Genomic DNA, 171,732 nt, shown 5'->3' on the forward strand with positions numbered 1-171,732 from the left:
TCACCTGGTAGAACATGCCCATCAGCGAGCCCAGGTCGTCGCCGCCGAACGGGTCGCCGTTGCCGTCGAGCTGCCCGTTGAACGCGGCGATGTCGGTGTTCATCGTCTGGGCGGCCAGGTTCATCCGGTCGCCCGACATCATGATCCCCTCGGGATCGATGCTCTTCTCAACCATGTGTCGTCCCCCTCCGTCAGGGCTCGCGGATGCTGCCCATGATGTCGGTCAGATTCCCGGTGTACCGGCGCATGTGCTCCACGCTGAGGTTCTGCAGCTCCCGGGCCCGCCCGGCGAGCTGGTCGAGCCCGTCGAGGCCCCGGGCCTCGCGCCGCCGCCCGTCGAGCGCGTCGAGCGCCGCGTTGACGGCGGCCAGCACGGCGTCGGCCAGGTCGAACGAACTGAGCCGCACCGACCGCGCCGCCAGCTCCAGCCCCGTCACCTTCGCCGCCGCGTCGACGGTCGCGGTCACCACGCCGTCCGGGTCGGACCCGGTGCCGGTCGGCGGCTCGGACTCCTCGGGGACGTCGAGCGCCGCCCGGGCCGTCCGCAGCATGTCGGTCGCCTCCGCGAACAGGTGGCTCGCGCCCTGCGGCCCGGGGTCGCCCCGCAGCCCGGTGCGGTCGCCGACCTTGCTCATCGCCTCGGTGAGCGCCGAGCTGAGCATCTGCAGCATCCGGCTGCTCTGGTCCTCGACCTCGCGCAGGCCGCCGAGCAGGGCGTCCATGTCCGGCATCGGGTCGGTCGCGGCAGGGGCCCGGGCCCGCAGCGCCTCGAATGCCGCGTTGACCGCCTCGGTGAACAGCGCGGCCAGCTCGGTCGGGGCCTGGCGCAGCAGCCGGGGCTCGAGCGTGATCGCGCTGACCCGGCCGGACCGGGCGGTGACCCGGACCCCGCCGTCGGCGCTCTCGCCGACCGCCTCCACCGGGTCCCCGGAGCCGTCCGTGCCGCCGGCCCGCAGCGCGGCCAGGGCGCGGAGCTGTTCGTCGATCCGCTCGGTGAAACTGTGATCGTCCTGCGGCGTGATCATGCCGGTACCCCCAAGTGCGTCACGGGCGCCCGTCTTCCCCCGCGGGACGCCCGGCAAGATCATACAAAGCCGGCGCCAGGGGTCCTGGGCGCGTGGACGCGGGCTACCCCGGCGGCGTCGGGTGCAGTTGGCGCCGGAAGAGCCGCATCAGGCAGAGGTTCTCCGCGATCGTCATCGACGCGTACGGCCCGTGGTGCTTGGCGCTGGTCTGCCCCGTGCGCAGCGCCTCCTCCGCGTTGGCCAGCGCGAACCGGATCTCCGCGAGGTAGACGCCCTCCAGGAAACAGGGCGGCTCGTCGGCGGCGATCAGGGCCGCGCCGATCTCCCACAGGGTGCGGCGGATGTTGCCGGACAGGAACAGGTTGCGGGCGGCCAGGGCCCGGGAGTAGAGCCGGACGTACAGCGTGAAGTGCGCCGGGTCGTCCAGCACGAGGGGCAGGATCCGGCCGTCGCCCAGGTCGACGTCGACCTGTTCGGGGTGCAGGCCGCGCTCGACGACCTCCCGACAGACGTCGTGCACGTCGGTGCCCTTGATGGTGGTCCTCACGACGTCACGTCCAGCACCCGCAGCAGGTTCCCGCCGAACAGGTCCGGCATCCGTTCCTCGGGCACCCCGGCCATCGCCGCCATGATCCCCATCGACTGCAGGGACACGGTGCTCGACGAGTAGGGCTTGTCGGAGCCGTACATCACCCGGGACGGGTCGACCTCGCGGAGGACCTGGAACAGGTCGTAGACCCGGACGACCGAGGTCTCGAAGTACACGTTGGGGAAGGGTTTGAGCACCCGCAGCGCCCGGGGCATGTCGATGAACGAGGCGTGCCCGAGGATCAGCTTCAGGTGCGGCAGCGCGGCGGCGACCGTGGCGACGTCGTGGGAGATGGCCGGCATGCCGTAGCCGGTGTGCACGAGCACCGGCAGCCCGTCGTCGGCCGCGCGCCGGTAGATGGGGCGCACGAGGTCCGAGCCGATCTCGAACTCCTGCGCGCGGGGGTGCAGCTTCACACCCACGTGCCCCCGGGCCAGGCACAGCTCGTACTCCGCCTCCCACGGCCCGTGCGGGTTCAGCCGCATGAACGGCAGCAGCCGGTCGGCGTGCGGCGCGCACTCGGCGAAGATCCGCTCGTTGGGGACGTGGAAGTCCTCGCCCTGGTCGGGGTCGTTGAACGGGAACACGACGGCCCCGGTGACGTCGAACTTGGCGAGGTCGGCGAGCAGCCCCTCGGCGTCCAGCGTCTTGCCGTCCGTGTCGGTGCCGAGGTGGGTGTGCGCGTCCCAGATCGGGGCGTTCTCGACGGCGGAGGCCGTGACCTGACTCAGGTACTCGTAGGAGTCCATCGCCATGCCCCCCTGGGGAATGGCCCGCAGGTCGAAGTACCGCTCGTACGGGATGCGCATCGCAACATTATTAGCTACGTCACAGCGGAAGTCGCGGCGGGTGGCGGGTACCAGATGCGGCTTTTGACCGGCCTGAATGAACTGGGACGGGGCCGGTAGTCTGGAGCGACGCGGATTCAACCACCACCAAGGGATGACCTGACGTGTTCGACACGCTCTCCGACCGGCTCTCTGGCATCTTCGCCCAGCTCAAGGGCAAGGGGCGCCTCAGTGACGCCGACATCGACCGCACTGCCCGGGAGATCCGGATGGCGCTGCTCGAGGCGGATGTCGCCCTGCCCGTGGTCAAGTCCTTCATCCACCAGCTCAAGGAGCGCGCCCGGGGCTCCGAGGTCTCCAAGGCCCTCAACCCGGCCCAGCAGGTCATCAAGATCGTGCACGAGGAGCTCGTCGGGGTGCTCGGTGGCGAGGCGCGCCGGCTCCAGTTCGCCAAGCAGCCCCCCACGGTGATCATGCTCGCCGGCCTCCAGGGTGCCGGTAAGACGACCCTGGCCGGCAAGCTCGCCCTGCACCTCAAGGGCCTCGGCCACCAGCCGATGCTCGTCGCCGCCGACCTCCAGCGGCCCAACGCCGTCCAGCAGCTCCAGGTGCTGGGCGAGCGGGCCGGCGTCGAGGTCTACGCGCCCGAGGTCGGCAGCGGCGTCGGCGACCCGGTCCAGGTGGCCCGTGACGCCCTCGAGCACGCGAAGCGCCACATGCGCGACATCGTCATCGTCGACACCGCCGGCCGGCTGGGCATCGACGAGGAGATGATGGCCCAGGCCGCCGCGATCCGCGACGTGACGAACCCGGACGAGGTCCTGTTCGTCATCGACGCGATGGTCGGCCAGGACGCGGTGGCCACGGCCGAGGCGTTCCGTGACGGGGTCGGCATCACCGGCGTCGTGCTGTCCAAGCTGGACGGCGACGCCCGCGGTGGCGCCGCGCTGTCGGTCCGCAACGTGACCGGCCAGCCGATCATGTTCGCGTCCACCGGCGAGAAGCTGGAGGACTTCGACGTCTTCCACCCCGACCGGATGGCGTCGCGGATCCTCGGCATGGGCGACATGCTCACGCTCATCGAGCAGGCGGAACGGGTCTTCGAGGACGACCAGAAGGAGAAGATGACCGCCAAGCTCATGGGCGGTCAGGACTTCACCCTCGAGGACTTCCTCGACCAGCTGCTCGCGGTCCGCCGGATGGGCCCGATCTCCAACCTGCTGGCGATGATGCCCGGCATGAACCAGATGAAGGACCAGATCGCCGAGGTGGACGACAAGCACCTCGACAAGGTCACCGCCATCATCCGGTCCATGACCCCCGGCGAGCGGACCGACCCGAAGCTGCTCAACGCCTCGCGCCGCACCCGGATCGCCAACGGCTCCGGCACGTCCGTCACGGACATCAACCAGCTCATCACCCGGTTCACCGAGGCGCAGAAGATGATGCGCCAGATGGGCGGCATGATGGGCCTGCCCGGCCGGGGCAAGGCGAGCTTCACGAAGTCGCAGAAGAACAAGCGCAAGGACGCCAAGAAGAAGGGCGGCGGCGCGTCCGGGGCCCGGGCCAAGGGCGGGATGCCGACGCTGCCCCCGGGTCTGCCGCCGCAGCTCCCGCCGGCCGGTGGCATGCCGGACCTGCCCCCCGGCTTCAAGCTGCCGAAGATCGACTTCAACAAGTTCAAGAAAGACAAATAGCATTTATCAGTACGTGTGCCCGGCCCCTGCCACCCGGTGGTGGGGGCCGCTAGATTGAGGGCCATGGCCCTACACGTGCGTGGTGTCGTCCTGCCCGACGACGAGGTCCGGGACCTGTGGCTGGTCGGCGACCGGGTCACCTATGAGCCGGTGCCCGACGCGACGACCGTGGTGGACGGCGGGTTCATCCTGCCCGGCCTGGTGGACGCGCACTGCCACCCCGGCATCCGCCCCGGCGGCGGCCCGGTGGACTCCCTCGACGAGGCCCGCGGGCTGGCCGCCATCGACCGCGACGCCGGGGTGCTGGCGATCCGGGACATGGGCTCCCCGTTCCCGTACGCGGAACTGGACGACGCCGAGGACATGCCCCGCCTGGCCCGGGCCGGCCGGCATCTCGCCCCGGTCAAGCGCTACCTCCGGGGGATCGGCGAGGAGCACGAGGCCGACACCCTGCTCGACGGGGTCCGCCGGCAGGCGGCGGCCGGCAACGGCTGGGTGAAGATAGTCGGGGACTGGATCCAGCGCGACACCGGGGACCTGGCCCCGTCCTGGGACGCCGACGTGATGCGGGCCGCGGTCGCCGAGGCCCAGGCGGCGGGCGCGCGGATCGCGGTACACACCTTCGACGAGCAGGCCGTGCGGATCTTCGTCGACGCCGGGGTGGACTCGGTGGAGCACGGCACCGGCCTGTCCCTCGACCTGATCGACACCATGGCGGCCCGGGGCACCACCCTGACCCCCACCATGATCAATATCGACACGTTCGAGGGCATCGCGCGCCAGGCCGACGGCAAGTTCCCGGTGTACGCGGCCCACATGCGCCGCCTGCAGCGCGACTTCCCGTCGGTGGTGGCCGCCGCGTACGAGGCCGGCGTGCAGATCTTCATCGGCACCGACGCGGGCGGCGGGATCAGCCACGGGCTGGCCGCCGAGGAGATGCTGCTCCTGCACGAACGGGCCGGGATGAGCGCCCTCGACGTGCTGGCCGCGGCGTCGTGGAAGGCGCGCGAGTGGCTCGGCTTCCCCGGCCTGGTCGAGGGCGGGCTCGCCGACCTGGTGGTCTATCCGGCCGACCCCCGGCGCGACCTGTCCACGGTCCGCGAGCCGGTCCGCATCATCCTGCGGGGCAGGGTCCTCCGGTAGCGGCGGCGCTCCGCACCGCCTACCCGCCACCGCGTGGCCCACCACCACCGCCCGCTGTATCTTCGTCCCGGCCCACCACCTCGCGCCCCGGGCCCCGGCTCCCCGGCGCCCGTCCGTCCGTCGAATGGAGGCGGCATGCCCCTGACCTGGGTGACCTCCTTGGTCGGCCCGTTGATCCTCGTCCCCGAGTCGGCCTGCGCCGACTGGCCCGGCGCCCCGGACTCCCACCCGGACGGCACCAGCGACCACGACCGGGCGGGCGAGATCGACGGATACGTGGACGTCATCGACCTCCACGACACGCAGGTCCTGGTACTGGGCGAGGAGCAGTTCCGGACCACCTACCTGCCGGCCCACCGAACGCTCGTCCGCCTCGGGGCCGCCGACGGCGACGTCGACCTCCCCGCGCTCGTCGCGGAGCTCCTGCCGGGCGCGGTGTGGACGTCCGCCGTGGGCTGGACCGTCACCGAACCCGTCGTCCTGTTCGACTCCGTGTACGGCGGCGCCGAGCTCGCCGGGGAGGAACACCTGCGGATCGACCTGGCTCCGGGCGAATACGTCGCGGAGGGCGCCTGGGTGGAGGCCCGGGGCGCGTGCCTGATCCTGGTGCGGCTGACCCCGCGCGGCGCGACCCCCTGAGTCACCGCCGCCCCGCCAGCGACACCCGCCTACCACCCGCCCCGGAACGACGACCGGGGATGACCGGGCGCATGCGCGCCCCCGTCATCCCCGGCCAACCCCAGGGGCGGTACCGCCTGCGCGGCCCACCCCTGAGAGCGTCCCTCCCGCGGCTACGCCGCCTTACGAGCCTTGCTCAGCCGTCGCAACGCGAACCCGGTGACCACCAGGAACCCGGCAAGCCCCAGCAACGTCGGCACCAACGGCCCCCCGCCGGTCACCGGCAGCTCGGGCGTCGGCGGCGTCGTCACCGGCGCGCTCGGCGTGACACTGGCGGTCGCCGACGGAGACGCGGTCGTCGAAGGGGACGGCGACGTGGACGGCGACGGGGTGGTCGACGGCGAGGGCGACGGGGACCCCGAGGGCGAGGGCGTCATGGACGGGGTCGGGCCCGACTGGGACCCCGACCCGTACAGCTTCGCGACCCGGATGTGCTCCGGCCCCACCTGGTCGGTCACCGTGAGCGTGCCGGAGCGCGGCCCGCCCGTCGTGGGCTTGAACGCGACCTTCACGGTGCAGCTGCCGGCCGGCCCGGGGACCGACGTACCCGTGCAGGTGTCGTCGCTCTTGATGAAGTCCCCGGCGTTGGTGCCGCCGATCGTCACGGCGGTGATGGCGTAGGGCGCGTTGCCGGTGTTGGTGACGGTGAACGTCTGGGTGGGGCTGGTGGTGCCGACCTGGTGGCCGCCGAAGTTGTGGCTGGCCGGGGCGAGGCCCACGATGGGCGCCGCCTTGGCTCCGGGCACGGCGGGGGCGGCGACGGGTGCGGTGACGGGTGCGGCGACGGCCGGAGCCTCGCCCGCCGCGGTCGTCATGGCGAAGGCGGCCAGGGCCGCGAACACCCCGACCGCGCCGGCCACCTGGGCCTGCACGGACAGGATGGGGGTACGTGTCCTCATTGTTCTCCTCGGAGCATGTGTGCGGGCTGCGCGAGGTGTGCGACTTCCCGTACTGAAAAAGTCTTCTCGGGCCCGAGTGTACGGATCATTAACGACTAAGTACCCTTAAACGGGTATAAGCGTTTGAAAAGGGGTCGCCGAGGTGACGGCGCGGCCCGCGACTAGGATCGGTGCCCATGGCGCGTGTGCTCACTCCCCGGGCGGAAGACTTTCCCCGCTGGTACCAGGATCTGATCTCCAAGGCCGAGATGGCCGACAACGGGCCGGTGCGCGGAACGATGGTGATCCGACCGACCGGCTACGCGATCTGGGAGCGGATGGTCTCCGACCTCGACGCCCGGATCAAGGCGACCGGCGCGGAGAACGCGTACTTCCCGCTGTTCATCCCCGAGAGCTACCTCAAGCGCGAGGCCGAGCACGTCGAGGGCTTCAGCCCCGAGCTGGCCGTCGTCACCCACGGCGGCGGCAAGAAGCTCGAGGAGCCGGTCGTGGTCCGCCCGACCTCGGAGACGGTCATCGGCGAGTTCATGGCCAAGTGGACCCAGTCCTACCGGGACCTCCCGCTGCTGCTCAACCAGTGGGCGAACGTGGTCCGCTGGGAGATGCGCCCCCGGGTGTTCCTCCGGACCAGCGAGTTCCTCTGGCAGGAGGGCCACACCGCGCACGCCGACGAGCAGGACGCCCGCGACTACGCGCGCCGCATCCTGCACGAGGTGTACGAGGACTTCATGGTCAACGTCCTGGCCATCCCGGTGCACGTCGGCCGCAAGACGAACCGGGAGCGGTTCGCGGGCGCGACCAGCACGTACACCCTGGAAGCGCAGACCGGCGACGGCAAGGCGCTCCAGATGGGCACCAGCCACGAGCTGGGCCAGAACTTCGCCAAGGCGTTCGACATCTCCTTCTCCGCGAAGGAGGGCGGCCAGCAGCTCGCGTGGACCACGTCCTGGGGCGTGTCCACCCGGATGGTCGGCGGCCTGATCATGGTGCACGGCGACGACAACGGGCTGCGGGTGCCGCCGAAGCTGGCCCCCATCCAGGCCTACGTCATGGTCGTCAAGGACGGCGAGGGCGTGTCCGAGGCCACCGACCGGGTGCTCGCCGAGCTGCGCGCCGCCGGGGTCCGGGTGCAGGTCAACGACCGGACCGACACCCCGTTCGGCCGGCGCGCGGTGGACGCGGAGCTCAAGGGCTACCCGGTCCGGATCGAGATCGGCCCGCGCGACATCGCCGAGGGCAACGTGACGATCGCCCGGCGCACCGACGGCTCCAAGGTCGCGGTGACCGTGGACGGCGTGGTCAAGGCCGTGCTCAACGCGCTGGAGTCCGACCAGCAGGCGCTGTACGACCAGGCGCTCGCCGCCCGCGAGGCCCGCACCAGTGACGCCGGCACGCTGGAGGAGGCGATCGAGGTCGCCGGTTCCGGGTTCGCGCGGATCGCGTGGGACAAGGTCGGCGTCGAGGGCGAGGCGAAGGCCAACCAGTCGGCCGTCAGCGTGCGGTGCCTGGTGCGCGAGGACGGCGGCGTGCCGCTGAGCCAGGACGAGCCCGGCCTGACGGCGTACCTGGCGCGTTCCTACTAAGAACGTCATCTGGTTACGGTGGGCCCCGGCCCGGTGCCATCGGCGCCGCCCAGGGGCACCGAGCACGGAGCACGCGGGGGCGGCCTGACGGCCGCCCCTCTGGCTATGGTGGGCCGATGCCCCACGAGATCCGGATGTCCTTCGGCGGCGTCGTCTGCCAGATCCTCCCCGTCCGCCCGGTGCTCGACGACGGGCGCGGCCCGCTGCTCGCCCTGCCCGGCGGCACCCCGGTCCGGCGGACCCTGACGGACCCGCCGCTGCGCGAGATCCCCCGCGACGAGTGGCCGGAGGGCGGCTTCCCCCTCCAGGACGACGTCTGGTTCGGGAACGGCGTGCTGATCTTCCAGCCGCACGGCGCGGACCACGCGGTCTGGTGGTTCTTCACCGACGCGGGCGAGTTCGCCGGCTGGTACGTGAACCTGGAGACCCGCAGCCCCGACGGCACCCACGTCACCGACCAGGAGCTCGACATCTGGGTGGAGCCGGACCGGACCTGGGAGTGGAAGGACGAGGAGTCGTTCGCCGCCAAGACCGGCGATCCCCGGTTCTGGTCGGCCGAGGAGGCCGCCGATATCCGGGCGGAAGGGAATCGGGTCGTGAAACTGATCGAGGCGGGGGAGTTCCCGTTCGACGGAACGTGGACCGACCTGCGTCCTTAGAGTACTTTCCGAATGCATGATGAAGAAGATCGTCGTGACCGCAGCGGTCGCCGCCCTGATCCCCCTGTCGGGTACGGCGGCCCAGGCCGCACCGCACCGGACGTACGCGTGGGAGCTCAACTCCACCCCCACCACCTCCCGGCTGCGCGGCCTGGCCGCCGTGAACTCGCACATCGCCTGGACCTCGGGTTCGGGCGGCCGGATCCTGCGCACCACCGACGCCGGGCACAACTGGGCCTCGGTCGGCCCGGCCGGCGTGGAGACGCTCCAGTTCCGCGACATCGAGGCGTTCGACGCGAGGAACGCGGTCGCGCTGTCGATCGGTCCCGGCACGGACTCCCGGATCTACGTGACCGCCGACGCCGGTCGCACCTGGACGAAGTCGTTCCAGAACACCGACGAGAACGCCTTCTACGACTGCGCCGCCTTCGGTGACCGCCAGCACGGCCTGGTGATGTCGGACCCGGTGGACGGCAAGTTCCGGTTCCAGTCGACCTCCGACGGCGGCCGGACCTGGTCGCTGGTGGACCCGGCCGGGATGCCGCCGGCGCTGGCGGGCGAGGCGGCGTTCGCGGCCTCCGGTACCTGCCTGGTGGCCCGCGGGCAGGACTACTGGCTGGCCACCGGCGGCGGCGCGTACGCCCGGGTGTTCCACTCCTCCGACCACGGCCGGAACTGGACCGTGGCGAACACCCCGGTCCGCAGCCTGGAGTCGGGCGGCATCTTCTCCCTGGCGTTCCGGACCGCCACCGAGGGCATCGCGATCGGCGGGGACTTCGCGGCCCCCGACCGGGCCGGCCAGCTGCTCGCCGTCACGCACGACGGCGGCGCGACGTGGACCGAGGTCACCGACACGGCCCCGAAGGGGTACCGCTCGGGCGCGGTCTGGACGGGCGCGGAGTACATCGCGGTCGGCCCCACGGGCAGCGACTACTCGGTCGACGGGATCACCTGGAAGCAGTTCGACGCGGGCAGCTTCGACGCGGTGTCGGTGGCCGACGGGAAGCACGTCTGGGCGTCCGGCGAGCAGGGCCGCGCCGCCCGGCTGGTGATCCGGCACTGAGCCGTACTGTCCGATCCACGTCACCGATCGGACAAAGCGGCGCGGCGGGGGAGCGGGTCCGATCGTCCATCATGGATCCATGACGAGACGGCGCGACACGCTCCCCGCCTTCGACGGCGCCGCCGAGCTGATGGACCTCCTGGGCAGCCTGTACGCGCCGCCGCCCAACCTGCGCTGGCGACGGTGGCGGCGCAGGATGCCGGTCGTGCACCTCGTCCGGGGCCCGGCGAACGCGGACCTGCTCGACCGGGTCAAGCTCCGGTTCTCCGAGCAGATCCCGACCGCGCGCCTCCAGCTCACCGCGGACGACGGGGACAACCTGCGCGCCGTGCTCGCCCATCTCGTGGAGCTGCTGGCCGGGGCGCGGGCCTCCGGCGGCCGGCTGCGGTTCCGCCGGCACCAGCTGGTCGAGTACCTGCTCCAGCCCCTGCCCCAGGACGGCACCGCCGACGCGGCCAACCGGGACCGGCTCCGCAGGCGGCTGGTCCGCTGGCTCGGCGCGGTCGACCAGGCCAAGGAGGCCGTGCCGAAGGAGTGGCTCCGGGTGCTGGTCGGCGCCCTGATCACCCCGGCGACGGCGGTCGCGGCGGCCCTGGTCGGCCGGTTCGGCCGGCACGCCCGCTGGCTGACCACCCAGCCGTACCTGAACCCGGCCGGGGCCGCCGGACTGACCGGGTTCAGCCGCCAGCTCGGCAACGCCCGGCACGTCGAACGGCACCCGGTCCAGGTCGAGCAGCTGCTGGTCGCGGCCTTCCTCGCCGACCTCAGCGCCGCGTCCACCCGCCGGCTGTTCGGCTGGACCCGGCCCCGGTGGCGCCGCCGCCCGGTCGCGCTGCTGATCGACGACCTGACGCGCGCCCCGGTCGGGCCCCGGCTGCTCCAGGCGCTGCTGGACGAGCGCCGCGCCGCCCCCGGCGACCCGCTGCTCCTGCTCGTCGCCGACACCGAACCCCTCGCCGAACCCCCGGGCGAACTGGCCATCGCCGCCCCGGCGCTCCGCCAGCAGCTCGACAACGGGGTGCAGGGCCAGGAGATCGAGACCCTGTCCGTGCCCGACGCGGTCGCCCCGGTGACCGAGGTGCCGTTCACGCTGCGGGAACGCCGGCTGTGGCCCGGCTGGGTCTGGCCCACGGTCGCCGGGGTCCTGGTCGTGGCGCTCCTGGGCGGGGTGGGCGGCACCTGGCTGACGGACCGCCGGACGTGGTCGGCGGAGCACTGCGGGCTGGCGGGACCGGTCGACGGCGTGGACGTGCTGACCGTGGGGCGCGAGTGCGTCGGGGTGTCGGACGGGTCGTACCCCTTTGTGAACGATCTTGATCTGTCGAAGGCCCAGGCGGCGTCCGTCCTGGGCGTCCGGCGGGCCGAGATCGACCGGCTGCGCACCGTGCAGGCCACGATCGGCGCCCGCAACGCCGAGATCGTCGGCAGCGGCCGGCCCTACGTGACGATCGTGCACATGACCGCCATCTCGGTGTCCAGTCCCTCCGGGGCCCTGCTCAAGGGCGCGCGCGAGGAACTGGAGGGCGTCGCCGTCGCCCAGCGCGAACTGGTCGAGTCGGGCACGCCGATCCGGGTGCTGATCGCCAACGCCGGCTACCGGATGGGCCACGCGCCCCGGGTCGCCGACCTGGTCGTCGCGCTGACCGCCAGCCGGGGCGTGGTCGCTGTCACCGGCATGGGCCAGAGCCTGGCCCCCACGAAGGTCGCGATGGGTCGGCTCCAGGCCGCCGGGCTGCCGATGGTGGGCAGCGTGACCTCCGACGACGAGCTGCCCACGCTGTACCCGCTCTACCACCAGGTCGGCCCGGCCAACCGGCGCGAGGCCTCGGTCGCCGCGGCGTTCGTCAAGGTCAGACTCCAGGCGACCACCATCCGGGTGTACGCCTCGGGCGACCCCGCCGACACCTACAGCGACAACCTGGCCAGGGACGCCGAGGAGGAGTTCGCGAAGGCGGGGCTCACGGTCGAGCTCCCCGGCCAGGGCCGCTACCGCACCGAGGCGGCCCCGACCCTGCCGCTCCCGACGGCCGCCCAGCGCGGGATCGACGCGTGCGGGAGCGACAGCCTGCCCTTCTTCGCCGGCCGGGAGGCGGAGCTCAGCGAGTTCCTCAGTGGCCTGTCGCAGAGCTGCCCGTCGAAGCGGGTCCGGATCCTGGCCGGCGACGACGCGACCCGGTTCGTCCTGGACGGCAAGCTCGCCGGCTTCCCGAACGTGGAACTGCGCTACATGTCGTTCGCGAGCAGCGCGGCGCTGGCGACCGGCGGCGGGTTGACGGGCTGCCAGCCGGCCCGGTTCTACCAGCTCTACCAGGAGCTGTTCGCCCGGCAGTGCGACGACGCGCTCGACGGCCGGGCGCTGATCGGCCGGGACGCGGTGATGGTGATCGCCCAGGCGGTGTCCCGGATCCAGGCCAACGGCGCCCAGATCCCGATCAGTCCGGGCGAGATCCGGTGGGGGATCTGGCGGATCGGGGACCCGAAGCCCTTCGTGGGCGCGAGCGGCCTGATCGACTACGCGCACGCCCCTACCGGACAGGTACCCAGGAACAAGGTCGTTCTGGTCATGCTCGCCCAGGTCGGGCAGCCCCGGCCGACCCTGGAGTGGCAGTGCGGCACGCTCGACGACGCGCATCCGGCGGCCAGGGGCTGCCCGGTGGAGTGAGAGGGCCCGCTCTCTCCGCGGCCCGGGGAGTGGGACTGCCCACGCTCTCCCCGGCCCGGGGAGTGAATCGGCCCGCCCGATGGCGCTGATCGCGGAATGGTCTGGCAGAATGGTCGGCTGGTAACACTGTCGTGTCGGCGCCCTCTAACCCCGGCACGGCGGCAGTCCACCCGAGGAGCCAGCGCCAAACCCCACTGGTGCGAAGCCACTCAACCGAAGCTACCGCTCAGGAGCAGTTCTACCGTGGCTACAAAGATTCGTCTTCTGCGGATGGGCAAGATCCGCAACCCGCAGTACCGCATCGTCGTCGCCGACTCGCGCACCAAGCGCGACGGCAAGGCGATCGAGTTCCTCGGCATCTACCACCCGAAGGAGGAGCCCTCGCTGATCGAGGTCAACTCCGAGCGGGCGCAGTACTGGCTCTCCGTCGGCGCGCAGCCGAGTGAGCCCGTCCTGGCGCTGCTGAAGCTCACCGGTGACTGGCAGAAGTTCAAGGGCCTCGAGGCCCCCGCGCCGCTGAAGGTCGCCGCCCCGCGCGCCGACAAGAAGGCCGCGTACGAGGCGGAGTCGAAGTTCGCCGCCGGTCTCGCCGAGGCCCCGGCCCCGAAGGCCGAGAAGAAGTCGGCCAAGAAGGCCGCCGAGAAGACCGAGGCCCCCAAGGCCGAGGCCGCCCCGGCCGTCGAGGCTGAGACCAAGACCGAGGAGCAGGCCGTTGTTGCGGACGCAGGCGCGGACGCCTGAAGTGCTCCGCCCCGCGCTGGAGCACCTGGTCAAGGGCATCGTCGAGCACACTGACGACGTCAGGGTGCGGATGGTCGACTCCCGGCGCGGTGCGCGCCTGGAGATCCGGGTGCACCCCGACGACCTCGGCACGGTGATCGGCCGCGGCGGTCGTACCGCCCGCGCGCTGCGCACCGTCGTGGGTTCGATCGGTGGCCGTGGGGTCCGGGTCGAGATCGTCGACGCGTACTAGGGAAGTCAATGGTGGCGTCGGGTGTCAGCCCGGCGCCACTTCTCTTTTTGTGGCAGGAGTGCACGCGATGTTGTTGATTGTGGGGCGGATCATCCGTCCGCACGGGATCCGTGGCGAGGTCGTCGCGGAGCTCCGCACGGACGACCCCCAGGATCGCTTCATACCCGGGACGGTGTTCACCACCGATCCGGTGGCCCGGGGTCCGCTGACCCTGGAGTTCGCCCGCCAGCACACCACCGCCGGCAAGGCCCGGCTCCTCCTCGCCCTGGAGGAGGTCAACGACCGGGACACGGCCGACAGCCTCCGCGGCGTGTTCCTCGGTGTCGAGGTCGAGGACCTGCCCGAGATCGACGACCCGGACGAGTTCCACGACCACCAGCTGGTCGGGCTCGCGGTCATGGTCGACGGCGAGAAGATCGGCGAGGTCGTCCGGGTGATCCACGGTCCCGCGCACGACCAGCTGGTCGTCCGCCGGCCGGGCACCCACGACGCGCTGGTGCCGTTCGTGGCCGCGATCGTGCCGGAGGTCGACGTGGCGGGCGGCAGGGTCGTGGTGACCCCGCCCGGCGGGCTGTTCGACCTGTGAGAGTCGACGTCTTCACGATCTTCCCGGACTATCTGGCCCCGCTGGAGCTGTCCCTGATCGGCAAGGCCCGGGGGACCGGCGCGCTGGACCTGCGCGTGACGGACCTGCGGGACTTCACCCACGACGTGCACCGCACGGTGGACGACACCCCCTACGGTGGCGGCCCCGGCATGGTGATGCGCCCGGAGCCGTGGGGCCAGGCGCTGGACACCGCCCTGACGCCTGAGAGCCTGCTGCTCGTGCCGAGCCCGGCCGGTCGGCGGTTCGACCAGGCGATGGCGCACGAGCTGGCCGCCGAGTCGCACCTCGTCTTCGCCTGCGGTCGCTACGAGGGCATCGATCAGCGGGTGCTGACGGAGGCTGGGGGCGTCTGCCGGGTCCAGGAGGTGTCCCTGGGCGACTACGTGCTCTTCGGGGGCGAGGTGGCCGTCCTGGTGGTCCTGGAGGCCGTCACGCGGCTGCTGCCCGGGGTCCTGGGCAACGCGGACTCGCTGCTGGAGGAGTCGCACGCGGCCGGCCTGCTCGAGGCGCCGATGTACACGAAACCGGCCGAATGGCGCGGGCATGGGGTCCCGGAGATTCTCCGTTCGGGGGATCATGCGAAAATTGCTCGATGGCGGCGTGACCAGTCGCTGTTACGTACGGCACAGCAGCGGCCTGACCTGCTGAAACGAAGTTACGACACGCTTGACAAGCGTGATCTCGCTGCCCTGTCCGAGGCCGGATTTCAGGTATCAGCCCAGGATGTGGCAGAGTAGTGGGGTTGCTTCTGGCAGCCCCAAACCGTATTGACCGACCCGCGCGCCTATGCGCGCCTTGAGCACGAGGGAAGCAGCAGCGATGAACACGCTGGACACCCTAGACGCCCAGTCTCAGCGGACTGACATCCCGCACTTCCGCGCCGGCGACACGCTCAAGGTGTCTGTTCGGGTCGTTGAGGGCAACCGTTCCCGGGTCCAGGCCTTCCAGGGCGTCGTGATCGCCCGCCAGGGCGCCGGCCTGCGGGAGACCTTCATCATCCGCAAGGTCAGCTTCGGCGTCGGCGTCGAGCGGACCCTGCCGATCAACAGCCCGGTGATCGACAAGATCGAGGTCGTCACCTATGGTGCCGTCCGTCGCGCCAAGCTCTACTACCTGCGCGAGCTCCGTGGCAAGAAGGCCAAGATCAAGGAGCGTCGCGACCCGAAGCCGGTCAGCTAGCCGCTTCGAGATCGTCTGACATAGGCTCTCTCCCGTGAGCGAGCCCGAACGACCGTTTGATCGCCCCCGTGGTTCACGTGAACCCGGGGGCGATCGCCGTGCCGGCATCAGACAGCGGATCAAGGAGCGGCGTCAGCAGATGCCGTGGTGGCAGGAGATGCCCCTCCTCTTGATCATCGCCTTCTGCATGGCGGTGCTGCTCCGCACCTTCCTGGTGCAGGCCTTCTACATCCCGTCCGGCTCGATGGAGCCGACGCTGATGATCGGCGACCGGGTGCTCGTCAACAAGGTCGTCTACGACCTGTGGCAGCCCGAGCGGGGCGAGGTCGTGGTCTTCCAGGGCACGGACAAGTGGGCGCCCGAGGTCGTGGCCGCCCCTAGTTCGGGGCTGTTCGGCCGGATCGGGCGCGGGTTCGGCGACCTCGTCGGGTTCAGCGAGCCCAGCGAGAAGGACTTCATCAAACGCATCATCGGGGTACCGGGTGACGTCGTCGCCTGCTGTGACGCCGAGGGCCGGGTGACGGTGAACGGCAAGGGCCTCGACGAGCCCTACGTGGCCGACAACTCGCTGCTCCAGGAGTCGATCCCGGGCCAGGAGTGCCGGTCGCGGAAGTTCCCGAAGGTGACCGTGACCCCGGGGCACGTGTTCGTGATGGGCGACCACCGCGCCGTCTCGCAGGACTCCCGGTGCAACGGGCAGGTGCCGATCGACAAGATCATCGGTCGGGCGTTCGTGATCGCGTGGCCGGCGGGCCGGTGGGGTTCGCTGTCGGTGCCGGAGACCTTTTCCGGGGTACCGAAGCTGAACGCCCTCCGGTTGGAACCGCGACACGTGGCCATGGCTCCCTTGGGTATGGGTCTGTTAATTCCGAGCATGGCGGTGTCGGTGCACACAGCACGGCGTCGGGGACGTAGGCTCCCTTGGTGATTGCCGAGGAGACCAGTAAGAAGAGTTCTGGATCGTTCTGGCGTGAGCTGCCGTTCCTCCTGGTCGTGGCCGTGGTCGTGGCCCTCCTGGTGCGGGGGTTCGTGCTCCAGACGTTCTACATCCCGTCCGAGTCGATGGAGATGACGCTCGTCAAGGACGACCGGGTCCTGGTGAACAAGCTGGTCTACGACTTCCGTTCCCCGCACCGCGGCGAGGTGATCGTCTTCGAGGCCCCGCAGGAGTGGCGGAGCAACCCGGACGAGAAGGACTTCATCAAGCGCGTCATCGGGGTCGGCGGTGACCACATCGTCTGTTGCGACAACAACCGGCTCACCGTCAACGGCGTGCCCCTGGACGAGTCCGCCTACGTCTACGACCAGCCGGGCGTGGAGCGCGACTCCAGCCCCGACCCGTTCGACGTGGTGGTGCCCAAGGGCCGGCTGTGGGTGATGGGGGACCACCGTTACCACTCGGGTGACTCCCGCGAGCACTACGTGCGCAGCAGCCACGACGCGACGGCGGCGACCATCGCGGAGAAGTCGGTGGTCGGCAGGGCCTTCGTCCTGTTCTGGCCGTTCGACCGGGCGAGGTGGTTGTCCGTGCCGGACTCCTACGACAAGGTGCCCGACCCACCGTCATGATCTCTCCGACCCGTGGGGTGATCCGCCGCGACGGCGGGCTCTACGCCCTCGAGAAGGCCCTGCACCGCCGCGGGTTCGCGGCGGTGGCGGGGGCCGACGAGGCCGGCCGTGGTGCCTGCGCGGGCCCGCTGGTGGCCGCGGCGGCCGTGCTCGGCGGCACCCCGGTGCCCGGGCTCGCCGACTCGAAGCTGCTCACCCCCGCCGCCCGCGACCGGGTGTTCGACGAGGTGCTCGCCCACGCGGTGTCCTACGCGGTCGTGATCATCGAACCGGCCGACATCGACACGTACGGGCTGCACGTCTGCAACATCGCCGGCCTCCGCCGTGCGATCGCCGGCCTGGATCTGCGGCCCGACTACGCGCTGACCGACGGCTTCCGGGTCGACGGCACCGGGATCCCCGGGTTGGCGGTCTGGAAGGGCGACCAGGTGGCCGCGTGCGTCGCGGCGGCGAGCGTCCTGGCCAAGGTCACCCGGGACCGGATCATGGTCGACCTCGACGCGTCCTACCCGGAGTACGGTTTCGGGGTGCACAAGGGCTACGTGACCCCGGTGCACGCGGCGGCGCTCGAGGAGCACGGCCCGTGCCCGGAACACCGGCGCTCGTACGCGAACGTGGCGCGAGTTTCGGACAAAAAGTACGCTAGCGCCTAGAAGGTGCCACGATCGGCGTGGCGTCGGGGGTCGACGCGCGATCAGGGGGCTACGTGAGTGAGAATGTCGGCATGGACGGCGGTGGACGATGAGTGCTGAGGATCTCGAGAAGTACGAGACCGAGATGGAGCTGCAGCTCTACCGGGAGTACCGCGACATCGTCCGCCAGTTCTCCTACGTCGTGGAGACCGAGCGCCGCTTCTATCTCGCCAACCAGGTCGACCTCCGGGTCCGCAACGGCGACGGCGAGGTGTACTTCGAGGTGGAGATGCAGGACGCCTGGGTCTGGGACATGTACCGGCCGGCGCGCTTCGTGAAGAACGTCCGGGTGGTCACGTTCAAGGACGTGAACATCGAGGAGCTGGAGAAGCCGGACATCTCCCTGCCGAGCGAGATCTGATCTGACCGGAACGACCCGGGCCCGTACGGGGTCCGGGTCGTTCCGCGTCTCCGTCCGGCTGGGTGTGGGCGTGTCGGGTTTCAGAGCAGGCCGGCGAGTTTGTAGAGCACCAGGGAGCCGGCGACCGCCACGTTGAGGCTCAGCCCGGTGCCGACCATCGGGATCTCCACGCACGCGTCGAGCAGGTCCAGGGCCTCGGGCGGGATGCCGGTCTGTTCGTGGCCGAGGACGGCGACGGTGCGCTGCCGGGCGGCCGGCAGATCGGCCAGCCGGACCGCCTCGTCGGCCAGCTCGACGCCGAGGACCCGCGTACCGGCGGACCGTTCCTCCGCCAGCCAGCGCAGCGGGTCGCGGATCCGGTGCGTACAGGTCGGTCGGCGCAGCGTGTTCCCCCTGGCCAGCGCCTCGTCGACCCAGGGGAACGGCGGCACGGCCAGGCAGGCGCCGACCGCGTCGCAGGTGCGCAGCAGGGTGCCGAGGTTCGCGCCGTGCAGGGGCCAGAGCGGGGCGGCGATCAGGTGGCCCCAGCAGCGGTGGGCGGATCGGCGGCGGGCGGCCCGGAGTTCACGGCGCGGCCGGACCCGGATCGCGGGGCTCACCGGGGGTGGGCGGCTCCGCCCGGGGTGGTGCGTGGGTGCATCGGGGGCGTGCTTCGCGGCGCACGCGGGCCATCACCGGGGGTCGGGGTTCGCCGACAGTTTAGGCGGCCGGTTGGTGGGGGCGGGAGGAGTTTCTTCGCGCCGGGGTGACCTGCTCGCCGGGGCCGCGGGTGTGGCTTTCGGGTCGACCTGTGGGGCTCTGGACCGATGTCGGTGGGCGCGCTGCCGGGTCCGCCGTTTCAGCTCACGGCCTCCACCTGGGGTGATGCCCTGGGAGTTGTCCACAGGCGGGGTGGTTGTCCACAGGCCGGCCCGGGTGCGCGCGGAGAGCCGGCATCGTTTGTCGCGTTCGACCGGTCGGGTCGGTGCGACGGAGGTGGGGCGCGTGGCGGCGAAGGACGGCGTGGGGAAGTACGGCGAACGGGTCGCGGCCCGCTACCTGCTCGACGCGGGCATGGTCCTGCTGGAACGGAACTGGAGATGCCCCGAGGGCGAGGTCGACATCATCGCCCGGGACGCGGACACGCTCGTCTTCTGCGAGGTCAAGACCCGCAGCGGAGACTCGCACGGCACGCCGGCCGAAGCGGTGACCCCGACGAAGGTGGCCCGGCTCCGCCGGCTGGCGAAACGCTGGCTCGCCGTGACGCGACTGTCCACAGTCGAGATCCGGTTCGACGTCGTGTGCGTCCGGCCCCGGCGCAGCGGCCCCGCAACGGTAGAACACCTCCGGGGAGCCTTCTGATGGGGTACGCGAGGGTGCACGCCATCGGCCTCAACGGGGTGCGCGGCTACCTGGTGGAGGTGGAGGCCGACGTGCGCGCCGGCCTGCCGGGGCTGCTCCTGACCGGCCTGCCGGACACCGCCCTGAACCAGGCCCGGGACCGGGTGCGCGCCGCCATCGTCAACTGCGGCGAGGAGTGGCCGTCCCGGCACGCCGTCGTCAACCTGCTGCCCGCCTCGCAGCCGAAGTCGGGTTCGGGGTTCGACCTCGCCATCGCGGTCGCACTGCTCTGCGCCCAGGGCGCGCTGCCGGCCGCCGTGGTCGCCGACACCGTGTTCCTCGGCGAGTTGGGGCTCGACGGCCAGGTCCGGCCCGTCCGCGGCACCCTGCCCGCCGTGCTGGCCGCCGCCCGGGCGGGGATGCGCCGGGTCGTCGTGCCCCTCGGCAACGCCTGCGAGGCGGCCCTGGTGCCCGGGATCCTGGTGAAGGCCGTGGACAGCCTCGGCCGGCTGATCGCGTTCGCCCGCGGGGCCGGCCAGCTGCTGGACCCGCCCACGGAGACCCGGGCGGCCCCGGCCCGCGGGCCCGACCTGGCGGAGATCGCCGGCCAGGAGGACGGTCGCCGCGGGCTCGAGGTCGCCGCCGCCGGGGGACACCATCTCGCGCTGTTCGGCCCGCCGGGCGCGGGCAAGACGATGCTCGCCGAGCGCCTGCCCGGCCTGCTGCCGCCGCTCGACGACCAGGCGGCCCTGGAGGTGACCGCCGTGCACTCGGTGGCGGGCGTCCTGCCGCCGGACGGCCCGCTGATCCGGCGGGCACCGTTCCAGGCCCCGCACCACACCACGAGCGCGGCGGCCCTGGTCGGCGGCGGGAGCGGCCTGGCCCGGCCCGGGGTGCTCAGCCTCGCCCACCGGGGCATCCTGTTCCTGGACGAGGCCCCGCTGCTCAGCGGCACGGTCCTGGACACGCTGCGCCAGCCCCTGGAGTCCGGCTGGGTCCGCCTGGCCCGGACCCGGGGCACCACGGAGTACCCGGCCCGGGTGCAACTGGTCATCGCCGCGAACCCCTGCGCGTGCGCGAGCGGGGCGCTGGTCTGCCTGTGCAGCTCCCTGGCCCGCCGGCGGTACCTGGCCCGGATCTCCGGCCCGCTCCTCGACCGGATCGACGTCCAGCTCAGTCTGCGTCCCGTCACGCCGGCCCAGCTGATGGTGGACACGGTGGCGGAGAGTTCCGCGACCGTGGCGGCCAGGGTCAGGGCCGCGCGGGCCGCCGCGACGGAGCGCTGGGCCGGCCGGGGCTGGACCGCGAACAGCCAGGTGCCCGGCCCGGAGCTGCGGAGCGCCCCGTGGCGGCTGCCCCTCTCCGTCGGCCAGGACCTCACCCGGTACCTGGAACTGGGGCTGCTGTCAGCGCGGGGGTACGACCGGGTGCTCCGGCTCGCCTGGACCCTGGGTGACCTGGGCGGCCGGGTCCGGCCCGACAAGGGAGATGTCCGCGAGGCAATCCACCTACGACTGAGGAGCACATCATGACCGTCACCCTGGCCCGGATCGTCCTGGCGAGCCTGGTCGAACCCGGCAACGCCGTCCTCGCCCGCCTCGTGCGGACCTCGGGGCCGGTCGAGGCCCTGCGCCGGCTGCTCGACGGGCCCGACGCCCCGGACGACGTGGCGAGCCTGGCCCTGGCCGCGCGGGCCCGGCTCGGCGACCGGGATCCGTGGCGGCTCGCGGAGGAGGCCCGGGAGTCCGCCGAACGGTTGGGCGCGCGCCTGGTCACCCCCGAGGACGCCGACTGGCCGACCCGCGCCGACGACCTGGCCCGGATGAGTCGCGGCGCGGCCACCGGCATCGACGTCGACAGCCAGCCGCCGGTGTGCCTGTGGGTGCGCGGCGCGGGGTCCGTCGCCGAGACCGTGGACCGTTCCGTGGCGGTGGTCGGCGCGCGGGCCGCCTCGCAGTACGGGCTGTACATGGCCACCGAGCTCGGCTTCGGCCTGGCGGAACGGGGCTGGACGGTCCTGTCCGGCGGCGCGTACGGCATCGACGCCGCCGCGCACCGGGGCGCACTCGGCGCGGGCGGCCGCACGGTGGCCGTCCTGGCCTGCGGCATCGACACGGTGTACCCGGTGGCCCACGCCGGCCTCTTCGAACAGATCGCGGCCGAGGGGCTGCTCCTGTCCGAGTGGCCGCCCGGCGCGACCCCGCACCGGACCCGGTTCCTGGTCCGCAACCGGCTGATCGCGGCCCTGTCCCGGGGCACGGTCGTGGTCGAGGCGGCGGCGCGTAGCGGGGCCCGGAGCACGGCCCGCCGAGCCTTCCAGCTCAACCGGGTGCTGATGGCGTGCCCCGGGCCGGCGACGTCGGCGACGAGCGAGGGCAGCAACGCGGAGATCCGCGACCACCACGCCCGGCTGGTGACGACGCCCGACCAGATCCTGGAGGAGGTCGGCCGGATCGGGGAGTACGCCGCGCCGCCGGTCCGGGGCCGCACCACCGAGCGCGACGGGCTGGACGCGTTGACGGCGCGGGTGCTCGACGCGGTGCCCAGGGGGCGGGCGATCTCCGCCGCCGAGATCGCGGTGGTGGCGGGGGTGTCGCCGACCGACGCGCGGCGCAACCTGCCGGCGCTGGTGGCGCGGGAGCTGGTCGTGGAGGACGAGCAGGGGCGGTTCCAGACGCGGCGGCGTCCGGTGGCGCGCCCGGCGGCGTAGGTGCCCGCGTGAGAGGCCTTGACCGGCGGTTCCGGGCACGGAAGGGGCGGCCAGGGCCTGGCTCGGGGGTGCTGGGCTCGGCGGGAGGCCAGGGGCCGGGCCTGGTGGCCGGGGCCCGGCTCGGACGGCGCGAGCTGCGGGCCGGTGCGTGGCGGCCAGGCGGCTCCAGGGCTCCGGGGACCGTTCGCCTGACGGGGACCGGGTGTCACGGCGGGCCTGGTCACGAGCGAGCCGTCGTCTCCCGGGGCGGCGCCGAGCGTGCGGCGGGAACGTCCGGCGTGGAGGAGCGGGCGCTAGGGTCGGGGGGTGAGCACCGCCCACGAGAGCCACGCCGCCCTGCCCGAGGCCATGCGGGACGCCGTGGACGACTTCGCCCGGCACCTGGCCAGCGAGCGGGGCCGGTCGGTGCACACCGTGCGGGCGTACACGGCGGACACGGTCTCCCTCCTGGCACACGCCGCGGCCGCCGGGCAGGACGCTGTCGCGGGGCTGGACATCCGGGTCCTGCGGGGCTGGCTGGCGGGGGTCCGCGAGGGCGGCGCGGCCCGGGCCAGCCTGGCGCGCCGGGCGGCCGTGGCCCGGGTGTTCTGCGCGTGGGCGCACCGCACCGGCCTCCTCGACGTGGACCCCGGCCAGCTCCTGGCCAGCCCTAAGGCCCACCGCGACCTGCCCGCCGTGCTGCGCGCCGAACAGGCCACCGAACTCGTCGAGGGCGCCGCCGACACCACCCCGGCCGGCCTGCGCGACCGCCTCGTCCTCGAACTCCTCTACGCCACCGGCATCCGGGTCAGCGAACTGTGCGGCCTCGACCTGGACGACATCGACCGCGAACGCCGCGTCCTGCGGGTCCTCGGCAAGGGCGCGAAGGAACGTGCCGTGCCGTACGGGGTCCCCGCCGAGCTGGCCCTCAACGCCTACCTGGGCCGGAGCCGCGCGGCCCTGTACCGCACGGAGAAGCCCGAGAACAGGGCACTGCTCCTCGGTGACCGGGGCGGACGGCTCGGCGTGTCCAGCGCCCGCAGGATCGTCGAGCGGGCGGCGGACGACGCGGACCTGCCGCACCTGTCGCCCCACGGCCTCCGGCACGCCGCCGCCACCCACCTGCTCGACGGCGGGGCGGACCTGCGTTCCGTCCAGGAGCTCCTCGGGCACGCGTCGCTCGCGACGACCCAGATCTACACCCACGTGTCGGTGGACCGGCTCCGCCAGGCCTACAACCAGGCCCATCCCCGGGCCTGATGGGCGCGCTACGCCCAGGTCGTGGAGACCCGCCCGGGCCCTGACGCCCCGCGTCCCCGCGTCCCAATGTCCCCCGCGTCCCAGCGTCCCCGCGTGAGACTTTCCCCCGTACCCCTGTGCCGGACCCCCGCCAGGCCCTAGCCTCAGGGTCCATGGCGAACCCTCCCACTCCACTGCCCGGTGCCCGGGACCTGTTCACCCTCGACCGGACGACGCTGCAGCTCAACCACGGTTCCTTCGGCGCCGTCCCGAGGCCCGTCCAACGCGCCCAGCAGGCGGTCCGCGACGAGGTCGAGTCCAACCCGATGCGGTTCTTCAGCCGGGTCGCCATCGACCGGGTCGAGGCGGCGCGGCGGACGATCGCGGAGTTCCTCGGCGCCGACCCGGACGGGACCGCCCTGGTCGCCAACGCCACCACGGCCGCGCAGATCGTGTCCGACTCGGTGGCGCTCGCGCCGGGCGACGAGGTGCTGGTGACCGACCACGGGTACGGCGCGGTCACCATGGGCCTGGAGCGCGCGTGCGCCCGGGTCGGGGCGGGCGTGGTGACCGTACCCGTCGCGTTCGCCGCCACGGACGACGAGATCGTCGAGGCCCTGGTCGCGGCGGTCGGACCCCGGACCCGGCTGGCGTACGTCGACCAGATCACCTCCCCGACCGCGTTGCTGTTCCCGGTCGCCCGGATCGTGGCCGCCCTCCGCGCGCTCGGGGTCGCGACGCTGGTCGACGGGGCGCACGTACCCGGCGCGCTGCCGGTGGACGTGACCGCGGTGGGGGCGGACTTCTGGCTGGGCAACCTGCACAAATGGGCGTACGCGCCGCGCGGTACCGCCGTCCTCACCGTCGCCGAGCGGTGGCGGCCCAGCATGCTGCCGACGATCGTGTCCTGGGAGGCGCACCGGGGTTTCCCGGGCGCGATCGAGTGGCAGGGCACTCTCGACTACTCGGCCTGGCTGGCCGCCCCGGTCGGCATCGAGGTGCTCCGTGACCTGGGCTGGGCCGAGGTCCGGGCGCACAACACCGCCCTGGTGGAGTACGGCCAGCGGATCGTCGCCGCCGCCCTCGACGCCCCGACCCCGGGTTCGCCCGGCGTCCCGATGCGCCCCATCCCGCTCCGGCCGGGGCTGGTGGACAGCCAGGACGCGGCCCTGGCGCTCCGGGCCCGCATCGTGGAGGAGATCCGCGCCGAGGTGGCGCTCAGCTACTGGCAGGGCATGGGGATCCTCCGGCTGTCGGCGCAGGTGTACAACACGGCCGACGAGTACGAACGCCTCGCCGAGCGGCTCCCGGCCCTGACGAAACGCTGAGCCACGGCCCGCGGTGCAGACCTGCGGGCCACAGCGCGGGTGACCTGCACCGGGTTGTCCACAGGCGGGTCCCTTGTCCACAGGGGAGCCGGGCGCGGGGCGGGCGACGACGACCCTGGGGGCATGTCGCTCCTCAGCGCACTTCTCGCCCTCCTCCTCACAGCCGCGGTCCCGGCCCCCGAGCCCGGACCCGCCGTGGCACAGTCACCCCCGAACGTCCGCGTCCCGGACGCCGCTCCCACAGCTGCCCGGCCACACCCCGAGGACCCACCCCCATTTCCTGGGTACGGCCGGCCGCGCACGCCGACACCGCGCCCCGCCCAGTTCCCGTTTCCGGGCTACGGCCGACCACCCACTCCCCGCCGGGCACAGTTCGACGACCCCACCCCGGCCTCCGGGTACCGCTGGCCGCTCACCCCCCGCCCCGCCGTCCTCCGCGGGTTCGAGCCCCCGCCCGCCCCCTGGCTCCCCGGCCACCGGGGCGTCGACCTCGCCGGCACCCCCGACCAGCCCGTCCTGTCCGCAGGTCCGGGCACCGTGCACTACTCCGGGATCATCGCCGGCGTCGGCGTCGTGAGCGTCCTGCACCCGAACGGCCTGCTCACCACGTACCAACCCGTGCGGTCGTCCGTCAGGGCCGGGACCGGGGTCGGAGCCGGCACGGCGCTCGGCACCCTCGACCCGGGTCATCCCGGCTGCGCCGCCCCGGCCTGCCTGCACTGGGGCCTCCGCCGGGGCAGGGTCTACCTGGACCCGCTCACCCTCGTCGGACACGGTCGGGTCCGGCTGCTGCCCACCGCCGGGAGGTTAGGCTTCCAGGCGTTGACGTCGACGAAGGAGATGGAACCGTGGAGCGTACCCACGCGGCGCCGCGCACAGCGGTCGTCTGGGCCGTGTTGCGGGCCGAGTTGGAGCGGCGGGCCGGCGAGAAGCTGACCATCGTCGATGTCGGGGGCGGTACGGGCGGGTTCGCCGTTCCCCTCGCGGAGGCCGGCCACACGGTGACCGTCGTGGACGCCAGCCCCGACGCCCTGGCCGCCCTGGCCCGGCGCGCGGCCGAGACCGGCGTGGCCGAGCGGGTCACCGCCGTGCAGGGCGACGCGGACCGGCTCGGCGAGCTCCTGCCCACCGGCGGCGCGGACTTGGTGCTCTGCCACAGCGTGCTGGAGTTCGTGGACGACCCGGTCGCCGTGGCCCGGGACCTCGCGGGGGCGCTGCGCCCCGGCGGCGCGGCCAGCATCGTGGTGGCCAACCGGGTCGCGGCCGCCCTGGCGCGCGCCATCGCCGGCCAGCTGCCGGCGGCCCTGGCGACCTTCCAGGACCCCGCCGGGCGCGGCGGTCCCCGGGACACCCTCCTCCGGCGGTACGACGCGGACTCCGCCTCGGCCCTCCTCGCCCGGGCGGGCCTCGCCGTCGAGCAGGTGCACGGGGTCCGGGTCGCCGCCGACCTCGTCCCGGGCGCGCTGCTGGACACCGAGCCGGGCGCGTACGAGGCACTGCTCCGGTTCGAGCTGGCCACGGCGGCCGTCCCGCCGTACCGGGACATCGCCACCCAGATCCACCTGCTGGCCCGCAGGTCATGACCCCCGGGCCGGCCGGTTCGATCTCCGACATCCTGCCCGGTGTCCTCGCCGCGATCACCGGCGAAGGCCCCGGCCGCCTCGACCTGACCGCCCGGCTCGCCGGCGCGCGCCGGGTCGTGGTGCTGCTGTTCGACGGCCTGGGCTCCCGCGTGCTGCCGGCCGCGGCCCCGGTCGCCCCCGTCCTGGAGGACATCCGGGCCGGCCGGCTCGGCGGCATGACCGAGATCGCCTGCAACTTCCCGTCCACGACCCCGGCGAGCCTGGTCAGCCTCGGTACGGGCGCCCTGCCCGGCGCGCACGGCGTGCTCGGCTTCCGGGTCAACGTCCCGGGTACCGACGAGGTGCTCGACCACACGAAGTGGCGGGACGACCCCGACCCGGGCGTCTGGCAGCCGGTGCGGACCCGGTTCGAGTCGGCGGGGGTGTCCACGGCGGTCCTCGGCCCGGCGGCGTACGAGGGCAGCGGCCTGACCGTCGCCGCGTACCGGGGCGCCCCCTACACCCCGGCCGGCTCCGGCACGCTCGTCGACCGGGTGCTGGCCAGCGACGCCCGCCTGGTCTACGGGTACCACCCCAGGGTCGACACGGCCGGCCACCTCTTCGGGGTCGGCTCGCCCGAGTGGCTGGCCGAGGTGGCGGCGGTGGACGCCATGCTGGGCCGGCTGGTCGACGAACTGCCGTCGGACACCGCGCTCGTGGTGACCGCCGACCACGGCATGGTCAACGTGACCGACGAGGACCGGATCGACTTCGACGCCGTCCCCGAGCTGCGGTCCGGGGTGCGGGTGCTGGCCGGCGAGCCCCGGGTGCGGTACGTGCACACCCTGCCCGGCGCGGAGGCCGACGTCCTGGCCGCGTGGCGCGCCGTCCTCGGTGACACCGCCTCGGTGGTGAGCAGGTCCGAGGCGATCGACTTGGGCTGGTTCGGCCCGGTGCCCGCCGCGCACCGCGCACGCATCGGGGACCTCGTGGTGACCTGTCTCGGCCGCCGGGTCGTGATCGCCTCGGACCTCGAGGCGGGGGCGTCCGCCCTGGTCGGCTACCACGGCTCGGTCACGCCGGAAGAGGTCGGCATTCCGCTGATTGTCGTACCGCCCCGGTAGGTTCACGGCTGTGGGCCGTCATCAACCGCTCCCCGAGGAGCGCGACGTCCGGTTCGGTCCGGGCGCCGACGATGCCGGCTGCCCGATCCTGCACGTCGACATGGACGCCTTCTACGCCTCCGTCGAGCTCCGCCGCCGCCCCGAGCTGCGCGGGCAGCCCGTCATCGTCGGCGGGCTCGGCCCCCGGGGCGTGGTGAGCGCCGCCAGCTACGAGGCCCGCAGGTTCGGCGTCCGCAGCGCCATGCCGATGGCCCGCGCCCGCCGCGCCTGCCCGCATGCGGTGTACCTGCCGCCGGACTTCACCGCGTACAGCGAGGCCTCCCGGACCGTGATGGCCCTCTTCCGCGATGTGACCCCCCTCGTGGAGCCGCTGTCCGTCGACGAGGCGTTCCTGGACGTCTCCGGCGCGGTCCGGCTGTTCGGCCCGCCGGCCGGCATCGCCCAGCGCCTCCGGACCCGGGTCTCGGCGGAGATGGGCCTGACGTGCTCGGTCGGGGTCGCCCCGAACAAGTTCCTGGCCAAGCTGGCCTCCACCCGGGCCAAGCCCGACGGGATGCTCGTGGTCCCGCGGGCCCTGATCCTCGACTTCCTGCACCCGTTGCCGGTCGGCGCGCTGTGGGGCGTGGGGGAGCGCACGGCCGAGGTGCTCCGCCGGTTGGGCCTGACCGTGGTCCGCGACATCGCGCACGCCCCGACCGCGACCCTCCGCCGCGCCCTGGGCGAGGCGGTCGGCCGCCACGTGTACGAACTGTCGTGGGGCCGCGACCCCCGCCGGGTCGTCACGGACTCGGTGGAGAAGTCGATCGGGGCGGAGACGACGTTCGACCTCGACGTCACGGAGCCCGACCTGCTGCGCCGGGCGCTGCTGGCGCTGTCGGACAAGGCGAGCCGGCGGCTCCGGGCGGCGGCCATGGTGGGCCGGACGGTGGCGCTGAAGGTCCGGTTCGACGACTTCAGCACCGTGTCGCGCTCCCGGACCCTGGCGGTGCCCACCGACGTGACCAGGGAGGTCTTCGAGACGTCCTGGTCGCTCTATCAGATCTTGCGGGAGTCTGTGGGCTCCCGCCCGGTTCGTCTGATCGGGGTCCGGGTGGAGGGCCTCGTCGGCGCCGACGGGCAGCCCCGCCAGATGACCCTGGGGGAGCCCGACCGGGGCTGGCGCGAGGCTGACCAGGCCTCGGACGCGGTGACCGCCCGGTTCGGGTCGGCGGCGCTGCGGCCGGCCAGCCTGTTGCGTCCCCGGGGCGGTGGGATGGCCGGGCGGAAACCGGGTAATGAACGTGACCTGAGATCGACTGCCCAGGAAGGCCCTGAAGGTGGCAGGATAGAGGAGTGACAGCGGGTGGAGGTCCACTACACCCCGAGTTGGAAAGTGCGGAATCCGGTCAGGTTTGATAACTGGCCAACATCCGGCTTTCCGAGTCGGTGACCCCCTCGTAGACTGGCCTATAGGCAGCCGAACGGCTGCGCGGTCCGCCGACCCGCCCGGGTCGGCTCGATGACCGGGGAGGAGTGCCGTGCCGCTCTCCGAGCACGAGCAGCGACTGTTCGAGGAGATCGAGCGGTCGCTCGCCGATGACCCCAAATTCGCCTCGGCGGTGCGGGCCAGTGACCCGGGCTACCGCAGCCGGCGTCGCCTGGTCGCCGCCGGCGGCCTCTTGGTCATCGGCCTCGCACTGCTGATGTATGGCGTGGTCAGTAAGGTCCCGTTGCTGGGTGTCGCCGGTTTTGTGGTGATGCTCGGGTCCGCGGCCTACGGACTGCAGTCGCAACGCCGGGCGCACCGCCCTGAGCTGCGCGCCGTGGGTGGTCAGGCCACGCGCCGGACCCGCACCCGAAAGTCCTCCTTCGTCGACCGTCTCGAGGAACGCTGGCGTCGTCGCATGGACGACCGCTGACCTGTCGTGCACGGGGCCCGGCCGGGTAGTCCCGGCCGGGCCCCGACGCGTCCCCACGACCTCCGCGCACCGGGCACGACGCCGCCCGCGGCCGGCCCCACCCCGAAGATCCAGGTCAAACGCAGCAGACGGTTACGCCGCGTCCCTCATCCGACACGCATCGGCACGCGCCCAGCGTGGCCGGCCCGTGGCCCGGCGCGCGCGCACGAAACGGCCCCCACACCGTCAGGTGCGGGGGCCGCCTCACGTACCTCTCAGCGCGTCCGGAACAACTTCCGCGGCGTCAGGTGGTGGTGCAACTTCGCCAACCACTCCACCGTCGCGAACCCGGCGTTCCCGGTCGCCCGCCGCCACCGTTCCATGGTCGACGGCGGCAGCAGCACGGCCGTGATCCGCACGCCCCGACCGGAGTCCTTCCGCAGCCCGGCGCGCACGGCGTCCAGCGCGGACCGGATGCCCTCCCCGGCGAGGGGCTCCCGGGCGTACCGGGCGCGTTCCTCGGCCGTACCGAGCAGCTTGGCCCCCTCGGCGGCGGCCCCGGTGAGCAGCCCGGCGAAGGCGCGCTCGCCGACGTTGCGGCCGGTGAGCCTGGCCGTGAGGCCGCGGGGCGTCTCGATGGCGTCGCTGTCGAGCCCGTAGTCGGTGAGCAGGTCGCCGAACTCGGTCCACGCCTGGTGGGTGTTCTGCCGGATGACGTCGGGGTCGGTGGACGTGGTCCACGCGAGCCGCCGTCGCCGGGTCAGAATCCGGGACAGGGCGGGGCTGAGGAGCAGGGCGAGCAGGAACAGGGCGCCGACCAGGTAGTACGGCCACTGGGCCGGCTTCTCGGCAGCCGCGCCGGCGGCGGGGTCGTTGCCGCCGTCCTTGAACCCCGGGTCGGGCTTCGGCGCGTTCGGGTCGGCCTCGTCGGTCGGGCCGGTGGACGGGCCGCCGTTGGTCGGGGTCGGGTTCGGCCGGCTCGGGTCGGGGGCCCAGGGCAGGGCCACGGAACCGGCGACGAGGGCCGACGGGGTGGGGTCGAACGGCACCCAGCCGTAGCCGACGAAGTACACCTCGACCCAGGCGTGCAGGTTGTAGTTGGTGACCTTCCAGGTCTTCGGCGAGCCCGGGACCTGCGTGCCCTGGGTGAAGCCGGTGACGACCCGGGACGGGATGCCGGCCTGGCGGACCATCCAGGCCATGGCGGAGGCGTACTGCTCGCAGTACCCCTTCTTGTTCTTGAGGAAGTCCTCGATCAGGCTGCCGCTGGTACCCGGGTTGGTGCTCAGGGTGTAGCTGAACCCGTTGGTGTCGGAGAAGTTGTTGAGGATCCCGAGCACCTTGTCGTACTGGTTCGTCGCGCCCTTGGTCGCCCGCAGCACCTCGGAGGCCACGTACGCGTTCTGCGGCACCCGGGTGAACAGCTGTACGGCGGGGTCCTCGGGGCTCACGTCGGGGGCCCGGCGGAGCACGTCGGCGGTGAACGCGTACTCGACGTAGCTCTGGGTGTACTTGGCCCCGCGCGCGTTGTTCCCCTTGTTCGAGAACGCGACCCCGGTGATCGGGTCGTACTGCCAGCTGCCCTTGACCTTCTTCGCGTCGACGGTGCTGGCCCGCGGGTACAGCGGAAGGTACGGGGTGTCCAGGGTGAGCACCTCGACGGAGGCCGTGTGCTGCTGGCGCTTCACGTCGGACGGCATGCCCTGGCCGGGCTCGGGGAGCGAGCCGAGCGCCTTGGGGGTGTGCGGGTTGGAGGGCCGGAAGCCGGAGTCGGTGACCTCGTCGGCGACCGCGAGTTTCAGATACCCCGGATTGGGGTTGTCGGTCGTCATCCGGGCCATGTCGACGGTCCCGTTGCGCGTCAGGAAGCCCCGGAGCTGCGTGATCGGGTTGACGATGGTACCGCCGCGGCCCGAACCGCTCCCGCCGCCGGGCCCCTCGCCGCTGCCGGTGACCCCGACGGTGTTCAGGATGCCGCTGCCGAGGCTCGGCACGAGCAGGGGCAGGGCGACGGCGACGGCGAGGCTGGCGATCCCGAGCCGGCGGCCGGCGGCCCCCATCGGGGACGGCTCCCAGGCGTCGATGTCCTTGCCGTCGCCGCTGAACCGCCGGCCCCAGCGCCGGACCCGGTCGGTGTTGTCGGCGACGAGCAGCCAGAGGTACCCGGTCGCGCCCAGCACGAACGGCCACACCGGGATGCCGCTCTCCATGACGGCGACGGGGACGGAGTAGATGGCGAGCATCGGCAGGCCGGCGAGCGCGGGCCGGCGGAGCGTGACGGCGAGCATGTCGATGAGCAGGGTGACCATGCCGACACCGAGCAGGGTGAGGAACTGGAGCGCCACCCGGCTGGGGGCCGGCACCCCGACCTGCTGGATGTCGTCGCCGGCCGTGCCGAGCAGGTCGTTGAAGTGTCCGATCACGCCCGGGGTGGGCAGGACGCCGAACAGCGCGCCCTCGCCGAACCGGGAGGTCAGGAACAGCAGCAGGACGGACATCGTGATCAGGGGCTGTGCCCACGCGGGGGCGCGCAGGGCCCGGGCGGTGACCGCCGCGCCCACGATCAGCACGACCAGCATGGTCGACAGGATCAGGAGCCAGCCCCAGTGCTCGAAGACCGCGGTGAGGGGCGCGATCGACAGCAGGGACGCGATGCCCGCGATGATCGCCACGTGCCGGCGCTGGGTCATCGCCGCACCCCCGTGGTCGGTGACGGACAGGTGGTCACGGATTCACCCCTGTGGAGACGGTCTCGGCCATGGCGGCGCGGAAGGCGAAGCCCTGGTTGCCCCGGGCGGCCTGCGGCCACAGCGCGGCCAGCCGGGAGCCGTGCTGGACGCCGACGACCCGCCAGCCGGCCCGGAGCAGGGCCAGCGCGCCGGCCTCGTGCGCCTGTTCGGCGGCGGCCCGTTGGCCGGGCGGAAGCTGGAGCCAGGTGGTGCTGTCGAGCAGGAAGGCCACGCAGATCGAGCCGGTACGCCGCAGGCCGGCCAGCAGTTCGGCCTCCTCCGGGGTGATCAGGCCGAGGACGGCGATGACGAGCCCGCCGTCGGACCGGCGCCGGATCCGCTCCATCAGCCGGGTCAGGTCGCCCCGGGGGCCGAGCTTGACGTCGGCGAGGTAGTCGAGCATCGCGCCCTCGCCGTCACCCTCGTTGGCGTCGATGTCGGCGCCGGTGTCGGTGACCATCCGCAGCTTGTAGCCCTCGTGCCGCAGGTGCAGCGCGACGCTGGCGGCGGCGGACACGGACCACTCGAAGCTGGAGGTGGGGCCCTCGCCCCGGTGCGCGGTGCCCCGGGTGTCCACGACGATGGTGGCCTTGGACTCCCACGGCTGTTCCTCGCGGCGGACCATGAGCTCGCCGACCCGGGCCGTGGAGCGCCAGTGCACCCGGCGCAGGTCGTCGCCGTGCCGGTACTCGCGGGTCGCCGCGTCGTCCTCGCCGTGCACGGCCACCGACCGGGCGCGGCTCTCGCCGGACCCCGCGTACTCGCCGGCCAGCCGGATCTCCGGCAGCGCGGTGACCTGCGGGATCACGGTCAACCGGTCGGTGGACGGGAACGAGCGGGTCAGCTCGCACAGCCCGAACGGGTCGGTGAGCCGGACGATGAGCGGCCCGACCTCGTACCGGCCGCGAACGTCGGCGCGCACCGTGTAGGCCACAGTGGACGTCTGGTACGAACCGAGGCGTTCCAGGACGAGCCGGGGCCGGGAGCCGAGAGCGTAGGGCAGCCGGTCCTCCAGCAGCATCGTGCCGGTCGGGATCCGGGACAGGTTCTGCAGCCGGAGCACGACCCGGGCGCTCGCCCCCACCGACGCGCGCCGGGGGTCGAGCACCCGGCTGCACGTCAGCCGGTACCGGGTCCGGGAGATGGCCGCGGCCGCGAGCAGCGGCAGCGTGGCCAGCAGCAGGGCGACCGGGAGCAGGTCCTTCTCGCCGAGCACGATCGCCGACAGCAGGGCGGCCGCGGCCGCCGCGAGGAACGACCGGCCCCGTGTGGTGAGGCCGGCCAGTGCCTCCCGCATCGCTATCGCCGCCTGGAGTTGTGCTGGTCGTTGGTCGGGATCTGCAGCTTGTGCAGGATGTCGGACACGATCGCGTCGGTGGTGCGGCGGGCCAGCTGCGCCTCCGCGGTCGGGATGAGCCGGTGCGCGAGGACGGGCACGGCGAGCGCCTGCAGGTCGTCGGGGAGGACGAAGTCGCGGCCCTCGAGCGAGGCGACGGCGCGCGCGGTGCGCAGCAGCTGGAGGGTGGACCGGGGGCTCGCGCCGAGCCGCAGGTCGGGGGCCTCGCGGGTCGCGGTGACCAGGTCGACCGCGTACTGCTTGATGCTGTCGGCCACGTACACCTGGCGGACGGTGTGGATCAGCCGGCGGATCATGTTCGCGTCGGTGACGGCGCGCAGCTCGTCCAGCGGGTCGGACGCGCCGTGGTGGTCGAGCATCGCGAGCTCGGCGCCCGGCGCCGGGTACCCCATGGCGAGCCGCGCGGTGAACCGGTCGCGCTGGGCCTCGGGCAGCGGATAGGTGCCCTCCATCTCGATGGGGTTCTGCGTCGCGATCACCATGAACGGCGTCTGGAGGTAGTAGGTCGTCCCGTCGACGGTGACCTGCCGCTCCTCCATGCACTCCAGCAGCGCGGACTGCGTCTTCGGCGAGGCCCGGTTGATCTCGTCGCCGACGACCAGGTTGGCGAACACGGCCCCGGGCTTGAACTCGAAGTCGTGGTTTTCCTGGTTGTAGACGCTGACGCCGGTCACGTCGCTGGGCAGCAGGTCCGGGGTGAACTGGATCCGGCGCACCGAGCAGTCGATCGACCGTGCGAGGGCCTTTGCGAGCTTTGTCTTGCCGACGCCGGGTACGTCCTCGATGAGGAGGTGCCCTTCGGCGAGGAGGACGGCGAGTGCCAGCCGGACGATGGCCGTCTTGCCCTCGATCACCTGCTCGATGTTGGCGACGATCGCGGAGGTCGCCTCCTTCAGCTCATCCGCTCCCAGGGGCGGTCCGAGCTCGTCGGCGGTGCGCGGTGTTGTCACCAGGGGCCTCCTCATTCAGTTCAGGAACGGACTGAATTTTTTCAGCTTGAAGGGTTGATGGTGCCGGCGGAACGGCATCAGTTCGGTTACCGTCCGGGCACGGGGAACGGAGCCTACTCGATCATCCTGACCAATGCGACGAGGTCGTGCATCAGCCGTTCGGTCCGCTCCGGACCAAGCGCCCGTTCCATCGCTCTGTGTTGGGACGCCGCACGCCTTTTGGCGCGATCGAGCAGAGCGGACCCCTGATCGGACAGGTACACCACGACCCGGCGTCTGTCCGTCGGATCCTGGTGCCGGTAGACCAGTGCGGAGTCGACGAGCCGATCGACCGCCTTCGTCAGCGTCGGGTGCGGCATCAGCACGGTCTCGGCCAGCTCGCCCATGGGCTGACCTGGGTTTTCGGCCAGGGCACTGAGAATGCGCCACTGTTCCACGGTAATACCGGACTCGGCCAGTGCCGCCGAGAGTTCGCGGTTCGCGGCCCGTTCCGCCGCGCTCAGGGCGTAGGCCAGGTGTGTGCGCAAGTCACTCGCTGGCATGGGTCGCCCCTTTCCCTCACGGTCTGTGCAGACGATACTCGGCTGGTGCGCCCGGATGTGACCATCGTCAGTGACCTGTTGGAAGCCCGACTGTTGGCGCCGGAACCGCACGAGGCGGTCCGGGTCGCGTTGGTCATCCCGCTGTCCGGAACGCTCGGCATGGTCGGCCCCGCGGCGGTCAACTGCGCGACCCTCGCGGTCGCCGAGCTCAACGCCGGGGCCGGCATCCTGGGCCGCCCGGTGGAGCTGGTCCTGGTGGACGGCGGGCGGTCCCCGGCCGAGGTGACCGCCGACGTGATGGGCCTGGTCGAGGCGGGCGCGGTGCGGGCGCTGGTCGGTTCGCACGCCAGCGACGTCCGGATCGCGCTGACCAGGGCGCTCGGCGGCCGACTGCCGTTCGTCTACACCCCGCCGTACGAGGGCGGCGAGCACACCCCCGGCGTCTACCTGTCGGGCGAGACCCCCGAGCGCCAGCTGCTGCCGGTGCTCCGCTGGTTCGCCGAGGTCAGGGGCAGGCGGCGCTGGGCGCTGGTCGGCAACGACTACGTCTGGCCGCGCCGGCTGCACGGTGCGGCCACCCGGTACCTGAAGGACTGCGGCGCCGAGGTGGTCACCGAGCGTCACGCGCCCCGGGGGCTGACGGATCCGGCCCCCTTGTTGCACGCGATCGCCGCGTCCCGGGCCGACGCGGTGCTGCTGACCCTGGTGGGCGCGGACCTGACGCTGTTCAACCGGGCGTTCGCGGCGAGCCCGCTGGCCGGCCGGGTGGTCCGGCTGTGCGCGGCGCTGGAGGAGAACGGCCTGCTGGGCGCGGGTGGCGACGACACGGGTGAGCTGTACGCGTCGATGGGTTTCTTCGCCTCGATGGCCACGGAGGCGTGCCTGGACTTCACGGACCGGTACACCGGGAGCTTCGGCACCCCGGCCCCGATCCTCAACGGGCACGCCGAGGGTCTGTACGGCGGTCTCCGGTTGCTGGCGGCACTCGCGGACCGTGCCCGTTCGCTGCATTCGGCTGAGATTGACGTCACATCGGATGGTGTGTCCATTATGGCGGGGCGGGGAATGCTCACCGTGACACATCGTCATGTGGCGCAGTCCGTGCACCTCGCACGGGCTGACGGACTTTCGTTCGACGTCCTCAGAAGTTTCTAGGGAAACCTTTTCTCTTTTAAGTAACGGGACTACTCTGCCGCGTTATGACTACCCAGCAACAGGGGCAATCCCTCGAACAGTTCGGTTACCCCCAGGAGCTCAGACGGTCGCTGAGCTTTACCGATCTGTTGTTCTACGGGCTCATCTTCATGGTCCCGATCGCGCCGTTCGCCATTTTCGGCCAGGTTTACCAGGCTTCAGGTGGCATGGTCGCTCTCGCCTATCTCATCGGCGCCATCGCGATGATGTTCACCGCGTTGTCGTACGCGCAGATGTCGAAGGCCTTCCCCATGGCCGGCTCCGTCTACACGTACGCGGGCCGCGGGATCGGCGCGCCGGTCGGCTTCCTCGCCGGTTGGGCGATCCTGCTCGACTACATCCTGGTGCCGGGTCTGCTCTACCTGGTGGCCTCGATCGCCATGAACGCCACGATCTCGGCCATTCCGGTCTGGGCCTGGCTGATCGTGTTCGTCGCGGTGAACACCGCCGTGAACTACCTGGGCATCAAGCTCACCGCCACGGTCACCAAGGTGCTGCTCATCGGTGAGCTCATCGTTCTGGCGATCTTCCTGGTGATCGGCTTCGTCGCCCTGGCCCAGGGTAAGGGCAACGGCCGCACGTTCAGCGCGCTGTTCGACAGCGGCGAGTTCTCGTGGCCGCTGATCTTCGGCGCCGTCTCGGTGGCCGCGCTGTCCTTCCTCGGCTTCGACGGCATCGCGATGCTGTCCGAGGAGAACAAGGGCAACGAGCGCCAGATCGGCCGTTCGATGATCGCGGCGCTGGCGCTGGCCGGCCTGCTGTTCTTCGTCCAGACCTGGGTGGCCTCGCTGTTCGTGACCGACCCGGCCGCGCTGCTCAAGAACGGCGACGCCGACGGGGTGGCCTTCTACGGCGCCGCCGAGGTCGCCGGCGGCCACTGGCTGGCCGTGCTGACCGCCGTCACCACCGCCATCGCGTGGGGCTTCGCCGACTCCCTCGTCGCGCAGGTCGCCACGTCCCGCCTGATCTTCGCCATGGCCCGGGACAAGCAGCTCCCGTCGTTCCTGGCCAGGATCAACGTCCGGCGCGGGGTACCGGGCAACGCGATCCTGCTGGTCAGCGCGATCTCGCTGGCGCTGGGCCTGTTCATGAGCACCCGGCCCGCCGGCATCGCCGACCTCTCCTCGATGATCAACTTCGGTGCGATGTTCGCGTTCCTGGTCCTGCACGTCGCGGTGATCTGGCACTTCCTCATCAAGAAGAAGAGCAAGAACTACCTGAGCCACCTGGTACTGCCGCTGATCGGCTTCGGCATCCTCGCCTACGTCGTCTACAACGCGCGGGTCGCCGCGACCCGCCTCGGCTTCGCGTGGATCCTGCTCGGAGTGATTATCCTCATCGGCCTGTACGTCTTCGGCCGCCGGCCGAAGCTCTCCGGTCTCAGCGGTGAGGACAAGTCTTGAACCTCGTGACCTACCGGCCCACGCCGGAGGACTACGCGTACACGTTCGGCGGCCGGGCCCCCGTGGCCCGGCTCCGGGCCGGTGACGCGCTGTCCGTCTACACCGAGGACTGCTTCGGGGGGAAGGTGCTCGGCTTCGACGACCTCCCCTCCCAGGTGTGCGAGTTCCCGTACCTGAACCCGGTCACCGGGCCGTTCCACGTGGAGGGCGCGGAGCCCGGCGACACGCTCGCCGTGCACTTCGTGTCCATCACCCCGGCCCGGGACCGGGCCGTGTCCACCACGTTCCCGCACTTCGGGGCGCTGACCTCGACCTCGCACACCCCGACGCTGCAACCAGCCCTGGAAGAACGCATCTGGGTGTACGAGCTGGACGTCGCGAAGGGGATCGCGCGCTACTCGGCCCGCAACTCCGACTACACCGTCGACCTGCCGCTCGACCCGATGCACGGCACGGTCGGGGTGGCCCCGGCCGCGTTCGAGTCCCGGATGACGATCACCCCGGACGCGCACGGCGGGAACATGGACAGCCCCGAGCTGCGGGCCGGCGTCACCGCGTACTTCGGGGTGAACGTCCCCGGCGCGCTGTTCGCCCTCGGCGACGGGCACGCCCGGCAGGGGCACGGCGAGGTGTGCGGCACGGCCGTGGAGTCGGCGATGAACACGGTCGTCGTCGTGGACGTGATCAAGGGGCACGCCACCCCGTGGCCGCGCTTCGAGTCCGACGCCGCGATCATGGCCACCGGGTCGGCGCGCCCGCTGGAGGACGCGTACCGGATCAGCCAGCACGACCTGGTCACCTGGGTCAGCGGGCTGACCGGCCTGGACACCCTCGACGCGTACCAGCTCGTCAGCCAGGCGGGCGAGGCCCCGGTCGGCAATGTCTGCGACCCGAACTACACAATGGTGGCCAAGATCGACAAGTCCGTCTTGCGGGGGGCGCTCCCGTACGACGGGGTGCACGACAGACTCCGGGCTGCTGCTGCGAGGATCTGAACGTGCCCCTTGGCGATGATCTCTACCTGCTGGCCCACTCCAGCGAAGGCAAACCGTACATCCACATGCCCTCGCTGAGTGTCGGCCTGGCCACTGCCGTCCTGATCGACCTCATGCTCGCCGGCCGGATCGGCGTCAGCGAGGGCAAGGTGATCGGCTACGAACGCCGACCCACCGGCCTGGCTGTCGCCGACAGCGCGCTGGGTGCGATCTTCTCGGTGGCCAACCATCCGCCGAACTACTGGCTGCGGGCCATCGCCTCGGACAGTCACGACCGGATCTCCGGCGCGCTCACGGCCGCGGGTCTGCTCCGCAAGGTGCAGACCCGCAGGCTGGGCCTCGTGCCGGTCACCCGGATCCAGCCCGTCGACCCCGAGCTGGCGGTCCGGGTCCGGGCCCGGCTGCGCTACGCCCTGCGCGGCCAGGACGAGGTCCCGGTCGCCGACGCGGCCCTGTGCGCCGTCGTCGGGATCCTCGGCCTGGAGAGCCGGGTGTTCCTCGACGGCCTGCCCGCCGGCCACCTCGCCGCCGTGTCCGCCGCGCTGCACCCGATGCTCCGGGCGATCCTGTCCGCCGCCGAGCACGAGATAGCGCAGGCGGCGATGTCGGCGTACCGCTAGGTTGGTGCGGGTGGAAGCGTACGAGCTCGACGACGACCCCGCCCGGATCGACCGCGACGCGGCCTGGGCGTTCCTCTCCCAGCACGCGTACTGGGGCACCTGGCGCACCCGCGACGTCCTGGACCGCCAGCTCGACCGGGCCTGGCGCGTCGTCGGGGCCTACGAGCGGGAGTCGGGCCGGATGGTCGGCTTCGGCCGGGCGACCTCGGACGGGGAGTCGATCGCCATCCTGAACGACGTCTACGTGGAGCACGCGCACCGTGGGTCCGGGCTGGGGCGGGCGCTGGTGGAGCTGATGATCGACGGCGGGCCCGGGGCCCAGTTCCGGTGGATGCTGCACACCGCGGACATGCACCCGCTGTACGCCAAGCTGGGCTTCGCGGCCCCGGACCACACGTACATGGAGCGCCCCGCGGCCCCGGAGTTCCGGATCGCCCCGCGGTGACCCGTCCGGCCGGCGGCGGCGAGGCCCGCCGGACCGCCCCCGCCCGACGGTGCCGGGCCCCGGTCGCGCCCTCGGGGTATGATGCCTCCATGACCGGGTTCTTCCTGCTCCTTATCGAGCCGTGCTGACGGGTCCAACCAGCACGGCGCCCCCTCCTGTGTGAGGGGTTTTTTCATGCCTGAAGCCCGGGGACCGGGCGTGACGACGAGTCCGACCGAACACCACAGGTGGAGACAATGAGCGAGACAGACACCCCGGCATTCCGGTACACGGCCGCGATGGCCCAGGACATCGAGCTGCGCTGGCAGGAGACCTGGGCGGTGGACGGCACCTTCCACGCGCCGAACCCGACCGGTGAGCTGGCCGACCCGGGCCATCCGCGCGCGGACGCCCCGAAGCTGTTCGTGATGGACATGTTCCCGTTCCCGTCGGGCGCGGGCCTGCACGTCGGGCACCCGCTGGGCTACATCGCCACGGACGCGTACTCGCGGTTCCAGCGGATGGCCGGCTTCAACGTGCTGCACCCGATGGGCTTCGACTCGTTCGGGCTGCCGACGGAGCAGTACGCGGTGCAGACCGGTACCCATCCCAAGATCACGACCGAGAAGAACATCATCCGGTACCGGCAGCAGCTGCGCCGCCTGGGCCTGGGCTACGACGAGCGTCGCACGTTCGCGACCACCGACCCGGAGTACTACCGCTGGACCCAGTGGATCTTCCTGAAGTGCTTCACCTCCTGGTACGACCCGGAGCAGGACAGGGCGCGCCCGATCGACACCCTGGTCGAGAAGCTGTCCGCCGAGCCCGGCTGGGCGGAGAAGTCGGCGGGGGACCGGCGCCGGGCGATCGACGCGCACCGGCTGGCCTACATCTCCGAGGCCCCGGTCAACTGGTGCCCCGGCCTGGGCACGGTGCTGTCCAACGAGGAGATCACCTCCGACGGCCGCTCCGAGCGGGGCAACTTCCCGGTCTTCAAGCGCAACCTGAAGCAGTGGATGATGCGGATCACCGCGTACGGGGACCGGCTGCTGGCCGACCTGGAGACCCTGGACTGGCCCGAGTCGGTGAAGACGATGCAGCGCACCTGGATCGGCCGGTCCACGGGCGCGCACGTCGACTTCGCCTCCCCGGCGGGGGACATCCGGGTGTTCACCACCCGCCCGGACACCCTGTTCGGCGCGACGTACATGGTGCTGGCCCCCGAGCACGCGCTGGTCGACGCGCTGGTCCCGGACGCGTGGCCGGCCGGCGCCAGCGAGCGGTGGACCGGCGGGCACGCGACCCCGGCGGCGGCCGTCGCCGCGTACCGGAAGTTCGCCTCCACGAAGAGCGACCTGGAGCGGCAGACCGAGGGCAAGGACAAGACCGGCGTCTTCACGGGCGCGTTCGGCGTGAACCCGGTGAACGGCGCCGAGGTGCCGATCTTCATCGCGGACTACGTGCTGGCCGGCTACGGCACCGGCGCGATCATGGCCGTGCCCGCCCAGGACACCCGGGACTGGGAGTTCGCCGAGGCGTTCGACCTGCCGATCGTGCGCACGGTGCAGCCGCCGGCCGACTGGGAGAGCGGCCCGTTCACCGGCGACGGCGTGGCGGTCAACAGCGCGACTCCGGAGGGCTTCACGGGCGGCCCGGCGATCAGCCTGGACGGCCTGGCCGTCGCCGAGGCCAAGGCGAGGATCATCGACTGGCTGGAGGAGACCGGGCGCGGGGTCGGCGCGACCACGTTCCGGCTGCGTGACTGGCTGTTCAGCCGCCAGCGGTACTGGGGCGAGCCCTTCCCGATCGTGTACGACGAGGACGGCTTCGCGCACGCGGTACCCGACTCGATGCTGCCCGTCGTCCTGCCCGACATCGACGACTTCTCGCCGAAGACCTACGACTCCGACGACGCGAACAGCTCGCCGGAGCCGCCGCTGGGCCGGGCCACCGACTGGATCACGGTCGAGCTGGACCTGGGCGACGGGGTGCGGACGTACACCCGCGAGACGAACACCATGCCCAACTGGGCCGGTTCGTGCTGGTACGAGATGCGCTACCTGGACCCGGCCAACGCCGAGGCGTTCGTCGGCGCGGACAACGAGAAGTACTGGATGGGCCCGCGCGCGGACGGCGACCCGGGCGGCGCCGACCTGTACGTCGGCGGCGTCGAGCACGCCGTCCTGCACCTGCTGTACGCCCGGTTCTGGCAGAAGGTCGTCCACGACCTGGGCTACGTGTCCGCCAAGGAGCCGTTCCGCAGGCTGTTCAACCAGGGCTACGTGGACGCCTACGTGTTCCGGGACAGCCGCGAGTTCCCGGTCGAGGCGTCCGAGGTGACCGAGCGCGACGGGAAGTACTTCTTCGAGGGCGAGGAGGTCAAGCGCAGCTACGGCAAGATGGGCAAGTCCCTGAAGAACGTGGTGACCCCCGACGCGATGTGCGAGGAGTACGGCGCGGACACCTTCCGGGTGTACGAGATGTCGATGGGCCCGCTGGACGTCAACCGCCCGTGGGAGACCCGGGCCGTGGTCGGCGCGCAGCGGTTCCTGCAGCGGGTGTGGCGGCTGGTGATCGACGAGGAGACCGGCGCGGTCCGGGTCGGCGACGAACCGGCCGACGAGGAGACCCGCAGGCTGCTGCACAGGACGGTCGACGGCGTCCGGGGCGACGCGGCCGAGCTGCGCTTCAACACCGCGATCGCCAAGCTGATCGGCCTGACCAACCACGTCACCGGGCTGGCCGTCCCGCCGCGCGAGGTCGTGGAGCCGCTGGTCCTGATGGTGTCGCCGTTCGCGCCGCACCTGGCCGAGGAGCTGTGGTCCCGGCTGGGCCACGACGGTGGGCTGTCCTACGTGGACTTCCCGGTCGCCGACCCGGCCATGCTGGTCGCCGACACGGTGACGTACCCGGTGCAGGTCAACGGCAAGGTCCGGGGTCGGATCGAGGTCGCGGCGGACCTGCCCGAGGCCGAGGTCCAGGCGGCGGCGCTGGCCGAGATCGCGGGCACCCTGGACGGCAAGACCCCGAAGAAGGTCATCGTCGTCAAGGGCCGGATGGTCTCGGTCGTCGTCTGACGCCCGCACGTGTGGTGCCGTCACCCCGGACTCCGGGGCGGCGGCACCCGCCACGTGACGGTCCGGGTGGCGCTGGCGGTCGCCGGGGAGCACGGAGAGCCCCGCGGGCCCTCCGGACCCGGAAAGGGGATCTAGCCCAGCGCCGCCAGGCGTTCCCCGCGCAGCTTCGTCGGCCACTCGTCCTGCAACGGCGGCAGCTGCTGGCCGACCACCCAGGACAGCAGCAGGTCCGCGAGCGCGGGGTTGCGGGCCAGCGCCGGACCGTGCAGGTACGTGCCGATCATCCGGCCCGACCACACGCCCTCGGTGGCCCCGTCGTTGCCGACCCCGTGCCGCACCGCAGCCAGCGGGCGGACATTCGGCCCCAGATGGGTACGCCCGCCGTGGTTCTCGAACCCGGTCAGCGGCGGCAGCCCCAGCTCCGGGGTGACGTCGCCGGCCAGCTCGCCGACCGCGCGGGTCTCGCCCCGGTCCGAGGACAGGTCGATCAGCCCGAGGCCCTGGTACCGCTCGCCGTTGCCGTAGAAGCTCGTGCCCAGCAGCTGGTACCCCGCGCAGACGGAGAAGATCGCCGCGCCCCGGCTGACCGCGCGGTGCAGGCCGCCGTCGGCGCGCAGCTTCTCCGCCGCGAGCACCTGGGGCCGGTCCTCGCCGCCGCCGAGCAGGTAGATGTCCGCGCTGTCGGGCAGCGGCTGGTCGTAGTGCACGCCGATCCCCTCGACCGGCAGGCCGCGACGTCGGGCACGCTGCTCGAGGATGAGCAGGTTGCCCCGGTCGCCGTACGTGGAGAGCAGGTCCGGGTACACCCAGACGATGCGGATGGCCTCAGTTGACACGGTCAAGCTCCGCCCGGATGTCCTGGAACGCGGTGTAGTTGGCGATCACTTCGAGTCGCCCGTTGCCGGTACGCGCCAGAGCGGTCCCGAAGTTCGGCACGTGCTCGAACGGCACCTCGTTGATGTCGAGCCGCACGCACAGGTCGTACGCCCGGTCCCCGCTGACCAGCACGTGCCGGCCCCGCAGCGGCGAGAAGTCGACGTCGTACAGCCAGGAGGTGTCCAGCCCGTCGGGGTCCCGCGCGTTGATCGCGAGCAGCACCGGACAGCCCGGCTCGACCATGTCGAGGGCCTCCAGCCAGCCGGCCGGGTTCTTCGCGAGCAGCAGCCGGATCACGTGGTCGCCCTTGACCACCGTCGCGTACCGCCCGGCGATGGAGGCCACCTGCGCGATCCGGGGCAGCGCCTGGGTGGGGGACACCCCGAACCGGGCCGCCACCGCCAGCGCCGTGGCCGCGTTGGCCTTGTTCACCCGGCCGGGGAGCTGGAGCGTCACCTCGTACCGGTTGCCGTCGGGGGCCAGGACCGCGTCCGTGTCGTCGAGCGACCAGGTCGGGGTCGGCCGGCGCAGCTGGCAGCCGGGGCACGCCCAGTGCACGCCCTCGCGGTCGAGGTGCCGGCCGCAGTTCGGGCAGACGAACGAGTCCTCCTGCCAGCGCTGGCCGGCGGCGACCCAGGTCACCTCGCGGCTGGTGGACGCCGCCCACACGATCATCGGGTCGTCGCAGTTGGCCACGATGTGCGTGTGCACGCCGTCGAGCGCCTTCCGCCACGCCTCGGCCATCATGCCGACCTCCATCGCGCGGTCGAGCTGGTCGCGGGACAGGTTGAGCAGGGCCACCACCCGGGGCGTGGTCTGCGGCAGCACCCCGCGCAGGTAGTGCTCGTCGACCTCCAGCACCGCGTACGGCGCGCCGACCGACTGGGCCAGCGCGGTGGTGTGCCCGGTGGGCATGTTCGCGCCGAAGCTGTTCGTGGCGACGTCGCCGAGGACGCCCAGCGCCGCGGCGACGAACCGGGTGGTGGTGGTCTTCCCGTTCGTCCCGCTGACGAGGGCGACCTCGCGCCCGCGGGCCAGCAGGGCCAGCAACTGGGGCTCGACCTTCAGGCCGACCCGGCCGCCGATGACGGACCCGTCACCCCGGCCGGTGGCCCGCGACAGGGCGGCCGCGCTCTTCAGCAGCGTCGTGGCCAGCTTGGCTCTCAGCGGAAGGGGAACCGGTTCGGTGTTCACCCGCCCAGAGTAATCGGGTTGCGCGGCGGCGGATCAACCCGGAGGGTGACCACCGTGCGTGAACTCCTGGCGAACCGACGCTTCATGATCTTCTGGCTGGGCCAGGCGGTCAGTGTGCTCGGCGACGGGATGACCCCGATCGCGATGGCCGCGCTGGTCCTGCAGCACCACGGCCCGTCCGGCTTCGGCATCGCCCTGGCCTGCTACTCCCTCGGCTACGGCGTCCCGATGCTCCTCGGCGGGGTGATCGCCGACCGGTACTCGCGGACCGCCGTGATGGCCGTCGCCGACGTGGTCCGGCTCGGCGTCGTCGTCGGCTACGTCGTGCTCGCCGGCCGGGCCCCGCTCGCCGCCCTGGGCGCGCTGTCCGCGCTCGGCGGCTTCGGCGCGGCCCTCTACACCCCGGCGTTCCGCGCCTCGCTCGCCCAGATCCTGCCGCCCGAACAGCTCCGGCAGGCCAACGCGTTGCAGGGCATCGCCAACAAGGGCGCGTTCGCGGTGGGCGGCGCGCTCGCCGGGGTCCTGGTGGCCACGGTCGGCGCCCGGTGGGCGTTCGCGGTCGACGGCGCCACGTTCGCCGTGTCGATCGTCACGTTGCTGGCGATCCCGCTGCCCCGGGTGGCCCGGTCCGAGGCGGCCCAGGGCGTGTTCCGCGAGGCGGTGGAGGGGATCCGCGCGGTCTGGAAGCGGCCGTGGGTGGCCGTGATCATGGCCCAGGGCACCGTGCAGGTCGTCATCGGTTTCGCCCCGTTCACGGTGCTGCTGCCGATCGTCGCGCTGGACCGCTACGGCGCCAGCGGCTACGGCACGCTCGCCTTCTTCCAGGGGGTCGGCAGCATCCTGGGCGGGCTGCTCATCCTCCGGTACCGGCCGAGGCGCCCCGGGGTCACCGGGATGCACGCGCTCGCGCTGTTCGCGCCGATGTGCCTGTTCCTGGCGGTGCCGGTACCCCTCTGGGCCTATGTTCTCGCGCAGTTGCTCGGCGCCGCCGGCATCTCGGTCTTCTTCGCGCTGTGGACCGTGGCGTTGCAGCGGGAGTTCCCCGCGGAGCTCCAGGGCCGGGTGTTCTCCCTCGACTCGCTGCTGACGTTCGTCCTCAACCCGGTCGGGCTCGCGGTCACCCCGGTCCTGATGGGCCTCGTCGGGATCCCGGCCCTCGCGGTCGGCTCGGCGGCGGCGATCGTCGTCTGCTCCTACGCGGTCCTCTTCGTGCCGGGCGTTCCGGGCTTCCGAACCCCTCCACATCCCTCCACCGATGGATTGACAGCCGCCCGCGAGGAGTCTCGAACCGGCTGAAATCCAGTGAATTCTGAGGGTTTGTGAAGGCGCGACACGCTGTCGATTAGCCGACCGCAACCGGCGGAAGCGTTCTGCCCTCCACCTCCCTCCACCCCCTCTGACCTGCGTGTTTACCCCCTCTTCAGGATCGATGTACGCCGTTTCGCCGTTGCAGGTGGAGGGAAGTGGAGTATGGTGGAGCGCATTGGTGGGGTCGGGAGGCCCTGCTGACCGCTCCATCCGGGGGGAGGGAGATGTCGGATGTTTCTCGGCACTCACACCCCGAGGCTGGACGAAAAGGGTCGGCTGATCCTCCCGGCGAAGTTTCGCGACGAGCTCGCTGGAGGTCTGGTGATCACGAAAGGGCAGGAACGCTGCCTCTACGTGTTTCCGATGGCCGAGTTCCGGCGGATCGCGGAGCAACTGCACGAGACGCCTATGACGCACAAGGCGGCTCGCGCGTACAGCCGGGTGTTCTTCGCCAGCGCCCACGACGAGGTGCCCGACAAGCAAGGTCGGGTCACCGTCCCGGTCCACCTGCGGGGTTACGCGGGCCTGGACAGGGAACTCGTCGTGATCGGGGCCAGCAGCCGGGTCGAGATCTGGGACGCCACAGCGTGGACGTCCTACCTCGAGGACAGCGAGGACGATTTCGCTGACATCGAGGAGGGGGTGTTGCCCGGGGGGCTGTAGCCACGCGGGCTGGGGCGGTGCCGCTCCCGGGACACACCGGGGCGCGTCGCGAGCTCCGTGGATATGCGGTGACCGTGCCGCGAGATTGCCTGGCGCCACTTCCCCGGCGCCAGGAAATCTCGCGGCACGGAGCCGCTGAGGACAGGGTTAGGGGGGCGAGATGAAGGACAAGTCAACGCGACGTCGGCCCGGGGGGGTCCCGGCGGAGCACACACCGGGTACGCACGTGCCAGTCCTCCTCGACCGGATCCTGGGCCTGCTCACCCCGGCGTTGGAGGACCGCGACGCGGTCTGCGTGGACGCCACGCTCGGTCTCGGTGGGCACACCGAGGCCCTGCTCACGACTTTTCCGCGGCTGACCGTCGTGGGGCTCGACCGGGACCCGGAGGCGCTGCGGCGTTCCGGTGAGCGCCTGGCCGGCTTCGGCGACCGGTTCCGCCCGGTGCACGCGGTGTACGACGAGTTCACCGACGTCCTCGCCCGGCTCGGCTACGAGCGGGTGGACGGCGTGCTCTTCGATCTCGGCGTGTCCTCCCTGCAGCTGGACGAGGCCGCCCGCGGCTTCGCCTACGCGCAGGACGCGCCGTTGGACATGCGGATGGACCCGACCCGGGGCCGTACCGCAGAGGACATCGTCAACGACTACTCAGCCAAGGAGCTGAGTCGCATCCTCCGCGTCTACGGCGAGGAGAAGTTCGCATCCAGGGTTGCCGCCGCGATTGTTCGCGAGCGGGACCGTGAGCGACTGACCTCGTCGTCCCGCCTGGCCGAACTGGTGCGCGAGTCGATTCCGGCCGCGGCACGTCGGACAGGTGGGCACCCTGCGAAAAGGACCTTCCAGGCCCTTCGCATCGAGGTCAACGAGGAGTTGTCCGCACTGGAGACGGCTATGCCGGCGGCGCTGGAAGCGCTTGCCGTCGGCGGTCGGATAGCCGTGCTGGCGTACCACTCACTGGAGGACCGCATCGTCAAGCGAGAGCTGACGAAGCGCGCCCGCTCGACGAGTCCGCTCGACCTCCCGGTCGAGCTGCCCGAGGGCGCGGCGGAACTCCGGCTCATCACCCGGGGCGCGGAGCCGCCCACCGAGGCCGAGATCGCGAGCAATCCGCGGTCGGCCTCGGCGAAGCTCCGCGGCGCGGAACGCATACGTGAATCGGCGGCACGACGCACCGAGGCCACCAGAGCCGAGGGACGTCGTACCCACATGCCAACGCGGAGCCCCGGGGGGCGGTTCCGCGAAGGGGAGGAACAATGACCCACGCCGAGCGTCGCGAGGTGGTCCGATGACCGCCACAGCGCGCAACATCCCGTCCGAAGACGACTTCACCGGTACGTCCACCCGTCGCCCGACCCGGGCCGGGGTCTCGGCCCAGGGCGGGTCGGCCCCGGCGCGCCGGGGCGACCGCAAGCTGACCCTGGTCACCGACGCCGACTTCGACTTCGAGCCCGTGGCTCCGAAGCGCCAGAAGAAGGCCGAGGTGATCGGTCGGGTCGACGTCGACCCGGTCACCGTCGGCACCGCCGCGCTCAAGCCCGAACGACTGCCGGAGGAGACCCCGGCGGCCAGCCGGACCCGGGCCGAGGCGCTGCGCCTGGCGCCGCCGGCCCCGGTGACGGTCGCGCGGATGCCGTTCGTGGTGCTCACGCTCGTCCTGATCGTGGGCGGCATCGTGGGCCTGCTGCTGCTGAACACGCAGATCAACCAGGACGCCTTCAAGCTCACCGAGCTGCAGAAGCGCCAGGCGGAGCTGCAGACGGCGGAGCAGCAGCTCAACAAGGAGCTGGCGGACCGGGAGGCCCCGGGTTACCTGGCCGCCGAGGCCGCCCGCCAGGGCATGGTGCCGGCAGGCACGCCCGCGTACATCACTCTGCCCGACGGCCGGATCCTCGGCGTTCCGCAGCCGGCAGGGCAGCCGAGGAGGTAGCACGGTGGCAACGGATCGCGGCAGGCCCAGAGACCAGCCGCGCGACGACAACGTGGTGCCGCTCCGCCGGGACCGGAGTCCGATCTCCGACGCCCGGCGGTACACCCCTCGGGGCAGGACACTGAAGGAAGCCGGGGACGCGGAGAACACCGAGCGTCCCCGGCTCCGTGTCGTCGCCGACGAGGAGGCCACCGCCCCGCCCCGGCCGCGCCGCCGGGCGGACGCCGGGCGGGAGGCGGACGAGGCCACCGACGCGCGCCGGAGTTCCGGCGCGCGTCGCGCCGCCGAGGCCGACGACGCGGCGCGGTCCGCCCGCGAGCCCGGGCGGGGTCGCGGCTTGGGTCGCGAGGGGGAACGGGACGGCGAGCGCGCCGCCCGACGCACCGGCGAGGCCAGGACCACCGACCGCCCCGCGCGCCCGTCCCGGACCGCCGACGCGAGGACCACCGCCGCGCCCCGCCGCGCCGGCGACGCCCCGAAGAGCCGCGGTACCCGCAAGGCCGTCGAACCGCGCCGGGACGGCGTGCGCCCCCGCCCGCCGGCCGAGCCCCGCCGGCTCGGCAAGCTCGTCAGGTTCTTCACCACCGACTCCACCCGCCCCACCCGGCGGAAGCGGCTGGCCGACCCGCGCCGCCGGCTCCGGGTCAGCGTCGCGATGATCCTGCTGCTGTTCGCCGTGCTGGGGGGCCGGCTGATCCAGCTCCAGATCACCGACGCGGCGGCGTACGCGGCGGAGGGGCTCAGCGACCGGCTCACCCGGCTGATCGTGCCGGCCCCGCGCGGCGGCATCTTCGACCGCGACGGCAAGGTGCTGGTGCACAGCGTCGAGGCCCGGTTCGTGTACGCGGACCCGACCCTGATCGCCGACCCCGGTGCGGTGGCCGACGCGCTGTCCCCGCTGCTGGGCGTGTCGCGTACCGACCTGTCGGCGAAGTTGCAGCCGACGAAGCACGAGGACGGCAAGCCGAACCAGTACGTGATCCTCCAGCGCGGCCTGGACGTGGACACCGGTGACCGGATCTTCGGCCTCAACCTCAAGGGCATCGTCGTCTCCCGGGACACCCGCCGCGAACTGCCGGGCAGCGACCTGGCCGCGAACATGGTGGGTTTCACGGGCCAGGACGGCCGGGGTCAGTTCGGGCTGGAACTGGCCTACGACAAGGTGCTCTACGGCCAGGACGGCAAGCGGGAGTTCGAGACGAGCCGGTCGGGCCAGGTGATCCCGAGCGGGTTCAGCCGGACGATCCCGGCCCGGCCGGGTACGGACCTGCGGCTGACCGTGGACCAGGATCTGCAGTACGAGGCGCAGCGGCTGCTGACCCAGGGCGCGGCGAAGACGGGCGCGGCGTTCGCGTGCGCGGTGGTGATGGACTCCCGGACCGGCGAGGTGCTGGCGATGGCGAGCACCCCGACCTACAACGCGGCGAACCCGCAGGGCCCGCCGCCGCCGGACTCGTGCACCCAGCAGGTCGTCGACCCGGGTTCGGTGCACAAGGCGATCACGATCGGGGCGGCCCTGCAGGAGGGCGCCGTGAAGGCGAACGACCTGGTCGGGGTCACGCCGGAGATCCGCAAGGGCACGCTCCAGGTCCGCGACACGCACCCGTACACCGGTCAGTTGACCCTGCCGGGGATCCTGGCGTGGTCCAGCAACGTGGGGTCCGTCCACATTGCCGAAAAACTCGGACCGCAGAAGTTGTACGAGTACCAGAAGAAGTTCGGTCTGGGCGCGTCCTCCGGCGTCGGTCTGCCCAACGAGGCGCCGGGCATCGTGGCCGATCCGGTCGACTGGACCTCGGAGAGCGAGGGCTCCATCCCGATCGGCATGGGGGTGTCGACGACGCCGCTCCAGATGGCCGGGGCGTACGCGACGATCGCCAACGACGGGCTGTACGTGCAGCCGCATCTCCTCAAGGCCACGGTCGGCGCGGACGGCAAGGTGAAGCCGGCCGCGAAGCCCGCCCAGCACCGCGTGCTCGACCCGGTGCACGCCCAGGAGCTGCGCACCGCGTTGGAGGCGGTGACCACAGCGGACGGCGGTACGGGCCACTCGGCGGCGATCCCCGGTTTCCGGGTCGCGGGCAAGACGGGTACGGGCGCCTACAACGGCAACTACCGGCAGTACGAGGTGCAGTCCTTCATCGGGATGGCCCCGGCGGAGGCCCCCCGGTACGTCGTGGCGGTGTTCACGTACACGCCCGGCAAGGAGGGCAGTTCGATCTGCGGTTCGGTGTTCAAGGACGTGATGAGCTTCACGCTCCGTAAGTACGGAGTACCCCCGAGTGGAACAAACCCGCCAGAGTTCCAGCTACACGGATAAAACACTGTGCGGAGGAGATCACGGAGGGCGTGGTGGTGCGTCGGGCCACCGGCCGGTGCGGGTAGGGTACGGGGCCGTGCCAGGCTACCCACGACCTGAGAACGTCCGCCCCTGTCCGCTGGCGGAACTCGCCGCGCTGGTCGGCTCGACGCCCCCCGTCCACTCCGTGCCGGTCACCGGCGTGACCCTCGCCAGTTCGGAGGTGCGGCCCGGTGATCTGTACGCGGCGCTCCCCGGTGCGCGCCGGCACGGTGCCGAGTTCCTCGCCGAGGCGCGGGCTGCCGGCGCGGTCGCGGTGCTGACCGACGCGGCCGGCGCCGACCGGGCCGCCGAGCAGGGCCTGCCCGCGCTCGTGGTGCCCGATCCGCGCGCGGTGCTCGGCACGGTCTCGGCCCGGGTGTACGGCGACCCGAGCGCGCGCCTGCTGATGCTCGGCGTGACGGGTACGGCGGGTAAGACGTCCACCTCCTACCTGCTGGAGTCGGGCCTGCGCGCCGCCGGCCACGTGACCGGCATGATCGGCTCGGTGGAGACCCGGCTCGGCGACGAGACGATCAGCAGCGTGCGCACCACCCCCGAGGCCCCGGACCTCCAGGCCCTGCTGGCCCGCGCGGTGCAGCGCGGCGTGACGGCGGTGGCGATGGAGGTGTCCAGCCACGCGCTGAAGCTCGGCCGGGTGGGCGCGGTGCGCTACGCGGTCGGCGGCTACACCAACTTCGGCATGGACCACCTGGACCTGCACCTCACGGTCGAGGACTACTTCGCGTCCAAGGCGAAGCTGTTCGACGGCCGGTCGGCGCGCGCGGTCCTCAACCACGACGACCCGGCGCTGAAGGCCCTGCTCACGGCCGACACGGTCACGTACTCGGCGGCGGGGAACCCCGAGGCCACCTGGTACGCGACGGACATCGCCGGCTCGGGCTACGAGCAGACCTTCACGGCGGTCGGCCCGGCCGGCCCGGTGTCGGCGGGCGTGCGCCTGCCGGGCCGGCACAACGTGGCCAACGCCCTGCTGGCGATCGCGATGCTGGTGGAGACCGGGGTGGACCCGCAGGTGGCGGCGCACGGCGTCGCGGCGTGCACCGGGGTCGCGGGCCGGCTGGAACTGGTGGTGGACAAGCCGGTCCTCGGCGTCGTGGACTACGCGCACAAGCCGGACGCGGTCACCGCGGCCCTGGCGGCGCTGCGCGAGGTGACGGCCGGCCGGCTGATCTGCGTGATCGGCGCGGGCGGCGACCGGGACCGGGCCAAGCGGCCGGTGATGGGCGCGGCGGCGGCGGCCGGGGCGGACGTGGTGGTCGTGACCGACGACAACCCGCGCACCGAGGACCCGGCGGTGATCCGGGCGGAGCTGATCGCGGGGATCCCCGCGACCGGCGGTCTCGGCGGCCCGGGCTCCTGCTTCGAGGTCTCGGGCCGTCGGGCCGCCATCGAGGAGGCCGTCCGGATCGCCGAACCCGGCGACACGATCGCGCTGCTGGGCAAGGGCCACGAGAAGGGCCAGGAGGTCGCGGGCGAGGTACTGCCGTTCGACGACCGGATCGAGTTGGCCGCCGCCCTCGGCGAGCGGTTCGGTACCACGACCGGGAGGACCGAGTGATCGCACTGACCCTGGCGGACATCGCGCGGGCGGTGGAGGGCACGCTCGTCGGCGGCGACCCGGAGACCCGCGTGACGGGCCCGGTGGAGCACGACTCCCGCAAGGTCGTACCCGGCGGGCTGTTCATCGCCTTCCCGGGGGAGAAGGTCGACGGGCACGAGTTCGCGCCGGCCGCCGTGGAGCGGGGCGCGGTGGCCGTGATCGGGCAGCGGCCGGTGGACGCGCCGACCATCGTGGTGGACGACCCCCTGCGCGCGATCGGCCTGCTGGCCACCTTCGTCGCGCCCCGGCTGGGGGCCACGATCGTGGGGGTGACCGGCTCCTCGGGCAAGACGACCACGAAGGACCTGATCGCGCAGGTCGTCGCCGAGCTGGGGCCGACGATCGCCCCGGCGGGTTCGCTCAACAACGAGCTGGGTCACCCGTCGACGGTGCTGCGGGCGGACGAGGACACCCGGTTCCTGGTGCTGGAGTACAGCGCCCGGCACATCGGGGACATCGACTACCTGTGCCGGATCGCCGGTCCCCGGATCGCGGCGGTGCTGAACGTGGGCACCTCGCACATCGGCGAGTTCGGTTCCCAGGACAACATCGCCACGGCGAAGGCGGAGCTGGTCGAGGCGCTGCCGGACACCGGCCTGGCGATCCTGAACGCCGACGACCCCCGGGTCCGGGCGATGGCGCCGAGGACCCGGGCGCGGGTGCTGCTGGTCGGCGAGGCGGCCGACGCGGACGTGCGGGCGGAGGACGTCACGGTCGACGACCGGGGCCGGGCGGCGTTCACGCTGGTCACGCCGGAGGGCAGTACCCGTGTGGCTCTGGGGGTCTCGGGGCGGCACCAGGTGGGCAACGTGCTGGTCGCCGCCGCCGTGGGCCGGGAGCTCGGGCTGTCGCTGGCACAGCTGGGTGACATCCTGCCCCGGCTGCGGCTAGTCTCCGCCAGACGGATGGACGTGTTCGACCGGCGCGACGGGGTCACGGTGATCGACGACTCGTACAACGCCAATCCGGCCTCGATGTCGGCGGCCGTGCGCGCGCTCGCGGACATGAGCGGGAAGCGGCGCAGCTGGGCCGTGCTGGGCTACATGGCGGAACTCGGCGCGGAGGAGGTCCCCGGCCACGAGTCGGTGGGCCGGCTCGCCGCCGAGCTGGGCGTGGACCGGCTGGTCGCCGTGGGTGACGGGGCGGGTCCGCTCGCCGACGGCGCCGAGATGGTGGCCGACTGGGCAGGAGAGGCTGTGCGGGTGACGGACCAGGAGGCGGCGATCGCGCTGTTGGACGGGGCACTGAGCCCCGGTGACGTAGTGCTGGTGAAGGGCTCGCGGTACCGGACCTGGCAGGTCGCGGACGCGCTCAGGGAAGGGTTGTCGGCGTGAGGGCCGTCATCGCAGCGGCATTCGTCGCGTTCGTACTGTCGCTGCTCATCACACCGCTCGCGGTGCGGGTGTTCCGGGCGTTGAAGGCGGGGCAGCCGATCCGGGAGATCGGTCCGCAGACCCACCTGGGCAAGCGGGGCACCCCGACGATGGGTGGCGTGGTCTTCATCCTCGCCACGGTCATCGCGTACGGGGCGGGCCACCTGGTGCAGCTCAACATGGGTGCCAAGGGCGGCCGCGAGGACGGGTTCACGATCACCGGCCTGGTGCTGCTGGGCCTGTTCGTGTGCTGCGGCCTGGTCGGGTTCCTGGACGACTGGATCAAGGTCCGGAAGAAGAACTCGGCGGGCCTGAGCAAGAAGGGCAAGCTGTTCGGCCAGATCGCGGTCGGTGGCGTGTTCGGCTGGATCGCGCTGAGCTTCCCGCGCACCGTGCACGGCTACAAGGACTTCTCGCTCACGGTCGGTAGCGAGAACCTGTCGCTGGTCCGGGACATCGACTGGCTGTACACGGGCAAGGTGGCGGCGATCGTCATCTTCATCTTCGTGATCATGTCGATGAGCAACGCGGTGAACCTGACGGACGGGCTCGACGGCCTGGCCACGGGCGCGTCGATCCTGGTGCTGATGGCGTACACGATGATGGCGTTCTGGCAGTACCGGCACTGGTGCCCGGAGTACCCGGCGGCCAAGGCCGGCGCGTACTGCTACGTCTCCCGCGACCCGCTGGAGATCGCGATGGTCGGCGCGGCGGCCGCGGGTGCCCTGCTCGGCTTCCTGTGGTGGAACACCTCGCCGGCCCGGATCTTCATGGGCGACACCGGCGCGCTGGGCCTGGGCGGCCTGATCGGCGGCATGGCGATGGCCACCCGCACCGTGCTGCTCACCCCGATCCTGGGCGCCCTGTTCGTCATCATCACGATGTCGGTCGTGCTCCAGGTGATCTCGTTCCGCACCACGGGTAGACGAATATTCCGGATGTCACCGTTGCAGCACCACTTCGAGCTCAAGGGCTGGAGTGAGGTCAACATCGTGGTCCGGTTCTGGATCATCGCGGGGCTCGGCGTGCTCATCGCGCTGGGCGTCTTCTACTCCGACTTCCTGAGGGCGTACGGCTGATGGGTCCGGAAGTTCCCTGGCGGCCCGAGGGCCGCAGGTTCCTGGTCGCCGGGGCGAGGGTGGCGGGCATCGCGTCCGCCGAGGCCCTGCTCCGGCGCGGCGCGCGGGTCACGGTCCTGGACCGGTCCGCGGGCGACTGGGTCGACCGCCTGACCGCCGCCGGCGCCGAGGTGCTGGTCGGCGACGAGCCGCCGAAGGACCTCCTGGACCGGGTCGACGAGCTGGTGGTCTCGCCGGGCTTCCCGCCGCACCACCCGCTGGCGGTCGCGGCCATCTCCCAGGGCATCGACGTGTACTCCGAGCCCGAGCTGGCCTGGCGGTTGCGCCCGGAGAACGCGGCCCCGTGGCTCGCGGTCACCGGCACGAACGGCAAGACGACCACCACGACGATGCTGGTGTCGATCCTGCGCGCCGCCGGGCTGCGCACCGAGGCGCTCGGCAACATCGGCGTGCCCCTGGTCGACGCGGTGACCGGCGACCTGGACGTGCTGGCCGTGGAGCTGTCCAGCTTCCAGCTGCACTGGTCGAGCACCCTGGCCCCGCAGGCCGGCGCGTGGCTGAACCTGGCCGACGACCACCTGGAATGGCACGGCGACTTCGACGCGTACGCCGGCGCCAAGCGGGCCGTCTGGCGCGGGCCGGTCGCGGTCGGCAACCGCGACGACGCGTACGTGGCCCGCGAGCTGCGGCGGCACGGGGGCCGGGCGATCGGGTTCACCCTCGACGCGCCCCGGCAGGGCGACCTGGGCGTCGTGGAGCACATGCTGATCGACCGGATGGGCGACGGCGACGCGCACGAGATCGCCGTGCTGGACGACGTGAAGCCGTCCGGGCCGCACAACGTGGCCAACGCGCTGGCCGCCGCCGCCCTGGCCCTGGCGCACGGCGTCGACCGGGAGGCGGTCCGGGCGGGGCTGTCCGGGTACACGCCCGAGCCGCACCGCAACGCGCCGGTGGCCACGGTCGACGGCGTGCTGTACGTGGACGACAGCAAGGCCACGAACCCGCACGCGGCGTACGCGTCGCTGCGCTCGTACCCGAAGGTGGTCTGGGTCGCGGGCGGCCAGCTCAAGGGCGTCGACGTCGACGACCTGGTCGCGGCGGTCGCCGACCGGCTGTCCGGGGCGGTGCTGATCGGGATCGATCGGGCCGAGTTGGCCCGGGCGCTGGCGCGACACGCCCCGGACGTCCCGGTCGTCGATGTGCCGAGGACCGATGATGGGGCCATGGCGGAGGCGGTGGCGGCGGCGGCCCGGTTGGCGGCACCGGGGGACACGGTGCTGCTCGCCCCGGCGGCGGCCTCCCTGGACATGTACGCCAGCTACGCGGCCCGTGGCGCGGCCTTCGAGACCGCTGTGCGGGGACTCAGGCAATGACCGCCCCCCGGCTGTCCACGAGCCCCCTGGCGGCGCTGCGTGGGCTGCTGTCGCGGCCCCTGGCGTCCTACTACCTGCTCCTGGCCAGCGTCGGCCTGCTCGTCGCGATCGGCCTGGTGATGGTGTTCTCCGCGACCGGGGTGGACTCGTTCGCGGACACGGGCAACTCGTTCGCGGTGGTCGCCAAGCAGGGCATGTGGGCGATGCTGGGGCTGGTCGGGTTCTGGCTGTTCCAGCGGCTGCCGGTGAACACGTACCGGTCGGTGGGCACGGTCCTGATGGCCGTGGCGATCCCGGTGCAGCTGTTCATGCTGATCGGCGGCGAGATGGGCGGCAAGCTGGCCTTCGCCGGCATCGCGGTCGACGAGAAGGCCAACTGGCTGCACATCGGGGCGTTCCAGGTGCAGCCGGCGGAGTTCGCGAAGCTGGCGCTGCTGCTGTGGGGCGCGGAGATCCTGGTCCGCAAGCGCGAACTGCTCGGCGACCTCAAGGAGCTGGTGGTGCCGCTGTTCCCGGTGGCGGGCCTGCTGCTGGCCCTCGTCGGGTACCACGACCTGGGCACCATGCTGTCGATGCTCACCATCTTCGGCGCGCTGCTGTTCATCGGCGGCGTCCGGGCCCGGATCCTGGGCCTGCTGCTGGGCATCGCGGTCGCGGGCGTGCTGGTGCTCATCTTCGTCGGCAACGAGTACCGGGGCGCGCGGCTGGCCTCGTTCCTGCACCCGGAGCGGATGAAGGACGGCGACGGCTTCCAGGCCATGCAGTCGTACTTCGCGATCAGCAACGGCGGCTGGTTCGGGGTGGGCCTCGGCGCGGGCAGCCAGAAGTGGGGCTACCTGCCCGAGTCCGCCAACGACTTCATCTACGCCGTGATCGCCGAGGAGCTGGGCGTCGTCGGCTGCATGGTCGTCCTGGCCCTGTTCGCCGTCCTGACGTACGCGGGCCTGCGGATCGCCCGCCGGGTGACCGACCCGTTCCGCCGGCTCGCGGCCGGGGCGGCCACGATCTGGCTGTCCGGGCAGGCGATCCTGAACATCGGGGTCGTGATCGGCCTGATCCCCATCACGGGCATCACGCTGCCGTTCATCTCGGCGGGCGGCAGTTCGCTGGTGGTGTCGGTGGCCGTCGTGGGCATGCTCGCGTCGTTCGCCCGGGCGGAGCCGGACGCGGCCGCCGCGCTGCACGCCCGGCCCCCGGGGAAGTGGGGCCGGATACTCTGGGCACCGCTGCCGCCCCTGACCTCCGCCGGACCCTCCGAGCGGAGAGGGGACGCCGGATCTCCGGCCGGCGGGGCCTCCCGCCCCCGTCAGCGCAGCGGTTCGACGACGCAGGGCCGATCGAAGTGAAGGACAGCGCATGAGGTCAGTGGTTCTCGCCGGCGGCGGCACCGGGGGACACATCTATCCGTTGCTCGCGTTCGCCGACTGTCTGCGGCGGCACGACCCGAACATCCGGATCACCTGCCTGGGTACGCCGCGCGGCCTGGAGAACGAGATCATCCCGGCGGCGGGCTACGACCTGCGGAACGTCCCGGCGTACCAGTTGCCGCGCTCGGTGAACGTCGACCTGCTCAAGACCGCGCCCCGGATGTACCGGGCGATGCGCGCCACCCGCGCGATCCTCGACGAGGTCCAGGCCGAGGTCGTGGTTGGTTTCGGTGGTTATGTCTCGGTTCCGGCGTACCTGGCGGCGTGGCGGCGGCACACCCCGACCGTGATCCACGAGGTCAACGTGCCCCCGGGCGTCGCCAACAAGATGGGCATGAAGATCGGCGGGCACATCGCCCTCGGCTTCCCGGCCCAGCTCAAGGTCCCGTTCCTGGCCGGCGGCCGCGTCGTCGGCGTGCCGCTGCGCACCTCGATCACCCGGCTCGACCGGGCGGCCCGGCGCGCCGAGGCCCGCGCGCACTTCGGGCTCGACCCCGACCGGCCCACCCTGTTCGTGTTCGGCGCCTCGCAGGGCGCCCGGCAGATCAACCTCGCGATGGCCGGGGCCGCCAAGGCGGTCACCTCCGCCGGGTACCAGGTCCTGCACATCACGGGCGCCCGCCAGGACGAGCCGGTGGAGATCCCGACCGGCCTGGACGCGCCGTACGTGACCGTCGAGTTCCTCAAGGAGATGGAGCTGGGGTACGCGGCGGCGGACCTCGTCCTCTCCCGGGGCGGCGCGATGACCTGCGCCGAGGTCGCGGCCCTGGGCCTGCCGACCATCTACGTACCCCTCCCGTTCGGCAACGGCGAGCAGCGCCGCAACGCGCTCCCCGTCGTCGAGGCCGGGGGCGGCATCCTGGTCGACAACGCCGACTGCGTGCCCGCCTGGGTCGAGTCGACCGTCATCCCGCTGCTCGGCGACCGGGCCCGGCTCGACGCGATGAGCGCCGCCGCCGCCGGGTACGGCCGCCGCGACGGGGACGAGGCCCTGCTGTCCTATGTCCAGGAGATCGTCGCCACCGCGCCGCGCGGGAGCGCGGCGTGAGGGCCGTCGAGCTGTCGAACGAGCAGAATGGTGCATCGTGAAGTCCCTGATCGACGACGGAGTCACCGCTGAGGACCTCGGCCGGGTCCACCTGATCGGCATCGGCGGGGTCGGCATGAGCGGCCTGGCCCGCCTGCTGCTCACCCGGGGCGTGCCGACGTCCGGTAGCGAGCTGCGCGAGTGGCCGTCGCTGGTCGGCCTGCGCGCCCTCGGCGGCGTGATCCACATGGCGCACGTCCCCGAGAACCTCCGCGACGTGGACACCGTGGTGTACTCCACGGCGATCCCTGAGGACCACCTGGAGCTCGTGGAGGCGCGCCGGCTGGGCCTGCGGATCCTGCACCGCTCGGAGGCCCTGGCGGCCACCATGACGGGCCGGAGGACCATCGCGGTGGCCGGCACCCACGGCAAGACCACCACGACGTCCATGACGACGCTGATCCTCCAGCACTGCGGGCAGGACCCGTCGTTCTGCATCGGCGGGGAGAGCTCCGAGGCGGGCTCCAACGGGCACCACGGCACCGGCGAGTACTTCGTCGCGGAGGCCGACGAGAGCGACAGGTCCTTCCTGAGGTACCGGCCGCACGTCTCCCTGGTCACCAACATCGACGCCGACCACCTGAACACGTACGGCGACCTCGACGGGCTGGCCGAGGGGTTCGCCGAGTTCTGCCGGCAGACCACCCCGGACGGCTTCGTGGTCACCTGCGCCGACGACGTCCGGTGCCGGAGCCTGGCCGACCAGCTGCGCGCCGAGGGCCGCCGGGTGTTCACGTACGGCGAGGCCGCCGATGCCGACCTGCGGATCGCCGACGTCACGTCCGACTCCGCCGGCGCCCGGTACCGGGCCTGGCTGGACGGCGAGCCGCTCGGCGAGATCACCGTGCCGACCCCGGGCCACCATATGGCGCTGAACTCCGCCGCCGCCATGCTCACCGCGCTCCGGCTCGGCCTGCACGCCACGTGCGTGGTGGAGGGCCTGGCGGCGTTCCCGGGGGTCCGCCGCCGGTTCGAGCTCAAGGGCACCGCCGACGGCGTCCGGGTCTACGACGAGTACGCCTACCACCCGACCTCGATGGACGCCGCGCTGCGCACCCTGCGCGGCGTGGCCGGCACGGGCCGCCTGATCGTGGTCTTCCAGCCCTACCGCATGTACCGGACCCGCGACTTCCAGACCGAGATCGCCGCCGCCCTGTCGCTGGCCGACGAGGCCGTGGTGATGGAGGTGTTCGGCCCGGGCGAGGTCCGCGAGCCGGGCGAGGGCGGCGCGGCGCTGACCCGCGCGGTGGCGCTCGCCGACGACCGCAAGGTCTTCGTGCCGTCCTGGTCGGACGTGCCCGCCGAGGTGGCCCGCCGGGCCCGCCAGGGCGACGTGGTCGTGACCATGGGCGCGCCGCCGATCTCGCTGCTGGGCGACGAGCTGCTGGCGGCACTGTCCACCCGCGGCGCGGACCCCGGACCCGGGGCCTGACGTGCCCCGGCGCTGGCAGCTGGTCCGGGCCCGACGCGAGGCGGTGCCGGTCTCCGTGCGCCGGTTCGCCGCCCGGGCCCGCCAGCGCCGGCTGAACACGGCCCGGCCGTGGCTGTTCGTGGCCGCCGGCCTCGTCGTCCTCGCCCTGCTGACCTGGGGCGTCTACGGCAGCCCGTTGCTCTCCGTGTCCGAGGTGCGGGTGCGCGGCGCCGCGATCCTCAGCCCGGAGCAGATCCGCGAGGCGGCCAAGGTCGCGCCCGGTACGCCACTGGCCAGAGTCGACACCGCCGGGGCCGAGCGCCGGATCGCCGAACTGGCCCCGGTGGAGCGGGTGGACGTGTCCCGGTCGTGGCCGAGTGCCGTGGTGGTCACCGTCACGGAGCGTAGGCCGATCGCGGTCGTACCCCAGGACAAGGCCTTTGGTCTGCTCGACCGCGAGGGCGTGTTGTTCCAGGTGGTCGCCGCGCGGCCCGCCGGCCTGCCGCTGATGAGACTGCCCAGTCCGGGGCCCTCGGATCCGACCACGCAGGCCGCTTTGCGGGTCCTGTCGGCTTTGAGTCCTGAACTGCGCTCCCAACTGGGTACTCTGGAGGCCGAGTCGGTCACCAGGATCCGGCTGGAGCTGGCCAAGGGGCGTTCCGTGGTCTGGGGCGACGCCGAGGCCAGCGACAAGAAGTCGCGTACCGCGACGCTGCTGCTCGGCCGTCCTGGTGCGGTCATCGACGTCAGCGCGCCGGACTTCCCCGTGATGCGGTGATCTGTTCCCGGAGTTCGGAACAAGATCCGCGACACGCCGGGGGATGTCTTTGGTTTGGGGCCGGATGCGGAATACGTTCCGGGCCAGTACAGGAAGTTGACATAACTGTAAGTCTCTAGTAGAGAGTTAGAGTTTTGTCCTTCGCCACAGACGGCACGGGGGGAAGCGTGCACCACGCGGGCACCCTGAACGGGCGAGCAGATCACCTCGAAGGGATGGCAGACCGATGACAACTCCGCACAACTACCTCGCGGTCATCAAGGTTGTCGGGATCGGCGGGGGCGGCGTCAACGCCGTCAACCGGATGATCGAGGTCGGCTTGAAGGGCGTCGAGTTCATCGCGATCAACACCGACGCGCAAGCGCTGTTGATGAGCGACGCCGACGTCAAGCTCGACGTGGGTCGCGAGCTCACCCGGGGCCTCGGCGCGGGCGCGAACCCCGACGTCGGCAAGAAGGCCGCCGAGGACCACCGCGACGAGATCGAGGAGGTCCTCAAGGGGGCCGACATGGTCTTCGTGACCTGCGGCGAGGGCGGCGGCACGGGCACCGGCGGCGCGCCGGTCGTCGCGAGCATCGCCCGCAAGCTCGGCGCGCTCACCATCGGCGTGGTCACCCGGCCGTTCTCGTTCGAGGGCAAGCGCCGGCAGGTCCAGGCCGAGTCGGGCATCGACGACCTGCGCAACGAGTGCGACACCCTCATCGTCATCCCGAACGACCGCCTCCTGGCGCTCGGCGACCGGTCGATGTCGATGATGGACGCGTTCCGCCAGGCCGACCAGGTGCTGCTGTCCGGTGTCCAGGGCATCACGGACCTGATCACCACGCCGGGCCTGATCAACCTCGACTTCGCCGACGTGAAGAGCGTCATGTCCGGCGCGGGCAGCGCGCTGATGGGGATCGGCTCCTCGCGGGGCGACTCCCGCGCGGTCGAGGCCGCCACGGCCGCGATCTCCAGCCCGCTGCTCGAGCAGAGCATGGACGGGGCGCGCGGCGTCCTGCTGTCCATCGCCGGCGGCTCCGACCTCGGCCTGTTCGAGATCAACGACGCGGCGCAGCTCGTCACCGACGCGGCGCACCCCGACGCGAACATCATCTTCGGCGCGGTCATCGACGACGCGCTCGGCGACGAGGTCCGGATCACCGTGATCGCGGCGGGCTTCGACGGCGGCAGCCCGGCGTACAAGCCGGCCGAGCCGGCCCGCAAGGCCCCGCAGCCGGTCGAGCAGTCCGCCCCGTCGAACGTGACCCCGGTCCGCCCGGCGACCCCGGCTCCGACCCAGCCGGCGCCCCGCCGGGTGCTGTTCGACGACGTGGACGTGCCGGACTTCCTGAAGAACGGTGCCTGAGCTGTTACCTGAGGAGACGCCGGTGGGCGGCCGCGGGCCGGGCACCGGAGAGAACGAAGCGACACAGGTCGAGCCGTCGGGGGTTCCCGGCGGCTCGTCCGCTGCCGCCGACCGGTCGGGTCGCCCGGCCGAGGGTGGCGCGGACGCCGGCGAGGGCTCCTCCGGCTCCGGGCACGACGCCCGGGGTGCGGGCCGCTCGGCCGGCGGGGGCGTGGGCTCCGGCCCGGTGGGTGCGGAGGGCCTCGGCCCGGAGTCACCCACCGACAGTGCGGGGGGTGACCGGCGCCGGGAGCTGGCCGACGGGCTGGCCCGGGTCCGGGCACGGATCGACGCGGCCTGTGTCGCCGCCGGGCGCGATCCCGGCGAGGTCACCCTGGTCGCGGTCACCAAGACGTATCCGGCCAGTGACGTCGTGCACCTGCGGCACCTCGGGGTGCGCGACGTGGGGGAGAACCGCGACGCCGAGGCCGCCCCGAAGGCGGTCCTGGTCGCCGAGGCGCTGGCCGGGGAGGGTCCCGGCCCGGCGGAGTCCGGTGCCGGGCGTCCCGGAGGCGGGCTCCCCGGCGTGGCCCCGCTCGGCGACGGGCGTCCCGGGGGCGGGCTCCCGGGCCCGGCCCCGCTCGGTGCCGGGCCGCCGACCTGGCACTACATCGGGCAGCTCCAGCGCAACAAGGCGCGCTCCGTGGTCCGGTACGCGGACATGGTGCACTCCGTGGACCGCCCGGCCCTGGTGGAGGCTCTGGCCGCCGCCGTGGCCCGGGAGCGCCCGGACCGTCCGCTCGACGTCCTGCTCCAGCTGAGCCTCGACGGGGCGGTCGGCCGGGGCGGCGTACCGGAGCCGGAGCTCGCGGCCCTCGCCGACGCGGTGCTGGCCCGCCCCGAACTGCGGCTGCGCGGACTGATGGCGGTGGCTCCGCTGGACTGGGAGGCGGCGCGGGCGTTCGGCGTTCTCGCGGAGTACACCTCAAAGTTTCTTGTCGGATATCCGACAGCCACCGTGCTGTCGGCCGGTATGAGTGGCGATCTCGCCGAGGCCATTGCGTTCGGTGCCACTCATGTGCGTGTCGGCAGCGCAATCCTCGGAAGCCGACCGCCGGCTGGGTTAGCCTGAACGAGCATCGAATCACATCGGTGTGATTAACAGACCAACGTTTGCGAGGGGGGAGACGCTATGGGTGCTCTGCGGAAGGCCGGCGTCTGGCTCGGCCTCATCGAGGATGACGAGGACCGCTACGCGGACGAGAACGACAACGGCCGCTACACGGAGCGTGACCGTCGGCCCAGCTCGCGGGACCGTGATCGGGATCGGGACCGCGACCACAGGTACGACGAGTACGAGGACGAGGAGCCCGAGGCGCACCACGAGGACTCCCGGGGCCGTCAGCACGAGGAGGACGCCCCGCGCCTGCGGGCCGCCGCCGCGGCGATGGAGACCCGTGCGGAGCGGGCGAGTGTCCGGCCCCTGCGCGATGGTCGGGCCGGTGTGACGACCCTCACTCAGGACAATCTCGCGCTCGCTCCGCAGGTGCAGCTCCGCGAACGGGCGGTCGTGGTGGAAGAGGACGACACGAACTACCGGATCATGACCCTGCACCCCACCACGTACAACGAGGCACGGACGATCGGGGAGCGGTTCCGGGACGGAACGCCCGTGATCATGAACCTCACAGAGATGGACGAGGCGGACGCCAAGCGACTGGTCGACTTCGCGGCCGGCCTGGCCTTCGGACTCCGGGGTACGATCGAGCGCGTCACCAACAGGGTGTTCCTGCTCTCACCCGCCAATGTCACAGTGACCGCTGAGGACAAGGCGAAGATCGCCGAGGGCGGGTTCTTCCACCAGAGCTGAAGCGAGGGCGCAGGGCCGGTGCTGTCGAACGTAGTCCAGGTCGTCTACCTGCTCCTATACGTTTTTTTCCTCTTCCTGCTCGCCCGCATTGTGCTGGATTGGGTTCGCTCCCTGTCCCGCCGCTGGCGACCCGGCCGTGGGGCCGCAGCGGCGATGGAGTGCGTGTGGAGCGTCACTGAACCACCCCTTCGGGCGTTGAGGCGAGTGATCCCATCGCTCAGGATTGGTACGGTGAGCGTGGACCTGGCCTTCCTAGCTCTGCTCGCTATCGTGTTAGTGCTGATGTATTTCGTAGTAGGGCCTCTGGTCCAGGCGGCCTAGCCGCCGGGACCGTGTGACCGCGCGGCCTCTAACTGACCCGAGGAGTTCCGATGCCGCTGACCCCGGCCGACGTGCACAACGTCGCCTTCAAGAAACCCCCGATTGGCAAGCGGGGCTATGACGAGGACGAGGTGGACGCCTTCCTCGACGAGGTCGAGCGCGAGCTCGCCCGACTGATCGAGGAGAACACCGACATCCGCGCGGCCAGCGCCGCCGGTGGCCGTCAGGCCCCCGCTGGCGGGGGGAACGACCCGCGCCTCGTCGCTGAGCTGACCGACCTGAAGGCGCAGTTCGAGCGCGTCCAGCGGGAGAAGGCTGCCGCCGAGCAGGCCGCCCGGCAGATGCAGCAGGAGCTGGAGCAGATCAACGCCGGTGGCGGAGCCGCCGGTGGCGACGCCGGTGAGCAGCAGGCGCTCCGGGTGCTGATGATGGCGCAGCGGACGGCCGACGACCACGTCGCCGACGCGCGCCGTGAGGCCGACAAGGTGCTCGCCGAGGCCCGGGCCAAGGCCGACGAGGTCACCCGGGACGCGCGCGGCAAGGCCGAGGCGCTCGAGCGGGACGCGCGGCAGCGGCACCAGGAGGCCATGGGCGGCCTGGAGACGAAGCGCAACGCGCTGCAGAAGCACCTCGAGGAGCTGAAGGCCTTCGAGCGGGAGTACCGGACGCGCCTCAAGGCGTACCTGGAGAGCCAGCTGCGGGACCTGTCCGGCAAAGGCCAGGGGCTCGAGGACGAGCTGACCCGGGCCGAGAGCGGCCGGAGCAACGGCACCCCTGCCGGCGGGCTGGCCACGGCCGGTCTCGGCGGCGGCGGGTACGGTCCGGCGGGGCGCAACAGCCTCGACGGTCCGGGCCGCTGACCATCCACCTGTGACGCGGCGGGGGTGAGCCGTGATAGTCGGAAGTCTCCTGCTCATCCTCGTCGCGGCGGTGCTCGTCGTCGTCGGGCTGATCCAGGCCTCGAACGTGCTGTTGATCAGCGCGATCGTGCTCTGTGGGGTGGCGGCGGTCCTGGTCTACCGGGGCTCCCGCCAGCCGATCACCGCCCCGACGACGGCACCCCGGGCGACTCTCGCCGCCCCGGGTCGGGTATCCGACACGCCCCCGGTCGACCTGTCCGGGGAGTCCGTCGACGAAGCCCTGCCCGACCGGTACGCGGAACGGGTCCGGCGGGCCGAGCGGCTCGCGGCGGCCGAGGTGGCGCATCCGGACTGGTTCGGGTCGCGACCCGGTGACGCGGGCGACGCGTCCCAGGACGACGCCGACGCCCCGCCCGGACACATCGGAACCACCGCTGTGCTCAGCAGCGCCGGATCCGTTACCCACGGTGACGATCTCGACGCGCACCGCACCGAAGCCGTCGACCACGGCTCCGACTCCACTCCGCACACCGCGCCACCGGCTGAGCCGGTCTCCGCGCCGCCGCCGGGCCATCTCGGGGGCTCGGCGTTCGCGGGACCGGCCAACCGCGCCGCGGCCGACGGGGACGACGAGCTGGAGTACGAGGACGACGACCCCGAGGACGAGCCGCCCGCGCAGGACGTCGCGCCGGCGGTCGCCTCCCGGATCGGCCGGCTGACCACCCGGGTCTGGGTCGTCGACGGCCGGCCGCGCTACCACCTCTCCGGCTGCCACCACCTGGTCGGCCGCGATCCCGAACCCCTGCCGGTCGGTGAGGCCCAGGCCCTGGGCTTCTCGCCGTGCGGGCTGTGCGAGCCGGCGACCACGCTCGGCGGCCGGAGCTGACCAGCCGGGAGGGCGCCCCCGACCCCGGCCGGGCGAATGCCACGGACCCCGGCGGGACGCTGACCATCGCGGTCCGGGTCCGCCCCGGCGCCTCCCGGACCAAGGTCGGCGGCAGCTACGCCGGGCCGTACGGGCCCGCGCTCGTGGTCGCGGTGTCCGCCCCCGCCGTGGACGGCCGGGCCACCGAGGCCGTGCTCAGGGCCGTGGCCAGCGCGTTGGGCCTGCGTCCGCGTGCCGTGGCGCTCCGGACCGGGCATACCAGCCGCGACAAACTCCTCACCGTCGAACCGGACACCCCGCAGGTCGCGGGACGGTTGCGCGATCTTCTCGAGTCGTGACCGGTTTGGTGGGGCTGGGCGTAAAATTGTAAAAACGCGTCCTCAGGTGTGGCGTGTTTGTGGCTCGGCGATTCGTTACGTATTCTTGCCACCCTCTGGAGTGCGCGGCGCCCCGCCGCGTACCCATTTTTTCTCTCTTGGGGGCAGTCATGGCCGAGCGTGCGGGGGTTTCGCGGAAGGTCGCTCCGGTCAAGGCTGCCAAGGTCACCGCCCCGGTCACGGCGGCGAAGACCGCCCCGGCCAAGGCGGCCAAGAGTGCGGTCAAGAAGGCCGCGCCGAAGGCCGCCCCCGAGGGCACGGAACCCGCCACGCAGGCGGCGCCCGCCACGAAGAAGGCCGCCGCGGCGGCCTCGAACACGACTCGAACGCCGAGGGTCGAGAAAAGGACTGCGGCGGGTGCCGAGATCGCCGAGGATGCCAAGCCTCGGGTAGTGACAGGTTCGAAGACCAGTAAGGCCGCCGGGACCCAGGCCCCGGCGACACCCCCCGTGAAGGCACCGCCGACCGCCGCGCGATCCGCGGCCAAGGGAGCGACGATGGCCAAGCCAGCCGATACCAGTACGGCCACCAAGAGCGTGGCCGGTAAGACTGCCCGTGGCTCCGCCCGGAGTGCCTCGGACACCGACAAGATCCGCGTCGCGCTCTCCGATCGGCTCACCGAGCTGCGCGGCGAGTACGAGCAGATGATCACCGATTCCAACGAGATGCAGCGCGAGCGGCTCACCGACTCGGCCGGCGACGACCAGGCCGACACGGGGACGAAGACCTTCGAGCGCGAGCAGGAGATCTCGCTGGCCAACAACCTCCTCGAGCGGGTGACCCAGCTGGAGCGCGCGCTCGAGCGGGTCGACGAGGGCGGATACGGCCACTGTGAGAAGTGTGGCAACGCCATCCCGGTCGAACGCCTGGCCGCTTTCCCGTCCGCTACCTTGTGTGTGACGTGTAAGCAGCTGGAGGAGCGGCGCTGAGTACCCCGGAATCCCAAGAAACAGGACACAAGCAGCGGCCAGTACTGTGGTTGGCGCTCCTCGCGCTGGCCACGCTGGCCGTTGACCTTGGCACGAAGACCTGGGCGCTGTCCGCGCTGGAGGGCCGCGAGCCCGTCCGGCTGCTGGGCGGCGCGCTGTACCTGAGCTTCGCCCGCAACACGGGGGCGGCGTTCAGCCTGGCCAGCGGGTACACGGTCGTGTTGACCCTGGTCTCGCTGACCGTGGTCGCGGTCATCATCCGGTTCGCCAGCCGGTTGCGCTCGATGCCCTGGGCCATCGCCCTCGGGCTGATCCTGGGCGGCGCGACCGGCAACCTGGTGGACCGCCTGTTCCGCGCGCCGGGCCCTCTGCGGGGCGCGGTGATCGACTTCCTCAGCCTGTTCGACAAGCACGGCGACGTCTGGCCGATCTTCAACTTCGCGGACACCGCGTTGGTCTGCGGGGTCGGCCTGGCCGTCGTACTCGAACTGACCGGGCGCCGGCTCAACGGCACCCGCGTCGTGAAGGCGGAGAAAGCATGACAAGTCGCACCCTGCCCGTGCCCGACGGTCTGGACGGCCTGCGCCTGGACCAGGCGGTGTCCCGGCTGACGGGCGTCTCCCGGACCGTCGCGGCCGACCTCGCCGAGGACGGCAACATCCTCCTCGACGGCGTCCGGGCCGGGAAGTCCGACAAGGTGAGGGCGGGCTCCTGGCTGGAGGTCACCCTGCCGCCGCCGCCGGAGCCGCCGAGCATCACGCCCGAGCGGATCGACGGCCTGGTCGTCGTGCACGACGACGACGACATCGTGGTGGTCAACAAGCCGGTCGGCGTCGCGGCGCACCCGAGCCCCGGCTGGTCCGGGCCGACCGTGATCGGCGGGCTCGCCGGCATGGGGTACCGGATCTCGACCAGCGGCGCGGCCGAGCGCCAGGGCGTCGTGCACCGGCTCGACGTCGGCACCACGGGCCTGATGGTCGTGGCGAAGAGCGAGGTCGCGTACACGGTGCTCAAGCGCGCCTTCAAGGAGCGCACGGTCGAGAAGCGCTACCACGCGGTGGTCCAGGGCCACCCGGATCCGTCCCGGGGCACGATCGACGCCCCGATCGACCGGCACCCGACCGCCGACTACCGGTGGGCCGTGATGTCCGGCGGCAAGCCGAGCGTGACGCACTACGACACGCTGGAGGCCTTCCCGGCCGCGAGCCTGCTCGACGTGCACCTCGAGACCGGCCGGACCCACCAGATCCGGGTGCACTTCTCCGCGCTGCGGCACCCGTGTGTCGGAGATCTGACATATGGTGCGGACCCGTCCCTGTCGGCCAGGCTCAAACTGGACCGCCAGTGGCTGCACGCGCGCACCCTGGGCTTCGCCCACCCCGGTACCGGGAACTACGTTGAGTTCACCAGCGATTACCCTGAGGATCTGGAGCGGGCGCTGCGCATCCTGCGGGGTGACGCTCCCTAGGGAGTCGTCGTGCGTGACCTGCTCCACCGGCTGGACCGGCGGGTGGTGCCGCCGCTCGCCGCCGCCGTGCGGCGGGTGACCGGTGGCCGGAGCCGCCGGGCCGCCCTGGCCGCCGTCGGCATGACCCTCGCCATCGCCGTCCTGCTCGCCGCCGTGCTGTCCGCGCGCGAGCCGGTGCCGGGCCGGGGGCAGGACGCGGGTACGCCGCTGCGGGTCGGGGTGGCCGACGGCGACTCGGTGCCGGCGTACGTGGCCGGGGCCAAGGTGCGGCTCGCCAGTGTGGACCGCCCGACCATGGCGCTGGTGTCCCTCGCCGCGTACCTCGGGCCCGACCGGCTCGGCGCCCTGCTGGAGAGCGCGCACCCCTCCCGGGTGTACCTGCGGGTCCCGCTGCCCGGCATCTCCACCGAGGTCATCGCGGTCGACGTGCGCCGGCTGCCCGACGACGTGCTCACGGGGATGGACGCCGCCGCCCAGCGCAAGGAGGGCGAGATCGGCACCGCGCGCCGCCTCGCCGGCCGGCTGACCGGCGACAGCCCCCAGGAGCGGGAACTGCGCGAGGAGTACGAGGCGCGGGCCGCCCAGGCGGGGCTGGAGGCGACGGCGTACCGGGAACACTGCTCCTGCGTGTACGCGGCCGTCGTGCGGGCCGCGCCGCCCACCCTCACGGAACTGTCCCGCCGGCCCGGGGTGCGCGCCGTGGACCCGACCCCGGGGCTCGACCGGCCGGAGCAGGCGGTGTTCCAGCCGCTGCTCCCCGAGCAGCACACGGTGGTCTCCGACCCGGCGGACCCGCAGCCCTCCCCGTCGCCCACGCCGACCCCGGCCCCGAGCCCGTCGCCGGCCCGGACGCCCGACCGGCCCGGCCCGACGGCCCCGCCGACCGGCCCGATGCCGGAGTGGCCCGCCTCACCCTCGCCGACCCCGACCCTCGCCGGGACCCGGACCGACTCAGGTTCGCGCACCCAGCCCCTGTCCGGAGCGTTAGGTAACCGAATACGCTGACGTGTCGAGGCGGCCGGCGAGAGGACGAACACAGTGGCGGAGCGAACCGAGGCTGGCTGGAGCCGGCCAGGTGAGGCGGCGCCGCGCTGGCGGAGTCTCCTGGGGCGTGGCAGGGGTGATCGTGGCGCGGACCACGGCGACCCCGTGAACGGCGGTCAGCGGGCCGCTCAGGCGTCCGCCGTGGACGAGTACGTGGCCCGGCTGCGCCGCGACATGGGCCCGGCCAAGGTGGTGGCGTTCGCCAACCCGAAGGGCGGGGTGCACAAGACCACCGCGACGGTGCTGTGCGCGGCCACGATCGGCAGCGCCCGGGGCCGGGGCGTCCTGGCGTGGGACGACAACGAGCTGCGCGGCACCCTGGGGCTGCGCGCCGGCAGCGCCCGGCACGCGCGCACGATCCGGCACCTGATCGAGAACCTGGTCGAGGTGGAGAACTCCAGCGGCGAGGAGCTGCGCGACCGGCTCGACGAGTTCCTCCGGCACGCCGCCGACGGCTCCTACGACGTGCTGGCCGGCGACGAGGACCACCGGGTGGCCCGGCTGCTGGACCCGCCGATGGTGTGGCGGGTGCTGGAGCTGCTGCGGCGTACCCATGACGTGATCTGTGTCGACACCGGCAACAACGTCGAGAGCGCGAACTGGCAGACCGTGATCAAGGCCGCCGACCAGCTGGTGGTGACGTCCGTCCCCCGGGAGGACGCGGCGTTCACGGCCGACTGGATGCTCGACCTGCTGGAGGAGATGGGCATGGGCGACATCGTGGCCAATGCCGTGACGCTGCTGTCCTGCCCGACGCCGACCCCGTCGCCGATGCTCGGTGACCTGGTCAAACACTTCCAGAGCCGGACCCGGACAGTCGCTGTCGTCCCTTATGACCCCGCTCTGGAATCCGGATCGAGCATCGACTACGCGAGCCTGAAGCCGGAGACCCGGATGGCGTGGTTACAGGCTGCGACGGCGGTCAGCGACGGCTTCTAGGGGGCGTGCCTCGATCGGATCCGTCGGCGGCTCCGGTTAGGCTCGGGGTGTTCCCCGACTCCAGAGGAGGCCCCCGCCGATGAGTGACTCTTTTGTGCATCTGCACGTGCACACCGAGTACTCGATGCTGGACGGCGCGGCCCGGATGAAGCAGCTGTTCGCCGAGGTCAACCGGCAGGAGATGCCGGCCGTGGCGATCACCGACCACGGCAACATGCACGGGGCGTACGACTTCTACAAGCAGGCCACCGCCGCCGGGGTGACCCCGGTGATCGGCGTCGAGGCCTACCTGGCGCCGGCCTCCCGGTTCGACAAGAAGCGCATCAACTGGGGCACGCCCGACCAGAAGAGCGACGACGTCTCCGGTAACGGCGGCTACACCCACATGACGATGTGGGCCCGCAACGCCGAGGGGCTGCACAACCTCTTCCGGCTCAACTCGCGCGGCTCCATGGAGGGGTACTACTACAAGCCCCGGATGGACACGGAGCTGATCGCGGAGTACTCGGCCGGGATCATGGCCACCACCGGCTGCCCCTCCGGCGAGATCCAGACCCGGTTGCGCCTCGGGCACACCGAGGAGGCGTTGAAGGCCGCCGCGAAGTACCAGGACATCTTCGGCAAGGAGAACTTCTTCCTCGAGATCATGGACCACGGGCTGTCCATCGAGCGCCGGGTCCGCGACGGCCTGATCGAGATCTCCCGCAAGCTGAACATCCCGCCGGTGGTCACGAACGACTCGCACTACACCCGGCCGGAGGAGGCCGACGCGCACAACGCGCTGCTGTGTGTGCAGTCCGGCTCGCTGCTGAGCGACCCGAACCGGTTCAAGTTCGACGGCGACGGCTACTACATCAAGTCCGCCGACGAGATGCGCGCGATCGACACCTCCGACATCTGGGCCGAGGGCTGTCGGAACACCCTGCTGGTCGCCTCCAAGGTCGAGACGGAGGGGATGTTCAAGTTCAAGAACCTGATGCCCCTGTTCCCGGTGCCGGACGGCGAGACCGAGGACTCCTGGTTCCGCAAGGAGGTCTGGGCGGGGATGGACCGGCGCTGGCCGGACGGGTACGACGAGGAACACCGCGCGCAGGCCGAGTACGAGATCAACATGATCCTGCAGATGGGCTTCCCCTCGTACTTCCTGGTGGTCTCCGACTTCATCATGTGGGCGAAGAACAACGGGCACTCCGTCGGACCGGGGCGTGGCTCGGCGGCCGGCAGCATCGTGGCGTTCGCCCTGGGCATCACGGACCTCGACCCGCTCGCGCACGGCCTGATCTTCGAGCGGTTCCTCAACCCCGAGCGCATCTCGATGCCGGATATCGACATCGACTTCGACGAGCACGGGCGCAACGAGACCATCAAGTACGTCACGGACAAGTGGGGCGCGGACCGGGTCGCGCAGATCGCCACGTTCGGCACGATCAAGGCCAAGGCCGCGATCAAGGACTCCGGCCGGGTACTCGGCTTCCCCTACGCCCTCGGCGACAAGATCACCAAGGCCATGCCGCCGGCCGTGATGGGCAAGGACATCCCGCTGTCGGGCATCTTCGACCCGAAGCACCCGCGCTACGCCGAGGCCGGCGCCGTCCGCGACCTGGTCGCCAACGAGCCCGACGTGGCGAAGGTGATGGAGGTCGCCAAGGGCCTCGAGGGCCTGGTCCGGCAGACCGGCGTGCACGCCGCCGGCGTCATCATGTCCGCCGAGCCCCTGATCGACCACGTGCCGCTGTGGCGCCGCGACGCCGACGGCGCGATCATCACCCAGTTCGACTACCCGACGTGCGAGTCCCTCGGCCTGCTGAAGATGGACTTCCTCGGCCTGCGGAACCTGACGATCATGGCCGACGCCGTGAAGAACGTCGAGCACACCACCGGTCAGAAGATCGACCTGCTGACGCTGCCGCTGGACGACCCGAAGACGTACGAACTGCTCGGCCGCGGCGACACCCTGGGCGTGTTCCAGCTCGACGGCGGGGCCATGCGCCAGCTGCTCAAGCTGATGAAGCCCGACAGCTTCGAGGACATCTCCGCCGTCCTCGCGCTGTACCGCCCGGGTCCGATGGGCGCGAACTCGCACATCAACTACGCGCTGCGCAAGAACAAGCAGCAGGAGATCACCCCGATCCACCCGGAGCTGGAAGAGCCCCTGGAGGAGATCCTCGGCCTCACCTACGGCCTGATCGTCTACCAGGAGCAGGTCCAGCGCGCCGCGCAGAAGCTCGCCGGCTACTCCCTCGGCCAGGCCGACAACCTGCGCCGGGCCATGGGCAAGAAGAAGAAGGAGGTCCTCGACAAGGAGTTCGTGCCGTTCGAGGCGGGCATGCTCGAACGGGGCTATTCCCCCGAGGCCATCAAGGCGGTGTGGGACGTCCTGGTCCCCTTCGCCGACTACGCGTTCAACAAGGCGCACACCGCCGCGTACGGGCTGATCTCCTACTGGACCGGGTGGCTGAAGGCGAACTACCCGGCCGAGTACATGGCCGCGCTGCTCACGTCCGTCGGCGACGACAAGGACAAGATGGCGATGTACCTGGGCGAGTGCCGCAAGATGGGCATCAAGGTGCTGCCGCCGGACGTGAACGAGTCCGCCGGCGCGTTCACCCCGATCGGCTCCGACATCCGGTTCGGCCTGGGCGCGGTCCGCAACGTCGGTACCAACGTGGTGGCCTCGATCGTGGCCACCCGCGGGTCCAAGGGCAACTACACGTCGTTCCCCGACTTCCTGTCGAAGTCCGAGCTGGTGGTCTGCAACAAGCGGACCGTCGAGTCGCTGGTCAAGGCCGGCGCGTTCGACTCCCTCGGCCACACCCGCAAGTGCCTGGTCGAGCTGCACGAGTCGGCCATCGACGCGGTGGTCGGGCTCAAGCGCCAGGAGGCCGTGGGGCAGTTCGACCTGTTCGGCGGGCTGGAGGAGAGCTCCGACGACGGCCTGGTGGGGCTGGACCTGCAGTTCACGCCGACCGAGTGGCCGCGCAAGGAGCTCCTCGCCTTCGAACGCGACATGCTCGGCCTGTACGTCTCCGACCACCCGCTGGCCGGCGCCGAACGGATCCTGAAGGCCAACTCCGAGCAGAGCATCGTCGAGGTGATCGACGAGGACGTCAACGACCGGATGCCCGTCACCATCGCCGGCATGATCTCCGGGGTGCAGCGCCGGATCACCAAGCAGGGCGCGAGCTGGGCGATCGTGATGCTGGAGGACCTGGACGCCTCGGTGGAGGTGCTGTTCTTCCCCAAGACGTACGAGCTGCTGTCGCACCACCTCGCCGAGGACATCGTGGTGACCGTCAAGGGCCACGTGAACAAGCGCGACCAGGCGATCAGCGTCGTCGGCTCGGACATGCTGATCCTGGAGGTCTCCGAGGCCGATCTGGCGGCGAACCCGCCGGTGGTGCTGAACTCCACCTGGGACAAGATCGTCGAGCCGACCGTGCACGAGCTGAAGCGGATCATCCTCGGGCACCGGGGCGACTGCATGGTGCACCTGCGGCTGCGCAGCCGGTCGGGGGACACCCTGCTGGCGCTGGGAGCGGACCTCAAGGTGCGCAACGACGTGGCGTTCCGCTCGGAGATCAAGACCCTGCTGGGCGCCGGGGGCGTCGACTAGGCCGGTGAGCCGCGGTGCCCGGGCCCCCGCGTGCGGGCCCTGGCCGGGCGAGCCGCGCGCCGTGGCCGCGCCAGGTCCGGCGGCGGGCCGTCGCGATCGTGGGCGCGGTCCGGCGAGCAGGTCCGGGCCCCGGTCGGCCGAGCTCCGCGTCGATCCGCCGCATCGGCCCGGAAAGGGTGTTTTCGCAGGTGGTGGGCCCCGGAACGCGGGGCCCGGCGCAACCTGGCGTCCGCACCTAGGATGGGCGGGTGAGCACCCCGGAGAAGTATCCGACCCCGCCGCCCCCGATCTGGCCGGAACCGGCCGTCTACGGGACCCCCGCCCCGCCCCGGCCGCGCCGGGACTGGCCGCGGGAGATCCTGGCCGGGCTGCTCGTCGTCCTGACGATCTCCGTCCTGGGCGCCCCGCTCGGCGTGCTCTGGTCGGCGCTGGCCCCCCGGGTGCTGGTGCAGATGACCGCCGACGGGCCGCTGCTCGTCGACGCGGAGCCGGAGGAGTACGTGGGCTCCGATGTCGTCTTCACCCTGATCGGCCTCGCGGTGGGCGTCCTGCTCGGGCTCGGCGTCTGGCTGCTGCTCCGCCGGTGGCGCGGCGCCGCGGTGCTGATCGGCCTGATGGTCGGCTCGCTGCTGGGCGCGTGCGTCGCCTGGCAGATCGGCCGCCGGATCGGGCTCGACGACTACGCCGAGATCAAGCGCACCGCCCAGGCCGGCTGGCAGTTCTACCGGCCCCCGTCGCTGAACTCGGGCGAGTTCTTCCGGGTCCTCGGGATCCCGGTGTTCCCGCGCGGCGCGCTGGCCGCCCAGGCGCTCGCGGCCGTGTTCACCTACACGATGATCGCCGGGTGGTCGCGCTTCCCGGGCCTGCGCCCGGGTTCGGACTGAAGATCAAGATCATCGGAGGGTTACGAGTGGGGGCGTGACCGGCCGCGAAGGCACCCGGCCACGGGTGTCGGAGCGACTGGGCCGGTCGTCGGCGCGCCAGCCGGGGACCGGGCGGCCTCATGCCCGGGGTGGCGCGGATCGAGCCTCGCGACCTCGGGGCGGACCCTCCCAGGGGTGCTTCCGGTGCCCCGGGTCGGCCACGTCGGCGGTGGTGCCGGACCCGGGGCGCCCCGGGGGGTCGGGTGCTGGACGCGGGTCGCTCCGCGCGGGTGGTGATGCTGAACCCGGTGTGCTCCGCGTGGGCGGAAGGCGGGTGGGCGCGCCGCAGCGGAGGTGGTCGGTGCGGGCGGGGAGGCACGTTCCGGCGGTGGGAGGTGGGCCGGGCGGGCGGCGTACCCGTCGATGGTCGCGGATCTTGATCTTGGGCGGAGTGACCCTGGTCACGGGCCGATCGGATGCTGGGACCGACCCGTCCGGTGGCTGGGAGCGCCGACTAGGCTGAACGGGTGCTGAACCGCATCGACCTCCGGGGTGACACCAGGGATCCGCGCGGGCTGCTGCCCCGCGCCCGGTTCGACGTGACCGCCGCGATCGAACAGATCCGGCCGGTCGTGGAGGCGGTCCGCGAGCATGGGGCCGCCGCCGTCAAGGAGGCCACGCATCGGTTCGACCGCGTGGAGACCCCGGTGCTGCGGGTGCCCGAGGCGGAGATCGCGAAGGCGGCCGACGCCCTGGAGGGCCCGGTCCGCGCGGCCCTCGAGGAGGCCATCGCCCGGGTCCGCGTCGTGCACGCCGCCCAGCTGCGCCCCTCGCACACCACCACGCTCGCCCCCGGCGGCACCGTCACGGAGAAGTGGCTGCCCGTCGGCCGGGTCGGGCTCTACGTGCCCGGCGGCCTGGCGATGTACCCGTCGAGTGTCGTCATGAACGTCGTCCCCGCCCAGGTCGCCGGCGTCGGCCAGATCGTCGTCGCGAGCCCCCCGCAGGCCGACAACGACGGCCTCCCCGACCGCCGGGTGCTCGCCGCGTGCGCCCTGCTCGGCGTGACGGAGGTGTACGCGATGGGCGGCGCCCAGGCCATCGCCGCCCTCGGCTACGGCACCGAGGAGAACCGCCCCGTCGACATGATCACCGGGCCGGGCAACATCTGGGTGACCGCCGCCAAGCGCCTGCTCCGGGGCACCGTCGGCATCGACTCCGAGGCCGGCCCGACGGAGATCGCGATCCTCGCCGACGCCACCGCCGACCCGGCGCACGTGGCCGCCGACCTGATCAGCCAGGCCGAACACGACCCCCTCGCGGCGAGCGTGCTGGTCACCACCAGCGTCGAACTGGCCGACGCCGTCGAACGCGAGCTGGACACCCGGGTCGCGGCGACCAAGCACCACGAGCGGGTCCGCGAGGCGCTGACCGGGCCGCAGTCCGGCATCGTGCTGGTCATCGACATCGAGCAGGGCCTGGCCGTGGTCGACGACTACGCCGCCGAGCACCTGGAGATCCAGACCGCCGACGCGCCGGCCGTCGCCGACCGGGTCCGCAACGCGGGCGCCATCTTCGTCGGGGCCTGGTCCCCGGTGTCCCTCGGCGACTACTGCGCCGGCTCCAACCACGTGCTGCCCACCGGCGGGTGCGCGCGGCACTCCTCCGGGCTGAGCACCCACACGTTCCTCAAGGCCGTGCACGTCATCCACTACGACGAGGCGGCGCTGCGGGAGGTCGCCGGGCACGTGGTGACCCTCGCCGAGGCGGAGGACCTGCCGGCGCACGGCGAGGCCGTCAGCGCGAGGTTCGCGTGACCGGGGCCCGACCCGTGGCCGGGACTGACGCCGGACCCGGGGCTGAGGCCGGGGCCGACGCCGCGCGCGGGACCGGAGCCGCAACCACGCGCGAGGCTGAGGCCGGTAGCGCCGGGCTGCCGATCCGGCCCGAGTTCCGGGGCATGTCGCCCTACGGCGCGCCGCAGCTCGACGTCGCCGTCCGGCTGAACACCAACGAGAACTCCTACCCGGTACCCGCCGAGGTCGTCGACGCGATCTCAGCCGCCCTCGGCGCGGAGTTGTCCCAGCTCAACCGCTACCCCGACCGGGACGCCGTCGCCCTGCGCGCCGCCCTGGCCGACTACCTGGGCGTCACCACCGCCCAGGTCTGGGCGGCCAACGGCTCCAACGAGGTGCAGCAGGAGATCCTCCAGGTGTTCGCGGGCCCGGGGCGTTCGGCGCTCGGGTTCACGCCCACCTACTCGATGCACCCGCTGCTCGCGCTCGGCACCGGCACGACCTGGATCCCGGGGGAGCGCACCGCCGACTTCGGCCTCGCCGACCCGGTGGCCCAGGTGCGCGCGGCGGACCCGGACGTGGTGTTCCTGTGCTCGCCCAACAACCCGACGGGCACCGCGCTGGACCTGGACACCATCCGCGAGGTCGCGCGCGCGGCCCGGGGCATGGTGGTCGTGGACGAGGCGTACGCGGAGTTCCGCCGGGCCGGTACGCCCAGCGCGCTGGACCTGCTGCCCGAGTTCCCCCGGCTGATCGTGACCCGGACGATGAGCAAGGCGTTCGGGTTCGCGGGCGGCCGGCTCGGGTACCTGGCGGCGAGCCCCGCGGTCGTGGACGCGGTGCAACTGGTCCGGCTGCCGTACCACCTGTCGGCGCTGACCCAGGCCGCCGCCCGCGCCGCGCTCGCGCACCGCGACGTCCTGCTCGGCACCGTGGCCGCCATCAAGGAACAGCGGGACCGGATCGTGGACTCCCTGCGCGGACTCGGGCTCGCGGTGGCCGACTCCGACGCGAACTTCGTCCTGTTCCAGGTGGGCGGCGACCAGGCCGTGTTCTGGGAGAGACTGCTGGCGGCGGGCGTCCTGGTCCGCGACGTCGGCCTGGCCGGGTGGCTGCGGGTCACCGCCGGCACGGCCGAGGAGACCGACGCATTTCTGCGGGCTGTGAAGGAGTCACTGTGAGGACCGGACGGGTCGAGCGGGTCACCAAGGAGACCAAGGTCCTCGTCGAGCTCGACCTCGACGGCGGCCCGGTCACGGTGTCCACCGGGGTCGGCTTCTACGACCACATGCTGCACCAGCTGGGCAGGCACGGCGGGATCGGCCTGAACATCGCCGTCGAGGGCGACCTGCACATCGACGCGCACCACACGCTGGAGGACACGGCGATCGGGCTGGGCGACGCGTTCGCCGAGGCGGCCGGGGACAAGATCGGGGTGCGCCGGTTCGGGCACGCGATCGTGCCGCTGGACGAGGTGCTCGTCCAGGCCGTGGTCGACCTGTCCGGCCGGCCGTACTGCGTGCACGAGGAACCGCTGGGGCTCGCGCCGACGATCGGGCCGGCGTACCCGACGAGCATGACCCGGCACATCTGGGAGTCGTTCGCGCACCATGCGAGGATCACCCTGCACGTGACCGTGCAGCGGGCCGCGCGGCCCGGAGCCCAGCCCGACGCGCACCATGTGGTGGAGGCCCAGTTCAAGGCCGTCGCCCGGGCGCTGCGGGACGCGATCCGGATCGAGGGCACGGACGTTCCTAGTACCAAGGGAATTCTGTGAGCATCGTGAGCGACCCGGCGAGGCCGTTTTTGCCGAGCTGTGGAGTGAATCAGTGAGCATTGTCCTTCTCGCCCTCGCGGGCATCCTGTTCGGCGGCGCGTGGTCGTTGCAGCAGCAGGAGCGGTCGAAGGTCGCGGTCGCGATCGTCGGCCTGCTCGGCGTGTTGTCGCTGGCCGGCGGCATCCTGTGGATGTTCCCGAAGTGAGGCGCGTCGTCGTCCTGGACTACGGTTCGGGCAACCTGCGCTCCGCCGAGCGGGCCATGGTCCGGGCCGGCGCGGACGTCACGGTGACCGACGACCTGACGCTCGCGGCGGAGGCCGACGGACTGGTCGTGCCCGGGGTGGGCGCCTACGCGGCGTGCGTCGCGGGCCTGCTGGACCTCGGCGGTGACGCGACGATCCGGGAACGGCTCCGGACGGGGCGGCCGGTCCTGGGCATCTGCGTGGGCGCGCAGATCATGTTCTCCTCCGGCGACGAGCACGGCACGCACACCGAGGGCCTGGGGCTGCTGCCGGGCGGGGTGACCCGCCTGAAGGCCCCCGTGGTGCCGCACATGGGCTGGTCGCCCGTTGTCGCCGCGCCGGGGTCGGTGCTGTTCGAGGGCGTCGAGGGCGAGCGGTTCTACTTCGTGCACTCCTACGCGGCGCGGCCGTGGGCCGCCGCCGGGGTCACCACGGCCACGCACGGCGAGGAGTTCGTCGCGGCGGTCGAGGACGGGGCGTTGTCGGTGACCCAGTTCCACCCGGAGAAGTCCGGGGACGCCGGGGCGCGGCTGCTGCGCAACTGGGTGGCGACGCTGTGACCGGTCGCGAGGCCGGGGCGGCGTGCCCTGCCCGGGCCGCGATGACGGAGGGCGCGCTGGCCCGGACCGGGGCGCGCCGTGGCTAAGGAGCGGGCGAAGAAGCGCGCCGCCCGGCTCGCCGAGGGCCAACAGCGCCGGCTGAAGGCGGAGCGCAAGGAGGCCCGGCGCCGCCGGCTCCGCGCGCTGTTCCGCCCCCGCCGGCGGGGTACCGGCCGGATCAGCCCCCGCCGCAGTCGCGCCGAGCGGGCCGGCATCGTGCTGGTCGCCGCCGCGCTCATGTTCCTCACCTGGTTCTACCTGGACTCGTTCCCGGCGCAGCTGGCGATCACGCTGCTGCTCCTGGTGGCGAGTCCCGCCCTGATCGTGATGACCCTGGACCGGAGAACCCGATGACGCTGGAACTGCTGCCTGCCGTGGACGTCGCCGACGGGCAGGCGGTGCGCCTGACCCAGGGCGCCGCCGGCACCGAGACGTCGTACGGCGACCCGTTGTCCGCCGCGCTGGACTGGCAGAACCAGGGCGCGGAGTGGATCCACCTGGTGGACCTGGACGCGGCGTTCGGCCGGGGCTCGAACGCGGCCCTGCTGGCGGACGTGGTGGCCCGGCTGGACACGAAGGTGGAGCTGTCCGGCGGGATCCGGGACACCGCGTCCCTGGAGGCGGCCCTGGCCACGGGCGCGACCCGGGTGAACATCGGCACCGCCGCGCTGGAGGACCCGGAGTGGTGCGACCGGATCGTCGGCGAGTACGGGGACCGGGTCGCGATCGGGCTGGACGTCCGGGGCCGGACCCTGGCGGCACGGGGCTGGACGAAGGACGGCGGCGACCTGTACGAGGTGCTCGACCGCCTGGAGCGCGCGGGCTGCGCCCGGTACGTGGTCACCGATGTCACCAAGGACGGCATGCTGTCCGGCCCGAACCTGGAGCTGTACCGCGACCTGTGCGCGCACACCTCGAAGCCGGTCGTGGCCAGCGGTGGGGTGTCCACGCTGGACGATCTGCGCGCACTGTCCACGGTCGAGGGTCTCGAGGGCGTGATCGCGGGCAAGGCGCTCTACGCGGGCGCGTTCACCGTGACCGAGGCGCTGGCGGTCCTCCGGGAGGCGTGATCCGGGGCCCCCGGCACGCGTCCGGCCCCCTCGGCGGCGCGCTCCGCGCGCCGCCTCACCCCCGCAGCAACGTACTCAGCTGCGTCCGCGACCGCACCCCCAGCTTCCGGTACACCCGGGTCAGCGTCGCCTCCACCGTCTTCACGCTCAGGAACAGGGTCGCGGCCACCTCCCGGTTGCTCGCGCCCTGTCCGACCAGCTCCGCGATCCGCGCCTCGGTCCCGGTCAACGGCTGGATCACCGCGGCACGGGGCTCGGCCGGCCCGCTCTCCAGCCGGTCGAGCGCCGTCGCGGCCAGGGTCACCCAGGGCCGCGCCCCGGTCTGTTCGAACGCCTCCAGCGCGGCGGCCAGCACCTCCCGGGCGGCCCCGCGCCGCCGACGCCGCTTCTCGACCTGTCCCAGCGCCAGCAGGGTCCGGCCGTGCTCGACGGGCAGCCCGAGCAGCGCGAAGTCCAGCGCGGCCCGGTCGAGGAGGTCCACGGCCCCGGCCGCGTCGCCGAGCGCGGACCGGTAGATGCCCTCGGCGCGGCTGAGGGCGGCGAGCACCCCGGGGCGGTCGAGGGCCAGGGCGGTGAGCCGGGTGGCCGCGATCAGGGCGTACCCCTCGTCGGGGTCGCCGGCGGCCACGAAGGCGGTGGCCAGGTCCGCGTGCCAGCGCAGCAGGGCCGGGTCGAGGACGTAGCCGGCGGTCTCCAGCTCGCGGACCCGGCGCAGGGCGGTGACCGCGCCGGTGGCGTCGCCGGTGATGAGCTTGACCAGCCCGTACACGTGCAGGTTGCGGGACAGGAACACGACGTCGTGCTCCTCCTCGGAGGCGTGCGCGCCGCGCTCGGCGTAGCCCAGGGCCCGGGCGAAGCTGCCGCCGGTGGCCTCGACCTGCGCCATCGTGAACCAGGACGGGCCCGGGGACAGGCCGGCCTCCTCGCTGACGGTGACGGCCCGGTGCGCGTGGTCGAGGGCGGCCACGCACCGGCCGGACTTGGCCTCCACCTCGGCCAGGCTGCGGAGCACCTCGATCAGGTCCTCGGCCCCGGTGCGCTCGGCGACCGGGAGCAGGCCGAGCAGGGCGGCGCGGGCCTGGGGCAGCTGGTCGTCGTACACGGCGTGCCGGGCGGCGAGGTAGCTGGGCGTGTTCCGCAGTCCCATCGGGGCCTCGGGGGCGTCGCAGGCGAGCGCGCGGGCCAGGGTGCGGCCGGAGTCCGGTACCCCCAGGATGCGTTCGACCCGGGCCTGCATCGTCAGCGCCATCGCCTCGATGACCCGGTCGCCACCCTGGGCGGCCAGGGTCGCGGCGCGCGCGGCCTCGGTCCGGGCCCGCTGCGGGGAGCCCTCGGACAGGTTGGCCCGCCAGGCGAGGCGCAGGTGCACGGCGGCGAGCAGCGCGGGTTCGTCGGCGGCGTCGGCGACGGCCCGGGCGAACGTCTCGTCCAGGTCGTCGAGGGCCTGGCCGGCGGCGTCGATGATCGCCAGGTGGGCCCGGACCCGGACGGCGGGCGCGGTGGCCCGGGCGAGCAGGGCGTCGGCGGCCCACCGGGCCAGGTCGGTGCGGCCGGCGTGCCCGGCCTCCTCGGCGGCGGTCAGCAGCCGCTGCTCGGCGCCCTCGGGGTGGCAGAGCGGGGTGCGTTCGGCGGCGAGGATGTGCAGCTCGGCGGAGCAGGCCCGGTCGCGGGCGGCCCGGCCGGCGGCGCACAGTTCCTCGGCGAGTTCCTCGTCGGGCACGTCGGTGGCCAGGGCGCGGTGCCGGATCCGGTCGACCGGGTCGGCGGCGTGCTCGGCGAGCAGCGCGTGCCACCCGGTCCGGTCGGCCCAGGACGCGTCGGCGGTCAGCGCGGTGGCCAGCACGCCGGCCGTGAACGCGACCGTCCCGCCGTCGGACACGGTGACCAGTCCGGCGGTCTCGGCGAGGGCCAGGTCCTCGGCGGCGGTGTCCCGGCCGACCCGGCGCAGCAGGCTCACGGTGGGCGCGGCGGTGAGGGCGGCGGGCAGCAGGGTGGCCAGGACGTGGTCGGGCACGGCGGCGAGGCGTTCGCGGATCAGGTCGCGGAGCCGTTCGGGCAGCGTGACGTCCTCCAGCGGCCGGGTGCTGCCCGCGCCGGCGGCGACGGCCCGCCCGATCTCCAGCATCAGGTACGGGTTCCCGCCGCTCGCCGCGTGCACCGGCCCGACGAGCCGGCAGGGCAGCCCGTGCGCCTCCAGGAACGCGGCGACATCGTCGGAGCTCAGTGGCGGGACGGCGAGTTCGGTGACCGGCGAGGGGCACAGGGCCCGGCCCCGGCCGCCGCAACCGTTACGCTCCGCGACGATCAGGGGGATCGGGGGCTGGCCGCGGCGGTGGGCGTACCCGAGGACGGCGGCGCTCTCCGGGTCGGCCCACTGGACGTCGTCGAGGACGATCAGCCGGGGCGCGTACTGGCGCAGCAGGCTCGCGACGGCGATCCGCAGGGCGAGCCGGTCGGGCTGGCCGGGCACCGGGTCGGCGAGCCGCAGGACGGCGTGCGCGGCGGCGCGCTGCGGCCCGGGCAGGGCCTCGACCAGCTCCTCGGGCAGTGCGGCGAGTACCTCGGCGACCAGGCTGTAGGGCGTGCTGGCGTCGGATCGCAGGGCGCTGGCCCGCAGGCAGGGCCCGTCCGTACCGTCGACCAGCGCGTCGAGGAGCGCGGTTTTGCCGGCGCCGTCGGGGCCGGTGAGCAGGACCTGGCCGCCCTGGGCGAGCCGGGTGTGCATGTCGGCGAGCAGCTCGTCCCGCCCGACCAGGGCGAGGGTGACGGCAGGGCCGATGAGTCGCACTGTCAACCCCCCAATCGACTCGATTGTCTCGATGACGTTACTGCACAATTCCTTAACGCAGGGTGAAAGGCAACGCCGATCTTGTCACCGTGAAATAACTTTCCGTGACTATCCGTAGGGACAAGGGAAACCTCCATATCCCGTACGCCCGTCGATCCCTAGCGTTCTGACGCACACCGACGATCAACTGAGGATGTGCGATGAAACGCAGGATCTGGCTGGCCGTGACCACGGCCGCACTGGTGACGACGGGAGTGGCGCTCGCCTATCCGGCCCTGGCCGGGTACTCCGGCGCCGGCGGCGCGGCCGCGTCCCCCGAACTGCTCGCCGGCATGCAGCGCGACCTGGGCCTCACCGCCCCGCAGGCGAAGACCCGCCTCGACCAGCAGGAGACCGCCCACCGGGTCGCCGGGTCCCTCGACCGGGAGCTGGTGGCCAGCTCGTGGTTCGACCCGGCGACCGGCAAGCTCACCGTCGCGGTGTCCGACGAGGCCTCGGCCGCCCGGGTCCGGGCCGCCGGCGGGGTGCCGCAGACCGTCGCGCGGTCCGCCGCGGAGCTCGCCGGCATCGCGCGGAACCTCGGCCGGCTGGCCGAGGGCGGGGCGCCGGGCGTGGCCGGCTGGGGCGTGGACGCGCGGACCAACTCCGTCGTCGTCTCCGTGTACGACAACGTCGCCGCCGCCGACTTCACCGCCCGCGCGAAGGCCCTCGGCGACGCCGTGCGGGTCGAGCAGGTCGCGCGCCCGTACGCCCAGCAGACCGGGGTCGTGCAGGCCGGCGACCCGTGGTGGCCGGGCACGGAGACGTACTGCTCCGTCGCGTTCGCGGCCACCGACTCGGCCGGCGCCAGGCACTTCGTGACCGCCGGGCACTGTACGAACGACTCCAACCAGGCCGCGTACGGCAAGAACTCCTCGGGTACCAAGGGCGAGCAGCTCGGTACGTCCAATGTGGGCGGCAGCCGCAGCGTCAACGCGCGCGAGGGCGACATGGGCGTCGTGGCCGTCAACCACGCCAACGCCTGGACGCTCAGCAACGCCGTGAACACCTGGGGCGGCGCGGCCGTCAGCGTCAACGGCGTCGGCGAGGCCGTCGTCGGCACCGCGATCTGCAAGTCCGGCAACACCAGCCACTGGACCTGCGGCACGGTCACCGCGGTCAACCAGTCCGTCAACTACGGCAACGGCCTGGTCATCGACGGCCTGACGAACACCAACGCGTGCTCGGCCGGCGGCGACTCCGGCGGCGCGTACGTGATGGGCACCGGCACCACCGCCAAGGCCGTGGGCATCCACTCCGGCGGCGGCAACGGCTGCGGTCAGAGCGACCCGAACACCATCTTCCAGCCGGTCAGCGAGGCGCTCACCAAGTGGGGCCTGACCCTGGTCGCGGGCGGGTCGACCCCGACCACGGCGCCGCCGACCTCGCAGGCCCCGACCACCCGGCCCCCGACGAGCGCGCCGCCCACCACCCGGCCGCCGACGTCCCAGCCGCCGACCACGGCCCCGCCCGCCGGCCGGACCTTCACCAGCACCCAGGGCGGCTTCATCCCCGACCCGGGCACGCTGAACAGCCCGGTCACCTCGAACGCCTCCGGCAGCGCCGCGGGCACGGTCACCGTGAAGGTCACCGCCTCGCACTGGTGCGGCTCGGACCTGGCCGTCGTGCTGGTGGCGCCGAACGGGGCGCAGTACCCCCTGAAGGAAGCGACCGGGAGCTGCACCACCTACTCCGGCGGCACCTACCAGGTCCCCGGGGTCAGCTCGCCGGCCGCCGGCACCTGGACGCTGCGGGTGACCGACACGAAGTCCTGGAACTTCGGCAACCTGTCGGGCTGGTCTATCACGGTATGACCGGTTTCGGGGCCACCGCACGCACCGGTGGCCCCGAAACTGTCCGAACAGGCCAGTGTCGATCCACGGTGTACCGGCGTTATCAGGACATGTCTGTGGAGCGATATACGACCGGCGGCCCGTGGGAGAGCCTGTACGGCTACGCCCGGGCCGTGAAGGCCGGCCCCTGGATCGTCACGGCGGGATGCACGGCCACCGTGCAGGGCGACGTGCGGTGCGTGGGCGACCCGGGCGGCCAGACCAAGGAGGCGTTCCGGATCGCGCTCGACGCGATCGTGGACGCCGGAGCCTCGGTGGGCGACGTGGTGCGGACCCGGATGTACATCACCGACCCGATGCACGCCGACGCGGTCGGCCGGGCGCACGGCGAGCTGTTCGGCGTGGTCAAGCCCGCCGCGACCGTGGTCGTCACCCGGCTGCTGCACCCGGAACAGCTGGTCCAGGTCGAGGTCGAGGCGTACCTGCCCGACGAGGACCTCAACGCACTGGCAGACTCGCCGCTCGAAGGGCTTCTTTGACCTGTGCGACGCTCAGCTGGCCGAAGTGGAACACGCTGGCCGCCAGCACCGCGTCCGCCCCGGCCGCCACCGCGGCCGGAAAGTCCCCGACCGCCCCCGCGCCCCCGCTCGCGATCAGCGGGATGTCGACCTCCGCGCGGACGGTGCGGATCAGTTCCAGGTCGAACCCGGCCTTCGTGCCGTCCGCGTCGATCGAGTTGAGCAGCAGCTCCCCGGCCCCCAGCTCGGCGACCCGGGCGGCCCAGGCGATGGCGTCCAGCCCCGTGCCGCGCCGGCCGCCGTGCGTGGTGACCTCGAAACCGTCCCCCGACCGGCGCACGTCCAGCGACAGCGTGAGCACCTGGCTGCCGAACCGTTCGGCGATCTCCCGGATCAGTTCGGGCCGGCTGATCGCGGCCGTGTTCACCCCGACCTTGTCGGCCCCGGCCCGCAGCAGCGCGTTCACGTCGTCGACGCTGCGCACCCCGCCGCCCACCGTGAGCGGGATGAACACCGTCTCGGCGGTCCGGCGCACCACGTCGAGCATGGTGCCGCGCCCGGCCACGGACGCGGACACGTCCAGGAACGTCAGCTCGTCGGCGCCGGCCGCGTCGTAGGTGGCGCCCAGCTCGACGGGGTCGCCGGCGTCGCGCAGGTCGGCGAACCGCACCCCCTTGACCACCCGGCCGTTGTCCACGTCGAGGCAGGGGATGACACGGATCGCGACGCTCATGCCCCCACCCTAGGCGGGTCCACCCGCTGGGACGGTCCCGGGTCAACCCCGAAAACAGGATCGGACGGTTACGGTGGGCCGCCCCCGGCACGCGGCGGTTCGCCCCTGTCCCCGGGCCGGGTCCCGGGCTCCGAAGCCCCCGCCCACCGCCCGGGCCACCGCCCCGGACCGCCGCACAGCCCTGGCTGCCCGGGCCCGTCCCCGTCCCCGGGTCGCGCGCGCCGTGCCGGCGCTGAGCCCCCGCCCGGGCCGGGCTGCCGCCCGCCCCGAGCCACCCTCACCCCCGAGCCGCCCAAGCCTCCCGCAACGCCCCGAGAGTCGCCCGGATCGCCGGCCGGTTCCCCGCCGCCGTCCGCCACACCACCACCATCCGCCGCGTGGGCGTGGGCGTCACCTCCAGGATGTCGACCCCCGCCGGGACCCCCGTCCGCGCCAACCGCGGCACCAACGCCACCCCGAACCCCCGTTCGATCAGCGTGAACTGCGTCGCGAACTCGTCGATCAGAAAGTCCGGCCGCACCCCGGGCAGCACCCGCAGCAACCACGTGTGGCAGATCGCCCCGGGGGTCGCCGAGATCCACCGCTCGCCGATCAGGTCCGCCAGCGCCACCGGCCCGGTGAACCGCCCGGCCGGGGCGAGCAGGTCCGCGACGTCGAAGCCGAGTTCGAGGTGCGACATGCCGGGCGGCAGTTCGAGGACCGCCTCCGGCCAGTCGTCGGCCACCGCGAGGTCGGCGAGCCCGCGGCGCACCAGGTCGAGGCCGACGTTCGGGTTGCCCTCCCGGACGGCGACGGTCAGATCCGGGTACGCCGCCGCCAGGGTCCCCAGCGCGTGCGGCAGCAGCCCCCGGCACGCGGTGGCGATCGACGCGACGGTCACCCGGCCCTCGACGGTGTCGCGGTGCGCGGCGACGGCGGCCTCGGCCTCCTCGACGGCGGCCAGCACCCGGCCGGCGTGGTCGGCGAGCACCCGGCCCAGTTCGGTGAGGCGGAGCCGGCGACCGTCCTTCTCGACGAGGGGCGCGCGGACCTCCCGTTCGAGTTTGCCGAGGTGCTGGGACACGGCGGACGGGGTGCAGTGCAGGGCGTCGGCGGCGGCGAGCACCGTCCCGTACAGCGAGACGGCGTGCAGGGCGCGCAGCCGGGCGAGCTCAATCATGTAGTAACCCTAAATCAATCCTGAAGAAGAATGAACTGGTGCTTCATGGTCATGGCGCGCAGGCTCAGGGGCATGAGACCCCGCGACCTCCTCCTGGCCCTGCTCGTCGCCGCCGTCTGGGGCGCCAACTTCGTCTTCCTGCACGTCGGGCTGGAGACGGTCCCGCCGCTGCTGTTCAACGCGCTGCGGTTCGGCTGCGCGGCGTTCCCGGCGATCCTGTTCCTGGGCCGGCCCCGGGTCGCGTGGCGCTGGGTGGTCGCGGTCGGCCTGGTGCTGGGCGTCGTCAAGTACTCCCTGCTGAACTGGAGCCTGGGCGCCGGCATGCCCGCCGGCCTGTCCTCGGTCCTGTTGCAGAGCGCCGCCGGCTTCACCCTGGTCATCGGCTTCCTGGCCCTGGGGGAGCGCCCGCGCCGCCGGCAGCTCGTCGGCCTCGGGATCGCCGCCTGCGGCATCGCCGTCGTCGGGTTGCGGATCGGCGGCGACCTGCCGCCCGTCGCGTTCGCGCTGCTGATCGGCGCTGCCGCCGCCTGGGGGGTGTCGAACGTGCTCACCCGCCGGGCCGCGCCGCCCGACGCGCTGCGGTTCATGGTCTGGGTCAGCGCCGTCGCCACCCTGCCGCTGCTCGCGCTGTCCCTGGTGTTCGAGGGGCCGGCCCGGGACCTGGCGGCGCTGCGCGCGATCGGCTGGCCCGAGGCGGGGGCGGTGTTCTGGGGCTCGATCGTGTCCACGCTGTTCGGGTTCGGGGTGTGGGGCGCGCTGATGCGCCGGTACTCCGCGGCGACCGTGTCCTCCTTCGCCCTCCTCGTACCCTTCTTCGGCCTGGGGTTCGCCGCCCTCGCCCTGGACGAACGGCCGCACCCGACGGACCTGGCGGGGGCGGTGCTGGTCGTGGGCGGGGTGCTGTGGGGAGCCAGGGCGGCCCGCCCGGCCGCCCCGACCCCGGCCACGCCGGCTCTGGCAGCGGCCCCGACTCCGGCCCCGGCCACGCTGGCCCCGGCCCTCGCGGCGGCCCCCGATCCAGCGGCCGCGCCGGTCCCGGGCCAGCCGGCAACCCCGGACACAGTCCGGAATGTGACTGGCCATTGTGGTGACTTGCCCGGTTCGGCAGAATTCGATCATGGCCGAGAGCAGGTTGCGGGAACACTTCCAGCGCGGTGACACCCTCGCCCTGGCCGGCCCCGACCCGACCGCCCCCGGCGCCACCCCGGCCGACTGGACCCCCGACCAACGGATCGCCGCCGAGGACATCGTCGCCCTGCTCCGGGGCGCGGCCCCGGCCGCCGAGGGCCGCACGGCGGCCGTCCGGATCACCGGCGCGCTGATCACGGGGCGGCTCGACCTGACCGACGCGGAGTTCACCCACCCCCTGGAACTGACCCGGTGCTGGATCGCCGAGACCGTCGTCCTCACCGACGCGCGGACCCGGGCGCTGCGGTTCAACGACTGCCGGCTCGACCGGGTCACCGCCCAGGGCCTGGTCGTGGACGGGCCGCTGGAGTTCGAGGGCGCGGTGGCCACCGAGATCTACCTGCCCGACGCGCAGGTCAAGGGCACCCTCAGCCTGGCCGGCGCGACGCTGACCAACCCGGGCGGCACGACCCTGCGGATCGACAGCACCACGATCGAGGCCGACCTGCACTGTTCGGCCCGCGAGGTCGACGGCCGGATCGTGCCGTTCCGCTCCACCGGGCAGCTCAACCTCCAGGGCGCGGTGGTCCGGTGCAGCGTGTACCTGCGCGGGGCCGAACTGACCGCCGACCCACCGACCTCCCTGGCCCTGTACGCGGAGAACCTCACCGTCGGGCAGAACCTGGCGTGCGGCGGCTTCATCGACCTGGCCGGTACCGACGCGGCCTGGTTCACCCTGCGCGGCCAGGCGACCCTGTTCGCGGCCACCGTGTCGGGGGCGGTGCTGCTGGAGGGCGCGGAGCTGTCGTACCCGGAAGGTGTGGTTCTCGACGCCACGCATCTGGGCGTGGGCAGCACACTGGGGTGCGGCCCGGCCCGGTACACGATCAGCTGCGCCGTCTGGTCGCCCGAACGTTTCGCCGCGGCCGGCGTCGCGGACCGCCGCTGTGCCGAGGAGCCCTGCCCCGGGCACGACGTCCTGGTGCCGTTCCGGGCCGACGGCGGCCTGCGGCTAGCGGACGCCCGGGTCGGCGGCTCGGTCTACCTGGACGCCGCCGACCTGCGCTCCGGCACCGACGGGCTGGCCGTGAACGCCGAACGCCTCAGCGTCGAGGGCGCGCTGATCTGCCGGCCGTTCGGCCCCGACCTGCGGCCCCGGATCCGGGGCACCCTGTTCCTGCGCAACGCCCGGCTCAGCGCGCTCACCGTCGACGGCGCGCTCCTGGAGGCCCCCGAACCGGGAGCGGTGGCCCTCGACGCGGGCGAGATCACCATCGGCCAGTCGCTGTCCGGGGTGGTGCTCGACGGGCTGCCGCTGGAGGTGCGCGGCCAGCTCCAGCTGCCCGGCGCGCGGGTCGGCGGCTCCATCGCCCTCGACGGCGCGCGGCTCCTCAACCCGGGCGGCGTGTCCCTGTTCGCCGAGCGGATGGTCGTGGAGGGGCACGTCTTCCTCCGGGCGCACGTCCCCGACGAGGACGAGGTGGAGTACTTCCGCTCCGCCGGCGCGATCCTGATGTACGGCGCGCAGGTCAACGGCGCGCTGCACCTGAACGGCGCGATCCTCGACAACCCCGGCGGCGTGACCCTCGACGGCTCCAACCTCACGGTCGGCAACGCGGTGATCTGCCACTGGGGCGGGGCGCTGATCCACCGCGACGACGGCCTGCGGGCCACCCTGCACTCGCGCGGCCGGATCGACCTGAGCCGGGCCACGGTCAGCGGCGACGTGGTGTTCGACGGCGCGTACCTGGAGGGCTGCCCGCTCTGGGAGTCCCACGTCGCCCTCGACGCCACGAACACCACGATCGGCGGCAACCTGTCCTTCCAGAGTGGACTGGACGGGACGGTGCCCATCCCCTTCGAGACGGTCGGCCTGCTGGCCCTCGCCGACGCCCGGGTCGGCGGCTCCCTGACCCTGGCGGGCGCGCTGCTGACCAGTCCGGGCGGCCGGACCCTGGACGCCGAGCGGGCCGTGGTCACCGGCGCCCTGTCGGCCCTGCCGGTGGGGGAGCTGCGGTTCCGCTCGCACGGCGAGTTCGTGCTGTCCGGGGCGACGGTCAGCGGTGCCGTCGACCTGGCGTACGCGGAACTGCTCGCCGCCGACCGGGTCGTCCCGGCCCCGGAGGTCCCCGAGGGCGTGGTCCGCGAGTCCACCGGGTTCGCGCTCCGGGCCGACGGCCTGCGCGCCGACGCGGACGTGATCCTGGCCGGCGGGCCCGACGAGCCGTTCGAGGCCCGGGGCGCGGTCAGCCTGTCCGGGGCCCGGATCGGCGGGAACCTGCTGCTCAGCGGCGCGGTCCTCGACGACCCGGACGGCATCGCCCTCGACGCCACCAACATCACGGTCGCCCGCAACGTGGACGCCACCGGCTGGGCGGGCGCGAAACTGCGGGTCACCGGCCCGGTGAAGATGTACGGCGGGCTGATCCAGGGCAACCTGATCCTCAGCGGCGCGGAGCTGCGCAACGCGTCCCGGCTGGCGGCGTTCGGCGGCGACCGGCTCACCGTCGAGCAGAGCCTGTTCGCCCACGGCCTGGTGTGCGTGCTGGAGAACCCGGTCGATCCGGGCGGGCCGGAGCCGGGGTCGCCCAGCTCCGGCGAGGGCGCGTTCCGGCTGCACAGCGCCACGATCCGGCACAACGCGGAGCTGATCGGGGCGCACTTCGAGGCGGCGTTCGGCCCGGCCGCGCTGCTGGACAACCTGGGCGTGGACGGCGACCTGTTCCTCACCGGCGGCTGGGTGGCGGGTGGGTTCCTGCCCCTGACCTGCGTCGGCACGCTGCGGCTGGGCGGCGCGAGGATCCGCGGCGGCCTGAACCTGAGCGGCGGCTCCCTGACCAGCGCCGACGGCCCGGCCCTCGCGGCGGACAACCTCACGGTCGGCCGCGACCTGTACTGCGGCCCCTGGCTCGGCGCCGGCCTGACCGTCACGAACGGCGCGTCCCTGGCCGGCGCGACCGTCACCGGCACCCTGATCCTCGACGCCGTGGTCATCACCGCCGACGGCACCGCCCTGGACGCGGCGAACCTGACCGTCGGCGGCGACCTGCGGGCCCGGCACCCGTTCACCGTGGACGGGGAGGTGTTCCTGTCCGGCGCGGTGATCGGCAAGACCCTGGACCTGTCGGGGGCGGTGCTGCGCAACCCGGACGCGGTGGCGTTCAGCGGGCAGTACCTGACCATCGCCGGGGACCTGCTGTGCACGGCGCGCCTCGCCGAGCGGGCCAACCCGGAGGGCGGCGTGGAACTGGGCCTGGAACGGTTCACCGCCGAGGGCACGATCCGGCTCGACGGCGCGCGGGTCGTGGGCACGGTCGACTTCGCGGACGCGGCGCTGTCGCGCGGCGAGTACCGCCAGTGGCGGGACGTACCCGTCCTGCTCGACTGCGTCCGGCTGGAGGCCCGCACCCTGCGCCTGCGCCCGCACGCCGCGGTGGGCGGCTGCGTGGACCTGATCGGCGCGCGGATCGGCGACCTGGAGTGCCGCAAGGCCGGCGCCGACGTCCCGCTCCGCCTCGACGGCCTCACCTACGACCGGCTGTCCCCGGCGGACCTGCATCCCCGGTTGCGCGGCCGCTGGCTCCGCGACGCCGAGGGGGTGTACGCGGCCCAGCCCTACGAGCAGCTCGCCGCCGTCTACCGCCGGCTCGGCCACCCGCGCTGGGCCCGGCTGACCCTGCTCCGCAAATACCGTGAGCTGTGGAAACGCGACTGGCGCCACCCGCGCCGCTTCCCCATCCAGCTCTGGCGGGGCCTACAGGACCTCCTGATCGGGTACGGCTACGCGCCCGGCCGCGCCGTGCTGTGGCTGATCGGCGCGTTCGCCGTGGGCACGGCCTACTTCTCCGCGCACCCGCCCCAGCCGGTCGCCGAACACCACCAGGCGGTCCTGCGCCCGTGGCTGTACGCCCTGGACGCGCTGCTGCCGACCTCACCCTTCGGGCATCAGGTGCAGTTCCGGCCGCACGGGTCGGGGTTCTGGGTCTGGTTCTCGCTGTCGGTGCTCGGCTGGCTGCTCGCGTTCGCGGTCCTCCCGGCGATCACCCGCTCGATCAGCCGGGAATAGGCGGCCGCCGCCGGCCGGTGGCGCACGGTCGCGACCAGCACGAAGCTCACGACCACCAGCAGCGACCACGCCCCGAACTTCGCCGCGTGCACCGGTTGCCACCCGCCCGCCTGGTACGGGTACCGCCACGCCCCCAGGTAGGTGGCGGCGTTCTCCGCGAGCCACAGGAAGAACCCGATCAGCACGAACGACACGGCCAGCGGCATCCGGTACCGCACCCGGCGGACCCGGAACGACACCCAGGACCGCCGGCACGCCCAGACCAGGGCCAGGGCCAGCGGCCACCGCAGGTCGGGCAGCCAGTGGTGGGTGAAGAAGTTCCCGTACACCGCGACGGCCAGGGCCGTCACCGGCACCGGGCGGTACCCGGACAGCTCCAGGTCGAACCGGCGCCAGGCGTGCAGGAGGTAGCTGCCGACGGCGGCGTACATGAAGCCGCTGTACAGGGGCACGTCGAAGAGCTTCGTGTGGCCGTGGCCGGGGTAGGTCCACGAACCCATCCGGACCTTGTAGACCTCCAGGGCGAACCCGACCAGGTGGAACACCCCGATCACGGCCACCTCGCGGGTCGTCTCCACCCCGGTCGCCCACAGCACCCCGGTCAGCAGCAGGCACCCGACGAGTACCGCGTCATAGGGCGCGAGCGGCAGCGCCACCAGCCGGGACAGCGCCAGGCAGCCGAACACCCCGACGGCGAACACGCAGCTCAGCGCCTCCTGCCAGCCGAACGCCAGCAGTTGGCCGATCCCGTGCCGCCACCGCCCCATGGCCGTGAGGCTACGAGCCAGGGGTGCGGACGGGGCGGGTGAGCTGTGAAGATTCCGCGACGGGCCCGGGCGACCAGCCGGGCCCGCGACGTGGCCTAGTCCAACGCCCGGTAGTTCACACCCTCCGCCTCGTACCGCAGCACCTGCGTCGCCAGCCGCTCCCGGAACCCGGCGACGTCCCCCGCCGTGCCCCACGCCACCTCGGCCACCGCCGCCAACCGCGGCAACAGGTTGTACTCCGCCCGCGCCGCGTTCGGCAGGTACTCCGTCCACAGGTTCCCCTGCACGCCGAGCACCCCGTCCCCGGGCCGGTAGCCGTACACCTTGTCCAGGGGCAGCGGGCCCGTGATCGACAGCGGCTCGCCGGGGGCCAGGGACTCGGCGTGGTCCAGGTAGAGGTGGCTCTGCGGGGTCGCGATCACCGGGTGCCCGGCCGCGAGCGCCTCGTCGACCCGCTCCGGCCCGCGCCAGGCCATCACGACCGCGTCGGCCGGCGCGCCCGCCCCGACCAGCTCGTCCCACACGACGACCTTGCGGCCGCGGGTGGCCAGGTGCTCCGCGAGCTGCCGGATCCACCACCCCAACAAGCCTTCGGGGGTACTGATCCCCAGCTCCGCCATCAGCGCCCGCGCGCCCGGGTTCTCCGACCACTCCCGGGGCGGCACCTCGTCCCCACCGAGGTGGATGTACTCGGAGGGGAACACGTCGACCAGCTCGTCGAGTACCCCGCACATGAAGTCGACGGTGGACTTCTCGACGTTGAGGACGTGTTCGCTGACCCCGAACCGGTTCATCACCTCGTGCTGGACGTCGGGCCGGTTGCCCAGCTCCGGGTACGCCGCGATGGCCGCCTGGGTGTGCCCCGGCAGGTCGATCTCGGGCACCACGGTCACCCCGAGCTTCGCCGCGTACGCCACGAGGCCGCGCAGCTCGTCCTGGGTGTAGTACCCGCCGTGCGGGGTGTGGTCGGACAGGTTGTCGAGGGTGTGCCCGATGGGGGAGGAGCTGCGGTACGCCCCGACGGAGGTCAGCCGGGGGTAGCGCTCCACGTCGAACCGCCAGCCCTGGTCCTCGGTGAGGTGCAGGTGGAACCGGTTGAGCTTGTGCGCGGCGAGCAGGTCGGCGAACTGGTACAGGAAGGACACCGGGTGGTGCCAGCGGCCCACGTCGAGCATCCCGCCGCGCCAGGCGTGCGCGGGGCGGTCGGTGATCCGGGCGCACGGCACGGACCAGTCCGCCGCGACCGGGGTCGGCGAGTACACCGACGGCGGCAGGAGCTGGCGCAGGGTCTGGACGGCCCAGCGGAGCCCGGCGGCGGTGCCGGCCTTGGCCACGACGCGGTCCTCCGTGACCTCCAGGGTGTAGCCCTCCGGGCCGAGGTCCCCGTCGGCGAGCAGCAGGGAGATCACCCCGGGGCCCGGTTCCGTGGAGGGCAGCGCGAGGCCGGTCGCCGGGGCGAGCAGCGCGCGGAGCAGGTCGGCGACCTCCGGCGCGTCGGGGGCGTGCACACCCGTGGCGGCCGTGAGCGGGAACCGCCCGGGGTGGGGCTCGTACGACGTGGGCTGCGGGACCAGCATGCCGACTCCTTATTGCAAGGTTCCTTCAATATTGCGCGAGGGTACCCCGTCGGCGGGCTCCGGCCCAGCCTGACCGGGTGCCAGGTCCCGGTGTCGGCGCGGATCGAGGTCGCCGGCCCGGCAGGAGCGGGTCCGCCTACAGCCCGAGCTTCGCCACCCGCAGCGCCCGTACCGACTCCTCGGGCCCGTCGTAGTCCACCCGCGCGACCCGCTGCCGCCCGAAGCAGAACAGCGCCAGCTCGCTCGGCGGCCCGGTCACCGTCACCGTGGGTGAGGTCCCCGCTGTCCGCTCGCCGACACCGGGCGCCACGAGCCGCACCGACTCGGCGCCCAGGAGGAGGCGAAGGGCGCGCAGCCGACCCCAGACGGCGTGCTCGAAGCCCTCGGTGAGATCGCGCGGCTCGAACCTCTCCGGGGCGCGCCGGACGTCCTCGTGGTGCACGAAGTACTCGATCAGGTTGACCGTCTCGTCGAGCGGCGCGATCCACCACGGCCGGTCCCGGACCAGCTCCACGAGCTCGGGATACGTCTTCCGGTCCCGCAGCGACGCGGCCACCTTGTCGGTCCAGCCGGCGAACGCGGGGATCCACACGCCGAGGCCCGCGTCGGGCCGGCGCTCCCGCAGCACCAGGTGGGCGGCCAGGTCGGCGGTCACCCAGTCGCCACACAGCGTGGGGGCGTCCGGGCCGACCTCCAGGAGCAGGTCGGCGAGCAGGTGCCTTTCACGGAGCGCGTAGGAGGTCATTCCGGAAGCGTAACCGCGTAACGGACAGTGATCTAGATCGCATTCGAGATGCGTTCGTCACGTTGAACAGCTAGAACTTGTAAGGACCAAGAACGGAAGTTGAGCTGACATGGACAATGGTGTTCTGGGCCGCGGGATGCGGGTGCTGGGCCAGGCCATCCGTGACGAACCAGGTCGGTTCGCGATCGCGGTGGCCGGTAGTTGTGTGTTCGGACTGACGACGGTGGCCAGCGCGTACGTGGTCGGCCGGGTGATCGGCGACATCGTCGTCCCCGCGTTCGACTCCGGACACGTGGCCGGCGGCTCGCTCGCCCTGGGCGCGGGCGCGATCTTCGCGGTGTCCCTGGTCAAGGTGCTCGGCATCCTGGGCCGCCGGCTCGGGGCGGGCGCGATGCAGTTCCACCTCCAGGCGACCTACCGGCGCCGGGTCACCAGCCGTTACCTCCAGCTCCCCCTCGCGTGGCACTCCAAGCACCCCACCGGCACCCTGCTGTCCAACGCGAACGCCGACGTGGACGCGGCCTGGTCCCCGATCGCGCCGTTCCCGATGGCCGTCGGCACCCTGGTCATGCTGGTCGGCGCGGTCGCGTCCCTGTTCGCCGTGGACTGGGTCCTGGCCCTGGTCAGCCTCGTCGTCTTCCCCGCAGTGTTCACCCTCAACGTCATCTACTCGCGGAAGATGTCCCCGAACATCACCCGGGCCCAGCAGCTGCGCTCCGAGGTCAGCGAGATCGCGCACGAGAGCTTCGACGGCGCGCTGGTCGTCAAGACCATGGGCCGCGAGGAGGCCGAGACCGTCCGGTTCGAGCAGCGGGCCAACGAGCTGCGCGACGCGATGGTGAAGGTCGGCCGGATCCGGGGCGCGTTCGACCCCGCGATGGACGCGCTGCCCCAGCTCGGCACGCTCGCCGTGCTGGTCGTCGGCGCGTGGCGGCTGTCGGCCGGCGCGGTCACGGTCGCCGACGTGGTGGCCGTGGCGTTCCTGTTCACGATCCTGGCGTTCCCGGTCCGCGCGATCGGCTGGGTGCTCGGCGAGCTGCCGCGCAGCGTCGCCGGCTGGGACCGGTTGCAGCACGTGATCACCGCGAAGGGCGACATGACGTACGGGGCGACGACCACCCCCGGCTCCGGCCCGGCGGTCCTCGACTTCGCCAACGTCGACTACTCCTACGACGACACCCAGGTCCTGACGGACGTGTCGTTCACCGTCCCCGCCGGCAAGACCGTGGCCCTCGTCGGCCCGACCGGCGCCGGCAAGTCCACGATCGCCTCCCTGGCCGCCCGCCTGGTCGACCCCGGTTCCGGCCGGGTCAGCATCGACGGCGCGGACGCCCGCAGCCTGAGCGGCGCGGCGCTGGCCTCGACCGTGGGCCTGGTGCCGCAGCTGCCGTTCGTGTTCGACGACTCGATCCGGGGCAACATCACGCTCGGCCGCGAGGGCGTGGACGACGACGCCGTGTGGGCCGCGCTCGACCTGGCCCAGGCGTCCGGCTTCGTCGGCAAGCTCGACGAGGGCCTGGACACCCGGGTGGGCGAGCGCGGCACCAGCCTGTCCGGCGGTCAGCGCCAGCGGCTCACCCTGTCCCGGGCCCTGGCCGGCGGCCCCCGGCTGCTGGTCCTCGACGACGCGACCAGCGCGGTCGACCCCCGGGTCGAGGCGGCGGTCCTCGCCGGGGTGCGCGGCTCCTCGGCGTCGGTGCTGGTCGTGGCGTACCGGCGGGCCACCATCGCGCTCGCCGACCAGGTCGTCTACCTCGAACAGGGCCGGGTGGTCGCGACGGGTACCCATGAGGAGCTCCTCGCGAAGGTGCCCGGCTACATCGACCTGGTGACGGCGTACGAACAGCAGGAGGCGCGCCGGGTCGAGGCGCTCGCCGAGGACCTGACCGACCCGGACGACATCGCGGAGAAAGAGCTGGAGGACGCGTGACCACGGCGACCGTCGAGGAGGTCGAGGAGTCGACCTACGGCACCATGCGCCGGGGCCTGTCCCTGTCGCCGGAGCTGCGGACCGGGCTGGTCGGCACGCTGTGCCTGGCCGTCGTCGCCACGGCCGGCAAGATCGCGGTCCCGGTGGCCGTGCAGCAGGGCATCGACAAAGGCCTGCGCACCGCGTCCGGGGTGCCGGACATGCAGGCCATCGCGACGATCGTGACCCTGACGATCGCGATGCTGACCGTGACCGTGACCTGCGGTTACTTCATGAACGTCCGGCTGTTCACGGTCAGCGAGCGCGCGCTGGCGGGCCTGCGGGTCCGGACCTTCCGGCACATCCACGACCTGTCCACCCTGCACCAGCAGACGGAGCGGCGCGGCTCGCTCGTGTCCCGGGTGACCAGCGACATCGACACGATCAGCCAGTTCCTCCAGTTCGGCGGGATGCTCCTGATCATCAGCTTCGGCCAGCTGCTCGTCGCGACCGTGATCATGGCCGCGTACTCGTGGCAGCTCACCCTGGTCGTCTGGGCCGCGTTCGGCCCGCTGGCCTTCGTGATCCGGCACTTCCAGAAGCGCCTGGCGAAGGCGTACGGCGTGGCCCGGGTCAAGGTCGGCACCCTGCTGGGCGTCGTGGCCGAGAGCGTGGTGGGCGCGAGCGTCATCCGCGCGTACGGCGTGCACGAGCGCACCGCGGACCGGCTGGACACGGCGGTGGAGGAGTACCGGGTCGCCCAGTACCGCGGCCTGCGGACCTCGGTCGGCATCTTCTCCCTGGGCGAACTGGCCGCCGGCCTGGTCAACGCCGGGGTGGTCCTGCTCGGCGTGTGGCTGGGCCTCGGCGGCGACCTGAGCGTCGGCGAACTGACGGCCTTCATGTTCCTGGTCGCGCTGTTCGTGCAGCCGGTGCAGATGGCCACGGAGATCCTCAACGACGCGCAGAACGCGATCGCCGGCTGGCGGCGGGTCCTCGACGTGCTCGACGTGGCCCCCGACGTGGCCGACCCGGTCCCGGGCCGGGTGCTGCCCGAGGGCCCGCTGGGGGTCATGTTCGACAACGTGCAGTTCAACTACCCGGGCGGCCCGAAGGTGCTGGCCGACGTGGACGTGGTGATCCCGGCCCAGATGAAGATCGCGGTGGTCGGCGAGACCGGCTCCGGGAAGACGACCTTCGCGAAGCTGCTCACCCGCCTGATGGACCCGACCTCGGGCACCGTCTCGCTCGGCGGCGAGCCGCTGGACGAGGTCAGCTTCGCCTCGCTGCGCAGCCGGGTCGTGATGGTGCCGCAGGACGGGTTCCTGTTCGACGCGACGGTCGCCGAGAACGTCCGCTTCGCCCGCCCGGACCTGACCGACGCGGAGCTGCTCGCCGCGTTCGAGGGGCTCGGGCTCGCCGACTGGGTCGTGGGCCTGCCCCAGGGCCTCGACACCCCGGTCGGGGAGCGCGGCGAGGCGCTCAGCGTCGGCGAACGCCAGCTCGTGGCCCTGGCCCGCGCCTACGTGGCGGACCCGGACCTGCTGGTCCTCGACGAGGCGACCAGCGCCGTCGACCCGGCCACGGAGGTCCGCCTGGCCCGCACCCTGGACGCGGTGACCCGGGGCCGGACCACGGTCGCCATCGCGCACCGCCTCTCCACCGCCCAGGCGGCCGACGAGGTGATCGTGTTCGACGCCGGCCGGGTCGTGCAGCGCGGGCCGCACGCCGACCTCGTCGCCCAGACCGACTCGGTCTACGCGAAGCTCTACGCCTCCTGGCTCGAACAGACCCGCTAGACCCCTTCGACGGGTACGCGACGGCACGGCCCCGGGCCCAGCGCCCGGGGCCGTCCGCGTCCCCGCCGCCGGGGCGCGCTCCCGGCTCCGGCAGGCGGCGGACCCGACCACCCCGCCCCGTCCTCGCCGGCCGGCGGGCCGCCGCCCCGGGCCTCCGCACGCGAACCGCGCGCCCACTTCCCGGAATGTCGGGTCACCCGGTGGGCGGCCACCCCCGCCCTCGCATATGTTGACGACGGCGAAGGGGAGTGACATGGCCTGGTGGAACCGAGCGCCCGCACGGGTGGCCGGCATGCTCGCCCTCGTCGCGGCAGGGGCCCTCGCCGGCTGGCCCGGCTGGGGCGGCCTGGCCGGGGCCGTGGCCGGATACCTGCTCGCGCACACCGTCGGCTGGTCCGTGGACCGCGCCCGGGGCCGGCCGCGCCGCCCGGGGCCGCCGCCCGCGCAGGCCCAGCGCTACCAGCTGCGCACCACCACCCTGTCCGGCTCGATCGTCGCGGGGCTCGGCTTCGGGCTGCTCGGGATGGTCACGCTGTTCGCCACCCTGGGCCTGATCGGCAACGCGGCGGCCCGCAGGTTCGCGGTGGGCGCGCCGTTCCTGTACCTGACGATCCTGCTCGTCCTGATCGTCGGCGGCGTGTTCTGGCTGCGCCGGACGGTGCTGTCCGACGTCGAGGTGACCCTGGGCGGGGCGACGCTCGTGCTGCGCGCCAAGGGCCGCGGACAGGACTGGCAGGAACTGCGGCTGCCCGTGGCCGCCGTCGAGCGGGTCGACGCGTTCTCGGACCCGTTCGGGGCGGCCCGCTGGCTGCGGGTCGACGCCGGGCCCCACGGTCGGTTCGAGCTGCGGTCCTCGGGCATCCTGGCGGGCAAACGGGCCCAGGCGGCGATCGGCCGGTTGACCGTGGACCTGCTCGACCGGGTGGGCGCGGAGCGGCGGTCCCGGCCGTTCGTGGCCCGCTGGGGCACGTACCGATACGACATCAGGAAGAATCACTCCTCGTGACCGAGACTCTGGCACCCGAGATCGCCGCCCGACTGAAACGCGACGCCGACGGCCTGGTGGCCGCCATCGCCCAGCAGCACGACACCGGCGAGGTGCTGATGCTCGCCTGGATGGACGACGAGGCGCTCCGCCGCACCCTGGCCACCGGCCGGGCGACGTACTGGTCGCGGAGTCGAGGGGAATACTGGGTCAAGGGCGAGCAGTCCGGACATGTCCAGCGGGTGCTGTCCGTGGACCTGGACTGCGACGGCGACGCCCTGCTCCTGAAGGTGGACCAGACCGGTCCCGCCTGCCACACCGGCGCACCGAGCTGCTTCTTCACCCCTTTGGAGTTGGCATGACCACCGGCGAGATCCTCCCGGACGAGGCGACGTTCCACGCACTGGCCGCCGGCCGCCGGGTGGTGCCGGTGACCCGCCGGCTGCTGGCCGACGCGGAGACCCCGGTCGGGATGTTCCGCAAGCTGGCCGGCGGGCCGGGCACGTTCCTGCTGGAGTCGGCGGAGTCGGGCGGCGTGTGGTCCCGGTACAGCTTCATCGGGGTCCGGTCCTGCGCCACCCTGACCGAGCGCGACGGGCGCGGCGTGTGGCTCGGCGACCCGCCGGCCGGCGTACCCGTCGAGGGTGATCCGCTCGAGATGCTCCGCGCCACCGCCGAGCTGCTGGCCTCGCCCCGGGTGGAGGGCCTGCCGAGCCTCACGGGCGGCCTGGTCGGCTACCTGGCCTACGACATCGTGCGCCGGATCGAGAAGCTCCCGGTGATCGCGGAGGACGACCTGCACCTGCCGGAACTGGGCATGCTGCTGGCCACCGACCTGGCGGTCCTGGACCACCTGGACGGCTCGGTCCTGCTGATCGCCAATGCCATTCTGGCGGCTCCGGGGGCATCCGGCGGTGAGGCCTACGCCGACGCCGTCCGCCGGCTCGACGACATGGCCGCCGCGCTCGCCCAGCCCACCCCGCCGATGGTCGCCACCATGACGAGGATGCCGGCGGAGCACGTCGCGGGGCGGACCCCCGAGGGCGGTTACGGCAAGGCCGTGGAGGTCGCCAAGGAGGCGATCCGGGCCGGGGAGTGCTTCCAGATCGTGCCCTCGCAGCGGTTCGAGACGGACACCGACGCCGACCCCCTGGACATCTACCGGGTACTGCGCGCCACGAACCCCAGCCCGTACATGTACCTGCTGCGGTTCGACGACTTCGACATCGTCGGCTCCTCCCCGGAGGCGCACGTCAAGGTCACCGGCCGCCGCGCCCTGCTGCACCCGATCGCGGGTACCCGGCCGCGCGGCGCCACCCCGGAGGAGGACACGGCGCTCGCCCACGAGCTGCTCGCCGACCCCAAGGAGCGCGCCGAGCACGTGATGCTCGTGGACCTGGGCCGCAACGACCTGGGCCGGGTCTGCGTGCCGGGCAGCGTGCACGTGCCGGAGTTCTTCCAGGTCGAGCGGTACAGCCACGTGATGCACATCGTGTCCACGGTCGTCGGCGAGCTGGAGCCGGACCGCACGGCCCTGGACGCGCTGACCGCGACCTTCCCGGCCGGCACGCTCTCCGGCGCCCCGAAGGTCCGCGCGATGGAGATCATCGAGGAGCTGGAGCCGACCCGGCGCGGCCTGTACGGCGGCACGGTCGGCTACGTCGACTTCGCCGGCGACCTGGACATGGCCATCGCGATCCGCACGGCCCTGATCCGCGACGGCCGCGCGTACGTGCAGGCCGGGGCCGGGGTGGTCGCCGACTCCGACCCGGCGACGGAGGACCTGGAGACCCGCAACAAGGCGGCGGCGGTGCTGTCCGCCATCGCCTCGGCGGGCACGATGCGCCCGGCCGGCCCGACGGCGGCCCCGGCGCGGCCCACCCACGGGCACCCCGCCCCGCCGGCCGGCGCGAAGGTCGCCGACGGGTGGCAGGGGACCGGCTGATGGCCGCCGACCCGGGCCCGACCCCGGCGGAGCGGCCCCCCGGCGACCACGCCGCACCGCCCGACCGCGCCGCACCCCCCGACCCCGCCGGGGACCGGCCGGCCGGGGACGGCACCGCACCGGCCCGTCCGGCTGGGGACCGCTCCCTCGCCGCCCGCCTCACCGGCGGCCGCGGCCTCGCGTACACCGTCGTGGGTGTCCTGGTCTTCGCCGGTCTCGCCCTCTGGCTGGGCACCCGCCCCTGGCTGGTCGAGCTGGTCGCCCGCCCCGACCCGCTCCCCGTGGAGCGCCTGACCCGCTCGGGCGCGGACACCACCCCGTGGCTCACCCCCGCGGCCGTCGTGGCGATGGCCGGCGCGGGCGCCCTGCTGGCCACCAGGGGCCTCGGACGGCGTCTGGTGGGTGCGCTCCTGGTCCTGGCGGGCCTGGGCGTCCTGGCGGCCTCTGGGTACGGCCTGGACGCCGACGGCGCGGCCCGGGTGCTGCTGCCCGTCGGCAACGCCCTGTCCGGCCTGGCGCTGTGCGCGGCGGGCGCGGTGACCCTCCGGGCCGGGGCGGGCTGGCCGACCATGGGCGCCCGCTACGAGCGCGGATCCGAACAGAAGGACGACATGTGGTCGGCCCTGGATCGGGGGGAGGACCCCACCCGACCGGATGGTCACCACTTATCCTGATAACGCGGTGAAAAGATCCGAGGTTAACGCCCGAGTCGCCAAGAGGTCGCGCATTATGCACGATTCCGTGACGTGAGGTGGGACATACCCCGGCTCCGGGTCCCTGAGTTCCTGGCCCTACGATCGGCCGCATGGCGCCCGGAGAGGGGAGTCCGCGGTGAGTGTGCTGGACGAAATTTTGGCCGGGGTTCGCGAAGATGTCGCGTCCCGCCAACAGCAGGTTCCGTTAGAGCTGGTCAAGGAGCGCGCAGCAGCCGCTCGGCCGGCGCTCGACGCCTATGCGGCACTCCGTGCCCCGGGGGTCGGGGTGATCGCCGAGGTGAAGCGTTCCTCGCCGTCGAAGGGTGCCCTCGCGGACATCCCCGACCCGGCGGACCTGGCCGCGCAGTACGCGGACGGCGGGGCGCGGGTGATCAGCGTCCTCACCGAGGGCCGCTGGTTCGGCGGCAGCCTCGACGACCTCGCGGCGGTCCGTGTGGCGGTGAACGTGCCGGTGCTGCGCAAGGACTTCGTGGTGTCGAGCTACCAGGTGCACGAGGCCCGGGCCTACGGCGCGGACATGGTGCTCCTGATCGTGGCCGCGCTGGAGAAGAACGTGCTCGTCGGACTCCTCGAACGGATCGAGTCCCTCGGCATGGCCGCTCTGGTCGAGGTGCACGACGAGGACGAGGCCGACATCGCCCTGGAGGCCGGTGCCCGGCTGATCGGCGTGAACGCGCGCAACCTGAAGACCCTGGAGGTCGACAGGTCGACGTTCGAGCGGATCGCGCCGGGGCTGCCCAACAACGTCGTCAAGATCGCCGAGTCCGGGGTACGGGGTCCGCACGACCTCATCCGGTACGCCTCGGCGGGCGCGGACGCGGTGCTGGTCGGCGAGGGCCTGGTGACCCAGAAGAGCCCGAAGGACGCGGTGAAGGAACTGGTGAACGCCGGCAACCATCCGGCGACGCCACGGCCGGCACGCTGATCTCGCCAGCGGGGGGAGTGCGGGGTAAGGTGCGCGGGTGAATTTGGCATCGATCCCCAGCCCCTCCGTGGGCGTGTGGCACCTCGGTCCGCTGCCGATCCGGGGCTACGCGCTCTGCATCGTGCTCGGCATTGTCGTGGCCTGCTGGATCACCGAGGTACGGATGCGCCGACGGGGCGCGCCGAAGTACGCGGTGCTCGACGTCGCGGTGTGGGCGGTGCCGTTCGGCATCGTCGGCGCCCGGCTCTACCACGTGATCACCTCCCCGCAGGCGTACTTCGGCGCGGCCGGTGACCCGATCAAGGCCCTCTACATCTGGGAGGGCGGCCTCGGCATCTGGGGCGGTGTCGCGGGCGGCGCCCTGGGCGCGTGGATCGCGTGCCGCAGGATGGGCCTGCCGTTGCGGATGGTGGCCGACGCGCTCGCCCCCGGGCTGCCCGTCGCGCAGGCGATCGGCCGGTTCGGCAACTGGGTGAACAACGAGCTGTTCGGCGGTCCGACCACCCTGCCCTGGGGTCTCCAGGTGCACGAGTGGGACTCGACGACCGGCCGCGCGCTCACCGGCCCGGACAACCAGCCGCTGCTCAAGGACGGCCTGTACCACCCCACGTTCCTCTACGAGGCCGTGTGGAACGTCGGGGTCGCGGGCCTGGTGATCTGGGCGGAGCGGCGCTTCAAGCTCGGCTGGGGCCGGGCCTTCGCGCTGTACGTGATGGGCTACACCGCCGGCCGGTCCTGGATCGAGGCGATGCGCACCGACACGGCGAACGAGTTCCTGGGCGTCCGGATCAACGTGTGGGTGTCGATCGCGGTGTTCCTCGGCGCGCTGGCGTACTTCGTGATGAAGCGCGGCATGCCCCAGGAGAAGCTGGTCACGATCGGCGACGAGATGCGCCCCGTACCCCTCGACTGGGAGCCGGAACCCGGCACGGCGGCGAAGGTGGACTCCGACGGCGACGACGACGGGTCCGACGACCCGGACCCCGAGGCGCCCGACCCGGAGACCTCCGACCCCGAGACTTCCGGGCCCGAGGCTTCCGGGCCCGAGGCCGCCGGGTCCGACGTCGAGGCTGCGGAGCCCGAGGCTTCCGAGCCCGACGCGGAGGCCCCCGGAATCGACGGGGACGACGCCGAACCCGAGGCGACGAAGCCCACCGACGCCGGGTCCGAGACGGCGACAAACGTGGATAAAACAGAACAGAAGTAACGCGAGTATCCTGGGTCGAGCGGAAAAGAATGGGAGACCCTCAAGCATGGCGAAGATCGACGCGGTAGTCACCGGGGCCGGCGGGTTCATCGGCGGACACCTCACCAGGGCACTCCTCGCGGAGGGCAAGACCGTCCGAGCGGTGGACATCAAACCCCTCAACGAGTGGTACCAGAGGTTCGACACCGCCGAGGAGGTCGTCGCCGACGTCTCCCTGTTGCAGGACGCGCGCGCCGTGGTCGACGGCGGGGCCGGCGAGGTGTTCAACCTGGCGGCCGACATGGGCGGCATGGGCTTCATCGAGAACAACAAGGCCGCCTGCATGCTGTCGGTGCTCACCAGCACCCACGTGCTGATGGCCGCCAAGGAGGCCGGTGTCGACCGGTTCTTCTACTCCTCCTCGGCCTGCGTCTACGCGGCCGACAAGCAGACCGACGCCGACATCGTCGCGCTGAAGGAGGAGGACGCGTACCCGGCCATGCCCGAGGACGGCTACGGCTGGGAGAAGCTGTTCTCCGAGCGCCTCGCCCGGCACTTCCGCGAGGACTACGGCATGGCGACCCGGATCGCCCGCTTCCACAACATCTACGGCCCGAACGGCACCTGGGACGGCGGCCGCGAGAAGGCCCCCGCCGCCGCGTGCCGCAAGGTCGCCAACGCCGTGCTGACCGGCAACCACGAGATCGAGATCTGGGGCGACGGCCTGCAGACCCGCTCGTTCACGTACGTGGACGACTGCGTCGACGGCATCCTCCGGGTCACCCGGGGCCACTTCGACGAGCCGATCAACGTGGGCTCCTCCGAGGTCGTCACGATCAACGAGCTCTACGCCCTGGTCGCCGACATCGCCGGCGTCGAGCTGAGCTACAAGCACGTGCCCGGCGCGCTCGGCGTCCGTGGCCGCAACAGCGACAACACGCTGATCCTCAAGGAGTTCGGCTGGGAGCCCTCGACGCGGCTGCGCGACGGCATCGCCCAGACGTACGCGTGGATCCTGGAGCAGGCCAAGGCCCGGGCCGCGGGTCTGGCGTACACCAACTGATGTCAGGGTTGCATCCCCGGTCGGCGGGGGAGGCCCCGCCGATCCAGCGGGTCGACGTCCTCGGCGTCGGCGTGTCCGCGGTCAACATGGACATGGCCGTCGGGGAGGTCACCCGCTGGGTCGACCAGCGCGAGCGGCACTACGTGTGCGTCACCGGCGTGCACGGCGTGATGGAGTCGCAGCGCGATCCCGACCTGCTGCGGATCCACAACGAGTCGGGCCTGACCACGCCCGACGGCATGCCGATGGTCTGGGCGGGCCACCAGGCCGGCGCGGACTGGATGACCCGGGTCTACGGCCCGGACCTGATGCTCACCGTCCTGGCCCGCGCGGCCGAACGGGGCTGGGGCTCCTACCTCTACGGCGGCAACGACGGCGTGCCCGAGCTGCTCGCCGCGAAGCTCACGGAGCGGTTCCCCGGCCTGAAGATCGTCGGGATGCACTCCCCGCCGTTCCGGCCGCTGACGCCCGAGGAGGACGACGCGATCGTCCGCGAGATCAACTCCTCGGGGGCCGAGCTGGTCTGGGTGGGGCTGTCGACGCCGAAGCAGGAGCGGTGGATGGCGGCGCACGTCGGCCGGCTGGACGCGCCAGCGCTGTTCGGGGTGGGCGCGGCGTTCGACTTCCACGCGGGGCTCGTGCCCCAGGCCCCGGCCTGGATCCAGAAGCGCGGCCTGGAGTGGGCGTTCCGGCTGACCAAGGAGCCGAAGCGGCTGTGGCGGCGCTACTTCCGCAACAACCCGGCGTACCTGTGGCAGACCCGCAAACGCAAACCCTTCCTGCGATAGCACCTTCGACGGGTACGAGAAGCCCCGCGCGCCCCACGGTGTGCGGGGCTTCTCGCTGCCCGCCCGGCGGGCATCCGGCACACCCGGCGCCCCGTCGTGCATTTTCCATCTTCGATGGGTGATCAACGTTCAAGACCTCTTGAATGTTGGCCCCCGGCGTTGCTAGGCTCGCCCGACATAACCCCCCAGAGCGGAGATTCCCATGAAGTCTCGCCTGCGTTCCGTGCTGGTCAGCCTCGCCGCGACACTGGTCGCGGCCCCGCCCTCACCCTGGGTTCCACCTCACCCGCCGCCGCCGCGTTCGGCGACGAGACGTTCGGCTGCCGCATCGCGCCGGGCACGATCTTCACCTGGTCCGCGGGCTGTCACGACAGCATGGCCGCGACCACCTACAACGTGGCCTTCCAGGTGCAGAACCTCTCCGGCGCCTACACCTACTCGTGGAACGTCAGCGGGCCGTACACGTCCGTGATCACCGGCTGCACCTCGTCCTCGGCGACCTGCGCGGTGTCCGTGCCGGGCGGGGCGTTCGACAGCGAGATCCACGCGGCGGTCACCTACAGCCAGGGCGGGCAGAGCGCGACCCGGTACTCGGTCGCGATCCTGCGCGCACGCTGCGGCGGCATGCTCTGCTGAGCGCGCGCCGCCCGCCGTACCCGTCGGACACTCTCCACTGGGGACGGCCGGGCGGTCTAAACCTCCCGCCGCGACGGATTTCCGACATTACACACAGTGATTCCCGGCGGTACGCTACTGCCATGTTGCCCGCCGGCGCGAACCTCGGCGTCCGCACCTCCGGCTGTGGCGCGGCCCTCGTGTTCTACGTGCCCGCCGCGGTCCTCGCCTGGATGCTCGCCCGGCTGCTCCCCGACGACCTGCCGTGGTGGGGCCGGTTCGCGGTCGGGGTGTTCGTGCTGGTCGTCTTCTCGGCGGCCCTGCTGCTCGTCGTCTCCCAGGTCGACCACTGGATCCGCACGTCCCGTGACCGGGTGTCGCGGGCGGGCTGGGCCTTCTTCCTCGCGGGCCTGCTGGCGGGTGTTCCGGTGGCGTATCTGGGAGCCGAGCTGTTGTCGCGACTATTCTGAATGTGCCAATTCATCCGCTCGTTACTTTGATCACAAGACGGGTGTACTGCTAGACACCTCCGGTCGCGTACACTCAGTTCCACCTACCGGGCCGACGCTGTCCCGCCACCATGCGACCGCGTCAGGAGGCTCGATGCCTGGTTCCCGCATCCCCGCACTCCAGGGCCTTTACGATCCCGCCAACGAACACGATGCCTGTGGCGTCGCCTTCGTGGCGGACCTTCGTGGCGCGTCCCACGATGTGGTACGCAAGGGGCTCTCCGCCCTGGTTCGCATGGAGCACCGGGGCGCGCAGGGCGCGGATCCGGGGACCGGCGACGGCGCGGGCATCATGATCCAGATCCCGGACGCGTACTACCGGGCCACGGTCGACTTCGACCTCCCGCCGCCCGGCCACTACGCCACCGGTCTCGTGTTCATGGAGACCGACGACACCCGGGTCCTGGAGAAGTTCGCGATCGCCGAGCACGCCCACATCCTGGGCTGGCGCGACGTCCCGACCGACGAGACGGGCCTCGGCCAGGACGCCGTGGACGCGATGCCCCTCATCCGGCAGGTCTTCCTCGCCTCGGACGAGGGCAAGAGCGGCATGGACCTCGAACGCGTCGTGTACTGCGTCCGCAAGCAGGCCGAGCGCGAGTCCCGCGAACGCGGCGCCCCCCTGTACTTCCCGTCGCTGTCGACCCGCACGGTCGTCTACAAGGGCATGCTCACCCCGGCCCAGCTGGGCACGTTCTTCACCGAGCTGACCGACCCCCGGATCGTCAGCGCGCTGGCGCTGGTGCACAGCCGGTTCTCCACCAACACGTTCCCGTCGTGGCCGCTGGCGCACCCGTACCGGCTCGTCGCGCACAACGGGGAGATCAACACGATCAAGGGCAACCGGAACTGGATGGCCGCCCGCGAGGCCCTGCTGGACAGCACCGTGCTGCCCGGCCGGATCCGGCGGCTGTTCCCGATCGCCACCCCCGGCGCCAGCGACTCGGCCACGTTCGACGAGGTCCTCGAACTGCTGCACCTGTCCGGGCGGAGCCTGCCGCACGCGGTGCTGATGATGGTGCCCGAGGCCTGGGAGAACGACCCGGACATGGACCCCGCGAAGCGGGCCTTCTACCAGTTCCACGGCTCGCTGATGGAGCCCTGGGACGGGCCGGCCTGCGTCGCGTTCACCGACGGCACCCGGATCGGGGCCGTGCTGGACCGCAACGGGCTGCGGCCCGCGCGCTGGTGGCGCACGTCCGACGACCTGGTCATCCTGGCCAGCGAGGCCGGGGTCGTGGACCTGGACCCGGCGACCGTGATCGCCAAGGGCCGGCTCCAGCCGGGCCGGATGTTCCTGGTCGACACCGCGGCGCACACGATCGTCTCCGACGACGAGGTGAAGGCCGAACTGGCCGCCGCCGAGCCGTACACGGACTGGCTGCACGCCGGGCTGATGCACCTGGAGACCCTGCCGGAGCGCGAGCACATCGTCTACACCCACGCCTCGGTGCTCCGCCGGCAGCAGACGTTCGGCTACACGGCCGAGGAGCTGCGCCTCCTGCTGGGCCCGATGGCCTCCTCCGGCGCGGAACCCCTCGGTTCGATGGGTACCGACACGCCGATCGCCGCGCTGAGCAAGCGCCCCCGGCTGCTGTACGACTACTTCAGCCAGCTGTTCGCGCAGGTCACGAACCCGCCGCTGGACGCGATCCGCGAGGAGCTGGTCACCAGCGTCGCGACCACCATCGGGCCCGAGCACAACCTGCTCGACCCGGGGCCGGCGAGCTGCCGCCAGATCACCCTGCCCTACCCGGTGATCGACAACGACGAGCTGGCCAAGATCCTGTCGATCGACGAGGACGGCAACCTGCCCGGCTTCCAGGCCGTGCGGGTCTCCGGGCTGTACCGGGTCGCCGACGGCGCGGCCGGCCTCAAGGCCCGGATCACCGAGATCTGCCGGCACGTGTCCGAGGCGATCGAGGACGGCGTCCGGATCCTGGTGCTGTCCGACCGCGACTCCACCGCCGACCTGGCGCCGATCCCGTCGCTGCTGCTCACGGCGGCGGTCCACCAGCACCTGGTCCGCGAGCAGACCCGCACCCGGGCGTCGCTGGTCGTCGAGTCGGGCGACTGCCGGGCCGTGCACCACGTCGCCCTGCTCATCGGGTACGGGGCGGCGGCGGTCAACCCGTACCTCGCCCTGGAGTCCGTCGAGGACCTGATCAGCACCGGTGGGCTCGACCTGGAGCCGGCGAAGGCCACCCGCAACGTGGTCAAGGCGCTCGGCAAGGGCGTGCTCAAGGTGATGAGCAAGATGGGCATCTCCACCGTCAGCTCGTACTGCGGCGCGCAGGTCTTCGAGGCCATCGGCCTGTCCACCGAGCTGGTCGGGCGCTACTTCGCGGGCACCACCGCCCGGCTCGGCGGCATCGGGCTGGACGGGGTGGCCGACGCGGTCGCCCGCCGGCACGCGGCCGCCCACGGGGGCGCGACGGAACTGGGCACCGGCGGGGAGTACCAGTACCGGCGCGACGGCGAGGTGCACCTGTTCAACCCGGAGACCGTGTTCCTGCTCCAGCACGCGACGCGGTCGAAGCAGTTCGACGTGTTCCGCAAGTACACGTCGAAGGTCGACGGTCTGACCGCCGACAGCGGGTCGTTGCGCGGCCTGTTGGGCTTCACCGACACGGAGCCGGTGCCGCTGGACGAGGTCGAGCCCGCGTCGGAGATCGTGAAGCGGTTCAACACCGGCGCGATGTCCTACGGCTCGATCAGCGCCGAGGCGCACACCGACCTGGCGATCGCGATGAACCGCCTCGGCGGCAAGTCCAACACCGGCGAGGGCGGCGAGGACCCTTCGCGCCTCTACGACCCCGAGCGACGGAGTGCCGTCAAGCAGGTCGCGTCGGGCCGGTTCGGCGTGACCAGCGAGTACCTGGTGAACGCCGACGACATCCAGATCAAGATGGCCCAGGGCGCCAAGCCCGGCGAGGGCGGCCAGCTGCCCGGCAACAAGGTCTGGCCCTGGATCGCGCGGACCCGGCACTCCACGGCCGGCGTCGGGCTGATCTCGCCGCCGCCGCACCACGACATCTACTCCATCGAGGACCTCGCCCAGCTCATCCACGACCTGAAGAACGCCAACGACGCGGCCCGGATCCACGTCAAACTGGTGTCCGAGGTCGGCGTGGGCACGGTCGCGGCCGGCGTGGCCAAGACCAAGGCCGACGTCATCCTGATCTCCGGCCACGACGGGGGTACCGGCGCCTCGCCGATGAACTCCCTGAAGCACGCGGGCGCGCCCTGGGAGCTCGGGCTCGCCGAGGCCCAGCAGACCCTGCTGCTCAACGGCCTGCGCGAGCGGGTCACGGTGCAGGTCGACGGCCAGCTCAAGACCGGCCGGGACGTGATCGTGGCCGCGCTGCTCGGGGCCGAGGAGTTCGGCTTCGCCACCGCCCCGCTGATCGTGCAGGGCTGCGTCATGATGCGGGTCTGCCACCTGGACACCTGCCCGGTGGGCATCGCCACCCAGGACCCGGTGCTGCGGGAGCGCTACACCGGGAAGCCCGAGTTCGTGGAGAACTTCTTCCTGTTCCTCGCCGAGGAGGTCCGGGGCTACCTCGCGGCCCTCGGGCTCCGGTCGATCGACGAGGCCGTCGGGCGGGTGGAACTGCTCCGGCAGACCTCCGGCGACCTCGACCTCGCGCCGGTGCTGCACATGCCGGACGTGGACTCCGCGCGCCGCCGCACCACCACCCAGAGCCACGACCTGTCGAAGATCGACCTGGACCTGGTGTCCCGGTGGACCCCCGGCCGGCCGCTGCGGGCCACCGTCGACGTGCACAACACCGACCGGTCGGTGGGCACGCTGCTCGGTTCCGCCGTCACCCGGCACGCCGGCGGCGCGGGCCTGCCCGACGGCACGATCGACGTGACCCTGCGGGGGACCGCCGGCCAGTCGTTCGGCGCGTTCCTGCCGCGCGGCGTCACCCTGCGGCTGTACGGGGACGCCAACGACTACGTCGCCAAGGGGCTGTCCGGCGGGCGGATCGTGCTCCGGCCGTTCGTCTCCGCCCGGTTCGCCGCGTCCGCGCAGGTCATCGCGGGCAACACCATCCTGTACGGCGCCACGTCCGGCGCCTTCCACGCCAGCGGCCAGGTCGGCGAGCGGTTCGCGGTCCGCAACTCCGGGGCGCTCGGCGTCGTGGAGGGCGTGGGGGACCACGGCTGCGAGTACATGACCGGCGGCACCGTCGTCGTCCTCGGCCCCACCGGGCGCAACTTCGCGGCCGGCATGTCCGGCGGCGTCGCGTACGTGCTCGACCTCGACCCGCTCATGGTCAACCGCGAGCTGGTCGACCTGGAGCCGGTCGCGGATCCGGCCGCTCTGAAGGGCATCGTCGCCCAGCACCTCGAACTGACCGGCTCCACGACGGCGGCGCTCCTGCTGTCCGAGTGGGACCCGGCGCGGTTCACCCAGGTGATGTCCCGGGAGTACAAGGCGGCGCTGGCCGTGGTTTCCGAAAGGCAGGTCGTCCATGCCTGATCCGAAGGGTTTCCTCAACCACGGCCGCCAGACGGCCCCGCGCCGGCCGGTGCCGGTCCGGATCTCCGACTGGCGCGAGGTCTACCTCCCGGCGTCCGACGAGCTGCTCGAGGCCCAGGCGTCGCGGTGCATGGACTGCGGCATCCCGTTCTGCCACGACGGCTGCCCGCTCGGCAACCGGATCCCGGACTGGAACGACCTGGTCCGCACCGGCCGGTACGACGCCGCCGCCGAGCAGCTCTACGCCACGAACAACTTCCCGGAGTTCACCGGCCGGCTGTGCCCCGCCCCGTGCGAGGCCGCGTGCGTGCTCGGCATCGCGTCCGACGCGGTCACGATCAAGCAGATCGAGCAGGCGATCGGGGACCGGGCGTCCCTGGCCCCCGGCGTCGTCGCCCCGGCCACCGGGTCCCGCGTCGCCGTCGTCGGCTCCGGGCCGGCCGGGCTCGCCGCCGCGCAGCAGCTCGTCCGGGCCGGGCACGCGGTGACCGTCTTCGAGCGCGACGACGCCCCGGGTGGTCTGCTCCGCTACGGCATCCCGGACTTCAAGCTGGAGAAGACGGTGCTGGAGGCCCGGCTCGACCAGCTCCGTGCCGAGGGCGTCGTGTTCTCCTGCGGTGTGGAGGTCACGGACGTGGCGGCCCTGCGCGCCGAGTTCGACGCCGTGCTGCTCGCCGTCGGGGCCCTCGCCGGCCGCGAGGTCGACACCGCCGGCCGGCAGCTCTCCGGCGTGCACCAGGCCATGGAGCACCTGGTCGAGGCCAACCGGTGGATCGCGTTCGGCGAGCAGCCGGCCATCGACGCCGCCGGCAAGCACGTCGTCATCATCGGCGGCGGGGACACGGCCGCCGACTGCCTGGGCGTCGCCCACCGGCAGGGCGCGGCCTCCGTGACCCAGCTCGACCGGTACCCCGTGCCGCCCACCAGCCGCGACGGCGAGCGCGACCCGTGGCCGACCTGGCCCTGGCTGCTGCGGGACTACGCCGCGCACGAGGAGGGCGGCGAGCGCGCGTTCGGCGTGGCCGTCTCCGAGTTCGAGGGCGCGGACGGCCGGGTCACCGGCGTGCGGATCGACGAGGTGACCGTCGTGGACCGGGTCGCGACCCCGGTGCCCGGTACCACCCGGGTGCTGCCCGCCGACCTGGTACTCCTCGCGATCGGCTTCGCCGGCACCGACTCGCCGCTCGGTCTCGCCCAGGGCGGTCGGATCCCGGCCGGGGACGACTGGCAGACGGCGGTCGACGGCGTGTTCGTGGCCGGGGACGCGCACCGCGGCGCCTCGCTCATCGTGTGGGCCATCGCCGAGGGGCGCGCGGCGGCCTCCGCGATCCACGGCTACCTGGGGGCGCCGGGGGCGCTGCCCGCGCCGGTCAGCCCGTCCTCGGTGGCACTGTCGGTGTAGTCACGCGGCCCCGGCGCGGCGCGGGTCCACGCGCCGCGACCGACCCGGACAGGGCCTGGTAGCGACACCTTTTCGCAAAGTGTCGCTACCAGGGGCCGGGGGTGCTACATGCTCGGCGGGGCCGAGTACACCGCGTTGCAGTACCGGGCGAGCTTCTCCTCCGACACGTGCGTGGCCAGGTCCGCCTCGCTGATCATGCCGACCAGCATCATGTCGCTGTCCATCACGGGCAGCCGGCGGATGTGGTGGTCCTGCATCATCTGGATGACCTCGTCCTCGTCGGCGCCCGCGTCCACCCAGAAGATCCGGCCCTGGGCCAGTTCGGCGGCCGTGACCTTCGACGGGTCGAGTCCGTGCGCCACGCACTTCACCACGATGTCGCGGTCGGTGATGATGCCCTTCAACTTGTTGTCGGCCCCGCAGATGGGCAGCGAGCCGACCTGGCGGTCCCGCATCATCTGGGCCGCACGGTCCAGGGTCTCCATCTCCGGTACGCATTCCACCCCGGCGTGCATGATGTCCCGCGCGCTGCTCATGGTCCCTCCTCGGCTGGTCCTCCCCGTCTCCTGAGCATGCCGCCTGGCCGGGACCGCCGCAGGTCGGATCCGAAATCCGCTCACTTCGGTTTCCCGACCGGCCCGCCCGGTACCCATCGACGGGTTCGAATTAAATGCTTGTGCGGGGTTTCGCCACGGACGTCATGGTTCTCATCGTGGGACGACCGAGACCGGCGTCACGCTGGGCTAACACCCCGACTAGGCTCGAAGGGTGACTCGTCGCGCGAAAATCGTCTGCACTCTCGGCCCTGCTACCTCCACCCCCGAGCGCATCCGCGACCTCGTCGAGGCCGGAATGGATGTCGCCCGCCTGAACTTCAGCCACGGCACGCACGCGGACCACGAACGGGTGTACCACCTGGTCCGCGAGGCCGCCGACGCCACCGGGCGCGCGGTCGGGGTGCTCGCCGACCTGCAGGGCCCGAAGATCCGGCTCGGCAAGTTCGCCGCCGGCCCCGTCGAGTGGCGCAACGGCGACCGGATCGTGATCACCAGCGACGACGTCCTGGGGACGGCCGAGCGGGTGAGCTGCACGTACAAGAAGCTGCCCGCCGAGGTGAAGGCCGGCGACCGGCTCCTGATCGACGACGGCCGGCTCGCGCTGGAGGTCCTCGGCGTCGAGGGCGGCACCGACATCGAGGCCCTGGTCATCGAGGGCGGCACGGTGTCCGACAACAAGGGCATCTCGCTGCCCAACGTCGCGGTGTCCGTGCCCGCGCTGAGCGAGAAGGACGCGGCCGACCTGCGGTTCGCGCTCGGCCTCAAGGTCGACATGGTCGCGCTGTCGTTCGTGCGCTCGCCGGACGACATCAAGCTCGTGCACGAGATCATGGACGAGGCCGGCGGCCGGGTGCCCGTCCTCGCCAAGATCGAGAAGCCGGAGGCCGTCGAGCGGCTCGACGCGATCGTGGACGCGTTCGACGGCATCATGGTGGCCCGGGGCGACCTGGGCGTGGAGCTGCCGCTGGAGCAGGTGCCGCTGGTCCAGAAGCGCGCCGTGCAGATGTGCCGCGAGGACGCCAAGCCGGTCATCGTCGCCACCCAGATGCTCGACTCCATGATCGAGAACTCCCGCCCGACCCGCGCCGAGGCGTCCGACGTCGCCAACGCGGTGCTCGACGGCGCGGACGCGGTGATGCTGTCGGGGGAGACCTCGGTCGGCAAGTACCCGATCCTGACCGTCTCCACGATGGCCCGGATCATCGAGACCACCGAGGCCGGCGAGCTCAAGGCCCCGAAGCTCCGGCACGCCCCGAAGACCCCGGGCGGCGCGATCACGGCCGCCGCGTTCCAGATCGCCAACGCGGTCGACGCGCAGGCGCTCGTCGCGTTCAGCCAGACCGGCGACACGGTCCGGCGGCTGGCCCGGCTGCACTGCGAGCTGCCCCTGCTGGCGTTCACCCCGGAGCCCTCGGTGCGCTGCCAGCTGGCGCTGTCCTGGGGCGTGGAGACGTTCCTGGTGCCGTTCGTGCAGCACACGGACGAGATGTTCCGGCAGGTCGACTCGGCGCTCCTCGGCCTCGGGGTGGCCACGCTCGGCGACTCGGTGATCATCGTCGCCGGCTCGCCCCCCGGCACGCCCGGTTCCACGAACACGATCCGCCTGCACCGCCTGGGTGACCTGACGGAGAATCGGTAGGTAGCTCCGCCGCCGTCGCGGCACCGGGGTCCGTCGCGGTCGCGGCGTGACACCGGGTGCCGCGGCGTGGCAGCATCGTGGTCCGCCGCCCGGCGGCACCGTGGTCACCGGGCCCGCCAGCCCCGGCGACCGTGGGCCGTCGGTGGCAGCGTGGTCCGCCACCTGGTGGGGGCCGTGGTCACCGCCACGCGGCACCGTGGTCCGCCGCCCGGCGGGGGCGTGGCCGCAGCGACGCGGCACCGTGGATCCGCCGCCTCGCGGCATCGAACGAAGTGGGATGACGCTGTGGCAATGGTCGGTCAAGAGGCGCTCGACGCCCTGCTGGAGGTCCTGGACCTGGAGCGGGTCGAGGTCAACATGTTCCGGGGGATCAGCCCGCCGGTCGGCCCGCAGCGGGTCTACGGCGGCCAGGTCGCCGGCCAGGCCCTCGTCGCGGCGGGTCGCACCATGGAGCCGGACCGCAGGGTGCACTCCCTGCACGGCTACTTCGTCCGGCCCGGCGACACGACCATCCCCATCGTGTACTCGGTGGAGAACATCCGCGACGGCCGCTCCTTCTCGGTGCGCCGGGTGACCGCGATCCAGCACGGCAAGCCCATCTTCTTCATGTCGGCCTCGTTCCACCGCGACGAGGGCGGCCGGGACCCGATGGACCACCAGAGCGACTCCCCGATCGGGCTGGTCCCGGGGCCGGACGAGCTGCCGACGATGCTGGAGCAGCTGGAGAAGTACCCGGAGCGGGCCCAGATCTGGGCGGGCGTGCCCCGGCCGCTGGACGTGCGGTACGTGGGCGAGTCCGGCTGGACCCGCAGCGGTGACCGGCCGACGGAGCCCCGGCAGCGGGTCTGGATGCGGTTCGACGGCAAGCTGCCCGACGATCCGCTGCTGCACGCGTGCCTGTTGACCTACGCCTCGGACCTGACCCTGCTGGACTCGGTGCTGTCCACGCACGGTGAGGTGTGGGGCCCGGGCGGGGTGATCGGGGCTAGCCTGGACCACGCGCTGTGGTTCCACCGGTCGTTCCGCGCGGACGAGTGGTTCCTGTACGACTGCTGGAGCCCGTCGGCCTCCGGGGGCCGGGGCCTGGCCAACGGGCGGATGTTCACCCGGGACGGCCGGCATGTGGCGAGCGCCGTACAGGAGGGACTCCTCCGGCGCGTCGGCTGACGGAGGCCGTACCCTCCGATCATGAGACTCTCCGCCCGGGTTGACTACGCCCTGCGCGCCTGCGCCGAGCTCGCCGCGTCCGGTGAGAAGCTGGTGACGGCGGAAAAGCTCGCCCGCGCCCAGGACATTCCGCCCAAATTCCTCGAAAGCATCCTGGTCCAGCTGCGCCGGGGCGGGATCGTCAACGCCCAGCGCGGCCCCGAGGGCGGCTACTGGCTGGCCCGCCCCGCCGCCGAGATCCACCTCGCCGAGGTGATCCGGGTGATCGACGGCCCGCTGTCGAACGTGCGCGGCCACCGGCCCGAGGACCTCGGGTACACGGGCACCGCCCGGGCGCTCCAGGAGGTCTGGATCGCGCTCCGGGCGGCCGAGCGGCAGATCCTCGAGGAGGTCACCGTCGCGGACGTGGCGACCGGCAAGCTCCCGGAGCGGATCACGGCGCTGGCCGCCGACCCGGCCGCCTGGTCGTAGACCCCAGAACCCTTTCCGGGTACGCGGCGCGCCCGGCCGGACGTCACCGGCGTCAGCGTGGGGCGGGCCCGGCGCGCCCCGCGGATCGCGGCGCCGACGTGCTGCGAGGCCGGGCCCCCCTCCCGAGGGGACCCGGCCCGCGGCGTCAGACCGGGGTCTTCTCCCGCGCGGACCCCGCCCGCTGCCGGGGGATACCCGCCGCGACGGGCACGGCGTCCGGCTCCGGGACCGCCGGCTTCCGGTTGTGCCACCAGGTGTTGATCCGGCTGGTGAGGAACAGGGCCAGCGCGGCGGTCGCGAACCCGGCGGCGACGTCCACGGCGTAGTGCACCCGCAGGTACATGGTCGAGACGTACAGGCCGAGCGCGACCGGCAGGTACGTCCAGAACAGCCGGCGCGCGTCCCGCCACATCAGGCCGAGCACGACCGTGGTCATCGCGGTGTGCAGGCTGGGGAACGCGTCGCGGGCGCTGCCCTTCATCTTGTTCAGGGTGTCCAGCAGCCCGCCGTGCCCCCAGTCGGTCAGCGGGTCGGGGTACAGGTGCGCCTGGAAGATGTACGGGCCGACGGCGGGGACGAGCAGGTAGCCGCAGTACCCGATGAAGGCGGTGATCGCGATGGCCAGCGAGAAGTCCCGGAACGCGTCCATCCGCCCCCGCAGGTACTGCAGCCCGGCGTAGATCGGCGGCGCGAACGCGTAGCTCACGTAGCAGTACGTCATGATCGAGGTCATCATGGGCGAGCCGATGTGGTCGTTGAGCCACCGGCTGACGTCCGTACCGAACACGGCGTGGTCGATGGCGACCAGGTGCCGGTCGACGACGTCGGGGCGCAGGACCGGCGTCAGGTCGTGCAGCGCCTCGTAGATCGCCATGCACGCGAACAACGGGCTGAACTCGCGGAGCGTGCGGCCGAGGGTGCGCCAACCGGCGTTGGCCCGGTACCGGTGGCTCGCCGGCCACGGGCCGGGCCCGCCGAGTGCCCGGGGGTTGAGGAGCGCGGGGTGCACCGTGTCGAGGCGGGCCCGCCAGTAGGCCCGGGCGTAGACCAGGGCGCACATGCCGGCGACGATCGCGGGGAACCGGATGTCGCTGACCAGACCGAGCAGTGTGGCGTAGCCCTCGCCGGTGTAGACCATGAGGACGATGAGCACCACACCAAAGAACAGGAAAAGACATTCTTCCGGACGAAGGACTCGCCGAATGTCTCTTACAATCCCCGAATTCAGCATCCGGGGATCGTACTTCGCCTGATCGACGGACGTCGCGCCGGTGAACGGCGGGAGATCCGGCTCACGGGGGCCGGTGCGCGGGGCCGGCGTTCCATGATGGTCGGCCCGTTTCGCCCCCCGTCGCCGGCGGTGGACGGGGGCTCCGCGCCGCGTGGGAAGGGGCCGTGCGCCGCACGGACGAGGGCCGCGCGGCCCGTGGTGGCCGCCCGGCTCTTCCTCATTCTGTGGGCTGATTTTCCCTCGCGTGTCGCGATTGCCAAATAAAAGGTAATAGATACCCTTGGGGCGCTTTGACCCATCGGCCTCGGGGGGCGTCGTGAGGGTAGACCGCACAACCAGAATGGCGGCGGCGGCCATCGCCGTCGGGCTCACGGCGGCGACGGCGTTCTCGTTGGCGGTGGGACTGCCGGGCTTCGCCGACCCGCTGCCGGGCGGCCTGGGGCCCTGCGTGCCGGGCGACTGTTCGGCAAGCTGGGCCGACCCCAACAGCGGACCCATCGACGGGTACGACGACGGGGTCAACACCTTCGTCGGCGGCGACTACCTGGTCCGGGAGAAGGTGGCCGAGTCCGAGGGCAAGATCGTGGTGCTCGGCAACTTCGACATGAACAAGGACACGACCAGCGGCCTGATCTACAACGTCGGGGTCGTGGGCGCGGGTTCGCGGGTCCCGCCCTCGCCGAACACGGACTACCTCACCGTCGGCGGCAACGTGTCCGTCGCGGCGAACCAGACGCTGGCGGCCGACGGTGGCGTGGTCAGGTACGCGGGCAGCCTGACCGGCACCGGCATGATCACCGACACCTCGGTGAAGGACGCCAACGCCGTCGCCCCGTACGCCAACCTGCGCGGCGAGCTCGAGACCGCCTCGAAGTGCTACGCGGACGCCAACCGGGTCGCGCCGACCGGCACCTTCAAGGTCGAGTTCTCGACCGCCACCTTCACCGGCGACGGCAGCGCGATGCTCCAGGTGATCAACGTCGACGCCGACATCGTCGCGGCCAACGGCACCAGCGCCGTGGACATGGTCTTCGCGAACATGCCGCCCGCGGCCACGATCCTGATCAACGTCGTCAAGACCGGCACCCTGATCGTGCGGACCACGAGCGGTTCGGAGGCGAACTGGGCCCCGTTCCGCCGGAAGCTGCTGTGGAACGTGCCCTCGGCGGACACGATCGCGTTCGACGGCTCCGGCCAGTACCAGGGGAGTGTGCTCGTCGGTAACCCCGCGAGCACGACCACGGTACGGATGCCCGGCATGAACGGGCGGTTCTTCACCACGGGCGGGCTGACCCACGCGTCCCTGCTCTCCGGGGGAGGTGGGCAGGAGCTGCACGCCTATCCGTTCGACGGGGACCTGCCCCGGTGCGGCAACCCGACGCCGACCCCGACGTCGAGCCCCAGCCCGAGTCTGAGCCCTAGCCCCAGCGCCAGCCCGAGTCCGAGTCCGAGCCCGAGTCCGAGTCCGAGCCCGAGTCCGAGCCCGAGCCCGAGCCCCAGCCCGAGTCCGAGCCCGAGTCCGAGCTTGAGTCCGAGTCCGAGTCCGAGTCCGAGTCCGAGTCCGAGTCCGAGTCCGAGCCCGAGCCCCAGTCCGAGCCCCAGCCCGAGCCCGAGCCCGAGCTTGAGCCCGAGTCTCAGCCCGAGCCCGAGCCCGAGCCCGAGTTCCAGCCCGAGCCCGAGCGCGACGCCCACGGCCACCCCGACGGCCACCCCCACCCCGGTCCCGTCGTTGTCCAACGGCCCCACGACCGGTACCCCCGTGGTGGTTCCGACCACCCCCGGACCCGGACCTGACGGCCTCGTCGTGACCGGCGGCAGGATCGGTCTCCTGATCGGGGTGGCCGTCAGCATGGTCCTGGCGGGCGTGGGTCTGCTGCTCGCCCTGCGACGGAGAGTGACCGACTAGGGCACCGACCCGACCACCGGAGGCGCGCCCCGACCGCGCCTCCGGTGGTCCGTGGGACGACACGACCGGCTGGTGGGACGACACGCCGAACGAAAAAAGGTCGCCCCGGTGAGCGGGACGACCGTCGTTCTGTGTGCCCCCGGTGGGATTCGAACCCACACTGGCGGTGGTTTGAGCACCGTGACTCTGCCGATTGGTCTACAGGGGCGCAAGGCGGGGTTCAGCATACCCACTACGCTGAGGCCGACAGTAGTGACCCGCCAGGAGGTACCCGACCGTGAGTAGCGAAGCCCAGGCCAGCCGGGTTCTGATCGCCGAGGACGAGGCCCTGATCCGGCTCGACCTCGCCGAGATGCTCACGGAGGAGGGTTATGACGTCGTGGGAGAGGCCGGCGACGGGGAGACGGCGGTCCGACTAGCCGAGGAACTGCGCCCGGATCTCGTCATCATGGACATCAAGATGCCGATCATGGACGGCATCGCGGCGGCGGAGAAGATCGCCGGCGCGCGGATCGCCCCCGTGGTCATCCTGACCGCGTTCAGCCAGCGGGACCTCGTCGAGCGGGCCCGGGCGGCCGGGGCGATGGCGTACCTGGTGAAGCCTTTCCAGAAGAGTGACCTGGTTCCGGCCGTGGAGATCGCGCTGTCCCGGTTCGCGGAGCTGCACGCCCTGGAGTCCGAGGTCGCGAGCCTGACGGACCGGCTGGAGACCCGCAAGGTGGTGGAACGGGCAAAGGGGCTGTTGATGGCACAGTTCAACATGACCGAACCCCAGGCTTTCCGCTGGATCCAGAGCGCCGCGATGGACCACAGGATGTCCATGCGGCAGGTCTCGGACCGCATAATCGCTGATCAGACGGGTTCGGACAACGTCGGTTCCGAAGATCAGCAAAAGAAAACGTAACGTTTTGGGTGTGCCTCGGTGCAAGGTGTTTCCCTCGGCCCCGATTTCGGAGTAGCTTTCCGCCGCACGGACTGGTGTGTGTCCCCGTTCACATTGCGTGGACCACGCCGGCCAACCGACGGAGGAGGGCTCGGAGCCTTGAGGCAGACATTTGTACGGGCGTTCGGCGGCGCAGCGGTACTCGCGCTCGCCCTGGGCGCCAGCGCCGGCTGCGTGAAGAGCAGCGACGACGCGAACAAGGCGGGCAAGGACTGCAGTGTCAAGATCGCCTTCTTCGGCGCTCTGACCGGTCCGAACGCCGCGCTGGGCATCAACATCCGCGACGGGGCGAAGCTGGCGATCGACCAGTACAACGCCGCCAAGACCGCGGACAACTGCAAGATCGAGCTCGCGAACAACGACTCGCAGGGTGACGAGAAGGCCGCCCCGGGTATCGCGGACGCGATCGTGCAGGACACCAAGATCATCGGTGTCGTCGGCCCCGCGTTCTCCGGTGAGTCGAAGGCCGCCAACGGCAAGCTCTCCGACAACGGCGTCACGATCATCACCCCGTCGGCCACCAACCCGACGCTCGCCGACCAGGGCTGGAAGACGTTCCACCGTGCCCTGGGCAACGACGCGGCGCAGGGCCCGGCGGCCGGCCGTTACATCAAGGACGTCCTGAAGGCTCAGAAGGTGTTCGTCATCGACGACACCTCCGAGTACGGCAAGGGCCTGGCCGACGAGGTCAAGAAGACCGTCACCCCGGTCGCGACCGGTACGACGAGCAAGGGTCAGACCGACTTCTCCGCCCTGATCACCCAGATCAAGTCCTCGGGCGCCGACGCGGTCTACTACGGCGGCTACTACGCCGAGGCCGGCCCGTTCGTCAAGCAGCTCCGCGGCCAGGGCGTCAAGGCGACCTTCGTCTCGGGCGACGGCGTCAAGGACGACAAGTTCATCGAGGGTGCGGGCAAGGAAGCCGCTGAGGGCGCTGTCCTGACCTGCCCGTGCGTGCCGCCGGACAAGGCCGCCGGTTCGTTCGCCGCGGACTACAAGAAGGCGACCGGCAACGAGCCGGGCACCTACTCCGCCGAGGCGTACGACGCCGCGAGCATCCTCGTCGCCGCCGTCAAGGCCGGCAACATCACCCGCCCCAACGTCGAGAAGTTCGTCGACGCGTACAACGGCAAGGGCGTCACCACGACCTTCAAGTTCACCGACAAGGGCGAGATCGACCTCTCCGCCGTCGCCGTGTGGGCCTACAAGGTCGAGGGCGGCAAGATCGTCGCTCTGCAGGAGATCCCGAAGCCGTAGTAGCGCTCAGTTCGACAAGACGGATCTGGCCGGGGGCACGGGTGCCCCCGGCCAGTCCATAAGACAAGGGGCCAGTGGGGGTCTGCTGTGCATTTCGATTACTGGTTGGACAATTTCTGGAGCCTGTCGGTCGGGGGGCTGACTCAGGGCGCCATCTACGCGCTCGTCGCGCTCGGCTACACGCTCGTCTACGGCGTTCTCCGCCTCATCAACTTCGCGCACTCCGAGGTCTTCATGACCGGGACGTTCGCGGTGATCATCGCCTGGGACATGCTCGGCTACGACCTGAACGCCCAGCGTCCGGGTACCGGAGTCGTGATCGCCCTTCTCGTGGCGGGCCTGGTCGCGGCGTCACTGACATCAGCGGGCACGGCGTTGCTCGTCGAGCGGGTCGCCTACCGGCCCCTCCGGCGGAAGAATCCGCCCTCACTGGTCTTCCTGATCACGGCGATCGGCGCCTCGGTGGTGCTGTTCGAGGCCGTGGGTCTGTTGACGGACCGCAAGCTCAAGGGCGCGATCACGCTGGTACAGCCGAAAGAGGTCTTCTCGCTCTTCGGCGCGTCGGTCGACAACGTCCAGATCATGATCGTCGTCGCGGCGGTCGTGATGATGTTCGGCCTGGAGCAGTTCATCAACCGCACCCGGCTCGGCCGGGGCGTGCGCGCCGTGGCCCAGAACCCGGACGCGGCGGCCCTGATGGGCGTCAACCGCGACCGCGTGATCATGCTGATCTTCATGATCGGTGGCCTGATGGCCGGCGGCGCGGCGCTGCTGCACATCGTCAAGGTCGGCTCGGCGCAGTACGACGTGGGCTTCCTGCTCGGCGTCAAGGCGTTCGCCGCGGCCGTGCTCGGCGGCATCGGCAACCTGCGGGGCGCGCTCATCGGCGGCCTGCTGCTCGGCCTCGCCGAGAACTGGGGCGCCGGCATCTTCGGCACGATCTGGATGAACGTCGTCCCGTTCGCCGTCCTGGTTCTCATCCTGATGTTCCGGCCGACGGGTCTGCTGGGCGAGTCGATGGGGAGGGCTCGAGCATGATCGACAAGTTGCGGAAGGCCGACGGCCGTCGGCTCGGCCTCCTGGCCAAGATGGGGGACCGCTGGCGGGCGATCCCGAAGGGCTGGCGGTTCGCGGCGGGGCTCGCGTTCGTCCTGCTGCTGGTGGTGCTGCCCCGGGTCCAGATCCCGATCATCGACCCGATCATCCGTACCACGAAGATCGACTTCACCACGGTGCTGTTCACGGTCGCGATGTACATCGTCGTCGCGGTCGGCCTCAACGTCGTCATCGGCCTTGCGGGCCTGCTCGACCTCGGCTACATCGGGTTCTTCGCCGTCGGCGCGTACTCGGTGGCCCTGTTCGGCTCCCCGCAGTCGCCGCTGGCCACCAAGTACCCGTGGCTGATCTGCGTCCCGATCGCCATCGCGGTCACCATGATCTCCGGGGTGCTGCTCGGCTGGCCCACGCTGCGGGTCCGGGGCGACTACCTCGCCATCGTGACCCTGGGCTTCGGTGAGATCGTCCGGCTCGTCGCGCAGAACTCGGCGTTCACGAACGGCCAGCGCGGCATCGGCAACATCCCGTACCCGCCCGGCACCTGGCCGGAGGGCGGCGGCGGCTTCCTCGACCCCGCCTGGGGCACGCTGCCCATCTTCGGGTCGGCGACGAGCCTCGGCTGGTACTGGCTCGCCCTCGCCTGCGTCATCCTCTGCATGTACGCCTCGCGCCGCCTGGAGCACAGCCGGGTCGGCCGGGCGTGGGTCGCGATCCGCGAGGACGAGGACGCCGCCGAGATCATGGGCGTGCAGGCGTTCAAGTTCAAGCTGTGGGCGTTCGCGATCGGCGCGGCGCTCGGCGGCCTGGCGGGCGCGCTGTTCGCCGGCAAGCAGGCGTTCATGGGCTCCAACAGCTTCGACCTGCTCACCTCCATCCTGTTCGTCGCGATGGTCGTGGTCGGCGGTGCCGGCAACCTGGCCGGTGTCACGCTCGGCGCCATCCTGGTGTGGTACCTGCCGGAGCGGCTGCGCGGGATCGAACTGTTCGGCGTCGAGCTGAACACCGGCGAGTACCGGCTGCTGGCCTTCGGTCTGGCACTGATCATCGTCATGACCTTCCGGCCGAAGGGTCTGCTGCCCAAGCGGTACCGCAGCTCCCAGCCGCCGGTCGTGGCAGAGGAGGCGACCGCGTGAGCGACCAGACGAGCACCTCCGTGGCGACGGACGCCCCGACCGAGACCCTGCTGAGGGTCGACAACGTCACGCTGAAGTTCGGCGGCCTCGTGGCCCTCGACCAGGTCAACTTCGAGGTCCGCAAGGGCGAGATCCTCGGCCTGATCGGACCGAACGGCGCGGGCAAGACCACCTGCTTCAACGTGATGACCGGCGTGTACAAGCCGACGTCGGGCCAGGTCACCTTCGACGGTGACCGGGTCAGCGGCAGGCCCCGGTACGCGATCACCCGGATGGGCATCGCCCGGACGTTCCAGAACATCCGGCTGTTCCCCGAGATGACCGCGCTGGAGAACGTGCTGGTCGGCACGGACGTCCGGCACCAGACCAGCGTGCCCGGCGCGCTGTTCCGGATCAGCCGGGTCCGCGGCAACGAGCACACGCTGCCCGTGGTCCCCGAGGGCGGGAACCCGGTCGTGCGCGCCTGGGCGAAGGTCCGGCTGGCGGCCGCGAAGACGTTCGGGGTGTCCCGTTACATCGCCGAGGAGCGCGCGGCGCGGGACAAGGCGCTGGAGCTGCTGACCTTCGTCGGCATCACCGCGCACGCCGACGAGCAGGCGAAGAACCTGTCCTACGGCGACCAGCGCCGCCTGGAGATCGCCCGGGCGCTGGCCACCGAGCCGAAGCTGCTCTGCCTGGACGAGCCGGCGGCCGGGTTCAACCCGACCGAGAAGGCCCGGCTGCTGGAGCTGATCCGCAAGATCCGTGACCTGGGCCTGACCGTCCTGCTCATCGAGCACGACATGCGCCTCGTCATGGGCGTCACGGACCGGATCGTCGTGCTGGAGTTCGGCAAGAAGATCGCCGAGGGCAGTCCGGCGGAGGTCCGGGCGAACCCGAAGGTCGTCGCCGCGTACCTGGGGGTGCCTGAAGATGCTGCTTGAGATCGAGAACATGTCGCTGCACTACGGCCGGATCCAGGCCCTGCACGGCATCAGCGTCGAGGTCGGCGAGGGCGAGATCGTGGCCCTGATCGGCGCGAACGGCGCCGGCAAGTCCACCACGATGCGGGCCATCTCCGGGCTGCGCCCGGTGTCGCAGGGCTCGATCCGGTTCAACGGCAAGGACATCACCAAGGAGCGGGCCGACCGCCGGGTGATCCGCGGGATCAGCCAGTCGCCGGAGGGCCGGGGCGTGTTCCCGGGCATGACGGTGCTGGAGAACCTGGAGATGGGCTGCTACACCCGTCGGGACAAGGCCGGGATCAAGGCGGACCTGGAGCGGGTCTTCGGGCTGTTCCCCCGGCTGGCCGAACGGCGCAAGCAGGTCGGCGGCACCATGTCCGGCGGCGAGCAGCAGATGGTGGCGATCGGGCGGGCACTGATGGCCCGACCCACGCTGCTCCTGCTCGACGAGCCGTCGATGGGCCTCGCGCCGATCCTGATCCAGCAGATCTTCTCGATCATCACGGAGATCAACCAGCAGGGTACGACGATCCTGCTGGTGGAGCAGAACGCGCAGCAGGCGCTTTCCCGGGCGCACCGCGCGTACGTCCTGGAAACCGGGCGGATCGTCAAGTCCGGCACCGGTGCCGAACTGCTCGTCGACCCGTCCGTGCAAGAGGCCTACCTGGGTGTGGCCTGAGCTAGTGCTCGACGTGGCCCGGCCCGCCCGCCGGGCCACGCAAACTCTGGGAGGAGACCCCGTGCGCAAGGTTCTGGCGGTTCTCGGCACGGTCGCCCTGATGGCAGGGATCGCCGGCTGTGGCGAGAAGGAGAACGCTGCCCCGAAGACGGACGCCACCGCGAAGACGACGGTCGACAAGGCCCTCGCCGACAAGGTGCCCGCCGCGATCAAGGCCGACGGCAAGATCAGCATTGGTGTGGACTCGACCTACCCGCCGAACGAGTACCTCGACGCGGACGGCAAGACCGTGATCGGCTTCGACGTCGAGCTGTTCAACGCCGTCGCCGCCAAGCTCGGGCTCAAGACGGAGTGGACGACGAGCGCCTTCGACGACATCCTGCCGGGTGTCCAGTCGGGCAAGTACGAGGCCGGCGTCTCCTCGTTCACCATCAACGACGAGCGCAAGAAGAACACGCTGATGGTGAGCTACTTCAGCGCCGGCACGCAGTGGATCACCGCGAAGGGCAACCCGCAGAAGGTGTCCCCGGACGACGCGTGCGGCAAGAAGATCGCCGTGCAGACCGGCACCGTGCAGGAGACCGAGGACCTGCCGAAGAAGCAGGCGGCGTGCAAGGCGGCCGGCAAGCCGGAGATCAAGGTCTCGCCGTACCAGGCCCAGGCCGACGCCACCGCGGCCGTCGCGTCCGGCAAGGACGACGCGATGCTCGCCGACTCCCCGGTCTGCGTCGACGCGGTCGCCAAGACCGGCGGCAAGCTCGAGCTGCTCGGCAAGATCTACGACTCGGCCCCGTACGGCTGGGTGCTGAGCAAGGACCAGCAGGCGTTCGCCGAGGCGCTGCGCGACGCGCACAAGGCCCTGGTGGCCGACGGCACGTACGAGGCGATCCTGAAGAAGTGGAACGTGCAGGACGGCAAGCTCCCCGGCACCTCGGAGATCAACCCGTCGTGAGTGAGAAGCACATCCCGGGCGGGGTACGGCCGCTGAAGGTCGTACCCGTCCGGCACCCGTGGCGCTGGGTCGCCGTCGCCGTGCTCGCGGTGCTCGGCGCGATGTTCGTGCACATGCTGGTGACGAACGCCGGGTTCGACTGGGCGTTCATGGCCGACAACGCGTTCCGGCCGCCGGTCATCGACGGGTTGCTGCGCGGCACGCTCGGCGGCACCGCGATCGCGATGACGATCGGCGTTGTGCTCGGCATCATCGTGGCCATCATGCGGCTCTCCGACAACCCGGTGCTGTCCACCGCCGCGTGGCTGTTCACCTGGGTGTTCCGGGCGATGCCCCGGGTCGTGCTGATCGTCCTGTTCGCGAACCTCGGCTTCCTGTGGAAGCGGCTCGAGTTCGGGCTGCCGTTCGACCGCCAGATCGGCGCGTTGTTCGGCATCGACAACTTCGAGGCCAGGCTGTTCGGCTTCGACTCGGCGACGTTGATCACCGGGTTCGTCGCGGGCATGCTGGCCCTGGGGCTGTCGGAGGCCGCGTACATGGCCGAGATCGTCCGGGCCGGTATCCAGTCGGTGGACGAGGGCCAGTCGGAGGCCGCGGCCGCGCTGGGCATGCCCAAGGGCCGGATCCTCCGCCGGATCGTGCTGCCGCAGGCGATGCGGGTGATCGTGCCGCCGACCGGCAACGAGACGATCGCGATGCTGAAGGACACGTCCCTGTTGGCGTTCGCGCCCGTCATCTTCGAGCTGTTCTACCAGCTCAAGGCCGTGGGGTCCGCGACGTTCAACGTGTTCCCGATGCTCGTGGCCGCCGCGCTGTACTACCTGTTCATCGCCAGCCTGCTCATGGTCGTCCAGGCGTTCCTGGAGCGGAAGTTCGGCGCCGGGCAACGGCGCAACCAGGGCGCCTTCTGGCGGTTCGGAGGCAACCGATGATCACGATCTCCGGCGTACACAAGAGATTCGGTCTGCACGAGGTTCTGCGGGGCATCGACCTGCAGATCGCGGCCGGCGAGGTGTGCTGCGTGCTCGGCCCGTCCGGGTCCGGCAAGTCGACGCTGCTGCGCTGCGTGAACCACCTCGAGAAGATCAACGCGGGCCAGATCACCGTGGACGGGCACCTGATCGGCTACCGGCAGAAGGGCGACAAGCTCTACGAGATGCGGGAGAAGGAGATCGCCGCCCAGCGCCGGGACATCGGCATGGTCTTCCAGCGGTTCAACCTGTTCCCGCACCTCACGGCGCTGGAGAACATCATGGAGGGGCCCTCGCAGGTGCTGGGCCGTTCCCGGGCCGAGTGCAAGACGAAGGCCCTGGAGCTGCTCACCCGGGTCGGCCTGGGCGACCGGGGCGGGGCCTACCCGAGCCAGTTGTCCGGCGGCCAGCAGCAGCGGGTGGCGATCGCCCGGGCGCTGGCGATGGAGCCCAAGGTGATGCTGTTCGACGAGCCGACCAGCGCTCTGGACCCGGAGCTCGTCGGCGAGGTGCTCGACGTGATGCGGGACCTGGCCCGGTCCGGTATGACGATGATGGTCGTCACCCACGAGATCGGCTTCGCCCGCGAGGTGGGCGACTCGCTGGTGTTCATGGACGGCGGCGTCATCGTCGAGGCGGGCGCGCCGCGCGAGGTGCTGGCCAACCCGCAGCACGAGCGCACCAAGGCGTTCCTGTCCAAAGTTCTCTAAAGGCATCATCCGGGTACTGGTTCCAGCCGGCTCCGCCCCGCCACTCCTCCGGGAGGGCGGGGCGGAGTCGTCCCGGGCGTGGGGCGGAGCGGGTTTTGTCATAGGCAGCGACTAGGCTCACCTGCGTGAAACGGCTGCTGCTCCTCGACGGACACTCGCTGGCATACCGGGCGTACTTCGCGCTGCCCGTGGAGAATTTCGCCACCACGACGGGGCAGCCCACCAACGCTGTCTTCGGCTTCACCTCGATGCTGATCAACCTGATCCGCGACGAGAAGCCGACCCACGTCGGGGTGGCCTTCGACGTCTCCCGCCGCTCCTTCCGCACGGAGCAGTACGAGGAGTACAAGGCCGGCCGGTCCGAGACCCCCAACGAGTTCAAGGGCCAGGTCTCCCTGATCCACGAGGTGCTCACCGCCCTCGGCGTCACGTATGTGGAGATGCCCGGCTTCGAGGCCGACGACATCCTGGCCACGTTGTCGACCCAGGCCGTCGCGGCCGGCTTCGAGGTGCTGATCGCCAGCGGCGACCGCGACTCGTTCCAGCTGGTCAACGATCACGTCACGGTGCTCTACCCGGTCAAGGGCGTCTCGGTGCTCAACCGGTTCGACCCGGCCGCCGTCGAGGCGAAGTACGGGGTGACCCCCGACCGCTACCCGGACCTGGCCGCCCTGGTCGGGGAGGACTCCGACAACCTGCCGGGCGTGCCCGGGGTCGGCCCGAAGACGGCCGCCAAGTGGATCAACCAATACGGGGACCTGGACACCATCATCGCCCGGGTCGACGACATCAAGGGCAAGGTCGGCGACGCGGTCCGCGAGCACCTGGCGTCCGTGATCCGCAACGCCAGCCTGAACAAGCTGCTCCGCACCCTGGAACTGCCCTGTGCCCCCGACGACCTCACCTGGTCCGGCGGCGACCCGCAGGAGATCGACCAGGTCTTCGACACCCTCCAGTTCCGGGTGCTCCGCGAGCGGCTCACCGGCATCCTCGGCTCCGACCAGCCGGAGGCCGCCGACGCGATGGCCAGCCTCGACGGCGTGGTCCTCGGCTCCGGCGAGGTCGCCGGCTGGCTCGCCCAGCTCGGCCCCGCCACCGCGGGCGTCGCGCTCGCCGGCACGTTCGGCCGGGGCACCGGCAGCATCGACGCCGTCGCGGTGTCCGGCCCCGAGTCCTCCGCCTGGTTCACCACCACCGGCCTCGACCCGGCCGACGAGGCCGCCGTCGCCGCCTGGCTGGCCGACCCGGCCCGGCCGAAGACGGTCCACGACGCGAAGCCGGCGCTGTGGGGCTTCGGCGCGCACGGCTGGACCCTGGCGGGCCTGACCGTCGACACCGCCCTGGCCGCCTACCTGGCCCGCCCCGATGCCCGCAGCTACGACCTGGCCGAGCTGTCCCGCCGCTACCTGGGCCGCGACCTGCGCACCGACGAGCCCGCCAACGGCCAGCTCACCCTCGACGGCCTCGGCGCCGACTCCGACAGCGAGGCCCAGGCGCTCATGCTCCGCGCCGCCGCCACCCGCGAGCTCGCCGAGACCCTGACCGCCGAGCTCGCCGGCCAGGGCGCCGCCGGTTCGCTGCTGGTCGACCTGGAGCAGCCCCTCGGCGTGCTGCTCGCCGGGTTGGAGGGCGCGGGCATCGCCGCCGACACGGAGTACCTGTCGGAGCTGGAGGCGCACTTCGCTGCCGAGGTGAAGTCGGCCGCCGAGCTGGCGTACTCGGTGGCGGGCCGCGAGTTCAACCTCGGCTCCCCGAAGCAGCTGCAGCAGCTCCTGTTCGACGAGCTCGGGCTGCCGAAGACCAAGAAGATCAAGACGGGGTACACGACCGACGCCGACGCCCTGCAGGGCCTGTTCGAGAAGACCCAGCACCCAGTCCTGGAGCACCTGCTCCGGCACCGCGACGTCGCCCGGCTCAAGTCCACGGTCGAGGGCCTGCTCAAGAGCGTCTCCGACGACGGCCGGATCCACACCACCCTCAACCAGACGGTGGCCGCGACCGGCCGGCTGTCGTCCACCGACCCGAACCTGCAGAACATCCCGATCCGCACCGAGGAGGGCCGCCGGATCCGCCGCGCGTTCATCGTCGGCTCCGGCTACGAGACCCTGCTGACGGCCGACTACAGCCAGATCGAGATGCGGATCATGGCGCACCTCTCCGAGGACGCCGACCTGATCGCCGCGTTCCAGTCCGGCGAGGACCTGCACACCACGGTCGCCCGCAAGGTCTTCGAGACCGACGAGGTCACCCCGGAGCACCGCCGCCGGATCAAGGCCATGTCCTACGGCCTCGCCTACGGCCTGTCCGCCTACGGCCTGTCCCAGCAGCTCGGGATCAGCCCCGGCGAGGCCCAGGTCCTGATGGACGGCTACTTCGAACGGTTCGGCGGGGTCCGCGACTACCTCCGCGAGATCGTCGTGAAGGCCCGCACCGACGGCTACACCGAGACCCTCCTCGGCCGCCGCCGCTACCTGCCCGACCTGAACAGCGACAACCGCCAGCGCCGCGAGATGGCCGAACGGATGGCCCTCAACGCCCCGATCCAGGGCACCGCCGCCGACATCATCAAGGTCGCGATGCTCCGGGTCGACAAGGCCCTGCGCGCCGAGGGCCTGGCGTCGCGGATGCTGCTCCAGGTGCACGACGAGCTCATCTTCGAGGTCTCGCCGGGCGAGCGCGAGCGACTGGAGACGGTGGTGCGCCGGGAGATGGGCGCCGCGCACGAGCTGGCGGTGCCGTTGGAGGTGTCGGTGGGGGCCGGCGCGGACTGGTCGGAGGCGGGCCACTAGCCACCGACGCGAACCGGTCCGGCCCCGGGCGACCACTTGTCGGGGCACGAGCTGCTCCGTCGAGTGGTGGCAGGGCCGACCGGTACCACCGTGTTGGCGTGTTCGACGGGGCTGACCGGCGCGGGGGTGTCCGTCGGGTCCCGGGGGCCGTATCTGGCGACCACCAGGCCGGCCGCCCCGGTCGCGACCGCCAACGGCACCCACACCGCCGCTGGGGCCACCCCGAACAGTCCCGTCAGCACCAGGGGCGCCAGGGCCTTGCCGAGCCCTGTGGACAGCTCCCAGCGGGCCAGGGCCCGCCCCAGGCGCCCCGGGGGAGCGGCGGCGATCACGAGGGCCGTTCCGGTGCCGGAGTACAGGATCTCCGCGACCGTGTAGACCACCGCGCACGCCGCGACCCCGAGGGTCCCCGCGAGTCCGCCCAGGCTCCCGGCACCGAGAATGCCCAGGTACGCGGCCGCGAACGCGAGCCCCGCCAGCCCGAACACGCTCCGCCGGGACCGGCCCGCGAACCGGACGACCAGGGGCACCGACAGCGCGATCACCAGGACGGTGTTCCCGATGAACACGGCCCCGGGCCAGGCCGCGCCGCTGCCGAGCTGTTCGAGGAACACGGCGGGCAGCGCCACCTCGAGTACGTCGAACATGAGCGCGAACGGCAGGTTCCCCAGGAACAGCACCAGAAACGCCCGCCGTCCCCGCACCCCACGCCGTGTCGTCGTGCCACCGGACGCCCCCGACTCCGGGCCCGCCACGACCCCGGAGCCTGCCTCCGCCATGGAGCCCGCCCCCGACGTGGAGCTCGCCCTGGACTCGGAGCTCGCTCCCGAGGTGGAGCTCGCCCCCGAGGTGGAGCCCGCTCCCGAGGTGGAGCCCGCTCCCGAGGTGGAGCTCGTTCCCGACGTGGAGCCAGCCCTGGACTCGGGGCCCGCTGCGGAGGTGGAGCTCGCCCTGGACTCGGAGCCTGCCCCCGAGGTGGAGCCCGCCCCGGAGATGGCCCCTGCTCGGGTCGTCGAGCCTGTCCGGGATGTTGAGCCTGATCCGGACCCCACCCCAAGGGCATTCCCGCCTTCCCGCCGCACGCCTGCCAGGTCCGGGCCGTCAACCGTCGCGCGCGCCGGCCGCGTACCCGTCAAGGTTGTCGGTGTGGAATGTGTGTTCGCCGCACTCCTGCGTGACCGAGACGTGTCAGCGGGCACCAGAGGCCGGTCACCGGCGGGATCCGAATCCTCAGCTGTCGATTCCGCCGCCCGCGCGCCCACAGCGCCCGCCGCCCCGACCGACCGGGCCCCTTCCGCGACCCGCCCCGACGCCGGCACCCGCCCCAACTCCGGCCCCCGTCCCGATGCCGACACCCGCCCCAACTCCGGCACCCGCACCCCCCACACCAGCCCCCCGGCGATCAGGAACCCGACCCCGCTCACCACGGCCAGCCCCCGCAGCGCCCCGGCCCCGTCCGCCAACGTCACGGTCGCGATCAACGCCCCGACCCCGAGTCCCGCGTTCCGCACGGCCCGCCCCGCGCTCAGCGCGACATCCCGTTCCCGCCCGGCCACGAGCGCGCTCACCACGGCGGCGTGTGCGGCCGGCCAGACCTGGGTGCCGCAGCTGAGCAGTACCGCCGCGGCGACGAACGTGCCGAGCGAGTCGGCGGCGAGCAGGACGACCACCCCGGCGGCCCGGATCAGCAGCGCGCCGATCACGGGCCACCGGCCGCCGGAGCGGTCGATCCACCGGCCGGCGAGGGGGATCGCGGCCAGTCCGACGAGGAGGCCGACGGTGAGGGCGCCCCCGGTGGGCGCGAGGCCGAGGTCGAGGACCCGCAGGCCGTAGAGCAGCATGAACGGGCGGAGCAGGCCGGCTCCGAGGGCGTCGACGAAGAGGGCCCCGGAGTACCGGCGGCTGCCCCCGACCGCCGCCAGCGCGTGAAGTCTCATGCCCGCCACGGTGGCCGCCGGGGGACCGGGCCGGGCAGCCACTTGACGATCATCGTCAACTCCGGCGGGGCGGTCCCCGGGGGCCTGCGAGGATCGGGGGGTGACCCTGACGATCGAGCTGGGGCCGGATCCGCAGGTCGCGTTCGGCCCGTCGCCGCTGGGCGAGTTGATCAGCGTTCTGCACGTGCTGAGCGCCCCGACGCACCATCCCGCGCAGCACGCCTGGGCGGCGGCGGTGGCGGCGACGTTGCCGGCGGATCTCGCGGACCGGATCGACGCGGCGAGTTTCCTGTGGCAGGTGGGCAGGGCGGATTTCCTGGTACCGTCCGCCGTCCGCGCCACTCTCGCCGATGACCTCGACGACCTGGACGCGCTGGACGAGGACACGTTCCGGTACGCCGCGTTCATCCCGGCCTGCGGGGCCGACCGGCGGGCCCGCCGCACCCGCCCGGGCCCGGCCCGACGGGCGCAGCCTGCCGCCCGGCCGAACGCCGTGGGCGCGACCGCCCGGGCCGCTCCCGACCTAGCGGAGCCGGAGCCTGCCGACCCGCGACACCCTTACCAGGCACTCAGCCCTCAGGGAACCGCCGACCCGGCCGGAGTCGGCCCGGAGCCGGCCGGTCGGGCCGCACCTGCCCCGGGGACCCCCGGGGACCGCGCCGCCGCCCGCGCCCGCGACCTCTCCCGCGCCCGCGGCCCCGCCCAGGCCGAGTTCGTCGACCGCCTCCTCACGGACCTCCCGGGCCTGCGCGCCTGGCTGCGCCGCCTGTTCGAGGACTGCGAGTCCGCGTTCTTCGCCGAGGCGTGGCGGCAGGTCCGGGTGCGGCTGGTGACGGACGCGCGGGACAAGTCCGAGCTGTACCGCCGGAAGGGGCTGGCGGCGGCGGTCGGGGCGATGTCCCCGGCGCTGTCGGTGCGGGGCACGAAGCTGCTGATCGACAAGCTCCGGGTCAGTACGGCCACCGCGGAGCAGCGGGGGATCACCTTCGCGCCGACGGCGTTCGGCTGGCCGCACCTCGTGGTCTCGGACGAGCCGGGTTGGCGGCCGGTGGTGCAGTACCCGGTGGCCCCGGAGGCCGTGGTCCCGCTGGATCTGGTGCGCCGGCGGATGGAGGCGTTGTCGAACCCGGCCCGGATGCGGCTGTGCTGGCTGCTCGCGCGGGGCGCGCACACGACGGGGGAGCTGGCGGAGGCGTGGCAGTTGTCGGCCCCGGAGGTGTCCCGGCACCTGGCCGTACTGCACAGGGCCGGGTTGCTGGAGCGGGAGCGGCGCGGCCGGTACACGCTGCACCGGTTGGATCTGGCGGCGGTCGGCAGGCTGGGCTCGGACCTGGTGGAGGCCCTGCTCCGCTGAGCGACCTGCGGGAGGCTCTGCTCCGCTAAGGGACCCGGTGGAGGCCCCCGCCCCACTGAGCGACCTGAGCCAGCCGCGCCCCGTCGAAACTTAGTCAAGAAATCTTGCGCAACTTAAATTGTGCAACTAATCTTGCACACATGACCGAGAAGACCACGCCGATCAAGGACCCCGCGGTCCTCAAGGCGGTCACCCACCCGCTCCGGATGCGCCTCTACGGCCTCCTCAACACCTTCGGCCCCTCGACCGCGAGCACCCTCGCCGAGCGGGTCGACCTGGCCGTCGCCAAGGTCAGCTACCACCTGCACCAGCTCTCCCGGTTCGGCTTCGTCGTCGAGGCCCCGGAGCTGGCCCGGGACGGCCGCGAGCGCTGGTGGCGGTCGGTGCCCGGCGGGATCAGCTGGAGCGAGGGCGACTTCCCGGCCGGCAGCGAGGGCCGGGCGATCTCCGACGCGCTCACCGCCGACACGATCCGCCGCCGCTTCCAACTGCTCGACGGCTACCTGAAGAACCAGGACGACTGGCCGGCGGAGTGGCGCGACGCGTCGTGGAGCACCAACGGCGCGATCCGGGTCGACCGCGCGGAGCTGGCGGAGTTCACGGCCGAGCTGGCCGAGCTGTTCCGGCGCTGGGGCGGCCGGCCGGTCGACGAGTCCGACGACCGGCAGTTCGTCTACCTGTTCGCCCACGCCTTCCCCTACGTCCCGTGACCGCCGCCGTCGAGGCCCCGGCGACCACGCCGCAGCGGCCCTACCGCAACCCCACGTTCCTCGGCTGGCTCGCCGGCTACTGGCTGTCCCTCGTCGGCGACCAGATCTACTTCATCGCGTTCGCCTTCTCCGCGGCCCAGCTCGGCGACCCGCTGCTCACCAGCCTGGTGTCGATGGCCAGTTCGATCCCGCGCGCGGTGCTGATGCTGTTCGGCGGCGCGCTGGGCGACCGGATCGGCCTGCGGAAGCTGATGCTGGTCTCCGACGCGTTCCGGGTGCTCGTGATGGCCGTCGCGGCGCTGGCCGGCCTGGGCGGCACGTCGATGTGGCTGCTCGTCGGGGCGGCGCTGGTGTTCGGCGCGGTGGACGCGGCGTACATGCCGGCGGTCACCGCCCTGCCCGCGCTGATCCTGCCCGGCGAGCAGCTGCCCGCCTCCGTCGCCGCCCGCCAGCTCGCCAACCGGGGCGCGCTGCTGCTCGGGGCGCCGCTCGGCGGCCTGCTCGTCGCGGTCGGCGGCTTCCCGCTCGCGTGCGGCGTCAACGCGGTCAGCTTCGCCCTCTCGGTGCTGATCCTGGCGAAGATCAGACCCCAGTTCGAAACCAGGGGGGTACGCGAGGCGAAGCCCCGCCGCAACCTCCTCGCCGAGGTGGGCGACGGCCTGCGCTTCGTGATCGGCCAGCCGGTGCTCCGGGGCGTGTTCCTGGTGCTCACCACCCTCGAGTTCTGCGTGACGGGCCCGGTCAACCTCGCCGTGCCGCTCCGCTCCGTGGCCGAGGGCTGGGGCGCGACGGGGCAGGGCTGGATGCTCGGTTCGCTCGGGGTGGGCGGCGCGGGCGGCGCGCTGCTGGTCCTGCTCGCCCGGAAGTGGACCCGCCCGGTCACGATCGGCCTGTGGGTGATGTTGGTCCAGGCGGTCGGCGTGGTGTTCGTCGGCTACGGCCCGACCCTGCCGGCGGTGTGCGCGGCCATGGTGGCGATCGGCGCGTCGGGCGGCGTCGCGGGTTCCCTGCTCGCGGGGTCGACCCAGAACCTGATCCCCGACGGGTACCGGGCCCGGGTCGGCTCCATCTTCGTCCTCCAGGGCCTCGGCCTGGTACCCGTCTCGTTCACGCTCTTCGGGCTCCTCGGCACGGCGGTCGGGGTGCCGGCGGCGTGCGCGGTCTGCGGGGCCCTCATCGCGGCCTCGGTCGCCGCCGCCTTCACCCTCCCGGCCATCCGCCGCGCGTGACCGCCGCACCCGGCCCGCTGGTGGGGCGTCCCGCGGAGCCGGGGCTGTCGGGTGCCCTGCCCGACCGGGGCGCCCCACGCCCGGCCCGCGCGGCGTGGCCCCGGGCCTACTCCGGCTTCGTGGTCACGTAGATCGCGGTGCCGGGGAAGATCCTCCCGCGCATCGGGCTCCACTGGCCCCACTCCTGGGTGTGGCCCTCGGGCCACTCGGGCTCGACGATGTCGACGAGGGTCAGGCCGGCGGCCACGATCTCCCGGACCCGGTCGCCGAGCGTCCGGTGGTGCTCGACGTAGGTGGGCACCCCGTCGGTGTACTCGACGTAGGGCCGCCGGTCGAAGTACGAGTGGATCGCGACCAGCCCGGCCTCGCCCGGATCGTCCGGGAAGATCCATCTCATCGGGTGCGTGACGGAGAACACCCACCGGCCTCCGGGGCGCAGCACCCGGGCCGCCTCGCGCATCACGAGAGCCGAGTCGGTCACGAACGGAACGGCCCCGAATGCGGTGAAGATCACATCGAACGCGCCGTCCCGGAAGGGCAGGCACTCGGCGTCGGCGAGGGCGAGCGGGATCCGTACCCCCGAATGGTCGTTGCCCGCGACGGCGTGCCGCAACATGCCGGCGGACAGGTCGGTCGCGACCACCTCCGCACCCTGCGTACGCAGCCAACGAGAGCTGGACGCCGACCCGCAGCCGATCTCCAGGATCCGCTTCCCGGCGACCGGGCCGAGCAGCCCGGCCTGCTCCTCGGTGAGCCCCTCGGGGCACCAGCGCAGCCGCACCTCGCCGAGGAATTCCCCGTGTTCGGCATGGTAGTGATCTGCGTCACTGTCCCACCAGTGCGTGTTCGCCTGCCGGCTCTCAGCTCGGGTGGTGGCCCCTCGGGCGGTGTGCGTTTGGTTCACGGCGTGACATTATGCCGGGGGACGGTTGGACCGTGTGGTATTGGGCGGGGTAGGCTGGACGACGCGTTGGTGGGTCGCGCGTCTCGGCAGGGAGCAGGCCCGCAACTGCTGGCAGAGGCCGGCGGATGGGCCCACGGACGCACCGCACACACGATCGACAACCCAACCGGAGCACCTGCCCACATGACGAGCAGCATCGAGGTCTCCTCGACGAATACGGTCGCAATCAATGACATCGGCTCTGAGGAAGACTTCCTCGCCGCCATTGATCTGACCATCAAGTACTTCAACGACGGTGACATTGTCGAAGGCACCGTCGTCAAGGTCGACCGGGACGAGGTCCTGCTCGACATTGGCTACAAGACCGAGGGCGTCATTCCCTCGCGCGAGTTGTCGATCAAGCACGACGTTGACCCGGCCGATGTGGTCGCTGTGGGCGACCAGATCGAGGCCCTCGTTCTCCAGAAGGAGGACAAGGAGGGTCGGCTGATCCTGTCCAAGAAGCGCGCCCAGTACGAGCGCGCGTGGGGCACGATCGAGAAGATCAAGGAGGACGACGGCGTCGTTCGCGGCACCGTCATCGAGGTCGTCAAGGGTGGTCTCATCCTGGACATCGGCCTCCGGGGCTTCCTGCCGGCCTCCCTGGTCGAGATGCGGCGCGTCCGCGACCTCCAGCCCTACGTGGGCCGTGAGCTCGAGGCGAAGATCATCGAGCTGGACAAGAACCGCAACAACGTGGTCCTGTCCCGCCGTGCGTGGCTCGAGCAGACCCAGTCCGAGGTCCGCACCGAGTTCCTCAACAAGCTCGCCAAGGGCCAGGTCCGCAAGGGCGTCGTGTCCTCGATCGTCAACTTCGGCGCGTTCGTGGACCTCGGCGGCGTCGACGGCCTCGTGCACGTCTCGGAGCTGTCCTGGAAGCACATCGACCACCCGTCCGAGGTTGTCGAGGTCGGCCAGGAGGTCGAGGTCGAGGTTCTCGACGTCGACCTCGAGCGTGAGCGCGTCTCCCTGTCGCTGAAGGCGACGCAGGAGGACCCGTGGCGTCAGTTCGCCCGGACCCACCAGATCGGCCAGATCGTGCCCGGTAAGGTCACCAAGCTGGTTCCGTTCGGTGCGTTCGTGCGGGTCGACGACGGCATCGAGGGCCTGGTGCACATCTCCGAGCTGGCCGAGCGCCACGTGGAGATCCCGGAGCAGGTCGTCCAGGTCAACGGCGACGTTCTCGTCAAGGTCATCGACATCGACCTCGAGCGTCGGCGGATCTCGCTCTCGCTCAAGCAGGCGAACGAGGGCTTCGTCGAGGGCGACGAGCACTTCGACCCGACCCTCTACGGTATGGCTGCCACCTACGACGAGGCCGGCAACTACATCTACCCGGAGGGCTTCGACCCGGAGACGGGCGAGTGGCTCGAGGGCTTCGACGCGCAGCGTGAGGTGTGGGAGAAGCAGTACGCCGACGCCCGCGTCCGCTGGGAGGCGCACGCCAAGCAGGTCGAGGCGGCCCGTGTCGCCGACGCCGAGGCCGCGGAGAACCCGCAGCCCGTCACGGTCGGCACGCCGACCGGTGGCTCCGGTGCGACCAGCATGAGCACCAGCAGCACCCCGACGGCCTCCAAGGCCCCCGAGGAGCCGGCTGGCACCCTCGCCACCGACGAGGCGCTCGCGGCTCTCCGCGAGAAGCTCGCGGGCGGCAAGGCGTAGGTAGCACGTAGTTCGTAGGAAGGGCCCCGGCGCGCAGCGCCGGGGCCCTTCCGCATGCCCACGGGGGCCGGGGAGGTCGCGGTGCGCCGCCGGGTGCGCCTGGGTGGGGCGTGGCCTGTGGGGCGCCCGCGAGGCGGCTGTGGGTGGGGACGGGGCGGGCGCGTGGCGGCGGGGGAGGCCAGCCAGGAGGGCCGGGTGGGGTCCGGGGACTCGGGGTGCCGGGGTGGTCGGGTGCCGGGGGCGTCCTGGTGGCTCGGGGAGGGTGCCGGGGTGGCGGGGTGGCGGGTCGGTAGGGTCGGGGCATGTTGAGAGTGGGACTGACCGGCGGCATCGGGGCCGGCAAGAGCGCCGTCGCCCGGTACCTCGCGGAGCGGGGTGCCGTGATCGTGGACTCCGACGTGCTGGCCCGCGAGGTCGTCGCGCCCGGGACGGAGGGGCTCGCCGAGGTGGTCGCCGCCTTCGGCGAGGGGGTGCTCCGGGACGGCGCGCTGGACCGTCCCGCGCTCGCCGCCGTCGTGTTCGACGACCCGTCGGCCCGGGCCCGCCTCGAACGGATCATCCACCCGAGGGTCCGCGCCCGGTCCGAGCAGCTCACGGCCGGAGCCGGGGAGGCCGCGGTCGTCGTCAACGACATCCCGTTGCTGGTCGAGGTGGGCCTGGCTCCGACCTTCCACCTGGTACTGGTCGTGCGCGCCGCCCACGACGTCCGGATCGGGCGCCTGATCGACCGGGGCATGCCGAGGGCCGAGGCCGAGTCCCGGATGGCCGCCCAGGCGACCGACGAGCGACGCCGGGTCGCCGCCGACATCGAGGTGGACAACTCGGGCACCCTGGCCGAGCTGCACGCCCGCCTGGACGCCGTGTGGGACCGGCTCGTCGCGTTCGAGGCGAACCTCCGCGCCGGCCGGCGCGCCCCCCGCGCACCCGAACTGGTCATCTCGCCCCCGGACCCGACCTGGCCGGAGCAGTACGCCCGCCTGGCCGCCCGGATCGCCCACGCCGCCGGCGACCTCGCCCTGACCCTCGACCACATCGGCTCCACCTCGGTCCCCGACCTGCCCGCCAAGGACATCCTGGACCTCCAGTTGGGCGTCACCGACCTGGCCGCCGCCGACCGCCTGGCCCCCCTGCTGGCCGCCGCCGGCTTCCCCGCCAACCCGGGTGAGTGGTGGGACAACCCGAAACCCCCGGACACCACCATCTGGTACAAAAGGTTGCACGGCGCCGCCGACCCGGCCCGCCCGGTCAACCTGCACGTCCGCCCCGTCGACTCCCCGGGCTGGCGCTGGGCCCTCCTCTTCCGCGACTGGCTCCGCGCCAACCCGGCCGAGGTGGCCGCGTACGCCCAGCTCAAGGCCCGCCTGGCGGCCGAGGGCCTGACCGCCTCCGAGTACGCCGACGCCAAGGAACCCTGGTTCAACGAGGCGGGCGCCCTGGCGGAGAAGTGGGCAACGGAGACATCCTGGGCTCCCGCTGATGCGCCGGGAACACCGCCCTACTCGTAACCAAAAGAGAACTTTGTTCTTGACCTGACGTCTTGGCCCTCAGCGGGCCCCACCCACAAAAAGAGGCCAGGTTCGCCGGGTGGGGCGAACCTGGCCCTTTTGGCAGGCTCGACGACCCCGGTCGACACGAGGTCGACCGACGCCCGATGCGCTCACCGACGTGTGGGGTCGGGAGCTGCGACCGGTGCCCGGGGCTCTGACCGAGGTCATCCGCCGGGAAAGGCCGCCACCGCCTGCTGCACGATCGAGGCTAGCCCCGGGATCTTGGGGGCACAATGCTTTTGGGCCTTGTTGGCGCATCGTAAATCGGGGATGTCGTACCTGGCGCGTACGGTGGGTTCCATGGCGCTGGACATCCCCCGGGCATCGGGTCGTTTCGAGGTTGTGAGTGACTACAAGCCGGCTGGCGACCAGCCGACGGCGATCGCCGAGCTGGCCGCGAGGGTGCGGCGCGGCGAGGAGCATTCGGTGCTCCTGGGTGCCACGGGCACGGGTAAGAGCGCCACGACGGCGTGGTTGATCGAGGAGCTGCAGCGCCCGGCGTTGGTGCTGGCCCCGAACAAGACCCTGGCCGCGCAGCTGGCGACGGAGTTCCGCGAGCTGATGCCGCACAACGCCGTCGAGTACTTCGTCAGCTACTACGACTACTACCAGCCCGAGGCGTACATCGCGCAGTCGGACACCTACATCGAGAAGGACTCCTCGGTCAACGAGGAGGTCGAGCGGCTCCGGCACTCGACGACGAAGAGCCTGCTCAGCCGCCGCGACGTGATCGTGGTGGCCACGGTCAGCGCGATCTACGGCCTGGGCACGCCCGAGGAGTACCTGGAGCGGGCCGCCGTCGTGAAGATGGGCGAGGAGCTGGACCGGGACACGTTCCTGCGCCGGCTGGTCGACATCCAGTACACGCGGAACGACGTGGCCTTCGTCCGGGGCACGTTCCGGGTGCGCGGGGACACGATCGAGATCATCCCGGCGTACGAGGAGCTGGCCCTCCGGATCGAGCTGTTCGGCGACGAGGTGGAGAAGCTCTCCTACCTGCACCCGCTGACCGGCGACGTGGTGCGCGAGGTCGACTCGATGGTGGTGTTCCCGGCGACGCACTACGCGGCCGGCCCGGAGCGCATGGAGCGCGCGATCGGCCAGATCGAGGTGGAGCTCGCCGAGCGCCTCGCCGAGCTGGACCGGCAGGGCAAGCTGCTGGAGGCCCAGCGGCTCCGGATGCGCACGACGTACGACCTGGAGATGATGCGCCAGGTCGGCTTCTGCTCCGGGATCGAGAACTACTCCCGGCACATCGACGGCCGGGACGGCGGCAGCCCCCCGCACTGCCTGATCGACTACTTCCCGTCGGACTTCCTCACGGTCATCGACGAGTCGCACGTGACGATCCCCCAGATCGGCGGGATGTACGAGGGCGACGCCTCCCGCAAGCGTTCCCTGGTCGACCACGGTTTCCGGCTGCCGTCGGCGATGGACAACCGGCCGCTGCGGTTCGACGAGTTCACGGAGCGGGTCGGCCAGGCGGTCTACCTGTCGGCGACTCCCGGCCCGTGGGAGCTGCGCAAGACCGGCGGCGAGTTCGTGGAGCAGGTCATCCGGCCGACCGGCCTGATCGACCCCGAGGTGGTGCTCAAGCCGACCAAGGGTCAGATCGACGACCTGATGCACGAGATCCGGATCCGTACGGAGCGCGACGAGCGGGTGCTGGTCACCACGCTGACGAAGAAGATGTCCGAGGACCTCACCGACTACCTGCTGGAACACGACATCCGCGTCCGGTACCTGCACTCGGAGGTCGACACCCTGCGCCGGGTCGAGCTGCTCCGCGAGCTGCGCAAGGGCGACTACGACGTCCTGGTCGGCATCAACCTGCTCCGCGAGGGCCTGGACCTGCCGGAGGTGTCCCTGGTCGCGATCCTGGACGCCGACAAGGAGGGCTTCCTGCGTTCGGCGACCTCGCTGATCCAGACCATCGGCCGCGCCGCGCGTAACGTGTCCGGCCAGGTCCACATGTACGCGGACAAGATCACGCCGTCGATGGCCCAGGCGCTGGACGAGACGGACCGCCGCCGCGCCAAGCAGATCGCGTACAACGAGGCGCACGGCGTCGACCCGCAGCCGCTGCGCAAGCAGATCCGCGACGTGCTCGAGGGCATCTACCGCGAGGCCGAGGAGACCGACGCCGCGCTGGTCGGTGGCGGCCGGCAGCTGTCCCGGGGCAAGTCCCCGGTGCCGGGTTCGCCGGGCAGCGGCCGGATCCGGAGCAGCACGGCGGCGGAGCCGGGCATGGCGCGCGCCGACCTGGCGGACCTGATCGGGCAGCTCAACGAGCAGATGCTGGGCGCGGCCCGGGAGCTGCAGTTCGAGGTGGCGGCCCGGATCCGGGACGAGATCAAGGAGCTGAAGAAGGAGCTCCGCCAGCTCGACGCGGCGGGGGTGTGACCGGCGGGCGGGGCCCCGGCGAGGTCGGGGCCGGTGTGGCGGAAGCCGGCCAGGGCCTGTCGGTTGGTGGCGCCGGGCGGCCCGCGGACGGGCGCGGTCTGGTGGACGGTCCGTCGGACGCGGTCGGTGCCGGGCAGCCCGTCAACGGGCACGGTCCGGCGGTGCCGGGGAGCGCCGGAGCCGGTCGGTCACGGACGTCCGTGGTCTCCGACGAGTGGGTCGGGGTGCCCGACGAGGGGCTGCGTGCCGAGATCCACCGGGTGGTCGCCGCGGTCGTGGACGTGGGCGGGGCGGTCGGCTTCCTGGCCACCCCCGACCGGTCCGAGGTCGACGCGTGGATCGACTCGCTGCTCGGCGGGATCGCCGCGGGCCGGGCCGGCATGGTCCTCTGCCGGGTGGACGGCCGGGTCGAGGCGCTCGGCTCGTGGGCGCGGGGCGCGCCGGGTCCGCAGGGGCACACGGCCCTGTTGAGCCGGATCATGGCGCATCCGTCGGCGCGGGGCCTGGGCCTGGGGCGGCGGGTCGTGACGAGCCTGGTCGACGCGGTGGCGGACGTCGGGGTGGAGGTGGCGCTGCTGTCGGTCCGGGGCAACAACCACGGCGCGGTGGCGCTGTACGAGGACTGCGGCTTCACGGTGTACGGGGTCGTCCCCAACGGCTTGGCCGTGGGTGATGTCCGGTTCGACGAGGTGCGGATGGTGCGGCAGGTGGCGCTGCCTGAGTCGGTGACGATCCACGGGCGGGGCGTGGGTGGGCCGGGCGGGTCGGTGCGCCGGGTGGACGCCTGAGCCTGCGGGCGGGCGACGACGGCCGGCGGGAGCTCCGGGGGCACCGTGCCGGAACGGTACCCGTGGGGTTTCGGCACGCCGGGGAGGACCCGGGCGTGCCGGTCACCGGTGCCTACAGGTCGTCGAAGTGTTCCACCACGGGCGGCGCCGCGAAGTACACGCCGATCTGGTTCCGCCACTGCTCGAAGCGCTCGGAGTTCCGGAAGTTCTCCACGTGGGCCTCGACGCTGTCCCACTCCACCAGCAGCACGAACTTCGACGGCGACTCGATGCCCCGGGTCATCCGGACCTTCTGGCAGCCGGGGGTGGTGGCGAGCAGGGGGAGGGCCTTGGCGTACGCCGCGGCGAACTCGTCTTCCTGACCGGGGACGACGTCAATGAGGGCGACTTCGAGAATCATGCACCGCAGCCTTCCAGTGTCCACAGGCTCACGCAAGGTACGCAAAGAGCGATCGTGGCCACTTTCGGCCCGGCCCGCGAGACCGTGCGGTCGGGATGTTCGGGCCATGAATACGGCGATTCAGCAGATAGGCCGCATTGACGGCGGGCGGGGTCTGTGCTGGAACACCCGGCGGGGGCGAACCGGACGCCGGGGTGCGAACCCGCCGGGCTGTGGTGACAGTGCAGACAAGTTGCGCCCCGAAGTCGTTTCCGCGCAGGCCATGGGAGACAATGGGGCGTACAAGGAGGGGAGTATTCCCCCGCGGCGGTCTCGTCAGCACGGTTCCCTCGGGAACCCGGGACCGTCGGTCGCTGGTCGTAGCGGCGGAAGAGACCTCCGGTGATGCTTTGCGCCTGCCGGAGGAACAGTGAATATCCCAACCTGGGTGTGGATCGCGACCATGGTCGGGCTCGCAGCCCTGCTCCTGTTCGACCTGGCCATCGTGGGCCGTCGCCCACACGAGCCGTCGATCCGCGAGTCCACCCTCTGGGTGGTCTTCTACGTCGGGCTGGCCGTCGCCTTCGGGTTCGGCATCCTGGCGACGTCGGGGCCGAAGTTCGCGGGCGAGTTCTTCGCCGGCTGGGTGACCGAGTACAGCCTGTCGGTGGACAACCTCTTCGTGTTCGTCCTGATCATGGCGAACTTCGCGGTCCCCCGGATCTACCAGCAGAAGGTGCTGCTCGTCGGCATCGTGATAGCGCTGATCATGCGCGGCGCGTTCATCGCGGCCGGCGCGGCGCTGATCGAGAAGTTCGTCTGGGTCTTCTACTTCTTCGGCCTGTTCCTCGTCTACACCGCAGTCAAGCTGGCCAAGAGCGGCGAGACCGACGACGACGAGTTCAAGGAGAACATCCTCATCCGGATGACGCGCCGGGTGCTGCCGGTGACGAAGGAGTACCACGGGGCGGACCTGACCACCCGGATCAACGGCCGGAAGATGTTCACCCCGATGCTGGTCGTGATGATCGCGATCGGGACCACGGACCTGATCTTCGCGCTGGACTCGATCCCCGCCATCTTCGGGCTCACCAAGGAGCCCTACCTGGTGTTCACGGCCAACGTGTTCGCGCTGATGGGCCTGCGCCAGCTGTACTTCCTGATCGGCGGCCTCCTCGACCGCCTCATCTACCTGTCGATCGGCCTGTCGATCGTCCTCGGCTTCATCGGCGTCAAGCTGGTGATGGAGGCGCTCGCGGAGAACAACGTCGTGTTCATCAACGGCGGCGAGAAGATCTCCTGGGTGCCGCACATCCCGATCTGGCTGTCCCTCACGATCATCCTGGGCACGCTCGTGGTGACCACGGTGCTGAGCCTGGCGAAGTCCTCCCGGGACAAGAAGCGGGACCTGCGCGCGGCGTCATAGACACCCCGGTCAGGGCGGCCACCTCCTCGGAGGTCGCCGCCCTGTCGCGTCTACAGCCGGCCGATCCCCACCAGGGTCGCGGCCCGCTCCGCCGTCAGCTCCTCGCACACGACCCGGCCGGTGGTCCCGCACGCGTGCAGCATCCGGCCGTCGCCGACCACGAAGCCGACGTGGTGCACGGGCTGGCCGTCGCGGGCGAAGAAGTACAGGTCGCCGGCCTGCTCCGCGCCCCGCTCGACCGGGGTGGCCGCCGCGTACTGGTCCGCCGCGTCCCGGGGCACCGCGCCGCCGAGGGCCACGTACACCAGGCCGGAGCAGTCGATCCCGTACGCCGACAGGCCGCCCCACACGTACGGCACGTCCAGCAGCCGCCAGGCGACCGTCATCGCGTCGGGCGCGGGCGCGTCGGCGGCCCGCAGGTCACGCAGCCGCCCCCAGAGCGGTTCGGTGACGCCGGGCACCTGGATCGGGGCCCAGCCGCGCTGCGAGGGGCCGGCGGACGTCAGCCGGGTACCGAGGACCACGGCCGGCAGGGTGACGTCGCCGTTCGGCTCGTCGAGCAGGGCGATGCTCGTCGCGTCGACCACGTAGTCGGCGTCGTCGGCGGGGACGAACCCGGTCAGCTGGGCGCTGGGCAGCCAGCCCGGGTAGCCGCGCTCGTCCTGCTCGGTGCTCTGCCGCGGGGCGATGATCCGCGTCCACTCGCCGCGCACCTCGTCGACCAGCACGGACTCGCCGAGCCGGACCTGGGTCAGCGTGCGACCGTTGAGGTCGGCCCGGTCGGCGGTGGTCATGGCGTTCAGCCAGTGCCGGGGGTGCGCGGGTGTGCTCAACGCGGGCGAGTCGACATCCCGCGGAGCCTCCGGACCGGTCCACACCGTGCCCACCCCGACCGCCACTGTCGCCCTGTGCATGACTCTCTCCTCGCTGTGGACTTCCGACACCCGAAGGCCAAGATAACCGGTCCGTCCGGCACGATGGGGCCATGACTCTGCTGAGCGGTGCCCCTAACACCCGTGACCTCGGAGAACACGTCACGGCGCGCGGAGAGAGACTCGCCACGGGCCGGGCGTACCGGGCGGACTCGCTGGTCCGGCTCACCGACGACGATATCGCGGTCGTCGAGGGCTGGGGACTGGCGCACGTGCTCGACCTGCGCGGCGGCCCCGAGGTCGCGACCCTGGGCGCGGACCGGCTGCCGACCGGCCCCGTGCTGCGCGCCCTCCCCGTGTACGACGAGGACCTCGACATCTACGCCCTGATGACCGCCGCGATCGGCAGCGGCGACCCCGACCGGCAGGCCGAGCTCCTCGGCGGGGGCCGGGGCGAGCAGTTGATGGTCGACATGTACCGCTGGTTCGTCACGCACCCGGGCGCGCGGGCCCAGTTCGGGGCGGCGCTGGCGACCCTGGCGGACCCGGCCGGCGTCCCGGTGCTGTTCCACTGCACGGCCGGCAAGGACCGGACGGGCTGGTTGGCGGCCGTCGCGCTCACCGCCGTGGGCGTGGACCGGGCGGCCGTGTTCGCCGACTACCTGCGGACCAACACCTCGGCAGACCAGTCGCGGGCGCTGCTGGAGGGGCTGCGGGTGCGGGGGCTGGTCCGGGATGTGGAGCTGTTCGCGCCGCTGATCGAGGCGCGGGAGGCCTATCTGGCGGCGGCGTTCGAGGAGGTCGACCGGGCGTATCCGGACTTCGCGACGTTCGTGACGGCCGGGCTCGGGGTGGATCCGGCGGCGCTGCGCCAGAACCTGCTGGCATAGAACCCTTCGACGGGTACGCCGGGGGCCGCGCCCCATTCTGGCCAGCCCCCTAGGAAGCCTGGGGTGCGCGTCCCCGGTCACAGCCCCGGGCCGGGCTTGTCGGCACGCACAACCCGGCGGCCGCGGACCGGGTCCGTCCCGCACGGTGGACTATGGCGCGCCCAGTGACCGGCGGCGCGCCCACACCCCCGCCGAGATCCGGGCCAGCAGCCGGGCCGCCGGATCCCCGGTCGCCCGGCCGTTCGCCAGCGGCCCCGAGTAGCAGACGGCGAGGACGTACGGCGGGGCGTCGGGCGGGTACACGATGCCCGCGCTGTGCCGGCAGCCGTCGATCCAGCCGTTCTTGAACGCGATCCTGGTACCCGCGGGCAGGCCCGCCGCGAGGTCGACCCGGTGCTCGTTGTCGGCGAGCACGTCCAGGACCTCCGGTTCCAGGGTGGCCATCAGGGCGGCCAGGTCCCGGGCGGTCACCAGGTTGGCGATGCCGCCCTCGTTGGCCCGGTAGTCCTCGATCCCGCGCCCGGTGACGCTGTGCCGCGCGCCGGCCGTCCGCCACACGTCGGCGACGGCGTCGAACCCGACGTGCGCGAGGACCAGGTTGGTGGCGAAGTTGGAAGAGCGGACCACCATCCGGTACCCCAGCCAGCGCAGGGTCGCCTCGCCGCCCAGCCGGGCCCACACCTCGGGGTCGCTGTCGTAGCCGGGCGTGCTGGCGAACTCGACCCCGTCGAGGGCGGAGGGGAAGCCGTTGCGGACCGGGACGGGGGCGTCGAGGTCGAGGGCGCTGCGGTACAGCGCGGCGAGCACGGCCGCCTTCATCGTGCTGGCCGCGTAGTGCGGCACGTCCGCGTTCCGCTCACAGGCGGCCCGCTCCGCGCCGGGCCCGCCGTGTGGGACGCCGGAGGGGGAGCGGTCGGGCGGAGAGACGCCGAGCGGGATTCCGCCGTTCGGGGCCGTGGGTGCGCCGACCGGGGATGCGCCGTCCCGGGTGCCGGTCGTGCCGGTCGGGACCTCGGCCGACGGGGTGGTGGGCTCGCCGAGGGCGGCGACGAAGACCGAGAGCACTAGAACGCTCCTTTCACGGGTACGCCGGGCGGGGTCGCGGGGTGCCGGGTCATCCGCGCCCGTCCAGGGTGACGCCGAGGCCGGGGGTGTCGGGGAGCACGACCGTGGCGCCGTCGTAGCGCGGGCCGTCGCGCAGCGGGGGAGCCGTCAGCCACCAGGCGGCGTCGAGGTCGGCGACGGCCGTCGTGCCGTACGCCGCGGCGAGGCTCGCCGCCGCCCCGACCCCCAGTTGGCCCTCCATCATGGAGCCCACGATGGTGCCCATGCCCTGGGCGCGGGCCAGTTCGAGGAGGGTGCGGGCGGGGCCGAGGCCGCCGCACTTGGCGAGCTTGACGTTGACGAGGTCGGCCGCGCGCCGGCGGATGACCTCGACCAGGTCCCGGACGGAGAAGACGCTCTCGTCGGCCATGATCGGGGTGTCGACCCGGTCGGTGACCCAGGCCAGGCCGTCGAGGTCGGCGGCCGCGACGGGCTGCTCGACGAACTCGACGTCCAGGCCGGCGTCCTCGATCCGGCGGATCACCCGGACGGCCTCCCTGGGCGTCCAGCCCTGGTTGGCGTCGAGCCGGATCGTCACCCCGGGGCCGCCAGCGCCTGCGGTCGTGGACGCGGCCCCGGACTCGGATCCGGAGCGTGAGTCTGGCCCGGCGGCAGCGCCGGGGCCCGGGCCGACCGCCTCCCGGACCGCCGCGACCCGGGCCAGGTCCCCGGCGGCGTCCGTGCCGACCTTCATCTTGAGCACCGTGAACCCTTCGCCGACCCGGGCCCGCGCCGCGGCGGCGAGCTGGTCGGGGGTGCCGGCGGCGAGCGTGACGTCGGTGGCCACCCGGAGCGCGGACCCGCCCAGCAGCCGGACCAGCGGGACCCCGAGCCGGCGGGCCGCGAGGTCGTGCAGCGCGACGTCGACGGCGGCCTTGGCGGACTCGTTGCCCACGACGGCGCCCGCGATCCGGCGGGTGAGCGCGACCAGGTCGTCCGGGTCGGCCCCGAGGAGCAGCGGGGTGAGGGTCTCGACGCAGGCGGCCGCCCCGGGCAGGGACGCCCCGGTGACCCGCCACACCTCGGGCGCCTCGCCCAGCCCGGACCTGCCGTCGGCGTCGACGAGCTCCACGACGAGGGACTCGATGGTGGTGGCGGTGCGCAGGGCGGTCACGAACGGGGTGTGCAGCGGCATGCTGAGCCGGTGGGTACGGACCTCGGTGATCGTCACCCCGACGACACTACGTCGCCGTGGCCAGCCTGGGAGGGGCCGGAAACGGGTTGTGGGGGCGCCCGGGGTGGGCGGGGTGGCCGGGACGGCGTGGGGCGCGCCAGCCCGGAGGGGGTGCCGGGCCCTGGGGTGGGCCGGGAGGGCCGGGTGCGGGGCGGGCAGGGTGGCTCCGCGCCAGCCCGGAGGGGGTGCCGGGCCCCGGGGGCGGGCCCGGTGGGCCGGGTGCAGGGTGGGCCGGGTCGCCGGGTGGGCCGGGAGACGCCGGGGAGGGCGTGCGGACGGTCGGGGCGGGCGCGGGTGGGAGTGGCAGGCCCGGGAGGGGCCAGGGGACGCGGTCACCCGTACCCGGATGATGGTCTGTGAACGGGAAAGGCCCCCACACCTGCGGTGCGGGGGCCTTTCCGACGCGGGTGCCTAGGCGTGCTTGCGGCGGGCGGTGGCGCGGGCCCGGTCCGTGGCGCTGAGGCTGACCTTGCGGATCCGCACGGCGGTCGGGGTGACCTCCACGCACTCGTCCTCGCGGCAGAACTCGAGCGACTGCTCCAGGGACAGCTTCCGCGGCGGGACCAGCTTCTCGGTCTCGTCGCTGGTGGACTGCCGCATGTTGGTGAGCTTCTTCTCCTTGGTGATGTTGACGTCCATGTCGTCGGAGCGGGAGTTCTCGCCGACGATCATGCCCTCGTACACCTCGGTGGTGGGCTCCACGAACATCGAGCCGCGCTCCTGCAGGTTGGTCATCGCGAAGGCGGTGACCACGCCGGCCCGGTCGGCGACCAGGGAGCCGTTGTTGCGGGTGCGCAACTCGCCGAACCAGTTGTCGTACTTCTCGAACACGTGGTGCATGATGCCCGTGCCCCGGGTGTCGGTGAGGAACTCGGTCCGGAAGCCGATCAGGCCGCGGGACGGGACGAGCCACTCCATCCGGACCCAGCCGGTGCCGTGGTTGGTCATGTGCTCCATGCGGCCCTTGCGGGTGGCGAGGAGCTGGGTGATCGCGCCGAGGTACTCCTCGGGGGCGTCGATCGTGACCCGCTCGACCGGCTCGCACAGCTTGCCGTCGATCTGCTTGGTGACCACCTGCGGCTTGCCGACGGTCAGCTCGTAGGACTCGCGGCGCATCTGCTCGACGAGGATGGCCAGCGCCAGCTCACCACGGCCCTGCACCTCCCACGCGTCGGGGCGCTCGGTGGGCAGGACCCGGAGCGAGACGTTGCCGATCAGCTCCTTGTCGAGCCGGTCCTTGACCATGCGCGCGGTGACCTTGGAGCCCTTGACCCGGCCGACGAGCGGCGAGGTGTTGGTGCCGATGGTCATGGAGATGGCCGGCTCGTCGACCGTGATCAGCGGGAGCGCGACCGGGTTCTCGGAGTCGGCGAGGGTCTCGCCGATCATGATGTCCGCGATGCCGGCGATGGCGATGATGTCGCCCGGGCCGGCCTTCTCGGCGGGCTTGCGCTCGAGGCCCTCGGTCATCAGCAGCTCGGTGATCTTGACGTTCTGCATGGTGCCGTCGGTCTTGCACCACGCGACCTGCTGACCCTTGCGGATCTCGCCCTCGCGGACCCGGCACAGCGCGAGCCGGCCGAGGAACGGGGAGGCGTCGAGGTTGGTGACGTGCGCCTGGAGCGGCGCGCCCTCGGTGTAGGTCGGGGCCGGGATCGTGGTGAGCAGCGTCCGGAACAGCGGCTCGAGGTTCTCGCTGTCCTCCGGGACGGTGCCGTCGGCCGGCTGGGTCAGCGAGGCGATGCCGTCGCGGGCGCACGCGTAGACGATCGGGAAGTCGATCTGCTCCTCGGTGGCGTCGAGGTCGAGGAACAGCTCGTAGGTGTCGTCCACGACCTCCTTGATCCGCGAGTCGGGCCGGTCGACCTTGTTGATCACGAGGACGATCGGCATCTTCGCGGCCAGGGCCTTGCGGAGCACGAACCGGGTCTGCGGCAGCGGGCCCTCGGAGGCGTCCACGAGGAGGACGACGCCGTCGACCATGGTCAGGCCGCGCTCGACCTCACCGCCGAAGTCGGCGTGGCCGGGGGTGTCGATGATGTTCAGGGTGAATTCCTGGCCGTCCGGCGCGTGGTAGTGCACCGCCGTGTTCTTGGCCAGGATCGTGATGCCCTTCTCACGCTCCAGATCGCCGGAGTCCATGGCCCGGTCGACGAGTTCGGCGCGGGCGCTGAACGCTCCGGCCTGACGGAGCATGGCGTCGACGAGGGTGGTCTTCCCGTGGTCGACGTGGGCGATGATCGCAAAGTTGCGGAGATCGGAGCGGAGCGACATCCCTATATCGTCCCTGGTCCCCTCCACGGGCCGGGCCCCGGGTGCCGATTGTCACTTTCATAAAGCCCCAAAAAACCATCATCTGGTACCTAGTGGGACCGGTCTGCCCCCTCGGACAGCCGGCGGACCGCCTCCTGGAGCCGGTCGTCGGCCTGCCGGTCCCTCGGGACGACCCGGGTGTCACGTTCGGCCAGGTCACGCAGTCGCGGGGCCACCGCGGTCAGGTCCAGGGACTCCAGTGCGGCGATCGCCCGGGGCCAGGTCCGGCTACCGGTCGCGACGATGTCGACGAGGCGTTCGGCCAGTTCCTCCGGGGATACGTCGAGTTCCAGGGGGCTGGGCTCGACCGGAGCGGCGGGGTGGTACTCCCAGCGGTGCAGGAGGGCGTCGATCGCGTTCCGCTCGATGGTCTGCGGGCCGGTGAGCGTCCCGTTTCGTCCCGGCGCGGCCCCGGCGAGCGTCTCGTGCCGTCCCCGCGCGGCGCCGATGAGTTCGGGACTGGCCGGGACGCCGGCGTCGGTCAGCCATCTGCTCAGCTCGCGGGGTGCCCAGCCGTCCCGCCACGCCCTGAGCACCGTCTCCGACGCGCGCGGGTCGCCGGCGTGTACCAGGGCGAACAGGACGATCGGGCGGCTGCGGGGCGTGTTGTTGAGGGTGGCGTACAGCGCGTCCAGGTATGCCGGGGCCGTCCGGACGCTGCCGGCGACCGCCGCCGTGGCCAGGGCCCGGACGTCCTCGTCAGGGTCGGTGAGCAGCCCGGCGAGGTGTCGGACGTGCCGGTCCAGCGCGGACCGTGACCTGCTGACCTCGGATCCGATCGCGCGGACGACGGCGAGGCGGGTGTCGGCGCCCCCGGCCAGGAGCCGGGGCACGGCGGACGGCACGGCGGGCAGGACGTGCCGCAGCCCGGAGTCGGGCCACGCGGAGTCGGCCAGCGGGTCGCCGTCCGGCAGCCACGCCGCGACGAGCGCGTCCTCGGTCGCCGGCCCGCCCACCAGGGGGGATCCGAGGTCGATGAGCGCGCACACGGCCGCGGCCCGGTCCTGGAGGGTCCTGTCGGGTCCGAGCCGGGCGGGCAGCTCCCGCTCGGCTGTGGCGGGGTGGGTGCGGGACGCCGCCCGGAGCAGGTCAGCGCGGGTCGTGGGGTCCGGTTCCGCTCCGACCCGGGCCCAGAGGGTCGCGGCCAGGTACTCGTCGGGGCCGAGGTGGCCGAGGACGACCGCCGCGCCGCGCCGGATCCGTTCGTGCCCGGCGTCCAGAAGGCCGAGAAGGGCTTCTTTCCGGGTACCCAGGGCGGCGCGGGCGGCGGCGTTCTCCGGCACGGCGTCCTCGAGGCTCCCGAGCGGGTACCAGGCGCGGTCGTCCACGTCGTGGGGGTCCGCGTTGAGCCGGGCCGTGAGGCCGTCGAGCAGGCCCAGGACCAGGAAGCCGACCGCCGGATCGTCGGGGTGCTCGACCAGGAAGGTGTCGAGCTCGTTGAGTCCGTCCAGGTCGAGCAGCGCATTCCGGAGGAGTTCGGCGGTGTCGATCATGGGCATCGGGCGAGTCTAGGGCCGGACGGCCCGGCGGGTGGTTCCCCTGGGTCCCGCGAACACCGGGGGAACGGCCAGGGCCAGGGCCTCCCGATTGGCTCTCGGTGGCGGCGGGACCCCGACCTAGAGTGGGCGGTATGGGCAGCGGGGACGTCGAGCGGGCGAGGTACTGGCGCCGCTCCGCCCTGCCCGGCACCGAACTGCTCACCGCCCGGTTCGTCCGGCACGTGTTCGCCCGGCACGCCCACGAGGAGTACGCGATCGGGGCCATCGTCGACGGCGTCGAGGAGTGGGACGTGGACGGCGGCCGGGTCCGGGCCGGCGCGGGCGCGCTGGTGTTCGTCAACCCGGAGGTCCCGCACACCGGCCAGGCGGGCGTCCCCGAGGGCTGGTCGTACCGGATCATCTACCCCGACGTGGCCACCGTCCGGGCGGTGTCCGCCGAACTGGGCCGGCCCGGGACCCCCTGGTTCCGCGAGTCCACGGTCACCGACCCGGCCGCGTACCGGCTGCTGCTCGCCGCCGTCCGCGCCGCCGACCGGGGGGACGACCTCGCCGCGTCCAGCGCCCAGCACGCGGTCCTCGTGGCCCTGCTCGGCCTCAACGCCGGCGCGGCCCCCGCCGAGCGGCCCGCCGCCGCCCCGCGCGCCGTCGCCCTGGCCTGCGAACTGCTGCACGACCGGCTGACCGCCCCGCCGACCCTCGCGGAGCTCGCCGAGCACGTCGGGCTCGGGCCGCACGCGTTGCAGCGGGCGTTCCGGGCGGCCACCGGGCTGCCGCCGCACGCGTACGTGGTCGGGGAGCGGATCCGCCGCGCCCGGTCGCTGCTCGCGGCGGGGGAGCGGCCGGCGGGGGTCGCCGCGGCCGTCGGGTTCGCCGACCAGGCCCACCTGACCCGGCACTTCCGGCGGTACCTGGGCGTGCCCCCGGGGGTGTACCGCAGGGACGTGGGCGGGACCGGGCGCAAGAACGTTCAAGATCGCGGGGGCCCGGGCGCCTAGCGTCAGGGGTATGCCCGTGACCACCACCCCCTCCGTCACCCGGCGGGCCGCCGTCCGGGCCGGGCTCAGCCTCGGCCTGGCCGTGGGCGTGTCCGGCCTCGCCTTCGGGGCCACCGCCGTCACCTCCGGCCTCAGCGTCGCCCAGGCCTGCGCCCTGAGCCTCGTCGCGTTCACGGGGGCGTCCCAGTTCGCCCTGGTCGGCGTCGTGGCCACCGGGGGCAGCCTCCTCGTCGGCGCGGTCGGCGCGCTCCTGCTCGGCGGCCGCAACACCCTCTACGGGCTACGGCTCGCCGACGTGCTCCGGGTGACCGGCGCGCGCCGGTTCGTCGCCGCCCACGGCGTGATCGACGAGACCACGGCCGTCGCGGTCGGCCAGCCGGACCGGGGTGCCGCCCGGGCCGGGTTCTGGACGTCGTTCGTCACCCTGTACGTCCTGTGGAACCTCTCCACCCTCGTCGGCGCGCTCGGTGTCGAACGGATCGGCGACCCGGCCGCCCTGGGCCTCGACGTCGTCGCGCCGGCGGCGTTCCTCGCGATCCTGTGGCCGCGCCTGGCGGCGGACCCGGTGGCGCGCTGGGTGGCCGTCGGCGGGGCCGGGCTGGCGCTGGCCGGTACGCCGTGGCTGCCGGCGGGGACCCCGGTGCTGGTCGCGGCGGTGGCGGCCCTGGTGGTGTCGTTGCGCGGCGTCGGGACGCCGGACGCGGCCGGGTCGCGGGGCGCGGGCTCCTCGGGCGACGGTTCCCCGGGAGGTACCCGATGACGTTGTGGTTCGCGATCGCCGCCGTGGGCGTCGGCTGCTACGCCCTGAAACTCGCCGGCCTCGCCGCCCCCCGCGACCTCCTCGACCAGCCGAGGGTCGCCCGGTTCGCCGAGCTCGTGCCGGTGGCCCTGCTGGCCGCGCTGATCGCCGTGCAGGTCCTCACGAGCGGCCGGGAGGTGACGGCGGATCCGGCGCGGCTGTCCGGGCTCGGGGTGGCGGTGCTGGCGCTCGTGCTGCGCGCGCCGTTCCTGGTGGTGCTGGTCGCGGCGGCGGCCACGACGGGGCTGGTCCGCGCCTTCCTGTGACGTGCCTCCCCGACCGCGTTGGGTGCCCGTTCACCCGTTCGCCACACCCGCGTCACCAGGGCCTGCGACGCTGCTGTGGCTCTGCACACCGAACACCGGCCCTGTTCACCGTGCTGTCGTAGGGTTGTAGGTCGGGCACGGAACAGGGCCCGGAGAGTGAGGCACCCCGGTGACCACCGCAGTCGCAGCCCGCGCGGTCTTCCCGACCGCCGAGGCGCCGACGGGACGCACCCTGGTCGACGTCCTGCACGACACCGTCAGCCGGCACCCGAACGCCCCCGCCCTCGACGCCGACGGCACGCCCCTGAGCTATCGGCGGCTCGCCGAGGAGGTCGAGGCGCTGCGCGGCCGGCTGCACGCGGCGGGCGTCGGCGCGGGCCACCGGGTCGGGGTCCGGATCTCCTCGGGCACCGCCGAGCTGTACGTCGCGATCCTCGGCGTCCTGGCGGCCGGCGCGGCGTACGTGCCGGTGGACGCCGACGACCCCGACGAGCGGGCGGAGCTGGTGTTCGGCGAGGCGGGCGTGCGCGCGGTCCTCGGCGACGGCGGCGAACTGACCATCGTGGACCCAATCGCCCCGGAACCCGCCGAGGATGCCGGCCCGGCCACGGATCAGAGCGGGCCGCTGACCGCCCCCGCCACCGGCGAGGCCACCCTCGACGGCGACGCCTGGATCATCTTCACCTCCGGCTCCACCGGCAAGCCCAAGGGCGTCGCCGTCACGCACCGCTCCGCCGCCGCGTTCGTCGACGCCGAGGCCCGGATCTTCCTCCAGGAGGAGCCCCTCGCCCCCGGCGACCGGGTGCTCGCCGGCCTGTCCGTGGCCTTCGACGCCTCCTGCGAGGAGATGTGGCTCGCGTGGCGGCACGGCGCCTGCCTGGTCCCGGCGCCCCGGGCGCTGGTCCGCAGCGGCGTGGACCTGGGCCCCTGGCTGGTCGAACGCGGCATCACCGTCGTGTCCACCGTGCCGACCCTGGCGTCGCTGTGGCCCACGGACGCGCTGGAGGAGGTCCGGCTGCTCATCTTCGGCGGCGAGGCCTGCCCGCCGGAGCTGGCCGAGCGGCTCGCGGTCGAGGGCCGGGAGGTGTGGAACACGTACGGGCCGACCGAGGCGACCGTGGTGGCCACCGCCGCGAAGCTGACGGGCGAGGGCCCGGTCCGGATCGGGCTGGCCCTGGACGGCTGGGAGCTGGCCGTGGTCGGCCCGGACGGCCAGCCGGTCACGATGGGCGAGACGGGCGAGCTGGTGATCGGCGGGGTGGGCCTGGCGCGCTACCTCGACGAGGCGAAGGACGCGGAGAAGTTCGCGCCGCTGGAGTCGCTGGGCTGGGCCCGGGCGTACCGCAGCGGGGACATCGTCCGCGCCGACCCCGAGGGCCTGCTGTTCATGGGCCGGGGCGACGAGCAGGTCAAGCTGGGCGGCCGCCGGATCGAACTGGGCGAGGTCGACGCGGCCCTGTCCGCGCTGCCCGACGTGGTGGGCGCGGCGGCGGCGGTGCAGCGCACGAAGGCCGGCAACCAGGTGCTCGTCGGTTACGTGGTGGCCCCGGACTCGTTCGACGCGGACAAGGCCGTCAAGCGGCTCCGCAAGCACCTGCCGGCCGCGCTGGTGCCGCTGCTGGCCCGGGTGGCGACCCTGCCGACCCGGACCTCCGGGAAGGTCGACCGGGCCGCCCTGCCCTGGCCGCTGTCCACGATGGACCTGGCCCGCACGATGCTCTCGGGCACGGAGCTGTGGCTGGCCGAGGCGTGGGCGGAGATCCTCGGCGTGCAGGTCGGCGCCTCGAAGGCGGACTTCTTCAGCAACGGCGGCGGCAGCCTGTCGGCGGCCCAGCTGGTGGCGCACCTGCGCACCCGGTTCCCGCAGGTCGCGATCGTCGACATCTACCAGAACCCGACCCTGGGCGGCCTGGCCGCGTTCCTCGACGCGTTGTCGGGCGAGACGAGCGTCCGCCGGGAGATCGCGCCGACCCCGCGCCGGACGGGCGTCGTCCAGTCCCTGCTGTTGCTGCCGCTGCTCACCCTGGTGGGCCTGCGCTGGTCGGTGGTGGCCCTGGCGCTGGCGAACCTGCTGGACACGCCGTGGGCTCCGACCACCTCGTGGTGGTGGCTGCTGGCCGGCTGGGTGCTGCTGTTCAGCCCGCCGGGCCGGATCGCGCTGGCGGCCGGCGGCGCGCGCCTGCTGCTGCGCGGCGTGAAGGCGGGCCGGTACCCGCGCGGCGGTTCGGTGCACCTGCGGCTGTGGACGGCCGAGAAGCTCGCCGAGTTCAGCGGCGTCACGGGCGTGTCGGGCGCCTCCTGGATGACCTGGTACGCCAAGGCGCTCGGCGCGAGGATCGGCAAGGACGTCGACCTGCACTCCGCCCCGCCGGTGACCGGGATGCTCAAGCTCGGCCGGGGCTGTGCCGTGGAGCCCGAGGTGGACCTGTCGGGGCACTGGGTGGACGGGGACCGCGTACACATCGGAAAGGTCCGGATCGGGGCCGGGGCCAGGATCGGCGGCCGCAGCACGCTCCTGCCCGGGGTGCGGATCGGCAAGGGTGCCGAGATCGCCGCCGGCTCGACCGTGCTGGGCGTGGTCCCGGCGGGGCTGCGCTGGGCGGGTTCGCCGGCCGCCGAGGACACCCCGGACCCGCGTCGCTGGCCGGAGGAGCGCCCGCCGCGCAGCCGGTTCTGGTCCCTCGTCTACGGCACGACCTCCCTCCTCCTGGGCCTGCTGCCCCTGCTCGCCGCCGCCCCGGCCGTGGCCTGGATCGGCTACGCCACCTCCGACGCGGCGACCCTGCCCGACGCGCTGCGCACCGCCCTGCTGCTCGTGCCGGCCGCCACGATCGGCTACTTCGGGACCTACGCCCTCCTCGTCCTCCTCGGCGTCCGCCTGCTCTCGATCGGCCTGCGCGAGGGCTACCACCGGGTGCACGGCCGGGTCGCCTGGCAGGCGTGGTTCACCGAGCGCCTGATGGGCATGGCCCGCACGGGCCTGTTCCCGCTGTACGCGAGCCTGTTCACCCCCGTCTGGCTCCGGCTGCTCGGCGCGAGGATCGGCCGCAACGTGGAGGCGTCCACGGTCCTGGCGCTGCCCTCGATGACCACGGTCGCCGACGGGGCGTTCCTGGCCGACGACACGATGGTCGCCAGCTACGAGCTGGGCCACGGCTGGCTGCACATCGCGCCCGCGAGCGTCGGCAAGCAGGCGTTCCTCGGCAACTCGGGCATGACCGCCCCGGGCCGCAGCGTGCCGAACCGGGGCCTGGTCGGCGTCCTGTCCTCCACGCCCCGCAAGGCGAAGAAGGGCAGCTCCTGGCTGGGCATGCCCCCGATGGCGATCAGCCGGGCGGTGGAGTCGGCGGACACGAGCCGCACGTTCAGGCCGCCGCTGCGGCTCAAGGTCGCCCGGGCCCTGGTGGAGCTCGCCCGGATCGTGCCCGTGATGTGCTCGGCGGCGCTGGCCGTCGGGGTGCTGGGCGCGGTGTTCTGGCTCGGCCCGGTCCGGGGCCCGCTGCTGTCGGGCGTCGTGCTGCTGGTCGCCGGGGTGCTGGCGAGCCTGACCGCCACGGTGATGAAGTGGCTGCTGGTGGGTAGGTTCCGGGTCGTGGAGCACCCGCTGTGGAGTTCGTTCGTGTGGCGCAACGAGCTGGCCGACACGTTCGTCGAGGTGCTGGCCGTCACCTGGCTCGTGGGCCGGATCGGCGGCACCCCGTGGCTGACCCTGTGGCTGCGCACGATGGGCGCGCGGATCGGCCGGGGCGTGTGGCTGGAGACGTACTGGCTGCCGGAGTCCGACCTGGTCCGCCTCGGTGCCGGCGCGACCGTCAACCGGGGCTGCGTCGTGCAGACCCACCTGTTCCACGACCGGATCATGAGCATGTCCGGGGTCGACTTCGCGGAGGGCTCGACCCTCGGCCCGCACGGCATCGTCCTGCCGGGCGCGAGCATCGGGGCCCGCACCACGGTCGGCCCCGGTTCGCTGGTGACCCGGGGCGACGCGGTACCGGCCGACTCGCGCTGGCTGGGCAACCCGATCGCCGTGTGGAACCGCGGGTGAGCCCGGGCCCCGGGGCGGACACGTCCGGCGACTCCTACCTCCCCGCGCACGGCAACGGCGGCTACTCCGTCACCCACTACGACCTGGACCTCGACTACCGGGTCGGCCCCAACCGGCTCGCCGCGCACGCCCGGATCACCGCGACCGCCCGCCAGGCCCTGTCCCGGCTGAGCCTCGACCTCGCGGGCCTGCGGGTCACCCGGGTCCTGGTCGACGGCAAGCCTGCCCGGTTCGCGCACCGGGGCCACAAGCTGCACGTCACACCCGCCCGGCCCGTGGCCAACGGTGCCGCGTTCACCGTCGAGGTCCGCTACGCCGGCAACCCGCACCCGGTCAGCGGTCCGTGGGGCGACATCGGCTGGGACGAGCTGACCGAGGGTTCGCTCGTCGCCAGCCAGCCGATCGGCGCGCCGTCCTGGTTCCCGTGCAACGACCACCCCGCCGACAAGGCCGCCTACCGGGTCACGGTCGCCACCGACTCGCCGTACACGGTGCTGGTCACCGGGAACCTCACGGAACGCCGGCGGGGCGGCAGCACCACCACCTGGGTGTACGACCGCCCCGAGCCCACCCCGACCTACCTGATGGGCGTGCAGATCGGCCGGTACGAGGAGCGGGAGATCGCCACGGGGCTGGTGGCGCAGAAGGCCGCGTACCCGCCGAGGTTGCGCGCGGCGTTCCTGCACGACTTCGCCCGGCACGGCGAGATCATGGAGCAGCTGCAACTGCTGTTCGGGCCGTACCCGTTCGAGGAGTACCAGATCGTGGTCACCGACGACGATCTCGACGACCCGATCGAGGCCCAGGGCATGTCGGTGTTCGGCGCGAACCTCGTCGACGGCCTGCGCACCCACGAGCGGCTGATCGTGCACGAGCTGGCCCACCAGTGGTTCGGCAACAGCCTGACGGTCGCCGACTGGCGGCACATCTGGCTGAACGAGGGCTTCGCGACGTACAGCGAGTGGCTGTGGTCGGAGCGGTCCGGCGGCCAGGCGGCGACCCTGCACGCCCGGCAGTGGCACGCCCGGCTGGCCGCGTCCCCCCAGGATCTGGTCCTCGCCGACCCGGGGATGCGCCGGATGTTCGACGAGCGGGTCTACAAGCGGGGCGCGCTGACCCTGCACGCGCTGCGGCACCGGCTCGGCGACCAGCGGTTCTTCGCGATGATGCTGGCCTGGACGGCGGACCACCGGCACGGCACGGTCACGACGGCCCAGTTCACGGCCCTGGCGACCAGTTACGCCCAGCAACCCCTGGACGACCTCTTCGACGCCTGGCTGTTCTCGGCCCCCCTCCCAGACCTCTAGTACATCAGAGGGTTACGAGTGGGGCGGTCCCCGCCGCGCATCAGCCCGACCGAGCCCAGGCCGCCCCTGCCCCCACCGGCCCCGGCCCCCACCCAGCCCGGTCCGAGCCTCCGACCCGCTCCCCGCACGGCCCCGCCCAGCCCGGCGAAAGCCTCCCACCCGCTGTCACACGGCCCCGCCCAGCCCGGCGAAAGCCTCACCCGAGCCACCCCGTCACCTTCCCCCGCCGTACACCGGCCCACACCCCGCCAAACCTCCCCCGGGCCGCCACCACGGCCCCCCGCTCCCTCTCCACCAACCGCCCCACGACCACCCCGTACCGCCCGGGATCCACCGCCCCCAGCTCCAGCCACACCTCGGCGGCCATCGCGGCGTCCTGATGCTCCCCGAGCTCCCCCTGCACGGCGGCCAACGCCGAAGCCAACCTCCGGGCCGGCCTCCCCACGACCCCGACCACGGCCTCGACCGCGTACCGGGCCCGCTTCGCCCGGACCCGCGCCGCGTGCCACCCGTCGTCGGGCCCGTCGTCCCGCAGCCCCCGCACGTCCCTGAGCAGCCTCTTCCAGGTGCGGGCGACGAACGGCGGCAGCGCGTCGCGGGCCCGTTCCCGCCCGGCCCGCCCGATGCCGGGGTTGGCGGCGACGGTGACGAGCAGGTCGAGGAGTTCGAGGTACCGCTCGGACGTCAGCGCCGTGTCGAGTTCCCGCAGCGCGTCGCGGTGCCGCCCGGCCAGTGCCGCGTCGAGTTCGGCGACGAGTTCGGGGTCGAGGGGCGCGAGCGGGTCCCTGGCGGCGGTCGCGGCGAGCCGGGCCCGGAGCACCTCGGCGTCGCGGACCCCGCCGAGCACGCCGGCGAGCCAGGCCAGTTCGGCGCGCAGCGGGTCGGCCCAGCGCGGGTCGAGCAGCGGGGCGAATGTCCGCAGCCGGCTGCGGAGCCGGCGGCAGCCGACCCGCATCTGGTGCACGGCGGTGTCGCCCTGCCCGACCTCGGCGCGGAGCCGGACGAGCGGGTCGTGCGCGACGATGAGGCCGATGTCGCGGCGGATGCCACCGGCGACCACGTCGGCGGCGGTGGCCTTCTTCCGGGACACGGGCCGGGGTGAGGCGGCGAGGTCGGCGGGGGCGGTGGCGGGGGAGCCGAGCGCCCGGACGTGCTTGGCGGTGAACTCGCCCTCGACGGCCCCGGCGGTCGTCAGGGTCGCGGCCACCCGGTCGAGGACGTCGCGCCCGCCGTGCTTGCGTTCGACCTCGATCTCGCGGAACCGGGTGACGACCCGCCGCCCGACGAGGACGCTGACGTGGTCGTCGACGAGTTCGGCGAGCACCGCGCCGGCCTCGTCGCGCACCTCGTACGGCTGCCGGACGGTGCGGAGCACGATGACGGGCGCGAGCGGCTCGGACCGGCGGAAGGTGGTCACGAGGTTCGCCAGTTCCGCCGGGACCCGCCCGGACGGCCCGGGGAGGCTGACCTCGTGCCGGATCCCGGGCAGGTCGGTGGGCAGTTTGACCGTCCACGGTTCGGCGTCGCCGGTGCGGAACCGCAGCGACGCGCCGGCGCGGGCGAGCCGCAGGTCGGCGGTGTCGAAGTACGTCGCGCGCAGCCGCACGGGGGCCAGCGCGAACACGGCCGGGTCGTCGAGGAGCTCCGCCGGCAGGGTGAACGCCTCGTCGACCTCGAACTTGCGTTCCTCCTCCATGGACCAACCGTAGGACGCGCCGGGGGCACTGCCAACCGGTTGACCAGGCAGGACAAAGAAGGAGCAATCCCTCATCCGGTACCAGACGAAGGGTTTTTATCCCGTGTAGAGCTCGCGGAGCGCGGACAGGTCCAGCAGCCCCGACAGCGGGAGCACGTCCTCGGGCCGCACCTCGAGCTCTTCCAGCAGCAGGTCCAGCGCCCGGTCGCACACGTCGGCGTCGACCTCCAGCCGGACCGGCGGGGTGCCGGGCGCGGACCGGGTCACCCGGAAGGCGTGCCAGTCGATCAGCCGCATCCCGGGGAACAGGTCGGGCAGGTGCCGGACGACGAGGTTCTCGACGGGCAGGTACCGCCCGGACCCGACGGTCAGGAACCGGGGCGTGGTGGTCGGCATCCGCACGGAGGCGAACAGGTGCGGCCCGCCGTCGGGGTTGGCCAGGAGCACGGCCAGGTGCAGGGCCAGCCCCCGGACGTGCGGGAACGGCCGGGCCCGGTCGACGGCCATCGGGGTGAGCACGGGCAGCACCCGGTCCCGGAAGAACCCGCTGAGCCGGGCGGCCGTCGCCGTCGACAGGTCGGTCCAGTCGACGAGCGTGACCCCCGCGGCGGTGAGCGTCGGCACGGCGTCGGCGGTCAGCGCGCGCAGCCAGTCGGCGGCCAGGTCGGGACGCCGGCCCGCGTCACCGGACATGTACAGCTCGTCCAGGGCGCTCGCGCAGTTCGCCATGAACCGGATCCGTTCCAGGGGCGGCGCGGCCCGGTCCGCGGCGTGCGCGAACAGCGTGTCGAGGGCGCCCGGGGGCGTGGGCGCGGAGACGTCGACGATGGACACCGGACCTCCCTCGGCACGTTTGTGTTGTGTGCACCTGAGGGTAGTGGAAATCGGTCCTATGTCCCGCAAAAGTTGACGAGCGTCACTGTGTGGGCGACGCCCGTCACTCCGGCCGTCACCAGCCGCGGGCCTCCCACTCGGGCACGGCGGGCCGCTCGCGGCCGAGGGTGGTGTCCGCGCCGTGCCCCGGGTAGACCGTGGTGTCGTCGGGGAACCGGTCGAACAGCTTGGTCCGCACGTCGTGGATCAGCGAGGCGAACCGTTCCGCGTCGCCCTGGGTGTTTCCCACGCCACCCGGGAACAAACTATCCCCAGTCCACAGATGTCCGACACCCGACGGGTCCCGGTAGTGCAGCGCGATCGACCCCGGGGTGTGCCCGACCAGGTGGATCACGTCCAGGTCCACCTCGCCGACCCGCACCGTCGGCCCGACCGGGTCCGCCGCGACCGGCAGCCCCTCGATGTCGTCGGCGTGCGCCACCGACGCCGCCCCGGTCGCGTCCAGCACCTCGGCGAGCCCCTGCCAGTGGTCGGGGTGCCGGTGCGTGGTGACGACCGTCGCCAGCCCGTCGGGGCCGACCAGCTCCAGCAGGCGGTCCGGCTCGGCCGCCGCGTCGATCAACAGCTGTTCGCCGGTACGCCGGCAGCGCAGCAGGTACGCGTTGTTGTCCATCGGGCCGACCGACAGCTTCTTGATGATCAGGTCGGTGGTCTCGTGCGTGTCCATCTCAGCCCCAGCTCGGCAGGGTCGGCAACGTCCCGACCAGCGACTTGTGTGCCCCTCGTCCGATCAACCACGCCGCGAGCGCGTGCCCGGGCCCGCTGACCGTCGGCGCGCCCTCCCCGTCCCCGACCACGTACTGCGCCCCCAGGTCGGTGGCCGTCAGCACCATCCGGGGCGCGTCCTTGCGCCCGGTGTAGTCGTGCGTCACCTCACGCAGCAACCGCCGGACGAACGACTCGGGCCAGGACTCCGAACCGTAGTCCACGTCCAGGTCCGCGTGGTGGATCTCGACCTCCTTGAGCCGCAGCCACGGCACGGTCAGCGCCGGGATCCGCTTCTCGTTGAGGGTCCAGACCACCGCGTTCCAGGCATCGGCCGGCACCGCGGCGGCCCGCTCGGCGAACGCCCGGGAGGCGCTGGTCACATCCTCGGCGTGTTCGGCGGCCGTCCCGCCGGCCCCGGCCTCCACGGCGGCGTTCCGGTCCTCGAAGCTGGTGTACATCGGGGTCGGCACCCCCGTCTCCGCCCACGTCAGCAGGTTGACCAGTCCGTCGGCGTTGCGGGCCAGGTGGGTGAGCACATGGCCCCGGGTCCAACCGGGTAGGAGAGAGGGCGAGGCGACCTCTTTGTCGGTCAGCCCCCCGACGGTACGGGCGAGCCGCGCCGTCGCGCGCTCGAGTTCGGCCAGGAGGGCCAGTGGGTCGGTGGTCATGTGATGCAGGATAATCGGCTGGAACGCGGGGGCCGTTGAACCTAGCGTGGATCCCCTGATGAGCATTGATCTTGACTCCCTGGGCTGGGGCGAGGACCTGGCCGCGGCGTTCGCCCCGTACCGTCGTCGGGGCCTGCGCCCCGGACGCGTGCTCAGAGTCGACCAGGGAATCTGCGTGATCTACACCGCCGCGGGCATCGTCCGGGGCAGCCTCGGCGGCGCCATGCTCTCCAAGGGGGCCCGCTCGCCGCTCACCATGCCCTGCGTGGGGGACTGGGTGGTCCTGCGGTCCTGGACCGACGGCCCGAAGACCATCGAGGCGGTCCTCCCGCGCCGGACCACCTGGGTGTGGCCCGGCGAGGCCCGCGCCCTGGCCGCCAACCTCGACGCCGTCCTCCTCGACGACCCGGCCGGCTGGCGCCCGGAGGACCTGCCGACCGTGGCGGCCCCGCCCGTGCCGTTCCCGGTCGGGTTCACCCTGGGTCTGCTCGGCGTCGGCCGGTCCGTCGTCACGAGCCTGGAGACGGTCACCGACGAGGGGCTGATCGTGCTCCCGGACGGCGGCGTCGTCCTGGAGATAAGTCGAGTCCCCGACACCCCCAAACTGCCCCGCCAGCTGGGCAGGAACAAAATGTCAGAGGGCACGGATACAGTGGCTGACTGGCGCCCGTCTGGGCGCTGACCGGGTACGTCACCGCCGAAAAACTTCGTGAGGGTCGCATCGTGTTGGACCGATTGATCATCCGTGGCGCGCGAGAGCACAACCTGCGCGACGTCAGCCTCGACCTCCCGCGCGACGCGCTGATCGTCTTCACCGGTCTGTCCGGTTCGGGCAAATCGAGCCTGGCGTTCGACACCATCTTCGCCGAGGGCCAGCGCCGCTACGTCGAGTCGCTGTCGGCCTACGCGCGCCAGTTCCTCGGCCAGATGGACAAACCGGACGTCGACTTCATCGAGGGCCTGTCCCCGGCCGTCTCGATCGACCAGAAGTCCACCTCCCGCAACCCGCGCTCCACGGTCGGCACCATCACCGAGGTGTCCGACTACCTCCGCCTGCTCTACGCGCGGATCGGCGAGCCGCACTGCCCGCTCTGCGGCGAGGCGATCAGCCGGCAGACCCCGCAGCAGATCGTCGACCGGCTGCTCGCCATGCCGGAGGGCACCCGGTTCCAGGTCCTCGCCCCGGTGATCCGCGGCCGCAAGGGGGAGTACGTGGACCTCTTCCACGAACTCCAGTCCAAGGGCTACGCGCGCGCCCGCGTCGACGGGGTCGTGCACTCCCTGACCGAGCCGCCGACCCTGAAGAAGCAGGAGAAGCACACCATCGAGGTGGTCGTCGACCGGCTCGCGGTGAAGAAGTCCGCCAAGCAGCGGATCACCGACTCGGTCGAGACCGCCCTCGGCCTGGCCGCCGGCATCCTGCTCGTCGACTTCGTGGACCTCCCGGAGGACGACCCGGCCCGCGAGCGCCGGTTCTCCGAGCACTTCGCCTGCCCCAACGACCACCCGCTGTCGATCGAGTCCCTCGAGCCGCGCACCTTCTCCTTCAACGCCCCCTACGGCGCCTGCCCCACCTGCACCGGCCTGGGCGTCCGCAAGGAGGTCGACCCCGAGCTGATCGTCCCCGACCCGGAGCGCAGCCTCGCCGACGGCGCGATCCAGCCCTGGTCCGGCGGCCAGACCTCGGAGTACTACCAGCGCCTCCTCACCGCCCTCGCCGAGCAGCTCTCCTTCGACATGGACAAGCCGTGGCGCGCGCTACCGGCCCGCGCCCAGAAGGCCATCCTGTACGGCGCGGACACCCAGCTGCACGTCAAGTGGCGCAACCGGTACGGACGCGAGCGCTCCTACTACGCCAACTTCGAGGGCGTCCTGCCCTGGCTGGAGCGCCGGCACGAGGAGACCGAGTCGGAGTGGAGCCGCGACAAGTTCGCCGGCTACATGCGCGACGTCCCCTGCCCGGACTGCGGCGGCACCCGGCTCAAGCCCGAGGTCCTCGCCGTCCTGATCGACGGCAAGAACATCGCCGAGCTGTGCGCCCTGTCGATCGGCGAGTGCGTCGAGCTGCTGGCGAAGCTGGAGCTGTCCGACCGGCAGAAGATGATCGCCGAACGGGTGCTCAAGGAGATCACCGCCCGGCTGACCTTCCTCCTCGACGTCGGCCTCGACTACCTGTCCCTCGACCGGGCCGCGGCGACCCTGTCCGGCGGCGAGGCGCAGCGGATCCGGCTCGCGACCCAGATCGGCTCGGGCCTCGTCGGCGTCCTCTACGTCCTGGACGAGCCCTCGATCGGCCTGCACCAGCGCGACAACCACCGCCTGATCGAGACCCTGGTCCGGCTGCGCAACCTGGGCAACACCCTGATCGTGGTCGAGCACGACGAGGACACCATCCGCACGGCCGACTGGATCGTCGACATCGGCCCCGGCGCCGGCGAGCACGGCGGGCACATCGTGCACTCCGGCACGGTCGACGACCTGCTCGCCAACGAGAGGTCCCTCACCGGCTCCTACCTCTCCGGCCGCACGGCCATCCCGGTCCCCGCGATCCGCCGCCCCCGCACCAAGGGCCGCGAACTCGTGGTCAAGGGCGCCCGCGAGCACAACCTGCACGGCCTCGACGTGGCGTTCCCGCTGGGCCAGTTCATCTCCGTCACCGGGGTGTCCGGTTCGGGCAAGTCGACCCTGGTCAACGACATCCTCTACACGGTGCTGGCCAACCAGATCAACGGCGCGCGCCTGGTCCCGGGCCGGCACACCCGGATCACGGGCCTGGAACACGTGGACAAGGTGGTCGGCGTCGACCAGTCCGCGATCGGCCGGACCCCGCGGTCCAACCCGGCGACCTACACCGGGGTGTTCGACAACATCCGCAAGCTGTTCGCGGAGACGGTCGAGGCGAAGGTCCGCGGTTACACCCCGGGGCGGTTCTCCTTCAACGTGAAGGGCGGCCGGTGCGAGGCGTGCGCGGGCGACGGCACGATCAAGATCGAAATGAACTTCCTCCCGGATGTGTACGTGCCCTGTGAGGTCTGCAAGGGCGACCGCTACAACCGCGAGACCCTCGAGGTGCACTACAAGGGGAAGACCATCTCCGACGTGCTGAACATGTCGATCGAGGAGGGCGCGGCCTTCTTCGAGCCGATCACCTCGATCCACCGGCACCTGAAGACGCTGGTCGACGTGGGCCTGGGCTACGTCCGGCTGGGCCAGAGCGCCCCGACCCTGTCCGGCGGTGAGGCCCAGCGGGTGAAGCTGGCCGCCGAGCTCCAGAAGCGCTCCACCGGCCGCACGGTGTACGTCCTGGACGAGCCCACCACCGGCCTGCACTTCGAGGACGTCCGCAAACTCCTCATGGTGCTGCACAGCCTCGTGGACAAGGGCAACACGGTGATCGTGATCGAGCACAACCTCGACGTCATCAAGACCTCGGACTGGCTGATCGACATGGGCCCCGAGGGCGGACGCCGCGGCGGCCTGGTCGTGGCCGAGGGCACCCCCGAGCAGGTGATCGAGGTGGAGGGCAGCCACACGGGGGCGTACCTGCGCCCGCTCCTGGAGGGGCAGTCCCCGATCGCGGCCGCCGGAGCGCCGAAGAAGGTGACGGCCCCCAAGGCGGTGGCCGCCTCCCCGGCCGCGGCAGCGCCCAAGGCGGCTGCTCCCAAGGCCGCGGCTCCGAAGACGGCTGCTCCGAAGCCCGCGGCCTCGAAGGTGGCTGCGGAGCCGAAGTCCGAGGCCGCCCCGAAGAAGGTGGCCGCCCGCAAGACGGCGGCGAAGGCCGCCAAGAAGTAGCCCCACGTGTCCCGGGCCCCGTCACCTCTCCGGTGGCGGGGCCCGCGCCGTTTCTCTGAGGCCGGCAGCCTCCGGTCGGAACTCACGGAGCTGGTTGGGACGAAGCCGGCCATCGAGCGTGCGAAGCGCGTCGCCGGTGCCGGACTGGCGCCGGGCTGCGGCATGTGCGGTCCGCCGACACACGGTCCACGTCTCGGTGGGCGGGCTTCGGTGGGGCCTGGGTGAATCATCCGGGAGCAGGCCGCAGCGGCGGGTGGTCGAGAAGGACTCCGAGGTGGGCGGGGGCGGCGCCCTCCGGATCACCAGTCTCGCCCACGGCCGGAGGCGAGATCGGCTACGTGTCGCACGGCCCGTATGCGCACGGCTCCGGGGGAGCAGTTCCGACGTGGTTCAGCGGGGCGAGCGGGCCGCGGCGCCGGTCCTGGACGACGGCGCCCTGTCGGTTCCGCGAGTCGCCCGTGATCCGGACGTGATCGGGACCGCATCTGACCTGGGACGATGTCCGTTCGAGTGCCCGGAAGTCCCCCGACGTCCCCCCTGGCCGACAGCGGGTGACCGCTGCCACGCCGCCTCGATTTGACCCGGCGGTGAACCGTCGCGTAACTTTCTCTCTGCCCGGAGGGAACGGGGCGGACCGGAAGAAACAACCGGAAAGCGACGAACCCGAGGGGTGACCTGATCCAGCTGGCCTAGCTGGGGGGATCGGGTGCCGGGTGGTGCAGCGAGCCGGACCGCGAGGGCCGACTTTGCAAAGCGAGACCGACCGGGTAGAGTTGCTAGAGGCGCCAGCGAGCCGGGCGAGCGGATCACTCCACGGAGTTGATCGCGAGTGGCCGGGCCGGTAGCCAAAAAGCAGAACCAAGCAGATCGACAGGGATTAATACCCCGGTTTGAGACGCGAGAATGGGCCTGCTAGAGTAACTCAAGCAAGACAAGCGGTAAACAAAACCCCCAGGGTGACTTAAAAGTCGCTGAGTGGTGTGTGTTTGTTCTTTGAGAACTCAACAGGGTGTCGGAAAGTTAGTGCCAATTATGATTTACCCCGTCGGCACTGGGACTTTGGTTCTGGTGTCAGATGTGGATTCCTTTGGTAATGGACAACAGCGGCAAAGATCTTTTTTGCCAGCTATGTTCCTTGCCAGGGTTTGAACAAACCTTATTGGAGAGTTTGATCCTGGCTCAGGACGAACGCTGGCGGCGTGCTTAACACATGCAAGTCGAGCGGAAAGGCCCTTCGGGGTACT

The 171,732-nt window shown here is 72.3% G+C and carries 140 protein-coding genes, 1 tRNA gene, 1 rRNA gene and 4 pseudogenes; 114 read left to right on the top strand and 32 right to left on the bottom strand.

Translation table 11 applies throughout. The annotated features are described in order from the left end of the window. Nucleotides 1-191 precede the first annotated feature (191 nt). The 3 genes from PT931_RS02980 to PT931_RS02990 form a co-directional block, all read right to left on the bottom strand. The gene (locus PT931_RS02980) at nucleotides 192-1,025 is read right to left on the bottom strand and encodes a YbaB/EbfC family nucleoid-associated protein (RefSeq protein WP_456244160.1); all 834 of its coding nucleotides are present in this window, start codon (nucleotides 1,023-1,025) and stop codon (nucleotides 192-194) included. Nucleotides 1,026-1,128: 103 nt separating this feature from the next. Continuing rightward, nucleotides 1,129-1,572, bottom strand: coding sequence for a hypothetical protein (locus PT931_RS02985; protein ID WP_456244161.1), 444 nt, complete (start codon nucleotides 1,570-1,572; stop codon nucleotides 1,129-1,131). Further along, nucleotides 1,569-2,423 (bottom strand): amidohydrolase family protein, encoded by an 855-nt coding sequence (locus PT931_RS02990; RefSeq protein ID WP_456244162.1) that lies wholly within the window; start codon nucleotides 2,421-2,423, stop codon nucleotides 1,569-1,571. The genes PT931_RS02985 and PT931_RS02990 overlap by 4 nt, the downstream gene beginning before the upstream one ends. 143 nt (nucleotides 2,424-2,566) lie before the next feature. Between PT931_RS02990 and ffh the strand changes: the two genes are divergently transcribed. From ffh to PT931_RS03005, 3 genes are all read left to right on the top strand, one after another. Further along, complete coding sequence (ffh, locus tag PT931_RS02995; RefSeq protein ID WP_456244163.1) at nucleotides 2,567-4,099, top strand: signal recognition particle protein; 1,533 nt, start codon at nucleotides 2,567-2,569, stop codon at nucleotides 4,097-4,099. Between the two features lie 63 nt (nucleotides 4,100-4,162). Then, nucleotides 4,163-5,242, top strand: coding sequence for an amidohydrolase family protein (locus PT931_RS03000; RefSeq protein WP_456244164.1), 1,080 nt, complete (start codon nucleotides 4,163-4,165; stop codon nucleotides 5,240-5,242). Between the two features lie 135 nt (nucleotides 5,243-5,377). Then, nucleotides 5,378-5,881 (top strand): Imm21 family immunity protein, encoded by a 504-nt coding sequence (locus PT931_RS03005; RefSeq protein ID WP_456244165.1) that lies wholly within the window; start codon nucleotides 5,378-5,380, stop codon nucleotides 5,879-5,881. 152 nt (nucleotides 5,882-6,033) lie between these two features. On the opposite strand, the gene PT931_RS03010 is transcribed toward PT931_RS03005, so the two are convergent. After that, nucleotides 6,034-6,819, bottom strand: coding sequence for a choice-of-anchor D domain-containing protein (locus PT931_RS03010; protein ID WP_456244166.1), 786 nt, complete (start codon nucleotides 6,817-6,819; stop codon nucleotides 6,034-6,036). A gap of 176 nt (nucleotides 6,820-6,995) precedes the next feature. Here PT931_RS03010 and proS point away from each other — a divergent pair, with 176 nt between their 5' ends. From proS to PT931_RS03075, 13 genes are all read left to right on the top strand, one after another. After that, the gene (gene proS / locus PT931_RS03015) at nucleotides 6,996-8,402 is read left to right on the top strand and encodes a proline--tRNA ligase (RefSeq protein WP_456244167.1); all 1,407 of its coding nucleotides are present in this window, start codon (nucleotides 6,996-6,998) and stop codon (nucleotides 8,400-8,402) included. 116 nt (nucleotides 8,403-8,518) lie between these two features. Beyond that, a complete protein-coding gene (locus tag PT931_RS03020; protein ID WP_456244168.1) occupies nucleotides 8,519-9,061 on the top strand; it encodes a DUF402 domain-containing protein in 543 nt (180 codons plus the stop codon). Between the two features lie 16 nt (nucleotides 9,062-9,077). Beyond that, nucleotides 9,078-10,124: a WD40/YVTN/BNR-like repeat-containing protein gene (locus tag PT931_RS03025; RefSeq protein WP_456244169.1), complete on the top strand. Its 1,047-nt coding sequence runs from the start codon at nucleotides 9,078-9,080 to the stop codon at nucleotides 10,122-10,124. 79 nt (nucleotides 10,125-10,203) lie between these two features. Then, the gene (locus tag PT931_RS03030; protein WP_456244170.1) at nucleotides 10,204-12,786 is read left to right on the top strand and encodes a hypothetical protein; all 2,583 of its coding nucleotides are present in this window, start codon (nucleotides 10,204-10,206) and stop codon (nucleotides 12,784-12,786) included. A gap of 243 nt (nucleotides 12,787-13,029) precedes the next feature. Next, nucleotides 13,030-13,527 (top strand): 30S ribosomal protein S16, encoded by a 498-nt coding sequence (gene rpsP, locus PT931_RS03035; RefSeq protein WP_456244171.1) that lies wholly within the window; start codon nucleotides 13,030-13,032, stop codon nucleotides 13,525-13,527. Next, complete coding sequence (locus PT931_RS03040; protein WP_372445288.1) at nucleotides 13,499-13,759, top strand: RNA-binding protein; 261 nt, start codon at nucleotides 13,499-13,501, stop codon at nucleotides 13,757-13,759. The genes rpsP and PT931_RS03040 overlap by 29 nt, the downstream gene beginning before the upstream one ends. Before the next feature lie 70 nt (nucleotides 13,760-13,829). Further along, nucleotides 13,830-14,345 carry a ribosome maturation factor RimM gene (rimM, locus tag PT931_RS03045; RefSeq protein ID WP_363728574.1) on the top strand — a complete coding sequence of 172 codons (516 nt, stop codon included), beginning with the start codon at nucleotides 13,830-13,832 and terminating at the stop codon, nucleotides 14,343-14,345. Further along, a complete protein-coding gene (gene trmD, locus PT931_RS03050; protein ID WP_456244172.1) occupies nucleotides 14,342-15,103 on the top strand; it encodes a tRNA (guanosine(37)-N1)-methyltransferase TrmD in 762 nt (253 codons plus the stop codon). The genes rimM and trmD overlap by 4 nt, the downstream gene beginning before the upstream one ends. 82 nt (nucleotides 15,104-15,185) lie before the next feature. Beyond that, nucleotides 15,186-15,545 carry a 50S ribosomal protein L19 gene (rplS, locus tag PT931_RS03055; protein WP_456244173.1) on the top strand — a complete coding sequence of 120 codons (360 nt, stop codon included), beginning with the start codon at nucleotides 15,186-15,188 and terminating at the stop codon, nucleotides 15,543-15,545. Between the two features lie 157 nt (nucleotides 15,546-15,702). After that, a complete protein-coding gene (gene lepB, locus PT931_RS03060) occupies nucleotides 15,703-16,473 on the top strand; it encodes a signal peptidase I (RefSeq protein ID WP_456244174.1) in 771 nt (256 codons plus the stop codon). Continuing rightward, nucleotides 16,473-17,114 carry a signal peptidase I gene (gene lepB / locus PT931_RS03065; protein ID WP_456244271.1) on the top strand — a complete coding sequence of 214 codons (642 nt, stop codon included), beginning with the start codon at nucleotides 16,473-16,475 and terminating at the stop codon, nucleotides 17,112-17,114. The genes lepB (PT931_RS03060) and lepB (PT931_RS03065) overlap by 1 nt, the downstream gene beginning before the upstream one ends. After that, entirely contained in the window at nucleotides 17,111-17,767 is a 657-nt protein-coding gene (locus PT931_RS03070; protein ID WP_456244175.1) for a ribonuclease HII, read from the top strand. Before lepB (PT931_RS03065) ends, PT931_RS03070 begins: the two co-directional genes overlap by 4 nt. Before the next feature lie 88 nt (nucleotides 17,768-17,855). Next, on the top strand, nucleotides 17,856-18,167 hold the full coding sequence (locus tag PT931_RS03075) for a DUF2469 domain-containing protein (protein ID WP_197007576.1): 312 nt from the start codon (nucleotides 17,856-17,858) through the stop codon (nucleotides 18,165-18,167). An 80-nt stretch (nucleotides 18,168-18,247) separates the two neighbouring features. Here the strand turns inward: PT931_RS03075 and PT931_RS03080 are convergent, their stop codons facing one another. Next, a complete protein-coding gene (locus PT931_RS03080) occupies nucleotides 18,248-18,766 on the bottom strand; it encodes a TrmH family RNA methyltransferase (RefSeq protein ID WP_456244176.1) in 519 nt (172 codons plus the stop codon). A 385-nt stretch (nucleotides 18,767-19,151) separates the two neighbouring features. Between PT931_RS03080 and PT931_RS03085 the strand changes: the two genes are divergently transcribed. From PT931_RS03085 to PT931_RS03130, 10 genes are all read left to right on the top strand, one after another. After that, nucleotides 19,152-19,508, top strand: coding sequence for a YraN family protein (locus tag PT931_RS03085; RefSeq protein ID WP_456244177.1), 357 nt, complete (start codon nucleotides 19,152-19,154; stop codon nucleotides 19,506-19,508). After that, on the top strand, nucleotides 19,508-21,019 hold the full coding sequence (locus tag PT931_RS03090) for a YifB family Mg chelatase-like AAA ATPase (protein WP_456244178.1): 1,512 nt from the start codon (nucleotides 19,508-19,510) through the stop codon (nucleotides 21,017-21,019). The genes PT931_RS03085 and PT931_RS03090 overlap by 1 nt, the downstream gene beginning before the upstream one ends. Further along, entirely contained in the window at nucleotides 21,016-22,197 is a 1,182-nt protein-coding gene (gene dprA / locus PT931_RS03095; protein ID WP_456244179.1) for a DNA-processing protein DprA, read from the top strand. The genes PT931_RS03090 and dprA overlap by 4 nt, the downstream gene beginning before the upstream one ends. Before the next feature lie 348 nt (nucleotides 22,198-22,545). Then, nucleotides 22,546-23,436, top strand: a complete 891-nt coding sequence (locus PT931_RS03100) for a tyrosine recombinase XerC (protein WP_456244272.1) — start codon at nucleotides 22,546-22,548, stop codon at nucleotides 23,434-23,436. A 152-nt stretch (nucleotides 23,437-23,588) separates the two neighbouring features. Then, nucleotides 23,589-24,743, top strand: coding sequence for an aminotransferase class V-fold PLP-dependent enzyme (locus tag PT931_RS03105; RefSeq protein WP_456244180.1), 1,155 nt, complete (start codon nucleotides 23,589-23,591; stop codon nucleotides 24,741-24,743). A 123-nt stretch (nucleotides 24,744-24,866) separates the two neighbouring features. Next, entirely contained in the window at nucleotides 24,867-25,679 is an 813-nt protein-coding gene (locus PT931_RS03110) for a peptidoglycan DD-metalloendopeptidase family protein (RefSeq protein ID WP_456244181.1), read from the top strand. Continuing rightward, the gene (locus PT931_RS03115) at nucleotides 25,592-26,326 is read left to right on the top strand and encodes a class I SAM-dependent methyltransferase (protein ID WP_456244182.1); all 735 of its coding nucleotides are present in this window, start codon (nucleotides 25,592-25,594) and stop codon (nucleotides 26,324-26,326) included. Before PT931_RS03110 ends, PT931_RS03115 begins: the two co-directional genes overlap by 88 nt. Continuing rightward, nucleotides 26,323-27,429 (top strand): alkaline phosphatase family protein, encoded by a 1,107-nt coding sequence (locus PT931_RS03120; protein WP_456244183.1) that lies wholly within the window; start codon nucleotides 26,323-26,325, stop codon nucleotides 27,427-27,429. The genes PT931_RS03115 and PT931_RS03120 overlap by 4 nt, the downstream gene beginning before the upstream one ends. 10 nt (nucleotides 27,430-27,439) lie before the next feature. Beyond that, on the top strand, nucleotides 27,440-28,765 hold the full coding sequence (locus PT931_RS03125; RefSeq protein ID WP_456244184.1) for a DNA polymerase IV: 1,326 nt from the start codon (nucleotides 27,440-27,442) through the stop codon (nucleotides 28,763-28,765). Nucleotides 28,766-28,946: 181 nt separating this feature from the next. Further along, nucleotides 28,947-29,327, top strand: a complete 381-nt coding sequence (locus PT931_RS03130) for a DUF3040 domain-containing protein (protein ID WP_363728442.1) — start codon at nucleotides 28,947-28,949, stop codon at nucleotides 29,325-29,327. A 254-nt stretch (nucleotides 29,328-29,581) separates the two neighbouring features. Here the strand turns inward: PT931_RS03130 and PT931_RS03135 are convergent, their stop codons facing one another. The 4 genes from PT931_RS03135 to PT931_RS03150 all read right to left on the bottom strand — a co-directional run bounded on the left by PT931_RS03135 (nucleotide 29,582) and on the right by PT931_RS03150 (nucleotide 34,884). Then, entirely contained in the window at nucleotides 29,582-31,996 is a 2,415-nt protein-coding gene (locus PT931_RS03135; protein WP_456244185.1) for a transglutaminaseTgpA domain-containing protein, read from the bottom strand. A gap of 34 nt (nucleotides 31,997-32,030) precedes the next feature. Then, complete coding sequence (locus tag PT931_RS03140; protein ID WP_456244186.1) at nucleotides 32,031-33,332, bottom strand: DUF58 domain-containing protein; 1,302 nt, start codon at nucleotides 33,330-33,332, stop codon at nucleotides 32,031-32,033. A gap of 2 nt (nucleotides 33,333-33,334) precedes the next feature. Further along, nucleotides 33,335-34,342 (bottom strand): AAA family ATPase, encoded by a 1,008-nt coding sequence (locus tag PT931_RS03145; RefSeq protein WP_456244187.1) that lies wholly within the window; start codon nucleotides 34,340-34,342, stop codon nucleotides 33,335-33,337. A gap of 113 nt (nucleotides 34,343-34,455) precedes the next feature. After that, nucleotides 34,456-34,884, bottom strand: a complete 429-nt coding sequence (locus tag PT931_RS03150) for a MarR family winged helix-turn-helix transcriptional regulator (protein ID WP_363728448.1) — start codon at nucleotides 34,882-34,884, stop codon at nucleotides 34,456-34,458. Between the two features lie 45 nt (nucleotides 34,885-34,929). Between PT931_RS03150 and PT931_RS03155 the strand changes: the two genes are divergently transcribed. The 6 genes from PT931_RS03155 (at nucleotide 34,930) to leuS (ending at nucleotide 42,597) form a co-directional block, all read left to right on the top strand. Continuing rightward, complete coding sequence (locus PT931_RS03155; protein ID WP_456244188.1) at nucleotides 34,930-36,039, top strand: substrate-binding domain-containing protein; 1,110 nt, start codon at nucleotides 34,930-34,932, stop codon at nucleotides 36,037-36,039. Between the two features lie 44 nt (nucleotides 36,040-36,083). Continuing rightward, nucleotides 36,084-37,481: an APC family permease gene (locus PT931_RS03160; RefSeq protein ID WP_456244189.1), complete on the top strand. Its 1,398-nt coding sequence runs from the start codon at nucleotides 36,084-36,086 to the stop codon at nucleotides 37,479-37,481. Next, on the top strand, nucleotides 37,478-38,476 hold the full coding sequence (locus tag PT931_RS03165; RefSeq protein ID WP_456244190.1) for an acetamidase/formamidase family protein: 999 nt from the start codon (nucleotides 37,478-37,480) through the stop codon (nucleotides 38,474-38,476). Before PT931_RS03160 ends, PT931_RS03165 begins: the two co-directional genes overlap by 4 nt. Before the next feature lie 2 nt (nucleotides 38,477-38,478). Further along, nucleotides 38,479-39,096, top strand: coding sequence for a GOLPH3/VPS74 family protein (locus PT931_RS03170; protein ID WP_456244191.1), 618 nt, complete (start codon nucleotides 38,479-38,481; stop codon nucleotides 39,094-39,096). A 10-nt stretch (nucleotides 39,097-39,106) separates the two neighbouring features. Then, nucleotides 39,107-39,541 (top strand): GNAT family N-acetyltransferase, encoded by a 435-nt coding sequence (locus PT931_RS03175; RefSeq protein WP_456244192.1) that lies wholly within the window; start codon nucleotides 39,107-39,109, stop codon nucleotides 39,539-39,541. A gap of 236 nt (nucleotides 39,542-39,777) precedes the next feature. Then, the gene (leuS, locus tag PT931_RS03180) at nucleotides 39,778-42,597 is read left to right on the top strand and encodes a leucine--tRNA ligase (RefSeq protein ID WP_456244193.1); all 2,820 of its coding nucleotides are present in this window, start codon (nucleotides 39,778-39,780) and stop codon (nucleotides 42,595-42,597) included. A 131-nt stretch (nucleotides 42,598-42,728) separates the two neighbouring features. Here the strand turns inward: leuS and PT931_RS03185 are convergent, their stop codons facing one another. Together PT931_RS03185 and PT931_RS03190 are read right to left on the bottom strand one after the other, a co-directional pair. Continuing rightward, nucleotides 42,729-43,433 (bottom strand): type 1 glutamine amidotransferase, encoded by a 705-nt coding sequence (locus tag PT931_RS03185; RefSeq protein WP_456244194.1) that lies wholly within the window; start codon nucleotides 43,431-43,433, stop codon nucleotides 42,729-42,731. Continuing rightward, nucleotides 43,423-44,667, bottom strand: coding sequence for a Mur ligase family protein (locus PT931_RS03190; protein ID WP_363728457.1), 1,245 nt, complete (start codon nucleotides 44,665-44,667; stop codon nucleotides 43,423-43,425). Before PT931_RS03190 ends, PT931_RS03185 begins: the two co-directional genes overlap by 11 nt. Before the next feature lie 54 nt (nucleotides 44,668-44,721). Here PT931_RS03190 and PT931_RS03195 point away from each other — a divergent pair, with 54 nt between their 5' ends. The 34 genes and pseudogenes from PT931_RS03195 (at nucleotide 44,722) to priA (ending at nucleotide 81,039) form a co-directional block, all read left to right on the top strand. Continuing rightward, nucleotides 44,722-45,963 carry an MFS transporter gene (locus PT931_RS03195; RefSeq protein ID WP_456244195.1) on the top strand — a complete coding sequence of 414 codons (1,242 nt, stop codon included), beginning with the start codon at nucleotides 44,722-44,724 and terminating at the stop codon, nucleotides 45,961-45,963. 243 nt (nucleotides 45,964-46,206) lie between these two features. Further along, nucleotides 46,207-46,638: a division/cell wall cluster transcriptional repressor MraZ gene (mraZ, locus tag PT931_RS03200; RefSeq protein WP_363728459.1), complete on the top strand. Its 432-nt coding sequence runs from the start codon at nucleotides 46,207-46,209 to the stop codon at nucleotides 46,636-46,638. A gap of 160 nt (nucleotides 46,639-46,798) precedes the next feature. Beyond that, a complete protein-coding gene (gene rsmH, locus PT931_RS03205; protein ID WP_363728460.1) occupies nucleotides 46,799-47,893 on the top strand; it encodes a 16S rRNA (cytosine(1402)-N(4))-methyltransferase RsmH in 1,095 nt (364 codons plus the stop codon). A 28-nt stretch (nucleotides 47,894-47,921) separates the two neighbouring features. Beyond that, on the top strand, nucleotides 47,922-48,563 hold the full coding sequence (locus tag PT931_RS03210; protein WP_456244196.1) for a hypothetical protein: 642 nt from the start codon (nucleotides 47,922-47,924) through the stop codon (nucleotides 48,561-48,563). A gap of 4 nt (nucleotides 48,564-48,567) precedes the next feature. Continuing rightward, complete coding sequence (locus tag PT931_RS03215) at nucleotides 48,568-50,883, top strand: penicillin-binding transpeptidase domain-containing protein (RefSeq protein ID WP_456244197.1); 2,316 nt, start codon at nucleotides 48,568-48,570, stop codon at nucleotides 50,881-50,883. 76 nt (nucleotides 50,884-50,959) lie between these two features. Continuing rightward, a complete protein-coding gene (locus tag PT931_RS03220) occupies nucleotides 50,960-52,483 on the top strand; it encodes a UDP-N-acetylmuramoyl-L-alanyl-D-glutamate--2,6-diaminopimelate ligase (protein WP_456244198.1) in 1,524 nt (507 codons plus the stop codon). After that, nucleotides 52,480-53,859, top strand: coding sequence for a UDP-N-acetylmuramoyl-tripeptide--D-alanyl-D-alanine ligase (locus PT931_RS03225; RefSeq protein WP_456244199.1), 1,380 nt, complete (start codon nucleotides 52,480-52,482; stop codon nucleotides 53,857-53,859). The genes PT931_RS03220 and PT931_RS03225 overlap by 4 nt, the downstream gene beginning before the upstream one ends. Beyond that, nucleotides 53,856-54,977 (top strand): phospho-N-acetylmuramoyl-pentapeptide-transferase, encoded by a 1,122-nt coding sequence (gene mraY, locus PT931_RS03230; protein WP_456244200.1) that lies wholly within the window; start codon nucleotides 53,856-53,858, stop codon nucleotides 54,975-54,977. The genes PT931_RS03225 and mraY overlap by 4 nt, the downstream gene beginning before the upstream one ends. After that, on the top strand, nucleotides 54,977-56,353 hold the full coding sequence (gene murD / locus PT931_RS03235; RefSeq protein WP_456244201.1) for a UDP-N-acetylmuramoyl-L-alanine--D-glutamate ligase: 1,377 nt from the start codon (nucleotides 54,977-54,979) through the stop codon (nucleotides 56,351-56,353). Before mraY ends, murD begins: the two co-directional genes overlap by 1 nt. Continuing rightward, nucleotides 56,350-57,699, top strand: coding sequence for an FtsW/RodA/SpoVE family cell cycle protein (locus tag PT931_RS03240; RefSeq protein WP_456244202.1), 1,350 nt, complete (start codon nucleotides 56,350-56,352; stop codon nucleotides 57,697-57,699). Before murD ends, PT931_RS03240 begins: the two co-directional genes overlap by 4 nt. 10 nt (nucleotides 57,700-57,709) lie before the next feature. Then, on the top strand, nucleotides 57,710-58,828 hold the full coding sequence (gene murG, locus PT931_RS03245) for an undecaprenyldiphospho-muramoylpentapeptide beta-N-acetylglucosaminyltransferase (protein ID WP_456244203.1): 1,119 nt from the start codon (nucleotides 57,710-57,712) through the stop codon (nucleotides 58,826-58,828). Nucleotides 58,829-58,865: 37 nt separating this feature from the next. Next, nucleotides 58,866-60,299 (top strand): UDP-N-acetylmuramate--L-alanine ligase, encoded by a 1,434-nt coding sequence (gene murC, locus PT931_RS03250; RefSeq protein ID WP_456244204.1) that lies wholly within the window; start codon nucleotides 58,866-58,868, stop codon nucleotides 60,297-60,299. 1 nt (nucleotide 60,300) lies between these two features. Next, nucleotides 60,301-61,056, top strand: a complete 756-nt coding sequence (locus PT931_RS03255; protein WP_456244205.1) for a cell division protein FtsQ/DivIB — start codon at nucleotides 60,301-60,303, stop codon at nucleotides 61,054-61,056. A 226-nt stretch (nucleotides 61,057-61,282) separates the two neighbouring features. Continuing rightward, complete coding sequence (ftsZ, locus tag PT931_RS03260; RefSeq protein WP_363728469.1) at nucleotides 61,283-62,404, top strand: cell division protein FtsZ; 1,122 nt, start codon at nucleotides 61,283-61,285, stop codon at nucleotides 62,402-62,404. A gap of 226 nt (nucleotides 62,405-62,630) precedes the next feature. Beyond that, nucleotides 62,631-63,515 carry a YggS family pyridoxal phosphate enzyme gene (locus PT931_RS03265; RefSeq protein WP_456244273.1) on the top strand — a complete coding sequence of 295 codons (885 nt, stop codon included), beginning with the start codon at nucleotides 62,631-62,633 and terminating at the stop codon, nucleotides 63,513-63,515. Nucleotides 63,516-63,575: 60 nt separating this feature from the next. Beyond that, nucleotides 63,576-64,253 (top strand): cell division protein SepF, encoded by a 678-nt coding sequence (locus PT931_RS03270; RefSeq protein ID WP_363728471.1) that lies wholly within the window; start codon nucleotides 63,576-63,578, stop codon nucleotides 64,251-64,253. A gap of 18 nt (nucleotides 64,254-64,271) precedes the next feature. Further along, nucleotides 64,272-64,574, top strand: a complete 303-nt coding sequence (locus PT931_RS03275) for a YggT family protein (protein WP_363728472.1) — start codon at nucleotides 64,272-64,274, stop codon at nucleotides 64,572-64,574. 50 nt (nucleotides 64,575-64,624) lie between these two features. Further along, nucleotides 64,625-65,434, top strand: coding sequence for a DivIVA domain-containing protein (locus PT931_RS03280; RefSeq protein WP_363728473.1), 810 nt, complete (start codon nucleotides 64,625-64,627; stop codon nucleotides 65,432-65,434). A gap of 31 nt (nucleotides 65,435-65,465) precedes the next feature. Further along, entirely contained in the window at nucleotides 65,466-66,320 is an 855-nt protein-coding gene (locus PT931_RS03285) for a hypothetical protein (protein WP_456244206.1), read from the top strand. A gap of 59 nt (nucleotides 66,321-66,379) precedes the next feature. After that, the gene (locus PT931_RS03290) at nucleotides 66,380-66,658 is read left to right on the top strand and encodes a DUF167 domain-containing protein (RefSeq protein WP_456244274.1); all 279 of its coding nucleotides are present in this window, start codon (nucleotides 66,380-66,382) and stop codon (nucleotides 66,656-66,658) included. A 536-nt stretch (nucleotides 66,659-67,194) separates the two neighbouring features. Beyond that, nucleotides 67,195-67,626 carry a TraR/DksA family transcriptional regulator gene (locus PT931_RS03295; protein WP_363728579.1) on the top strand — a complete coding sequence of 144 codons (432 nt, stop codon included), beginning with the start codon at nucleotides 67,195-67,197 and terminating at the stop codon, nucleotides 67,624-67,626. Nucleotides 67,627-67,676: 50 nt separating this feature from the next. Then, nucleotides 67,677-68,168, top strand: coding sequence for a signal peptidase II (gene lspA, locus PT931_RS03300; protein WP_456244207.1), 492 nt, complete (start codon nucleotides 67,677-67,679; stop codon nucleotides 68,166-68,168). Then, nucleotides 68,165-69,094, top strand: coding sequence for an RluA family pseudouridine synthase (locus PT931_RS03305; protein ID WP_456244208.1), 930 nt, complete (start codon nucleotides 68,165-68,167; stop codon nucleotides 69,092-69,094). Before lspA ends, PT931_RS03305 begins: the two co-directional genes overlap by 4 nt. A 9-nt stretch (nucleotides 69,095-69,103) precedes the next feature. Next, nucleotides 69,104-70,099, top strand: a complete 996-nt coding sequence (locus PT931_RS03310; RefSeq protein ID WP_456244209.1) for a hypothetical protein — start codon at nucleotides 69,104-69,106, stop codon at nucleotides 70,097-70,099. A 75-nt stretch (nucleotides 70,100-70,174) separates the two neighbouring features. Next, a pseudogene (locus tag PT931_RS03315) lies at nucleotides 70,175-71,077 on the top strand (MinD/ParA family ATP-binding protein); the annotation flags it as partial. Between the two features lie 79 nt (nucleotides 71,078-71,156). Beyond that, nucleotides 71,157-74,690 carry a DNA polymerase III subunit alpha gene (gene dnaE, locus PT931_RS03320; RefSeq protein WP_456244210.1) on the top strand — a complete coding sequence of 1,178 codons (3,534 nt, stop codon included), beginning with the start codon at nucleotides 71,157-71,159 and terminating at the stop codon, nucleotides 74,688-74,690. Between the two features lie 248 nt (nucleotides 74,691-74,938). Beyond that, entirely contained in the window at nucleotides 74,939-75,574 is a 636-nt protein-coding gene (locus PT931_RS03325; protein WP_456244211.1) for a DUF2567 domain-containing protein, read from the top strand. A 506-nt stretch (nucleotides 75,575-76,080) separates the two neighbouring features. Then, nucleotides 76,081-77,370 (top strand): histidinol dehydrogenase, encoded by a 1,290-nt coding sequence (gene hisD, locus PT931_RS03330; protein WP_456244212.1) that lies wholly within the window; start codon nucleotides 76,081-76,083, stop codon nucleotides 77,368-77,370. Between the two features lie 104 nt (nucleotides 77,371-77,474). Then, nucleotides 77,475-78,530 (top strand): annotated as a pseudogene (locus PT931_RS03335) (histidinol-phosphate transaminase); the annotation flags it as partial. Beyond that, nucleotides 78,527-79,126: an imidazoleglycerol-phosphate dehydratase HisB gene (hisB, locus tag PT931_RS03340; RefSeq protein WP_456244213.1), complete on the top strand. Its 600-nt coding sequence runs from the start codon at nucleotides 78,527-78,529 to the stop codon at nucleotides 79,124-79,126. The pseudogene PT931_RS03335 and the gene hisB, both read left to right, overlap by 4 nt. A 52-nt stretch (nucleotides 79,127-79,178) precedes the next feature. Continuing rightward, nucleotides 79,179-79,331: a hypothetical protein gene (locus PT931_RS03345; RefSeq protein WP_456244214.1), complete on the top strand. Its 153-nt coding sequence runs from the start codon at nucleotides 79,179-79,181 to the stop codon at nucleotides 79,329-79,331. Then, a complete protein-coding gene (gene hisH, locus PT931_RS03350; protein WP_456244215.1) occupies nucleotides 79,328-79,930 on the top strand; it encodes an imidazole glycerol phosphate synthase subunit HisH in 603 nt (200 codons plus the stop codon). The genes PT931_RS03345 and hisH overlap by 4 nt, the downstream gene beginning before the upstream one ends. A gap of 78 nt (nucleotides 79,931-80,008) precedes the next feature. Continuing rightward, nucleotides 80,009-80,323: a hypothetical protein gene (locus PT931_RS03355; RefSeq protein WP_456244216.1), complete on the top strand. Its 315-nt coding sequence runs from the start codon at nucleotides 80,009-80,011 to the stop codon at nucleotides 80,321-80,323. Further along, entirely contained in the window at nucleotides 80,320-81,039 is a 720-nt protein-coding gene (priA, locus tag PT931_RS03360; RefSeq protein WP_363728484.1) for a bifunctional 1-(5-phosphoribosyl)-5-((5-phosphoribosylamino)methylideneamino)imidazole-4-carboxamide isomerase/phosphoribosylanthranilate isomerase PriA, read from the top strand. Before PT931_RS03355 ends, priA begins: the two co-directional genes overlap by 4 nt. 55 nt (nucleotides 81,040-81,094) lie before the next feature. On the opposite strand, the gene PT931_RS03365 is transcribed toward priA, so the two are convergent. After that, entirely contained in the window at nucleotides 81,095-83,827 is a 2,733-nt protein-coding gene (locus PT931_RS03365; protein WP_456244275.1) for an AAA family ATPase, read from the bottom strand. 200 nt (nucleotides 83,828-84,027) lie between these two features. Between PT931_RS03365 and PT931_RS03370 the strand changes: the two genes are divergently transcribed. Both PT931_RS03370 and PT931_RS03375 read left to right on the top strand, forming a co-directional pair. Further along, nucleotides 84,028-85,680 carry a proprotein convertase P-domain-containing protein gene (locus PT931_RS03370; protein ID WP_456244217.1) on the top strand — a complete coding sequence of 551 codons (1,653 nt, stop codon included), beginning with the start codon at nucleotides 84,028-84,030 and terminating at the stop codon, nucleotides 85,678-85,680. 89 nt (nucleotides 85,681-85,769) lie between these two features. Next, complete coding sequence (locus PT931_RS03375; protein WP_363728486.1) at nucleotides 85,770-86,198, top strand: RidA family protein; 429 nt, start codon at nucleotides 85,770-85,772, stop codon at nucleotides 86,196-86,198. On the opposite strand, the gene hisF is transcribed toward PT931_RS03375, so the two are convergent. Both hisF and PT931_RS03385 read right to left on the bottom strand, forming a co-directional pair. Beyond that, nucleotides 86,158-86,910, bottom strand: coding sequence for an imidazole glycerol phosphate synthase subunit HisF (gene hisF, locus PT931_RS03380; protein WP_363728487.1), 753 nt, complete (start codon nucleotides 86,908-86,910; stop codon nucleotides 86,158-86,160). The two genes, PT931_RS03375 and hisF, sit on opposite strands and share 41 nt — an antisense overlap. Before the next feature lie 277 nt (nucleotides 86,911-87,187). Beyond that, complete coding sequence (locus PT931_RS03385) at nucleotides 87,188-88,069, bottom strand: LysR family transcriptional regulator (protein WP_456244218.1); 882 nt, start codon at nucleotides 88,067-88,069, stop codon at nucleotides 87,188-87,190. A gap of 72 nt (nucleotides 88,070-88,141) precedes the next feature. On the opposite strand from PT931_RS03385, the gene PT931_RS03390 reads away from it, so the two are divergent. Then, entirely contained in the window at nucleotides 88,142-89,227 is a 1,086-nt protein-coding gene (locus PT931_RS03390) for an EamA family transporter (protein ID WP_456244219.1), read from the top strand. A 3,915-nt stretch (nucleotides 89,228-93,142) separates the two neighbouring features. Here the strand turns inward: PT931_RS03390 and PT931_RS03395 are convergent. The 3 genes from PT931_RS03395 to PT931_RS03405 form a co-directional block, all read right to left on the bottom strand. Beyond that, nucleotides 93,143-94,030, bottom strand: coding sequence for a DUF817 domain-containing protein (locus tag PT931_RS03395; RefSeq protein WP_456244220.1), 888 nt, complete (start codon nucleotides 94,028-94,030; stop codon nucleotides 93,143-93,145). Nucleotides 94,031-94,125: 95 nt separating this feature from the next. Continuing rightward, entirely contained in the window at nucleotides 94,126-95,607 is a 1,482-nt protein-coding gene (locus tag PT931_RS03400; RefSeq protein WP_456244221.1) for a beta-N-acetylhexosaminidase, read from the bottom strand. A gap of 136 nt (nucleotides 95,608-95,743) precedes the next feature. After that, nucleotides 95,744-96,352 carry a TIGR03085 family metal-binding protein gene (locus PT931_RS03405; protein WP_456244222.1) on the bottom strand — a complete coding sequence of 203 codons (609 nt, stop codon included), beginning with the start codon at nucleotides 96,350-96,352 and terminating at the stop codon, nucleotides 95,744-95,746. Between the two features lie 109 nt (nucleotides 96,353-96,461). Between PT931_RS03405 and PT931_RS03410 the strand changes: the two genes are divergently transcribed. The 14 genes and pseudogenes from PT931_RS03410 to PT931_RS03475 all read left to right on the top strand — a co-directional run bounded on the left by PT931_RS03410 (nucleotide 96,462) and on the right by PT931_RS03475 (nucleotide 114,683). Continuing rightward, entirely contained in the window at nucleotides 96,462-98,282 is a 1,821-nt protein-coding gene (locus PT931_RS03410; RefSeq protein WP_456244223.1) for an ABC transporter ATP-binding protein, read from the top strand. Between the two features lie 44 nt (nucleotides 98,283-98,326). Next, the gene (locus tag PT931_RS03415) at nucleotides 98,327-100,060 is read left to right on the top strand and encodes an ABC transporter ATP-binding protein (RefSeq protein WP_456244276.1); all 1,734 of its coding nucleotides are present in this window, start codon (nucleotides 98,327-98,329) and stop codon (nucleotides 100,058-100,060) included. A 253-nt stretch (nucleotides 100,061-100,313) separates the two neighbouring features. Beyond that, complete coding sequence (locus PT931_RS03420; protein WP_456244224.1) at nucleotides 100,314-101,066, top strand: hypothetical protein; 753 nt, start codon at nucleotides 100,314-100,316, stop codon at nucleotides 101,064-101,066. Next, entirely contained in the window at nucleotides 101,063-101,407 is a 345-nt protein-coding gene (gene hisI / locus PT931_RS03425; protein ID WP_456244225.1) for a phosphoribosyl-AMP cyclohydrolase, read from the top strand. The genes PT931_RS03420 and hisI overlap by 4 nt, the downstream gene beginning before the upstream one ends. Next, a pseudogene (locus PT931_RS03430) lies at nucleotides 101,404-102,897 on the top strand (anthranilate synthase component I); the annotation flags it as partial. The gene hisI and the pseudogene PT931_RS03430, both read left to right, overlap by 4 nt. Nucleotides 102,898-102,971: 74 nt before the next feature. Next, the gene (locus PT931_RS03435; protein WP_456244226.1) at nucleotides 102,972-103,664 is read left to right on the top strand and encodes a Trp biosynthesis-associated membrane protein; all 693 of its coding nucleotides are present in this window, start codon (nucleotides 102,972-102,974) and stop codon (nucleotides 103,662-103,664) included. Between the two features lie 163 nt (nucleotides 103,665-103,827). Next, a complete protein-coding gene (gene trpC, locus PT931_RS03440; RefSeq protein WP_456244277.1) occupies nucleotides 103,828-104,631 on the top strand; it encodes an indole-3-glycerol phosphate synthase TrpC in 804 nt (267 codons plus the stop codon). A 37-nt stretch (nucleotides 104,632-104,668) separates the two neighbouring features. After that, nucleotides 104,669-105,838: a prolipoprotein diacylglyceryl transferase gene (gene lgt / locus PT931_RS03445; RefSeq protein WP_456244227.1), complete on the top strand. Its 1,170-nt coding sequence runs from the start codon at nucleotides 104,669-104,671 to the stop codon at nucleotides 105,836-105,838. 46 nt (nucleotides 105,839-105,884) lie between these two features. Further along, nucleotides 105,885-106,880, top strand: coding sequence for an NAD-dependent epimerase/dehydratase family protein (locus PT931_RS03450; RefSeq protein WP_363728499.1), 996 nt, complete (start codon nucleotides 105,885-105,887; stop codon nucleotides 106,878-106,880). After that, a complete protein-coding gene (locus tag PT931_RS03455) occupies nucleotides 106,880-107,668 on the top strand; it encodes a WecB/TagA/CpsF family glycosyltransferase (protein WP_456244228.1) in 789 nt (262 codons plus the stop codon). Before PT931_RS03450 ends, PT931_RS03455 begins: the two co-directional genes overlap by 1 nt. A gap of 375 nt (nucleotides 107,669-108,043) precedes the next feature. Beyond that, nucleotides 108,044-108,304 (top strand): hypothetical protein, encoded by a 261-nt coding sequence (locus tag PT931_RS03460; RefSeq protein WP_456244229.1) that lies wholly within the window; start codon nucleotides 108,044-108,046, stop codon nucleotides 108,302-108,304. A gap of 122 nt (nucleotides 108,305-108,426) precedes the next feature. Then, the gene (locus PT931_RS03465) at nucleotides 108,427-108,753 is read left to right on the top strand and encodes a hypothetical protein (protein ID WP_456244230.1); all 327 of its coding nucleotides are present in this window, start codon (nucleotides 108,427-108,429) and stop codon (nucleotides 108,751-108,753) included. Nucleotides 108,754-108,886: 133 nt separating this feature from the next. Then, entirely contained in the window at nucleotides 108,887-113,281 is a 4,395-nt protein-coding gene (gltB, locus tag PT931_RS03470) for a glutamate synthase large subunit (RefSeq protein WP_456244231.1), read from the top strand. Further along, a complete protein-coding gene (locus PT931_RS03475) occupies nucleotides 113,274-114,683 on the top strand; it encodes a glutamate synthase subunit beta (protein ID WP_456244232.1) in 1,410 nt (469 codons plus the stop codon). Before gltB ends, PT931_RS03475 begins: the two co-directional genes overlap by 8 nt. 104 nt (nucleotides 114,684-114,787) lie before the next feature. On the opposite strand, the gene PT931_RS03480 is transcribed toward PT931_RS03475, so the two are convergent. Then, the gene (locus PT931_RS03480) at nucleotides 114,788-115,219 is read right to left on the bottom strand and encodes a CBS domain-containing protein (protein ID WP_363728508.1); all 432 of its coding nucleotides are present in this window, start codon (nucleotides 115,217-115,219) and stop codon (nucleotides 114,788-114,790) included. Between the two features lie 232 nt (nucleotides 115,220-115,451). Here PT931_RS03480 and pyk point away from each other — a divergent pair, with 232 nt between their 5' ends. The 3 genes from pyk to PT931_RS03495 all read left to right on the top strand — a co-directional run bounded on the left by pyk (nucleotide 115,452) and on the right by PT931_RS03495 (nucleotide 118,517). Further along, the gene (pyk, locus tag PT931_RS03485; protein ID WP_456244233.1) at nucleotides 115,452-116,879 is read left to right on the top strand and encodes a pyruvate kinase; all 1,428 of its coding nucleotides are present in this window, start codon (nucleotides 115,452-115,454) and stop codon (nucleotides 116,877-116,879) included. A 291-nt stretch (nucleotides 116,880-117,170) separates the two neighbouring features. Next, nucleotides 117,171-118,046, top strand: coding sequence for an acyl-CoA thioesterase (locus PT931_RS03490; protein WP_456244234.1), 876 nt, complete (start codon nucleotides 117,171-117,173; stop codon nucleotides 118,044-118,046). 21 nt (nucleotides 118,047-118,067) lie between these two features. Continuing rightward, complete coding sequence (locus tag PT931_RS03495; RefSeq protein WP_456244235.1) at nucleotides 118,068-118,517, top strand: RrF2 family transcriptional regulator; 450 nt, start codon at nucleotides 118,068-118,070, stop codon at nucleotides 118,515-118,517. Nucleotides 118,518-118,662: 145 nt separating this feature from the next. Here the strand turns inward: PT931_RS03495 and PT931_RS03500 are convergent, their stop codons facing one another. Further along, the gene (locus PT931_RS03500) at nucleotides 118,663-119,670 is read right to left on the bottom strand and encodes a phosphatase PAP2 family protein (RefSeq protein WP_456244236.1); all 1,008 of its coding nucleotides are present in this window, start codon (nucleotides 119,668-119,670) and stop codon (nucleotides 118,663-118,665) included. A 394-nt stretch (nucleotides 119,671-120,064) separates the two neighbouring features. On the opposite strand from PT931_RS03500, the gene PT931_RS03505 reads away from it, so the two are divergent. Next, a complete protein-coding gene (locus tag PT931_RS03505; protein WP_456244237.1) occupies nucleotides 120,065-121,654 on the top strand; it encodes a choice-of-anchor A family protein in 1,590 nt (529 codons plus the stop codon). A gap of 134 nt (nucleotides 121,655-121,788) precedes the next feature. Here PT931_RS03505 and PT931_RS03510 read toward each other — a convergent pair. Beyond that, nucleotides 121,789-121,862: transfer RNA gene (locus PT931_RS03510), tRNA-Leu, on the bottom strand. 69 nt (nucleotides 121,863-121,931) lie between these two features. Here PT931_RS03510 and PT931_RS03515 point away from each other — a divergent pair. From PT931_RS03515 to polA, 10 genes are all read left to right on the top strand, one after another. Then, entirely contained in the window at nucleotides 121,932-122,558 is a 627-nt protein-coding gene (locus tag PT931_RS03515; RefSeq protein WP_456244238.1) for an ANTAR domain-containing response regulator, read from the top strand. Nucleotides 122,559-122,696: 138 nt separating this feature from the next. Further along, entirely contained in the window at nucleotides 122,697-123,854 is a 1,158-nt protein-coding gene (locus PT931_RS03520) for a branched-chain amino acid ABC transporter substrate-binding protein (RefSeq protein ID WP_456244239.1), read from the top strand. Between the two features lie 87 nt (nucleotides 123,855-123,941). Further along, on the top strand, nucleotides 123,942-124,892 hold the full coding sequence (locus PT931_RS03525) for a branched-chain amino acid ABC transporter permease (RefSeq protein ID WP_363728516.1): 951 nt from the start codon (nucleotides 123,942-123,944) through the stop codon (nucleotides 124,890-124,892). Continuing rightward, nucleotides 124,889-126,043, top strand: a complete 1,155-nt coding sequence (locus PT931_RS03530; RefSeq protein WP_456244240.1) for a branched-chain amino acid ABC transporter permease — start codon at nucleotides 124,889-124,891, stop codon at nucleotides 126,041-126,043. The genes PT931_RS03525 and PT931_RS03530 overlap by 4 nt, the downstream gene beginning before the upstream one ends. Next, the gene (locus PT931_RS03535) at nucleotides 126,040-126,966 is read left to right on the top strand and encodes an ABC transporter ATP-binding protein (protein WP_456244241.1); all 927 of its coding nucleotides are present in this window, start codon (nucleotides 126,040-126,042) and stop codon (nucleotides 126,964-126,966) included. The genes PT931_RS03530 and PT931_RS03535 overlap by 4 nt, the downstream gene beginning before the upstream one ends. Further along, a complete protein-coding gene (locus PT931_RS03540; protein WP_363728518.1) occupies nucleotides 126,956-127,666 on the top strand; it encodes an ABC transporter ATP-binding protein in 711 nt (236 codons plus the stop codon). The genes PT931_RS03535 and PT931_RS03540 overlap by 11 nt, the downstream gene beginning before the upstream one ends. Before the next feature lie 61 nt (nucleotides 127,667-127,727). Further along, complete coding sequence (locus PT931_RS03545) at nucleotides 127,728-128,618, top strand: ABC transporter substrate-binding protein (RefSeq protein WP_456244242.1); 891 nt, start codon at nucleotides 127,728-127,730, stop codon at nucleotides 128,616-128,618. Then, the gene (locus tag PT931_RS03550) at nucleotides 128,615-129,550 is read left to right on the top strand and encodes an amino acid ABC transporter permease (RefSeq protein ID WP_456244243.1); all 936 of its coding nucleotides are present in this window, start codon (nucleotides 128,615-128,617) and stop codon (nucleotides 129,548-129,550) included. The genes PT931_RS03545 and PT931_RS03550 overlap by 4 nt, the downstream gene beginning before the upstream one ends. Further along, entirely contained in the window at nucleotides 129,547-130,299 is a 753-nt protein-coding gene (locus tag PT931_RS03555) for an amino acid ABC transporter ATP-binding protein (protein WP_363728520.1), read from the top strand. The genes PT931_RS03550 and PT931_RS03555 overlap by 4 nt, the downstream gene beginning before the upstream one ends. Nucleotides 130,300-130,424: 125 nt before the next feature. Beyond that, complete coding sequence (gene polA, locus PT931_RS03560; protein ID WP_456244244.1) at nucleotides 130,425-133,088, top strand: DNA polymerase I; 2,664 nt, start codon at nucleotides 130,425-130,427, stop codon at nucleotides 133,086-133,088. Here the strand turns inward: polA and PT931_RS03565 are convergent. Then, entirely contained in the window at nucleotides 133,085-135,025 is a 1,941-nt protein-coding gene (locus PT931_RS03565; protein WP_456244245.1) for an MFS transporter, read from the bottom strand. The genes polA and PT931_RS03565 overlap by 4 nt on opposite strands. Before the next feature lie 100 nt (nucleotides 135,026-135,125). Between PT931_RS03565 and PT931_RS03570 the strand changes: the two genes are divergently transcribed. From PT931_RS03570 to PT931_RS03580, 3 genes are all read left to right on the top strand, one after another. Continuing rightward, entirely contained in the window at nucleotides 135,126-136,379 is a 1,254-nt protein-coding gene (locus tag PT931_RS03570; protein ID WP_456244246.1) for a DUF5937 family protein, read from the top strand. Between the two features lie 140 nt (nucleotides 136,380-136,519). Then, entirely contained in the window at nucleotides 136,520-137,089 is a 570-nt protein-coding gene (locus PT931_RS03575; protein ID WP_456244247.1) for an ArsR/SmtB family transcription factor, read from the top strand. Then, a complete protein-coding gene (locus PT931_RS03580; protein WP_456244248.1) occupies nucleotides 137,086-138,318 on the top strand; it encodes an MFS transporter in 1,233 nt (410 codons plus the stop codon). Before PT931_RS03575 ends, PT931_RS03580 begins: the two co-directional genes overlap by 4 nt. Nucleotides 138,319-138,424: 106 nt before the next feature. Here the strand turns inward: PT931_RS03580 and PT931_RS03585 are convergent, their stop codons facing one another. After that, nucleotides 138,425-139,222, bottom strand: a complete 798-nt coding sequence (locus PT931_RS03585) for a class I SAM-dependent methyltransferase (protein WP_456244249.1) — start codon at nucleotides 139,220-139,222, stop codon at nucleotides 138,425-138,427. 183 nt (nucleotides 139,223-139,405) lie between these two features. Between PT931_RS03585 and rpsA the strand changes: the two genes are divergently transcribed. The 4 genes from rpsA (at nucleotide 139,406) to PT931_RS03605 (ending at nucleotide 145,661) form a co-directional block, all read left to right on the top strand. Continuing rightward, nucleotides 139,406-140,923, top strand: a complete 1,518-nt coding sequence (rpsA, locus tag PT931_RS03590) for a 30S ribosomal protein S1 (RefSeq protein ID WP_363728527.1) — start codon at nucleotides 139,406-139,408, stop codon at nucleotides 140,921-140,923. A 302-nt stretch (nucleotides 140,924-141,225) separates the two neighbouring features. After that, nucleotides 141,226-142,428, top strand: coding sequence for a dephospho-CoA kinase (coaE, locus tag PT931_RS03595; RefSeq protein ID WP_456244250.1), 1,203 nt, complete (start codon nucleotides 141,226-141,228; stop codon nucleotides 142,426-142,428). A 342-nt stretch (nucleotides 142,429-142,770) separates the two neighbouring features. Beyond that, on the top strand, nucleotides 142,771-144,873 hold the full coding sequence (uvrB, locus tag PT931_RS03600) for an excinuclease ABC subunit UvrB (protein WP_456244251.1): 2,103 nt from the start codon (nucleotides 142,771-142,773) through the stop codon (nucleotides 144,871-144,873). A gap of 200 nt (nucleotides 144,874-145,073) precedes the next feature. After that, nucleotides 145,074-145,661 (top strand): N-acetyltransferase family protein, encoded by a 588-nt coding sequence (locus tag PT931_RS03605; protein WP_456244252.1) that lies wholly within the window; start codon nucleotides 145,074-145,076, stop codon nucleotides 145,659-145,661. Between the two features lie 112 nt (nucleotides 145,662-145,773). On the opposite strand, the gene PT931_RS03610 is transcribed toward PT931_RS03605, so the two are convergent. Further along, nucleotides 145,774-146,061, bottom strand: a complete 288-nt coding sequence (locus tag PT931_RS03610) for an antibiotic biosynthesis monooxygenase family protein (protein ID WP_456244253.1) — start codon at nucleotides 146,059-146,061, stop codon at nucleotides 145,774-145,776. A gap of 409 nt (nucleotides 146,062-146,470) precedes the next feature. Between PT931_RS03610 and PT931_RS03615 the strand changes: the two genes are divergently transcribed. Then, complete coding sequence (locus PT931_RS03615; protein WP_456244254.1) at nucleotides 146,471-147,466, top strand: TerC family protein; 996 nt, start codon at nucleotides 146,471-146,473, stop codon at nucleotides 147,464-147,466. Between the two features lie 50 nt (nucleotides 147,467-147,516). On the opposite strand, the gene PT931_RS03620 is transcribed toward PT931_RS03615, so the two are convergent. Then, nucleotides 147,517-148,380, bottom strand: coding sequence for a C40 family peptidase (locus PT931_RS03620; RefSeq protein WP_456244255.1), 864 nt, complete (start codon nucleotides 148,378-148,380; stop codon nucleotides 147,517-147,519). 71 nt (nucleotides 148,381-148,451) lie between these two features. On the opposite strand from PT931_RS03620, the gene PT931_RS03625 reads away from it, so the two are divergent. After that, nucleotides 148,452-149,228, top strand: coding sequence for a tyrosine-protein phosphatase (locus PT931_RS03625; protein WP_456244256.1), 777 nt, complete (start codon nucleotides 148,452-148,454; stop codon nucleotides 149,226-149,228). A gap of 150 nt (nucleotides 149,229-149,378) precedes the next feature. On the opposite strand, the gene PT931_RS03630 is transcribed toward PT931_RS03625, so the two are convergent. The 4 genes from PT931_RS03630 to PT931_RS03645 form a co-directional block, all read right to left on the bottom strand. Further along, nucleotides 149,379-150,293, bottom strand: coding sequence for a serine hydrolase (locus PT931_RS03630; RefSeq protein WP_456244257.1), 915 nt, complete (start codon nucleotides 150,291-150,293; stop codon nucleotides 149,379-149,381). A 49-nt stretch (nucleotides 150,294-150,342) separates the two neighbouring features. Beyond that, the gene (locus PT931_RS03635; RefSeq protein WP_456244258.1) at nucleotides 150,343-151,503 is read right to left on the bottom strand and encodes a mandelate racemase/muconate lactonizing enzyme family protein; all 1,161 of its coding nucleotides are present in this window, start codon (nucleotides 151,501-151,503) and stop codon (nucleotides 150,343-150,345) included. A 414-nt stretch (nucleotides 151,504-151,917) separates the two neighbouring features. Then, a complete protein-coding gene (typA, locus tag PT931_RS03640) occupies nucleotides 151,918-153,780 on the bottom strand; it encodes a translational GTPase TypA (RefSeq protein WP_456244259.1) in 1,863 nt (620 codons plus the stop codon). An 89-nt stretch (nucleotides 153,781-153,869) separates the two neighbouring features. Then, nucleotides 153,870-155,318 (bottom strand): hypothetical protein, encoded by a 1,449-nt coding sequence (locus PT931_RS03645; RefSeq protein WP_456244260.1) that lies wholly within the window; start codon nucleotides 155,316-155,318, stop codon nucleotides 153,870-153,872. Between the two features lie 131 nt (nucleotides 155,319-155,449). Here PT931_RS03645 and PT931_RS03650 point away from each other — a divergent pair, with 131 nt between their 5' ends. The 5 genes from PT931_RS03650 (at nucleotide 155,450) to PT931_RS03670 (ending at nucleotide 162,730) form a co-directional block, all read left to right on the top strand. Beyond that, nucleotides 155,450-156,313 carry an AraC family ligand binding domain-containing protein gene (locus PT931_RS03650; RefSeq protein ID WP_456244261.1) on the top strand — a complete coding sequence of 288 codons (864 nt, stop codon included), beginning with the start codon at nucleotides 155,450-155,452 and terminating at the stop codon, nucleotides 156,311-156,313. A 10-nt stretch (nucleotides 156,314-156,323) separates the two neighbouring features. Next, entirely contained in the window at nucleotides 156,324-157,073 is a 750-nt protein-coding gene (locus tag PT931_RS03655) for an AzlC family ABC transporter permease (protein ID WP_456244262.1), read from the top strand. Beyond that, nucleotides 157,070-157,378 carry an AzlD domain-containing protein gene (locus PT931_RS03660; RefSeq protein ID WP_456244263.1) on the top strand — a complete coding sequence of 103 codons (309 nt, stop codon included), beginning with the start codon at nucleotides 157,070-157,072 and terminating at the stop codon, nucleotides 157,376-157,378. The genes PT931_RS03655 and PT931_RS03660 overlap by 4 nt, the downstream gene beginning before the upstream one ends. A 169-nt stretch (nucleotides 157,379-157,547) precedes the next feature. Then, complete coding sequence (locus tag PT931_RS03665) at nucleotides 157,548-161,423, top strand: Pls/PosA family non-ribosomal peptide synthetase (protein ID WP_456244264.1); 3,876 nt, start codon at nucleotides 157,548-157,550, stop codon at nucleotides 161,421-161,423. Further along, nucleotides 161,420-162,730 (top strand): M1 family metallopeptidase, encoded by a 1,311-nt coding sequence (locus PT931_RS03670; protein ID WP_456244265.1) that lies wholly within the window; start codon nucleotides 161,420-161,422, stop codon nucleotides 162,728-162,730. Before PT931_RS03665 ends, PT931_RS03670 begins: the two co-directional genes overlap by 4 nt. Before the next feature lie 196 nt (nucleotides 162,731-162,926). Here the strand turns inward: PT931_RS03670 and PT931_RS03675 are convergent, their stop codons facing one another. The 4 genes from PT931_RS03675 to PT931_RS03690 all read right to left on the bottom strand — a co-directional run bounded on the left by PT931_RS03675 (nucleotide 162,927) and on the right by PT931_RS03690 (nucleotide 166,696). Next, nucleotides 162,927-164,426, bottom strand: a complete 1,500-nt coding sequence (locus tag PT931_RS03675; RefSeq protein ID WP_456244266.1) for a CYTH and CHAD domain-containing protein — start codon at nucleotides 164,424-164,426, stop codon at nucleotides 162,927-162,929. A 96-nt stretch (nucleotides 164,427-164,522) separates the two neighbouring features. Then, entirely contained in the window at nucleotides 164,523-165,260 is a 738-nt protein-coding gene (locus tag PT931_RS03680; protein ID WP_456244267.1) for a hypothetical protein, read from the bottom strand. Nucleotides 165,261-165,375: 115 nt separating this feature from the next. Beyond that, the gene (locus PT931_RS03685; protein ID WP_456244268.1) at nucleotides 165,376-165,987 is read right to left on the bottom strand and encodes an MBL fold metallo-hydrolase; all 612 of its coding nucleotides are present in this window, start codon (nucleotides 165,985-165,987) and stop codon (nucleotides 165,376-165,378) included. Between the two features lies 1 nt (nucleotide 165,988). Beyond that, complete coding sequence (locus PT931_RS03690) at nucleotides 165,989-166,696, bottom strand: maleylpyruvate isomerase family mycothiol-dependent enzyme (protein WP_456244269.1); 708 nt, start codon at nucleotides 166,694-166,696, stop codon at nucleotides 165,989-165,991. Nucleotides 166,697-166,754: 58 nt separating this feature from the next. Between PT931_RS03690 and PT931_RS03695 the strand changes: the two genes are divergently transcribed. From PT931_RS03695 to PT931_RS03705, 3 genes and pseudogenes are all read left to right on the top strand, one after another. Next, entirely contained in the window at nucleotides 166,755-167,378 is a 624-nt protein-coding gene (locus PT931_RS03695) for a hypothetical protein (protein ID WP_456244270.1), read from the top strand. Between the two features lie 41 nt (nucleotides 167,379-167,419). After that, a pseudogene (uvrA, locus tag PT931_RS03700) lies at nucleotides 167,420-170,305 on the top strand (excinuclease ABC subunit UvrA); the annotation flags it as partial. 1,339 nt (nucleotides 170,306-171,644) lie between these two features. Then, nucleotides 171,645-171,732 (top strand): 16S ribosomal RNA (locus PT931_RS03705); the annotation flags it as partial.

It is taken from the genome of Longispora urticae (genome assembly GCF_053902585.1).

What these genes read in the sequence shown, in the direction of transcription:
- ftsZ (WP_363728469.1), top strand. Translation starts at nt 61,283, where the DNA reads ATGACAACTCCGCACAACTACCTCGCGGTCATCAAGGTTGTCGGGATC.
- PT931_RS03475 (WP_456244232.1), top strand. Translation starts at nt 113,274, where the DNA reads ATGCCTGATCCGAAGGGTTTCCTCAACCACGGCCGCCAGACGGCCCCG.
- PT931_RS03120 (WP_456244183.1), top strand. Translation starts at nt 26,323, where the DNA reads ATGACCCCCGGGCCGGCCGGTTCGATCTCCGACATCCTGCCCGGTGTC.
- PT931_RS03295 (WP_363728579.1), top strand. Translation starts at nt 67,195, where the DNA reads ATGGCCAAGCCAGCCGATACCAGTACGGCCACCAAGAGCGTGGCCGGT.
- rplS (WP_456244173.1), top strand. Translation starts at nt 15,186, where the DNA reads ATGAACACGCTGGACACCCTAGACGCCCAGTCTCAGCGGACTGACATC.
- PT931_RS03405 (WP_456244222.1), bottom strand. Translation starts at nt 96,352, where the DNA reads ATGACCTCCTACGCGCTCCGTGAAAGGCACCTGCTCGCCGACCTGCTC.
- PT931_RS03400 (WP_456244221.1), bottom strand. Translation starts at nt 95,607, where the DNA reads ATGCTGGTCCCGCAGCCCACGTCGTACGAGCCCCACCCCGGGCGGTTC.
- murG (WP_456244203.1), top strand. Translation starts at nt 57,710, where the DNA reads ATGAGGTCAGTGGTTCTCGCCGGCGGCGGCACCGGGGGACACATCTAT.
- PT931_RS03280 (WP_363728473.1), top strand. Translation starts at nt 64,625, where the DNA reads ATGCCGCTGACCCCGGCCGACGTGCACAACGTCGCCTTCAAGAAACCC.
- PT931_RS02990 (WP_456244162.1), bottom strand. Translation starts at nt 2,423, where the DNA reads ATGCGCATCCCGTACGAGCGGTACTTCGACCTGCGGGCCATTCCCCAG.
- PT931_RS03690 (WP_456244269.1), bottom strand. Translation starts at nt 166,696, where the DNA reads ATGACCACCGACCCACTGGCCCTCCTGGCCGAACTCGAGCGCGCGACG.
- PT931_RS03530 (WP_456244240.1), top strand. Translation starts at nt 124,889, where the DNA reads ATGATCGACAAGTTGCGGAAGGCCGACGGCCGTCGGCTCGGCCTCCTG.
- PT931_RS03395 (WP_456244220.1), bottom strand. Translation starts at nt 94,030, where the DNA reads ATGGGGCGGTGGCGGCACGGGATCGGCCAACTGCTGGCGTTCGGCTGG.
- rsmH (WP_363728460.1), top strand. Translation starts at nt 46,799, where the DNA reads ATGAAGGACAAGTCAACGCGACGTCGGCCCGGGGGGGTCCCGGCGGAG.
- PT931_RS03420 (WP_456244224.1), top strand. Translation starts at nt 100,314, where the DNA reads ATGGCCTGGTGGAACCGAGCGCCCGCACGGGTGGCCGGCATGCTCGCC.
- dnaE (WP_456244210.1), top strand. Translation starts at nt 71,157, where the DNA reads ATGAGTGACTCTTTTGTGCATCTGCACGTGCACACCGAGTACTCGATG.
- rpsA (WP_363728527.1), top strand. Translation starts at nt 139,406, where the DNA reads ATGACGAGCAGCATCGAGGTCTCCTCGACGAATACGGTCGCAATCAAT.
- PT931_RS03685 (WP_456244268.1), bottom strand. Translation starts at nt 165,987, where the DNA reads ATGGACACGCACGAGACCACCGACCTGATCATCAAGAAGCTGTCGGTC.
- PT931_RS03110 (WP_456244181.1), top strand. Translation starts at nt 24,867, where the DNA reads ATGTCGCTCCTCAGCGCACTTCTCGCCCTCCTCCTCACAGCCGCGGTC.
- PT931_RS03210 (WP_456244196.1), top strand. Translation starts at nt 47,922, where the DNA reads ATGACCGCCACAGCGCGCAACATCCCGTCCGAAGACGACTTCACCGGT.
- PT931_RS03010 (WP_456244166.1), bottom strand. Translation starts at nt 6,819, where the DNA reads ATGAGGACACGTACCCCCATCCTGTCCGTGCAGGCCCAGGTGGCCGGC.
- PT931_RS03465 (WP_456244230.1), top strand. Translation starts at nt 108,427, where the DNA reads ATGTTGCCCGCCGGCGCGAACCTCGGCGTCCGCACCTCCGGCTGTGGC.
- PT931_RS03385 (WP_456244218.1), bottom strand. Translation starts at nt 88,069, where the DNA reads ATGATTGAGCTCGCCCGGCTGCGCGCCCTGCACGCCGTCTCGCTGTAC.
- PT931_RS03655 (WP_456244262.1), top strand. Translation starts at nt 156,324, where the DNA reads ATGCCCGTGACCACCACCCCCTCCGTCACCCGGCGGGCCGCCGTCCGG.
- PT931_RS03495 (WP_456244235.1), top strand. Translation starts at nt 118,068, where the DNA reads ATGAGACTCTCCGCCCGGGTTGACTACGCCCTGCGCGCCTGCGCCGAG.
- coaE (WP_456244250.1), top strand. Translation starts at nt 141,226, where the DNA reads ATGTTGAGAGTGGGACTGACCGGCGGCATCGGGGCCGGCAAGAGCGCC.
- PT931_RS03090 (WP_456244178.1), top strand. Translation starts at nt 19,508, where the DNA reads ATGGGGTACGCGAGGGTGCACGCCATCGGCCTCAACGGGGTGCGCGGC.
- PT931_RS03030 (WP_456244170.1), top strand. Translation starts at nt 10,204, where the DNA reads ATGACGAGACGGCGCGACACGCTCCCCGCCTTCGACGGCGCCGCCGAG.
- PT931_RS03490 (WP_456244234.1), top strand. Translation starts at nt 117,171, where the DNA reads ATGGTCGGTCAAGAGGCGCTCGACGCCCTGCTGGAGGTCCTGGACCTG.
- PT931_RS03140 (WP_456244186.1), bottom strand. Translation starts at nt 33,332, where the DNA reads ATGCGGGAGGCACTGGCCGGCCTCACCACACGGGGCCGGTCGTTCCTC.
- PT931_RS03305 (WP_456244208.1), top strand. Translation starts at nt 68,165, where the DNA reads ATGACAAGTCGCACCCTGCCCGTGCCCGACGGTCTGGACGGCCTGCGC.
- PT931_RS03410 (WP_456244223.1), top strand. Translation starts at nt 96,462, where the DNA reads ATGGACAATGGTGTTCTGGGCCGCGGGATGCGGGTGCTGGGCCAGGCC.
- PT931_RS03025 (WP_456244169.1), top strand. Translation starts at nt 9,078, where the DNA reads ATGATGAAGAAGATCGTCGTGACCGCAGCGGTCGCCGCCCTGATCCCC.
- PT931_RS03100 (WP_456244272.1), top strand. Translation starts at nt 22,546, where the DNA reads ATGCGGGACGCCGTGGACGACTTCGCCCGGCACCTGGCCAGCGAGCGG.
- PT931_RS03415 (WP_456244276.1), top strand. Translation starts at nt 98,327, where the DNA reads ATGCGCCGGGGCCTGTCCCTGTCGCCGGAGCTGCGGACCGGGCTGGTC.
- PT931_RS03540 (WP_363728518.1), top strand. Translation starts at nt 126,956, where the DNA reads ATGCTGCTTGAGATCGAGAACATGTCGCTGCACTACGGCCGGATCCAG.
- dprA (WP_456244179.1), top strand. Translation starts at nt 21,016, where the DNA reads ATGACCGTCACCCTGGCCCGGATCGTCCTGGCGAGCCTGGTCGAACCC.
- PT931_RS03150 (WP_363728448.1), bottom strand. Translation starts at nt 34,884, where the DNA reads ATGCCAGCGAGTGACTTGCGCACACACCTGGCCTACGCCCTGAGCGCG.
- PT931_RS03620 (WP_456244255.1), bottom strand. Translation starts at nt 148,380, where the DNA reads ATGCACAGGGCGACAGTGGCGGTCGGGGTGGGCACGGTGTGGACCGGT.
- PT931_RS03460 (WP_456244229.1), top strand. Translation starts at nt 108,044, where the DNA reads ATGGCCGCGACCACCTACAACGTGGCCTTCCAGGTGCAGAACCTCTCC.
- PT931_RS03455 (WP_456244228.1), top strand. Translation starts at nt 106,880, where the DNA reads ATGTCAGGGTTGCATCCCCGGTCGGCGGGGGAGGCCCCGCCGATCCAG.
- leuS (WP_456244193.1), top strand. Translation starts at nt 39,778, where the DNA reads ATGAGCGAGACAGACACCCCGGCATTCCGGTACACGGCCGCGATGGCC.
- PT931_RS03270 (WP_363728471.1), top strand. Translation starts at nt 63,576, where the DNA reads ATGGGTGCTCTGCGGAAGGCCGGCGTCTGGCTCGGCCTCATCGAGGAT.
- PT931_RS03695 (WP_456244270.1), top strand. Translation starts at nt 166,755, where the DNA reads ATGAGCATTGATCTTGACTCCCTGGGCTGGGGCGAGGACCTGGCCGCG.
- PT931_RS03575 (WP_456244247.1), top strand. Translation starts at nt 136,520, where the DNA reads ATGACCGAGAAGACCACGCCGATCAAGGACCCCGCGGTCCTCAAGGCG.
- PT931_RS03375 (WP_363728486.1), top strand. Translation starts at nt 85,770, where the DNA reads ATGTCTGTGGAGCGATATACGACCGGCGGCCCGTGGGAGAGCCTGTAC.
- priA (WP_363728484.1), top strand. Translation starts at nt 80,320, where the DNA reads ATGACGCTGGAACTGCTGCCTGCCGTGGACGTCGCCGACGGGCAGGCG.
- PT931_RS03660 (WP_456244263.1), top strand. Translation starts at nt 157,070, where the DNA reads ATGACGTTGTGGTTCGCGATCGCCGCCGTGGGCGTCGGCTGCTACGCC.
- PT931_RS03450 (WP_363728499.1), top strand. Translation starts at nt 105,885, where the DNA reads ATGGCGAAGATCGACGCGGTAGTCACCGGGGCCGGCGGGTTCATCGGC.
- PT931_RS03070 (WP_456244175.1), top strand. Translation starts at nt 17,111, where the DNA reads ATGATCTCTCCGACCCGTGGGGTGATCCGCCGCGACGGCGGGCTCTAC.
- proS (WP_456244167.1), top strand. Translation starts at nt 6,996, where the DNA reads ATGGCGCGTGTGCTCACTCCCCGGGCGGAAGACTTTCCCCGCTGGTAC.
- uvrB (WP_456244251.1), top strand. Translation starts at nt 142,771, where the DNA reads ATGGCGCTGGACATCCCCCGGGCATCGGGTCGTTTCGAGGTTGTGAGT.
- PT931_RS03675 (WP_456244266.1), bottom strand. Translation starts at nt 164,426, where the DNA reads ATGGAGGAGGAACGCAAGTTCGAGGTCGACGAGGCGTTCACCCTGCCG.
- PT931_RS03555 (WP_363728520.1), top strand. Translation starts at nt 129,547, where the DNA reads ATGATCACGATCTCCGGCGTACACAAGAGATTCGGTCTGCACGAGGTT.
- PT931_RS03390 (WP_456244219.1), top strand. Translation starts at nt 88,142, where the DNA reads ATGAGACCCCGCGACCTCCTCCTGGCCCTGCTCGTCGCCGCCGTCTGG.
- hisF (WP_363728487.1), bottom strand. Translation starts at nt 86,910, where the DNA reads ATGAGCGTCGCGATCCGTGTCATCCCCTGCCTCGACGTGGACAACGGC.
- PT931_RS02980 (WP_456244160.1), bottom strand. Translation starts at nt 1,025, where the DNA reads ATGATCACGCCGCAGGACGATCACAGTTTCACCGAGCGGATCGACGAA.
- PT931_RS03135 (WP_456244185.1), bottom strand. Translation starts at nt 31,996, where the DNA reads ATGACCCAGCGCCGGCACGTGGCGATCATCGCGGGCATCGCGTCCCTG.
- mraZ (WP_363728459.1), top strand. Translation starts at nt 46,207, where the DNA reads ATGTTTCTCGGCACTCACACCCCGAGGCTGGACGAAAAGGGTCGGCTG.
- PT931_RS03020 (WP_456244168.1), top strand. Translation starts at nt 8,519, where the DNA reads ATGCCCCACGAGATCCGGATGTCCTTCGGCGGCGTCGTCTGCCAGATC.
- PT931_RS03005 (WP_456244165.1), top strand. Translation starts at nt 5,378, where the DNA reads ATGCCCCTGACCTGGGTGACCTCCTTGGTCGGCCCGTTGATCCTCGTC.
- PT931_RS03000 (WP_456244164.1), top strand. Translation starts at nt 4,163, where the DNA reads ATGGCCCTACACGTGCGTGGTGTCGTCCTGCCCGACGACGAGGTCCGG.
- PT931_RS03105 (WP_456244180.1), top strand. Translation starts at nt 23,589, where the DNA reads ATGGCGAACCCTCCCACTCCACTGCCCGGTGCCCGGGACCTGTTCACC.
- PT931_RS03370 (WP_456244217.1), top strand. Translation starts at nt 84,028, where the DNA reads ATGAAACGCAGGATCTGGCTGGCCGTGACCACGGCCGCACTGGTGACG.
- PT931_RS03160 (WP_456244189.1), top strand. Translation starts at nt 36,084, where the DNA reads ATGACTACCCAGCAACAGGGGCAATCCCTCGAACAGTTCGGTTACCCC.
- PT931_RS03645 (WP_456244260.1), bottom strand. Translation starts at nt 155,318, where the DNA reads ATGCCCATGATCGACACCGCCGAACTCCTCCGGAATGCGCTGCTCGAC.
- PT931_RS03240 (WP_456244202.1), top strand. Translation starts at nt 56,350, where the DNA reads ATGACCGCCCCCCGGCTGTCCACGAGCCCCCTGGCGGCGCTGCGTGGG.
- PT931_RS03480 (WP_363728508.1), bottom strand. Translation starts at nt 115,219, where the DNA reads ATGAGCAGCGCGCGGGACATCATGCACGCCGGGGTGGAATGCGTACCG.
- PT931_RS03565 (WP_456244245.1), bottom strand. Translation starts at nt 135,025, where the DNA reads ATGAGACTTCACGCGCTGGCGGCGGTCGGGGGCAGCCGCCGGTACTCC.
- PT931_RS03625 (WP_456244256.1), top strand. Translation starts at nt 148,452, where the DNA reads ATGACTCTGCTGAGCGGTGCCCCTAACACCCGTGACCTCGGAGAACAC.
- murD (WP_456244201.1), top strand. Translation starts at nt 54,977, where the DNA reads ATGGGTCCGGAAGTTCCCTGGCGGCCCGAGGGCCGCAGGTTCCTGGTC.
- gltB (WP_456244231.1), top strand. Translation starts at nt 108,887, where the DNA reads ATGCCTGGTTCCCGCATCCCCGCACTCCAGGGCCTTTACGATCCCGCC.
- typA (WP_456244259.1), bottom strand. Translation starts at nt 153,780, where the DNA reads ATGTCGCTCCGCTCCGATCTCCGCAACTTTGCGATCATCGCCCACGTC.
- PT931_RS03650 (WP_456244261.1), top strand. Translation starts at nt 155,450, where the DNA reads ATGGGCAGCGGGGACGTCGAGCGGGCGAGGTACTGGCGCCGCTCCGCC.
- lepB (WP_456244174.1), top strand. Translation starts at nt 15,703, where the DNA reads ATGCCCCTCCTCTTGATCATCGCCTTCTGCATGGCGGTGCTGCTCCGC.
- PT931_RS03075 (WP_197007576.1), top strand. Translation starts at nt 17,856, where the DNA reads ATGAGTGCTGAGGATCTCGAGAAGTACGAGACCGAGATGGAGCTGCAG.
- PT931_RS03610 (WP_456244253.1), bottom strand. Translation starts at nt 146,061, where the DNA reads ATGATTCTCGAAGTCGCCCTCATTGACGTCGTCCCCGGTCAGGAAGAC.